At 64.2% G+C, this 225,570-nt stretch carries 212 protein-coding genes, 1 tRNA gene, 1 pseudogene and 1 other annotated feature (2 of these 215 only partly in view); of the genes and pseudogenes, 123 read left to right on the top strand and 91 right to left on the bottom strand.

Going from position 1 to position 225,570, the window contains the following annotated elements; translation table 11 throughout:
- Positions 1-743: the end of an ABC-F family ATP-binding cassette domain-containing protein gene (locus ACSHT2_RS15895; RefSeq protein WP_440642384.1), read on the top strand. The gene continues 874 nt to the left of window position 1, outside the view; 743 of the gene's 1,617 nt are visible here — the last part of the coding sequence; its start codon lies beyond the left edge, outside the window; its stop codon occupies positions 741-743.
- Positions 744-885: 142 nt separating this feature from the next.
- Here the strand turns inward: ACSHT2_RS15895 and ACSHT2_RS15890 are convergent, their stop codons facing one another.
- Positions 886-2,214 carry a dicarboxylate/amino acid:cation symporter gene (locus ACSHT2_RS15890; protein ID WP_440642383.1) on the bottom strand — a complete coding sequence of 443 codons (1,329 nt, stop codon included), beginning with the start codon at positions 2,212-2,214 and terminating at the stop codon, positions 886-888.
- A 436-nt stretch (positions 2,215-2,650) separates the two neighbouring features.
- Here ACSHT2_RS15890 and ACSHT2_RS15885 point away from each other — a divergent pair, with 436 nt between their 5' ends.
- The 11 genes from ACSHT2_RS15885 to ACSHT2_RS15835 all read left to right on the top strand — a co-directional run bounded on the left by ACSHT2_RS15885 (position 2,651) and on the right by ACSHT2_RS15835 (position 16,409).
- Positions 2,651-3,487 (top strand): SDR family oxidoreductase, encoded by an 837-nt coding sequence (locus ACSHT2_RS15885; RefSeq protein ID WP_440642382.1) that lies wholly within the window; start codon positions 2,651-2,653, stop codon positions 3,485-3,487.
- Positions 3,488-3,617: 130 nt separating this feature from the next.
- Entirely contained in the window at positions 3,618-5,420 is a 1,803-nt protein-coding gene (locus ACSHT2_RS15880) for a cation:proton antiporter domain-containing protein (protein ID WP_440642381.1), read from the top strand.
- 37 nt (positions 5,421-5,457) lie between these two features.
- Positions 5,458-6,264 carry an NAD-dependent protein deacetylase gene (locus ACSHT2_RS15875; RefSeq protein WP_440642380.1) on the top strand — a complete coding sequence of 269 codons (807 nt, stop codon included), beginning with the start codon at positions 5,458-5,460 and terminating at the stop codon, positions 6,262-6,264.
- A gap of 141 nt (positions 6,265-6,405) precedes the next feature.
- Positions 6,406-8,490, top strand: coding sequence for a hydantoinase/oxoprolinase family protein (locus ACSHT2_RS15870; protein WP_440642379.1), 2,085 nt, complete (start codon positions 6,406-6,408; stop codon positions 8,488-8,490).
- 2 nt (positions 8,491-8,492) lie between these two features.
- Complete coding sequence (locus ACSHT2_RS15865; protein ID WP_440642378.1) at positions 8,493-10,151, top strand: hydantoinase B/oxoprolinase family protein; 1,659 nt, start codon at positions 8,493-8,495, stop codon at positions 10,149-10,151.
- Positions 10,152-10,190: 39 nt separating this feature from the next.
- Positions 10,191-11,192 (top strand): TRAP transporter substrate-binding protein, encoded by a 1,002-nt coding sequence (locus ACSHT2_RS15860; RefSeq protein ID WP_440642377.1) that lies wholly within the window; start codon positions 10,191-10,193, stop codon positions 11,190-11,192.
- A gap of 10 nt (positions 11,193-11,202) precedes the next feature.
- Positions 11,203-11,796, top strand: a complete 594-nt coding sequence (locus ACSHT2_RS15855) for a TRAP transporter small permease subunit (RefSeq protein ID WP_440642376.1) — start codon at positions 11,203-11,205, stop codon at positions 11,794-11,796.
- Between the two features lie 31 nt (positions 11,797-11,827).
- Positions 11,828-13,132 carry a TRAP transporter large permease gene (locus ACSHT2_RS15850; protein ID WP_440642375.1) on the top strand — a complete coding sequence of 435 codons (1,305 nt, stop codon included), beginning with the start codon at positions 11,828-11,830 and terminating at the stop codon, positions 13,130-13,132.
- A 326-nt stretch (positions 13,133-13,458) separates the two neighbouring features.
- Positions 13,459-15,177 carry a pyrroloquinoline quinone-dependent dehydrogenase gene (locus ACSHT2_RS15845; RefSeq protein ID WP_440642374.1) on the top strand — a complete coding sequence of 573 codons (1,719 nt, stop codon included), beginning with the start codon at positions 13,459-13,461 and terminating at the stop codon, positions 15,175-15,177.
- Between the two features lie 146 nt (positions 15,178-15,323).
- On the top strand, positions 15,324-15,602 hold the full coding sequence (locus ACSHT2_RS15840) for a c-type cytochrome (protein ID WP_440642373.1): 279 nt from the start codon (positions 15,324-15,326) through the stop codon (positions 15,600-15,602).
- 39 nt (positions 15,603-15,641) lie between these two features.
- Positions 15,642-16,409, top strand: coding sequence for a substrate-binding periplasmic protein (locus ACSHT2_RS15835; protein WP_440642372.1), 768 nt, complete (start codon positions 15,642-15,644; stop codon positions 16,407-16,409).
- 217 nt (positions 16,410-16,626) lie between these two features.
- Here ACSHT2_RS15835 and ACSHT2_RS15830 read toward each other — a convergent pair whose 3' ends face one another.
- Entirely contained in the window at positions 16,627-17,271 is a 645-nt protein-coding gene (locus ACSHT2_RS15830) for a glutathione binding-like protein (protein ID WP_440642371.1), read from the bottom strand.
- Between the two features lie 105 nt (positions 17,272-17,376).
- On the opposite strand from ACSHT2_RS15830, the gene ACSHT2_RS15825 reads away from it, so the two are divergent.
- Positions 17,377-18,021: a TetR/AcrR family transcriptional regulator gene (locus tag ACSHT2_RS15825; protein ID WP_440642370.1), complete on the top strand. Its 645-nt coding sequence runs from the start codon at positions 17,377-17,379 to the stop codon at positions 18,019-18,021.
- A gap of 155 nt (positions 18,022-18,176) precedes the next feature.
- Here the strand turns inward: ACSHT2_RS15825 and ACSHT2_RS15820 are convergent, their stop codons facing one another.
- Positions 18,177-19,142: a 2-hydroxyacid dehydrogenase gene (locus ACSHT2_RS15820; protein ID WP_440642369.1), complete on the bottom strand. Its 966-nt coding sequence runs from the start codon at positions 19,140-19,142 to the stop codon at positions 18,177-18,179.
- A gap of 139 nt (positions 19,143-19,281) precedes the next feature.
- On the opposite strand from ACSHT2_RS15820, the gene ACSHT2_RS15815 reads away from it, so the two are divergent.
- The 4 genes from ACSHT2_RS15815 (at position 19,282) to ACSHT2_RS15800 (ending at position 22,142) form a co-directional block, all read left to right on the top strand.
- A complete protein-coding gene (locus ACSHT2_RS15815; protein WP_440642368.1) occupies positions 19,282-19,650 on the top strand; it encodes a YciI family protein in 369 nt (122 codons plus the stop codon).
- Positions 19,647-20,948 carry an RNA polymerase sigma factor gene (locus tag ACSHT2_RS15810; protein ID WP_440642367.1) on the top strand — a complete coding sequence of 434 codons (1,302 nt, stop codon included), beginning with the start codon at positions 19,647-19,649 and terminating at the stop codon, positions 20,946-20,948. The genes ACSHT2_RS15815 and ACSHT2_RS15810 overlap by 4 nt, the downstream gene beginning before the upstream one ends.
- 210 nt (positions 20,949-21,158) lie before the next feature.
- Positions 21,159-21,698, top strand: a complete 540-nt coding sequence (locus ACSHT2_RS15805) for an SRPBCC family protein (RefSeq protein WP_440642366.1) — start codon at positions 21,159-21,161, stop codon at positions 21,696-21,698.
- Positions 21,699-21,728: 30 nt separating this feature from the next.
- Complete coding sequence (locus ACSHT2_RS15800; protein WP_440642365.1) at positions 21,729-22,142, top strand: VOC family protein; 414 nt, start codon at positions 21,729-21,731, stop codon at positions 22,140-22,142.
- A 113-nt stretch (positions 22,143-22,255) separates the two neighbouring features.
- Here the strand turns inward: ACSHT2_RS15800 and ACSHT2_RS15795 are convergent, their stop codons facing one another.
- The 3 genes from ACSHT2_RS15795 to ACSHT2_RS15785 all read right to left on the bottom strand — a co-directional run bounded on the left by ACSHT2_RS15795 (position 22,256) and on the right by ACSHT2_RS15785 (position 24,416).
- The gene (locus ACSHT2_RS15795) at positions 22,256-22,606 is read right to left on the bottom strand and encodes a hypothetical protein (RefSeq protein WP_440642364.1); all 351 of its coding nucleotides are present in this window, start codon (positions 22,604-22,606) and stop codon (positions 22,256-22,258) included.
- Between the two features lie 460 nt (positions 22,607-23,066).
- Positions 23,067-23,504 (bottom strand): hypothetical protein, encoded by a 438-nt coding sequence (locus ACSHT2_RS15790; RefSeq protein WP_440642363.1) that lies wholly within the window; start codon positions 23,502-23,504, stop codon positions 23,067-23,069.
- A gap of 123 nt (positions 23,505-23,627) precedes the next feature.
- A complete protein-coding gene (locus tag ACSHT2_RS15785) occupies positions 23,628-24,416 on the bottom strand; it encodes an SDR family NAD(P)-dependent oxidoreductase (protein WP_440642362.1) in 789 nt (262 codons plus the stop codon).
- Between the two features lie 253 nt (positions 24,417-24,669).
- Here ACSHT2_RS15785 and ACSHT2_RS15780 point away from each other — a divergent pair, with 253 nt between their 5' ends.
- The 5 genes from ACSHT2_RS15780 to ACSHT2_RS15760 all read left to right on the top strand — a co-directional run bounded on the left by ACSHT2_RS15780 (position 24,670) and on the right by ACSHT2_RS15760 (position 27,531).
- Positions 24,670-25,086 carry a YciI family protein gene (locus ACSHT2_RS15780; RefSeq protein WP_440642361.1) on the top strand — a complete coding sequence of 139 codons (417 nt, stop codon included), beginning with the start codon at positions 24,670-24,672 and terminating at the stop codon, positions 25,084-25,086.
- A gap of 157 nt (positions 25,087-25,243) precedes the next feature.
- Entirely contained in the window at positions 25,244-25,648 is a 405-nt protein-coding gene (locus ACSHT2_RS15775) for a YciI family protein (protein ID WP_440642360.1), read from the top strand.
- Positions 25,649-25,694: 46 nt separating this feature from the next.
- Complete coding sequence (locus tag ACSHT2_RS15770; RefSeq protein WP_440642359.1) at positions 25,695-26,060, top strand: hypothetical protein; 366 nt, start codon at positions 25,695-25,697, stop codon at positions 26,058-26,060.
- Positions 26,061-26,177: 117 nt separating this feature from the next.
- Positions 26,178-26,918 (top strand): TetR/AcrR family transcriptional regulator, encoded by a 741-nt coding sequence (locus ACSHT2_RS15765; protein WP_440642358.1) that lies wholly within the window; start codon positions 26,178-26,180, stop codon positions 26,916-26,918.
- Between the two features lie 121 nt (positions 26,919-27,039).
- Entirely contained in the window at positions 27,040-27,531 is a 492-nt protein-coding gene (locus tag ACSHT2_RS15760; protein ID WP_440642357.1) for a DUF2852 domain-containing protein, read from the top strand.
- Positions 27,532-27,777: 246 nt separating this feature from the next.
- On the opposite strand, the gene ACSHT2_RS15755 is transcribed toward ACSHT2_RS15760, so the two are convergent.
- Positions 27,778-28,296, bottom strand: a complete 519-nt coding sequence (locus ACSHT2_RS15755) for a DUF2231 domain-containing protein (RefSeq protein WP_440642356.1) — start codon at positions 28,294-28,296, stop codon at positions 27,778-27,780.
- 264 nt (positions 28,297-28,560) lie between these two features.
- On the opposite strand from ACSHT2_RS15755, the gene ACSHT2_RS15750 reads away from it, so the two are divergent.
- The 13 genes from ACSHT2_RS15750 to ACSHT2_RS15690 all read left to right on the top strand — a co-directional run bounded on the left by ACSHT2_RS15750 (position 28,561) and on the right by ACSHT2_RS15690 (position 44,293).
- Positions 28,561-29,082 (top strand): flavodoxin family protein, encoded by a 522-nt coding sequence (locus tag ACSHT2_RS15750; protein WP_440642355.1) that lies wholly within the window; start codon positions 28,561-28,563, stop codon positions 29,080-29,082.
- Positions 29,083-29,466: 384 nt separating this feature from the next.
- Positions 29,467-30,183 (top strand): protein TolQ, encoded by a 717-nt coding sequence (tolQ, locus tag ACSHT2_RS15745; protein ID WP_028180156.1) that lies wholly within the window; start codon positions 29,467-29,469, stop codon positions 30,181-30,183.
- Positions 30,184-30,226: 43 nt separating this feature from the next.
- A complete protein-coding gene (gene tolR / locus ACSHT2_RS15740) occupies positions 30,227-30,676 on the top strand; it encodes a protein TolR (RefSeq protein ID WP_440642354.1) in 450 nt (149 codons plus the stop codon).
- Between the two features lie 3 nt (positions 30,677-30,679).
- Entirely contained in the window at positions 30,680-31,639 is a 960-nt protein-coding gene (locus ACSHT2_RS15735) for a protein TolA (protein WP_440642353.1), read from the top strand.
- Between the two features lie 41 nt (positions 31,640-31,680).
- A complete protein-coding gene (tolB, locus tag ACSHT2_RS15730; RefSeq protein WP_440642851.1) occupies positions 31,681-33,024 on the top strand; it encodes a Tol-Pal system beta propeller repeat protein TolB in 1,344 nt (447 codons plus the stop codon).
- Positions 33,025-33,282: 258 nt separating this feature from the next.
- Positions 33,283-35,613 (top strand): putative bifunctional diguanylate cyclase/phosphodiesterase, encoded by a 2,331-nt coding sequence (locus ACSHT2_RS15725; protein ID WP_440642352.1) that lies wholly within the window; start codon positions 33,283-33,285, stop codon positions 35,611-35,613.
- A 163-nt stretch (positions 35,614-35,776) separates the two neighbouring features.
- On the top strand, positions 35,777-36,538 hold the full coding sequence (locus ACSHT2_RS15720; protein ID WP_440642351.1) for an N-acyl amino acid synthase FeeM domain-containing protein: 762 nt from the start codon (positions 35,777-35,779) through the stop codon (positions 36,536-36,538).
- 243 nt (positions 36,539-36,781) lie between these two features.
- Positions 36,782-37,270, top strand: a complete 489-nt coding sequence (gene pal, locus ACSHT2_RS15715) for a peptidoglycan-associated lipoprotein Pal (RefSeq protein WP_024337630.1) — start codon at positions 36,782-36,784, stop codon at positions 37,268-37,270.
- Between the two features lie 187 nt (positions 37,271-37,457).
- Entirely contained in the window at positions 37,458-38,495 is a 1,038-nt protein-coding gene (ybgF, locus tag ACSHT2_RS15710; protein WP_440642350.1) for a tol-pal system protein YbgF, read from the top strand.
- Positions 38,496-38,659: 164 nt separating this feature from the next.
- On the top strand, positions 38,660-39,718 hold the full coding sequence (gene tilS, locus ACSHT2_RS15705; RefSeq protein ID WP_440642349.1) for a tRNA lysidine(34) synthetase TilS: 1,059 nt from the start codon (positions 38,660-38,662) through the stop codon (positions 39,716-39,718).
- 277 nt (positions 39,719-39,995) lie between these two features.
- Positions 39,996-41,918, top strand: coding sequence for an ATP-dependent zinc metalloprotease FtsH (ftsH, locus tag ACSHT2_RS15700; protein WP_440642348.1), 1,923 nt, complete (start codon positions 39,996-39,998; stop codon positions 41,916-41,918).
- Between the two features lie 254 nt (positions 41,919-42,172).
- Positions 42,173-43,012 carry a universal stress protein gene (locus ACSHT2_RS15695; RefSeq protein WP_440642347.1) on the top strand — a complete coding sequence of 280 codons (840 nt, stop codon included), beginning with the start codon at positions 42,173-42,175 and terminating at the stop codon, positions 43,010-43,012.
- Between the two features lie 9 nt (positions 43,013-43,021).
- The gene (locus tag ACSHT2_RS15690; protein ID WP_440642346.1) at positions 43,022-44,293 is read left to right on the top strand and encodes an APC family permease; all 1,272 of its coding nucleotides are present in this window, start codon (positions 43,022-43,024) and stop codon (positions 44,291-44,293) included.
- 64 nt (positions 44,294-44,357) lie between these two features.
- On the opposite strand, the gene ACSHT2_RS15685 is transcribed toward ACSHT2_RS15690, so the two are convergent.
- Positions 44,358-46,163, bottom strand: a complete 1,806-nt coding sequence (locus ACSHT2_RS15685; RefSeq protein ID WP_440642345.1) for a hypothetical protein — start codon at positions 46,161-46,163, stop codon at positions 44,358-44,360.
- Between the two features lie 10 nt (positions 46,164-46,173).
- Positions 46,174-47,676: a hypothetical protein gene (locus ACSHT2_RS15680; RefSeq protein WP_440642344.1), complete on the bottom strand. Its 1,503-nt coding sequence runs from the start codon at positions 47,674-47,676 to the stop codon at positions 46,174-46,176.
- A 388-nt stretch (positions 47,677-48,064) separates the two neighbouring features.
- Here ACSHT2_RS15680 and ACSHT2_RS15675 point away from each other — a divergent pair, with 388 nt between their 5' ends.
- Positions 48,065-48,229, top strand: a complete 165-nt coding sequence (locus tag ACSHT2_RS15675; RefSeq protein WP_124159097.1) for a Flp family type IVb pilin — start codon at positions 48,065-48,067, stop codon at positions 48,227-48,229.
- A gap of 235 nt (positions 48,230-48,464) precedes the next feature.
- On the opposite strand, the gene ACSHT2_RS15670 is transcribed toward ACSHT2_RS15675, so the two are convergent.
- Together ACSHT2_RS15670 and ACSHT2_RS15665 are read right to left on the bottom strand one after the other, a co-directional pair.
- A complete protein-coding gene (locus ACSHT2_RS15670; RefSeq protein WP_440642343.1) occupies positions 48,465-49,973 on the bottom strand; it encodes a hypothetical protein in 1,509 nt (502 codons plus the stop codon).
- Positions 49,974-50,148: 175 nt separating this feature from the next.
- Entirely contained in the window at positions 50,149-50,874 is a 726-nt protein-coding gene (locus tag ACSHT2_RS15665) for a hypothetical protein (protein ID WP_440642342.1), read from the bottom strand.
- Between the two features lie 550 nt (positions 50,875-51,424).
- On the opposite strand from ACSHT2_RS15665, the gene ACSHT2_RS15660 reads away from it, so the two are divergent.
- Positions 51,425-52,105: a helix-turn-helix domain-containing protein gene (locus ACSHT2_RS15660; RefSeq protein ID WP_440642341.1), complete on the top strand. Its 681-nt coding sequence runs from the start codon at positions 51,425-51,427 to the stop codon at positions 52,103-52,105.
- Positions 52,106-52,255: 150 nt separating this feature from the next.
- Here ACSHT2_RS15660 and pyk read toward each other — a convergent pair whose 3' ends face one another.
- Together pyk and ACSHT2_RS15650 are read right to left on the bottom strand one after the other, a co-directional pair.
- Complete coding sequence (pyk, locus tag ACSHT2_RS15655; RefSeq protein WP_440642340.1) at positions 52,256-53,692, bottom strand: pyruvate kinase; 1,437 nt, start codon at positions 53,690-53,692, stop codon at positions 52,256-52,258.
- Positions 53,689-54,285 (bottom strand): DUF1036 domain-containing protein, encoded by a 597-nt coding sequence (locus tag ACSHT2_RS15650; RefSeq protein WP_440642339.1) that lies wholly within the window; start codon positions 54,283-54,285, stop codon positions 53,689-53,691. The genes pyk and ACSHT2_RS15650 overlap by 4 nt, the downstream gene beginning before the upstream one ends.
- A gap of 169 nt (positions 54,286-54,454) precedes the next feature.
- Here ACSHT2_RS15650 and ACSHT2_RS15645 point away from each other — a divergent pair, with 169 nt between their 5' ends.
- The 3 genes from ACSHT2_RS15645 to ACSHT2_RS15635 all read left to right on the top strand — a co-directional run bounded on the left by ACSHT2_RS15645 (position 54,455) and on the right by ACSHT2_RS15635 (position 57,075).
- Positions 54,455-54,760: a DUF1244 domain-containing protein gene (locus ACSHT2_RS15645; protein ID WP_440642338.1), complete on the top strand. Its 306-nt coding sequence runs from the start codon at positions 54,455-54,457 to the stop codon at positions 54,758-54,760.
- 192 nt (positions 54,761-54,952) lie between these two features.
- Entirely contained in the window at positions 54,953-55,225 is a 273-nt protein-coding gene (locus ACSHT2_RS15640) for a DUF2312 domain-containing protein (RefSeq protein ID WP_440642337.1), read from the top strand.
- Positions 55,226-55,308: 83 nt separating this feature from the next.
- Positions 55,309-57,075 carry an adenylate/guanylate cyclase domain-containing protein gene (locus tag ACSHT2_RS15635; RefSeq protein ID WP_319331594.1) on the top strand — a complete coding sequence of 589 codons (1,767 nt, stop codon included), beginning with the start codon at positions 55,309-55,311 and terminating at the stop codon, positions 57,073-57,075.
- 49 nt (positions 57,076-57,124) lie between these two features.
- On the opposite strand, the gene ACSHT2_RS15630 is transcribed toward ACSHT2_RS15635, so the two are convergent.
- The 3 genes from ACSHT2_RS15630 to ACSHT2_RS15620 form a co-directional block, all read right to left on the bottom strand.
- The gene (locus ACSHT2_RS15630) at positions 57,125-58,771 is read right to left on the bottom strand and encodes a DUF882 domain-containing protein (protein ID WP_440642336.1); all 1,647 of its coding nucleotides are present in this window, start codon (positions 58,769-58,771) and stop codon (positions 57,125-57,127) included.
- A 273-nt stretch (positions 58,772-59,044) separates the two neighbouring features.
- A complete protein-coding gene (locus ACSHT2_RS15625) occupies positions 59,045-61,270 on the bottom strand; it encodes a L,D-transpeptidase family protein (RefSeq protein ID WP_440642335.1) in 2,226 nt (741 codons plus the stop codon).
- 350 nt (positions 61,271-61,620) lie between these two features.
- Complete coding sequence (locus ACSHT2_RS15620; protein WP_440642334.1) at positions 61,621-63,117, bottom strand: sigma-54-dependent transcriptional regulator; 1,497 nt, start codon at positions 63,115-63,117, stop codon at positions 61,621-61,623.
- A gap of 127 nt (positions 63,118-63,244) precedes the next feature.
- Between ACSHT2_RS15620 and ACSHT2_RS15615 the strand changes: the two genes are divergently transcribed.
- The 12 genes from ACSHT2_RS15615 to ACSHT2_RS15560 all read left to right on the top strand — a co-directional run bounded on the left by ACSHT2_RS15615 (position 63,245) and on the right by ACSHT2_RS15560 (position 74,182).
- Positions 63,245-65,152 (top strand): M3 family oligoendopeptidase, encoded by a 1,908-nt coding sequence (locus ACSHT2_RS15615; protein ID WP_440642333.1) that lies wholly within the window; start codon positions 63,245-63,247, stop codon positions 65,150-65,152.
- A gap of 73 nt (positions 65,153-65,225) precedes the next feature.
- Entirely contained in the window at positions 65,226-65,450 is a 225-nt protein-coding gene (locus tag ACSHT2_RS15610) for an AbrB/MazE/SpoVT family DNA-binding domain-containing protein (RefSeq protein ID WP_061850860.1), read from the top strand.
- Positions 65,451-65,462: 12 nt separating this feature from the next.
- Positions 65,463-65,852, top strand: a complete 390-nt coding sequence (locus ACSHT2_RS15605; protein ID WP_440642332.1) for a type II toxin-antitoxin system death-on-curing family toxin — start codon at positions 65,463-65,465, stop codon at positions 65,850-65,852.
- Positions 65,853-65,948: 96 nt separating this feature from the next.
- Positions 65,949-66,101 (top strand): aa3-type cytochrome c oxidase subunit IV, encoded by a 153-nt coding sequence (locus tag ACSHT2_RS15600; protein ID WP_440642331.1) that lies wholly within the window; start codon positions 65,949-65,951, stop codon positions 66,099-66,101.
- A gap of 136 nt (positions 66,102-66,237) precedes the next feature.
- Positions 66,238-67,365, top strand: coding sequence for a Re/Si-specific NAD(P)(+) transhydrogenase subunit alpha (locus ACSHT2_RS15595; protein ID WP_440642330.1), 1,128 nt, complete (start codon positions 66,238-66,240; stop codon positions 67,363-67,365).
- Between the two features lie 11 nt (positions 67,366-67,376).
- Positions 67,377-67,694: a proton-translocating transhydrogenase family protein gene (locus tag ACSHT2_RS15590; protein WP_440642329.1), complete on the top strand. Its 318-nt coding sequence runs from the start codon at positions 67,377-67,379 to the stop codon at positions 67,692-67,694.
- A gap of 39 nt (positions 67,695-67,733) precedes the next feature.
- Complete coding sequence (locus ACSHT2_RS15585; RefSeq protein ID WP_319331584.1) at positions 67,734-69,131, top strand: NAD(P)(+) transhydrogenase (Re/Si-specific) subunit beta; 1,398 nt, start codon at positions 67,734-67,736, stop codon at positions 69,129-69,131.
- Between the two features lie 216 nt (positions 69,132-69,347).
- On the top strand, positions 69,348-70,145 hold the full coding sequence (locus ACSHT2_RS15580) for an alpha/beta hydrolase (RefSeq protein WP_440642850.1): 798 nt from the start codon (positions 69,348-69,350) through the stop codon (positions 70,143-70,145).
- Positions 70,135-71,574, top strand: a complete 1,440-nt coding sequence (locus tag ACSHT2_RS15575; protein ID WP_440642328.1) for a sodium:proton antiporter — start codon at positions 70,135-70,137, stop codon at positions 71,572-71,574. Before ACSHT2_RS15580 ends, ACSHT2_RS15575 begins: the two co-directional genes overlap by 11 nt.
- Before the next feature lie 136 nt (positions 71,575-71,710).
- Positions 71,711-72,808, top strand: coding sequence for a calcium:proton antiporter (locus tag ACSHT2_RS15570; protein ID WP_440642327.1), 1,098 nt, complete (start codon positions 71,711-71,713; stop codon positions 72,806-72,808).
- A 20-nt stretch (positions 72,809-72,828) separates the two neighbouring features.
- Positions 72,829-73,113 (top strand): cupin domain-containing protein, encoded by a 285-nt coding sequence (locus ACSHT2_RS15565; protein WP_124162840.1) that lies wholly within the window; start codon positions 72,829-72,831, stop codon positions 73,111-73,113.
- A 94-nt stretch (positions 73,114-73,207) separates the two neighbouring features.
- The gene (locus ACSHT2_RS15560; protein ID WP_440642326.1) at positions 73,208-74,182 is read left to right on the top strand and encodes a hypothetical protein; all 975 of its coding nucleotides are present in this window, start codon (positions 73,208-73,210) and stop codon (positions 74,180-74,182) included.
- 16 nt (positions 74,183-74,198) lie between these two features.
- Here the strand turns inward: ACSHT2_RS15560 and ACSHT2_RS15555 are convergent, their stop codons facing one another.
- Both ACSHT2_RS15555 and rpsU read right to left on the bottom strand, forming a co-directional pair.
- On the bottom strand, positions 74,199-74,849 hold the full coding sequence (locus tag ACSHT2_RS15555) for a tetratricopeptide repeat protein (protein ID WP_440642325.1): 651 nt from the start codon (positions 74,847-74,849) through the stop codon (positions 74,199-74,201).
- 252 nt (positions 74,850-75,101) lie between these two features.
- Positions 75,102-75,398 carry a 30S ribosomal protein S21 gene (rpsU, locus tag ACSHT2_RS15550; RefSeq protein WP_008546194.1) on the bottom strand — a complete coding sequence of 99 codons (297 nt, stop codon included), beginning with the start codon at positions 75,396-75,398 and terminating at the stop codon, positions 75,102-75,104.
- Between the two features lie 261 nt (positions 75,399-75,659).
- Here rpsU and aqpZ point away from each other — a divergent pair, with 261 nt between their 5' ends.
- Positions 75,660-76,382 (top strand): aquaporin Z, encoded by a 723-nt coding sequence (gene aqpZ, locus ACSHT2_RS15545; RefSeq protein WP_440642324.1) that lies wholly within the window; start codon positions 75,660-75,662, stop codon positions 76,380-76,382.
- A 37-nt stretch (positions 76,383-76,419) separates the two neighbouring features.
- Here the strand turns inward: aqpZ and ACSHT2_RS15540 are convergent, their stop codons facing one another.
- The 3 genes from ACSHT2_RS15540 to ACSHT2_RS15530 form a co-directional block, all read right to left on the bottom strand.
- Entirely contained in the window at positions 76,420-77,526 is a 1,107-nt protein-coding gene (locus tag ACSHT2_RS15540) for a 5-(carboxyamino)imidazole ribonucleotide synthase (protein ID WP_440642323.1), read from the bottom strand.
- Positions 77,523-78,011, bottom strand: coding sequence for a 5-(carboxyamino)imidazole ribonucleotide mutase (purE, locus tag ACSHT2_RS15535; protein ID WP_319331575.1), 489 nt, complete (start codon positions 78,009-78,011; stop codon positions 77,523-77,525). Before purE ends, ACSHT2_RS15540 begins: the two co-directional genes overlap by 4 nt.
- 93 nt (positions 78,012-78,104) lie before the next feature.
- Positions 78,105-78,296 carry a hypothetical protein gene (locus tag ACSHT2_RS15530; protein WP_440643053.1) on the bottom strand — a complete coding sequence of 64 codons (192 nt, stop codon included), beginning with the start codon at positions 78,294-78,296 and terminating at the stop codon, positions 78,105-78,107.
- On the opposite strand from ACSHT2_RS15530, the gene ACSHT2_RS15525 reads away from it, so the two are divergent.
- Positions 78,238-78,876, top strand: a complete 639-nt coding sequence (locus ACSHT2_RS15525; RefSeq protein ID WP_440642849.1) for a GGDEF domain-containing protein — start codon at positions 78,238-78,240, stop codon at positions 78,874-78,876. The genes ACSHT2_RS15530 and ACSHT2_RS15525 overlap by 59 nt on opposite strands.
- Before the next feature lie 2 nt (positions 78,877-78,878).
- On the opposite strand, the gene ACSHT2_RS15520 is transcribed toward ACSHT2_RS15525, so the two are convergent.
- From ACSHT2_RS15520 to ACSHT2_RS15510, 3 genes are all read right to left on the bottom strand, one after another.
- Positions 78,879-79,130, bottom strand: coding sequence for a hypothetical protein (locus ACSHT2_RS15520; RefSeq protein WP_440642322.1), 252 nt, complete (start codon positions 79,128-79,130; stop codon positions 78,879-78,881).
- 22 nt (positions 79,131-79,152) lie between these two features.
- The gene (locus ACSHT2_RS15515) at positions 79,153-79,371 is read right to left on the bottom strand and encodes a hypothetical protein (protein ID WP_124162847.1); all 219 of its coding nucleotides are present in this window, start codon (positions 79,369-79,371) and stop codon (positions 79,153-79,155) included.
- A gap of 129 nt (positions 79,372-79,500) precedes the next feature.
- Positions 79,501-79,707, bottom strand: coding sequence for a YdcH family protein (locus ACSHT2_RS15510; protein WP_008546179.1), 207 nt, complete (start codon positions 79,705-79,707; stop codon positions 79,501-79,503).
- 329 nt (positions 79,708-80,036) lie between these two features.
- Here ACSHT2_RS15510 and ACSHT2_RS15505 point away from each other — a divergent pair, with 329 nt between their 5' ends.
- On the top strand, positions 80,037-80,216 hold the full coding sequence (locus ACSHT2_RS15505) for a YdcH family protein (RefSeq protein WP_028138361.1): 180 nt from the start codon (positions 80,037-80,039) through the stop codon (positions 80,214-80,216).
- 139 nt (positions 80,217-80,355) lie between these two features.
- Here the strand turns inward: ACSHT2_RS15505 and ACSHT2_RS15500 are convergent, their stop codons facing one another.
- Positions 80,356-81,483 (bottom strand): NAD(P)/FAD-dependent oxidoreductase, encoded by a 1,128-nt coding sequence (locus tag ACSHT2_RS15500; RefSeq protein ID WP_440642321.1) that lies wholly within the window; start codon positions 81,481-81,483, stop codon positions 80,356-80,358.
- A 202-nt stretch (positions 81,484-81,685) separates the two neighbouring features.
- On the opposite strand from ACSHT2_RS15500, the gene ACSHT2_RS15495 reads away from it, so the two are divergent.
- From ACSHT2_RS15495 to ACSHT2_RS15475, 5 genes are read left to right on the top strand one after another with little or no spacing between them, the layout of a single operon-like run.
- Positions 81,686-84,367, top strand: a complete 2,682-nt coding sequence (locus ACSHT2_RS15495; RefSeq protein ID WP_440642320.1) for a sensor domain-containing protein — start codon at positions 81,686-81,688, stop codon at positions 84,365-84,367.
- 34 nt (positions 84,368-84,401) lie between these two features.
- Positions 84,402-84,632 (top strand): hypothetical protein, encoded by a 231-nt coding sequence (locus ACSHT2_RS15490; protein WP_440643052.1) that lies wholly within the window; start codon positions 84,402-84,404, stop codon positions 84,630-84,632.
- 52 nt (positions 84,633-84,684) lie between these two features.
- A complete protein-coding gene (locus tag ACSHT2_RS15485) occupies positions 84,685-85,857 on the top strand; it encodes an ABC transporter ATP-binding protein (RefSeq protein ID WP_440642319.1) in 1,173 nt (390 codons plus the stop codon).
- Positions 85,854-86,768, top strand: coding sequence for an ABC transporter permease (locus ACSHT2_RS15480; protein ID WP_440642318.1), 915 nt, complete (start codon positions 85,854-85,856; stop codon positions 86,766-86,768). The genes ACSHT2_RS15485 and ACSHT2_RS15480 overlap by 4 nt, the downstream gene beginning before the upstream one ends.
- 4 nt (positions 86,769-86,772) lie before the next feature.
- Positions 86,773-87,585, top strand: coding sequence for an ABC transporter permease (locus ACSHT2_RS15475; RefSeq protein ID WP_440642317.1), 813 nt, complete (start codon positions 86,773-86,775; stop codon positions 87,583-87,585).
- A 118-nt stretch (positions 87,586-87,703) separates the two neighbouring features.
- Here ACSHT2_RS15475 and ACSHT2_RS15470 read toward each other — a convergent pair whose 3' ends face one another.
- The 4 genes from ACSHT2_RS15470 to ACSHT2_RS15455 all read right to left on the bottom strand — a co-directional run bounded on the left by ACSHT2_RS15470 (position 87,704) and on the right by ACSHT2_RS15455 (position 93,084).
- Positions 87,704-88,555 carry a carbohydrate ABC transporter permease gene (locus ACSHT2_RS15470; RefSeq protein ID WP_028178649.1) on the bottom strand — a complete coding sequence of 284 codons (852 nt, stop codon included), beginning with the start codon at positions 88,553-88,555 and terminating at the stop codon, positions 87,704-87,706.
- Positions 88,552-89,424, bottom strand: a complete 873-nt coding sequence (locus ACSHT2_RS15465; protein WP_319331565.1) for a carbohydrate ABC transporter permease — start codon at positions 89,422-89,424, stop codon at positions 88,552-88,554. The genes ACSHT2_RS15470 and ACSHT2_RS15465 overlap by 4 nt, the downstream gene beginning before the upstream one ends.
- A 94-nt stretch (positions 89,425-89,518) precedes the next feature.
- The gene (locus ACSHT2_RS15460) at positions 89,519-90,904 is read right to left on the bottom strand and encodes an ABC transporter substrate-binding protein (protein WP_319331564.1); all 1,386 of its coding nucleotides are present in this window, start codon (positions 90,902-90,904) and stop codon (positions 89,519-89,521) included.
- 251 nt (positions 90,905-91,155) lie between these two features.
- On the bottom strand, positions 91,156-93,084 hold the full coding sequence (locus ACSHT2_RS15455) for an AsmA family protein (RefSeq protein ID WP_440642848.1): 1,929 nt from the start codon (positions 93,082-93,084) through the stop codon (positions 91,156-91,158).
- A 271-nt stretch (positions 93,085-93,355) separates the two neighbouring features.
- On the opposite strand from ACSHT2_RS15455, the gene ACSHT2_RS15450 reads away from it, so the two are divergent.
- Together ACSHT2_RS15450 and ACSHT2_RS15445 are read left to right on the top strand one after the other, a co-directional pair.
- On the top strand, positions 93,356-94,093 hold the full coding sequence (locus tag ACSHT2_RS15450) for a CoA transferase subunit A (protein WP_271529615.1): 738 nt from the start codon (positions 93,356-93,358) through the stop codon (positions 94,091-94,093).
- Complete coding sequence (locus ACSHT2_RS15445; RefSeq protein WP_271529614.1) at positions 94,093-94,743, top strand: CoA transferase subunit B; 651 nt, start codon at positions 94,093-94,095, stop codon at positions 94,741-94,743. The genes ACSHT2_RS15450 and ACSHT2_RS15445 overlap by 1 nt, the downstream gene beginning before the upstream one ends.
- A 136-nt stretch (positions 94,744-94,879) precedes the next feature.
- On the opposite strand, the gene ACSHT2_RS15440 is transcribed toward ACSHT2_RS15445, so the two are convergent.
- The 5 genes from ACSHT2_RS15440 to ACSHT2_RS15420 form a co-directional block, all read right to left on the bottom strand.
- Positions 94,880-96,526, bottom strand: coding sequence for an ABC transporter permease (locus tag ACSHT2_RS15440; RefSeq protein ID WP_440642316.1), 1,647 nt, complete (start codon positions 96,524-96,526; stop codon positions 94,880-94,882).
- A gap of 55 nt (positions 96,527-96,581) precedes the next feature.
- Positions 96,582-97,607, bottom strand: coding sequence for a Fe(3+) ABC transporter substrate-binding protein (locus ACSHT2_RS15435; protein ID WP_440642315.1), 1,026 nt, complete (start codon positions 97,605-97,607; stop codon positions 96,582-96,584).
- A gap of 174 nt (positions 97,608-97,781) precedes the next feature.
- A complete protein-coding gene (locus tag ACSHT2_RS15430; protein ID WP_440642314.1) occupies positions 97,782-98,660 on the bottom strand; it encodes a formylglycine-generating enzyme family protein in 879 nt (292 codons plus the stop codon).
- A gap of 55 nt (positions 98,661-98,715) precedes the next feature.
- Complete coding sequence (nirK, locus tag ACSHT2_RS15425; protein ID WP_440642313.1) at positions 98,716-99,813, bottom strand: copper-containing nitrite reductase; 1,098 nt, start codon at positions 99,811-99,813, stop codon at positions 98,716-98,718.
- Between the two features lie 491 nt (positions 99,814-100,304).
- Complete coding sequence (locus ACSHT2_RS15420; protein WP_440642312.1) at positions 100,305-100,505, bottom strand: hypothetical protein; 201 nt, start codon at positions 100,503-100,505, stop codon at positions 100,305-100,307.
- A 163-nt stretch (positions 100,506-100,668) separates the two neighbouring features.
- On the opposite strand from ACSHT2_RS15420, the gene hemN reads away from it, so the two are divergent.
- Both hemN and ACSHT2_RS15410 read left to right on the top strand, forming a co-directional pair.
- A complete protein-coding gene (gene hemN / locus ACSHT2_RS15415; protein ID WP_440642311.1) occupies positions 100,669-102,021 on the top strand; it encodes an oxygen-independent coproporphyrinogen III oxidase in 1,353 nt (450 codons plus the stop codon).
- 188 nt (positions 102,022-102,209) lie between these two features.
- Entirely contained in the window at positions 102,210-102,407 is a 198-nt protein-coding gene (locus ACSHT2_RS15410) for a DUF1858 domain-containing protein (protein ID WP_319331555.1), read from the top strand.
- Between the two features lie 108 nt (positions 102,408-102,515).
- Here the strand turns inward: ACSHT2_RS15410 and ACSHT2_RS15405 are convergent, their stop codons facing one another.
- The gene (locus ACSHT2_RS15405) at positions 102,516-103,226 is read right to left on the bottom strand and encodes a Crp/Fnr family transcriptional regulator (RefSeq protein ID WP_440642310.1); all 711 of its coding nucleotides are present in this window, start codon (positions 103,224-103,226) and stop codon (positions 102,516-102,518) included.
- A gap of 129 nt (positions 103,227-103,355) precedes the next feature.
- Between ACSHT2_RS15405 and ACSHT2_RS15400 the strand changes: the two genes are divergently transcribed.
- Positions 103,356-104,567 (top strand): NnrS family protein, encoded by a 1,212-nt coding sequence (locus ACSHT2_RS15400; RefSeq protein ID WP_440642309.1) that lies wholly within the window; start codon positions 103,356-103,358, stop codon positions 104,565-104,567.
- 2 nt (positions 104,568-104,569) lie between these two features.
- On the opposite strand, the gene ACSHT2_RS15395 is transcribed toward ACSHT2_RS15400, so the two are convergent.
- Positions 104,570-105,598, bottom strand: coding sequence for an AraC family transcriptional regulator (locus tag ACSHT2_RS15395; RefSeq protein ID WP_440642308.1), 1,029 nt, complete (start codon positions 105,596-105,598; stop codon positions 104,570-104,572).
- 204 nt (positions 105,599-105,802) lie between these two features.
- Here ACSHT2_RS15395 and ACSHT2_RS15390 point away from each other — a divergent pair, with 204 nt between their 5' ends.
- Positions 105,803-106,423 (top strand): response regulator transcription factor, encoded by a 621-nt coding sequence (locus ACSHT2_RS15390; protein ID WP_440642307.1) that lies wholly within the window; start codon positions 105,803-105,805, stop codon positions 106,421-106,423.
- A 172-nt stretch (positions 106,424-106,595) separates the two neighbouring features.
- Entirely contained in the window at positions 106,596-108,266 is a 1,671-nt protein-coding gene (locus tag ACSHT2_RS15385) for a mucoidy inhibitor MuiA family protein (protein WP_440642306.1), read from the top strand.
- A gap of 100 nt (positions 108,267-108,366) precedes the next feature.
- Here ACSHT2_RS15385 and ACSHT2_RS15380 read toward each other — a convergent pair whose 3' ends face one another.
- The 4 genes from ACSHT2_RS15380 to hemP are packed head-to-tail and all read right to left on the bottom strand — an operon-like array spanning position 108,367 to position 111,451.
- Positions 108,367-109,203: a heme ABC transporter ATP-binding protein gene (locus tag ACSHT2_RS15380; protein WP_440642305.1), complete on the bottom strand. Its 837-nt coding sequence runs from the start codon at positions 109,201-109,203 to the stop codon at positions 108,367-108,369.
- On the bottom strand, positions 109,200-110,285 hold the full coding sequence (locus ACSHT2_RS15375) for a FecCD family ABC transporter permease (protein WP_440642304.1): 1,086 nt from the start codon (positions 110,283-110,285) through the stop codon (positions 109,200-109,202). The genes ACSHT2_RS15380 and ACSHT2_RS15375 overlap by 4 nt, the downstream gene beginning before the upstream one ends.
- Positions 110,282-111,235 (bottom strand): heme/hemin ABC transporter substrate-binding protein, encoded by a 954-nt coding sequence (locus ACSHT2_RS15370; RefSeq protein WP_440642303.1) that lies wholly within the window; start codon positions 111,233-111,235, stop codon positions 110,282-110,284. Before ACSHT2_RS15370 ends, ACSHT2_RS15375 begins: the two co-directional genes overlap by 4 nt.
- 6 nt (positions 111,236-111,241) lie before the next feature.
- The gene (gene hemP / locus ACSHT2_RS15365) at positions 111,242-111,451 is read right to left on the bottom strand and encodes a hemin uptake protein HemP (protein ID WP_440642302.1); all 210 of its coding nucleotides are present in this window, start codon (positions 111,449-111,451) and stop codon (positions 111,242-111,244) included.
- 290 nt (positions 111,452-111,741) lie between these two features.
- On the opposite strand from hemP, the pseudogene ACSHT2_RS15360 reads away from it, so the two are divergent.
- Positions 111,742-112,198: pseudogene (locus tag ACSHT2_RS15360) on the top strand (TonB-dependent receptor plug domain-containing protein); the annotation flags it as partial.
- A gap of 16 nt (positions 112,199-112,214) precedes the next feature.
- Positions 112,215-112,511 (top strand): energy transducer TonB family protein, encoded by a 297-nt coding sequence (locus ACSHT2_RS15355; RefSeq protein ID WP_440642847.1) that lies wholly within the window; start codon positions 112,215-112,217, stop codon positions 112,509-112,511.
- Between the two features lie 188 nt (positions 112,512-112,699).
- Here ACSHT2_RS15355 and ACSHT2_RS15350 read toward each other — a convergent pair whose 3' ends face one another.
- Positions 112,700-114,055 (bottom strand): esterase-like activity of phytase family protein, encoded by a 1,356-nt coding sequence (locus tag ACSHT2_RS15350; RefSeq protein ID WP_440642301.1) that lies wholly within the window; start codon positions 114,053-114,055, stop codon positions 112,700-112,702.
- Between the two features lie 145 nt (positions 114,056-114,200).
- Here ACSHT2_RS15350 and ACSHT2_RS15345 point away from each other — a divergent pair, with 145 nt between their 5' ends.
- The gene (locus tag ACSHT2_RS15345) at positions 114,201-114,470 is read left to right on the top strand and encodes a hypothetical protein (protein ID WP_440642300.1); all 270 of its coding nucleotides are present in this window, start codon (positions 114,201-114,203) and stop codon (positions 114,468-114,470) included.
- 5 nt (positions 114,471-114,475) lie between these two features.
- On the opposite strand, the gene ACSHT2_RS15340 is transcribed toward ACSHT2_RS15345, so the two are convergent.
- The 4 genes from ACSHT2_RS15340 to ACSHT2_RS15325 form a co-directional block, all read right to left on the bottom strand.
- Positions 114,476-115,372, bottom strand: a complete 897-nt coding sequence (locus ACSHT2_RS15340) for a carbohydrate ABC transporter permease (protein WP_440642299.1) — start codon at positions 115,370-115,372, stop codon at positions 114,476-114,478.
- On the bottom strand, positions 115,365-116,321 hold the full coding sequence (locus ACSHT2_RS15335) for a carbohydrate ABC transporter permease (protein ID WP_440642298.1): 957 nt from the start codon (positions 116,319-116,321) through the stop codon (positions 115,365-115,367). The genes ACSHT2_RS15340 and ACSHT2_RS15335 overlap by 8 nt, the downstream gene beginning before the upstream one ends.
- Before the next feature lie 163 nt (positions 116,322-116,484).
- Positions 116,485-117,828, bottom strand: a complete 1,344-nt coding sequence (locus tag ACSHT2_RS15330; protein WP_440642297.1) for an ABC transporter substrate-binding protein — start codon at positions 117,826-117,828, stop codon at positions 116,485-116,487.
- An 85-nt stretch (positions 117,829-117,913) separates the two neighbouring features.
- Complete coding sequence (locus ACSHT2_RS15325) at positions 117,914-118,957, bottom strand: C-terminal binding protein (protein ID WP_440642296.1); 1,044 nt, start codon at positions 118,955-118,957, stop codon at positions 117,914-117,916.
- A 251-nt stretch (positions 118,958-119,208) separates the two neighbouring features.
- On the opposite strand from ACSHT2_RS15325, the gene ACSHT2_RS15320 reads away from it, so the two are divergent.
- Complete coding sequence (locus ACSHT2_RS15320) at positions 119,209-120,894, top strand: methyl-accepting chemotaxis protein (protein ID WP_440642295.1); 1,686 nt, start codon at positions 119,209-119,211, stop codon at positions 120,892-120,894.
- A 149-nt stretch (positions 120,895-121,043) separates the two neighbouring features.
- Here ACSHT2_RS15320 and ACSHT2_RS15315 read toward each other — a convergent pair whose 3' ends face one another.
- Together ACSHT2_RS15315 and ACSHT2_RS15310 are read right to left on the bottom strand one after the other, a co-directional pair.
- Positions 121,044-122,021: a Bug family tripartite tricarboxylate transporter substrate binding protein gene (locus tag ACSHT2_RS15315; protein ID WP_440642294.1), complete on the bottom strand. Its 978-nt coding sequence runs from the start codon at positions 122,019-122,021 to the stop codon at positions 121,044-121,046.
- 98 nt (positions 122,022-122,119) lie between these two features.
- A complete protein-coding gene (locus ACSHT2_RS15310) occupies positions 122,120-123,055 on the bottom strand; it encodes a DMT family transporter (protein WP_440642293.1) in 936 nt (311 codons plus the stop codon).
- 104 nt (positions 123,056-123,159) lie between these two features.
- Between ACSHT2_RS15310 and ACSHT2_RS15305 the strand changes: the two genes are divergently transcribed.
- On the top strand, positions 123,160-123,546 hold the full coding sequence (locus ACSHT2_RS15305; protein ID WP_440642292.1) for a DUF1330 domain-containing protein: 387 nt from the start codon (positions 123,160-123,162) through the stop codon (positions 123,544-123,546).
- A gap of 7 nt (positions 123,547-123,553) precedes the next feature.
- Here the strand turns inward: ACSHT2_RS15305 and ACSHT2_RS15300 are convergent, their stop codons facing one another.
- Positions 123,554-124,486, bottom strand: coding sequence for a DMT family transporter (locus tag ACSHT2_RS15300; protein ID WP_440642291.1), 933 nt, complete (start codon positions 124,484-124,486; stop codon positions 123,554-123,556).
- A 426-nt stretch (positions 124,487-124,912) separates the two neighbouring features.
- Between ACSHT2_RS15300 and ACSHT2_RS15295 the strand changes: the two genes are divergently transcribed.
- The gene (locus tag ACSHT2_RS15295; RefSeq protein ID WP_440642290.1) at positions 124,913-126,205 is read left to right on the top strand and encodes an adenylosuccinate synthase; all 1,293 of its coding nucleotides are present in this window, start codon (positions 124,913-124,915) and stop codon (positions 126,203-126,205) included.
- A 37-nt stretch (positions 126,206-126,242) separates the two neighbouring features.
- Positions 126,243-127,841: a hypothetical protein gene (locus ACSHT2_RS15290; protein WP_440642289.1), complete on the top strand. Its 1,599-nt coding sequence runs from the start codon at positions 126,243-126,245 to the stop codon at positions 127,839-127,841.
- Positions 127,842-127,968: 127 nt separating this feature from the next.
- On the opposite strand, the gene ACSHT2_RS15285 is transcribed toward ACSHT2_RS15290, so the two are convergent.
- The 3 genes from ACSHT2_RS15285 to ACSHT2_RS15275 all read right to left on the bottom strand — a co-directional run bounded on the left by ACSHT2_RS15285 (position 127,969) and on the right by ACSHT2_RS15275 (position 129,006).
- On the bottom strand, positions 127,969-128,244 hold the full coding sequence (locus ACSHT2_RS15285; RefSeq protein WP_245454621.1) for a hypothetical protein: 276 nt from the start codon (positions 128,242-128,244) through the stop codon (positions 127,969-127,971).
- A gap of 250 nt (positions 128,245-128,494) precedes the next feature.
- Positions 128,495-128,725, bottom strand: a complete 231-nt coding sequence (locus tag ACSHT2_RS15280; RefSeq protein ID WP_440642288.1) for a hypothetical protein — start codon at positions 128,723-128,725, stop codon at positions 128,495-128,497.
- Between the two features lie 38 nt (positions 128,726-128,763).
- Positions 128,764-129,006, bottom strand: coding sequence for a hypothetical protein (locus ACSHT2_RS15275; RefSeq protein ID WP_440642287.1), 243 nt, complete (start codon positions 129,004-129,006; stop codon positions 128,764-128,766).
- Between the two features lie 146 nt (positions 129,007-129,152).
- On the opposite strand from ACSHT2_RS15275, the gene ACSHT2_RS15270 reads away from it, so the two are divergent.
- Positions 129,153-129,578 carry a DUF5413 family protein gene (locus tag ACSHT2_RS15270; RefSeq protein ID WP_440642286.1) on the top strand — a complete coding sequence of 142 codons (426 nt, stop codon included), beginning with the start codon at positions 129,153-129,155 and terminating at the stop codon, positions 129,576-129,578.
- 58 nt (positions 129,579-129,636) lie between these two features.
- A complete protein-coding gene (locus ACSHT2_RS15265; RefSeq protein ID WP_440642846.1) occupies positions 129,637-130,179 on the top strand; it encodes a DUF4112 domain-containing protein in 543 nt (180 codons plus the stop codon).
- 93 nt (positions 130,180-130,272) lie between these two features.
- Here the strand turns inward: ACSHT2_RS15265 and ACSHT2_RS15260 are convergent, their stop codons facing one another.
- The 11 genes from ACSHT2_RS15260 to napE form a co-directional block, all read right to left on the bottom strand.
- Positions 130,273-130,566: a hypothetical protein gene (locus ACSHT2_RS15260; protein ID WP_319331506.1), complete on the bottom strand. Its 294-nt coding sequence runs from the start codon at positions 130,564-130,566 to the stop codon at positions 130,273-130,275.
- Between the two features lie 209 nt (positions 130,567-130,775).
- The gene (locus tag ACSHT2_RS15255; protein ID WP_440642285.1) at positions 130,776-130,940 is read right to left on the bottom strand and encodes a DUF3309 family protein; all 165 of its coding nucleotides are present in this window, start codon (positions 130,938-130,940) and stop codon (positions 130,776-130,778) included.
- A 106-nt stretch (positions 130,941-131,046) separates the two neighbouring features.
- Positions 131,047-131,466, bottom strand: coding sequence for a peptide-methionine (R)-S-oxide reductase MsrB (gene msrB, locus ACSHT2_RS15250; protein WP_440642284.1), 420 nt, complete (start codon positions 131,464-131,466; stop codon positions 131,047-131,049).
- A 28-nt stretch (positions 131,467-131,494) separates the two neighbouring features.
- A complete protein-coding gene (gene msrA, locus ACSHT2_RS15245) occupies positions 131,495-132,199 on the bottom strand; it encodes a peptide-methionine (S)-S-oxide reductase MsrA (RefSeq protein ID WP_440642283.1) in 705 nt (234 codons plus the stop codon).
- A gap of 161 nt (positions 132,200-132,360) precedes the next feature.
- Complete coding sequence (locus tag ACSHT2_RS15240; RefSeq protein WP_440642282.1) at positions 132,361-133,719, bottom strand: twin-arginine translocation signal domain-containing protein; 1,359 nt, start codon at positions 133,717-133,719, stop codon at positions 132,361-132,363.
- A gap of 99 nt (positions 133,720-133,818) precedes the next feature.
- The gene (locus ACSHT2_RS15235) at positions 133,819-134,934 is read right to left on the bottom strand and encodes an ATP-dependent DNA helicase (RefSeq protein WP_440642281.1); all 1,116 of its coding nucleotides are present in this window, start codon (positions 134,932-134,934) and stop codon (positions 133,819-133,821) included.
- A gap of 266 nt (positions 134,935-135,200) precedes the next feature.
- Entirely contained in the window at positions 135,201-135,854 is a 654-nt protein-coding gene (locus ACSHT2_RS15230) for a NapC/NirT family cytochrome c (RefSeq protein WP_319331500.1), read from the bottom strand.
- Entirely contained in the window at positions 135,851-136,321 is a 471-nt protein-coding gene (locus ACSHT2_RS15225; protein ID WP_319331499.1) for a nitrate reductase cytochrome c-type subunit, read from the bottom strand. The genes ACSHT2_RS15230 and ACSHT2_RS15225 overlap by 4 nt, the downstream gene beginning before the upstream one ends.
- Complete coding sequence (gene napA / locus ACSHT2_RS15220) at positions 136,318-138,831, bottom strand: nitrate reductase catalytic subunit NapA (protein WP_440642280.1); 2,514 nt, start codon at positions 138,829-138,831, stop codon at positions 136,318-136,320. Before napA ends, ACSHT2_RS15225 begins: the two co-directional genes overlap by 4 nt.
- Before the next feature lie 16 nt (positions 138,832-138,847).
- Positions 138,848-139,171, bottom strand: coding sequence for a chaperone NapD (locus ACSHT2_RS15215; protein ID WP_271531155.1), 324 nt, complete (start codon positions 139,169-139,171; stop codon positions 138,848-138,850).
- Positions 139,172-139,197: 26 nt separating this feature from the next.
- Positions 139,198-139,383: a periplasmic nitrate reductase, NapE protein gene (napE, locus tag ACSHT2_RS15210; protein ID WP_440642279.1), complete on the bottom strand. Its 186-nt coding sequence runs from the start codon at positions 139,381-139,383 to the stop codon at positions 139,198-139,200.
- A gap of 270 nt (positions 139,384-139,653) precedes the next feature.
- Here napE and ACSHT2_RS15205 point away from each other — a divergent pair, with 270 nt between their 5' ends.
- The 3 genes from ACSHT2_RS15205 (at position 139,654) to ACSHT2_RS15195 (ending at position 142,398) form a co-directional block, all read left to right on the top strand.
- The gene (locus tag ACSHT2_RS15205; protein ID WP_440642278.1) at positions 139,654-140,847 is read left to right on the top strand and encodes an LLM class flavin-dependent oxidoreductase; all 1,194 of its coding nucleotides are present in this window, start codon (positions 139,654-139,656) and stop codon (positions 140,845-140,847) included.
- Positions 140,848-140,949: 102 nt separating this feature from the next.
- Complete coding sequence (locus ACSHT2_RS15200; RefSeq protein ID WP_440642277.1) at positions 140,950-141,459, top strand: DsbA family protein; 510 nt, start codon at positions 140,950-140,952, stop codon at positions 141,457-141,459.
- A gap of 156 nt (positions 141,460-141,615) precedes the next feature.
- Entirely contained in the window at positions 141,616-142,398 is a 783-nt protein-coding gene (locus ACSHT2_RS15195) for a helix-turn-helix transcriptional regulator (RefSeq protein WP_440642276.1), read from the top strand.
- A gap of 55 nt (positions 142,399-142,453) precedes the next feature.
- On the opposite strand, the gene ACSHT2_RS15190 is transcribed toward ACSHT2_RS15195, so the two are convergent.
- A complete protein-coding gene (locus ACSHT2_RS15190) occupies positions 142,454-143,473 on the bottom strand; it encodes an Lnb N-terminal periplasmic domain-containing protein (RefSeq protein WP_440642275.1) in 1,020 nt (339 codons plus the stop codon).
- Between the two features lie 589 nt (positions 143,474-144,062).
- Here ACSHT2_RS15190 and ACSHT2_RS15185 point away from each other — a divergent pair.
- The 3 genes from ACSHT2_RS15185 (at position 144,063) to ACSHT2_RS15175 (ending at position 146,394) form a co-directional block, all read left to right on the top strand.
- On the top strand, positions 144,063-144,626 hold the full coding sequence (locus ACSHT2_RS15185; RefSeq protein WP_440642274.1) for an HdeD family acid-resistance protein: 564 nt from the start codon (positions 144,063-144,065) through the stop codon (positions 144,624-144,626).
- A gap of 31 nt (positions 144,627-144,657) precedes the next feature.
- Positions 144,658-144,861: a hypothetical protein gene (locus ACSHT2_RS15180; protein WP_440642273.1), complete on the top strand. Its 204-nt coding sequence runs from the start codon at positions 144,658-144,660 to the stop codon at positions 144,859-144,861.
- A gap of 171 nt (positions 144,862-145,032) precedes the next feature.
- Entirely contained in the window at positions 145,033-146,394 is a 1,362-nt protein-coding gene (locus ACSHT2_RS15175) for an amidohydrolase family protein (protein WP_440642845.1), read from the top strand.
- A 49-nt stretch (positions 146,395-146,443) separates the two neighbouring features.
- On the opposite strand, the gene ACSHT2_RS15170 is transcribed toward ACSHT2_RS15175, so the two are convergent.
- Positions 146,444-148,942, bottom strand: coding sequence for a hypothetical protein (locus ACSHT2_RS15170; RefSeq protein WP_440642272.1), 2,499 nt, complete (start codon positions 148,940-148,942; stop codon positions 146,444-146,446).
- A 1,029-nt stretch (positions 148,943-149,971) separates the two neighbouring features.
- Positions 149,972-150,027, top strand: a sequence feature (sul1 is cis-regulatory element that is thought to sense ions involved in sulfur or methionine metabolism; They are found in Alphaproteobacteria).
- Between the two features lie 207 nt (positions 150,028-150,234).
- On the opposite strand from ACSHT2_RS15170, the gene ACSHT2_RS15165 reads away from it, so the two are divergent.
- The 7 genes from ACSHT2_RS15165 to ACSHT2_RS15135 all read left to right on the top strand — a co-directional run bounded on the left by ACSHT2_RS15165 (position 150,235) and on the right by ACSHT2_RS15135 (position 156,662).
- Complete coding sequence (locus ACSHT2_RS15165; protein WP_440642271.1) at positions 150,235-151,719, top strand: MBOAT family O-acyltransferase; 1,485 nt, start codon at positions 150,235-150,237, stop codon at positions 151,717-151,719.
- 15 nt (positions 151,720-151,734) lie between these two features.
- The gene (locus ACSHT2_RS15160; RefSeq protein WP_440642270.1) at positions 151,735-152,730 is read left to right on the top strand and encodes a hypothetical protein; all 996 of its coding nucleotides are present in this window, start codon (positions 151,735-151,737) and stop codon (positions 152,728-152,730) included.
- 12 nt (positions 152,731-152,742) lie between these two features.
- The gene (locus ACSHT2_RS15155) at positions 152,743-153,288 is read left to right on the top strand and encodes a hypothetical protein (RefSeq protein ID WP_440642269.1); all 546 of its coding nucleotides are present in this window, start codon (positions 152,743-152,745) and stop codon (positions 153,286-153,288) included.
- On the top strand, positions 153,285-154,157 hold the full coding sequence (locus tag ACSHT2_RS15150; RefSeq protein WP_440642268.1) for a L,D-transpeptidase: 873 nt from the start codon (positions 153,285-153,287) through the stop codon (positions 154,155-154,157). The genes ACSHT2_RS15155 and ACSHT2_RS15150 overlap by 4 nt, the downstream gene beginning before the upstream one ends.
- A 90-nt stretch (positions 154,158-154,247) precedes the next feature.
- Positions 154,248-155,414, top strand: coding sequence for a cytochrome P450 (locus tag ACSHT2_RS15145; protein ID WP_440642267.1), 1,167 nt, complete (start codon positions 154,248-154,250; stop codon positions 155,412-155,414).
- 414 nt (positions 155,415-155,828) lie between these two features.
- Positions 155,829-156,410, top strand: a complete 582-nt coding sequence (locus ACSHT2_RS15140; protein WP_440642266.1) for a flavin reductase family protein — start codon at positions 155,829-155,831, stop codon at positions 156,408-156,410.
- 96 nt (positions 156,411-156,506) lie between these two features.
- Positions 156,507-156,662 carry a hypothetical protein gene (locus ACSHT2_RS15135; protein ID WP_440642265.1) on the top strand — a complete coding sequence of 52 codons (156 nt, stop codon included), beginning with the start codon at positions 156,507-156,509 and terminating at the stop codon, positions 156,660-156,662.
- Positions 156,663-156,775: 113 nt separating this feature from the next.
- On the opposite strand, the gene ACSHT2_RS15130 is transcribed toward ACSHT2_RS15135, so the two are convergent.
- From ACSHT2_RS15130 to ACSHT2_RS15090, 9 genes are all read right to left on the bottom strand, one after another.
- On the bottom strand, positions 156,776-157,924 hold the full coding sequence (locus ACSHT2_RS15130; protein WP_440642264.1) for a M20 family metallopeptidase: 1,149 nt from the start codon (positions 157,922-157,924) through the stop codon (positions 156,776-156,778).
- Between the two features lie 314 nt (positions 157,925-158,238).
- On the bottom strand, positions 158,239-159,624 hold the full coding sequence (gene flbD, locus ACSHT2_RS15125; protein WP_440642263.1) for a sigma-54-dependent transcriptional regulator FlbD: 1,386 nt from the start codon (positions 159,622-159,624) through the stop codon (positions 158,239-158,241).
- Between the two features lie 56 nt (positions 159,625-159,680).
- Positions 159,681-160,031: a flagellar motor switch protein FliN gene (fliN, locus tag ACSHT2_RS15120; protein WP_057027996.1), complete on the bottom strand. Its 351-nt coding sequence runs from the start codon at positions 160,029-160,031 to the stop codon at positions 159,681-159,683.
- Positions 160,032-160,034: 3 nt separating this feature from the next.
- Positions 160,035-160,658: a FliH/SctL family protein gene (locus ACSHT2_RS15115; RefSeq protein WP_440642262.1), complete on the bottom strand. Its 624-nt coding sequence runs from the start codon at positions 160,656-160,658 to the stop codon at positions 160,035-160,037.
- Positions 160,658-161,749, bottom strand: coding sequence for a flagellar motor switch protein FliG (gene fliG / locus ACSHT2_RS15110; RefSeq protein WP_319331474.1), 1,092 nt, complete (start codon positions 161,747-161,749; stop codon positions 160,658-160,660). Before fliG ends, ACSHT2_RS15115 begins: the two co-directional genes overlap by 1 nt.
- Positions 161,750-161,808: 59 nt before the next feature.
- Positions 161,809-163,425 carry a flagellar basal-body MS-ring/collar protein FliF gene (fliF, locus tag ACSHT2_RS15105; protein WP_440642261.1) on the bottom strand — a complete coding sequence of 539 codons (1,617 nt, stop codon included), beginning with the start codon at positions 163,423-163,425 and terminating at the stop codon, positions 161,809-161,811.
- 181 nt (positions 163,426-163,606) lie between these two features.
- Positions 163,607-163,882 carry a CtrA inhibitor SciP gene (gene sciP, locus ACSHT2_RS15100; RefSeq protein ID WP_002714638.1) on the bottom strand — a complete coding sequence of 92 codons (276 nt, stop codon included), beginning with the start codon at positions 163,880-163,882 and terminating at the stop codon, positions 163,607-163,609.
- Positions 163,883-164,269: 387 nt separating this feature from the next.
- Entirely contained in the window at positions 164,270-164,977 is a 708-nt protein-coding gene (locus tag ACSHT2_RS15095) for a flagellar hook assembly protein FlgD (RefSeq protein WP_440642260.1), read from the bottom strand.
- Positions 164,978-164,989: 12 nt separating this feature from the next.
- Positions 164,990-166,582 (bottom strand): flagellar hook-length control protein FliK, encoded by a 1,593-nt coding sequence (locus ACSHT2_RS15090; RefSeq protein WP_440642259.1) that lies wholly within the window; start codon positions 166,580-166,582, stop codon positions 164,990-164,992.
- A 349-nt stretch (positions 166,583-166,931) separates the two neighbouring features.
- On the opposite strand from ACSHT2_RS15090, the gene mnmA reads away from it, so the two are divergent.
- The 8 genes from mnmA to ACSHT2_RS15050 all read left to right on the top strand — a co-directional run bounded on the left by mnmA (position 166,932) and on the right by ACSHT2_RS15050 (position 174,059).
- Positions 166,932-168,113 carry a tRNA 2-thiouridine(34) synthase MnmA gene (mnmA, locus tag ACSHT2_RS15085; RefSeq protein WP_440642258.1) on the top strand — a complete coding sequence of 394 codons (1,182 nt, stop codon included), beginning with the start codon at positions 166,932-166,934 and terminating at the stop codon, positions 168,111-168,113.
- Positions 168,114-168,367: 254 nt separating this feature from the next.
- Positions 168,368-169,006 (top strand): class I SAM-dependent methyltransferase, encoded by a 639-nt coding sequence (locus ACSHT2_RS15080; RefSeq protein WP_319331465.1) that lies wholly within the window; start codon positions 168,368-168,370, stop codon positions 169,004-169,006.
- 216 nt (positions 169,007-169,222) lie between these two features.
- The gene (locus ACSHT2_RS15075; RefSeq protein WP_440642257.1) at positions 169,223-169,579 is read left to right on the top strand and encodes a hypothetical protein; all 357 of its coding nucleotides are present in this window, start codon (positions 169,223-169,225) and stop codon (positions 169,577-169,579) included.
- Between the two features lie 306 nt (positions 169,580-169,885).
- A tRNA-Met gene (locus tag ACSHT2_RS15070) sits at positions 169,886-169,962 on the top strand.
- Between the two features lie 304 nt (positions 169,963-170,266).
- The gene (locus ACSHT2_RS15065) at positions 170,267-170,587 is read left to right on the top strand and encodes a hypothetical protein (RefSeq protein ID WP_440642256.1); all 321 of its coding nucleotides are present in this window, start codon (positions 170,267-170,269) and stop codon (positions 170,585-170,587) included.
- Positions 170,584-172,530, top strand: coding sequence for a Z1 domain-containing protein (locus ACSHT2_RS15060; RefSeq protein ID WP_440642255.1), 1,947 nt, complete (start codon positions 170,584-170,586; stop codon positions 172,528-172,530). Before ACSHT2_RS15065 ends, ACSHT2_RS15060 begins: the two co-directional genes overlap by 4 nt.
- 13 nt (positions 172,531-172,543) lie before the next feature.
- Positions 172,544-173,623: a DNA cytosine methyltransferase gene (locus tag ACSHT2_RS15055; RefSeq protein WP_440642254.1), complete on the top strand. Its 1,080-nt coding sequence runs from the start codon at positions 172,544-172,546 to the stop codon at positions 173,621-173,623.
- Positions 173,624-173,633: 10 nt separating this feature from the next.
- A complete protein-coding gene (locus tag ACSHT2_RS15050; RefSeq protein ID WP_440642253.1) occupies positions 173,634-174,059 on the top strand; it encodes a very short patch repair endonuclease in 426 nt (141 codons plus the stop codon).
- A gap of 858 nt (positions 174,060-174,917) precedes the next feature.
- Here the strand turns inward: ACSHT2_RS15050 and ACSHT2_RS15045 are convergent.
- The 7 genes from ACSHT2_RS15045 to ACSHT2_RS15015 form a co-directional block, all read right to left on the bottom strand.
- A complete protein-coding gene (locus ACSHT2_RS15045; RefSeq protein WP_440642252.1) occupies positions 174,918-175,100 on the bottom strand; it encodes a hypothetical protein in 183 nt (60 codons plus the stop codon).
- A 140-nt stretch (positions 175,101-175,240) separates the two neighbouring features.
- Complete coding sequence (locus tag ACSHT2_RS15040; protein ID WP_440642251.1) at positions 175,241-176,554, bottom strand: ATP-binding protein; 1,314 nt, start codon at positions 176,552-176,554, stop codon at positions 175,241-175,243.
- Entirely contained in the window at positions 176,551-177,264 is a 714-nt protein-coding gene (locus ACSHT2_RS15035; RefSeq protein ID WP_440642250.1) for a response regulator, read from the bottom strand. Before ACSHT2_RS15035 ends, ACSHT2_RS15040 begins: the two co-directional genes overlap by 4 nt.
- Before the next feature lie 91 nt (positions 177,265-177,355).
- Positions 177,356-179,317: a MacB family efflux pump subunit gene (locus tag ACSHT2_RS15030; protein ID WP_440642249.1), complete on the bottom strand. Its 1,962-nt coding sequence runs from the start codon at positions 179,315-179,317 to the stop codon at positions 177,356-177,358.
- Between the two features lies 1 nt (position 179,318).
- Positions 179,319-180,551, bottom strand: coding sequence for an efflux RND transporter periplasmic adaptor subunit (locus tag ACSHT2_RS15025; protein ID WP_440642248.1), 1,233 nt, complete (start codon positions 180,549-180,551; stop codon positions 179,319-179,321).
- Entirely contained in the window at positions 180,548-182,107 is a 1,560-nt protein-coding gene (locus ACSHT2_RS15020; RefSeq protein WP_440642247.1) for an efflux transporter outer membrane subunit, read from the bottom strand. The genes ACSHT2_RS15025 and ACSHT2_RS15020 overlap by 4 nt, the downstream gene beginning before the upstream one ends.
- 905 nt (positions 182,108-183,012) lie before the next feature.
- Positions 183,013-183,396 carry a hypothetical protein gene (locus tag ACSHT2_RS15015; RefSeq protein WP_440642246.1) on the bottom strand — a complete coding sequence of 128 codons (384 nt, stop codon included), beginning with the start codon at positions 183,394-183,396 and terminating at the stop codon, positions 183,013-183,015.
- 280 nt (positions 183,397-183,676) lie between these two features.
- On the opposite strand from ACSHT2_RS15015, the gene bamA reads away from it, so the two are divergent.
- Positions 183,677-186,190: an outer membrane protein assembly factor BamA gene (bamA, locus tag ACSHT2_RS15010; RefSeq protein WP_440642245.1), complete on the top strand. Its 2,514-nt coding sequence runs from the start codon at positions 183,677-183,679 to the stop codon at positions 186,188-186,190.
- 392 nt (positions 186,191-186,582) lie between these two features.
- On the opposite strand, the gene ACSHT2_RS15005 is transcribed toward bamA, so the two are convergent.
- The 3 genes from ACSHT2_RS15005 to ACSHT2_RS14995 are packed head-to-tail and all read right to left on the bottom strand — an operon-like array spanning position 186,583 to position 190,690.
- The gene (locus tag ACSHT2_RS15005) at positions 186,583-187,119 is read right to left on the bottom strand and encodes a hypothetical protein (RefSeq protein WP_440642244.1); all 537 of its coding nucleotides are present in this window, start codon (positions 187,117-187,119) and stop codon (positions 186,583-186,585) included.
- 13 nt (positions 187,120-187,132) lie between these two features.
- A complete protein-coding gene (locus ACSHT2_RS15000; RefSeq protein WP_440642243.1) occupies positions 187,133-188,449 on the bottom strand; it encodes a hypothetical protein in 1,317 nt (438 codons plus the stop codon).
- A gap of 60 nt (positions 188,450-188,509) precedes the next feature.
- The gene (locus ACSHT2_RS14995) at positions 188,510-190,690 is read right to left on the bottom strand and encodes a hypothetical protein (RefSeq protein WP_440642242.1); all 2,181 of its coding nucleotides are present in this window, start codon (positions 190,688-190,690) and stop codon (positions 188,510-188,512) included.
- 747 nt (positions 190,691-191,437) lie between these two features.
- Between ACSHT2_RS14995 and ACSHT2_RS14990 the strand changes: the two genes are divergently transcribed.
- The 11 genes from ACSHT2_RS14990 to ACSHT2_RS14940 all read left to right on the top strand — a co-directional run bounded on the left by ACSHT2_RS14990 (position 191,438) and on the right by ACSHT2_RS14940 (position 201,623).
- Positions 191,438-192,136, top strand: a complete 699-nt coding sequence (locus ACSHT2_RS14990) for an RNA polymerase sigma factor (RefSeq protein WP_440642241.1) — start codon at positions 191,438-191,440, stop codon at positions 192,134-192,136.
- A gap of 145 nt (positions 192,137-192,281) precedes the next feature.
- Positions 192,282-193,106 (top strand): flagellin, encoded by an 825-nt coding sequence (locus ACSHT2_RS14985; protein ID WP_271533577.1) that lies wholly within the window; start codon positions 192,282-192,284, stop codon positions 193,104-193,106.
- A 61-nt stretch (positions 193,107-193,167) separates the two neighbouring features.
- Entirely contained in the window at positions 193,168-194,844 is a 1,677-nt protein-coding gene (gene fliD, locus ACSHT2_RS14980) for a flagellar filament capping protein FliD (RefSeq protein ID WP_271533575.1), read from the top strand.
- Positions 194,844-195,272 carry a flagellar export chaperone FliS gene (locus ACSHT2_RS14975; protein ID WP_271533573.1) on the top strand — a complete coding sequence of 143 codons (429 nt, stop codon included), beginning with the start codon at positions 194,844-194,846 and terminating at the stop codon, positions 195,270-195,272. Before fliD ends, ACSHT2_RS14975 begins: the two co-directional genes overlap by 1 nt.
- A 170-nt stretch (positions 195,273-195,442) precedes the next feature.
- On the top strand, positions 195,443-195,715 hold the full coding sequence (locus ACSHT2_RS14970; protein WP_440642240.1) for a hypothetical protein: 273 nt from the start codon (positions 195,443-195,445) through the stop codon (positions 195,713-195,715).
- A 474-nt stretch (positions 195,716-196,189) separates the two neighbouring features.
- A complete protein-coding gene (locus ACSHT2_RS14965; RefSeq protein ID WP_440642239.1) occupies positions 196,190-196,855 on the top strand; it encodes a flagellar hook assembly protein FlgD in 666 nt (221 codons plus the stop codon).
- A gap of 31 nt (positions 196,856-196,886) precedes the next feature.
- Positions 196,887-198,152 (top strand): flagellar hook protein FlgE, encoded by a 1,266-nt coding sequence (gene flgE / locus ACSHT2_RS14960; RefSeq protein WP_271533567.1) that lies wholly within the window; start codon positions 196,887-196,889, stop codon positions 198,150-198,152.
- A 3-nt stretch (positions 198,153-198,155) separates the two neighbouring features.
- Positions 198,156-198,416 carry a hypothetical protein gene (locus ACSHT2_RS14955; protein ID WP_440642238.1) on the top strand — a complete coding sequence of 87 codons (261 nt, stop codon included), beginning with the start codon at positions 198,156-198,158 and terminating at the stop codon, positions 198,414-198,416.
- Positions 198,417-198,425: 9 nt separating this feature from the next.
- The gene (locus ACSHT2_RS14950) at positions 198,426-198,902 is read left to right on the top strand and encodes a flagellar protein FlgN (protein WP_440642237.1); all 477 of its coding nucleotides are present in this window, start codon (positions 198,426-198,428) and stop codon (positions 198,900-198,902) included.
- A gap of 20 nt (positions 198,903-198,922) precedes the next feature.
- Positions 198,923-200,698 (top strand): flagellar hook-associated protein FlgK, encoded by a 1,776-nt coding sequence (flgK, locus tag ACSHT2_RS14945; RefSeq protein ID WP_440642236.1) that lies wholly within the window; start codon positions 198,923-198,925, stop codon positions 200,696-200,698.
- A 13-nt stretch (positions 200,699-200,711) separates the two neighbouring features.
- On the top strand, positions 200,712-201,623 hold the full coding sequence (locus ACSHT2_RS14940; RefSeq protein ID WP_440642235.1) for a flagellin: 912 nt from the start codon (positions 200,712-200,714) through the stop codon (positions 201,621-201,623).
- Between the two features lie 582 nt (positions 201,624-202,205).
- On the opposite strand, the gene ACSHT2_RS14935 is transcribed toward ACSHT2_RS14940, so the two are convergent.
- From ACSHT2_RS14935 to ACSHT2_RS14925, 3 genes are all read right to left on the bottom strand, one after another.
- The gene (locus ACSHT2_RS14935; RefSeq protein ID WP_440642234.1) at positions 202,206-203,576 is read right to left on the bottom strand and encodes an ATP-binding protein; all 1,371 of its coding nucleotides are present in this window, start codon (positions 203,574-203,576) and stop codon (positions 202,206-202,208) included.
- 1 nt (position 203,577) lies between these two features.
- Positions 203,578-204,333, bottom strand: coding sequence for a response regulator (locus tag ACSHT2_RS14930; RefSeq protein WP_440642233.1), 756 nt, complete (start codon positions 204,331-204,333; stop codon positions 203,578-203,580).
- A gap of 220 nt (positions 204,334-204,553) precedes the next feature.
- Positions 204,554-204,730, bottom strand: a complete 177-nt coding sequence (locus tag ACSHT2_RS14925; protein WP_440642232.1) for an IclR family transcriptional regulator domain-containing protein — start codon at positions 204,728-204,730, stop codon at positions 204,554-204,556.
- On the opposite strand from ACSHT2_RS14925, the gene ACSHT2_RS14920 reads away from it, so the two are divergent.
- Together ACSHT2_RS14920 and ACSHT2_RS14915 are read left to right on the top strand one after the other, a co-directional pair.
- Positions 204,672-204,899: a copper amine oxidase gene (locus ACSHT2_RS14920; protein WP_440642231.1), complete on the top strand. Its 228-nt coding sequence runs from the start codon at positions 204,672-204,674 to the stop codon at positions 204,897-204,899. The two genes, ACSHT2_RS14925 and ACSHT2_RS14920, sit on opposite strands and share 59 nt — an antisense overlap.
- Positions 204,900-205,313: 414 nt before the next feature.
- Positions 205,314-205,475 (top strand): DUF2934 domain-containing protein, encoded by a 162-nt coding sequence (locus ACSHT2_RS14915; RefSeq protein ID WP_440642230.1) that lies wholly within the window; start codon positions 205,314-205,316, stop codon positions 205,473-205,475.
- Between the two features lie 548 nt (positions 205,476-206,023).
- Here ACSHT2_RS14915 and ACSHT2_RS14910 read toward each other — a convergent pair.
- Positions 206,024-207,814 (bottom strand): peptide ABC transporter substrate-binding protein, encoded by a 1,791-nt coding sequence (locus ACSHT2_RS14910; RefSeq protein ID WP_440642229.1) that lies wholly within the window; start codon positions 207,812-207,814, stop codon positions 206,024-206,026.
- Between the two features lie 458 nt (positions 207,815-208,272).
- Here ACSHT2_RS14910 and ACSHT2_RS14905 point away from each other — a divergent pair, with 458 nt between their 5' ends.
- The 9 genes from ACSHT2_RS14905 to ACSHT2_RS14865 all read left to right on the top strand — a co-directional run bounded on the left by ACSHT2_RS14905 (position 208,273) and on the right by ACSHT2_RS14865 (position 217,446).
- Complete coding sequence (locus ACSHT2_RS14905) at positions 208,273-209,055, top strand: MetQ/NlpA family ABC transporter substrate-binding protein (protein ID WP_440642228.1); 783 nt, start codon at positions 208,273-208,275, stop codon at positions 209,053-209,055.
- Positions 209,056-209,183: 128 nt separating this feature from the next.
- Positions 209,184-210,218 carry a putative FMN-dependent luciferase-like monooxygenase gene (locus tag ACSHT2_RS14900; protein WP_440642227.1) on the top strand — a complete coding sequence of 345 codons (1,035 nt, stop codon included), beginning with the start codon at positions 209,184-209,186 and terminating at the stop codon, positions 210,216-210,218.
- 37 nt (positions 210,219-210,255) lie between these two features.
- Entirely contained in the window at positions 210,256-210,870 is a 615-nt protein-coding gene (locus ACSHT2_RS14895; RefSeq protein ID WP_440642226.1) for a CMD domain protein, read from the top strand.
- The gene (locus ACSHT2_RS14890; RefSeq protein ID WP_370120138.1) at positions 210,867-211,442 is read left to right on the top strand and encodes an alkylhydroperoxidase domain protein; all 576 of its coding nucleotides are present in this window, start codon (positions 210,867-210,869) and stop codon (positions 211,440-211,442) included. Before ACSHT2_RS14895 ends, ACSHT2_RS14890 begins: the two co-directional genes overlap by 4 nt.
- A 58-nt stretch (positions 211,443-211,500) precedes the next feature.
- A complete protein-coding gene (locus tag ACSHT2_RS14885; protein ID WP_370120141.1) occupies positions 211,501-212,658 on the top strand; it encodes an ABC transporter substrate-binding protein in 1,158 nt (385 codons plus the stop codon).
- Between the two features lie 55 nt (positions 212,659-212,713).
- Positions 212,714-214,537: an ABC transporter permease gene (locus tag ACSHT2_RS14880; RefSeq protein WP_440642225.1), complete on the top strand. Its 1,824-nt coding sequence runs from the start codon at positions 212,714-212,716 to the stop codon at positions 214,535-214,537.
- The gene (locus tag ACSHT2_RS14875) at positions 214,537-215,385 is read left to right on the top strand and encodes an ABC transporter ATP-binding protein (protein ID WP_440642224.1); all 849 of its coding nucleotides are present in this window, start codon (positions 214,537-214,539) and stop codon (positions 215,383-215,385) included. The genes ACSHT2_RS14880 and ACSHT2_RS14875 overlap by 1 nt, the downstream gene beginning before the upstream one ends.
- Positions 215,382-216,122, top strand: a complete 741-nt coding sequence (locus ACSHT2_RS14870; RefSeq protein ID WP_440642223.1) for an ABC transporter ATP-binding protein — start codon at positions 215,382-215,384, stop codon at positions 216,120-216,122. Before ACSHT2_RS14875 ends, ACSHT2_RS14870 begins: the two co-directional genes overlap by 4 nt.
- A 232-nt stretch (positions 216,123-216,354) precedes the next feature.
- Positions 216,355-217,446: a HoxN/HupN/NixA family nickel/cobalt transporter gene (locus ACSHT2_RS14865; protein WP_440642222.1), complete on the top strand. Its 1,092-nt coding sequence runs from the start codon at positions 216,355-216,357 to the stop codon at positions 217,444-217,446.
- Between the two features lie 10 nt (positions 217,447-217,456).
- Here the strand turns inward: ACSHT2_RS14865 and ACSHT2_RS14860 are convergent, their stop codons facing one another.
- From ACSHT2_RS14860 to ACSHT2_RS14850, 3 genes are all read right to left on the bottom strand, one after another.
- Positions 217,457-218,971, bottom strand: coding sequence for a helicase HerA domain-containing protein (locus ACSHT2_RS14860; RefSeq protein WP_440642221.1), 1,515 nt, complete (start codon positions 218,969-218,971; stop codon positions 217,457-217,459).
- A 105-nt stretch (positions 218,972-219,076) separates the two neighbouring features.
- On the bottom strand, positions 219,077-219,895 hold the full coding sequence (locus ACSHT2_RS14855; protein ID WP_440642220.1) for a YkgJ family cysteine cluster protein: 819 nt from the start codon (positions 219,893-219,895) through the stop codon (positions 219,077-219,079).
- A 495-nt stretch (positions 219,896-220,390) separates the two neighbouring features.
- Positions 220,391-221,455, bottom strand: a complete 1,065-nt coding sequence (locus tag ACSHT2_RS14850; RefSeq protein WP_440642219.1) for a ketopantoate reductase family protein — start codon at positions 221,453-221,455, stop codon at positions 220,391-220,393.
- A 699-nt stretch (positions 221,456-222,154) separates the two neighbouring features.
- On the opposite strand from ACSHT2_RS14850, the gene ACSHT2_RS14845 reads away from it, so the two are divergent.
- Both ACSHT2_RS14845 and ACSHT2_RS14840 read left to right on the top strand, forming a co-directional pair.
- Positions 222,155-222,331 (top strand): hypothetical protein, encoded by a 177-nt coding sequence (locus ACSHT2_RS14845; RefSeq protein ID WP_440642218.1) that lies wholly within the window; start codon positions 222,155-222,157, stop codon positions 222,329-222,331.
- Positions 222,321-223,400, top strand: a complete 1,080-nt coding sequence (locus ACSHT2_RS14840) for an alpha/beta hydrolase (RefSeq protein WP_440642217.1) — start codon at positions 222,321-222,323, stop codon at positions 223,398-223,400. The genes ACSHT2_RS14845 and ACSHT2_RS14840 overlap by 11 nt, the downstream gene beginning before the upstream one ends.
- Before the next feature lie 82 nt (positions 223,401-223,482).
- On the opposite strand, the gene ACSHT2_RS14835 is transcribed toward ACSHT2_RS14840, so the two are convergent.
- The gene (locus tag ACSHT2_RS14835) at positions 223,483-223,962 is read right to left on the bottom strand and encodes a MarR family winged helix-turn-helix transcriptional regulator (protein WP_440642216.1); all 480 of its coding nucleotides are present in this window, start codon (positions 223,960-223,962) and stop codon (positions 223,483-223,485) included.
- 511 nt (positions 223,963-224,473) lie between these two features.
- On the opposite strand from ACSHT2_RS14835, the gene ACSHT2_RS14830 reads away from it, so the two are divergent.
- On the top strand, positions 224,474-225,570 hold the 5' portion of the coding sequence (locus ACSHT2_RS14830) for a porin (RefSeq protein ID WP_440642215.1). 442 nt of this gene lie beyond the right edge of the window; 1,097 of the gene's 1,539 nt are visible here — the first part of the coding sequence; its start codon is at positions 224,474-224,476; its stop codon lies off the right edge, out of view.

Raw genomic sequence — 225,570 nt, 5'->3', positions numbered from 1 at the left:
AGAACGCGCAAATCGCCGAGCGGCGGCGCACGGAGGCCATCGATGCTGCAGACACGGCGCGCCGGCGTATCGAGATTCTTCAGCCATTGTCGGTCAGGTTGCCCGCGACCGGCCTGCCGGCGGGCAGGGAGGTGCTTTGGCTCGACGGCGTCAGTGCGGGCTATCGGCCCGAGCAGCCGGTCTTCCGCGATCTATCGCTCACAATCGTCGGTCCCGAGCGCGTCGCGCTGGTCGGACCCAACGGCTCCGGCAAGACGACGCTGCTGAAACTGATCGCGGGCGAGCTGCGGCCGCTCTCCGGCACCGTGCGGGTCAGGCCGGACTTCGCGCTGTTCGACCAGAAGGTGAGGCTACTCGATCCCGCGATCTCCATCCTGGACAATTTCGGGCGTCTCAATCCGAAGGCGGGTGCGAATGAATGCCATGCCGCACTGGCGCGGTTCATGTTTCGCGCCGATGCTGCCTTGCAGATCGTTGGAAGCCTGAGCGGCGGGCAGTTGCTTCGTGCAGGCCTTGCCTGTGTGCTTGGCGGGGTGACTCCGCCGTCCCTGCTGATTCTCGACGAGCCGACCAATCATCTGGATGTCGAGTCCATCGAAACCGTCGAGGCTGGCTTGAGAGCCTATGACGGCGCTCTGCTTGTCGTCAGTCATGACGAGGCATTCCTGCAGGCAATCGGGGTCACGCGGCGGCTCGATCTCGCCGCCGGACGTGATTCCAAAGTCGCATCATTCGAACAATAAAAACCCGACGCCCTGCCCCCAGCGCGTCGGGTGAAAAAATGAGTATCAGTCCGTGATCCCAATGCCTTCTTGTGACGCTTATCCCGCCGGTTTTCCACTCCGGGAAACTACCGCATCGGAATTGGGCTGCGCCTGCCTCGATCTACGCGCCTCCGCCCGGTTCCAGCGCTTCGCCGATCTCCAGCGGATGGGCCATGGTCTCGTGCAGCGCGTCGCGGTCGAGCTCGCCTTCGGAGATGCTGATGACGACGCAGGCGACGCCATTGCCGATCAGATTGGTCAGCGCGCGGCATTCGCTCATGAATTTGTCGATGCCGACCAGGATCGCGATCGACTGGATCGGAATATCAGGCACGATCGAGAGCGTCGCGGCGAGCGTGATGAAGCCGGCGCCGGTGACGCCCGAGGCGCCCTTCGAGGTGATCATGGCGATGCCCAAAATGCCGAGCTCCTGCCAGATGGTCAGATGCGTGTTGGTTGCCTGCGCCAGGAACAACGTCGCCAGCGTCATGTAGATGTTGGTACCATCGAGGTTGAAGCTGTATCCCGTCGGAATGACGAGGCCGACCACGGAACGCGAGGCGCCGAGATGCTCCATCTTCTGGATCATCTGCGGCAGCACCGTCTCGGAGGAAGACGTGCCTAGCACGATCAGAAGCTCGTCCTTGATATAGGCGATGAAGCGCAGGATCGAGAAGCCCGCCAGCCGCGCGATCGAGCCGAGCACGACCAGCACGAACAGCATGCTGGTGAGATAGAACGTGCCGATCAGCGCCGCGAGGTTGAGCAGCGAGCCGAGGCCGTAGGCGCCGACGGTGAACGCCATCGCGCCGAAGGCGCCGATCGGCGCGACGCGCACGATGATGCGGATGATGCCGAAGAACATCTTCGCGGCCTTGTCGATCGCCTCCGCAATGGGCTCGCCGGCCTTGCCGAGGAAAGCGATGGCGAAGCCGGAGAGGATCGAGATCAGCAGCACCTGCAGGAGGTCGCCCCGCGCGATCGCGCCCAGATAGCTGTCGGGGATGATCGCCATCAGATGGGCGACGATGCCCTCTTCCTTGGCCTTGGTGACGTAGGTCGCGACCGATTTCGGATCGATGGTGGCGGGATCGATGTTGAAGCCGTGCCCGGGCTGGAGAATCTCACCGACCAGCAGGCCGACCGCGAGCGCGACGGTCGAGACCGTCTCGAAATAGATCAGCGACTTCAGCCCCACCCGGCCGACGCGCTTGAGGTCGCCCATCGAGGAGATGCCGTGCACCACGGTGCAGAAGATCACCGGAGCGATCATCATTTTGATCAGCGCGATGAAACCGTCGCCGAGCGGCTTCAAGGCCTTGCCGAGATCAGGATAGAAGTAGCCGACGAGCACGCCGAGCGCGATCGCGATCAGGACCTGCACGTAGAGGATCTTGTACCAGGGCTGATGCCGGCGATGGATGGCTGACTGGATCGCGACTTGTGTCATAGAGTGTGAGTCCGGAACGCATTGATCATGCATGACTTGAATCATGCATGACTTGCATCATGTGATGGCCGCCGCCGAAGCGACAATCACATTTTTGTCTGTTAGCACGATGATCGATCGCGCCGCCGCAGGCGCTTGTTGTCGATCGCAGCCACCACGGCGCCGGCGGCTGCAAGCTCTCGATGGGGTGGGCTCGTGACCGTTCCGATGATCGGAGTGCTTGCCTTTGCAGCCCAGGCATGCGGCGCCGCCTGCCGATCATCCTCGGTGCGATCGGCGGTTGTCTCGGGTGCCTGGTGAACGGCCTCGCCTCGGCATGCCGATCGACTTCACCCCGCTATAGGCCGCGCCGAGTCCAGGGGTGCGTGCAGCGTATGCACAACCGGGTGGAACAAAACGCCGGTTCCAGCCATGATGACGCATCCGGAGAGAACCCATGCCGCAAACCGATCGTTCGACTTCGTTTCCCTCGCGCCTCGTCGGCCAATACGCGCTGGTGACCGGTGCCTCGCAAGGCATCGGCCGCGCCGTCGCCGTCCGGCTCGCCCAGGAAGGCGCAACCGTCGCTATCAATTATTTCGAGAGTGCGGAGCGGGCGGAGGAGACGCTCGCCCTCGCTCGGGCAGCTTCGAGCGATCGCGGCCACGGCGCGCCCGATCATTGCATCGTCAAGGCCAATGTCGGCAATGAGCAGGACATTGCTGCGATGTTCGAGATGATCCTGTCTCGCTGGAAACGTCTCGATTGTCTTGTCAACAATGCAGGCTTCCAGAAGGAATCGCCGAGCGAAGCGCTTGACGTCGAAACCTATCGCCGCATCATCGACGTCAATCTCAACGGTGCCGTACTCTGCGCGCAGAAGGCGCTCGCTCACTTCGTCTCACGCGGTGGAGGCGGCAGCATCATCAACTGTTCGAGCGTCCACCAGATCATTCCAAAGCCCGGCTATCTCGCCTATTCGATCAGCAAGGGAGGCATGGCCAATCTGACGCGTACGCTGGCGCTCGAATTTGCCGGCCGGGGCATCCGCGTCAACGCGGTGGGGCCAGGCGCGATCGACACGCCGATCAATGAGGCGTGGACCGGTGACCCCGAAAAGCGCGGCGTCGTCACCAGCCACATTCCGCTGGGCCGCGTCGGCACGCCGCAAGAGATCGCCGCCGTGTTCGCCTTCCTCGCCTCGGAGGACGCGAGCTACATCACTGGACAGACGCTCTATGCCTGCGGAGGCCTGACGCTGTTCCCTGAATTCCGGGAGAATTGGGCGAGCTGAACGTCCCATCCGCATCGGCGGCCGCCAGCCCGCACGGAGAAACCAGGGCGGGTTGGGGGCTGCGGCGCCGTGTGCTATCGACCGTGGACGACGCGGCCGCTATTGGCAAGCGCCGACACGTGACGGGCTCGTGACCACAACCATCAACATCAATGCCTACAGTGACGCGCTGGTGGTCCTCGGCACTGCCGGCGTCGTGGTGCCGATCGTCCGCCACTGGGGTATCAATCCGGTGCTGGGCTATCTCGGTGCCGGCGCCATTCTCGGTCCGCTCGGGCTCGGCTCGATCGTTCGAGAGATCCCGTTCCTGTACTGGTTTACGGTGACGGACGCGCAGAACGTCGAGGGTATCGCCAATCTTGGCATCGTCTTCCTGCTATTTCTGATCGGGCTCGAGCTGTCTTTCAGGCGGCTCGTCACGATGCGACGGCTGGTGTTCGGGCTTGGCGGCCTGCAGGTGGCGGCAACGTCCGCCTTGATATTCGGCGTGGCGCTTCTATCCGGGCAAGACTCCGATACCGCCGTTATCATTGGCGCGAGCCTTGCGCTGTCCTCGACGGCCATCGTGCTCGAGCTTCTCTCCGCCGAGCGGCGGCTTGCGACCACAGCCGGGCGCGCCAGCTTCTCGGTGCTGCTGGCCCAGGACCTCGCCGTGGTCCCCATTCTCGTCTTCGTCTCGGTGCTCGGTGCAGGCAGCGCTGGCTCGGTCGTGACGCACATCTCAAGTGCGATCCTGAAGGCGGTCGTGGCGGTCACTTTTCTCATTCTGATCGGACGGCTGCTGATGCGTCCGCTCTTCCAGATGGTTGCGGGCACCCATTCGACGGAGTTGTTCGTCGCGGCGACCTTGTTCGTCATCGTCGGCGCAGGGCTTGCCGCACACCAGGCCGGCCTGTCGATGGCGCTCGGGGCATTCGTTGCGGGACTGATGCTGGCGGAAACGGAGTATGGCAAGGCCATCGAGGCCACCGTCGAGCCGTTCAAGGGCCTGCTGCTCGGCATCTTCTTCTTCACCGTCGGCATGGCCATCGACTTCCGCGTGTTCATGCGCGAGCCCGGTTGGCTGCTGGCTGCCGTTATCGGCATTCTCGTCGGCAAGGCGATCGTGCTCATCATTCTGGGGCGCCTCTTCAGGCTCTCATGGCCGGCAGCGATCGAGATCGGCTTCCTGCTGGGTCCCGTCGGCGAATTCGCCTTCGTCAGCATCGGAATGGCGTCGGCCGGCGGCCTGATCGAGCCTCGCGTGTCGAGCTTTGTCGTCGCCGTCACCGCCGTGACGATGGCATTGACGCCGCTTCTGGGTATGGTCGGACGACGATTGGCCGCGGAGCTGGAGAGCGAGCGCACGCCAGATCCAGAACTCGCGGTTCGTCCGCCCAGTGACCGAACGCAGGCCATCGTGGTCGGCTATGGCCGCGTTGGAAAAGTGGTCTGCTCGCTGCTTACCACACATGGCGTGGACTACATCGCGGTCGATCACGATCCGATCGCCGTGGCGCGCGACCGCCGCGACGGCCATAAGGTCTTCTTTGGCGACGTGACAGAGCCGGGCTTTCTCGAAGCTTGCGGCCTGATGCAGACGACCGGCGTGATCATTACGATTCAGTCGCGAACGGCGATCGATGCCGTCGTCGAGCGGATCCGTTCGGTGCGGCCGGATGTGTTGATCGTCTCACGTGCGCGCGACGCTGATCATGCCCGTCACCTCTATGCAATCGGCGCCACCGACGCGGTGCCGGAAACCATCGAGGCGAGCCTGCAGCTTTCAGAAGCCGCGCTGGTCGGCCTCGGAGTTGAGGTCGGGCATGCGATAGCCTCGGTGCACGAAAAGCGTGACGAGTTTCGGCGGATGTTGCAGCAAGCCGCCCACACGGCAGACCAGGAGAAATCTCACCCATCAGCTATCGCAGGACGCCCGTCCCGCCGACGGTAGTCTGGAAAAACCGCCCTCGCGACCTACATCTGGTGCCATGTCAAACCCTCCGCTCCAGGATTTCGTCGGCCGGCACGAACGTCTGTTCGTGCTGACCGGCGCCGGCTGCAGCACCAATTCAGGCATTCCCGATTACCGCGACAGCCAAGGCAACTGGAAGCGGACCCAGCCGGTCAATTTCCAGGCCTTCATGTCGGACGAGCATACGCGCCGGCGCTATTGGGCGCGCAGCCTGATCGGCTGGCGGCGGTTCGGCCAGGCGAAGCCGAACGATGCGCATCATGCGCTGGCCCGGCTCGAGGCGAACGGCCGGTGCGGGATGCTGCTGACTCAGAACGTCGATCGGCTGCATCAGTCGGCCGGCCACCGGCAGGTCATTGACCTGCACGGCCGGCTCGATCTTGTGCGCTGCATGGGCTGCGACCGCAAGACACCGCGCGACGAGTTTCAGCACGAACTTGGCCGCGCGAATGCGGCATGGGTGACGCTCGAGGCGGCGGATGCACCTGACGGCGACGCCGATCTGGAGCACGAGGATTTTTCCTCCTTCGAAGTGCCGCCATGCGAAGCCTGCGGCGGCATCCTCAAGCCCGACGTCGTGTTCTTCGGTGAGAACGTCCCGCGCGACATCGTCGCCACCGCGCAAGATCATCTGGCGCAAGCCGACGCCATGCTGATCGTCGGCTCCTCGCTGATGGTCTATTCCGGCTTCCGCTTCGTCCAGGCCGCCGCGCGCCGCAATATTCCGATTGCGGCGGTCAACCTCGGCCGTACCCGCGCCGACGATCTTCTGACGCTCAAGATCGAGGAGCGCTGCGAGACAGCGCTTGCATTCCTGCTCTGATCGTGCAGGCGGCGAACGCGCCTTGCCTATTGCATAGGTGCCAAGCAGAATAGCCGGGCGCGGCATTTTCCTGGTCATCCATGGCATGGAAATTGCTGCGCTTTTGACCCCAGTCTTGACGATCAGCACGGAGAATTTGGAATGCTTGAGGGAGCCGAGGTGCGGCTTGCCGTTGATATCGGTGGCACGTTCACCGACATCGTGCTGGACGTGGGGCAAGATCGCAAAACCCGCAAGGTGCTGACCACGCCGCAGCGCCCCGAGCAGGCTGTGCTGGACGGCATGCGCCTCATTCTGGCCGATGCACGTGCGCATATCAGCGACATCGACGTCTTCATTCACGGCACGACGCTCGCGACCAATGCCATCATCGAGCGCCGCGGGGCCAAGACCGCGCTGATCGCAACCGAGGGCTTCCGCGACGTGCTCGATATCGGCACCGAAAGCCGCTACGACCAATATGATCTCGGCATCGACAAGCCGAAGCCGCTGGCGCCGCGCAGCCTGCGCTTCACCGTGCCCGAGCGCATTGACGCGCATGGCGCCGTTCGTCTCCCGCTCGACGAAGCGGCGGTGCGCGCACTCGCGCCGAGATTGCGTGAGCTGAAGGTCGAGAGCGTCGCGATCGCGTTTTTGCACTCTTATGCCAATCCGGAGCATGAGCGCCGCGCAGCCGCGATCATCAGTGATGAAATGCCCGGCATCTCCGTGACTGTATCGTCGGCAGTGTGTCCCGAGATCCGGGAATATGAGCGCACATCCACTGCGGTCGCCAACGCCTATGTGCAGCCGCTGATCGATGGCTATCTCGCCCGCATGGCCGATGCCCTGCAGGTCGAGCAGTTTCGCGGCGCCATTTATCTCGTGACCTCCGGCGGCGGCGTGACCTCGATCGAGACGGCGCGACGCTTTCCGGTGCGTCTCGTCGAATCCGGTCCTGCCGGCGGCGCCATCTTCGCGGCCCAGATCGCGGCGCGTCTTGGCGAGAGCAAGGTGCTCTCCTTCGACATGGGCGGCACGACCGCAAAGATCTGTCTGATCGAAAAGTACCAGCCCGAGACCTCGCGCGTGTTCGAGGTCGATCGCGCCGCGCGCTTCCTCAAGGGCTCCGGCCTGCCGGTGCGCATTCCCGTCATCGAGATGGTCGAGATCGGCGCCGGCGGCGGTTCGATCGCGCATGTCGACGCGATGAAGCGCGTCACCGTCGGTCCCGAGAGCGCCTCCTCGGAGCCGGGGCCCGCCTGCTATGGCCGCGGCGGTCAGCGCCCGGCCGTGACGGATGCGGACGTCGCGCTCGGCGTGATCGATCCCGATGCGTTTGCAGCCGGCACGATCAAGCTCGACCCGGAGCTTTCGAAGCAGGCGCTGCTGCGGGACGTCGGCGAGCCGCTTGGCCTGTCCGCGGAAACCGCGGCCTATGCTGTCCACGAAGTCGTCTGCGAGAACATGGCGAGCGCGGCGCGCGTGCATGCGGTCGAGCGTGGAGAGATTATCGGCCAGCACACGCTGATCGCCTTCGGCGGCGCCGCACCGCTGCATGCGGCCCGCGTCGCCGAGAAGATCGGCGTCTCCCGCGTGATCGTCCCATCGAATGCCGGTGTCGGCTCGGCCGTCGGCTTCCTCGCGGCGCCCATCGCCTATGAGCTGGTGCGCAGTCGTCATGTCCGGCTCGATGATTTTGACACCGAGGCGGTCTCCGATCTCTTGCAGGAGATGGTGACCGAGGCGCGTGCGCTGGTGGAGCCGGGTGCCGCCGGTGCGCCGGTGCGGGAACGCCGCGCCGCCTTCATGCGCTATGTCGGCCAGGGTCATGAGATCTCGGTCGAACTGCCGAACCGGCGGCTGGCGACCGCCGATCTCGCAGGCCTGCGCCAGAAGTTCGAGGCGGATTATTCCGCGATGTTCGAGCGGCCAATCCCGGGTGCTGCCATCGAGGTGTTGAGCTGGTCGGTGCTCGCCACCACCGAGGCGCGCAATCCCCCCACCGTCGCTTCCGTCGCACGCATGCCTGCGGCCAAGGCGTCCGGCAGCCGCAAGTTCTTCGACGGCCGTGCGGGCGAGGTGATCGAGATCCCGCTCTATCGCCGCGAGGACATGGCGCCGGGCGCGACGATTGCGGGTCCCGCCGTCATCGCGGAGGACGAGACTTCGACCTTCGTCTCCAACAGTTTTGACGCCCATATCGACGGTGCCGGCAGCATCGTCATGGAACGGAAGGCGGCCTGATCATGAGCAAGGCAAATGGCGCGAGCCTGATCGACCTCCAGATCATGTGGCACCGGCTGGTCGCCGTGGTCGAGGAGCAGGCGCAGGTGCTGCTCCGCACCGCGTTCAGCCCGATCGTGCGCGAATGCGGCGACCTCTCGGCCGGCGTGTTCGACCTCAAGGGGCGCATGCTGGCGCAGGCGGTGACCGGCACACCCGGTCACGTCAACTCGATGGCGGAATCGGTCAAGCATTTCATTGCCCACTTTCCGATCGAGACGATGAAGGAAGGCGACGCCTACATCACCAACGACCCCTGGATGGGCACGGGTCATCTCAACGACTTCGTCGTCACCACGCCCTGCTTCAAGGACGGCAGGCCGGTGGCGCTGTTCTCCTGCACCAGCCATCTCATGGATATCGGCGGCATCGGCTTCGGACCCGACGCCACCGACGTGTTCATGGAAGGGCTCTACATTCCCATGCTGAAGCTGATCGACCAGGGCGTCGTCAACGAGACGCTGATGGCGATGATCCGCACCAATACGCGGCTGCCTGTAGACACCGAGGGCGACACCTATTCGCTCGCCGGCTGCAACGACGTCGGCTGCGAGCGCCTGGTCGAGATGATGACCGAGTTTGGCATCGACTCGCTGGACGAGCTCGGCGACTACATCTGCGACCGCTCGCGCGAGGCCGTGCTCGCCGAGATCGCCAAGCTGCCGAAGGGAAGCTGGCGCAATACCATGGTGGTCGACGGCTATGACGCGCCGGTGACGCTGGCTGCGACCCTGACGATCTCGGACGAAGGCATCCACGTCGATTTCGACGGCACCTCCGCCGCCTCGAAGTTCGGCATCAACGTGCCTTTGTCCTACACCACGGCCTACACCGTGTTCGGCCTCGGCTGCGTCGTCGCCTCGCAGATCCCGAACAATGCCGGCTCGCTCTCGCCGCTGACGGTGTCGGCTCCCCCTGGCGCGATTCTCAATGCGCCGAAGCCGGCGCCGGTCGCCTCGCGCCACATCATCGGCCAGATGCTGCCCGACGTCGTGTTCGGCTGCCTGCGCCAGATCATTCCCGAGCGCGTGCCTGCGGAAGGCACCTCGTGCCTGTGGAATCTCAACGTGCGCGGGCAGACGCGAAGCGGCGTCGGCGGCAATTACGGGTTCTCAATGGCGGTGACCTCCAATGGCGGCACAGGCGCGCGCTTCGGCAAGGACGGGCTGTCGGCGACCGCCTATCCCAGCGGCGTGCGCGGCACCCCCGTCGAGATCGCGGAGACGCAGACGCCTCTGATTTTCTGGCGCAAGGAGCTGCGTCCGGATTCCGGTGGGGCAGGGCGCACCCGCGGCGGCCTCGGTCAGATCATCGAAGTCGGCAGCGGCGTCGACGCGCCGTTCGACATCTTGGCGGCGTTCGACCGCATTGATCATCCGCCGCGCGGCCGCGATGGCGGCCGGGACGGCGAGGCCGGCTATGTCGGCCTCAAGTCGGGAAAGAAGCTGCGAGGGAAAGGCTTTCAGCAGGTGCCGCCGGACGACCGGTTGGTGGTGCTGACACCGGGCGGCGCCGGCATCGGCGATCCCGCCAAGCGCGGGCGCGCGGCGGTCAATGACGACGTCGAAAGCGGCTTCGTGTCCGTCGACAAGGCGGTCGCAGTTTATGGGTACTCGCGGTGACGCCTCAGGCGTCGTGCGCGTAGCAAACGGAGGGGTGTAATGATCACGCGACGGAACTTCACCGCGGGCGCAGCGACGCTGCTCGCCGCCGGCCATATCTCCACCCGCGCGCGGGCGGCGACGGTAAGCTGGGACATGTCGACGGTGTGGCCTGACGGCAATTTCCACACCCAGAACGCTTTTGCCTTCGCCGAGGAGGTGAAGAAGCAGAGCGGCGGCACGGTCAACATCACCGTGAAGGCGGGTGGTCAGCTCGGCTTCAAGGGCCCCGAGCACTTGCGCGCCGTGCGCGACGGCCTGGTTCCGCTCGCCGACGTCCTCAACATCCAGCAGGTCGGCGACGAGCCCTTCATGGGCGTCGAGAGCATTCCCTTCCTCTGCGGCTCGGTGGAAGAGCTCAAGGTGCTGCACAAATATGTGCGGCCCGAATACGAGAAGATCGCTGCGCGCAACAACCAGAAGATCCTCTACATCGTGCCGTGGCCGACGCAGTATCTGCATCTGAAGGCGAAGGTCGCAGATGTCGAGGGCCTTAAGAACATCAAGATCCGCGTGCCCGACAAGAACGCGGTCGACATGCTGAATGCGATCGGCATGGCGGCCGTGATGATCCCCTGGGGCGAGACGATTCCCGCGCTCGCTTCCGGCGCGGTGGCCGGCGTCTCCACCTCGTCGGTGTCGGGCGTCGACGGCAAGTTCTGGGAATTCCTGAAATACGTCTACCCGACCAACCACGTCTGGTCGTCGCAGATGCTCACCGTCAATCTCGATTCCTGGAAGGCTCTCTCCGCCGATCAGCAGAAGCTGGTTGCGGATATCGCGGCGAAGATGGAGCCGGGCTTCTGGGCCAACTCGCTCAAGGCCGACGTCGACAGCCTCAACCGCCTGAAGGAAGGCGGCATGGAGGTGGTGCCGGTCTCGCAAACCATGATGACGGAAATCCGGGCCAAGACCGCGCCGCAGCTCGATGCCTTCCTCAAGCGCGTGCCAGCGGCCGACAAGCCGGTGCGGGCCTATCTCGCCGAAATGAAGCGCGGCTGAGGATGACGTCGTGGTGAGCATCTCGCCCGAAGCTCCGCAGAGTCTGAATGCAGCGGCGCCGGCGCCGCTGCGCATCCTGCTCGACGGAATCGATCGCCTCGGCCGGCTCGACGGCTGGATCGGCGGCGGCTGTCTCTTGATGCTGACGCTGCTGATGCTCTGCGAGGTCGCAACCCGCTTCCTGTCGAACTTTCTGCCGTTCTTTCCGCCCAGCATCTCGATCGCGTGGGAATACTCTTCTTATCTCATGGCGGCGTCCTTCACTTTCGGCGCCGCCATGACGCTACGTGTCGGCGGCCATATCCGCGTCGTGCTGCTCCTGAAGAACGTGCCGGCGCCGGTGCAGCGCGCGCTCGAGATTCTCTCGGCGGCGGCCGGCTTCGCCTTCATGGCGTTCCTGACCTCGGCCATGGCGAAATTCGCCTGGGGCGCGTTCGTGCGCGGCCAGGTCTCCACCTCGAGCGACACGCCGCTGTGGTTTCCGGAGGCCGTCGTCGCCTTCGGCATGCTGCTGCTCACGCTCCAGTTCCTGGCGCGCGCGATCCAGGCCGCGCTCGGCCTGCCGCTGGAGGATCATCGCATGAAGGCCTCGCCCGTCGAATGACCGCTTTGCTCGCTCCCGGATTCAAGATCGCATGACCATCGAAGTCGTCGCCCTGTTCGCGATCTTGCTTGCGCTGCTGGCCTGCGGCGTCTGGATCGGCCTGACGCTTGCGCTCACCGCGACGCTGCTGCTCGCGATGTTCCGCTCGATCCCGCTCGACAAGCTGCTGCCTCAATATGCCTGGAACATCCTGACCACGCAGGAGCTGCTCGCGCTGCCGCTGTTCATCCTGATGGGCGAATTGTTGTTCCGCACCCGCCTGTCGCGCTCGCTGTTCCAGGGACTGGCGCCCTGGGCCGGTTTGCTGCCCGGCCGACTGCTGCATGTGAACGTGATCGGCTGCACCATCTTCGCTGCGATCTCGGGCTCGTCGGCCGCGACCACACAGGTGATCGGCCGCATGTCGCTCAACGAGCTGCTGCGCCGCGGCTACTCTCGCGACATTGCGATCGGCTCGCTCGCCGGCGCCGGCACGCTCGGGTTCCTGATCCCGCCGTCCAACATCATGATCATCTATGGCGTGCTCGGCGATGTCTCGATCCTGAAGCTGTTCACGGCCGGGGTGCTGCCGGGATTCCTGCTGGCCGCCACCTTCATGGCCTGGGTGATGCTGCATACGAGCCTCAATCCGAGCATGGTGCCGGAAACGGAAGCCAAGCTCTCGCAGGTGCCGTGGAGCGAACGCTTCGCCGCTCTGAAGGACCTCGCCCCGGCGCTGTTCCTGATCGCCTGCGTGCTCGGCTCGATGTATGGCGGCCTCGCGACGCCGTCGGAAGCTGCCGCCGTCGGCGTGCTCGGCGCGGCCCTGGTTGCCTGGGCGCAAGGCGCGATGTCGCAACAGGTCATGCGCGACGTGCTGATCGGCTCGGTCGTGACCTGCTCGATGATCGCGCTGATCGTGCTCGGCGCTTCGATCCTCGGCAATGCCGCAGCCTTCCTCGGCATCCCGCAGTCGGTGGCCGCCTTCGTCAAGGGGCTCGGCCTGTCGCCCTTCATGCTGATCGCGGCGCTGATCGTCTTCTATCTCGTGCTCGGCTGCTTCCTCGACGGCTTCTCGATGATCGTGATGACGCTGCCGATCGTGCTGCCGATCGTGAAGGGCGCAGGCTTCGACGAGGTCTGGTTCGGCGTCTTCCTCGTGCTCGCCGTCGAAATGGCGCAGATCACGCCGCCGGTCGGCTTCAACCTGTTCGTCATCCAGGGTTTGACCGAGGACGGCCTCGGCTACATCGCGCGCGTCACCATGCCGTATCTGGTGATCATGGTCGGCTTCGTGCTGCTGCTGACGCTGTGGCCCGGCATCGTCACGATACTGCCCAAGGTGCTCTACGGATAAGCCACTTCGCTCCGGGATTGGCCGATCGAGGTCGAAACGGTCAGTGCCGCTGCCGTTTCAATTCGCCTCGTGCGTCAAAGTCGTCTCCTGCGCGCGTTCCGTGTTTGCACGCCCTGTGATCCGTCGTAAGCTGCAGCGGCAAGCAGAAGTACAACAGCAATCACATCAGTGAACGTGGCTCCTTCGGCGCTATGCGCCGAAAGAGGGGACACCTGTTGGCGACTCGGTCCGATGGAGGACGATCGACGCGTACTGAACTGCAAACACCCCTCGCGGCGGCGCTCACGAGACGCAATCAACAAACACAAGAGCGGGAGGAAGTGCAAATGAGAAAGCAGTGGCTCAGCTCGGCCTTGCCTGTCGTTGTCGTTGCGACACTTGCAGCATCGGCGGCGTCGGCGCAGGCCGTGGATACGGCGCGCATCGAGGCTGCCGGCCAGAACGACTGGCTCACTTATCACGGCTCGTACAAGTCCCACCACTACAGCCCGATCGCGCAGATCAACACGAACAACGTCGCCAATCTGGGCGTAGCCTGGATGCACATCCCCGGGCGATCGACGCGCGGTCTGCAGTCCATGCCACTCGTGGCTGACGGGGTGCTCTACTATTCGGGCTCTTACAGCCGGGTCTTTGCGCTGAACGGCGCAACCGGCGAGGTCATCTGGTCGTTCTTTCCGGAACTGGACGAGGCGCTCATCAGCCGGCAGACCCACTCTCCCTACAACCGCGGCGTAGCTCTCGGTGAAGGCAAGGTGTTCGTCGGTACGATGGATGGGCGTGTCTTCGGGCTGGATTCGAAGACGGGAAAGGTCCTCTGGGAGACCAAGCTGATCGACTCGCAGAAGCTCACGGTCGGCTTTACCGGCGCGCCGCTTTACGCGAAGGGGAGCGTGATCATCGGCGCGCAAGGTGGCGAATGGCCGGGCCGCGGCCCGATCTTCGCCCTCGATGCCACGACGGGAAAGAAGAAGTGGGAATTCCTGACGGTCGCGGGCACCGAAGAGGCCATGAAGACCTGGGGCAACGACTCCTGGCGCACCGGCGGTGGCGGCGGCTGGATGCCGGGCACCTACGATTCCGAGACCAACACCATCCTGTGGGGCACCGCGAACCCTGCGCCGCTCTACGATTGGTCGGGCGCCGACTACAAGACGCAAGGTGCGCGTCCCGGCGACAATCTCTATACGAGTTCGGTGATCGGCCTCGATATCGATACCGGCAAGCTGAAATTCTATCATCAGGAACTGCCGCACGACGCCTGGGACTTTGACAGCGCCGTCGGCGAGTTCGTGATGCTCGAGCGCGACGGTCAGAAATACGTGGTTCATCCGAACAAGGGCGGCTTCGTCTTCGTCTACGACCGCAATCTCAAGGTGAAGAACGTCTGGCGGCTGGTCGAGAACATCAACTTCGTCAAGGATATCGACCCCAAGACCGGCGCGCTGATCGGCCGCCGCGATTTCTCCGTCGGGAAAGTCACTGAACCGCCTCTGTGTCCGTTCATCGGCGGCGGCATCAGCTGGAACGCCGGCTCATACAGCCCGAAGACCGGTCTCTACTACAAGATCGGCCAGGAATGGTGCATGACGCTGGATGTCCAGAAGACAACGCCGATCACGACGCCACAGGTCCAGCTCAACATCGGCGCCGATTTCAAGATGGCGCCTCCTCCCGGCGGCGAAATCTATGGCCATCTCGACGCGCGCGACCCCATAACCGGAGCGAAGAAATGGGAGGTCCGATATCCCGAGCCGCCGCTTGGAAGCGTGCTGTCGACGGCGGGCAATCTGGTCTTCGTGCCGGACTCCCGCGGCGTCCTTCACGCCTATGATGCCGAAACCGGAGCCGAACTGTGGAAGCACAACAACGGCACCGGTCACCAGGGCGGCATCGTCAGCTACTCCGTCGGCGGCAAGCAATATATCGCCGTGACCGCTGGCTTTGGCGGTATGCTGGCTGACGAGTATGCTCCGAACTTCGGCGGCGTCTACAAGAGCATGCCGCGTGACGACGGCGCGCTCGTCGTCTTCAGCCTGAAATAGTTGCCGCAAACGACCTGCAGGAGCGGGTGCAAGCCCGCTCCTTGCGGATCGCAACGGCCACTTACTTCAGGAATGGAGCGGACGTGTTGAAGCTGCATTTGAGAACAATTCCGGCGGGGGTTGGCGCCTCGTTGCTGTGCGCTGCAATGGCTCAAGCGCAATCCGCGGCGCCTGCGCCCGAGAATGCGCCGTTCGAGGTCGAGCAGGTGTTCGCGGGAACTTGCGGGTTTTGTCACTCCGCTGGCGGCCGGGCGGCCGGCAAGGGGCCGCAATTGATGAATTCGCCGCGCGACGACGACTTCATTCGCAATCGCATCAAGCAAGGTAAGCAAGGCGCGATGCCGGCATTCGATGGCGCTTTCACCGACGCGCAGATCGACCTGATCGTCAAATACATCCGCGCCTTGAAACCACGCGATGGCTGAACCAGCGAAGACCGCGATGCGTCCAGATGAGGGTATGCAATGAAGGCGATCGTGCCGGTCATCGTCGCTGCCGCCATCGGGCTGCCGGGACCGGCGCAGGCGCGAACCCTGGATGCGATCCGTGCGAGCGGCGCGATCGGGCTGTGCGCGCATCCCAACTCGCTTCCCTTTGCCCGCAAGACCGGCGAGCCGTCCGGCTTTCAGGTCGAGCTGGGACAGGTGCTGGCGCACGAGCTCGGTGTGGCGCTGAGGCTCGACTGGATCATCACGCAGTACCAGATGCGCAGCGCCGGCTGTGACATTCTTCTGGACGTCATCGCCGACCGCGAGGCGCAAGGCGAAACACGTTTGAGGATCTCGAAACCGTATTATCGCACGGGCGTCACGCTCGCGGTGCCGTCATCCAGCCCGCTCACCTCGTTCAAGAGTCTCAACGAAAAGACCAAGGTGGGAGTGCAGGTCGGATCGATCGCCGCCATGATCATCGGCCAACGGCGCGTGCCCCTGTCGACGTTTGGCTTCGAGAGCGACAGCCTGGAGGCCGTGTCGAACCGCGAGATCGATGCCGCCGCGGTCACACCCACTGCGGCGGGCTATTTCAATCTGACGCATCCGGACAATCCGCTCCGGATCCTGGATCGTGATGAAAGCATCGCCGATCTCAACTGGAATGTCGCCGTCGGCATGATCCGCCCGGATGATGCATTGCGCGAAGCCATCGACCGGGCCCTGGAACGGCTGCGAAGCGACGGCACGATCGATCGGATATACGGCCGCTACGGGATCGTGCTGCAAGCGCCGAGATAGTCGAGCTGCACTGCGGAACGGCTTTCGTTGAATCGATTGCCGCGGCTCGTTCACCTCTCCCGCTTGCGGGAGAGGTCGCGCCGGAGGCGCGGGTGAGGGCTTTCTCCTCTTGGGGATTGTCCCATTGGAGAAGCACCCTCTCCCCAACCCTCTCCCGCAAGCGGGAGAGGGAGCGCACCACCGTCGTTGCAGCGATCAAGCCTCATTTCATCGTGTTTTACGCCGCGGCCTTCTTCCGCGCGAGCTCGGCCTTGTACAACTCGAACTCCTCCGCGATCGCCCTGGCGATCGACGGGCGCTGGCGCAGGCGTTCGTAATAGGCCTTCACGTTCGGCCATTTCGCAAGCTCGATCGGCGGCGTCGCCATGGTCCAGTTGATGACCGTGACGAGATAGGCATCCGCCACGCTGAAATGGTCCAGCAGGAAATCGCGGCCCTTCAGATAGCTGTCGAGATAGTCGAGCCGCGACAGGTTCTTCTCCAGCGCGTAGGCTTTGGCTTCCTGCGGCGCCTTGCGGTCGAGCACGGGGATGAACAGGCCCTTGTGCAGCTCGGTGCCGATGAAGCAAAGCCATTGATGCAGCCGGGTGCGCTCGATGCCGGCGGCGGCGCCGAGGCCGGATTGCGGGAAGCGGTCGGCCACGTATTGCAGGATCGCGGCGTTCTCGGTCAGCACCACGCCTTCGTCGGTACGCAGCGTCGGCACCAGGCCGATTGGATTGACGGCGCGGAAGTCGGAGCCGTCGCTCAGCACTGTTTTGGTGGGCGGATCGACTTCGAGATAGTTCGCCTCGGCGCCGGCTTCATACAGCGCAACGCGCGTCGCCATGGAGCAGGCGAGGGGCGAGAAATAGACATCCATCTGTAGCCTCCTTAGGCAATTCTCTGGGAGTTTCGCTCAACCTGGCCAGATTGATTTTTGTACTGTGTTGCATAATATATCCGCGGTCAAGGATTAATTTGCGAGATGGTACAAAAATCGAAGCCGCCAGCTGCTGCCAGTCAGCCCAAGCGCCGCGGCCGTCCCCGCGCCTACGAGCCCGATGTCGCGCTCGGCAAGGCGCTCGACCTGTTCCGCAGGCAGGGCTTTGCCGCGACCTCGCTCGACGATCTCAGCGAGGCCACCGGCATGAACCGCCCGAGCCTCTACGGCGCCTTCGGCGACAAGCGCGAGCTCTACATCAAAAGCTACCAGCGCTACCGTGAGGAAGCGCGGGCCTCCATGGCCGCGACCTTTCGCGAGGAAATGCCGCTGCGCCAGCGCCTGGAGCGAATCTTCGCCTCCGCGCTGAACATCTATCTCTCCGGCGAGACCGGCCCGCGCGGCTGCTTCACGGTGGTGACGGCGGCGTCGGAGGCGGTGAGCGACCCCGAGATCCGCACCATGGTGCTCGACGGTCTCACCGAGCTCGACAAGGCTTTTGCCAGTTGCTTCCGCCGTGCCAAGGAGAAGGGCGAGTTGCCGGAGAGCGCCGATCCAGCCGTGCTGGCGCAGATCGCATCAGCTACCGTGCACTCCATCGCCGTTCGTTCGCGGGCCCGCGTTCCGCGCAGGGAGCTGGAGGCGATCGTGAAGGGCGCGATCGATATGATGGTGGGCGCGAAAGCGTAGGCTGCCGTCGCCGGCAAGCGCAGCTCCGGACCAATAAACCACGGGAAGACGTTCGGCGAAGACCCGGAGTTGCCCGCTCGCCTTACGACTTCTGCCCGTGGGTATGTATCCCCGCGTTCGAGCCTGAAGCGCCAGCGTTCGCGAAATCCAGGGGCTTAATAGCCCCTTGCCCGATCCACCACATTCTCCAGCGCTCCGCCGGCCTCGAACCGTGCGATCTGCTCGGCGACATAGGCCGAGATCGCGTCCGCGTCGGTGTCGGCAGCGTTGTGCGGCGTCAACACCACCTTGGGGTGGGTCCAGAAGCGGCTGTCCGCCGGTTGCGGCTCCTGCACGAAGACGTCGAGCGAGGCGGCGCCCAGCGTGCCGTCGTCGAGGCTGGCCAGGATATCGGCTTCGTTCTGAAGGCCGCCGCGGCCGGCATTGATCAGCACCGGCGCGCCGAGCGGGCTGTTGCGGTTGAGCTTTGTGAAGACGTCGCGGTTGAGGATGCCGTTTGTGTCAGGCGTCAGCGGCAGCAGGCAGACCAGGATGTCGGTCGTGCGCAGGAAGGCGTCGATCTGCGCAGTGCCGTGGAAACATTCGACGCCTTCGATCGTCCGCGGGCTGCGGCTCCAGCCGGCGACGCGGAAGCCGAGCCGCCGCAGCACATTGGCCGCATCGGCTCCCAGCGTGCCCAATCCCATGACGCCGACCGTGATCGCGCTCGCCGGCCATTGATACGTCGGCTCCCAGCGTTTCTCACGCTGCGATTGCCTGAGGTAAAGCTCCTGGCGGTGGTGCATCAGCACGTGCAGCACGACATATTCGGTCATGCGGTTGGTGAGATCGGGCACGGCGACGCGCACCAGCGGCACATCGGGCAGGCTCTTGTCCGCCATCAGCGCGTCGACGCCGGCACCGAGGTTGAAGATCGCGCGCAGATTGGGGAACGCACCGAGATCGCCCGGCACCGGCTTCCACACCGCGGCATAGTGCACCTCCGCCGGGTCGAGCCCGGCATCCGGCAGCAGCACCACGCGGCGATCCCCGCAGACCGCTTCGAACCGGGCCTTCCAGCGCTCCGGAAGCCAGTTCTGCTGCGTGCTGTTGATCAGGACGGCCAGTGTGCCTTTGGTCATTCGAAGTGCCTCGTCGGTTCCGCTTGAGAAGGCCCTCCTTGGCACGATCTGCCGGATTTTTCTTGCAAATTTTTTCCGCAGCCATGTCGGCGCGGGGCATATTGGCGCGTCTTCAGAACAGACGAGGAAAGTGTCGCCTATGCTTTACGCCATTCTTTGCTATCACGATGAGGATTTCGTCGGCTCCTGGAGCAAGGAGCAGGACGAGGCCGTGATGAAGAAGCTCGCCGTGGTGCAGGAGAAGCTCAGCAAGCAGGGCCGGCTCGGACCGGTGGCACGGCTGTTGCCGACGACCGCGGCGGCGACGCTGCGCAAGGAAGATCCGCCTCTGGTGCTCGACGGCCCCTATGCCGAGACTAAGGAGCAGCTGCTCGGCTTCTACATCGTCGACTGCAAGAACCTCGACGATGCGCTCGACGTCGCGTGCGAGCTGGGCGCTGCCAATCCCGGCGGTGCCTACGAGGTGCGTCCCGTGGGCGTATTCCGGCCCGGAGGAAATCTCACGTGAGCGAGAGCGACACCGCCTGGATCGAGACTGCGCTGACCTCGGCGCGACCCCAGGCGGTGGGTGCGTTGCTGCGCTATTTCCGCGATCTCGACACTGCAGAGGAGGCTTTTCAGAACGCCTGCCTGCGCGCGCTCAAGTCCTGGCCGCAGAACGGGCCACCGCGCGATCCCGCAGCCTGGCTGATCATGGTCGGCCGCAACGTTGCGATCGACGAGGTGCGCCGGGCCCGCAAGCAGCAGCCGCTGCCGGAAGACGATCAGGCGATCTCCGATCTCGGCGACGCCGAAGGTGCGCTCGCCGAGCGGCTCGATGGCTCGCATTATCGCGACGACATCCTGCGGCTGATGTTCATCTGCTGCCATCCCCAGCTGCCGGCGACGCAGCAGATCGCGCTGGCGTTGCGCATCGTCTCAGGCCTCACCGTGAAGCAGATCGCACGCGCCTTCCTGGTTTCGGAAGCCGCGATGGAGCAGCGCATCACGCGGGCCAAGGCAAAGGTCGCCGACGCGGGCGTCCCCTTCGAAGCGCCCGGCGCGGTCGAACGTTCCGAGCGGCTCGCCGGCGTCGCCGCCATGATCTACCTGATCTTCAACGAAGGCTATTCGGCGAGTGGAGACACCGCGGAGATCAGGAAGCCGCTGTGCGAAGAGGCGATGCGGCTGGCGCGGCTGCTGCTGCGGCTGTTTCCGAGTGAGCCCGAGATCATGGGCCTGACGGCGCTGATCCTGCTGCAACACGCCCGCAGCGCCTCGCGCTTTGCCGAAGACGGATCGCTGATCCTGCTGGATGATCAGGATCGTTCCTTGTGGAACGGCGCCATGATCTCGGAAGGTCTCGCGCTGATCGACAAGGCGATGCGCCACCGCCGCAGCGGTCCCTATCAGATCCAGGCCGCGATCGCCGCGCTGCATGCGCGCGCCGCGACGCCGGAGGAGACCGACTGGACGCAGATCGACCTGCTCTATGGCGCTCTGGAAGTGGTGCAGCCTTCACCGGTGGTGACGCTCAATCGCGCGGTCGCGGTCTCCAAGGTGCGCGGGCCGCAGGCCGCGCTCGAACTGATCGAGCCGCTGGCACCGAAGCTCGCCAACTATTTCCATTTCTACGGCGTCCGCGGCGCCTTCCTGATGCAGCTCGGCCGCAACGACGAGGCCCGCGTCGCCTTCGACCGTGCCATCGCGCTCGCCAACACCTCGGCCGAAGCCGCCCACATCCGCATGCATCTCGATCGCCTGATCCGGGACAGCCAGCCGAAGACGGCCAATGGCGGCGCCAGGCAGGGTGCGAAGGCGAAGTAGGCCCGCCTGCTTCCACGTCGTCATGCCCGAGCTTGTCCCGCCAACCGCACTGTCATTCCCGGGGCGGTTCCGCAGGACCGAACCCGGAATCTCGAGATTCCGGGTCTGGTCCTACGGACCATCCCGGAATGACGATCAAAAATTCATTCTGCCATTTGTCGGCGCCGGCCATCCCCCTTCGTCCTTAGCCCGTATCCCGGGGAGCCATTCATGCTGAAAGCCATTGCCGTCATCGCCATCGTCCTCGCGGCCGGAATTGCGGCCGTGCTCGTCTTCGCCCTGATCAAGCCCGACACGTTCCGCGTCGAGCGCCGTCTCGCCGTGAAAGCTCCGGCCGATGCGATCTATCCACTGGTTGCTGATTTCCATCGCTGGACCGCCTGGTCGCCGTATGAGGAGCGTGATCCCGCCATGAAGCGGACGTTCGGCGGAACCGCGGCGGGAAAGGGTGCCACCTATGCCTGGGACGGCAACAACAATGTCGGTGCCGGCCACATGGAGATATTGGAGGCGAACGGGCCCTCCAGGCTTCGCATCAAGCTCGATTTCGAGCGGCCATTCGAAGGGCACAACACCGCCGAGTTCACCTTTGTGCCGCAAGGCGATGCCACTCTGGTCACGTGGGCGATGTACGGTCCGGCCCCGTTCCTGTCGAAGGTCATGCAGGTGTTCATCAACATGGACAGCATGATCGGCAAGGATTTCGAGGCAGGTCTCGCCGGCCTGAAGAAGCTCACCGAGAAGCAATAAGCCTCACTGCAAACGAAGAGGAGAGAAACGATGCTTAGTCCCTATCTGTTCTATCAGGACACTTGCGAAGCGGCATTCAACTATTACGCCAAGGTTCTCGGCGGCAAGATCGATGCAATGATGCGCTCATCGGATGCACCGCCGGAGGTGCCGGCCGCGCCCGGCCGCGAGAAGATGATCATGCATGCGCGGATGTCGCTGCCCGACGGCAGTGTCCTGATGGCCTCCGACGCCCCGGCCGAGCACTTTCACAAGCCGCAGGGCTTTTCGATCTCGCTCACAGTCAAGGATCCCGCAGACGGCGAGCGCAAGTTCAACGCGCTCGCCGACGGCGGCTCGGTCACCATGCCCTTCAGCAAGACGTTCTGGGCCAAGGGCTTCGGCATGTGCGTCGACAAGTTCGGCATTCCCTGGATGGTGAACTGCCCGGCGGAGGGAATGTGACGGGCACGGCCGCGCCCGCGATCCGTTGAGTTGCGATCCCCTCTCTCCAATGCTGCGGGAGAGGGGACACGCATGGACTCCTTACCTCACGCGCCGATCGGCCGTTTGTCCTTTCACCGGATTGATCCGGTGACGTTCTCGCTCGGCGGCGACGACTCCACGCAGCGAGGGCAGATCACGAGCTTGGTGCCGAGCCGCCTGTCGTTCTCCGCCTGTATTTCGTCATGGACCGCCCACCACGCCTGGGAATATGGCTGCAAGGTGCCGAGCACGCGTTCCCGCTCCTGATTGGGATCCGGCGCCCCGGGCGCGGGATTCGCCACGCGCCGCTTCGCGACATGAGGGCGGTTCGGATCCTTGCCAAGACCATCCCACGCGATAGGACGCCGTTCCTGCGCTTGAGCGCCTGCGCATCCAATCAGCGCTGTGCAAAAAGTGAGCAAGATGAAGCTGTATCGAATCATGCCGGGGCCTTTGCTACGTATGCGACGCGCAATCCGCGTGAGATACTTCGCATCACGTCGGTTTAAAGGAACTCAAGGCAAACGAACCAGCCGGCATGGCCGAATACGAGTCGGACTTTCGTATCATTTTGCGGGCGCAGTGAGGCGGCTTCGTGAAACCACTGCACCGCACAACAATTGGCGCAATATTGGGCTGTGATCTGCACACCAAAATCGCTAACTTTGCTTCATAAAATCTACAAATCAGGGTGGGGCGACTTGGAAGGGAGCGACCGATGGCGGCGGCGCTACAAATCAACTTTGCTCTTTGGGGAATGGTCATTTGCGTGAGCATGAAGCTCGTGCCGGTGGTCCAGACTTTGTTCTAGACGGCGAGCTCTCTGCCGAAACCGTGCAGCGGCTCCGACGATATTGCCAGTGTCGGGCGCAAGCGATCGCGAGACCATCAAGGGCGGCTTCGTCACCGACATCGCGGATAGATCGCGGCGAGATCGCGACCCTTCAACAGCAGCAGCCGTGAACTCAGGCCGCCCCGGCGGCTGATCCAGTCGCGCACCGGGCCGGGATAGGCGGCAAGCACCGCGACCGATGCTTCCGGCTCGGCATAGAAGCGCCCGCGCCGGTCTACCGAGCGCGCGGCGTGGAAGCCCAGCACCGCTCGCTTGGTGACGCAGATGCGCTCGCCCGGCACGATGCTCAGCACCAGCGTGCAGGCGGACAGACAGGGGCCGTCGATCACGACGCGCTCGCCGCTCTCGCGCACTTTCTCGAACAGATCGAGGAACGGTCCGACCTGTCCGCCCGGCGACTGGATGATGCGGATCTCGGCCGCCGCCGGCGTGACGCCGAGCAGCGCGGATGCAAGCATCAGGGCTTTGAGGAAGGTGATGCGTCGCATGGCACTCTCCGAAATCTCGACATCGTAAGGCGGCAAAGCGTACGTGCCCACCAATGGTACCGCAAATCCAGAGAGGTGGCAGGCAGGCGCCTGCGCGCCTCTGCCCACCCACCAAATCCGTGCCTACCCGTTGCGCCGCTGGCCGCGCAGCGTTGGCAGGCCGATACCCGCCGCATCGAAGCCGCCATCGACGGCCAAAATTTGGCCGGTGATGTAGCTCGCGCTCGCCGAGCACAGGAAATAGATCGCTTCCGCGAGTTCCTCTTCCAGGCCGTAACGGTTGAGCGGAATGGCGTCGTGATAGTCGGCGCGGATCTCCTTGGTGTGAACCTGCTTTGCCATCGTGGTGTCGACCGGTCCCGGCGCCACCGCGTTGACACGGATGTTGAGAGAGGCGAGCTCGACCGCGAGCTGCTTGGTAAGGTGCGCAAGGCCCGCCTTGCTGGTGCCGTAGGCCGAGCGCAGCGTCGAGGCGCGCACCGCCGAGATCGAGGTGATGTTGACGATGGCGCCGCCATTGCCGTCGCGCATCAAGGGCACCGCCGCCTTGGTGCAGAGGAACGGTCCGGTGAGGTTGACCTCGAGCACGCGGCGCCAGTCCGCGTCCGACGTCTCCATCAGCGGCGCGAACACCGCGATGCCGGCATTGTTGACGAGGGCATCCAACCGGCCGAACCGCCGCTCGATCGTCGTCATCGCGATGGCGACTGCGGCTGCGTCGGAAACGTCGCAGGTCAGCGCCAGCGTCGCCTCGCTTTGGCCGATTTCGGCGACCGCGCGGCCGAGCAACTCGCCCTCGATGTCGAGCAGCGCCACGCGCCAGCCCTCGGCCAGGAATTTCTTCGCGGTCGCAAGCCCGATGCCGCGTGCAGCTCCGGTGACGAGGGCAACTTTTTGCGGGGCTTGCGGCATTGGCTGATCTGTCCTGTGTCCGGGAGGGGCGCGCGAGCGCCGGCCCCTTTTACTTCGCTTTGGTTCAGGCATGAAAGGCCCCCGCGCCGCGCCTATCGAGCCCAATTCGGCCCCGAATGCCCCTGCCGCAGTCGCGCCGGCGCGCCTCTGAATAATTTTCCGCCCCGCTGTCGGCTCGGCAGAAGGTCGTTCGTCCTAGAGGGGAACGCGGGCCGGCTGTTCCCGCCCGCAGGACATATCACGGAGCAGGTCGATGCGTTTCATGGTGATCGTCAAGGCAAACCAGGATACCGAGGCGGGCAAGATGCCGACCACCGAGATGCTGGCCGCGATGGGCAAGTTCAACGAGGACATGGCCAGGGCCGGGGTCATCGAAGCCGGCGAGGGCCTGCATCCGACGGTGAAGGGCGCCCGGGTCAGATATTCGGCGTCCGGGCCAGGCGTCACGCGCGGTCCGTTCAGTCTTTCGCCCGACCTGATCGCCGGCTTCTGGCTGATCAAGACCGTCTCGCTGGACGAGGCCATCGACTGGATGAAGCGTGCGCCGTTCGAGCCAGGCTCGGAGATCGAGATCCGCCAAGTGTTTTCGGCCGAGGATTTCGGCGAAGCCTTCACCCCCGAGCTGCGCGAGCAGGAAGAGCGCACGCGCGCGCATGCGGCGAGGAAGTAGCTCTCCGCCGCCGCCATTTTTGGGGCGCGCATGGCGCGGCTCTGAAGCGCAATCGCGCATCGGAGAATTCACCGGGACCGGCGGCAATATGGATCAACGGATTCCGGGCTCGCGACCTTGTCGCGCCCGGAATGACAGCAAGCGACGAGGAAATCCCATGCGATTCATGATGCTGATGATTCCACTCGGATACGAGGCTGCACCGCCAGACGTTCAACTCGATCCCGAACGTGTCGCGGCGATGATGCGCTACAACGAGGCGCTGAAGGACGCCGGCGTGCTGATCACGCTCGACGGCCTGCATCCGCCATCAATGGGCGCGCTAGTCTCGTTTGCGACCGGCGAGCCCATCCTCACCGACGGCCCCTTTGCTGAAGCCAAGGAAGTGCTGGGCGGCTACTGGATGATCGAGGTCGCCTCGCGCGAGGAAGCGATCGCCTGGGCGAAGAAGTGCCCGGCCTCGGCCAACGAAATCATCGAGATCCGGCAGGTGCAGGAGGTGACCGACTACTCGCCTGAAGTGCAGGAGGTCGTGGCCGGGTTTGGCGACCTGAGGAAGTAGGCAGCCGCCAGACGATCTTCCGATCAATCAACCAGAGGAGATATCCATGAGCGCCGAACACAAATTTCTCGCCGTCTATCTCGGCAGCACGACCGGTACGAAGATGGCGGCCTGGCGCGCCCTGCCGGAGGCCGAGCGAAAGGCGAAGGATCAGGAGGGCATGGCTGCCTGGCACGGCTGGGTCGAGAAGCACAAGTCCGTCATCGTCGAGATCGGCGGCCCGCTGGGCAAGACCCGCAGGATCGACGCGAGCGGCATCGCCGAGGTCAGCAATGCGCTGACCGGCTTCACGGTGGTGCGCGCCGCCTCGCAGGAGGAAGCTGCCAAACTGTTCGAGAACCATCCGCATTTCGCGATCTTTCCGGGCGAGGCGATCGAGGTGATGCCCGTGCTGCCCATTCCGCAAATGTAGCGTCGGTGCGAGCTCGTTCCGGGCTCGATGCCGGGGCATGACCGTGGAAGTACGGGGTTGATCCTGCCTCATCGCCGCTAGTGACCTTCACGCCCGGCTCATGTAAAGGTCGTTCACATGAGCTGGCGCAAGGAGCAGGGCCGCGCCGAGCGCGGCTATCACCACGGCAATCTGAAGGAAGCCTTGTTGCAGGCCGCTCTCGGGCTGATCGCCGAGAAGGGCGCGGCCGGCTTCACCTTTGCCGATGCCGCGCGCATGGCCGGCGTCAGCGCCGCGGCACCCTATCGGCATTTCCGCGACCGCGACGAACTCCTGTCCTCGATCGCCCAGCGCGGTTTCGAGCAGTTCGAGGCGCGCCTGACCGCGGCCTGGGACGACGGGCGTCCCGACACGGTCACCGCGTTCGAGCGCGTCGGCAGGGCCTATCTCGCCTTCGCCCGCGAGGAGCCGGCCTTCTACAACGCGATGTTCGAATCGGGCCTGCCGGTCGATGCCAATCCTGCCTTGATGGCAGCCGGCGAACGTGCGTTCGGCGTCATCCGTGCCGCCGCCGAGCGCCTCGCCGCGCTGACTCCCCCCGGCACACCCCGTCCTCCGGCGATGATGATGGCGCTGCACATCTGGTCGATGGCGCATGGCGTCGCCTCGCTGTTTTCCCGCGGCGATGCCGCGCGACGAAAACTGCCGATGTCGCCGGACGAGCTGTTAGAGGCCGAGGTGCTGATCTATCTGCGTGGCCTTGGTTTCCCGACCGACCGCCGTCCGGCCACGAAGGGGGCCGAGCCGCCGCCGGTGCCGCCGGAGGCTCCCTCCGGTTCGGGCGTGCCTCCGGGCGGACCCTGGGGCAAGCCGAAATAAAGTTGCGCAAATAATTCCGCGGGCCTGTCTGGCGGCCGGCTTGACAAAATCGCGGGATGGTCTAGCTATGTAAATGTTATTTACATTCACAACGGCGCAGATGCCGTCATGGAGATGGGAAATGGCCTACACCGCTGATGTCAATCGATGGCGCGGCCCTTCGGACCAACAGCAACAGTACGCGCGTCCCCGCATGCTCGATACGCCCTGGCATCCGGGCTGGATCGCCGTGACCATCCTCGGCTTCATCATCTGGTGGCCGATCGGACTTGCCCTTCTCTTTTTCACACTCGGGAGCAGAAGAATGTCGTGCTGGAACCATCAGGATCGCTGGCAGAACAAGATGGAGCGGATGCAGTACAAGATGGACCGCATGCGCGGCCGCATGGAGCGCAGTGGTTTCGGCTTTGGCTTCGGCCCGCCGTCTTCCGGCAACCGCGCCTTCGACGAATATCGCTCTGAAACGCTGCGGCGTCTCGAGGAGGAGCAGGTCGAGTTCAAGAACTTCCTCGACCGCCTGCGTCACGCCAAGGACAAGGAAGAGTTCGACCAGTTCATGGCGCAGCACAAGACGCGTCCGACCCCGCCGCCCACCGACCAGCAGCAGGGCTGACATCCAAGCCTGATATCTCTCAAAGCCTTCAGGCGCATGCCCCCAAAGTCCTGATGGCCCCGAGCCGCCCGCCTGCGCAACCCGCAAGGCGGGCGGTTTGGCGTTGGCCTCTTCTCGCTAGAGCATGATCCGGAAAAAGTGTGAAGCGACTTTCCCTCGCAACAAACGCGGAACGCGTTTGCGCGGAGATCATGCTCGAACAACAACCCGAAGCGTGAGGATGAGACATCCTCATCTCATCGCGCTTCAGGCGGCCCGGCGGTGACTTTCGCCGCCATGATGCGGCGTGACCGGCTCCGAGCTGGTCTGGCCCGGCGCATCCAGCACTGCGACGTGATGCCGGTAGACCATCTCCCAGCCCTTCCATCCGGTGAACAGGAGAATGCCGACCACGACCAGTGAAAGCACGACGCCCCATGGCGTGATCGCGGTCTCCGTGCCCTGCGCATAGCGGAGATAGAAATTGACCAGGGCCAGCACGACTGCGACGAGATTGCCGGCCATGTGGTACCAGGCATCGTTGAGTCGGCGAATGCGGGGCTCGCTGAAGAAGTCCGTAAAGCCGGCCGCGGCGGCAACGAGCGCCATGACGATGCCGGCGCCGATCAGCCACATCGCGGCGCGTGCCCAGAACGCGTCGCCGGTTCCGATGAAGGCCAGATCGGCGATGGGCGCGCCGACCAGAAACGCGACGGGGAACGGGATGATCATGGGGTGGAGCGGGTGATCGCCGATAGCGGCGGTCGTCTTGGGGTTGATGGTCATGGCAAAGCCTCGCCGAAAGTGATTTTCAGGACAATTCTGCGGGTATGGGCTGGTTCCTCCGGCACGCGCGATGCGTTCCCACCCACAAGGGAGAGAGGGCGGACCATCTTCGGGGCGTACGGCTCTCGCACGTCAGGTCGCACGGCAAGATGTTTCAAGCCCGGCACGCATCATCGACGCGTTCTCAGCGCCTGTTGACGTGAATCAAGCCGCGCGCATCGCGAACGCGATGTAGTCCGGCAGGCACAGGCGAGGAGCGTGACGATGGCGAAGGCAAGAATTCTCGTGGTCTATTATTCCCGGACCGGCACGACGCGCAAAGTTGCTCAATCCCTGTCGGCTGCGCTGTCCTGCGACAGTGAAGAAATCACCGAGGCTGGTAGCCGCAATGGGATATTCGGTTATCTGCGCTCGGCCATGGAAGCGCGACGGCAGATCCCGTCGCGCATCGCCGCCACCGCCAAGGATCCATCTCTCTACGATCTCGTTGTGATCGGAACACCGGTCTGGGCCTGGGCGCTCTCTTCGCCCGTCCGTGCCTATTTGCTCGCAAACAGGTCGAAACTCCCTGCGGTGGCGTTCTTCTGTACGCTTGGCGGGGCCGGCAGCGATCAGGTCTTCGGCCAGATGCGGGAGCTCGTCGGCAAGCAGCCCCTTGGTTGTCTTTCCGTCACCGCACGCGATGTGGCATCGGCAAACTCCGCACCGCGGCTCGCCACATTCGTTGAGGCACTACAGCGGGCAATTGGGAACGGGCGGAGCAGTGCAGCGACGAACGCGGCCTGAGCGGAATTCGAAACCCGGTTCCGGGACCGCAGGTCTTACCCTCGATTTCCCGGCTAGATGCCGCCGCCCCGGGGCTGCCGGGCCAAATCCCTGGTCCGCCTGCCTCCGGCAGCCAAATTCGCTGCCGGTAACCCCGCATTAACCAACGCCGGGCTCTGGTAATTGCGGACAGTCGCGCCAAAAGCCGTGTCGAGGCCCATAGTTTTGACATCTTGGCGGGGAATGCAGGCGGCCGGCTTTGGACGAGCCCTGCACCCCAGAAAGAACAAGGCTTTGAGCGGACTTGCCGGCCGCGCCGGCTCTAGCGCGGCTGTTGGGGAACACCGGCAGCGATTTGCTGGCCGAGGGACATTAGGTAACGATCGCCTTGAGAGGATACTGCTTATGAATCCGGCCGACGTGGCTCAGTCAGCCCTTCCGGTTGCCGCCTCCGCCGACGTGTCGCTGATTGCGCTGTTTTGGCAGGCTCACTGGATCGTGAAAGCGGTGATGCTGGGACTTCTGTCCTGCTCGGTCTGGGTCTGGGCGATCGCCATCGACAAGATCTTTCTTTACGCGCGCACCCGGCGCTCGATGGACCGGTTCGAGCAGGCGTTCTGGTCCGGCGAGTCGATCGAGGAGCTCTATCGCACGCTCTCGGCCAAGCCGACGCACTCCATGGCGGCCTGTTTCGTGGCGGCGATGCGCGAGTGGAAGCGTTCTTTCGAAAGCCATGCGCGCTCTGTCGCGGGCCTGCAGATGCGCATCGACAAGGTGATGAACGTCTCGATCGCGCGCGAGGTCGAACGGCTGGAACGCAGGCTGCTGGTGCTGGCGACCGTCGGCTCTGCCGGCCCCTTCGTCGGCCTGTTCGGCACGGTCTGGGGCATCATGTCGAGCTTCCAGTCGATCGCGGCGTCGAAAAATACCTCTCTGGCAGTTGTCGCCCCCGGTATCGCGGAGGCGCTGTTTGCGACCGCCGTCGGCCTTATCGCCGCCATTCCTGCCACTATTTTCTACAATAAGTTCACGTCCGAGGTGAACCGACAGGCCCAGCGGCTGGAGGGCTTCGCTGATGAATTTTCAGCCATTCTCTCGCGTCAGATCGACGAGCGGGGCTGACGGACGGCATGTATAGTGTGAAGGGCAATTTGGGCATCATACCATGGGCATGAACGTCGCAAGTTCATCCGGAGGCGGCGGACGCCGCGGCCGGCGCAAGCCCGTTATGGCCGAGATCAACGTTACGCCGATGGTCGACGTGATGCTGGTGCTGCTCATCATCTTCATGGTGTCGGCGCCGATGTTGACCGTCGGCGTGCCGCTCGACCTGCCCCAGACCCAGGCCAAGAGCCTCGAAAACAACGACCAGAAGCCGATCCAGATGTCGGTCGACATCAACGGCAAGGTGTTCATCAATGATGCCGAGATCGCGCTGAACGAGCTGGTGCCGAAGCTCAAGGCGATCACGGATGCACGTGGCGGGCTCGAGGAACGCATCTATCTGCGCGCCGACAAGAAGGCGGATTACGGGACGGTGGCCAAGGTCATGGGCCTGTTGTCCGGCGCCGGCTTCAAGAAGCTGGCCCTCGTCACGGAAGCGGATCAGGGGTAAGCGGTGAAGGTGAACGTCGACAAGACACTCGTTGCGTCGATTGCCCTCCACGTCCTCGTGCTTGGATGGGGCCTCGTCACCTTTAGCAGCAAGGCCTATGTGGCGCCGGAGGAGTCGCTTCCGGTCGACATCATCTCGTCCGATCAGCTCGCGAAGATGATGGCGGGGCAGAAGACCGGCGACAAGAAAGAGCCGAAGCCCAAGGTCGAGAAGATCGCGGAAGCGAAGCCCGAAGAGGATGCCGTCGGCAAGGTCACCGAGAAGAAAGAGCTGATCAAGACCAACTCGACACCGGAGCCGCCGCCGAAGCCCGTCGAGAAGCCGGTCGAGAAGAAGCCCGAGCCGCCGAAGCCCGTGGCCGAGGCGAAGCCGAAGGAAGAGCCGAAGCCGCAGGAAAAGAAGCCTGATCCGGCCAAGGAAGATCCGATCGCCGAACTCCAGAAGAAGCTCGACACCAAGAAGCCGCCGCCGAAGCCCGTGGAGCAGAAGGTCGCGGCAGTGCAGCCGCAGCAGCAACCGAAACCCAAGGAGCGCACCTTCGATCCCGCGCAGATCCAGCGCGACCTCGACAAGCGCGCCGCGACCCGGCACGAACTGACTGGATCGGCGCTGAATGCGTCGGCGTCGCTGGGATCGAGCACCGGCACGGCCGTCGCCAACGTCGCGACTTGGCGCGGTGCCTTTCAGGGCGCGGTCAAGCGCTGTTTCACGCCGACCTATAACGGGCAGGATGCCGACCAGTACGAAGCCGACATCGACATTCCCATGAAGATCGACGGCTCGCTGGCCGCCGAGCCGATCGTCGTCGCGGTGCGGGGACCGTCGCGATCGATCGCGCAGGCGGTGGCGGAGAGTGCCAAGCGCGCCATCGTGCAGTGCCAGGTCTATTCGTTCATGCCGAAGCAGCAGTACGAAAGCTGGAAGCTCATTCCGATGACTTTCGGTCTGAAAGATATGTTGTGACATCCGAACAAAAGAATTTTGCGATGAATGACGCCCGATCGATGAACCGCCGCCGCTTCATGACCCTGACCGGGTCGACGCTCGCGATGCTCGGCGGCGGACACGCCTTCGCTCAGGGGCAGCCGCGACTGCGCATCGATCCCACCGAGTTTCAGCCGGTCCCGATCGCGATCACCAATTTTGTGCCAGGTTCGCCCTCCGACGGCGACGTGGGCAACGGTGTCACCCAGGTCATCACCAACAATCTGAAGCGCTCGGGCCTGTTCGCGCCGATCGACCAGGCCGCTTTCATCGAGCGCATCAGCAACATCGACGTCGCGCCGCAATTCCAGAACTGGAAGACCATCAACGCCCAGGCCTTGGTCACCGGCCGCATGACGCGGCAGCCGGACGGCAGGCTCAAGGCCGAATTCCGTCTGTGGGACGTGGTCTCCGGCCAGCAGCTTGCCGGCCAGCAATATTTCACCTCGCCCGAATATTGGCGCCGCATCGCCCACATCATCTCCGACCAGATCTACGAGCGGATGACCGGCGAGAAAGGCTATTTCGACAGCCGCGTGGTGTTCGTGGACGAGACCGGGCCGAAGGAGCGCCGCGTCAAGCGGCTCGCGATCATGGATCAGGACGGCGCCAATGTGCGCTATCTGACCCGCGGCTCCGACCTCGTGCTGACGCCGCGCTTCTCGCCGAACTCGCAAGAGATCACCTACATGGAGTTCGGCCAGGGCGATCCGAAGGTCTATCTATACAACATCGAGACCGGCCAGCGCGAGATCGTCGGCAACTTCCCCGGCATGACCTTCGCGCCGCGCTTTTCGCCGGACGGCCAGCGCGTCATCATGAGCCTGCAGCAGGGCGGCAATTCCAACCTGTTCGTGATGGATCTGCGCTCGCGTTCGACCACGCGCCTCACCGATACGCCGGCCATCGACACCTCACCGTCCTACTCGCCCGACGGCACCCGCATCTGCTTCGAATCCGATCGCGGCGGCCGCTCGCAGATCTACGTGATGGCGGCGGGCGGCGGACCGGCGCAGCGTATCTCCTTCTCCAAGGACGATACCAACGCAACCTATTCGACGCCTGTGTGGTCGCCGCGCGGCGACTACATCGCATTCACCCGGCAGGGCGGCGGGCAGTTCTCGATCGGCGTCATGAAGCCGGACGGCTCCGGCGAGCGCATCCTCACCTCCGGCTTTCACAACGAGGGCCCGACCTTCTCGCCGAACGGCCGCGTGCTGATGTTCTTCCGCGATCCCGGCGGCAATGGCGGGCCGTCGCTGTACTCCGTCGATATCTCCGGCCGCAACGAGCTGAAGGTGCCGACGCCGGGCTTTGCCTCGGACCCCGCGTGGTCGCCGCTGCTGTCTTCGACGTCGGGCTGACGAGAGTGCAGCTAAAACATCGCGCGTTCAGACGCGCGATGTTTCCGAAAAAGCGTGCCGATTTGTCGAGTTCGTTGCGCAAGGCAAGACTTCCTTCACCTTGTGCAAGGCAAGACTTGCCTAGTTGCTTGATATTTAAGCGAAAATCGGCCTGCTATTGCGGGAAAACAACTCGACTTTAACGATGTTCCCTCAGAAAGGCTTCATCTCAGCTGGGGTAGAACTACGCGCTTAAACAGGACGCGCGTGCAAACCAAGATGCAGTTCGCTAGCCAGAGCGGAGAGCAGGACGAACAGGCCTCGCCGACGATTTCGGCGGCGCTGACCGATTCGCTGTTCGAGGCTCCCGGCACGGTGCTTACCGGCATCGTCTTCTCCGCGTTCTCGGCCTCCCTGACGGCGCTCAAGACGGGAGAAATGCTGCTTTGGGGATTTGTCCCGCTGCTCATTCTTGCGGGAGCCATACGTGCTTTCGATCTGAGCCGGTATCAGGCCAGAAAATCGGTTCTGAGCGCGGAACAAGCCGCGCGTTGGCAGCAGCGCTACCAAATCGGAGCGCTCATCCAGGCCGCCGTGATCGGTCTATGGTGCTCCACGACCCTGTTGAGCAATGACGACGCCATCGCTCACATGATTGCCCTCTCGGTCACCACCGGGATCGTGGCGGGAGGAGCGGGGAGAGCTTACGGGCGGCAGTGGATATTTCGTCTGCAAGCCACCTTGATATTCGGCCCGGCCGTGATCGCGCTGGCGCTGCACGCCACACCCTATTACGTGGCGATGTCGGTAGTGTGCGCCGCGTTCCTCGTCTCGGTCATGCGGCTCTCTGGAAACCTGCACAGGATATTCTTGCGCGCAGTTGTCGCACGCGAGCGCGAGGCCGCGCTCGCCGGCCAGTTCGACACGGCCCTCAACAACATGCCGCACGGGCTCTGCATGTTTCGCATCGACGGCCAGCTTGCGGTGATGAACCACCGCTTTGGCGCGATGATGAATCTGTCCGACAATCTCACCCAGAGCAGCACGACCGCGCGCGACATCATCGCCGCGTGCATCGAAGCGGGATCGATTTCGGTTGCCAGCGGCGAGGCGATCATCGCCGACATCGAAACCGCGCGGGCGAACGAAATCATCACCACCGACCCCGATCCGCACAGAAATCGTTCGCTGTCATGGACCGTCCAGCCGATGGCCGATGGCGGTGCGGTTTTGCTGCTCGAGGACATCACGGAGCGTCGCAACGCCGAAGCCAGGATCAGCCATCTGGCCCGCTACGACGATCTCACGGCGCTGCCGAACCGTGTCAATTTTCGGGACGAGATCGAGCGTTTGCTCGCAATCGCGCGGCATTCGGAACGTCTGTCGGCTCTGCTCTTCGTCGATCTCGACCAGTTCAAGCAAGTCAACGACACGCTGGGTCATCCCTGCGGCGATCAGCTTCTGTGTGCGGTCGCCAACCGCCTGCGCGAGATGCTGCGCCCCGAGGATTTCGTCGCCCGCTTCGGCGGCGACGAGTTCGTCGTCTTCCAGCAGAACATCTCTTCGCCCGAGGACGCCGCGGCGCTTGCCCGCCGCATCGTCGAGCGGCTGAGCGAGCGTTATCGTATCGAAAATCATCTGGTCGAGATCGGCGCCAGCGTCGGCATCGCGTTGACCTCCCCGGGAGAGGTCAGTGCCGATACGCTGCTCAAGAATGCCGACATGGCGTTGTATCGTGCCAAGGCCGACGGCCGCGGCACCTTCTGCTTCTTCCGCGACGAGATGGCGGCTACCGTCGAGGCCCGCCGTATCCTCGAGCTCGACTTGCGCAAGGCGCTCGCCAACGAGGAATTCGAGCTGTTCTTCCAACCATTGGTCAATCTGAAGTCCGGCAAGATCACCACCTGCGAGGCGCTGCTGCGCTGGAATCATCCGGTGCGCGGCACGGTGTCGCCGGTCGACATCATCCCGGTCGCCGAGGACATGGGCCTGATCGTCGATCTCGGGCGCTGGATCCTGCGCCGCGCCTGCATGGAATGCATGAAGTGGCCGGACGGCGTCAGCGTTGCCGTCAATTTCTCGCCGCAGCAATTTCACCAGCGCGACGTTCTGAGCGAAATCCGCTACGCGCTCGAAGTGTCGGGCCTGCCGGCGCATCGACTGGAGATCGAGATCACCGAGTCATCGCTGCTGCGCAACACCCAGCTCACCCACGACATCCTGTCGCAACTACGCGCGCTCGGCGTGCGTATCTCGCTCGATGATTTCGGCACCGGCTATTCCAGCCTCAGCTACCTGCACAATTTTCCGATGCAGAAAGTGAAGATCGATCGCTCCTTCCTCGAAGGCATCGATACCGACCGGCCGCTGACGCTGCTGCGCGGCGTCGCGCGGCTGTCCGCCGACCTCGGAATGGCCGTGGTGGTCGAAGGTATCGAGACCAACGAACAGCTCGAGCTGATCAGCGCCGACGGCACCGTGACCGAAGGGCAGGGTTATCTGTTCAGCCGGCCCGTTCCGGCGGTTCGCGTCCGCCAGCTGCTCAATGCCTCGCATGGCCGTCGTATGCCCGACGACCAGCTCGTCATCGCCTCGTCGCGATCGGCCTGATCCCTTCTGGCGGCTTCTTCATCGCAATCGGCTCTCGGCGGCTCCGTAATTGTGCGGACCCCTTAAAGAGTTAACCCTAACAATTCTAAGGCTTTGCAATTTCGTTAAGGAACCATTAATCTGCTGCCACTCGCGGAAGTTGATTGGAGTCTAGAGGTAGCAGATGAAGTCCGGAGCCGAACCGAGCGCGGCGCTCCTTCCACGCGGCGCCGCGTTGTTTGACCGCATCGATTACCGACTCATCGAAACTCCCGAGGACAAGGACAACCTGTACTTGATGCGCTACCGCGCCTATCTGCAGGCCGGACTGATCCCTCCGTCAGAGTCGCAGCGGGTGACGGACCGTTTCGACGACGCGCCCAACGTCTGGAATTTCGGCGTATACGTCGACGACGAACTCTGCAGTTCCGTTCGCATCCACGTTCTGACGTCCGAATGGCGGATGTCCTACACCACGGAGGTGTTCGGCGACGTCCTGCATCCTCGCCTGGACCGGGGCGAGGTTTTTGTCGATCCGTGTCGATTCGTTGCCGACCCCGAAATGCAGCAGCGATTCCCCGAACTGCCTTATCTGACTGTCCGGCTTCCCTTCGTTGCCTGCGAACATTTCAATGCCGATGTCGGGCTCTCGATGGTGCGGACCGATCATCAGGCGTTCTACCGCCGCGTGTTCCTGTCCGAGACGCTCACTGAGCCGCGTTCATTTCCGGGCTGGCCGACGCAGAAGGCCGTGCTCATGGCCTCGGATTATCCCAAGGTCCGGGAAAAGATCCTGACGCGTTTCCCGATCATGCGCTCCAGCGCGTTTGAGCGGCGCATGCTGTTTGCACGGAGCACCCCACGCCAGGGCGCCACGCGGCCGACGCTGCTGGCCACGCCGCGGAACCTGGACGTGGCGGCTCCAGCGGTCGGTTCGGCCTACTAGGGCGATCACTCTTCTCGCCTCGGCCCAAAATTCCGGCAGAAGCCGGCGTTTTTGCCCGCCGGCACGGCTTGCCTTCACCCTCGCGCCACATTTACAACTCATTAACCATGGCGGTTGCTTTTCGCCGATTGGGGGCATTTGAGCGGCTGAGGCAAGGTTCCGTCAAGGTTGACGGAACGTTCGCTTAACCAACCCCCTGTAGACCGGACAGCAGTGGACTAACGTGAGCGTGGAGGCTCCGGAATGAAACATCCTATGCGTATCCTCCAGGGATTGAAGCTGGCCGCGGTGCTCGCCGTCGCGCTGTCGATGGGCGCCTGCGCCAACAAGAATGCCGCGACGGATGCGATGGCCAATGCGGCGACGCCCGGCAGCCAGCAGGATTTCGTCGTCAACGTGGGTGACCGCGTGTTCTTCGAAAGCGACCAGACCGACCTGACCCCGCAGGCGATCGTGACCCTGGAGAAGCAGGCGCAGTGGCTCCAGTCCTATCCGCGCTACAGCTTCACCATCGAAGGTCATGCCGACGAGCGCGGCACCCGCGAATACAACATCGCGCTCGGCGCCCGCCGCGCCCAGTCGGTGCGCTCGTTCCTCGCCTCGCGCGGCATCGATCCGAACCGCATGCGCACGATCTCCTACGGCAAGGAACGGCCGGTCGCCGTCTGTAACGACATCTCCTGCTGGTCGCAGAACCGGCGCGCCGTCACGGTGCTCAACGCGAGCTCCTGACGTTCAGTCAGGCGCCGTTCAGCTTCGGTAATGGACTATGCCGGCGCCCTCTCGGGCGCCGGTTTCGTTTCAGGATTCTGTGACAGAAACCGCTTTGTACCAGTCACATTTTTGGCGTACTCCACTTCAATGTGGGGCGCGTCGAATGTTCCGTCGCAGGCCATTTCGCTTTTGTCGTCAGGGCAAGATGTCATCCAGATTCAAGGTCTTTACCGGCACCGTGGCGACCGTCGTGCTGCTCTCTTTGTGCTCGTCCGCACTTGCGCAGCCGGTCTTTGCGCAGTCGGATGATGCCGACCCGGAGATGCGGATCGAGCGGCTGGAGAACCAGCTCCGCCAGCTCACCGGCCAGAACGAGGAGCTCCAGTACCGCAATCGCCAGCTCGAAGAGCGGCTGCGGGCGCTCGAAGGCGGCGCGCAAGGCGCGCCCGGGCAGGCGCCGAACGTTGCGGCGATGCCGCCCGCCCAGATCGCACCAACCCAGGCCACGCCGGGCTATCGCCAGCAGCAGCCGGCCGTGCAGCCGAATTACGAGCAGCCGCAGATCGCCGCCCCGGCGCCGATCGTTCAGGAGCAGCCTGCGCCCGGCGCACCCGGCACGCGCCGCCGCGGCGATGCGTTCGATCCGAACCAGAACCCGAACGCGCCGGGCGCGCCGCGCGCGCTCGGCGGCGGGCAGCAGCCGATGCCGGCGGGAGCCGGTGCCGGCGGCCGCAACCCGGGCGAGCCGCTCGACCTCGCCAACACCAGCCCCCGCTACCAGCAAGGCGTGCCGCCAGCCGCGCAGCCCGGCTATCCCGCGCCGGCCGGCGGCGCCGGCCTGACCACCCTGCCGCCCTCGGCGACGCCGCGCGACGAGTTCGACCTCGGCATCGGCTACATGCAGCGCAAGGACTATGCGCTCGCCGAGCAGACCATGAAGAACTTTGCGCAGAAATTTCCGAGCGACCCGCTCGTCGGGGACGCGCAATACTGGCTCGGCGAGAGCTACTTCCAGCGCCAGCAATATCGCGACTCCGCGGAAGCCTTCCTCGCCGTCACCACCAAATACGAAAAGTCGGCCAAGGCGCCGGATGCGCTGCTGCGGCTCGGCCAGTCGCTCGCCGCGCTGAAGGAGAAGGAGGCCGCCTGCGCCGCCTTCGGCGAGGTCGGCCGCAAATATCCGCGCGCCTCCACCGGCGTCAAAGCGGCGGTCGATCGCGAGCAGAAGCGGGTGAAGTGTTAGAAAGTTGAGCGCCGCCGGCTGTCCGTGGTTCAGCTCTCCAGGAGAGGTGAACCATCGGCTCGGGTCGCTTCGACCAAGGCTCATCCCGTGCCGATGCCGCATCCAGGCGCTGACAATGTGCATTGCCCTGCGCTAAACAGTCTGGCGACTGTCAGGGCCGGGTCATGTCAGACGACGACAATTCTCCAATCTCGGCGCGCGAGGCCAAGCGGATCTTCGCCGGCCTGAGAGCTGCGCCCGCGCTGGTGCTCGCCGTTTCCGGCGGGCCCGACTCGGTCGCGCTGATGTGGCTTGCGGCACGCTGGCGGCGCAGCCTCGCGCGCGGCCCGCTTCTCACCGTCGTCACGATCGATCACGGCCTGCGGCGAGAGGCGCCGCGCGAGGCGCGCGAGGTCAAGCGGCTCGCCGCCGAACTCGGATTGCCTCACCGGACCCTGCGCTGGCGCGGCGCAAAGCCGAAGACGGGGCTGCCTGCGGCAGCGCGCGAGGCCCGTTACCGTCTGCTCGCCGAGGCCGCGCGTGCCGCAGGTGCAAGCCATGTGCTGACGGCCCACACCCGCGACGACCAGGCCGAGACGCTGTTGATGCGCCTCTTCCGCGGCAGCGGACTTGCCGGGCTGTCGGCCATGACCGGCCTCAGCGAGCGCGACGGAATCGTGCTGGCGCGTCCGCTGCTCGATGTTCCGAAGTCGCAGCTGATCGCGACCCTGAGGCGGGCGAAGGTCGGCTTTGCCGAGGATCCCACCAACCGGGACACCGCCTTCACCCGGCCGCGGCTGCGCGCGCTGCTGCCGCTTCTCGCGGCCGAGGGCGGCGATGCCCGCAATCTGGCGCGGCTCGCGGCAAGGCTGGCGCGGGCCAATGCTGCGGTCGAGGTGCTGGCCGACGGCGCCGAGCGCTTCCTCCGTTTGCGGGATCGCGGCGTTGCGCCGCAAGCGGGCGTCCGAAGCTTCGAGGCCTCGGCTTTTGCGGCCCTTCCGGAGGAGGTCCGGCTGCGGCTCCTGCTGCGGGCCATCAACGCGCTCGGACATGAGGGGCCGGCGGAACTCGGCAAGGTCGAAACCCTGATGTCCGCATTGGACCAGGCCATGGCGGCAAGTCTCCGCGCCCGCGCGACCGGACGGCCGGCCCTGAAGCAGACCCTCGCGGGAGCCTTGATCAGCCTTGCCGGCGGTCGTATCCACATCGCGCCGGCACCGGCCCGGCGGCGCACCGGGAGGTGAGCACGAATGAGGGCGGATCATGACACCGGCCGTTTCGCCTCCGCAGCGTCAGGCCACCTTAACCAGGCCGGAAAAACCCCCGATCGGGCGCCATTATTTCCGCGGGAATCGCACTAAGATGGGATAAATAGTCCCACCTCGTTCCCTTGGCAGCGACCGGGGCGGCACCTAAATTGTATCCGTCTAACCAAGAGGATTCCTTGGGATTTCCTCGCATTGACCAAAGCCACTGCCCAAGGATCAGGGTCGCGATCCGCGCGACCACGAAGGAAGATCGATGAACGCCAATCTGCGCAATTTCGCCCTCTGGGTTATCATTGTCTTGCTGCTGTTGGCGTTGTTCACGCTCTTCCAGAATCCGGGTCAGCGGGCCTCCTCGCAGGACATCGCCTTCTCCCAGCTTCTGAGCGAAGTTGACCGCGGCAATGTGCGCGACGTCGTGATCCAGGGGCCTGACATCCATGGCACCTTCACCAACGGCTCGAGCTTCCAGACCTACGCGCCGAACGACCCGACGCTGGTGAAGCGCCTCTATGACAGCAAGGTCCAGATCACCGCGAAGCCGCCGGGCGACAACGTGCCCTGGTTCGTCTCGCTGCTGGTCTCCTGGCTGCCCTTCATCGCTCTGATCGGCGTGTGGATCTTCCTGTCGCGGCAGATGCAGGGCGGCGCCGGCAAGGCGATGGGCTTCGGCAAGTCGCGCGCCAAGATGCTGACCGAAGCGCATGGCCGCGTCACCTTCGAGGACGTCGCCGGCGTCGACGAGGCCAAGCAGGACCTTCAGGAAATCGTCGAATTCCTGCGCGACCCCGGCAAATTCCAGCGCCTCGGCGGCCGCATTCCGCGCGGCGTGCTGCTGGTCGGACCTCCCGGCACCGGTAAGACCCTGATCGCGCGTGCGGTCGCGGGCGAAGCCAACGTGCCGTTCTTCACAATTTCCGGTTCGGACTTCGTCGAGATGTTCGTCGGCGTCGGTGCTTCCCGCGTCCGCGACATGTTCGAGCAGGCCAAGAAGAACGCGCCGTGCATCATCTTCATCGACGAAATCGACGCGGTCGGTCGTCACCGCGGCGCCGGTCTCGGCGGCGGCAATGACGAGCGCGAGCAGACGCTGAACCAGTTGCTGGTCGAGATGGACGGCTTCGAGGCCAACGAGGGCGTGATCCTGATCGCCGCGACCAACCGTCCCGACGTGCTCGATCCCGCGCTGCTGCGTCCCGGCCGCTTCGACCGCCAGGTCGTGGTGCCCAATCCCGACGTCGTCGGCCGCGAGCAGATCCTCAAGGTTCACGTCCGCAAGGTGCCGCTGGCGCCGGATATCAACCTCAAGACCATCGCGCGCGGCACGCCGGGCTTCTCGGGCGCCGACCTGATGAACCTCGTCAATGAAGCTGCGCTCACCGCCGCCCGCCGCAACAAGCGGATGGTGACGCAGGCCGAGTTCGAGGAGGCCAAGGATAAGGTGATGATGGGCGCCGAGCGCAAGTCGCTCGTCATGACCGAGGAAGAGAAGCTGCTGACGGCCTATCACGAAGGCGGCCACGCCATCGTCGGCCTCAACGTGCCTGCGACCGATCCGATCCACAAGGCGACCATCATCCCGCGCGGCCGGGCGCTCGGCATGGTCATGCAGCTCCCCGAGCGCGACAAGCTGTCGATGTCTCTGGAGCAGATGACCTCGCGGCTCGCCATCATGATGGGCGGCCGTGTCGCCGAAGAGCTGATCTTCGGTCGCGAGAAGGTGACCTCTGGCGCCGCCTCCGACATCGAGCAGGCCACGCGCCTTGCCCGCATGATGGTGACGCGCTGGGGCCTGTCGGAAGAGCTCGGCACGGTTTCCTACGGCGAGAACCAGGACGAGGTGTTCCTGGGCATGTCGGTGTCGCGGACGCAGAACGCCTCCGAGGCGACGGTCCAGAAGATCGACTCCGAGATCAGGCGACTGGTCGAGGAAGGCTACAAGGAAGCCACCCGCATCCTGACCGAAAAGCATGCCGACCTCGAGGCGCTGGCCAAGGGTCTCCTCGAGTTCGAGACGCTGAGCGGCGACGAAATCATCGATCTGCTCAAGGGCAAGAAGCCGAACCGCGAGTCCGTGCTCGAGCCGACCACGCCGCGCGCCTCCGCCGTGCCCCCGGCGGGCAAGTCGCGCCCGCGGCCCGATCCGGATCCGGGCCTGGAGCCGCAGCCGCAGGCCTGATCGCAAGCGGCAAACCGAATTGAAGAACGCGGCGGCAACGCCGCGTTTTTTTATGGGCCGCGCGCGCGTTCGCGAGCCGGCATTCCGCTGACTCCCTCATGCAAAGCGAGCACCGCCAAACCAGGGCACTTCTGCTCCGGTGGCCCGTTCGAGCCTAGGCCGTTTTGCCACAGCCTACGCGGCTGAATCGGTTGCGGTCGATCAAGAAAGGGGACCTTGACGGCGTTAGGCTCCAACTCGTCAAAGGAGGATACATGGCTTTCAAGGATGTTCTGCTGACCCTGGCGAGCTATCCGGAACCGACGCCGGTCTCGACGATCGACGATGCGGTTTCGATAGCCGCCGTCCTGGATGCGCACCTCGCAGCCATTTCCTGCGAAGTGCATTTGGAAGTGCGCGAGAGCTTGCTTGGGAATGCGATCATCGACATCCCTGCGATGATCGCGCGCGAGGCCGCCAGGAGCCGCCAGAATGCGCAAGCGCTGCTCGCGGCTTTCGAAGCGTCGGCCGTGAAATCCGGCGTTCGGCATGAGACCATCTTCGAGCAATGTGCAACCCAAAGCGAGCCGGGACTGCTGGTCGATTATGCAAGGCTTCGCGATCTCACGATCATGCCGATGCGGAAATCCCACGAGCGGTGGGATGCCGAGGAGGTGATCTTCGAATCCGGCAGGCCGACGCTGATCCTGCCGACGGCGCCGCGATCGCGTCCATTCCGGCTCGATGCTGTTTGCGTGGCCTGGGACTTCAGCCGCACCGCCGCCCGAGCGGTTTCCGACGCGCTTCCTCTGCTCGAAAGGGCGAAAAATGTGCGCATCGTGACTGTCACGAATGAAAAGGCTTTGGATTCCAAACGTTCCGCCGAAGAGCTGGCAAAGAACCTGGCCCGTCACGGCATCGAGGTCGTGCTGGACAAGGTCGACGCCGAAGGCAAGCCGATCGGCGAGGTCCTCGAAGCGTACGTGCTATCTCACGGCATCGACGTGCTTGTGATGGGCGCGTACGGAACGCCCAGGTGGCGGGAATTCGTGCTTGGCGGTGCGACGAGAAGTCTGCTGTCCAAGCCGCCCATCCCGATTCTGTTTTCGCATTGACGTTGGTCCATGCAAGAGGTGAGAACAGATGCTGCCACTCATCGACCGGGCAGCACGACGACGCCGCACAAGTCCACAAAGCTGATCAGATCGCTCACGCTGACGCACGCCGTGCTCTACGGGCTCGGCGTGACGATCGGTGCCGGAATCTACGTCCTGGTGGGGGCGGCCGCCGCGCGGAGCGGGATGCACGCGCCTCTGGCGTTTCTCGCTGCTGCGGTCGTGATGGGCATGACCGCGGGCACCTTTGCTGAATTGGGCACCCGACTGCCGGTTGCGGCGAGCGAGGCTGCCTATGTCCGGACCGCATTTCACCGCAAATGGCTCGGCGCTGCCACGGGGCTGCTCGTGGTCGCCGCAGCGACGATTTCAGGCGCAACCATCACTGTCGGGAGCGCCGGCTATATCGGCGTATTCCTGCCGCTGCCTTCGGCCTGGATCGTCGCCGGCGTCGTGCTTGCGATGGGAGCGATCGCCTGCCTGTCCGCGGTTCAGTCCATCAGCTTCGCTGGCCTGATGACGGTCGTGGAAATCGGAGGATTGATCCTCATCATCGGGGCCGGCCTATTCGAGGGTGAATCTCTGGTCTCTCGGCTGCCCGAGTTGTGGGTTCCCATGACCGACCTGACAGCCTGGACAGGGATCGCACAGACCGCGCTGCTCGCCGTATTTGCGTTCATCGGGTTCGAGCATTTGGTGAACATCTCCGAGGAAATGAAGAATCCTTCTCGGACCCTGCCTTGGGCCCTCTTCATCACCCTCGGCGTGACGGCGCTCCTCTACGTTGCTGTCGTCTGGATTGCGGTGGTCGCCGTGCCGCCGGCCGAGCTCGCGCGCTCATCGGCTCCTCTGGCCCTGGTATTTCAGCGGCTGACAGGGCTTCCTCTCTCGGTGCTGAGCGCGATTGCGGTGGTGGCGACGCTCAATGGGATCATCGTTCACATGATCATGATCGGGCGTGTGCTGTACGGCCTGGCGGATCAGGGCAGTCTTCCGTCTCTTCTCGCAAGAGTGAATTCCAGAAGCGGTGCCCCGGTGGTTGCAACCCTCTTTGGGGTTGGCGCCATTCTGATCCTCGCGCTCGGCATTCCGCTGACCGGATTGGCCGAATGGACTTCACGGCTGACGCTTGGAGTCTTTGCTCTGGTCAACCTCGCGCTTCTTCGGATCAAGGCGAGCGAACCGAAACCTCCTGCCGGGGTGTTCGTCGTGCCTTTCTGGGTGCCGGTTGCAGGTTTATTCACAAGCGTCGCGTTGCTCCTGCTCGATCTCGTCGGCTAATGCACTTCCGGATCAGGCCGGCGATCCGCAGTACGTTGAAATCATGGGCACGGCTCGCGCGTTCTCACTTGCGCACGCGCCAGACCGTCCAGCCGGGTTTCGACATCGCTTCGACCGGCTCCAGATAATCCGGAGCTTCACCGCGCCCGAGCCGTGCGGCGAGGCCCTCCGGCGCGATGCGGACAAGGTCCCCCTGATCGGCAGAGCGGTTGCAGGTCAGGATGTAGTCGACCTGCCGCGCGCGGAGCATTGCGCGCGCAGCTTCCGGTGTTGCCGTCATCGTGTGCACCATGACGAGGTTGCCGTCGTTGTTGCGATGGTAGGGGCCGGCGAACACGGAATGGCCCGTCGCAGCCAGGATCGCAGGACCCGAGTCGATCGGCGCCATCACCCGCCCGGGCGGCAGCGCGGCGAGCGGCGTGGCGCTGGAGATGGTCTGGCAGGACACGTTGGGATCGGGCATCGCGATCTCGTGGCCGCTCGTTCCCGCGGCGAATGCCGGCCAGATGGCAAAGCCGACGCCGCCAAGGGTGGCGGGCGATACGAGCAGTGCGGCACGTAAGAGCCCCCAATTGGCCGCGGCACCCGGGCGAAGCGCCGCGATTGCCATGACGCAGAGGGGGGCCGCGACGATGTTGGCGGCGGCGCCGCCGCGCAATTCCCACAGGCTGACGCCGAACAGCGCTGCGAGCGTGACGGTCGAGACGATCCAGCGAAAGCGCGTCTGCGGCGTGTCGCGAATGATGGCGACAAGGCAGAGACCGAGCGTCAGCAACGGAAACGCATAATACGCGAGCAGCTTCTGCGGCTGCATCCGCGCCAGCTCCGTCACCGACACGGTCTCGCTGACCCGCTCGAGCCAGAAGCTGACGAGCAGGGGATCGACCTGCGCATAGGGCGAGGCAACGCAGCTCGGATACGATTTGAAGAACGCGCCCAGCAGGAGCGCACCGGCGAGCGCAGCCGCCGCGAGCCGCATCCAGATGGACCGGCGGAGATAGCTGACGCCGGCCACCGCAAGCAGCGCGATGCCGCCGCCCGCAGACAATAGCAGGATCGGACCGCCGAAGGCATCGCAGACCGGCCTGGCAAGACTGTTCAGCGGGAGCAGCAGCAGTGCCAGCAGCAGCGACGACCCGGCGAGGCCTGCACCAAAAGCGCCGGCGGAGCGCAGGGCTTCAGTGCCCTTCCAGATCAGCAGCCCCATCACGGCCGCGCTTGCCACGGCGATCGCGGGTAGCATTTCCAACCCGATCGCCAGCGACAGCCCAGCGAGACATCCGGCCAGAGCCGCCTTGGCTGCAGAGTGTTCAAGACCGGTGATGCAGAGCACGAAGCCGAGCAGGAGCACGATCTGTACATTGTGATGATCGATCGCGCCGGCGCGAAAGTGGATCAGGGCAGGGATCGACAACGCCGTGACCAGAATCGTGGCGAGCCGCATCCGCGCGCGATCGGCCGGCGCGCTCGCCTGACTTGCGATCGTCGCTGCGAGCCAGAGCGCGGCGCCCATCAACAGCGAGGGCCACGCGACCAGCGTGAGCGCTTCGGCAGCATGCTGGCCGAGCAGGGGCCGAAACAGGAGGATCAACAGGGCCAGGGGCGCATCGACGATGCGGGACCAGTGCATCGCGATTCCGGGAGGATCGAGCCGGTATTGGGTCAGGTCGAACCAGCCCTGGCCGGCCAGGAGATCGCGCACCTCGACCAGCCGCATCGCGTCGTCGGTCGACAGCGCGTCGAACACCCCCGTCTTGATCGCGGGAAACCCGAGCGCCGCCACGATCGCCGCCCAGGTGATCGTGAGCACGATCGCAGGATTCGGCGCAGCGGCCGATCGTCGCTCGGTCGGCAGGACGGGGGGCGACATCGTCCTGCCCTCAATTTGATGCTGCGGGCGTGGACCTGCCAGCCGCACTCTGCCCGTTGTCCCGCACATGGATGACCGCGATGTCGTCCGCATAGATCCGCTTCCAGCCCTTGAGCTGGTCGAGGATCTGCGGGCCCGGCGCGTCAGCCACCAACAGCGTCGCGTCGATCTTGTACTCGTCTAACAAGCGCGGCAGCAGCTCGGGCCTCTTGCCCTCCGTCGCCTTGAAGAAGTCCACGACGAACTTCTCGCCATAGAGCTCGGCGCGGCCGTCGACGAAGACAGGGATATCGCGCGAGATCAAATAGCCGCCGAACTGGTAGGCGTTGAAGATGCGCTGCACCTTGCGTTGCTCGAGCAAGTCGACCGCCGCAACCGGCGTCTGGGTCATCGTGAAGGTGAAGCGGTGGTGCCCCAGATAGAGCGACGTCGAGGTCCAGCTTGCCGCCACGATCATCAGCGCGCCAGCCGCGGTGACATAGCGGGCCGGCCGGCGGTCGGCACCGGCGGCGTCGGGCGCCGGGCGCGAAAACATCTCGCCGAGCGGCTTTGCCAACACCAGCGGCACCAGGAACGCAAAAGCCTCGATGCTTCTGACATGGGTCAGCGCGCTCCAGGTCAGGAACAGGATCAGGAAGATCCGGGGCGCCGACAGCACGAGGCCCCGATAATAGCCGAATGCGATCAGGGCGAGCAGGGCGCCTTCGAACGAGGTGAACGTGGCGAAGTTCGCCGGCATCCATTCGAAGATCAGCGACAACAGCTCGCCAAGGCTGAGGATGTTGGTCGCGCCCTGCAGCGTCCGCCAGCCGTAGGGTGTGCAGCAGCTCGCGATCAGCGCGCCGACTCCGAACAGCACCCAGCGCATGAACAGGGCAAGCCGCCGTCCCTTCTCGGCGTGCTCGACCGCCTCGAGCGAGATCGGACCGATCAGCGCGAGGCCCAGCACGAAGCCGCCATGCAGGTTCGCCCAGAGCGCCATCAGCGGCAGCCAGGTCCAGGACGGCGCCCTCTTGCGGTCGGCAGCCGTCATCAGCAGACCGACCCACGCCACCATGACGGGCAGCGCCAGGATATGCGGACGCGCCAGCACGTGATGGATCGACAGCAGCAGTGCCAGCATCGCGAACAGCACGGCGCGCGGAGCCCCGATCTGCGCGTCGAGCAGATGGACGAAGATTGCGGCCGCGAGCGCGACGGCGACCGCGGTGAGGATGACCGGACCTGCCCAGTCCAATTGCGCATGGGAGAAGGCGAACGCCACCTGCGACAGCCAGGACGTCGATATCCACGGCGCGCCCGTTCGCGTGAAGGAATAGAAGTCGGTGGTGGGCATGGCGCGGTGGTCGAGGATCCATTGCCCGATCTTGATCTGCCAGAACGAGTCCGAATCCTGAAGCAGCGTGTCGCCGAGATAGAGGAAGAACAGGTACGCGCCGGCACCGACGCACAAGGGCACCAGAGCCCGCGCGCGGCTCTGAACCGCGATGCTGTTGGCAAGGGAAAGGGACATGCCGCCTCGTCGTCCTGTTGTTCTCGTCGGGCCGAGCATGATCCGGAAAACTGTGTAGCGGTATTCCGGGAAGATCATGCTCAAACAGACCTGAAGCGCGATGAACGATTCATCTCATCGGCTTCAGCCCGAGCGGGCGGCATTGGACCACGGCGGTCATAACTTCGGGTAAACCGGCCGGGCCGGCTTCGTGTCCCGACAATTTAATGGATTGTTTTGGGTTTCGATTTACCATGGGCGAATACACGCAAACCGCTCGATGTTTACGCAGTCGAATTAACTGCGGCGCAATTCTTTGCCTCTACGTTCGGTTCCATGGTCGGGCGGCGCTGGGAAGCCGAAAAGACCAGATCAGTTGTAAGCCTCGTGTACCCATTTGGAGCACTCTATGAAGAACCTCGTTGCGCGTTTCGTGAAGGATGAATCCGGCGCCACCGCCATTGAATACGGCCTGATCGCCGCCGGCATCGCGCTGGCGATCATCACCGTCGTCAACAATCTCGGCACCACGCTGAACGGCAAGTTCGGCTCGATCTCGACCAGCCTCAAGTAAGACTGAACGAGCTGCGAGTTTTTGAGAGCCCCGTCTCTGGCGGGGCTCTTTTTCGTATGAGGCGCCTGCAGCCGAACGACCGGCTGAGGTGCATGGTTCAAGGCGTGCGATTTGGCAGGCGCCTTGCGATGGGCCTCGGATGTCCCGCTGCAAGAGCGCCTGAGAGCGCGTCGCAGCCGGATGCCGCGAAGGATGGCTCAAGGCAAGCTTTGCGTATGCGAAGGCCGGCGAGAAGCTAACGGCCCGGTCTTGGCTCACCGGACGCGGAAGGCAGCGCCGGCGCGTCGTCGCGGACGTGAACCACGGCGATATCATCCGCATAGAGCCGCTTCCAGCCCGGCAGATGGTCCATGATCCTGGCGGCGGGAATGGTGGTGTTCAGCAACGTCGCGTCGATCCGGTAGGTCTCGAGCAGCCGCAGCAGGGTGTCCACGTTCTTGCCCTCGACGGCATCGAAGTAGTCGAGCACGAACTGCTCGCCATACAGCTCGGCGCGGCCATCGATGAAGCTTTTGATGTTGCGCGTGATCAGATAGCCGCCGATCGGAGCGGTGCTGAAGATCCGTTGCGCGTGCCGCCGTTCGAGCAGATCGACCGCTGCCGCAGGCGATTGATTGCCGATGAACGCATACCGGCTCGGCGTGGCATAGGACCGCGTGATGCTCCAGCCGGCCGCGACGATGGCCAGCGCCGCGATTGCGGTCAAGGCAAAGGAGGGCCGCGCCTCGCTTCCCTTCAGCGCAAGCGCTCTCGTCACTCCGAAATGCTCGGCGAGTGGTTTTGCCAGCACGAGGGGCGTCAACAGCGCGAAGACCTCGATGTTTCTGACGTGGTTGAGTGCCGCCCAGATCAGCCCGAGCAGCAGAAAAATTCGGGTCCATGACAGCACCACCCCGCTGCAATAGCCGATGGCGATCAAGCCGAGCAGGCTGGCTCCAAACAGATCAAGCGAGCTGAAGTCGGCCGGCATCCACTCCCAGATCATCGAGAGCAGCTTGCCGAGGCTGAGGATCTTCGTCGACGCCAGGAGCGTGTTCCAGCCATAGGGCGTGCAGCAGCTTGCGGCGAGCGCAGCAAGGCCGAACACGGCCCAGCGCGCCGCCAGTGCAAGCCGGTCCTTGCGATCGGAGGACGCGATCGCATCAAGGCCAATGGCTCCAATCAGTGCCAGGCCCATGACGAAGCCGCCGTGAAGATTGGCCCACAGCGCCATCAAGGGCAGCAACAGCCAGGAGGGTGCGCCACGCCGATCGGCGGCCGCCAGCAGCCCTCCGACAAAGGCCAGCATGACGGGCAGCGCCAGCATGTGCGGACGGGCGAGAACGTGGCCGACCGACATCGCGAGCAGCGGGGTCAGGAGCAGAAAGGCCCGCGCAGGTTCCAGATAGGGCTCGAGCCAGTAGACGAAAATCGCCGCAGTCACACCGATCGCAAGCGATGTCAGGATAACGGGGCCCGACCAGTTCGATGGCTCGTAGACAAGCGCGAACAGGACTTGCGACAGCCATGAACTCGAGATCCAGGCCTCGCCGGCTCGCGTGAACGAATAAATGTCGTTGTAGGGGAGTGCGCGGTGTTCGAGGATCCACTGCCCGATCTTGATCTGCCACAGCGTATCGGAATCGCGCAGCATGATGTCGCCGATGCCCAGAAAGAACACGTAGACGATGGCGCCGATACAGAGCGGCATGACCCAGCGCGCAACGCCGCGGACCGGAACGCTGCTTGTGATGGAAATGGACATCGGGCTCTCGGGAGAATGAACGACCACGCACAACAGCGCGCCAGCACCTGAGCATGATCGCCTTTAAGTTGGGGTAAATCGCACCGGTTTTCCGCACCATGCGGCGCAAGGATGCGTTTACTATCTGCTCACACGCAGCTCGGAGTTGCGTCGCGCTCGCATCCGCATTTGCATCTTACCGCTGTTGGTCTCTATAGAATTCGATCATTGTTCGAGGCGCGACTTCTTGGCATTGCATGACAGTGCGAGGTCGCGCCGCATCGCCCTCGATACCTTCGATCGTAATGGTCTGGCGATTTCTGCTCCATACGACCCGGCGAGGGACATCGAAATTCATCGACAGCGTGACCTCATCCTGGCCGGCATCCGTGACCTCGCCGCGAAACCCTCTTCCTTCCCTGCCACGCTCATAGAGTGCTGTTTTCGAAGCGGCATCCATCGTAAAGTACACCGCGCCTGTGTGTTCACAGCGCACAGAGATCGGATGCAGAATGGGATCGCGAACCCGGAAGCTCAAAATGCTTCTCGGCGGTGTGACGGTGCACTTGTGGACCAACGTCGGCCGAAAGGTGGGGTCCTCTAGTCCCTGCCAAGTCATGGTCTTTTGATTGCGATCAAAGATCAGATCGAGCCGCCCTGGACCGATGCGCACTACAAATTCGAACTTTCCATTTTTTGTGGAATTGATCTCTCCTGAGTATGCATTGATACCGAAATTTGTTTCGACGTTTATCGGCGGCGTTTCAAAGACGACCGCTTTGGCATCGACGTCGAACGTTGCGAAGTAGAGGCGAACCGGAGCGCCACCTTCACACCGCACCGAAAATAAGTCGCTGGCTGCCGCGCGGTCTGACGTCAGCATCAGAAAGCAAATGAGCGCGAGGCCCAAGAGCCGATTCATGTCGCACGCTCCGTTCGTCCATGAGACCCCACACCGCAGCTTGACAGCGCCGATCTCGCTCGAACTTTCGAAATTGCCTGGCAGTGAGGGTCGACGCCATCAGCACACTGCGCGCGACTGATATCAACGTCCGGCTGTGAACAGGATAAATGAACCTATAAGTTTATGATCGTAGCGCAATCCCAGGCGGAATGCTCACAGGCGGAACGGCGACCACTGAACTCAAATTGTGAACTGGCGGTCCAAGCCCTCGAAGAATACTCGTTCGGCCGCGCGATGGGTTTGTTGCACGTCGAACGGACCGGCCAAGTGTGACGTTGATCCCGCGCTGCTCCGGGCAAACTCCCAGCGTTTGGACGGCGGCCTCGACAAAATGCCGTCGATGCAGGCTTGGCGCCTCCGTCCGCTCGCAATGGCGCTTCACGCATTTCCCATCTTGTCATTCACTCTGAATAGTTGTTCAGTCCTTGCGGGGCGATTTGCATCTTTTGACGTGACGAAGCGTTGGGCCGCAGGGCATGCGGCCGGCGTGTGGGACAGGAAGCGCGCCATGGTTTATCGGCGGACGCATCAAGTGGTTAAGCGCCTTGCGGCGCGGCGCAGCGCGATTCTGGCGGCGGCGCGGGACGCGGCGGCGGAAGGCGGGATGGCGGCGGTGCAGATCGCGCCCGTCGCGGTCCGGGCCAATGTCGCGGCCGGCACTGTCTACCGCTACTTCCCCTCCAAGGCCGACCTGATCTCCGAACTCATTGCCGAGGTCTCCCGCGACGAGCTCGCGGCGATCCGAAGGGCAGCCGACGCCGCGCCGGGGCCGTCCTCGGCGCTGGCGGCGGCCGTGACCACCGTGGCGGTCCATACCCTGTCGCAGCGCAGGCTGGCCTGGGGCATCCTGGCCGAGCCTGTCGACGTCGATGTCAGTGCCTCGCGCCTTGCCAGCCGGCGCGAGATCGCGGGCGAGATGGCCTCGCGGATCGACGCTGCGGTGCGTGCCGGCCATCTGCCGGCGCAGGACACCGCGCTTGCCGCCACAGCATTGCTCGGCGCGCTGCACGAGGCCCTGGTCGGGCCGCTCGCGCCCGACAATCTCGATGATCCCGTCAAGATGCGCGATGCCGTGCAGACCGTGACGCTGCTGGCGCTGCGTGCGGTCGGCGTCATGGACGCCCGCGCCCGCGGCCTCGTGGTGCAGCAGACGCTGCTGCCGACGACGAAGGCGCTGGTCGGGGCGTAAGATCGCCGCGCGGCCGAGGCGGCGGCCTGACCTCGCTCAGGTCGTTGACTGAGCGGGCCTTTTCGCAAAACCGCAGCAAGCGCGCCGGAAGCTTCGGCTACTGTGCATGGGGTTGTTTTTCGACTTTTTGTTCGGCGCGTGCTGGCCGGCCTACATGTTCGCGTCGCCCTCGGGGCCGACCGAGGCGATGCGCACCATGTTGGTGGTGCCGGGGATGCCTAGCGGCACCCCGGCGACGATGATCACGCGCTGGCCGGCGCGGACGAAGCCGTCCCGGAACGCGATCTGGCCGGCGCGGCTCACCATGTCGTCCTGGTCGCGCGCGTCTTCCGCCACCACGCAATGCACGCCCCAGACGACCGCGAGCCTGCGGCCGGCGGCGATGTTCGGCGTGATCGCCACGATCGGCGGTTTCGGCCGCTCGCGGGCCACGCGCACGGCGGTCGAGCCCGAGCTGGTCCAGCAGATCAGGGCGGGCAGGTCGAGCGTCTCGGCGATCTGCCGGGCGGCGTCCGCGATGGCATCGCCCACGGTGGATTCAGGGGCGGGGCGCTGGGCCATGATGACCGACCGGTAGGTCGGGTCGCGCTCGACCTCCTCGCCGATGCGGTTCATGGTCGAGACCGCCTCGACCGGGAATTTGCCGGCCGCCGATTCCGCCGACAGCATGATGGCGTCGGCACCCTCGTAGACGGCCGTGGCGACGTCGGAGACCTCGGCGCGGGTCGGCACCGGCGACTGGATCATCGATTCCAGCATCTGGGTCGCGATCACCACCGGCTTGCCGGCGCGGCGCGCCATCCGCGTCATCTGCTTCTGCAGGCTCGGCACGCGCTCGAGCGGCAGTTCGACGCCGAGATCGCCGCGCGCCACCATCAGCGCGTCGGAGGCCTCGATGATGTCGGCCAAGCGATCGATCGCCTGCGGCTTCTCGATCTTGGCCATCACGGCGGCACGGCCGCGGATCATCTTCTTGGCTTCGATGACGTCCTCGGCGCGCTGCACGAACGATAGCGCGATCCAGTCGACGCCGGTGACGAGGGCCGCCTCGAGGTCGGCGCGGTCCTTCGGCGTCATCGCCGAGACCGGCAGATCGGTGTCGGGCAGGCTGACGCCCTTGCGGTCGCTCATCTTGCCGCCGACGACGACACGCGTCACCGCGTGCTCTTTCGAGGTCTCCTCCGCGATCAGCCGCACCTTGCCGTCGTCGAGCAGCAGCGCATGGCCCGGCCGCAGCGCAGCCAGAATCTCTGGATGCGGAAGATTGACGCGGGTGGCGTCGCCCGGCGTCTTGTCGGAATCCAGCGTGAAGGTCTGCCCGTTCTGGAGCTGGACCGCGCCTTCGGCAAAGGCGCCGAGCCGGAGCTTGGGGCCCTGGAGGTCCACCAGGATGCCGATCGGCCGGCCATAGCTGCTCTCGACGTTGCGGATCGTCGCCACCAGTTCCCGCATCTTGTCGTGCGGGGTATGGCTCATGTTGATGCGGAACAGGTCGGCGCCGGCCTCGAACAGTCGGCGGATCATCGCGAGGTCTGAAGAAGCCGGTCCCAGAGTCGCGAGAATCTTGATACGGCGGAGACGCCTCATGGCTTGTTTCCAGACGGGGGCGAGGGAGCTGGCGGGAGGCCAGGCGCGGCGGGGGGCGTACCACCGGGCGGACCATTGGGCAAACCCGGAACGCCCCCCGGGCCAACCGGGCCGGGCAGGCCAGGTACGCGTTGCTGCGCCGGCTGTTGTTCGTTGGCGTCGGTCAACTGCACCGTCCAGGCCCGCTGCTCACCGGTGTCGACTTCGAAATAGCCGGTCCGGTCATAGCCGCGCGCAAGGCAATCCTCGGTGCCGCGGATGGTGAACTCCTTGTCGCGCGAGCACATGAAGGCCTGGCCCGACCATTCGCCGCCGCGGTCATAGTCGATGGCATAGATGTAGTAGTAGCGGGCGACCAGCGTGCCCCGGAGCAGCGTCTCACAAGAGCGCGACGAGATGTTCCACCAGCCTTCGGTGGTCCAGCCCTCGGCGTCCTTGTACCCGAGCGCGATCCCGACCCGGCTCGATGTGTTGTTGCAGAGGCGGAAATCGGCCGAGGCCGGGCTGGCGTAAAGGCACAGCAGGGCGACCACCAGCACCGGGACCAACCGGGCGACCAGGCGAAGCGGGAAGGGGGGAGATTCGGCAATCATTGTCGCGGAAGCTATACCAGATCATTGACGATTTGGCGTTGGGCCGGGGGGGCCCGTCCCGGAGGCGGGCGTTGGTCCGTTTGCGCCGCGATATGGCAAAATCTGTGACAGGACCCACCTGATCCCGTAAGGGTGACCGCCATCGGGGCGGGCCTTGAGGAATACAGCCATGGCAATCGACGACAAAACCAGAACGGAGCTCGAGGCGGCGGCTTTCCGGCGCCTGGTCGATCATTTGCGGAGCCGGACGGACGTCCAGAACATCGATCTGATGAATCTGGCTGGTTTCTGCCGCAACTGCCTCTCCAACTGGCTCAAGGACGCCGCTGACGCCCAGGGCGTCGCGCTGAGCAAGGACGAGAGCCGGGAAGCCGTCTACGGCATGCCCTACGAGACCTGGAAGTCGAAATACCAGGGCACGGCCACGCCCGAACAACTCGAGACGATGAAGAAGGTCCATCCCCACGGGCATTGAACGGCCACCTGCGGCCTGCTGAGTCGCACCACACAACAGCTTTCTTCGAACCGCCACAGGAAGGTGTGGGCGCGTTGTGGACGAGCGCGATGCTGCCTTGAACGCAAGCGGCGTCAACCCTAAGGGTCTAGCAGCACGCGCGGTGAGGGATGCCGGCGTCACCCCGTTTGCCAGTTCCATTGGGAGTACAAGATGGCCACCAACGCCGCCGTCCGCGACGACGAGCCCGCGACGAAATTTGCCAAGGACCAGCTCAAGTCCATCATCGAGCGCATCGAGCGGCTGGAGGAAGAGAAGAAGGCGATCTCCGACGACATCCGCGACGTTTATGCCGAGAGCAAGGGCAACGGCTACGACGTCAAGGCGCTGCGCACCATCGTGCGCCTGCGCAAGCAGGACCCCAACGAGCGCGCGGAGGCCGAGACCATTCTCGAGACCTACATGCAGGCGCTGGGGATGATCTGAGGCGCATCGCCCGGGTGTTGCCGCTCATCACGCTTGGGCAGAACCTCTGCGTCTGCTAGATTGCTCGGGGAAGAGACCGAGCGATGGATGTGCCGGGACCAGAGCGCAGGCTCGCCGCGGTCCTCGCCGCCGACATGGTCGGATTTAGCCGGCTCATGGAGGTCGACGAGGCCGGCACTCTCGCGCGCCTCAAGACCCATCGGGTCGAACTCATCGATCCAGCCATTGCCAAGAACCGCGGCCGTATCATCAAGACGACCGGCGATGGCATGCTGGCCGAATTCTACAGCGTCGTCGATGCCGTGCTCTGTGCCGCCGAGGTTCAGCGCCGCATGGCGCGGCGCAATGCCGACGTCCCGCCGCCGCGGTGGATACAATTCCGCATCGGCATCAATCTGGGCGATGTGATCGTCGATCAGAGCGACATTTTCGGCGATGGCGTCAACATCGCTGCGCGACTGGAGGCGCTGGCCGAGCCTGGGGGAATCTGCGTTTCAGGCGCGGTGCGCGATCAGGTCGGCGACCGCCTGGACGGAGTTCAGTTCGATGATCTCGGTGAACAGAGCGTCAAGAACATCGCCCGCCCGATCCGCGTCTTCCGCATTCGGCTGGTGGAGGGGCCTGCAGGCCTGCTCGACGGGTCGAACACTGCGCTGACGCCACCGGGTGTCTCGAAGAAGCCGTCCATCGCCGTGCTGCCATTCGCCAATATGAGTGGCGATCCGGAGCAGGAGTTCTTCGCGGACGGTCTCACCGAGGACATCATCACTGAGCTTTCACGCTTTCACGATCTGCTTGTCATCTCCCGCAACTCGACGTTCGTCTACAAGGGCAAGGCCGTAAAGGTTCAGGACATCGGCCGCGAGTTCGGAGTTGACTACGTCATCGAGGGCAGCGTGCGGAAGGCCGGGGAGCGCGTCCGCGTCACCGTGCAGCTGATCGATGCAGAGACCGACCGCCATATCTGGGCCGAACGCTACGACCGCGAGCTCCAGGACATCTTTGCCATCCAGGACGAGATGACCCGCGCGATCGCGGCGACTTTGCCCGGTCGGGTAGAAGCCGCAACGCACGACCGCACCAAGCGCAAGCCGACCGACAACATGCCCGCTTACGAATGCGTGCTGGCTGCAAAGCTCCTGCATCACCGGTCAACCCGCGACGACAACGCTCAGGCGCAGACGCTGCTCAACCGTGCGCTCGCGATGGATCCGAACTATGCCCACGCTCATGCCTGGAAGGCATGCGTGCTCGGCCAGTGCTGGATCTATGGCTGGTGCGCCGACCGCGAGGCGACCTTCGAGCAGGTGGCTTCGGAACTCGAGATCGCGCTGGCGCTCGATGACAATGACGCGGACGTGCACCGGATTCTTGCCGCACTCAATCTGACGCGTCACGATTACGAGAAGGCCACCTATCATCAGGAGCGTGCGCTCGCCCTCAATCCGAATTACGACCTGGTGGTCGTGCAACAGGGGGAGCTCCTGACCTGGCTGGGCCTGCCGGAGGAAGGCATCGACTGGATCAGGAAAGCGATGCGCCTTAATCCCTATCATCCCGAGCGCTTCTGGAGCCACCTGGGCCGCGCCTACTATTGTGCGGAGAAATACGCCGAGGCCGCCGAGGCATTTTCAAGGATCACACGCCCCGATTACACCCATCATGCGTTTCTGGCGGCGACATTCGCGCAGATGACGAATGCGATCGCGGCTGGCGCTCACGCCGCGGAGGTCCTGAAGCGCGAGCCAGGGTTCTCGGTGGCAGCTCATCTTGCGACGCTGCACTACAAGCGCGAACTCGACCGGCAGCGCCACGAGTCTGGCCTCATCGCGGCTGGCCTGCCGGCTTGATCGACCCGGAGCGAGGAAGATCAGAGAGAGCCTTGCTGACACCCGGGACTCAGCGCAGCGCGGCGGTGCGCACGACGAAGGACGTCGTCTCGAGCCTCGCGGTCGCGCTGCCCGAAAAACTCTCGCAGGACAGGCCGTACATGGGATCGTCGGCAAAACCCATCGTGATCACGGATTGCGGCTTGACGAAAAAGCTTCGCAGCGCCGCGGTATCGAGTTCTCCCATCAGCGTTACCGACATCGCGCGGCTGGCGCTCGGTGACAGCATCACGATCTTGAGCCAGATGCTTTCGCCGGCCGCGGAGAGGCGGGTGGCGGTGGCGATCCTGCCGTCGATGCTCTTGCCGACCACCATGTTGATCTCCGTCGCTTGAGCCACGCTGCGGGAGGCAGCAGCGGGGCGGGCGGTGCGCGGGATCGGCGCGGAGGCGGCGACGACATTGGCGCGGCCGACCGGGGAGGCGGCCGGCGCGTAAGCCAGGGCCTCGAAGGCTGCGTTGGACACGCTCGCGGTTGCTTGCGGCTCGGTGGCGGCGGCCAGCGCCTGACGCGCCTTCAACGCTGCGACCTGAGCCGGCGTCGCCTGCTGCGGCGCGGCCGGGACATCATCCCAGAAGCCGCGGGCATTGATGATGTCGGCCGGGGTCTCCAGCTTGCCCTCAACAGACTTGCCTTCAACAGACTTGCCGGTCGCCGGCTTGTCAGCCACGGGCGCGGGCTTCGGCTTGGGCGGCGCAACGATCTGCGCGTCGGCCGAGGCGAGCTGGAGGGTCGCGGCGATCTGCGGCTTGGCGCGGGGCGTCGGCACCGGCTCGGCGGGCTTGGCGGCGGCTGCGACCACGGTCGGCGCGGACGGCTTCGCGGCCTTTGCGGGCGCGCCCTCGTCGTCCTCGTCGCTGCTCGCGGCGGCGGGAGCCGGCTTGCTCCTGAACAAGGCGGCAAAGAAATTCGGCTTGCTGCCGGCATCGTCGCCGCTGCCGCGCCGCTCGATCTCCGCCTTGGCCAGCTCATAGTTCTTCAGCGGTACGCCGTCGGTCGGCAGGTGCACCGTTTTGCCGTCCGGGAAGACGCGGGCGAGCTGGTCATGCGTCATGCGCGGCCAGTGCCGGACGCTGCCGGTATCCAGATGGACGAAGGGCGAGCCGGAGGTCGGATAGAAACCGACGCCGCCGCGCTGGAGGCGCAGGCCGGCGAAGCGGATCTGCTCCAGCGGCACGCCCGGAATGTAGAAATCCATCGCATGTCCCAGCATGTGCTGGCTGGAGCGCGCCACACCGGAGGAGCGGCGGCGGAGCATGGCGTTGGTGGCGGGAGAGCGATAGGAGGAAATGATCTGGATCGGCTGCTTGCCGTCGACGTCGCGATAGACTTCCCAGAGAATGTCGAAGAGGCGACGGTCCATGACCGTCTCGTCCTGGGTGCGCCAGTCGCGCAAAAAGTGGTTGAGCTGCTTCAGCGCGGCTTCGTCATAGCGGCCGTCGCGCTTGAAGGTGACGGTGACGTCTTCGCCGGAATGGGTGTGGTGGAAGGAGAGCGTCTTGGTCTCGTTCAGTGCCGCGGCGTCGTGGACCGAGCCTGCGGCGGCAAGCAGCAACACGGAGGCGAGGCCGATCCGGGATCCGGCCTTCACCCCCGCATGGGACAACGACAGCACAACGAATTGGCGTGCAAGACCAGTCAGCACGTATGAGCCCACCCAGTCGACGAGCGTTCAAAATGGACTCTCCCGCCAACCCCGTTAGCAGCGCGAAGAGAATGAACGCTTTCTTAAAGCAAGAAGGTTAATTCGAGGTTGACCTTCCCGCCCCCAAACCAAGTCAGAATACAATCCTAAGCGGTTGACTGTGGCCAAAAAAAGCCCGCTGCCCAGGCCCAGGTTGACGATGGTTAACGTTAAGCGACCCCATCCAGGGGGACGGGGTCGCTGATATCATTGCGGTATTTTCGGAAATGAGGCGCCGAGCCGGGCTCAGCGGGTAAACACCCGCTGCTGCTGCGGGCGGCGCCCGACCGGAGCCGGCGGCGGGGTGGGAGCCGCCCCGAACAGCCGCTCGAAAAAGTTCAGGCCGGACGAACCGAAGCCACCGCCATTGTTGGCCACCGCCACGCCGGAGGGCAACGTCGTCGCCGGGCGCGAATAGCTCGGCTGGGAGTGGGCGACGACGCTCTCCAGGTCCTTGCCGCGGCTATTCTTCAGGATGTTGATCATGGTCGCATCGCGGCCGTAGATGTCCTTGCGGAATTGCAGCTTGCCGGCGTCATCCACGAACGCAGTCTGATAGGTGATGTTGACCGGGATCGGGGTCGGGAATTTCAGGTCGATCTCGCTCTTGCCGTACATGCTGCGCACGCGCTCCGGCGTGTACTTCTCGTTCGGCAGGGTGATGTTGAGCAGCACGGAGGCGTATTGATCCGGATTTTGCACGCGCATGCAGCCATGGCTGAAGGCGCGCTCGTCCCTGGCGAACAAATTCTTGTCCGGTGTGTCGTGCTGATAGACCAGGAACTTGTTCGGGAAGTTGAAGCGGATGCGGCCGAGCGCGTTGGCTTCGCCGGGCGGCTGCGAGATGTGCACCGAGCCGTCGCGGTTCTGCTCGAGCTTGAGGCCCATTCGCTGAAGCACGGTCGGGTCCTGCTGCAGCGCCGGCAGGTATTCATTGTAGACGATCGACGGCGGCACGTTCCAGGTCGGATTGACCGTGATGTACTTCATCGTCTCGGTGAGCAGCGGGGTGGCGTGCTGGCCCGGCTTGCCGGTGACGACGCGGGTGGTCCAGACCTGCTGGCCGCGCTGCATCACCTTCAACGTGAAGTCGGGAATGTTGAGGATGACATAGGCATCACCCAGCGAAGGCGCGCCGAGGTCGCGCGGCAGCCAGCGCCAGCGCTCCATGTTCACCACCACCACGTCGATCTGCTTGTCGCGCTTGGGGGTGTTGAGCGCCTTGACCGTCCTGTCGTCCAGAATACCGGTCGCCTTCATCTCGGCGCCGCTCTGGAATTTGCGCACGGCCTCGGCGACCGCCGCGTCGTAGCGGGTGTCGCTGGCGTTCTCGGCAAGGCCGAGCTTGGCGCGGAGCTGCGGCACGCGCGGATCTTCGACGACGATTTCAGCGCGCTTCTTGCTGGCCGGGGTGTATTTCAGCGCCGGGCCGTCGGCGATCTCGATCACCGGGCCGTTGCCCTGGCCGCGCAGCTCGGCGAGCTTGGCCTTCAGTTCCTTGTAGAGCTTGTGCGGCGGGTTGTAGCTGTCGAGCGCTGCGGAAGCATCCGCCGCGGTCGTGACCTTGGCGAGCACCTCGTTGGGGTCGACCGGATGTTCGGGATAGAGAATGTCGCCGCTGACCTGCGACCAATGCATGCGGCCGCTCTGGGCATGGCGCGCATAGTCGAACATGCCGGCGGTGAGCTTGAGCTCGGCATCCGCCAGCGCGTCGGGCGTCGTGGCGGCGGCGAAATCCGGCACCGGATAGTCGGCGGGATTGAGGCCGTCGGAGGCCGCGTCCTTCAGCCGCGTGATCACGCCCTTCGCCGCGGCGGTCAGGTTGCCGCCTTGCGTCCAGATCGGCGCGAAATCGCGTGCGCCGTAAAATTTCTCGATCGCCGCGCGCTCGTTCTTGCGGTCGAAATAGCGCGAGGTCTTGGCGCCGACGATGTCCTTGAGCTTGTCCGCGACCGGCTGGTCGGCGGCGGGCACGTTGCTCGCGGCCTTCACCGGCTCGGCGGCGGGAGCCGCTGCAGCAGGTGCTGCGGGAGCGGCCGGCGTGGCGGTCGCGGTATCAGCCTTTGCAGGCTCCGTCTTTGCAGGCTCGGTCGCAGCCTCGCTCTTCGCAGCCTCGCTCTTCGCAGCCTCGCTCTTCGGCGCTTCAGGCGCCGGCGTGGTGGCGACGTCGGACGGCTTGGTCTCGACCTTGTCCGGCGCTGGCGCGGCGTCCGCCTTGACGGACTCCTTGGCGATTTCCTTGGTGGGATCCTGCACCGTGGCGGTGGTGTCCAACTTGATGTCGGCTGCAGTGGGGGGCGGGACGTTTGCAGGCTCGGGGCGCGGGATCGCAGCTTCGATCGCGAGCTCGGCGGCGCTGCTGCGCGCCTGGTCCTGCGCCAGGGCCGAGCTGGCGGACACCGCGAGGAAGGTCGCCGCGACCGTCATCAAGACGCGGTCAAAGCCCGCACGGTGGTTCAAACAGTCACGCATTGTGTCGCACCCCTCGGGTGAACTGTCCCTTCGTGGAACAGCTTCGTTATCGCCTATTGATGAGCTTCGGCTAAACCGCGCCGGCCTCTCGAAAGTTGCACGCCTGCACGCAACGATTCTTACGCAGACGATATACAGGCCCCGATTTTGCGGCCAGCGCTACCCGGGACAACTCACGACAAACTGACTTCAAGGGGGCCTCTTGGCAACGGATTGTGCGCTTCTGCCACGCGGTTTTCCCTCTGTCTGTCACTTCCGGGTCACGGTTCAAATCGCAGTCGAATTCTGTCGCCATGCGAACGGGTTAAAGCTGTGGCGCACCGTCGCGCGAACCTGCGTTCGCAGCTGGCTCAGTGCGTCTCCTCACCGCTTTTGCCGCCATGTCCGGGAACCCCTGCCTCGTCGAGTTTGCGGTAGAGCGTCGACCGGCCGATCTTGAGGCGGCGAGCCACTTCGGACATCTGGCCGCGATAATGCGAGATCGCGAAGCGGATGATCTCGTTCTCCATGTCCTCCAGCGCGCGCACATCGCCGGTCGCGGTGAGCATGGTGAGAGTTCCCACGGCAGTCAGTGGCGCGATCGGTATTTCATTACCTGATATTATGGAAGGCATCGCCGCCGGCTCGAGCATCAGCGGAGCGGTCGGAATATCCGTAACGGGATGCGGCTGCGAGGCGAGCAGGGGGAAATCGCCAATGTCGAGCTGGTCGCCGTCGCTCATCACCACGGCGCGGTAGACCGCGTTTTCGAGCTGGCGGATGTTGCCGGGCCAGTCGAGCTGGGCCAGGTGCGCCACCGCCTCGCCGCTGATGCCGGTGATCGGGCGGTTCTCCTCGGCGGCAAAGCGCGCCAGGAAATGCCTGAGCAGATGCGGGATGTCCTCGGGCCGGGCGCGCAGCGAGGGGATCGTCAGCGGAAGCACGTGCAGGCGATAGAACAGGTCTTCGCGGAAATGTCCCTGTTTCACCCGCTCCAGCAGCTTGCGATTGGTTGCCGAGATGATGCGGACGTCGACCTTGACCGGCTTGCGGCCGCCGACGGCCTCCACGGCACCTTCCTGGAGCGCGCGCAGCAGCTTCACCTGCGCGGTCAGCGGCAGCTCGCTGACCTCGTCCAGAAACAGCGTGCCGCCATGGGCCTCGACAAACTTGCCCATGTGCCGCTCGGTGGCGCCGGTGAAGGCGCCCTTCTCGTGGCCGAACAGGATGGACTCGACGAGGTTGTCGGGAATCGCGCCGCAATTGACCGCGACGAACGGCTTGGCCTTGCGCTCGCCGCTGCCATGGATGGCGCGCGCGAACATCTCCTTGCCGACGCCGGACTCGCCCTCGATCAGCACGGGGATCGCGGAATTTGCCGCCTTCTGCGCGGCTCGCATCACCGGGGTCATTGCCTCAGCGCGCGTGATGATGTCGGAGAAGGTCAGCCGGCCCTCACGGCTGTGACGGATGCGCTGCAATTCGCCCTTGAGCGCGGACGTGTTGAGCGCGTTGCGCAAGGAGACCTGGAGCCGCTCCACGCCGACCGGCTTGACGACGAAATCGGCCGCGCCCGCGCGCATCGCCGAGATCACGTTGTCGATGCCGCCATGGGCGGTCTGCACGATGACGGGGATGGTCAGGCCGGCTTCGCGGATTTTCGCAAGTACGCCCATGCCGTCGAGGCCGGGCATCACGAGATCGAGGATGACGGCGTCGATGGCCGGTGCATCGGGGGCGGTCAGGGTGGCAATTGCGGCGTCCCCGGAGTCCACGACGACCGTCTCATAGCCGCATTTCTGCACCATGTTTTCGACCAGCCGGCGGGCTACAGCGTCGTCGTCGGCGATCAAAATACTGGCAGCCATGGTGTTCCCCGCACGCTACTACTATCTGTCTCGAATCGGGGCACTCTGGCCGAAGCCGATTAACGCATGCTTAAGCCTTGATGCCCCCGCCCGCCGTCGCGATTGTTGAACACAGGTTTTCCACACAATGACTTCGCGCTCCAAGACCGCACTCGCAAAATCTGCACTCCGCAAGCCAGCCACCAAGAAATCCGCCGCCAAGAAATCCGCTGCCAAGAAAAAATCCTCCAAGCCTTCGCCCGCACATCCTGCGAGCAAGACCGGCAAGCTTCCGGAGTGGAACCTCGCCGATCTCTATTCCGGGATCGACGCGCCGGAAGTGGCGCGCGATCTCGAAAAGTTGGATGCCGACTGCGTCGCCTTCGAGACGGACTACAAGGGCAAGCTGGCGACAGGGACAGCAAACGAAGATGGCGGAAAATGGCTCGCTGAAGCCGTGCGACGCTATGAGGCGATCGACGATCTCGCCGGCCGTCTCGGCTCCTATGCCGGTCTCGTCCATGCCGGCGACAGCGTGGACCCTGCGATTTCAAAGTTTTACGGCGACGTGTCCGAGCGCCTGACGGCGGCGTCAACGCATCTGTTGTTCTTCGCGCTCGAGCTCAATCGGATCGATGACGATATTTTGAACCGCGCGATGCAGGCCGCCGAGCTCGCCTACTACCGTCCCTGGATCGAAGACTTGCGCAAGGAGAAGCCATACCAGCTCGACGACAAGCTCGAGCAGCTTTTCCTGGAGAAGGCGCAGACCGGCTATTCCGCCTTCAACCGGCTGTTCGACCAGACCATCTCCGGCCTGCGCTTCAAGGTCGGCTCCAAGGAGCTCGCGATCGAGCCGACGCTCAACCTGCTGCAGGACCGCGACGGCACCAAGCGCAAGAGCGCGGCGGAGGCACTGGCGAAGACCTTCAAGGCCAATGAGCGCACCTTTGCGCTGATCACCAACACGCTGGCCAAGGACAAGGACATCTCCGACCGCTGGCGCGGCTTCAAGGACGTTGCGGATTCCCGCCATCTGAACAACCGCGTCGAGCGTGAGGTGGTCGACGCATTGGTTGCCTCGGTGCGCGCGGCCTATCCGAAGCTGTCGCATCGCTACTATGCGCTGAAGGCGAAGTGGTTCGGCAAGAAGCGGCTGGCCTATTGGGACCGCAACGCGCCGCTGCCGTTTGCAGCAACCGACGTCATTGCCTGGCCGGAGGCGCGAAGCATGGTGCTGACGGCCTATCGAGGCTTCTCTCCCAGGATGGCCGATATCGCCGAGCGCTTCTTCACCGATCGCTGGATCGACGCGCCGGTGCGGCCGGGCAAGGTGCCGGGGGCGTTCTCGCATCCGACCACGCCGTCGGCGCACCCCTACGTGCTGATGAACTACCAGGGCAAGCCGCGCGACGTGATGACGCTCGCGCATGAGCTTGGCCATGGCGTCCATCAGGTGCTCGCCGCGAAGAACGGCGCGCTGATGGCGCCGACGCCGCTGACGCTGGCGGAGACCGCGAGCGTGTTCGGCGAGATGCTCACGTTCAAGCGGCTGCTTGCCCAGACCAAGAATGCAAGACAGCGCCAGGCGCTGCTCGCCGGCAAGGTCGAGGACATGATCAACACCGTGGTGCGGCAGATCGCGTTCTATTCCTTCGAGCGCGCGGTCCACACCGAGCGCAAGAACGGCGAGCTCACCGCGACGCGGCTCGGAGAGATCTGGCTGTCGGTGCAGGGCGAGAGCTTAGGGCCCGCGATCGAGATCAAGGCGGGCTACGAGAACTACTGGATGTACATCCCGCATTTCATCCATTCGCCGTTCTACGTCTACGCCTATGCCTTCGGCGACTGCCTCGTGAACTCGCTCTACGCCGTCTACGAGAATGCGGCCGAAGGCTTTGCCGAGCGCTATCTCGACATGCTCGCCGCCGGCGGCACCAAGCACTATTCCGAGCTGCTGCGGCCGTTCGGGCTGGATGCCAAGGACCCGAAGTTCTGGGACGGCGGGCTCAGCGTCATCGCCGGGATGATCGACGAGCTGGAGGCGATGGGCTGAGGTAGGGGCCGTAAAACATTTGTTGAACGATCGCGCGGGGTCATGTTATACAAGTGTATAACGAGGTGCGGCCATGAAGATCGAGATCAAGAAGATCGGCAATTCGGACGGGTTGTTGCTGCCGCGCGAACTGATGCAGCGGCTCGATCTCAAGCGCGGGCAGCAATTGCATATCGTCGAATTGCCCGGCGGTGGTTTCCAGGCGCTGCCCTACGATCCGGATTTCGAGCGGACGATGGAAATCGCCGACGAGATCATGGACAAGTATCGCGATACGCTCGCTGCGCTCGCAAAATAGCTGCCTGACCGGATGAGCGAGCCTCAAGAGCCGCTGTGGTATGAGCAGGCTGTCGCAATTCACAGCCGCCAGCTTCGCCGTTTTGGCGGTGCGCCGGGGCTACGCGATGACGGCATGCTGCGATCGGCGCTGGACCGGCCGATCAACAAATGGCGCTACGAGCAGGCTCCACTGGATGAACTCGCCGCAGCCTACGCGTTTGGTCTCGCGAAGAACCATGCATTCGTCGATGGAAACAAGCGCATTGCCTTCATGGCGATGATGGTCTTCCTGCACAAGAACGGCGCGGCCTTCAGTCCCGATCCTGCGGAGGCGACGGCGATCATCCTCTCACTTGCTGCCGGCGAAGTCAGTGAGGAGAGCCTTGCGCGCTGGATCCGCGACAATTGGAATTCCAAATGACCCGATTTGCGGAAAAACCCCACCTCGGTGCCGTTGCCCTGTTCAAATCTTTAAGGTATCCCAGCCCGAGAATTCGACTTTCGACTGGGGACATCCATGGCTGACCATAGTGAAGTGGCGTACACCACCGCCGACGGCAACGACTATGTTGCCCACGAGCAGACCTATGAGGGCTTCATCAAACTGGTGAAGTACGGCACGGTCTCGGTCGCGTTCATCGTGATCCTGATGGCGATCTTCCTCACCTGATCCATCGCCTGCCGCACCGCCAGCGTCGTCGGTGCCCACAAAATTTGCATCTAAGCCGGATTGAAAACCGGTATCCAACGTTGCGGGAGTAACGCTAAGTTCGCGTGCGCGCTTTTCCCGCGTCGCCGGAGGGCTCATGAAGATCGCCGTTGCCAAGGAAATCGATCCGTCGGAGCCGCGCGTCGCCGCTTCGCCTGATACGGTGAAGAAGTTCAAGGCGTTGGGCGCCGAGATCGCTGTCGAGCCGGGCGCCGGCCTCAAGTCGGGCCTGCCTGATTCCGAGTTCACCGCCGCGGGCGCCACCGTCAGCGCCGACGCGCTGAAGGATGCCGACATCATCATCAAGGTGAAGCGCCCCGAGGCGTCCGAGCTCGCGCAGTACAAGCGCGGCGCGCTCGTCATCGCGATCATGGATCCCTACGGCAACGATGCCGCGCTCAAAACGATGGCCGATGCCGGCATCTCCGCATTCGCTATGGAGCTGATGCCGCGCATCACCCGCGCGCAGGTGATGGACGTGCTGTCCTCGCAGGCGAACCTCGCCGGCTACCGCGCCGTGATCGAGGGCGCCGAGGCCTTCGGCCGCGCCTTCCCGATGATGATGACGGCCGCCGGCACCGTGCCTGCGGCCAAGGTGTTCGTGATGGGCGTCGGCGTCGCCGGCCTCCAGGCGATCGCAACCGCGCGCCGCCTCGGCGCCGTCGTCACGGCCACGGACGTGCGCCCCGCCACCAAGGAGCAGGTCGAATCGCTCGGCGCCAAATTCCTCGCGGTCGAGGACGAGGAGTTCAAGAACGCACAGACCGCCGGCGGCTACGCCAAGGAAATGTCCAAGGAGTACCAGGCCAAGCAGGCCGCGCTCACTGCCGAGCATATCAAGAAGCAGGACATCGTGATCACGACCGCGCTGATTCCGGGCCGGCCGGCCCCGAAGCTCGTCAGCGCCGACATGGTCAAGTCGATGAAGCCGGGTTCGGTGCTGGTCGATCTCGCCGTCGAGCGCGGCGGCAATGTCGAGGGTGCGAAGCCGGGCGAGGTCGTCGACCTCGATGGCATCAAGATCGTCGGCTACACCAACGTCGCCGGCCGCGTCGCGGCTTCGGCTTCCAGCCTCTATGCCCGCAATCTGTTCTCCTTCATCGAGACCATGGTCGACAAGAAAGAGAAGAAGCTCGCCGTCAACTGGGACGACGAACTGGTCAAGGCCACCGCGCTGACCAAGGACGGTGCCGTCATCCACCCGAACTTCCAGCCGAAGGCGTAAGGAGAGAAGCCATGGAGCATGTTGCACAGGTCGTCGACCCCTTCATCTTCCAGCTGTCGATCTTCGTCCTCGCCGTCTTCGTCGGCTATTTCGTCGTCTGGTCGGTGACGCCGGCGCTGCATACGCCGCTGATGAGCGTCACCAACGCGATCTCCTCGGTGATCGTGGTCGGCGCGCTGCTCGCGGTCGGGGTCGGCATGATTTCGAGCGGCTCGGGCTGGGCGCGCGGCTTCGGCTTCGTCGCGCTCGTCTTCGCTTGTGTGAACATTTTCGGCGGCTTCCTTGTCACCCAGCGCATGCTGGCGATGTACAAGAAGAAGTCGAAGTGAGCGGCCACCTCGGGCTGAAGGGATCAATGGGGACCTGAGATGAGCGCCAATCTCTCTGCATTCTTGTATCTCGTGGCGGGGGTGCTGTTCATCCTGTCGCTGCGCGGGCTGTCGAGCCCGGCATCGTCGCGCCAGGGCAATCTGTTCGGCATGATCGGCATGGCGATCGCGGTCGCCACCACGCTCGCAAGCCATCCGCCGGCCGACGGCGTCGCGTGGATCCTCGTCATCCTCGCGGTTGCGATCGGCGGCGGCGTCGGCGCGGTGATCGCCCGCCGCGTGCCGATGACCTCGATGCCGGAACTGGTCGCCGCCTTCCACTCGCTGGTCGGCATGGCCGCAGTGCTGGTCGCGGCCGGCGCGTTCTACGCGCCGGAGGCCTTCGGCATCGGGACCCCCGGCAACATCCATCCGCAGAGCCTGGTCGAGATGTCGCTCGGCGTCGCCATCGGCGCGCTGACCTTCACCGGCTCGGTGATCGCGTTCCTGAAGCTGTCGGCGCGCATGAGCGGCGCTCCGATCCTCCTGCCGTTCCGCCACATCATCAACATCGCGTTGGCTCTGGCGCTGGTGTTCTTCATCGTCGGCCTCGTGCTGTCAGGCAGCGCGTTCGACTTCTGGATGATCGTCATCCTCGCGCTGGCGCTCGGCGTGCTCATGATCATCCCGATCGGCGGCGCCGACATGCCGGTCGTGATCTCGATGCTGAACTCCTACTCCGGCTGGGCCGCGGCCGGCATCGGCTTTACGCTCGGCAATTCCGCGCTGATCATCACCGGCGCGCTGGTCGGCTCCTCCGGCGCGATCCTGTCCTACATCATGTGCCACGCGATGAACCGGTCCTTCATCTCGGTCATCCTCGGCGGCTTCGGCGGCGAGACCGCCGCGGCGGGTGGGGGAACCGGTGAGCAGAAGCCGGCCAAGCTCGGTTCGGCGGACGACGCAGCCTTCATCATGAAGAACGCCTCCAAGGTCATCATCGTGCCCGGTTACGGCATGGCGGTGGCGCAGGCCCAGCACGCGCTGCGCGAAATGGCCGACGTCCTGAAGAAGGAAGGCGTCGAGGTGAAATACGCCATTCACCCGGTGGCCGGCCGCATGCCCGGCCACATGAACGTGCTGCTCGCCGAGGCCAACGTGCCCTATGACGAGGTGTTCGAGCTCGAGGACATCAACTCCGAATTCGCGCAGGCCGACATCGCCTTCGTGATCGGCGCCAACGACGTCACCAACCCGGCGGCCGAAGAGGACAAGTCCTCGCCGATCTACGGCATGCCGGTGCTCCAGGTCTGGAAGGCCGGCACCGTGATGTTCATCAAGCGCTCGCTCGCCTCTGGTTACGCGGGCATCGACAATCCGCTGTTCTATCGCGACAACACCATGATGCTGCTCGGCGACGCCAAGAAGGTCACCGAGAACATCGTCAAGGCGATGTAGCGCGAGGCGCGCGAACCGTGGCCATCAGCAGGGAATGGCACCGGTCCCATCCCATGCCGCCCAATGCGACGCGCGAGCAGCGCGTCAAATGGCACGCCGCCCACAAGGTGGCGTGCGGTTGCCGCGATGTTCCGGCGAGCCTCCGGCCCGATGTCATGAAATTGCTGCGGAGCCGTCGCAAGCCCTAGCCTCAATCGAGAGGCGGGCCGCGCAATGATGACCATCGTCAAGTGGATCGCCATTGCGCTGGTGACCGTCTATTGCGCCGGTCTGCTCATGCTGTATGTCCGGCAGCGCGAGATGCTGTTTCCGATCCCGCCCGTCGGCCGCACAGCACCGGATGCCGCCGGCCTTCCCGAGGCGGAAGAGCACATGCTGACCACGTCGGACGGCGAGAAAATCGTCGTCTGGCACGTGCCGGCCAAGCCAAATCGTCCCGTGATCCTGTACTTCCCCGGCAACGGCGATTTTCTCGCCGGCCGCGTCAGCCGTTTCAAGGCGATGACCGCCGACGGCACCGGCCTCGTTGCCCTGTCCTATCGCGGCTATGCCGGCTCGAGCGGGGCACCGAGCGAACAGGGCCTGCTGCGCGATGCCGCAGCCGCCTATGCCTTCACCACTGCGCGCTATGGAGTGGAACGAATCGTCATCTGGGGCTTTTCGCTCGGGACGGGCGTGGCGGTTGCGCTCGCATCCGAACACCCGGTCGGCAGGCTGATCCTGGAGGCGCCTTATACCTCGACGGTCGACATCGCCGCACTGGCATTCCGCTTCGTGCCGGTGCGCCTTCTGATGCGCGACCAGTTTCGTTCCGACGAACGGATCGCGCGCGTCACGGTGCCGCTGTTGGTGATGCATGGCACCAATGACCTTGCCATTTCGATTATGTTCGGGGAGCGTCTGTTCGCGCTCGCGCGCGAACCGAAGCAGTTCGTTCGCTTTGCAGGCGGCGGACACGACAATCTCGACGCCTTCGGTGCGGTCGAAAAGGCAAGGCAGTTCATTGGATCCTAAACGGCTCGTCACGCGGCTCTGCAGCCAGACCCTCGCCGCCATCCTGACATTGTTGCCGCATCAGGCGTGGGCCGCGACCGGGCTCGACGGCGCGGCGATGCGCTGGCCCTATGCGCTGCCCTTTGCCGGCCTGTTGCTGTCGATCGCTCTGGGGCCGCTGCTGTTCGCAAAATTCTGGCACCACCATTACGGCAAGATCGCCGCGGCCTGGTCGCTGCTGGCGCTCGCCTCGCTCGTCATCTTCGCCGGCGGCATGGCGACGCTGGCGGCGCTCGTTCACGCCGTGCTCGCCGAATATCTCGGCTTCATCGTGCTGTTGTTCTCGCTCTATGTCGTTGCCGGGGGCGTCCTCATCACCGGGGACATCAAGGCGACGCCGGCGACCAACGCCGGCATCCTCGCGCTTGGCACGTTGGGGGCGAGCGTCGTCGGCACCACGGGTGCCGCGATGATCCTGATCCGCCCCTTGATCCGTGCCAACCGGCTGCGGCGTCACAACATCCATGTCGTCATCTTCTTCATCATCCTGGTTGCCAATGTCGGCGGCGCGCTGAGCCCGCTCGGCGATCCCCCGCTCTTCGTCGGCTTCCTGCACGGCGTCGACTTCTTCTGGACCACGCGGGCCCTCTGGTTGCAGACCGCGATCGTGGCCGGACTGCTGCTCGCGATCTTCATCGCCGTCGACGTCTGGCATTTCCGGAGCGAGCCGCTCGGTGACACCGGCCCAGCGCAGCCGGTCCGCATCCGCGGCCTCGTCAATCTGGTGCTGATCGCGGCCATCGTCGCGAGCCTGCTGGCCTCGGCAATGTGGAAGCCCGGCGTAGCCTTCGACATTCTCGGCACCAAGCTGGACCTGGAGGACGTCGTCCGCAATCTGGCGCTGCTGGCCATTGCGGCGCTGTCGGTGTGGCTGACGCCGGACGAGCACAGGCAGGCCAACGGCTTCACCTGGGAGCCCATCCGCGAGGTCGCAAAGCTGTTCGCCGGCATCTTCGTCGCCATCATTCCGGTCATTGCCATGCTCAATGCCGGCCATCACGGTGCGTTCGCATGGCTGCTGTCCGCCGTAACGGGGCCGGACGGCGCGCCGCGCGAGGTCGCCTATTTCTGGTTCACCGGCCTGATGTCCGCGTTCCTCGACAATGCTCCGACCTATCTGTTGTTCTTCGAGCTCGCCGGCGGCGACCCGCAGGTGCTGATGCACGAGCTCTCGGGTACGCTTGCCTCGATCTCGATGGGGGCCGTCTACATGGGAGCGCTCACCTATATCGGCAACGCGCCGAACTTCATGGTGAGCAGCATCGCCAGCGAGAACGGCATCGAGATGCCGAGCTTCTTCGGCTATCTCGTGCGCGCGGGTATCGTGCTGATCCCCCTGTTCCTGCTGCTGACGCTGCTGCCGGTCGCCCCGATCCTGCACTGGCATTGAATCTGCCGGCCGATTTGCTACTGCTCGGCCGAGTTGCGATGAATTTTCATCGCAGCTCGCGTTTCTCGGTTGCACATGATCTTATCGAAGAACCGCAACAAAGTTTTCCGGATCATGCTGGGACTGGAGCCGGTGGATGAGCGCGCATAATCCGATGCCCCGGTCGGCCTGGGTCTTTCCGGCGCTGGCCGTGCTGTTGTTCGCAGCCGTCAGCGCGACGGATTATGTGTTCACGCTGTCGTTTGCCGGACTCGTCTTCGCCATCGTCCTTCTGGTCATCCTGTTCGGCACCGTGTTCGCCGCGGTTCATCATGCCGAGGTGATCGCGGAACGGGTCGGCGAACCCTATGGCACGCTGGTGCTGACGCTCTCGGTGACCATCATCGAGGTCGCGCTGATCACCACGATCATGCTGGGCGACAAGCCTGCCCCGGCACTGGCGCGCGACACCGTATTCGCCGTCGTCATGATCGTCTGCAACGGTCTCGTCGGCCTCTGCATCTTCATCGGCGGCCTGCGCTATCGCGAGCAGGGCTTCCAGCTCTCAGGGGCCAACGTCTATCTCAGCGTGCTGTTCGCGCTCGCGACCATCACGCTGATCCTGCCGAACTACACCACGACCACGCCGGGGCCGGTCTATTCGGCGGTTCAGCTCGGCTTCGTCGACGTGGTCACGCTCGCGCTGTACGGGGTGTTTCTCTACACCCAGACCGTCCTGCACAAGGATTACTTCGTGCATGAACGGGCCGAGGGCGAGGGCGGGGAGGTGCACCCGTCGGCCGGGGCGCTCGCGCTCACCGTGGCGCTGCTCCTGGTCTCGCTTCTGGCGGTCGTGCTGCTGGCGAAGAAATTCTCGCTTGTGGTCGATGCCGTCGGCGCCAGGATCGGCGCGCCATCGGCCTTCGCCGGCCTTCTGGTCGCGCTGCTGATCCTGATGCCCGAGGGCGTCGCGGCCATCGCGGCGGCCCGCAGGAACGATCTCCAGAAGAGCATCAACCTTGCGCTCGGCTCGTCGCTGGCGACCATCGGTCTGACGATCCCTGCCGTCGGCGTCGCCACCTACGCGCTCGACAAGGAGCTCGAGCTCGGCCTCAGCGCCCAGGGCAGCGTGCTTTTGCTGCTGACCTTCTTCCTGAGCATGCTGACCTTCGGCACGGGCAGGACCAATGTCCTGTTCGGACTGGTGCATATGGTGGTATTTGCCGTCTACGTGTTCATGGTTTTCGTGCCCTGAAGTGCAAAAGGAGAGTTCCGATGCTTGCCGCCAAGTCCGAGGTTCAGATCGACAACGAGCAGGTCCGGGTGACCGAATGGCGGCTCGCCCCGGGCAGCGCCACCGGGCATCACACCCACGGGATGGATTATGTGATTGTTCCCGTCGCCGCCGGCGAGATGACCATCGTGGCGCCCAGTGGCGAACGGTCCAAGGCGCAGCTCGCGGCCGGAAAATCCTACTTCCGCAAGGCCGGCGTCCAACATGACGTACTTAACGAAACCTCAACTGAGATCGTGTTCCTTGAAATCGAGCTGAAGCCGTAAGTCCGGCGTTACCCTTTGCCATTGATCCGTCGCAGTTGATCCCTCACAATGCCCTAAAGTTCCCGCATCTGATCGCGCGGGGAGTGGCCGAGAAATGCTGAAATACCTCGCTAAAATCTCGATGGATATTTTCCCCTCGGTGCTCGCGACGATCATCGGGGCGTACATCGTTAATCATTACATCAACGCCAAGCCGGCGGCCGATGCCCCCGCAGCCGTGGTTGCGCCCGCCGATGCCGGCCAGAACGGCAAGCCTGCTGATGTCGCCAACCTCCCTGGGCCCGGCGTCAAGGCCAAGGGCATCTCCGAGAAGAGCGTAACCGACAAGCCGGCAGCCGATCATCACCCGGTCGCCGAGCCGAAGGGGGCTGACAAGGCCGCAGAGAAGGCTCCGGACGTGGCGCCGGCCGAGACCAGCCCGCGCGCCAAGCCCTCCGCCCGTGAAAAGGCGGTCGCCAAGTCCACGCCCAGCCCAGCCGTCACCGCACCTGCTCCCGCTGCGCCGGTGGTCGAGGCCAATTCGGCGCCGGCTGCTGCCGCCCCGACCGCAGCAACCCCTGATGCCAACGATCTCGTACGTGCTGCGATCGAGCGCCTGCGCAAGTCGCCTGAGGGCAGGTCCGCTGAGGCCAGATCTTCCGAAACCAAGCCTGCCGAGGGCAGGTCATCCGAGGGCAGGTCGTCCGAGGCCAAGCCGGCCGAAAGGCCGGCGGAGCCTGCGGTGCGGGAGGCCGCCCGCACGCCGGAGGGCCCGCGGGTCGTTGGTATGGAGCCGTCCACGGTCCGTCCGTTGCCGCCGCCGATCTCGGTATCGACACCCTCACCGGAGGCGTATGGCAATGGTAGCTTCAATCCGCCCTACACCGCCTCGATCGGCAACGACGATCCGAATCGGGTGACGCCACCGGCTGACATTCCCGTGCCGGTGATCCCGCCGCCGCTCGACCTGCGCGCGGATGCTGGTGCCTCCATGCCGCGGCCGAAGAAGACCAATGTCGCCGACGAGATGCTGTCGGGCATGAAGTCGATGTTCAACGCCGTTCTGCCGAAGAGCGCCACCCCCGATTAAGGCTGCGCCGAAACCGTCAGCCGCCGACGCGGGTAAGACCGCTGCGGGCGGCGTCATCGCGTGGACGAAGCGCGACGGCCCTGGTGTAGGACGCCGCCGCCTTGGCCCTGTCGCCCAGCCGCTCGTAGGCCTGCCCGCGCGCGGTCCAGACCTGGGCGTTGTGCGGATCGGCCTCGGAGGCTTCATCGAGATCGGCTGTGGCCTCCTTGACCTTGCCGAGCGCGAGATGGCTGATGGCGCGGCCGAGCAGAGGCTCGACCTTCTGCGGGTTGAGCCCGCTCGCGGCACTGAAATCGGCAATCGCGAAGTCGTGCTGGTTCTTGCTCTGGTAGATCAGGGCGCGGCCATAAAGTGCCTGCGCATTGTAGGGATCGAGCCCGACCGCGCGATTGAACTCGTCCAGCGCTGCCGCGGTCTCGCCCGACTTCGCCAGGGCCTGGGCCTTTGCGGTGTGGGCCTGAGCTTCGGTGACGTTGCTGGCGCTCACCGCGCTCTCGGCGGGCGCTGCCGCCTTCGGTGCCTCCTGAGGTTTCTCCTTCTCCGGGATCAGCGATCCCAGATCGAAAGAGCAGCCGCACAGCGCGAACCCCATCAAGGTCAGCGCGAGCGGCTGCTGCCAGATCCGGCGTCGCCACGCCAAGCCGCGCTGAGGTAAAGGGGAAGCCATCTACGGTTCGCTCGCGCTAGAGCAGGATCCGGAAGAGTGTGCCGCGGTTTCCTCTCGCGACAAACGCGGAACGCGTTTTCGCGGAGATCGTGCTCAAACAATTACCTAAAGTGCGATGACCATTCATCCAATCTTATCGCGCTCTAACGCCGCATCGGTCGTGCCCCGTCCCGCGAAGGCACCGCTCACAAACAATAACGCGGGCCAAGGGCCCGCGTCATCGAAAACCGAGATCTTAAAAGGTTCGGCAAATCAGCGCGGTCCGCGCGGACCTGCACCGGGGCCTCCACGACCGCCGCGATCACCGCCGGGGCCTGCGCCGAACACCGGCTTCGGCTTCATCGGCAGCAGGCCTTCGCGCTGCAGCTTCTTGCGAGCCAGCTTGCGCGCACGGCGCACGGCTTCGGCCTTTTCGCGGGCCTTCTTTTCGGACGGCTTCTCGTAATGACCGCGGAGCTTCATCTCGCGGAAAATGCCCTCGCGCTGCATCTTCTTCTTCAGCGCCTTGAGGGCTTGATCAACATTGTTATCGCGAACGAGAACCTGCACGCGGCATCCTCTTTAGGTGGATCGGATTTGAATTCTGGTAAGTCAAAGGGGATAGCAAAAAGCCGGGCGCCCTTAGCCTTGAGCGCGCGGATGTATCAGACAAAACCTTGGATGTCCACCGGCCAAGCGGGTTTTCGGGCCAAGTTCGGCCATTAAATGCGGCGAAAATACCTCTGAACGGTCCCAATTTGGGTGGTTTCGTGCCAGAAGGCGGGCCGTTTCCGGAAGTTGATCCGGAGCTGAAATCAGGGGAGATGCCACATGGGCATGAAAAAATACGCCGCCGAAGCCATCGGTACTTTTTGGCTCACATTCGCCGGTTGCGGCAGCGCGGTGATCGCGGCCGGTTTCCCGCAGGTTGGTATCGGACTGGTCGGTGTCTCTCTCGCATTCGGCTTGAGCGTCGTCACCATGGCCTATGCGATCGGGCATATCTCCGGCTGCCATCTCAATCCGGCCGTCACGGTCGGCCTTGCCGCCGGCGGCCGCTTTCCGGCGGGCCAGATCCTGCCCTACGTGATCGCCCAGGTGGCGGGCGCGGTCGTTGCCGCGTGGCTCCTCTATGTCATCGCGAGCGGGGCGCCCGGATTCGACGTCAGCAAGGGCTTTGCCTCCAACGGCTATGATGCGCATTCCCCTGGCCAGTACAGCATGATCGTGTGCTTCCTCACGGAGGTGGTGATGACCATGATGTTCCTGTTCATCATCATGGGCGCCACCCATGGCCGCGCACCGGCGGGCTTCGCACCGCTCGCGATCGGGCTCGCGCTGGTGATGATCCATCTCGTCAGCATTCCCGTCACCAACACCTCGGTGAACCCGGCGCGCAGCACGGGCCCGGCACTGTTCGTCGGCGGCTGGGCGCTGTCGCAGCTCTGGTTGTTCTGGGTTGCACCGCTGATCGGCGGCGCGCTGGGCGGGGTGGTCTATCGCTGGCTCAGCGAGGAGCCCGCCGGCGTCGTTGCGGGTGTGAAGACGGCGTGATCGCAAAACGGGATCGCGGCCAGCAGCCGCGGTCCCCTCATTCGCCCTTTGGCGGCCGGACTTCGGTGACATGGCCCATCTTGCGGCCGGGGCGCGGTGCACCCTTGCCGTAGATGTGCACGGTCGCGCCCGGCACGCTCAGCCATCTTTCGTAATCGTTGATCTCGTCGCCGATCAGGTTGGTCATGGTGACGACTTCGCCGTGGCGCACGGGCTTGCCGAGCGGCCAGCCGGCGATGGCGCGGATGTGCTGCTCGAACTGCGAGACCGAGGCGCCATCGAGCGTCCAGTGCCCGGAATTGTGCACGCGCGGAGCGATCTCGTTGACCAGCACCTTCGGTCCGGTGCCATTGGCGAGCACGAACATCTCGACGGCGAGCACGCCGACATAGTCGAGCGCGCCTGCGATCTTTCCGGCGATGCTGCGCGCTTCCTCGGCGAGCGCATCCGGAATCGGCGCGGGCGCGCGCGATATCTTCAGGATGTGGTCGCGGTGCTCGTTCTCGGTGACGTCGAAACACTCGACCTCGCCTGCGGCCGAGCGCGCGGCGATCACGGAAATCTCGCACTCGAACGGCACGAAGGCCTCCAGGATCGCCGATTTGGTGGCGAGGCTGGTCCACACCTTCGCGATGTCGTCGCCGTCGCGGATGATGACCTGGCCCTTGCCGTCATAACCGAAGCGGCGGGTTTTCAGCACGGCCGGAAGGCCGATCCTGGCGATCGCCTCGCGCAGGGAGGGGACGGAGGTGACGTCGGCATAGGCTGCGGTTCCGATGCCGAGCCGCGTGACGAAATCCTTCTCGGCAAGACGGTCCTGGGTGGTCTCGAGGATCTTCCGGTTGGGCAGCACGGGTCGGCGCGCATCCAGCACCATCGCGGCTGCCGCGGGCACGTTCTCGAATTCATAGGTGATGACGTCGACGTCGTTCGCGAACAGCTCGAGCGCTTCGACATCGGCATATTCGGCGCAGGTCGCGTTCAGCACGACGTCGAAAGCCGGCGAGTCCGGATCGGGCGAGAACACCTGGCAGCGCAGGCCGAGCCGGGCCGCAGCCATGGCCAGCATCCGGCCCAATTGTCCGCCGCCGAGGATTCCGATGGTGTCACCGGGCTTCAGCTTCACATGCCTGGTGCCGGTCACGCCTTGTCCTCCGGGCGCTCGGCGACCGCCTCGGTTTGCGCCTTGCGCCAGGCGGCGAGGCGATCGGACAGGGCCGGGTCGGACAATGCCAGCACGGCGGCTGCAAGCAGCGCGGCATTGATCGCGCCGGCCTTGCCGATGGCGAGGGTGCCGACCGGGACACCCGCTGGCATCTGGACGATCGAATAGAGCGAATCGACGCCCTTGAGCGTCTTGGATTCGACGGGAACGCCGAATACCGGAAGTTCCGTCAGCGCCGCCGCCATGCCGGGCAGATGTGCGGCGCCACCGGCGCCGGCAATGATGACCTTGTAACCTGCAGCCTTGGCGCCCTTGGCGAAAGCAAACAGCCGGTCGGGCGTGCGATGTGCCGAGACGACTCGGCTGTCGGCGGCAATGCCGAGTGCATCAAGCGTGTCGGCGGCATGCCGCATCGTGTCCCAGTCCGACTGGCTTCCCATGATGATGGCGATCGGCGCGGTCATGACGTCAATTGTGCCCGGAAAAACAGAAAGATAGGCCAGATTTACGGTTCCGGCCGGCGGCTCGCAAGGCGGTGGCAAGGAGAAGGGAATCCACTATCCTGTCTTGGTGAATCCCCGCAAGCCTTCATTGAGCAGGATGCCCATGAAGAAACCAAAAAGGGCGAGTGCTGCGAAGGCCAAAAAAAATGGCCGGAAGACCAGCGCCGGCCGATCCACCCCCAAACGGCTGACCGAGCGACCGGCGAAGCCGCCGCGGCGCGCCGTCTCGGGCGATGGCGGAGCCAAGGAAAACGTCAGGGCGATAGTCCGGAGCTTGCGAGCCAAGCTCAAGCAGGCGCAGCGCCGGGTCGCGGAACTGGAAGCTGCGGCCGATACCGATTTCCTGCTCGACATTCCCAACCGGCGCGGCTTCGAGCGCGAGCTCGCGCGCGCCATCGCCTATATGAAGCGCTACCGCGCCAGCGGGGCACTGATCGTGCTCGACGTCGATCGGCTGAAGCCGATCAACGATTCGTTCGGTCATGCCGCCGGCGACGAGGTGCTCAAGGCGATCGTCGCCACGCTGACACGACAGGTCCGCGCCTCCGACGTGGTCGGCCGGCTCGGGGGCGACGAGTTCGCGCTGCTGCTCTGGAATCTCAGCGAGACCGACGCCAAGGCGAAGGCCGCAGCCTTCGAGCAGGCGATCGACGAATTGTCCTTCGTCTTTCGCGGCCAACACGTGACCGCGGGCGCTTCCGCCGGCGTCGCGCTGCTGGGGGCGCAATCCGACGCAGGCCGCGCCCTGGAGGAGGCGGATGCCGCCATGTACGTGCGCAAGGCGCGTCGGCGGCACGAGCCGGGGATCAGGCTGGTCAGCAGCTGAACTTACAGTGTCCCCAGATCTTCCGGCACGTTGCCGAATTTGCGCAGCAGCCTGGCGTCGCCGAATTCGCCGGTGGCGGGATCGCCGCTGCGGCTGAACGCGACCGCGCCGACGTGGCCGGCACCGTGGGCCAATATCTCGGCGCGCCGCAACGCGGCGGTCGAGGTCTGGCATTCCTCGGCAGCGCCGGCGACCGGCGAGCCGTCGGCGTCGATCAAAAAGGGCATTGCAACGTAGTAGGTCACATCCGACATGGCGTTGCTCCAGTGTTGAAAATCAGGCGGCGCTGCTCTTGCTCCGCATCTTGCTGCGCGAGGTCTCCGGAATGCAGCCGGCGGAAATCGCCGCCTGCAATTCCTCCAGCTCGGCTTCCAGATATTCATTGGCCATGATCAGCGCCTTGATGGTGCTGCGCAGATTGCCGTCGCACATCGCGATCGCCTGGTCGCAGGCCTGTTCATAATGGCTGTTGTCGAGAAGGGGCGTTGCCGACATTTGCGTTGTCCTCGTGCCGTGGGCTTTGGCCTTTTCGGAGAATTGGGCGCTTCGAAATGTTCCTATTTTGTTCTAATTGAGTCAAGCGGATTCATGTGGGTGAGCGCGCGGCGCAGGCCGGCTCACGGATCAGGCGATGATGTCGGGGGTAATCTGGTCTTCGATGAACGCGATGCGATCACGCAACAACAGCTTGCGCTTCTTCAACCGCTGTAACCGCAATAGGTCGGGGGCGGGCGATTGATGCAGTGCATCGATCGCGGCGTCCAGATCTCGGTGTTCCTGCTGCAACCGGGTGAGCTCGGCTTCGAGCTCACGCTCGTCTTCATTGGTCATGTCTGCGGTGGCCGAAAACCGATAAGCGTGAGATTAAGGCTGTGGATGCCCTGTGGAAATTATCGTCCTTGCGCGGCGTGATCGCAAGCGATCTGCGATCCTCGCTCGCCGGTCTCCCGCAACATATTTCTGCAGGCCGACGCGGTGTTGCGCAGGCGCATTGATATCATGGATTTTTCCCGCGCGGTTCCCTTAGTCACGCTTCGTTACATATGAACTTTCAAAAATGACACTGCGACGACGGATACCCATCGACAGGATGAATCGGTGATGTAGACTTAATCGTCCGGATCGAATCCTGAGGTTCAACCCTACCGAGGAGGTTTCGAATGACAATTCAGGCACATCTTGTTGAATTGGAACGGAAGCACAAACTTCTCGAAAACGAATTGCATGACGCTCTCGTGCACCTTTCAACAGACGACCTGCAAATTGTTGAGTTGAAGCGCCGGAAGTTGATGGTCAAGGACCAGATCGAGCGTCTGAAGCACGGCGACACGCTCCACTAATGACCCCCGTAACACCGTAGAGTTGATCACATCCTTCCACGCAGGGATGAGAGCATTCGTGCTCATCCCTGCTGCAAGGTGGCGCAAGATGTTTGCCTGGCGCCAGCTTTGCCGGGACGTCGTTTCTCGACGCGAACCGTTATTCACCTCGCTCCAAAACGCTCTGGATGTCTGCGAGCTCGGCGACGTGATCGGCGATCGCGAGCGACGACGTCAATCCTGGGGATTCGATACCGAACAGGTTGATCAGGCCTGCAACGCCGTGGTCGCGCGGGCCCTGAATCAAAAAGTCCTGAGTGGCCACAGCCGGCGGAACGATCTTCGGGCGGATGCCCGAATAGCTCGGCATCAGCGCGCCATCGGGCAGCGTCGGCCAGTATTTGCGGATCGCCGGATAGAAGCGCTCGGCGCGTGACGGATCGACCTCGTAGTTGATCGTCTCGATCCATTCGACGTCGGGCCCGAAACGCGCCTGTCCTGCCATGTCCAGCGTCAGATGGACCCCTAGCCCGCCGGGTTCGGGCACCGGATAGATCAGGCGCGAGAACGGTGCCTTGGCGTTGCAGCTGAAGTAGTTTCCCTTGGCGAGATAGGCCGGAGGAATCCGGTCCAGCGGCATGCCGTCGACGTTGCGCGCGACATTCGTCGCCGACAGCCCCGCGGCGTTGACGAGGAGGCTGCATTGCAGCGTCATCGGCGCCTCGCCGCCGGCCTCGACCTCGATGACGCCGGCAGTCGCCTTGGCGCGGATCAGCGGGGTGTGAAACGCGAACGCCGCGCCGGCGTCCTCGGCCTCGCCGCGCAGCGAAAGCATGTAGGCGTGGCTGTCGATGATGCCCGTTGACGGTGACAGCAGCGCAGCATCGCAGGCGAGCGCCGGCTCCAGCGCCCGCGCGGCCTCACCCGTGAGCAGCTGCATGTCGAGCACGCCATTGGCCTCGGCATGCGCCTTGATCGATTGCAGCTTCTCGGTTTCCTTCGCATTGGTCGCGACGATCAGCTTGCCGCAATTCTTGTGGGGGACGCCGCGTTCGGCGCAGTAGCGGTAGAGCGCGTGCCTGCCGCCGACGCACATGCGCGCCATCCAGCTCCCGGCGCGGTAGTAGATACCGGCATGGATCACCTCACTGTTGCGCGAGGAGGTGACGGTGCCAATGGCCTCGGCTGCCTCGAGCACGATGACCTCGCGCCCGGCCTGGGCGAGCTTCCGGGCCACCGCGAGCCCGACCACGCCGGCTCCGATGACGATGCAATCGACCCTATCCATGGTTGTGCAGGATGTCCGCTGGAAGCGCCGGTGGCACTGGAGCCGAGAACGAGGGCGGGGGCCCGTTTTCCGTTAAGCAAGCATTTATCATGTCAGGGCAATTGCCGATTCTAGCGTCACATTTTTCTGTTGCGCCTACAGGCGTTTACCCGATCCAAACCCGCGAGGCCAGACAATCCAACGTTGAAATCGCGGGTGGCTGATGGCTGAGAAGAACTGGCACGTGGGCAGCACGCTTCTGATTGCTGTGCAGGCCGTCGTATGCCTGGCCGGTGCGGTCACGCCTGCGCGTGCTTTTGCGCTATCGGACAGCTCTGCTCCGGGCGATCTCACCAAGCTCGATCCCAACGTCATCTGGGAAGCCCTGATTGCGGTTATCGTCGTGTGCTCGTTCCTCGCCGCGATCGCGCTGTGGATCCATTCCTCGCTGCGCCAGACCAGACGTTTGCAGTTGCGGCGCAACGCCTTCATTTCCTCTGCCATGAACAATCTCAATCAGGGCGTGGTGATGACGGATGCACAGAGCCGCGTCATCTTCTGCAACGACCGCTATCTCGAGATCTATGGCCTGACACGGTCGGATATCCGGGCCAGCATGAACGGCCGCGAGCTGCTCGAGCTGCGACGCCGGCGCGGCGTGCTCGGCGGCGCGTCCGATGACGAGTTCTACGAGAAGGCGGCAAGCCCAAACGGCCTGATCACCGAACTGCCGGACGGTCGGGCCATCCTGGTGAAATTCTTCGTGCTGCCGAACGGCGGCTCGGTGGCGACGCATCTCGACGTCAGCGAGCAGCGCAAGCTGTCGCGGCAGCTTGCCTCGACCAAGCAATTCCTGGAATCGGTGCTGGACCATGTGCCGGCCTGCGTGGCAGCCAAGAACATGGACGGCTGCTACATCTTCGCGAACAGCGCCTATGAGCGGTTCTGGGGTTTGTCGCGGGACTTCGCCGTCGGCAGGAACGCGCGGGAGCTGTTTGCGCCGAACTCGGCGTCCAGCATCGAGGCGGCCGACCAGGCGGCGCTCAATTCGCCGGATGGCCAATATCGCAATGAGTTCGAGGTCGACCGTGCCGGTGCGCGGCGCATGGTCGCCTCGATCCGGATCGTGGTCCGCAACGAGAGCAACAAGCCCGAATTTCTGCTCATCGTGTTCGAGGACATCACCGACCGCCGCTCGCTGTCGCAGGAGCTGGAGAGCACCAAGAAGTTCCTCGAGCTCGTGGTCGACAACATCCCGGTTGCGCTGATCGTGGAACAGGTCAAGGACGGCCGCTATCTGCTCGCCAACCGCAGCGCGGAGACGATCCTCAACCGCAGGCGCGAGGAAACCACCGGCCTGACGGCCTCCGACATCTTCAACGCCAAAGAAGCCAGGCTGATCATCGCCCGCGACGAGGCCGCGATCAAGAAGCGCGGGATGATCACCGAGGAGCATCCGATCTCCACCAAGGACGGCCTGCGGCTGTTCCTGACCCGCCGCGCCACCGTGCTCAATGATGCCGGCGAGCCGCAATATCTGATCAAGACCCACGAGGACGTCACCGACCGCCGGCAGACCGAGTCGCGCATGGCGCACATGGCCTATCATGACGGCCTGACCGACCTGCCGAACCGCGCCGCCTTCCTGCAGGCACTGACCCAGATGATCGAGGCCTGCGAAGGCACCGGCGAGGAGTTCGCCGTCCTCTGCGTCGATCTCGACGGCCTCAAGGAGGTCAACGACGTCTTCGGCCATGCGCTCGGCGACAAGCTCCTGATCGAGGTGGCCCATCGGCTCCAGGACTCCGCGCGTGGCGGCGTGGTGGCGCGCCTGTCCGGCGACGAGTTCGGCCTGATCATCGACGGCAAGCAGCCTGAGGCGGGCCTCGCACTGGCGCGGCAGATCGGCGAAGCCGTCGCCCGGGAATTCCAGATCGACGGCCGGCCGGTCCGCGCCGGCATCACCACGGGCATGTCGGTCTTCCCGCACAATGGCACCGATGGCGCCTCGCTGCTCGCCAATGCCGGCGCGGCGCTGTTCCGCGCCAAGCAGAAGTCGCGCGGCACGATCAGCCTCTACCAGCCGGAGATGGACCAGCAGATCCGTGATCGCCGCGTGCTGCATCAGGACCTCTCGATGGCGGTCAAGAACGGCGAGCTCTCGCTCGCCTTCCAGCCGCAGGGGGCGGCGGGCCACAGCGTCGCCGAGAGCGAGATCATCGGCTTCGAGGCGCTGGCGCGCTGGCAGCATCCGGTGCGCGGCCAGGTTTCGCCCGCCGAATTCATTCCGATCGCCGAGGAGAGCGGCCTGATCGTCGAGATGGGCGAGTGGATCCTGCGCGAGGCCTGCCGCGAGGCGGCGTCCTGGCCGAAGCCGCTCCAGGTCGCGGTCAATCTTTCGCCGGCGCAGTTCATGCACGGTGACGTGGTCGGACTGGTCCATTCGATCCTGATCGAGACGGGCCTTGCACCGGGCCGGCTCGAGCTCGAGATCACCGAGGGCGTGCTGATCGAGGATTTCGATCGCGGCCTTGCGCTGCTGCGCCGCCTGAAGGCGCTCGGCGTGCGCATCTCCATGGACGATTTCGGAAGCGGCTACTCCTCGCTGAGCTACCTCCAGGCGTTCCCGTTCGACAAGATCAAGATCGACCGCGCCTTCATCATCAATCTCGGCCGCAACCCGCAATCGGCGGCAATCGTGCGCGCGGTGATCGATCTCGGCCACGGCCTCGATATGTCGATCATCGCCGAAGGCGTCGAGACGGTGGACCAGCTCGCCTTCCTCGCCAAGGAGGGCTGCGACGGCGTGCAGGGCTATCTGCTCGGCAAGCCGCTGCCGATCGGGAAATATGCCGGCCTCGTCGGTCGCGCCGAAGCGATGGAGCTTGCGCTGAAGACCGGCTAGTTATGGGAGTGCTTCGCTCCCATTCGACGGCTTCATGGCGGATTACGATCTCGCGATCATCGGCGGCGGCCTGAACGGTGTCAGCCTCGCGCGCGATGCGGTGGGTCGCGGCCTGGTGCGTTACCTGATGCGTCACGAATGGGCGCGCTTCCCCGAGGACGTCCTGTGGCGTCGTTCCAAGCTCGGTCTGACCATGCCTGCGGCGGACCGCGACGCGCTGGCCGCGTTCATGACGGGTGTAAACGATTCATCCCGAACCGGTTGAGCTGGGGACGATCGGCCGCTAGCGTGCGGCGGAATCGGGGTTGGCAGGGAACATGACGGACGAGTTGCCCAGAACGAACACCGCGGCCAATGCGGCCGGGGTAGATCCGTATCCCGCGGCGGGGCAGCCGTTGCTGCGCATCGAGGGTGTCACCAGGACGTTCGGGACGTTCCGCGCCGTCGACGGCGTCTCGCTCGACATCAAGGCCGGCGAGTTCTTCGCGCTGCTCGGTCCCAGCGGCTGCGGCAAGACCACGCTCTTGCGTATGCTTGCCGGCTTCGAGGCGCCGGACGAGGGACGCATCCTGCTCGGCGGCAAGGACATCGCGCAGGCGCTGCCGCACGAGCGCCCGATCAACATGATGTTCCAGAACTACGCGCTGTTCCCGCATCTGTCCGTGCGAGACAACATCGCCTTCGGCCTGAAGCGCGCCGGCATGCCGCGCGCCGAGATCGCCACCCGCGTGGCCGAGATGGTCGCACTGGTGAAGCTCGAAGGGCTCGAGAAGCGCAAGCCGGATCAACTCTCGGGCGGCCAGCGCCAGCGCGTGGCGCTGGCCCGCGCGCTGGCGCGCCGGCCGCAACTGCTGCTGCTCGACGAGCCGCTCGCAGCCCTCGACAAGAAGCTGCGCGAGAGCACGCAAGGCGAACTGATGGAGCTGCAGCGCCGGCTCGGCATGACCTTCATCATCGTCACCCACGATCAGGAGGAGGCGATGACGATGGCGAGCAGGATCGGCGTGATGAAGGCCGGCAAGCTCGCCCAGGTCGCGAGCCCCCGCGAGCTCTACGAGGCGCCGCGCTCGCGCTGGATCGCGGAGTTCGTCGGCGACATCAATCTGTTCGACGGCGAGTCCAAATTGCGCGACGGTCACCGTCTGGTCATCGGTACGCGTGATGCGGGTGCGCTGGTGGTGGCCGAGCCGCGCGAGCCGGTCGGCGCGGGAAGATTGGCTGTCGCGATCCGCCCCGAAAAGGTCAAGCTGTCGCGCCGCGGTCCCGTGAGCGAGGCCGGTCGTGAAACTGCGATCAACCGGCTGGACGGCGTCATCGCCGACATCTGCTATCTCGGCGGCACCACCACCTACAAGGTGAAGCTCGATACCGGCGGGACGGTGCAGGCCTCGGTCGCCAACAGCGCACGCATCGACGTCGACGCCTACAGCCTGAACCAGCACGTCGTCGCCTGGTTCACGCCCGACGACTGCGTGGTGCTGCCGTCATGAGCTCCCGCCGTATCTTCGCGCGGCCGGCGCGCTTTGCCGCGATCGCACCCTATGTCTGGATGGTGCTGTTCTTCCTGGTGCCGTTCGCCTTCGTGCTCAAGATCAGCCTGTCGCAGACGGCGATCGCACAGCCGCCCTACGATCCGGTCTTCGACCTGACGGCGGGATGGGACGCGCTCAGAGGCGCCTTTGCCGCACTCTCGGCCGACAATTTCAAGCTGCTCGTGTCCGACGAGATCTATGTATTTGCCTATGTGCGCAGCCTGACCGTCGCCGTCACCGCGACCGCGCTGTTGCTGCTGATCGGCTATCCCATCGCCTATGGCATGGCGCGGCTGCCGAAGCGCTGGCAGGCGGTGGCGATGGTGCTGGTGATCGTGCCGTTCTGGACCTCGTTCCTGATCCGCATCTATGCCTGGATCAACATCCTCCAGCATGACGGCCTGCTCAACCAGATCCTGCTGGCGCTGCATCTGGTCAGCCGGCCCGTGGTGTGGCTCTCCACCGACAGCGCGATGTATATCGGCATCGTCTACTCCTACTTGCCGTTCATGATCCTGCCGCTCTACGCCACGCTTGCGAAGATGGAGCCGGCGCTGGAGGAGGCGGCCGGCGATCTCGGCGCGCCACCCTGGCAGGTGTTCTGGCTCGTCACCTTTCCGCTGTCGCTACCCGGCGTCGGTGCCGGCGTGCTCCTGTGCTTCATCCCGATCGTCGGCGAATTCGTCATCCCGGACCTTCTGGCCGGCTCCAATTCGCTGATGATCGGCCAGACCCTGTGGCTGGAATTCTTCACCAACAGGGACTGGCCGGTTGCGTCCGCGGCCGCCATCGTGCTGCTGGTGGTGCTGCTGGTGCCGCTGCTGCTGTACGAACGGCTGCAGAAGCGGCAGCTCGAACACGGGCGGTGAGGCGATGCGCAAGGTCTCCCGCTTGTCCCGCTTCAACATCGCCTCGCTCGCGCTGGGGCTGGCGTTCCTCTATCTGCCGATCCTCATCCTCGTCATCTATTCCTTCAACGCCTCGCGCCTGGTGACAGTGTGGGGCGGCTGGTCGCTGCGCTGGTATCACGAGTTCTTCAATGACCGCGCCATGATCGAGGCGGCCTGGATGAGCCTGCGGGTCGCGGTTGCCTCCGCGACGATCGCGACGCTGCTCGGGACGCTCGCCGCGGTGGCGCTGTCGCGCGGCGAGAGGTTCCGCGGCCGCACGCTGTTCTCCGGCATGCTCTATGCGCCGCTGGTGATGCCGGAGGTGATCACCGGATTGTCGCTGCTGCTGCTGTTCGTCGCGCTGAACGCCGAGCGCGGCTTCTGGACCGTGACGATCGCCCATACCACGCTGACGATGTGCTTCGTCGCCGTGGTCGTGCAGTCCCGCCTCGGCTCGCTCGATCGCTCGCTGGAGGAAGCGGCCATGGACCTTGGCTGCGACCCGGTGCGCGCCTTTCTCTCGGTGACGCTGCCGCTGATCGCGCCAGCGATCGTTGCCGGCTGGATGCTTGCCTTCACGCTCTCGCTCGACGATCTCGTGATCGCGAGCTTCACCACCGGCCCGGGCTCCGCCACGCTGCCGATCCGGATCTATTCGGAGGTGAGGCTCGGGGTGAAGCCTGAGATCAACGCGATCTGCACGCTGGTGATCGCCCTGATCGCGGTCGTCATCGTCATCGCCTCGCTTGCCTCGAAACTGTCGAGCTCGCAAGGCGAGAGCGCAGCGCCGTTGTAGAGTCGATCGTCATTCCGGGGCGATGCGAAGCATCGAACTACGGTGCGCAATTGCGCACCTGAGAATCTCGAGATTCCGGGTTCGGTGCTGACGCACCGCCCCGGAATGACAGTTCGTGCTACGACTTCACCGCGCCCGCCGTCAGCCCGCCCACCATGTAGCGGCGGAAGGCGTAATAGACCGCAGCCGGTGGCAGCGCGTAGATGAAGCCGGTGGTCATGAGCAGCTCCCATGGCGAATCGTCGGCGGCGAGGAAGTTGCCGAGCGCGACAGGGAGGGTGATCTCGCGGTCGTTCGAGAGCAGCAGGAAGGCGTAGAGATATTCGTTCCAGGCCAGCAGCACCGCATAGGTGCCGATCGCGACCAGCGAGGGCATCATCAGCGGCAGGTAGACCAGGCGGAAGATCTGCAGCGTCGTCGCGCCGTCCATGACGGCGGCCTCGTCCAGCTCGACCGGCAGCTTGTCGGAGGCTTGCTTGAGCACCCAGATCGCGTAGGGGCTGGCGATCGTCACCATGGCCAGGATCAGCGACCAGTGATTGTTGAGCAGGCCGTAATTGCCCATGGTGCGGTACATCGGCACGGCAAGGAATGCCGCGGGGATGAAATAAGTGAAGAGCGCGAGGTTCAACACTGTGCGCCCGCCCGGCACCTTCAGCCGCGAGATCGAGAACGCCGCTGCAGTCGCGATGAACAGCGTCAACACGCCGACGGAGACCGCGATCACGGTCGAATTCCAGAACTGGATGTAGAAGTCGCGCAGGAAGTAATGCTGCTGTTTGAAGACGATCTCGAAATTGTGCAGCGTCGGGTGATCCGGCCACAGCTTGCCCGAGAACGCGTCCTCCTTCGGGGAGATCGCGAACAGGAACATGTGATAGATCGGGATCATCGTCCACAGGAAGACGGGAATGCCGATCAGCAGCAGCCGCGCTTCGGTTCCGACTTCGCGCAAGGAGGGGAGCTTCATCGCGACAACCGTTTCATCATGAAGTACACGAGCGGCAGGACGAACGGCATCGCGCAGACGATCGATGCCATGGCCAGCGAGAGCTGGTCGAGCCGGAGATAGCGGATGCCCAGCGTCGCCAGCACATGCGTGAGGTCGGCCGGGCCGCCGCCGGTGAGCAGATAGACGCTGTTGAAATCGCCGAGCGTCCAGATCATCGAGAGCAGCGTGCAGGTGACGTAGAGCGTCTGCATCGAGGGCCAGGTGATGTAGCGGAACTTCTGCCACCAGCTCGCGCCGTCGACCTCGGCGGCCTCGAACAGATCGTGCGAGATCGCGAGGCGCCCGGTGATCAGGATCAGCGTCCAGAACGGCAGCGACTTCCAGATATGCACGGCGATTGCCATGGTCAGCGCCACGGTCGGATCGTTCAGCCAGTTCGGGCCGTCATCGCCGGTCAAGGAGAAGATGTAGTGGTTGATCATGCCCCATTCGGGATTGAGCATGAAGCGCACCGACAGGATGGTCGGGATCGACGGCACTGCCCAGGGCAGGATGAAGATCACCGAAAGCCATTTGATCCAGGTGCGCTGCTGGGCGAAGAAGCCGGACAGGAACAGTGCGATCAACATCTTGATGTTGATGCCGATGACCAGGAAGATCAGCGTGTTGACCGCGGCGCGCGCGAAGATCGGATCGTTGTAGAGCGCCACATAATTCGAAGGGGCCCGCGCCAGCCACAACCCGTAGCAGACGGGATAGACGACGAAAGCAAGGAAAACGAGCAGATAGGGCGCGAGCAGCACGATGCCCCAGACCTGCGCCGGGGTCAGTCGCGACGACAGGGGCGGGCCGGGGATTGCCTGAGCGCCAGAGAGCGTGATCGCCATTCTTTTCTGACTCTTCAAAGTGAAGCCGGCCGCGAAACGCGGCCGGTGTTGTTCTTGCCCCGCTCCCCGCAACGCGGGGAGAGGGAAGGTTGGCTTAACCCGCGACCTGCTTGATGCGGGCGATCAGTTCGTCGACGGCCTTGTCGACCGGAACCTTCTCGCTCACGACGCGGTTCATCGCCTTGGCCCACACGTTCTCGTTGTTGAGGATCGTGAACTTCCAGTTCTTGGTGAAGTCGAACGCCGCGGTGCCGCCCTTGAACTGCGCGTAGACGGCCTTGCGGTGCTTGTCAGCCTGCCAGAACGGGCTTTCCTGACTTTCCTTGGTCACCGGGAACCAGCGGCCGAGCGCGCCTTCGATGTAGGGACGGACGTTCTCTTCCTGGAGCAGGAAGCTGATGAACTGCTTGGCCTCGGCCTTGTTCTTGGCCGCGGTGAACACCAGTCCGGTCTTGACGTCGGAGCGGTAGCGGATGGTCGAACCATCGGGTGCCTTCGGGAAGGACGCCGTGATGATGTCCTGTTCATAAGCCTTCTTGCCGGCGTCGCGCTGTTCCTGGGTAAGGGCCTGGTTCTGCGAGTCCTCGAACCACTTAGCCGCGATGGAGATCGTGAAGTTGTGGGTCATCACGATGGTCTTGTTGTGGAACGCGACGTTGTTGTCCGGATCCTTCCATGTCGTCGAGGACGGCGGCGTGCAGCCCTTGATGTAGGTGTCGGTATAGTCCTTCATCGCCTTGATCAGGCCGTCGCGCACCTTCGGGTCGTCGACCAGCAACTTGCCGTCGTCGTCCACCAGCTTGACGTGGTAGGCATCCATGAAGGTGTAGAACGACTGGAAGGAGTCGGTGGATTCCACGCCCATCGGCTGGCCGACGGCGTAGACGCGCTGGCCGGTGGCCTTGCGGATCGCCGGCTGCACCTTGTCGCACCAGAACGTCCAATAGCCGGCCCAGTCGTTCGGGATGTCGCTCTGCTTGAAGCCGGCCTTCTCCAGCATGTCGTTCCAGATCTGGACGTGCATGCTCTGCTGCTTCAGCGGGAAGCCGTAATAGGCCTTCTTCTTGGCGACGTCGTTGTAGAGGATCGACGCATCGAGCGTGTTCTGCACGAACCGGCCCTTGATCGGCTCCATGACATCCGTGAGGTCCTCGAGCTTGCCTTCATAGGCCCACTTGCCCTGCGCCTGCACGTCATAGGAGTCGGAATAGGCGACATCGGGAACCGTGCCAGCATCGAGCGCTGCGACCGTCTTCGGAATCATGTCCTGGATCGCGTATTGCGACAATTCGACCTTGATGCCGGTCTTGGCTTCGAATTTCTTGATCGTCTCGATCAGCGCGTCGTCTTCGGACCGATAGAAGCCCTTGCCCCACCAGACCGTGATCGTCTTCTGCTGTGCAAAGGCGGGTGCAGTGGCAGCAAAAAGCCCGGCCGCAGCGATCGCCAAAGATACTGCGCCAATTACCTTGGATCTCACGTTTTTCTCCCTCAAACGGCCGGTGTTTTTAACCGGTCATATAAAACACTAGCGCAGGATGGTAGCGCAATCAACGCATCTTGTCAGACCTAGGTCGTGGGGTGTTGAGCCAGAGCAGATGCTCAACGCGTGGATTGATCCAATCGCCGCATCAATTCGGCCGGATCAATTCGCGATGGTCGGCCAACACCGGAGAGGCGCCGTCCTCAGTTGAAACTCACCTGAGTCGGACGTCAGCTTAGTTGGACTTGTTAGTTGGACTTGGCGTTCTCTTTAGAATTTTCCGCCGTCGGCGCTTCCGCCGGCGCGGGACGCTTTCCGCTTCCCGTGATGCGCTCGATCGCGGAGCGCACGGCATCGCCTCCCTTGCGGTCCTTCAGCATGTCAAGCAGCGGCGCGGAGGCCGGCGAGCGGCGGATCAGGCTTTCCGGATCGGGGAAGATCAGCGGATCGTCCCAGGGGCCCTGCACCACGAACGGCAATTCGAACCCCGACGCGCTGTTGAGGCTCGCCACGCCCTTCATGTCGTATTCGCGCGTCGGCACCGAGGCGGTGCCGGTGAGCGTGATCTTCGTCGCCGGCCCTTCGACGCGGATGTCCTCGGCGGTGGCGACGCCGTCGGAGAATTTCACGGCGATGGTGAGATTGGTGTAGGGCGTCGAGCCGTTGCGGAAATTGCCGCCGCCCGACAGCGGCCGCCGCTCCAGCCGCTTGAGGAGCTGCTCGGCGTTGAAGCCCGAGATCGCACCGTCATGCCCGGTCACGGTGGCGCTTCCGTCGAGTGATTGCACGAGGCCGAACGGGCTCGATCCGGAGGCGAGGAGCGAGACGTTGATATTGCCGCGGCCGGACAGCTTGTTGAGACCGAACAGTTCGGTGGCGCAGGCCTGGAGATCGACATCGGTGAACTGGAATTGCGCCTTGATGTCGGCGACGGTATCGGACCGCGCGATGCCGAATGAGCCCTTGGCGATCCCGCCATAGACTTGCGCCTCGCCGACCGAGAGCGCGAGCGTGCCGTTGCGCAAATTGGCACCGATCGCGGTGCGTCCGAGCTTCGTCGGCCCGACCGTGAGCTTGGCCGCGGACAGGCGCATGTCGAGGTCGGTGGTCGACAATCCATTGAGATCGAACAGCTGCCTGTTCCAGTCGCGCGCGCCGCTCGCGAGCAGGCGGAAGGTCGAGATATAAGGTGTGAAGTCGAGCGCGTCGGCGGCGAGCGTCGCCTGCAGCGTCTGCCGGCCGTTGTTGGCGTAGGTCATGACGCCCTCGGCGGCATTGCCGTCGAGCTCGACATTGACGTTGGTGAGCGCAATCGAGGCGCCGACGACATTGGCACGTGCCTTCAGCGCGAAGCGGCCGAAGCCGCCGCTGCCGGGCTGTGGCTGCCCGGTCCAGCGCAGCGCGTTGCGCAAGGACGGGCTGTCGACGGTGAGCGTGCCTTCCATCATCGGGCTGGTGCGATTGGCGACGCTGCCGTCGAAAGCGAGCTTGAGCGGCGCGCTGGCGATTCGCACCTTCAGGCCGGACCGGTCGCCGGAGAGGGCGGCGACGAAATCGGAAAAGCTGATCGAGCCGTCGACGCGCTCGCCGCGCCAGTCGAACTGCCCGGTCGCGGCAAAGGAGCGCGAGATCGAGGGCCACGCCAGCGACAGGTCGATGTCCTCGAGCTTCTCGGTGGCATGCGTGGCGGTGTCCTCGTAGTCGAGCACGCCGTCCTGGATCCGAATTTCGGAGAACGAGACCTGATTCTCGGCTCCGGGCTTCATGGTGCGCGCGATGGTCTGGATGAAGGGCGTCCAGTTGCTCTCGCCGTCCGGCTTGAGGCTGACATGGATGCGCGGGCGCAGCAGCGTGAGGTCGGCGATCTCGAATCGTTGCAGCAGCAGCGGCAGCAGCCGCAGATTTGCGGTGAGCACGTCGACCTGGAGCGCTGGCGTGCTGGTGCCGCCGCCCTTGAGGCCGACGTCGTGGAAGGAGATGTAGCTCGCCGGCAGCACCGAGATGTCGATGCTGCCTGCGACATTGAGCTCGAGCCCGGTGACGTCGCGGATCTGCGCTTCGACTGCCTTGCGCAGCGCGTCGCGGTTGATAAGCCAGGAGCTCGCGATCAGGGCGATCAGCGCGACGCCGAGCAGCGCCGCGATCGGCGTCCCGAGGCGCTTCATTCCTTGGGCCATGGTCAATGGCATGTCCTGATCGGGTTGGTCGTTGGAGCCAGAAGGGCGGGCCGGGAAACCTGCGCGCCCACACCCAACCCCCGCAACTTGATGGGTTTTCTTGACGCTTTCAAGGCCGCTGCACGGTTATGCCCACGGCGTGGGCAGCTTCTACCACCCGGCGGCGCAGCGGAGAACCCGTATCATTGACGGCTTCGGACGATTTCGCCTAATAATCGCCGCCAATAAGGCGCGACGCCTGCAAGCCGAAGGTTCAGTCGAGGTTTTTTGCATGAACAAGGTCTATCCCGACGCCAAGTCGGCGCTCGACGGCATTCTAAAAGACAACATGATGATCATGTCGGGTGGCTTCGGCCTCTGCGGCATTGCCGAGGAGCTGTCGGACGCGATCCGGGAATCCGGTGTCAAGGGCCTGACGGTGGTCTCCAACAATGCCGGCGTCGACGGCATCGGCCTCAGCCGCCTTCTCGAAACCCGCCAGATCAAGAAGATGATCTCGTCCTATGTCGGCGAGAACAAGCTGTTCGCCCAGCAATTCCTCGCCGGGGAGCTGGAACTCGAATTCAATCCGCAGGGCACGCTGGCCGAGCGCATCCGCGCGGGCGGCGCTGGCATCCCGGCCTTCTACACCAAGACCGGCGTCGGCACGCTGATCGCCGAAGGCAAGGAAGTGAAGGAGTTCGATGGCGAGAAGTACCTGATGGAGCGCGGCCTGTTCGCCGATCTCGCCATCGTGCACGCCTGGAAGGGCGACACCGCCGGCAACCTCATCTACCGCAAGACCGCGCGCAATTTTAACCCGATGATGGCGACCGCCGCGAAGATCACGGTAGCCGAGGTCGAGCATCTGGTTCCGGCCGGTGAACTCAATCCCGACCACATTCACACGCCCGGCATCTTCGTGAAGCGCATCGTCGAGGTCGGCACGGCCAAGAAGCGCATCGAATTCCGCAACACTCGCCCGCGTCCGACGAAGGCGCCGGCGGCCGGCACTGGAGTTGAAATCTGATGGCCTGGACCCGTGAACAGATGGCCGCACGCGCCGCGAAGGAGTTGCGCGACGGCTACTATGTCAATCTCGGCATCGGCATCCCGACGCTGGTCTCGAACTACATCCCGGACGGCATGGACGTCAGCCTGCAGAGCGAGAACGGCATGCTCGGCATGGGCCCGTTCCCGTATGAGGGCGAGGAAGACGCCGATCTCATCAACGCCGGCAAGCAGACCGTGAGCGAGCTGCCCTCGACGTCCTATTTCTCGAGCGCGGATTCCTTCGGCATGATCCGCGGCGGCCACATGGATCTGTCGATCCTCGGCGCCATGCAGGTGGCCCAGAACGGCGATCTCGCCAACTGGATGATCCCGGGCAAGATGGTGAAGGGCATGGGCGGCGCGATGGACCTCGTCGCCGGCGTCAAGCGCGTCATCGTGGTGATGGAGCATTCGGCCAAGGACGGCGCCAAGCTGCTGAAGCAGTGCAACCTGCCGCTGACCGGCGAGCGCGTGGTCGACATGGTCGTCACCGATCTGGCCGTCTTCACCATCGACAAGCATGGCAATGGCGGCATGGCGCTGATCGAGCTGGCCGACGGCGTTTCGCTCGACGAGGTCAAGGCCAAGACCGAAGCCGAATTCCGCGTCGCGCTGAAGAACACGTAAGCGGGAAACGCTGGGGCGCGCAACACAATACGGTCTGCGCGTCCTTACGATTTTGGTTCAGCGACCAGGTCGGGCGACGACAACTCGATTGGTCGAAGCACCACGGATGCGCGAACGATGTGCCGTGCCCATGCCCTCAAGCGGGGCCGCTCGGCACCTCGGAGAACCGGGTCAACCAGACAACCGGGCCGATGCTGGCGGCGATGATCAGGAGGGCCGCGAGCGCGCCGTCCTCGAAATTGCCGCGGCTTGCGAACTGGTAGATCGACGTCGACAGCGTTTCGACGTTGAGGGGCCGCAAGAGCAGCGTTGCCGGGAGTTCCTTCAGGCAGTCGACGAACATGATGATGACGGCGCCAAGCATCGCGGGCCGGAGCAACGGCAGATAGATCTGCCTCAACATGACCGCCTGGCCCGCGCCGACCGTGCGCGCGCTCTCGTCATAGTCGCGCGGAATGCTGTCGAACCCGGCCTTGATCATGCCGACCGGCACGGCCAGAAAACGGATCGTGTAGGCGATGACGACGGCCGTCCCGGATCCGACCAGGATCAGCCCGGGCAGCGAACGTCCCGTCCAGGTAGCGACCGCGCTCAGCGCGTTGTCGACCGCCAGTACGGGGGTCAGCAGGCCGAGGGCAATCACGAGACCCGGCAGCGCGTAGCCGGTCTGCGCGATGCTCATCGCCACATATCGCAGAGGATCCGGCCGAAAGCGGTGCGCGATCGTCGTGGCGAGCGCAAGCATCAGCGCCATGAGCGTCGCGAGCGCCGCATAGGCGAACGAATGGAAGGTGTGGCGCCACAGGAGCGGGTCGAAATTTGCAAGCAGTCCGCGACCGAGAGCCTGATGCGCCAGATAGAACAGCGGCACGATGAAGCCGATCAGCACCGGCAGCACGCAGACCGCGAACGCGATCCACGCTCTTGCGCCCGAAAGCGTGGTTCGCTGCCTCACATGCGGGCTTTCGGCCGAGAATTCGGCGTTGGCGTTGCGACGGCCGTAACGCTCCATCGCGATAAGGCCGGCGACGATCGCAAGCATCAGGCATGCGAGTTGCGCCGCACCGGCAAGGCTGCCGCGGTTGAGCCAGGTGGTGAAGATCGAGACCGTCAGCGTGCGGATGCCGAGATATTCGCTGGCGCCGATGTCGTTGAGCGTCTCCAGCGCGACCAGCGCCACGCCGACAGCGAGCGCCGGCCGCGCCATCGGCAGTGAAATGCGCCAGAAAACGGTCCATCGGCCGGCCCCCAGCGTCCTAGCCGCCTCGGCGAATTCGGCAGACTGAACCTGAAACGTCGCGCGCGCCGACAGATAGACGTAAGGATAGAGCACGAGTCCGATCACGAAGATGGCCCCCGGCAGCGAGCGCAGGTTGGGCAGATGGCCGAGGGCATCGCGCAGCGGCAGCCAGATCGCCAGGGTGCGATGCACCAGGCCGAGCGGTTCGAACAGGTCGGCATAGACGTAAGCCGCAAGATAGGTCGGAATCGCCAGCGGCAGCGGCATCAGCCACAGGAGCATGCCCCGGCCGGGAAAATCGTGGCGCGATATCACCCATGCAGTGCCGGCGCCGATCAGAAGTGTGAGCGCGCCGACCCCGACGAGCAGAAGGGCGGTGTCCAGGAGGGCGGCCGGCAGCACGTAGTTGATCAGGTCGTGCCACACATCGGGCGCCGGCTGCAGAGCCAGCGAAAAGATCGAGATCACGGGCGCCGCGACCAGGATCGCGGTTGCGATCGCGATTGCGGTCGCGGCGCGCCCGGCGTGGGCGCGGCCTCTCAAACGAGGCCGTGCGCCCGAAGCTTCTGCCAGTTTGAGCGACGAGGGCCGCCAGAGATCAGTTGTCAAAGCCGACCTTGTCCACCAGCGAGGCCGCAGCCTTGCGGTTGGCGGCGATCCTTGCGATCGGCAACGGATCTGGGCCGAGCTTGCCGTAGCCCGCGATGGTAGAGTTGATGGCGACACCGTCCCGAACCGGATATTCGTAGTTCTGGTCGGCATACATCTGCTGCGCCCGCTCGCTAACGAGCCACTCGATCAGCTTGATGCCCTCGGCTTTGTTGGGCGCGTGCTTGGCGAGCAGCACGCCGGAGAGGTTGACGTGGGTGCCGCCGCCCTCGAAGGTCGGCAGGATGACGCGGGTCGCCTCCGCCCACGGTTTCTTCTCGGGATCGTTGTTGATCATCAGCGCCCAGTAATAGGTGTTGCCGATGCCGATGTCGCACTTGCCAGCGGCAACGTCACGGGCGGCTTCGCGATCGCCGCCCGACGGCTTCTGCGCGAGGTTGGCCTTCACGCCGCGCAGCCATTCCTCGGCCTTGGCCTCACCGTACTTGGCCGTGTAGGCCGCGAACAGGGCGTTGTTGTAGATGTGCTGGCCCGAGCGAATGCAGATCTTGCCCTTCCACTTGGGATCGGCGAGCTCCTCATAGGTGATCTTGTCCTGCTTGACGCGATCCTTCGAGGCATAGATCACGCGCGCGCGCATTGAGATGCCGGCCCAGTGTCCGTCCGGATCGCGATACTGCGCCGGCACGACCTTGTCGACCACCTCCGACTTGATCGGCTGGGTGACGCCGACCTGCACGGCCTCGTCGATGCGGCCGATGTCCACCGTCAGCAGCACGTCGGCCGGGCTGTTGGCGCCTTCAGCCTTCATGCGCTGCTCCAGACCGGAGCTTGCGGAGACGACATTGACCTTGATGCCCGTATCCTTGCTGAAGGCGTCGAACAGCGGTTGGATCAGCTTGGTCTCGCGATAGGTATAGACGTTGACCTCGCCGTTGGCGGCTGCCTTCGACACGAAGGACGAGGTCAGGCTCAACACCGCCGCGGATGCGGCGAGGACGCGAAGATTGATCATAAGGGCTGCTCCGGGCGCGCGATTGAAGGCCCGATTGAGTAGCGCAGGCGATGCGGCAACGTCAGCGACGCGATGTCGCGAGGGCCATGACTTAGAGGGATTCCAATATTGCTTTAGATCGATTCTAATCAATGGATTGAGACGTTGACGGGAAAGCGATGCGCGCCGCTATGATTACGATCTGGCCGGCCACGTCTTGCTCAGGCGCTGCGATACGCTGACCAGCCATGACGTCTCCTCGCGCACCAGGCGGAAGCCGAGATTGGCGGGCGGCACGCCCTGGGCGCAGCCGCCGGCGCGGGCATCGCGGATGAAATCGGTGACATAGGCGCGGTGCGCGCCCTCGGCGACACGCACCCCGCAGTTCACGGTCGGGCGGCCGGCATTGCCGGCCTCGTCGACGCGCGAGCGCACGAAGCAGGTCGAGGTCCACTCCCAGACGTTGCCGGCGAGATCTTCGATGCCGTGCTCGTTCGGGCCGAACTTGCCGAACGGATGGGCCGTGGTGTCGGTGACGTCGCGTTCGGATTCACGCTCATAGCGGCTGATCCAGCGCTTTGAAGGGTCGCTTGCGTCGACCGGCACGCCATCATCCTTGAATCTGGAGCCGGCGGCAAAAGCCCATTCCTCGTCGCTTGGCAGGCGATAATGCTGGCCGGTCTTGCGCGACAGCCAGCCTGCATAGGCATCGGCATCGTGCCAGCTCACCTGCACTGCGGGGCGATCAGGGGCGATCGCCACGTCGCGATCGAGTGCGCGGCAGGCGCCATCCTGCACGCAAAGTCGATAGTCGGATGAGGAGACCTGATTTCGCATGATGTGCAGCGGCCGGTCCATCCGCATGGTGCGCAGCGGCGCTTCCGCCTGCTGGCCGCCGCGTGTGAAATCGCCGGCTTCGCGATATGAGAAGCTGCCGGCAGCGACCTCGACCATGGCCGGCTCACTTTCCATATTGTGCGTCGCCATCTCGGAGACCAGAGGCGCAACGGCCAGCGGCCCCGCAAGCCCGGCCGCGCAGGCGAGTGCCAGTTTGAGCTTGAATGCGATCAGCATGGTCGTTCCCCGAAGAAAAAAGAAGGGGCCGGTGATGACCGGCCCCTTGTCGCGTCTAGTTGGTGCTGGCAGGCGGTATCTCCGCAGGCGCCTTCACCTGCGTCATCAGATCGTCGTTCCACTTGCCTTCGACCTTGAAGTGTGCGGTGGCGCCGAGATTGGCCGCCTCGATCAGATTGTGCGTGACATAGGCGTAGATGCCGGGCTGCTGGAATTTGTACAGCGCAGCTCCCGCCGACCCGCCGCGGATGAACCAGGTCTCGAGCCCGACCTCCGGTGCATTGCCGAACTTGCCGGTCTCCCAGACATAATCGCCATGGCCGCCGATCAGATGCGGACGGCTGTCGCGATTGGCCTGCGAATGCACGATCAGCACGTTCTCGCCGACCTTGGCGGTGAGCGCGTTCTTGCCGGTGAGCGCGCCAACCTTGCCGTTGAAGACGACATGGGTGGGGATCAGCTTGTTCATCACCTCTTCGGTCTCGGTGAAGGCTTCGCCTGGCGACTCGTAGGACTTGAAATTGCCCTTCTCGTCGCGCGGCACGTACATGTCCTGCTCGCCGACATAGTAGACCTTGTCGTACTTCAGCGCTCGGCCCTTGCCGTCGTTCAGCCCGTCGCGCGGCAGCACCATCACGGCACCGTTCATGCCGGAGACGACGTGCCAGGGGATCATCGGGCCACCCGGTGCGCAGTGATAGACGAACACGCCGGTCTTGGTCGCCTTCCAGCGCAGCACGACCTGTTCGCCGGGGTTGATGAGCGTGAGTTCGCCGCCACCGAGCGCGCCGGTCGCGGAATGGAAGTCGATGTTGTGCGGCATGGTGTTGGTCGCGGGATTGACCAGCGTCAGCTCGACATAGTCACCCTCGTGCACGACCATGAGCGGTCCCGGCATCGAACCGTTGAACGTCATCGCCTGGAAGGTGGTGCCCTTGTCGTCGATGACCACCTTCTTTTCCTCGACGGTCAGCCTGAACTCGATGATCTTCGGGCCCTGCGTCGTGGCCTGCTCGTGTGCGTGCACGAAGGGCGGAGCGACCAGCTCTACCTTCTGACGCGGCAGCTTGAGATCGCTGGCGGCGAAAGCCGGGGTCGCCAGCATCAGGGCGGTCGCGGCGGCGCTGATCAATGCGGCTCTGCGGGTGAACATCGGAAGCATCCTTCATCTGAAAAGGTTTTTGATGACGGAATGCAGTGTGCGCCGATCGCGGCAAGCGTGTTTGCGCTGCGACAAGCTTTCGCTGCATTCACCTCCGCAGCAGTACTTAGGTGCCTCAGCGGAGCAGGGATCGGTGATGCCACTTCGATCCGTCCGAAAGCGTGTTGGGGATGTCGAGGTCGAGGTACCAGCGGCCGGATAGCGGTGCCGACATTCTGACACGCCACTGCTCGTCGACAGCGCCGACGTGTTCGGCCTCTGCGGTAGCCGGCGCCACGCGTTGCTCGGGATGGCGAGCGTGACCACAACCGCATCGGCGCTCAGCGGCAACTCGTTCGCATCTTCAAGCTGAATTGCGATCTCGCCCCGGGGGCCGGCGCGTGCGGGCGTGGACGTTGGTCCCGGCAAGGCAGCTCAGGATGACTGCGCCGGCAAATGCGCGCGTGGATGAGATCTTGGTCGAGGCCTTCGCGAAGAAGCGGCTAGAGGAGCGATATGGCAAGCCCGACCGTGCCCCAGATCGCCAGCGACAGCACGACGAAGACGGCGATTGCTGCGGCCAGGGCGCGCACCATTCCGGCGGAGGCTGGTGTGGCCGGGGCCGGCCGGAAGTCGTCGAAACGCGGGATATGGCCGCGGACATCGAGCAGAGAGAGAATGAGTTCGAGTGCAAGAAGTCTCATGGCAACGCTCCGAATGGCCACGCGAATTACTCTTATCATTGCTGGGAACCGGCCGCCGCGCTTTGCGCGAGCGCAAAGTCGCTGCCGCGCATCCGGGTTAATTGAACTCATCCCGTGATTTGCCGTGATGCCTGCGCGGCGCAAATTTACGAATGGGTAAGATATGAGAACTGATCTTGCGGCGGTCTACGGCGAGGAACGTCTGCCACGTTACACGAGCTATCCGACCGCCCCGCACTTTACGCCTGCGATCGGTCCAGACACGTATGCTCGGTGGCTGGCGGAACTGCCGGCGGGCGCCAGCGCGTCACTTTATCTGCATGTGCCGTTCTGCCGAGAGATGTGCTGGTACTGCGGCTGCCATACCCAGATCGTCCGCCGCGACGATCTCATCGCCGGCTATCAGCGGACGCTGCGCAACGAGATCGCGCTAACCGCCGAAACCATCGGCCGTCGGATCAAGGTCGAGCACATCCATTTCGGCGGCGGTACGCCGACGATCATGGCGCCGGAGGCCTTTGCCGACTTGATGGCGACGATGCGCCAGAAGTTCTTCGTGCTGCCTTCGGCCGAAATCGCGGTCGAGATCGATCCCCGCACACTGACCGCCGACATGGTCGAGGCCATGCGGCTCTCCGGCGTGAACCGCGCGAGCCTTGGCGTGCAGAGCTTCGATCCCGTGGTGCAGCGGGCGATCAACCGCGTGCAGAGTTTCGAGCAGACGGCTTCCGTGGTCGGCATGCTCCGCGGCGCGGGCATCGAGGGAATCAATTTCGACCTGATCTACGGCTTGCCGCACCAGACTGTCGCCTCGTGCCTGGACACCGTGCGGCGCAGCCTCGCGCTCGCGCCCAACCGGTTCTCTGTGTTCGGCTATGCCCACGTGCCTGATTTCAAGAAGCACCAGCGCATGATCAACGAGGCCGTGCTGCCCGACGGCCTTGCGCGCCACGACCAGGCCTGCGCGATCGCGAATGCCCTGAAGGAGGCCGGATACGTGCAGATCGGGCTCGATCATTTCGCACGGCCCGACGATTCCATGGCGGTGGCGTTCGAGGAGCGAACGCTGCGGCGCAATTTTCAAGGCTACACCACGGACAAGAGTGAAGTCCTGCTCGGCTTCGGCGCGAGTGCGATCGGACATTTGCCGCAGGGCTATGTCCAGAACGAGGTGCAGATCGGCGCCTATGCGCAGAGCATCGCCGCCGGCCGCTTCGCCACCGCGAAGGGCTATGGGCTCACCGACGACGACCGGTTGCGCGCCGACATCATCGAGCGCATCATGTGCGAGTTCGGTGCCGATCTCGGCGACATCTGCGCCCGTCATGGCGCAGAGGCAGGCGCGATGCTGAAATCGGCGGCGCGTCTGAAGCCGCTGATCTCCGACGGCGTCGTGCGGTTGGACGGCGATCGGCTCGCGGTCGCCAAGGATTCGCGCTTCCTGGTCCGCAGCGTCGCCGCCGCATTCGATGCGCATCTGGATCCCGGCAAGCAACTGCACAGCCGGGCGGTGTAAGGTCTCACCTCCCGTCATTCCGGGGCGCGCCTCTTTGGCGCGAACCCGGAATCCATTGTTCCATGTCATCCGCGGCACGATGGATTCCAGGTTCGCGCTGCGCGCGCCCCGGAATGACAAGCCAGCTTGCGCTTCAACAAAGAGGCTTCCGCTCGCTTCGCTATCGTCAATTCGGAACGGAGTTGTCCATGCCCTTCCGATCCGACGATCTGGTCGATGACATCATGCGCACGGCGCCGCACACGATCCGCGCGTTCCTCGCCTTCAGGATGGCTTGTGTCGGCTGTCCGATCGCGACCTTCCACACCGTGGATGATGCCTGCCGCGAGCATGGCATCGACCGCGACAGGTTCCTCGCTGCATTGAGCGATTGCGTGCCTGCGTGAAACGGTCTGGAATCGCGCGGGCGCGCGGATTCCCGGATGAGAGAGCGCTTTCGCCGTAAGCGGAAGCGCCCCTCATCCCTATCAGCGGAGGCGTCCCGGCGTCGGCTCTCACGCCGCGCCGTTGTCGGCGTTCCGCTCGGCCAGCACGACGATCTTGTGCGGCTCGCGCAGGATGATGCGCTGGCGGCCGCTCTCGACGAGGCCCTGGCTCTCCCAGCCGCTCAGGATGCGGCTGACAGTGTGCAGCGTGGTGCCGGTCATCTGCGCGATGTCCTGGCGGCTGATCGGGAAGTCGATCTCGATGCCGTGGTCGAGCTTCTTGCCGGACTGCTTGGCGAGGCGCAGCAGCGCGTGCGCGATGCGTTGCTCGACCTGCTGGGTCGACATTTCCAGGATGCGGGTGTGGCTCTCCTGAAGCCGGGTGCCGACGGTCTGGAGCGTGTTGGCGGCGAGCGCCGGAAATCGCTCGACCAACCGCGGCCAGGCCGAGGTCGGCCAGACCAGCACCACGCTGTCATCGACCGCCATCGCCGTCGCCGGATAGCGCGCGGCTCCGATCGCCATCGCGAGCCCGAATGTTTCGCCGGGCGCCACATAGCGTACAACAATCTGCTCACCGGTCGGCGTGGTCTTGGCCGCGCGGACATGGCCGTGCAACAGCAGGAAGAAGGACTGCGCGTCGGCCCCCTGCTCGAAGACGGCACTGTTCCTGGGAAAACGGGCCGAGCGGGCCTCACGCAGGATCTCGTCCAGAGCTTCCGGCGTCATCCCCGCAAACAGCGGCAAATGCGCAACCAGCGATGTGTCGACCTTGGCCATTCTGCCTCCTTGGCGCTCGGGAGTGTGATGGCACCTGCAATCGTCCTGGTGTTTGCGGTAGCGCAAAACGGGCCGGCCGGGCGGCGGTATTTTTGCAGACGACGATCTGAACTTACTGGAGTTGATGCCATGGCTGGTGCCCGATCCCGTAACTTTGCGGGCTGGCCGTTGTTTGCGAACAGCTTTCGGCCCTTTTTTCTGCTTGCCGCGATCCAGGCCGCGCTGTCGATCCTGGTCTGGCTGCCGATGTTCCATGGCGAATTGTCCGTGAGCTCCGCATTCGCGCCGCGCGACTGGCACGTCCACGAGATGCTCTATGGCTTCCTGCCGGCTGTCATCACCGGGTTCCTGTTCACGGCAATCCCGAACTGGACGGGGCGGCTGCCGATCCAGGGCAGGCCGCTGGGGGCGCTGCTGATGGTCTGGCTTGCCGGGCGCATCGTGGTGACGGTGTCGGCCAATATCGGCTGGGCATTCGCGCTGATCGTCGATGCCGCCTTCCTGGCATTGATCGTCGCCGCCGCGACGCGCGAAATCATCGCAGGCGGCAATTGGCGCAACCTGCCCGTGGTGGGGCTGGTGTTCGCTCTGCTCGCCGGCAACATCGCCTTCCATGTCGAAGCGCACTACCAGGGCGCGGCCGATGTCAGCATCCGCGTCGGCATCGGCGTGGTCATTCTGCTGATTGCGTTGATAGGCGGCCGCATCATTCCGAGCTTCACCCGCAACTGGCTGGTCAAGTTCAATCCCGGCCGTCTGCCCGTGCCGTTCGGACGCTTCGATGGCGCGGTGATCGGATGTAGCGCGCTCGCGCTCGTCTCATGGATCGTGGCGCCGTCGAATGCCGCCACCGGTGTTCTGATGGCACTTGTCGGCGGGCTGCACTTGCTGCGGCTTGCGCGCTGGGCCGGCGATCGCACTTTCCGCGAGCGGCTGCTCGTGATCCTGCATGTCGGCTACGTCTTCGTGCCGTTCGGTTTCATCCTGCATGCCCTGGCGGTTCTCGGTGTGCTGCCGCCAAGTGCCGGCATCCACGCCTGGATGGCGGGGGCGGCGGGAACCATGACGCTCGCGGTGATGACCCGCGCGAGCCTCGGCCACACCGGACAGGCATTGACGGCTTCGCCGGCGATCCAGGGGATCTATGCTGCGATCGTGATCGCGGCTCTGGCCCGGGTCGCTGCCGTCGTGTCGCCCGCGCATGGCGATGTGTTGTTGCACATCGCCGCCTGCGGCTGGATCGTCGCCTTCCTCGGATTTGCCATCGCGTTCGGCCCGCTGCTCGCCGGCAGCCGGTGGCGTGCCCTCGCCACGATGGGCGTGCCCGCGCCGGCACGCTGAACTCAAGCTGCAGTCGCCGAGGGCGCCGCCGTCACGGGCCGCACGCCCTTGCGCCAGTCGGTGATGGTGCAGCCGAATCGGCTGCGGAACCAGCGCGCCATGGCGCTCTGCGCGGAGAAGCCAAGCTGCATCGCGATGTCGGCCAGCGGCCGGCCGGGGTCGTCGATCAGCTGGATAACGAGATCGGCGCGTTGCGCGTCCAGGATGGCCGAGAAGCTGGTGCCCGATGCGGCGAGGCGGCGGTGGATGGTGCGGCGGGTGCAGGCGAGATGCTCGGCGACGCGCTCGACCGTGCAGTCGCCGCCGGCAAGCAGGAGGCGCACGACCTCGTCGACCTTCTGCTCCCAGCTTGCGGGCCGTGTTTCGATCGCCTCGATCCGCTTGCGCAGATAGCTCGCGATCAGCGGATGCGCGCTCGGGATCCGGCGTTCCATGTCGTGCGCCGACAACACGATCGCGTCATTCTTCGCGTTGAAGATCACGCGGCAGCCGAAGAATTCGCGACAGCGCTTGCGATCGTGCGGCGGCGGATAATGCAGGTGCACCTCCTGCGGCCGCCAGTCATGCCCGAACAGCGACTGGATGATGCGGTGGACGCTGCCGAGCGCCACGTCGATCGACTGCCGCGACGCGCTCGGCTTCCGGCCGCGCAGATGCATCGTGATGGTCACGGCCTGCTTGCCGCGCGCAACGTCCAGCCGCATGCCATCGTGATGGATATGGATGAAGCGCGAGAATGCATCGATTGCCTCACCGACGGTCGCCTGTTCGCGCACGATCAGGCCGACCGTGCCGAAATTGGTCAGGCCGCCGCGCTCGGCGAGGCGCAAGCCGAAATCTTCGGCGCCGGACGCCTCCGCGGATGATTCGAGCAGACGCCGCAGGCCGGCGACGGCAATGGGCGTATCGGGTTTGTCGAGGCAGGCCAGCGGCAGCCTGGCCTTGCGCATCATCTGCCTGGGGTCGAGCCCGACCGAGCGGGCGACCTCCGGATAATAAGTCAGGCTCGAGCTGCGAATGAGATCGGTCATGCGAACCGTTCCTGCCAGCTGTTCCCGCAGATGTCCCGAAATGTAAATTTTCTGTCCCGGTCAGTCAAATCCAGGAACCGCGCGAAACATACATAGGGGAAACCGAAGCACGAGCGTGAATGCCGTGCTTACGACGGCGCGGCAGGGCGATGGAGCCCGCTACCGTCTCAGGCCCTTTGACCAAGACATTGCTGGATCGGGATCATGCCGGGAAACACGCTTTCCAAGGGTGAGATATTCGTCATCGACGCCGACGCCGCCTCCCGCGAGCAACTTTCGAACGCGCTCCAACAGAACGCCTATGAGGTGATCTGCTTCGCCGACGGTGCATCTCTCTTGTCCGCCGCAAAGGCGCGGATGCCGGCCTGCGTGCTGCTGGAGTTGCCGCCTGATCGATCCGGCCTCGAGGTGCTCAAGCGGCTGCGCGGGGAGAACTGCATGGCGCCGGTGCTGGTGACGTCGGCGAACGGCAGCATCGCCATGGCGGTCGACGCCATCAAGAGCGGCGCGGCCGACTTCATCGAAAAGCCGTTCCGCACCCACGACATCGTCGGCCGGATCGATGCCGCCATCGACGAATTCGCGCAACCCGGCGCGAGCCCGCAACGCTGGCTGACAGGCTGCGAGCCCCTGACCGCGCGCGAGGGCGACGTGCTCGAGCATCTCGCCGCCGGCCTCACCAACAAGGAGATCGCCCGGCGGATGCATCTGAGCGCGCGGACCGTCGAGGGCTACCGCGCCAGCATCCTGAGGAAGGCCGGCGCCCGCAACGTGACCGATCTGCTCCGGCGCATCTTCGGCCAGGGTTCGCCCACGCAGGTCTGAGGCTCGGCCGCGGCCGCGCCGATGCGTTCCGCGGCCATGCTGCTGCCGCGGCTGCGCCCCACGGAAACCCCAATCGAACCAGTTCCTTCCCCGCCGCGTCTCATCACGATGGCGAGGCATTTCATCGCGCGCGTCCGGCTGGCGGCGCGGCGATACCGGCAGGAGGGACTTCATGCGCATCACCGCAAAATGGTTGGCAACCACGAGCCTGGTCCTGGTGACCGCGGCTATCGCATGGCCGTCATGGGCGGCCAACGTGGAGGCCACGTCAGCGATCGACACGGTCACCGTCTATCCCGACGGCGCCACCGTCACCCGCGTCATTTCGTTGGATCTCGCCTCCGGGGACTCGACGCTGGTCGCCAAGGATTTTCCGCTCTCGCTCGATCCGTCGTCCCTCCGCGTCGAAGGCGAGGCGGGCGCCAGGCTCACCATCGGCACGATCGATGCGCGGCCGCCGAAGGCCGCACCGCCGGTCAACCTGCCCGAGCTCGACAAGCGCATCGAAGCACTGAGAGATCAGCGGGCCGATCTGCAAGGTGCAATCGACTCGGCCGACGCCCGGCGCAAATTTGCGCAGCATTTCGCCGAAGCCTCCCCGGCCGGCCTCGGCGAGAAGGGCGAGGCGCGGCCGATCACCGAGTGGCGCGCGGCATTTGCGGCGGTTGCCGAGGAGATCGCGATCGCCGACGCCGCAATTCGCGATGCCATGCGAAAACAGCGCGAGCTCGACCGTCAGATCGCGCAATTGGAGGCCGAGCGATCGGCCAAGCCGCCGAGCAAGCTGGAAGTGCGGATCGACGTCGCCTCGACGGCCGCAACCAAGGCGACGCTGCGGGTGACCTACGCCGTGCGCAATGCGCGCTGGATGCCGCTCTATGACGCCCGGCTCGACACCGGCGCGAAGGACCGCAAGCCGCAGCTCGAGCTCGTCCGCCGCGCCGAGGTCACTCAGTCGACCGGCGAGGACTGGTCGAACGTGACGCTCGGCGTCTCCACGGTCCGCATCGGCCGCGGCGGCAGCGCGCCGGAGCTGAACTCGCTGGTTGCCCAGTATCCGCAAGGCCCCAAGCCGCTGGCGCTCGGTACGGCCTCCGATCTGGCGCGGCCGGCTCCGATGACGCGCCAGGTGCAATCGCCGGCCATGGCCAAGATCGCAGAGGCGACCGAGCGCGCCGACGAGCAGCAGGCGGTTGCCGAGATCGGCGATTTCCAGGCCACCTTCAAAATTCCCGGCCGCGTCAGCCTCGGCGCCGCCGAAGGCGCCAAGAGCCTGCGCATTGCTTCCATGACCGTGCCCGCCGATCTCGCGGTTCGCGCGGCACCGGTGCTGGATCCGACCGCCTTCCTCGAAGCCAGCTTCAAGCAGACCGACGATGCCAGTCTGTTGCCGGGCAAGGTCGCGATCTACCGCGACGGCACCTTCGTCGGGCGCGGCAAGATCACGGCGTCCGCCAAGGACGACATCGTGCGGCTCGGCTTCGGCGCCGACGACAAGGTCAGAATCGAGCGCGCGGTGCTCAAGCGCAACGAGGGCTCGGCCGGCTTGCTCGTGACGACGTCGAAGACCGACGAACGTTCGTTCAAGACCACGATCCGCAACGGTCATGATTTCCCGATCAAGGTCGCGATCGAGGATCAGCTGCCGGTCAGCGAGAACGAGGACATCGTCGTCGAGATGCTGCCCTCGAGCACCCAGCCGACCGCAAGCAACATCCGCGACAGGCGCGGCGTGCTGGAATGGTCGTTCGACGCCAGACCCGGCGAAGTCAAGGACATCAACTTCGCCTGGCGAATCCGCTGGCCGAAGGACAAGAGCATGGTGATCGTGCCGGCGGGGTAGGCGGTGCGGCTTCTTCACCTCTCCCGTAGGGAGAGGTCGGATCGCATCGTAAGATGCGATCCGGGTGAGTGGTTAGGCTCTCACCGGACGCTGCGGCCCCTCACCCGGATTGCTGCGCAATCCGACCTCTCCCCGTCGGGGAGAGGTGAGGCGCCGCCCGCATCGACTGCGGCAATACAAACGGCACGCCATCGGTCTGATGGACGACAGCGTCGATCTCGAAAATATCGCGGATGATCTCGCGTGTGACAATCTCCGCGCGCGGGCCGTCGGCGACGAGCCGGCCGCCATTCAGCACGATCAGCCGGTCGGCGAAGCGGATCGCGAGGTTGAGATCGTGCAGGATCGCGATGACGGCGGTGCCGGCAGCCGCGCGGCGGCGCGCGGCTTCGACGAAGTCGATCTGGTGACGCAGATCGAGGCTCGAGGTCGGCTCGTCCAGCAGCAAAAGCCCGGGGCCGTGCTCGGCCTCGCCGCAGGCGAGCTGCACCAGCACGCGAGCGAAATGGGCGCGCTGCTGCTCGCCGCCTGATAATGTCGGCAATTGCCTTTCGCGGAAATGTGCGAGGCCGACCTCGTCCAGCGCCGCATCGACGAGCGGACCGGCTTCACGAAGGCTGCGCTCGCCTGCGCCCATCAGAACGACCTCCTCGACCGTGAACGGGAAGGTGACGTTGATGTGCTGGGACAGCATCGCGCGGCGCGCGGCGAGCTCGCGCGGCGTGAAGATGCCGATGTCGCGCTGCTTCAGGCGCACCTCGCCTGCGCTGGGGCGAAGATCGCCGGAGAGGAGCCGCAGCAGCGTAGACTTGCCGGCGCCGTTCGGGCCGATGATGGCGACCATCTCGCCGGCCGCAACCGTCAGGCCGACGCCATCGAGCAGCGTCGCGCGGCCCGCGCGCTTGCCTAGCGCTCGTGCCTCGATCACCGCGGTCATAGCGAGGCGAGCCCGCGCTGCCGCAGCAGGATGAAGAGAAAGACGGGTGCGCCGACGGCGGCGGTCAGGATGCCGATCGGCATCTCCGCCGGCGCCACGATGGTGCGCGCCAGTGTGTCGGCGCCGACCATCAGGATGGCACCCAGCAGCACCGAGGCCGGCAGCAGCAGGCGATGCGTCGGCCCGATCACGAGGCGGAGCAGATGCGGCACGACGATGCCGACGAAGCCGATGACGCCGCAGATCGACACCGCGACGCCGGTCATGGCGGAGACCATGACGATCGAGATCCGCTTCAGGCGCTCGACATCGACCCCGCCGTGGAATGCGTCGGCCTCGCCGAGCACCAGCAGATCGAGACCGCGCGCGACGAAAGCGCAGGCGGCCAGCCCGATGACGAGGACCGGCGCGAGCAGGGCGGCCTTGGTCCAGGTCGCGCCGCTCATCGAGCCGAGCATCCAGAACGTGATGTCGCGCAGCTGACGGTCGTCGGCGATGAACACGAGCAGCCCGATGCCCGCGTTGGCGATCGCGGTGATGGCGACGCCGGCGAGCAGGAAGATCGCAATCGAGGTCCGCCCCGATCGGCTGGAGATGCCGTAGAGGATTGCGGTGGTCGCCAGCGATCCCGCGAAGGCCGCGAGCGGCAACAGCTCGGTCTGGAGAAAGCGCAGCGCCTCGCCGAAGCGCGAATCCGTGAAGACGATCGCGCTTGCGGCTGCGAGCGCGCCGCCACTGGAGACGCCGACCAGGGCGGGATCGGCGAGCGGATTGCGAAACAGCCCCTGCATGATCGCGCCGGCGGCGGCAAGCAGGCCGCCGACCATTGCGGCCGCCGCGATGCGGGGAATGCGGATCGACCACAGCACGAGCTGGTCGCGGGCCGTCATCGCAGTGCTTTCGCCGGCAAGGCCCAGCGCCGCAGGCAGGCGGGAGAGGGGGATACCCGCGGCGCCGACGGTCAGCGCGATGATCGCCGTCACCGCGAGCATCGCGATCAGGACAGGAATCGCGAAGGATGCGGACCGCCGTCTCGCGCTTTGTCGCGGGCTCGGCGCTTCGATCCCGACCGCCACGCTCATTGCCGGCAATTCGCCGCCGACAGGGCCGAGGTGAACGCGCCGCCCTGGTCGGCCAACGCCGGATAGAGCTTGACGGAGAGATCGCGCGCCGCCGCCGCCGTCCGCGGTCCGAAGCCGAGCAGATAGAGCCCGTCCATGGTGATGAAGCTCTTGTTGGCCGCGACCGGTGTCAGCGCAAAACCGGGATGAGCATAGATCGCGTCGGCCTGGAGCGACTCCTTGCCGCGCTCGATCGACAGCACGACTTCGGGCCTGGCCGCCACGATCGCCTCGTCGCCGATGATCTTGTAGCCGTCGTAATCGTTCACCGCATTGGTCGCGCCCGCGAGCTGGATGATCTCGTCGGCCGCGGTCTTGTGGCCGGCCACCATCGCCCGCCCGTTCTGGAGCGACATCACGAACATCACGCGCACCGGCTTCGTCACCTTGGCGCGCAGTGCGCGGAGTTGCGCAAGATCGGCACCGACAGCGGCGCTCAGACATTCGGCACGCGCATCGACACCCATGGCGTGGCCGACCAGTTTTATCTTCTCGATCAGGCCTTCCTCGGAGAAGGTTTCGGGCACCAGCACCAGCGGCACCTTCGCCGTCTCCAGGATGTCCATGGTCTCGCGCGGGCCCGAGCCCTGGATCGCCAGGATCAGGGTGGGGTTGAGGCCCAGCACGCCCTCTGCGGAGATCTGGCGCATGTAGCCGACATTGGGTTTGTCGCGCAGCGCCGCCGGCGGATAGAGGCTCGTCGTATCGACGCCGACCAGCCGGCTCTCCAGCCCGAGCGCATAGAGGATTTCGGTGATGGCGCCGCCGATCGAGACCGTGCGCGCGAAGTCGGTGACGGCAACATCGCGATTGCGCGCGTCATGCACGGTGATGCCGGCCGCGTGCGCGGCAGATGCGAGCGCGATCGTGCCGACGAGCAGGACATGAGCGAAGGTGCGACAAAATGTCATTGCGATTCACTTCGTCAGGATCAGCTTGTTCTGCGAGGTCAGGCGCAGGCGATAGCTGTCCTCGCCATGCGCGATGATGATCTCGCGCTCGGTCGCAAACAGCTCGCGGCTGTCGATCCGGCTCCCTCGCATGGTGAGGGTTCTCGTTGTTGCAGAAGGGCTTCCTGCCGGCCCTGCCGCGCCGCCGCCGCTGTCTCCGGATGCTGCTGCTGACATTGTTGTCGTGATGCGCCTTTGAAATTTCAGATGTGTCTTGCTTTGTATAGGCGGCGCGAGGCGCATTCCAACGGCAGCAATTTACAATCGATATAAACTGCAAGCAGTTGTCATTGACCGTCAGAGTGTTGCCACGTAACCAATTATGGCACCGGGTGACGTCTCCGCGGTTTGAGCAAATCAGCCAACCAGCCGTTCGCGTTGCGAACGCACGCCAAGAGACTCCAAAACTAAAGTGAATTGCTGGCTGAGGCTGATATGGCTGACGGGGCCAGGTATTCGCGCGCCCTGATTTCGGGCGCGTCGCCGTGGTCGTCGACGGAGCGCGGCAGAACTATCAGCGTACCGGGCACAATGCCAACGGTCCCTTCTTCCTCGATCCCGAGTTGATCGGCGGCGTCGACGTCGTGCGCGGACCGACCGCCGACATCTACGGCTCCGGCGCGATCGGCGGCCTGGTCTCGTTCCGCACCAAGGACATCAACGACGTGCTGCGCCCCGGCGAGCGCTGGGGCGTCGATCTCTCGGGCTCCTACGGGTCCAACAACAATCGCGGCCTGGGCTCGGTGTTTCGGCGGCGTGCGCGCCACGCCCGACGTCGATATCTTCGGCGGCGCGGTCTACCGCACGCAAGGCAACTACAAGGACGGCAACGGCACCGAGATCGGCAACACCGGCAACCAGGTCGAGACCGGGTTGATGAAGCTGACGGTGCGGCCGGCCCTCGGTCACGAGGTCAAGTTCGGCGCGAGGCGCCGATGTTATCCGCCATGACTGCGGGTGTGACGGCCTCCGCGATTGCATCCTACAATCAGCGCGTCCGCGCGCATCTGATGCGCTTCCATCAATATCCGTCAGGTGGGGGTGGCCAGCGCGCTTCACCCTCAGCCGCAGCGGGCAAGTCACGTCCAGCCGCCTCGGCGGCTCGTCCGGCGTCGCCGCCTTCGACGCGCAGGCCATGGCGATGATCCGCCAGGCCTCGCCGTTCCCGCCGTTTCCGGATGAGATCAAGACCGGCTCGATGAGTTTTACGATCCCGGTGGAGTTCACGGTGAGGTAGCGGGCAGTCTCCACGAACTCAGACGTCGTCCCGGAGAAGCGTCAGCGCAGATCCCATAACCACGAGGCGTAAATTGACGAAGATCGGCAATTCCGATCTCGTTCGACCACCGCTCCCTGTGGCTATGCGTCCCGGCTTTCGCGGGGACGCATAGCGGAGCTTGTGGCAGCTGTGGAGAGGCCGATCTGCTACTTCGCCTTCAGGAAATCCGCGACCTCGAGCAGAACGAACTCGTTGTCATCGGCCTTGTTGGGATCGCGGCTGGAGGAGAACGGCAGGTTGTTGTCGTTGCCGACGATGATATGGGTTTCGTCGACACGATCGACGTTCTCGATGGTGAAGAACGGGAAGGTGTAGACGCCGTCATTGAGCGGCTTCCTCGCCTTCTTGTCGGGATCCCTGATCTTCATCAGGTCGATATAGCCGATCTTGCGCACGGGCTTGCCGACATTGGCGTCGGAGAGCTCGATCTTGTAGACGCGCTTGAACTTGGCGAGGTCAGGGAAGCAGTTCTCGCCGCGGGTGCCTTGCGGGCAGGCCTTGTCGGCCGTGCCTTCGCCGTTGTCGCGCTCGATGATGAGACCGTTGGTCGGGTCGATCATGTTGAAGTCGCCGATGGCGTTGCCGTTCTGCTCGAACACATACTGCCAGTAGCGCCCGGTGAATTTCTGCGCGGCGACGTCGAATTCGAGGATGCGGGCGGCTTCCTTGCCGTCGACCTTCTCCCAATCCTTCTTCTCGGCATCCCACAGCGGTCCTTCGAGCAGGCCGTAGAGGAACTTGCCGTCTTTCGACGAGGCGAAGCCCTCATAGCCCTTGGAGCGGCGGAGATTGACATTGGTGTAGGTCGCCCCTGGCGCACCGGGCGTCGCGACGGCCCAATTGTCCGGCGAGCGCACCGGCTTGCCGTCGGCAACCGTGTCGAACACGCCGAGGATCTTGCCCGACTTGTCGGCCTTCAGGATATAGGGGCCGAACTCGTCGCCGATCCAGAAGGTGTCGCCGACGATCTGGAAGCCTTCGGTGTCGAAATCGGAGCCGGTGAGATAGCGCTTCTGGGTATCCTCATGCACGATGCGGAACGGCACCTTCTTGTCGGGATCGTGCAGGAAGATGGTTTCCTGTCGCTCGATCTTGCCGCTCGCCCAATCCATCTTGTACCGGTTCAGGTACAGCATCGAGTCCGGCGAGTTGGCGCGCGCACCCATGCCGTTGTCGGTGATGACCCAGAAGCTGCCGTCGGGCATGGTCTTGATGCCCGAATGCCCCTGGAGCGGCTGGCCCTTGAACGGCAGCGACACGCCGGTCGGTCGCTCGTAGGACTTGCCCATGACGGTGCCAAGCGCGTCGACCCGCTTGCCGGTGGTATATTTGCCTGCGGTCTTGAGATCGGCGGGTGCGTCAGCCGGCGCGTCGATGAACGAGCTGGCCGGCATCACCACGTGGCCGGCGAGCTTGGCCGGGAATTCGCCTTCGCTCTGCGCCAGCGCAGAACTGGCGGTGAGAATGATCGTTGCGACGGTGCTGAGAAAAGTCGCGCGCATGTGCGTCTCCTGTTAGCGGACGCACGCCTTATGCGGACGGTGCATTGCAGTTTTGTGAAGCCGGGCCAAACGCCGCAGCCCCAATCTATTCATCCCCGCGTCGGTTCGCGGCGCAGGGATGTCGCTCCCTTCGAATGATCGGACGATGGATCTAGATCATCTTTCGACCAAGGAAGTCGCGGACCAGCGGGACCATCTCGTCGAGCTTGTCCTCGAGTGCGAAATGGGGGGCACACGGGCGAACCCGCCGATCTCCCGTCGCACGATTGTATCGGCGTCGACAGCCATGCTGGAGGCATTCGAGCAGGAGCTCTGGCCGGTGCATATCGTCTACACGGAGCGAAAGCCTGCGCCGCTCAAGCTCCGCGCTTTTCTCGATTGGGCCACGCCGCGCCTCAAGGCGCGGCTGGCCTAGTTCCGCTATTCCTTCACCGCGCCGGTCAGCGAGGACACGTAGTAGTCCACGAACAGCGAATAGAAGATCGCCACCGGCAGCGAGCCGAGCAGCGATCCCGCCATCAGTGCGCCCCACTGGTAGACGTCGCCGGTGACGAGCTCGGTCAGGATCGCGACCGGCACCGTCTTGTTGGCGCCGCTCTGGATGAAGGCGAGCGCGTAGATGAACTCGTTCCAGGACAGCGTGAAGGAGAAGATGCCGGCCGAGATCAGCCCGGGCACTGCGAGCGGCAGCGTGATCCGCCGCAGGATCTGCAGCCGTGTGGCACCGTCGACCAGCGCGCATTCCTCGAGCTCGTAGGGGATCGACTTGAAATAGCCGATCAGGAGCCAGGTGCAGAACGGCACCAGGAAGGTCGGATAGACCAGGATCAGGGCAAGCGGTGAGTCGAACAGGCCGAACTGCACCACGACGGTGGCGAGCGGAATGAACAGGATCGACGGCGGCACCAGATAGGCGAGATAGATGCCGAGGCCCACATAGGGGCTGCCGCGGAAGCGCAGCCGTTCGATGGAATAGGCGGCCAGCGTGCTCGCGATCAGCGACAGCGTGGTCGACCCGATCGCCACCAGCATCGTCGTCCACAGCCAGCGCGGATAGGCGGTGTTGAACAGCAGATGCTTGATGTGCGCCAATGTCGGCGAGGAGATCCAGAACGGATTGTGCTCCTTGTAATTCATCAGCTCCGCGTTCGGCTTGAACGAGGTGATCGCCATCCAGTAGAACGGGAACAGCAGGATGAGCACGAAGCAGGCGAGCGGCAGATAGATCATCATCAGCCGCCGCAGCCCGGAATCCCAGGCCATGGTGTCGGGCGCGGCTTTGGCGTCCGCGGTCGGTTGCGCGACGGTGTCAGTCATTGGCCTCTCCCTGCTGCCATTTGCGGCGCGCCAGGCCGAAATAGGAGAACAGCGTCGCGAACACCAGGAACGGGATCATCGACACCGCGATCGCCGCACCTTCGCCGAGCTCTCCGCCGGCGATGCCGCGCTGGAAGGCCAGCGTTGCCAGCAGGTGGGTCGAGTTGCCGGGGCCACCGCGGGTGATCGCGTAAACGAGCTGGAAGTCGGTGAAGGTGAAGATGATCGAGAAGGTCATGACGATGGCGAGGATCGGCATCATCATCGGGAAGGTGATGTAGCGGAAGCGCTGCCAGGCGCTGGCGCCGTCGAGCATCGCCGCCTCGTACAGCGAGGGCGAGATGGTCTGCAGGCCTGCGAGCAGCGAGATCGCGACGAAGGGAATGCCGCGCCAGATATTGGCGGCGATCAGGGAGAAGCGGGCCGGCCAGGGCGAACCGAGGAAGTCGACATTGCTGTCGCGCCAATGCAGCACGTCGACCAGCAGGTAGGAGATGATCGAGAACTGGGGATCGTAGATCCACCAGAACGCCAGCGCCGAGAGCACGGTCGGCACGATCCAGGGCAACAGGATGATCGCACGCAGCACGCTCTTGAACGGAAAATGGTTGTTGAGCAGCAGCGCGAGCCAGAAGCCGAGGGCGAACTTCCCGAAGGTCGCGACGGCCGTGTAGAGGACGCTGTAGAACACCGCGTTCCACCACAGGGAGTCGGTGAGCAGGTACTGGAAGTTCTCCAGGCCGACGTAGATGCCACGCCGGCCGATCGTGGTGTCGGTGAAAGCGAGCCAGATGCCGAGGCCGAGCGGATAGGTCAGGAACACCGAGAGCAGCCCGATCGCCGGCGCGAGACACATCACGATCAGGAACGGCTTGTAGTCGAACAGCCGCACCAGCCAGTTCGGCTGCCGCTGCGCCAGTGCCGGAGAAGAGAAGGTCGTCACGGACATCAGTTTGTTGTCCTGTCGTTGAAAGTCACCACACCGTCATTGCGAGGAGCGAAGCGACAAAATTGCGTAGCAATTTTGCGCTGCGACGAAGCAATCCAGACTGTCACCGCGGACACGCCCTGGACTGCTTCGCTTCGCTCGCAACGACGGCTGCTCAGCCGCCTTACCGGTTCTGCCGCCGGAAGTACCGCTTGCAGCGCTGCTCGGCTTCGGCGGCCGCGGCCTCCGGCGTGGCGCCGCCAGTCGCGACGGACGAGAACATCTGGATCAGCACGTAGTCTGCGCTGACGGCACCCGTCGCCGTCGAGATCGGGCCTTTGTAGCCGTCGTAATAGGTGCTGTTCATCGTGTCCTTGAACAGCTTCACCTTGGGATCCTGCGACCACACGGCGGCCTCGGCATAGGCGGCCAGCGGCTGGGACCAATAGCCGGAGTTGGCGTTGAGCCACGGCTCGTACTGGTCCTTTTCCAGCATGTATTGCAGGAAGGCCTTGGCGGCGTTGGGATACTGGCTGTGCTTGAACACCATCGCGTTCAGCGTCAGGCCCGCCATCGGCGAGACCTTGGCCAGGCCCTTCGGCAGCAATTGATGCTCGCTGTCGTCGGCGATCGCCTTGGTCGCCGGATCGTTCTTCAGCGAGAAGTACAGCGACACGCCGTTGGCGGTCAGGGAAATCTCCTGCGAGGAATAGGCGCGGTTGTTGCTGACGTCGTTCCACGATGTCGTGCCGGCGATGAAGGTCGGGTACAACCGCTTCACCCAGTTCAGCGCGGCGATGGTCTCCTTGCTGTTGATGACGACGTTGCCATCCTCGTCGAGCAGGGACCCGTTGTGCGACCACAGCGCCCAGCTCGCAAAGCCGTTGCCATCGCCCTTGGCGTTGCCAAGCGCGAAGCCGGCCGGCTTGCCGGCCTTGTGCAGCTTCTGGCACAAATCGAGGATCCCGGCGTGGTCTTCCGGCACCTTGTCGAATCCGACCGATTGCAGGATGGATTTGCGGTAGATCAGGGGACCGGCGGTCGCGCCGAACGGCAGACCGATCCAGGCGTTGCTCTTGTTCTTCTTGCCGTAGCGCTGCGCCAGCGGCAGCCAGCCGCCATACCGCTTGCCGACATAGTCGGCGACGTCGGTCAGCTCGATCAGCTTGTCGATATAGATGTGCGGCGCATCCGAGAAGCCGATGATGATGTCGGGACCGGCGCCGGAATTGGCGGTCACCGCGGTCTGCTGGTTGATGTCTTCCCAGCCGACGAAGTCGACCTTGACCTCGACCCCGGTCTCCTTGGTGAACTTTGCCGCGTTGGCGCGGAACACGTCCTCGTCCGCCTGGACGAAGCGCACCGGGCGCAGCATGCGCAAGGATGCGCCCTTCTCGATCTCGCGCTTGGGTGCCGCCACGTCGGCGGCCTTGATCTTGGATGTTTGCGCTGCAGCACCGGTGGCCGCGAGCGTTGCAGCGGACAGGCCCAGCGCCAAGGCATCACGACGTGTGATGTCGTTCCTCATGAGTACCTCCCTATGATGTTCCCTTCCTGGCGTTGATCGCCGGTGAAGGGCCGTTTCGGTCGTCGGCGCGTTCTACGCCGGCCGCCTAGCTGTTCGGTCCCCGGTCCATGCTGACGGGCTGCCAGCGGCGGAGCGCGGTGTTCTGCAGCACCGACGGATTGACGCAGCTTACCGGCCACATGCCCTGGAGCACCAGTGACAATTCGTAGCCCACGCGGCGCTTGCGTGCCTCGTCAAACCGTGCCGAGGCCGAGGCGACGTGGGCTGTCAGGGTCACGTTCTCCATGCCCAGCAGCGGATTGTTGTGCGAGGGCGGTTCCTTCTCCAGCACGTCGAGGGCGGCATGCGCGATCCAGCCCTCTTGCAGCGCCTTGATCAGGCTCTCCTCGTCCACGGTGGCGCCGCGACCGGTGTTGATGAAGATCGAGCCCTTCTTCATCTGCCGAAAGTGCTTCTCGGTCAGCATGTGATGCACCTCGGGGCGGGCCGGTGCATGCATCGAGATGAAGTCGGATTGCGACAGCACCTCGTTCAGCGTCGCCGGGATGACGCCGTGGTCGTACATCAGGGTTTCCTGGATGAACGGATCATAGGCCATCATGCGCAGGCCGAACGGCGCCGCGCGCTTCGCAACTGCACGTGCCACGCGGCCGAACGAGATGAAGCCGAGCGTCTGGCCCATCAGCCTCGGGACCTTGAGCAGTGCCGGCCGGCCCTCGGCCCAGCGGCCGCTCCGCACCATCCTGTCCTGCTCGACCAGGCGACGGAAGCCCGCGAGCAGCAGCATCATGGCGTGGTCGGCGACCTCCTCGATGAAGGTGTCGGGGATGTTGGTGACCGGAATTCCGCGGGCGGTGGCGGCCTTGACGTCGACACTGTCGACGCCGACCGAGCCGAGCGTGATGACCTTGCAGCTCTCCAGCGCGTCGATGATCGACCTGGTGATCGGGATGCCCTTGGCGTAGATGGCGTCGGCATTTTTCGCGGCGGCGATGAACCCGGCCTCGTCGGCGGGCGCCTCGACGATCTCGGCGTCGATCGGATCGAGCGCCTCGCGCTCGTAGGAATAATCGCTGCCCGCGACGGTGAAGCTCGCGCCCTTCGGCGTCACCACCCTGTATTTCGGCATTTTCCGCTCCCGATTTGGTTTCTTGTTGTGACCTGCCTCCGCGGGCAGGCCTGTGCGTCTTTTACGCGAAATCGGGGCGGTCGCGTACAATCCCCGGTTGTTGCCGGCGAGATAAATTGCCGGTTTTGACGGCGGCGTCCGGGCTTCTACGGAGAGGCGTAAGTAACTTGATAAGGCCTCCCACACTAGAAGTTGATTCGATTTTCCGACGATCCCGTCACGCCGTGTCCCATCATTGCCGGAGCCAATCCGTGAAATTTAGCAATCTGAAGATCGCCCCGAAGCTCGGCATTCTTGTCGGCGTCGCCATGCTGGGACTGTGCGTGGCTGGAGCGCTGGCGGCGTACTTGATGCAGCGGGAGTTGCTGGATGCCCGCTTCGAGCAGACCAGGGCCATGGTTGAAATGTCGCGCAATATGGCGCTGGGCCTGCAGAAGCAGGTCGATGCCGGACAGCTGACCAAGGACGCGGCGATTGCTGAGTTCGTCCGCCGCGGCAGTTCGATGACCTATGACAACGGCTCGGGCTACATATTTGCCTACACGATGGACGGCGTCGCCGTGCTGACGCCCGACCCGAAGCAGTTCGGCACCAACCGCCTCGACATCGCAACCAATGGCCGCAAGCTTACCCGCGAGCTGCGCGACGGTATCGCCGCCAAGGGCGACGTCACGCTGCGCTATGAATATTACAGACCCGGCGAGAAGGTCGTTACCCGCAAGCTGTCCTATGCTGTGGCGATTCCCGCCTGGAACATGTTCGTCGGCACCGGGGTGTATCTCGACGATCTCGATGCCAAGCTGGCGCCGGTCGCCTGGCTGCTCGGTCTCTCCCTGGTCGGCATCATGCTCGTGGCCGGCGGCGTGGCCTGGCTGATCGGCCGCAGCATCAGCCGTCCGCTGAGCCTGCTCGGCGCCCGCATGAAGGAACTGGCCGACGGCAGGCTCGAAGGCGATATCCCCGGCCTTGGCCGGGGCGACGAAGTCGGCGCGATGGCCGCCACCGTCCAGATTTTCAAGAACAACGCGGAGAAGATCCGCGAGCTTGAGCAAACCGAGGCGGCTGCGCAGGAGCGTGCCGCGACGGAACGTCGCAATACGATGGAAGGTCTGGCCAACGACTTCGAACGCAGCGTCAACGGCATCGTCCGCTCGGTCTCCTCGGCCGCGGCCGGAATGCAGACCACCGCGCAGTCGATGACTGCAACCGCCAGCGACGCCTCGTCGCGTGCGGCGACGGTCGGCGCTGCCTCGCAAAAGGCCTCCGGCAATGTCGGCACGGTCGCGGCGGCCGCCGAAGAGCTATCGAGCTCGGTTGCGGAAATCTCCCGCCAGGTCACGCGCTCGACCGAGGTGGCGAGCCGCGCCGTCAACGACGCCGAGCGTACCAACGCCACGGTTCAGGTGCTCTCCTCGGGCGCCGAGAAGATCGGCGAGGTCGTCAAGCTGATCCACTCGATCGCGGCGCAGACCAACCTGCTCGCGCTCAACGCCACCATCGAAGCGGCCCGCGCCGGCGAGTCCGGCCGCGGCTTCGCCGTGGTCGCCTCCGAGGTCAAGGCGCTCGCCAACCAGACCGCGAAGGCGACCGAGGAGATCTCGGCGCAGGTCGCGGCGATGCAGACCTCGACCAGCGACGCGGTCGCGGCCATCTCCGGCATCACCCAGACGATCGCGGAGATGAGCGAGATCACCGCGGGCATTTCCGCATCGATCGAGCAGCAGGGCGAGGCGACCCGCGAGATCGCCCGCAACATCCAGTCGGTCGCCGCCGGCTCGAGCGAAATCAACGCCCATATCGGCAGCGTCACCTCGGCCGCGGAAGCGACCGGCAGCGCGGCCACCGACGTGCTCTCCAACGCCCGCGAGTTGGACAACCAGTCCGGCGCGCTCCGCTCCGCCGTCGACAACTTCCTCGCCAAGGTGCGCGCGGCGTAACTCGCGGCGCAAAAACTCTACGCCGTCGTCATGCCCGGGCTTGTCCCGGGCATCCACGTTCGTGGGCACCGCGCGCGCAGACAGACGTGGATGGCCGGGACAAGCCCGGCCATGACGGGAGATGTAGAGTACGTGGCATTTGCGCGTGCCTACTGCTTCTCGATCTTCGCGTTCGTGATCAGCTTCTCCCACAGCACGAGCTGATCGTTCACGAACGCCTGGAGTTCTTCCGGCGTGCCCGAGAAGGCGTCCATGCCGAGCGTGGCGAGCTTGGCCTTGATCTCCGGATTCTCGATGATCTTGCGGATCTCCGCGTTCAGCCGCGTCACGATCTCCTTCGGCATGCCGGCGGGGCCGAAATAGCCCTGCCAGGACGAGATGTCGAAATCCGGCACGCCGGCCTCCTGCATCGAGGGCAGGTGCGGCACCAGCGGCGAGCGGTTCTTGGTGGTGACGGCGAGCGCGCGCAGCGCGTTGCCGTTGACGTGGGGCAGCCCGGTCAGGATGTCGACGAACATCATCGAGACGCGACCGCCCATGACGTCGTTGAGAGCCGGCGGCGAGCTCTTGTAGGGCACGTGCAGGAGGTCGAGCCCGGCATTGTGCGCGAAGGTCGCACCCGACACGATCGCCGACGACGAGCCCGAGGCGTAGCTCAGCTTGCCCGGATTGGCCTTGCCGTACGCGACGAGCTCGCCGACGGTCTTGGCCGGTACCTCCGGATTGACGACCAGCATGAACGGCAGGTCGCCGGTGCGCGCGATCGGGGTGAAATCCTTGACCGGATCGTAAGTGAGGCTCTTGAGCAGATAGGGATTGGCCGAATGCGTGGTGTTGGTCGTCACCAGCAGCGTGTAGCCGTCGGGGGCGGCCTTCGCGACATAGCTCGCGGCGAGCATGCCATTGGCGCCGGCCTTGTTCTCGATCACGATGCCGACGCCGAGCGCTTGCGACAGGTGCTGCGAGATCAGCCGCGTCGTGGTGTCGGTGCCGCTGCCGGCCGCAAACGGCAGCACCAGCGTGATGTTGCGGCTGGGATAGTTGTCGGCTTGAGCCGTGGATGCTGCGGCAAGGCAAAATGCGGCCGCGCCGACGGTCCGCAGGTTTCGAATCAACGCTGAAATCATATTTGGTCGTTCCCTCTTTTTCGTTGGCGGGGAACCTAGCTTGTCCGAACCGGATTCGAAAGGTGGCTGCAGCTCGTGAGCGCGTCCGTCACGCGGAATTACTTCACCGCCGAGCCCTGGCGCGATGCGATCACGACGCCGGCGAGCACCAGCGCGTAGCCGATCAGGTGGAACGGCTGGAGCTTTTCACCGAGCAGCAGGATCGCCATCGCGGAGCCGAACACCGGCACCAGATGGAAGAACGGCGCCGCCCGGTTAGGCCCGATCAGCGCCACGCCGCGGTTGAAGAAGAGGTAGGCGAGGGTGGAGGGAAAGATCAGGATGTAGCCCAGCGTCGCCAGCGTCATCAGGTCGAATTGCAGCACGCGGCCGCTTGCTGCCTCCCAGATCGCCGTCGGCAGCAGCATCGTCGCGCCGCAGCAGGTGGTGAAGGACAGGAAGGAGAGCTGATGGATCTTCGGCCGCCGCGGGATGACGGCGGAGTAGATGCCGAACGCCACCAGCGACGAGGCGAACATCATGTCGCCCCTGTTGAAGCTGATGCTCGCAAGCGCGGAGAGATCGCCGCGGAGGATGATGATCAGCACGCCGAGAAGCGAGATCGCGATGCCGCCGAGCTGCGCGCCCGTCAGCCGCACGCCGAACAGCACCAGCGACCACAACGCCACGAACAGGGGACCCGCCGACTGGATCAGGAGCGCGTTCAGCGCCTCGGTGTATTGCATCGCCCAGTACGAGATCGCGTTGTTGAAGGCAAAGCCGACCAGCGACAGGAACAGCATCAGCGGCAGGCTCTTGCGCAGGGCAGGCCAGTCGCGCTTCAGATGTGGCCAGGCGAACGGCAACAGGATCAGGAACACACCGTACCAGCGGATCGTCGTCACCGTCAGCGGCGGCACATGCGCGCCGACATGGCGTGCGAGCACGATGTTGCCGGCCCAGAACAGCGAGGTCAGGCTGAGCAGCAGATAAGGCTGGTTGTTGAGCCAACTGGCCGGATTCGAGGCCGGTGGCGCGGGCGAAGCGGTCGTCATTGCGTTGAGTGAAAGCTTGCGCCGGATTGCCGTTGTGACACAAGTCACAGGGCCGCAATGCTACAATGCAGGCATGACCCGAGGAGGTGCCATTGGCGGTCAATATGTTGAACGTTGAGGGCCTGGAGCAACTCGATCCGCAGGCGCCGGTGGTGATGCTGAACCTGATGCGTTTCCATGCGCGTTCGCGCGACGGCGACGGGTCCGGCTGGGATGCCTATCTTCGTTACAGTGCGGTCACGGTGCCGATGATCAGGGCACGCGGCGGCACGCTGCTCTGGACCGGCGAGGCCAGGACGGTCGCACTCGGTCCGCACGACGGCAACGAATGGGACTTTGTGGCGCTGGTCTATTATCCGACAGTCTCGGCCTTTCTCGACATGATGACGTCGGAGGCTTACGAGCGCGAGGCCGATCCGCATCGCGTCAACGGCTGCGCCGAGCACGTCATCATCGCGACCAGCGAAGCCTACAGCAAGTTCAAGAAGTAGCATGCGGCTATGTTGCCTGCTTCCTTGACGCTGCGAACACGCCCGCCAGCACCAACGCGAAGCCGATGAAGTGGAACGCCTGCGGGTGTTCGCCCAGAAACGCCATCGCCATGATCGAACCGAACACCGGCACGACGTGGAAAAACGGCGCGGCGCGGTTGGCGCCGATCAGGCGCACGCCGCGATTGAAGCAGAGATAGGCGAGCGCCGAGGGGAAAACGGCGACGTAGAACAGGGTCAGCAGGTTCGGCCCGTCGAGCTTCATGACCGGACGTGCGGACAGTTCCCAGATCTCCAGCGGAATGAGACAGGCGGCGCCGCAGCCGAAGGTGAAGGCGAGGAACGAGAGGCCGTGCATCGGCGGCCGCTTCAGCGTCAGCACCGAATAGAGCGCGAAGATCAAGAGCGCGAGGAGGAAGATCAGGTCGCCCTTGTTTAAGTCGATGTTCGACAGCGTGGTGAAGTCGCCATGCAGCAGGATGATCAGCACGCCGCACATCGACAGCAGCACACCGAGGGCCTGCGCCGCGGTGAGCCGGATGCCGAGAATGGCCAGCGACCACAGCGCCACGAGCAGCGGCGCGGCCGACTGGAGCAGCAGCGTATTGAGCGCCTGGGTATGCTCCAGCGCCCAATATTGCAGCGTGTTGAAGGCGCCGATGCCGGTGACCGAGAGCGTGATCATCAGGCCGAGCTTGCCGCGGATCGCCGGCCAGTCCTGCACGAGGTGCTTGAAGGCAAACGGCAGCACCAGCAGGAAGGCGAAGAACCAGCGTAGGAACGACAGCGTGACCGGCGGAATGTGTCCGGCGGCGAGCCGCCCGACGATGGCGTTGCCGGCCCAGCACAGCGCGGTGATGCTGAGCAGCAGATAAGGCTGGTTGGCGATCCAGCTGTGTCCGGATGTTTCCGCGCTCGTGGTGTGGCCGGTGGCGGACATTGTGGCTGTTGGGGCCCCGCGTGGAGTACGCCGAAGCCCCCGGCCCGGCGAGACCCGGGCCGGCTGATCACCCGGCGCTGTCCAGAGACACGGAAATCGAGGTTGCATCAATGGGGGGCGGACGCATCGCGACCATGCAGCGGCGAAGGCGGCCTCTCACGGTTTGGCCGAAGCCATTGCGCCGGCCTGGAAGGTTTCTGGATTTTCCGGGGATATCAAAGGCTTGGAGTGCGCGCTGGGCCTGAAAAAAGCCCCGTTCTTGCTTGCCTAGAGAGGCTGCTTCCTTTATCCGGTTGGGCTGCCTCGCGTGCGAACGGCCTCGGCCGGGAATTGGGCTGGGCGCAGGCATGATCCCGGAAAAGTGGGTCCCGGTTTTCCGTTCGGATCGTGCCACTTACAGAGAAATCTTCGAAGGATTACCCGCGCATGGCCAATGTTGTCGTCGTCGGCGCCCAGTGGGGCGACGAAGGGAAGGGCAAGATCGTCGACTGGTTGTCGGAGCAGGCCGATATCGTCGTCCGCTTCCAGGGCGGTCATAACGCCGGCCACACGCTGGTGATCAACGGCAAGACCTACAAGCTCGCGCTGCTGCCCTCCGGCGTGCTGCGTGAGGGCAAGCTGTCGGTGATCGGCAACGGCGTCGTGTTCGATCCCACCGCCTTCCTCGACGAGGTCACCAAGCTGAGGGCGCAGGGCGTCGATGTCAGCCCTGACAACCTGCGCGTCGCGGAAAACGTCACGCTGATCCTGCCGCTGCACCGCGAGCTCGATGCGCACCGCGAATCCGCCAGCGCGGCGACCGCGATCGGCACGACGCGCCGCGGCATTGGACCTGCCTATGAGGACAAGGTCGGTCGCCGCGCCATCCGCCTGATGGATCTCGCCGATCTCGACACGCTTCCGCACAAGATCGACCGCCTTCTTGCCCATCACAACGCATTGCGCCGCGGCCTCAATCTGCCGGAGTTCGACGGCAAGGAGATCCTGAAGGAACTGACCGCGCTGGCGCCGCAGCTCCTGCCCTATGCCGAGACGGTGTGGCGGCTGCTCGACATCAAGCGGCGCGAAGGCAAGCGCATGCTGTTCGAGGGCGCACAAGGCGCGCTGCTCGACGTCGACCACGGCACCTATCCCTACGTCACCTCGTCCAATACGGTGGCGGCGCAGGCCGCGACCGGCTCGGGCCTCGGCCCCGGCGCGGTCGGCTACGTGCTCGGCCTGTGCAAGGCCTACACGACCCGCGTTGGCCAGGGCCCGTTCCCGACCGAGCAGGACAACGAGATCGGCCGCAAGATCGGCGAGCGCGGCCGCGAGTTCGGCACCAATACCGGCCGTCCGCGCCGCTGCGGGTGGTTCGACGCCGTGCTGGTCCGCCAGGCGGTTCGGACCTGCGGCATCAACGGCCTCGCGCTGACCAAGCTCGACATCCTCGACGGCTTCGATTCGATCGAGGTCTGTACCGGCTACAGGCTCGACGGCAAGGAGATCGACCATTTTCCGGCCGGCGAGGGCGCCCAAGCCCGGGTCGAGCCGATCTACGAGACCATCGAGGGCTGGAAGGAGCCGACCGCCAGCGCGCGGTCCTGGGCCGACCTGCCCGCCCAGGCCATCAAATATGTCCGGCGGATTGAGGAATTGGTGGGGTGCCCGGTCGCGCTGCTTTCCACCAGCCCCGAACGCGAAGATACTATCCTCGTGCAAAATCCGTTTGAGGCTTAACGATATCTTACCGGGACGCGCGTATAGTTGAGTAGAAATGGCTGATTACTATCCGCTGATCGCCCGCGCTATTGCCGCCTTGGACCCCAACGCTCCCGGCGAAAGCCGTCGCGCGCTCTATGAGAGGGCGCGCACGGCGCTGATCGCGCAGCTGCGCAGCGTGCAGCCGCCGCTCTCCGAATCCGAGATCACGCGCGAACGGCTGTCGCTGGAAGAGGCCGTCCGCAAGGTCGAATCGGAGGCCGCCCAGCGTGCCCGCGAGGCCTCTCGCCCCGGTGGCGGCGCCCGCTCCGGCAGCAGCGGCGATGCTTTTCGCCGGGCCAGCACCCGCGCCGGCGAGGGTGGCGCTCCCGCATCTCAGCCGGCTCCGCCGCGCACGCGACCGGCCCCGCCGCCGCCGCGGGCCGACCGTCCGTCAATCAGCGTCGATGACCAGGGCGAGGCCCCGCGCCCGCCCCGCGCTCCCCGTTTCGACGCCCCGCGCCAGCCGGGACCGTCCGCTCCGCCGCCGCCGGAGCCGCCGCCCGCCGGGCGCGATCGCGCCGGCGCGCGCCGTCCGCCCGACATGGGACCCCCGCCGCCGTTGCCGCCGGCACCGGGCGTGCGCGGCTTCCGCGACATCACGGCCGATGCCAACGATCTCGGCGGTGCTGCCGCGCAGGCGAGCCGCGCCGCGCGCCGCACCTATGCCAACGTGCCCTCGCCCTCGCCGGAATTCGACCGGCTGGAGCCGAGCCTGGAAAACCGCGCCGGCGAGTCCGAGGCGCCCCATTCCTACGACGAAGCGATCGAGGACGCCGAGCGCTACGCGCCGCCGTCGCCGCGTCCGCGCGCTGCGCCCGAGCGCGAGGCCAAGAAGCGCGTCCGCACCGGCTCGACGTTTCCGTTCAAGAGCGCAATCGCCGTCGGCATCGTCCTGATCCTGGTCGGCGCCGGCATCCTCTGGGGCAAGCAGGCCGTCCAGATCGTCAACGGCTTTTTCAAGCCGTCCGAGACTCAGGTCGTGGAGACGCCGAGCCCGGCGCAGCCGCAGAGCAAGCCGAAGATTCCGGATCGCGTCGGCCAGCCCTCGGCCAGCGACCAGCCTGTCGCGCCGGTGGCGCAGAAGGTCGTGCTCTATGACGAGGATCCGTCCGACCCGAAGGGCAAGCAATATGTCGGCTCGGTGGTGTGGCGGCTCGAGCCGATCAAGGCGTCCGGCAACCAGAAGGCCGACGTCGCCGTGCGCGCCGACATCGAGATCCCCGACCGCAAGTTCAAGATGACGATGTCGTTCCGCCGCAACACCGACTCCTCGCTGCCGGCGAGCCACACCGCGGAGCTGACCTTCATCCTGCCGCCGGATTTTCCGGGCGGCAGCGTCTCCAACGTGCCGGGCATCCTGATGAAGTCGAACGAGCAGGCGCGCGGCACGCCGCTCGCAGGCCTCGCGGTCAAGGTCACCGACGGCTTCTTCCTGGTCGGCCTCTCCAATGTCGACGCCGACCGCGCCCGCAACGTCCAGCTCCTGAAGGAGCGTTCCTGGTTCGACGTGCCGCTGGTCTACGCCAACCAGCGCCGCGCCATCATCGCCATCGAGAAGGGCGCCCCCGGCGAGCGGGCCTTCAACGACGCCTTCGCGCAGTGGGGCGACTGAGGCGCTGCCGTCATTCCGGGGCGTGCGAAGCACGAGCCCGGAATCCATTGCGCAGCACGTGACGTAGAGAAATCGATTCCGGGTTCGGTGCTGCGCACCGCCCCGGAATGACATTCCGTATGAATGACTACCGCGCCGCCGCTTCCCGCTTGCGCGATGCCGCCGCGGCGGCGTGCTCGCGGTCCATCACGGCACGGCAGCCGGGGCTGACCTGCGACTTGTTCCGCACCATGCAGGCGGTGATCCGTGGGATGTCAGGGATCTCACTCGAGCACAGCCGCATCGCATCGCCCGAGCACATCTGCTGTGCTTCGGACGAGAAGGCGAGGCCGGGCGAGGTCTGGAGTGCGAGGCCGGTGACGGCGAAAGCGAAGAGCGAAGCGATCGTCTGATGGCGTGTCATGTGGAATACGTCCCCGATTTTTCCTAGGGCTTGAGCCACTTGGTTTTTGGGGCGCCGCACGCGGCTTGATCTGCCGTACGTCACAGCCTTCACGCCGGGAACTTTGGTCCCGCATGTGGTCGCTCGATCTCTTGATGCTCGAATCGAAAGTGCTGCGCCGCCCGAGCGAAGTATGCGCCATTGGCGCGCGGCTGCAATGGTCAGCGCAAAGGAATTCGCAATTGTTGCGCGCGAGTCACGTCGCGCGCAATCAGATCAGCCGATCGGAGGATGCGCTCGCTTGTTCCGCATCGCTCACGCCGAGAGCAGCGGCGTGTTCCTCGACGGCGCTGACGCCCTTGGCCGTGAGCTCGAACAGATCGCCGTCCTTCATCACGTAGCCGTCGGCGATCAGTTGCCCGACCTTGCCCTGCCGGTCGTCGGCAAACGCAACGGATTGGCTGATGTCCCGCAGGATCGAGAGTTGTTCGTCGCGCAACATGGCATCACTCTCCGTTTGCGGGGGATGGGTTCCGATCCTCACATGCCGTGGCCCTGAAAGACCTTGCTGCAAGCGCGCGACAGCTTGGCGCGGTTGGCCTGGAGACAACCCTGCACGGCCATGTCGTTGCCGAGCTCCTTGCGGCAGAAGCGCGAAGCATCCCGCGAGCAGGCCTTCTGCTCCTTGGGCGTGCCCATATGGCCTTGGGCGAAAGCGGGGGCGCTCGAGAGACTGCTCAAGACTGCCAGCGTGATTGTCGCCAGAACGAGTTGACGGGCCATCGACGGCTCCAATCTGCCAGGGCAAAATTCAGGTCCAGCATGAACTCGTCGCCTTGCCACTTGTTCCCCTCGGGCGGAGCCCGGCGCCCCGCTGTTCAAGGTTCCCGTTGCGCTGCTATAACACCGGCGAAGTGTGAGGGCATTCGATGAAACGCTATCTGGTATTTGCGCTGGTCGGCCCGTTCGTGGGCGGGTTCCTGCTGCTGCTGACGACGACCTACCAGTCCGGCTATTGGGCTCAGACCAATCTCGGCGAGGTCGGCAAGCTGTTCGCGGTGTTCTTCAAGACCCTGCAATACAGCTATCTGTTCGGCTTCCTGCCCTCGTTGATGATCGGCGCACTCGACGACATCCTGATCCACATCCGCCGGATCGGTCCGGGCTTGCGGATGCTCCTGGTCGGCCTGTTCGCCTTCGTCCTGGCGTCGCTGACCTACAGCTCGCGCGGGCCGGATTCGGGCGCGGTGCAGTTCATCCTGTACGGCCTCGTCGGGTTCGTGCCGGCGGCGATTTCATCCTGGCTCGTGCATCGCTATGTCGAGGAGCCGCAAGCAGCGGCGGCACCGACCTGACGCGCGGCGTTCGATCGCGGCAGCAACCTCCGCCGCGCTGGCGCGTTCACTGAAGGCCATGATCATGTCCGAGGACGATATCCTTGCTCCGCGCAAATCCCGTTCCGGGGGCCGCTCGCGCGCGAGCTCCTCGGCGACTGAAGCGCGCGGGCCGATCATCGACCAGGAAGGCCGCGAGATCAGGCCCGAAAGCCTGGAGCAGGGATTTCGCGAGTTTCGCTTCGAGTTCGGGCAAGCGGGCCCGTTCGGCAATCTGACGCGCGAGCAGCGGATCGCACGTCTCGAGGCGGTCGCAAGGCTGCTCGACGTCGCCTTCATCCTGCCCGGCACCAACATCCGCTACGGCATCGACGGGCTGATCGGCCTGATCCCCGTCGTCGGCGACATCATCACCACGGCGATCTCGCTGTGGCTGGTCCGCGAGGCCCGCGCGCTGGGGGCGCCCTGGTACATCACCGCGCGGATGCTCGGCAATGTCGCGCTCGACGGCGTGGTCGGCCTGGTCCCGTTCGCGGGCGACGCCTTCGATGTGATGTTCCGCGCCAACATGCGCAACGTGCGGCTCTTGCGCCGCTGGCTGGAAAAGCAGCCGCGGATGTAGGACGCCGTGGAAGCATGAAAGCCCCAAACGCAAAAAGCGCGACGACCTTTCGGCCATCGCGCTTTCTGCGCACATCGGAGGCTTGCGAAAAGCTTACGCCGCGTTGGCGTCGGTTTCGGCGGCCGGCGCGGGCTTGGGCCGACGGGGCAGCGGGAAGGCTTCGCTCTCGTAGAGCGAGCGGATGCCGTTCTGGTCGAAGCGGGCTTCCTCGACCTGGAGATAGGCGCCGTTCAGCGAATCCGTCGGCAACTGCTCCATCGCGAACTGCACGGCCTCGGCCGCGGTGCCGAACCGGCGATAGGTGAAGCCAGCGCGCTTCTTCTTGCGAATCGCGGCGGGAAAGAGTTCGGCGGAGGTGTTGAAGTTGAACGGACGCAGTGGACGCATGGTCAAAGACCTCGTGATCTTCTCTGGGGCTTTAAGCGCGTGGGGTTGGGAAGGGCAGGAGCCGCCAGGCGGGCCCGCCGCATGTCATTTTCGTCCTCTAATATAGGCCGATTTGACAAAAATGCGACCCCTGCGACGCGAGATGATGAATCCGCGCATGGCAGCTCCGCGACCGAAATAAAGTAAATTATTTCAATGGCTTAAATGGCTTACACTTTACCAAGAAGCAGCAGCACGATCAGCACCACCAGCACGAGCCCGCCGATGCCCATGCCGGAATGGCCCAGACCATAGCCGTAGCCGCCGAACCGGCCGGACAGGCCGCCGAGCAGATAGATGATCACCAGGATGATCAGGATGGTCCCAAGCGTCATGGCATCCTCCCTGGCGGCCGCCGAATGCGTTGATCGGCCGCACCGCCAGGGGAGAAAAGCACATCACACCGCCGGGTTCCACGGGGGAACCCGGCAGCGGGCAAGCTTATTTGGGCTCGAGCTTCAGCGCCGCCGAGTTGATGCAGTAGCGCAGCCCCGTCGGCCCGGGGCCGTCGGGGAAGACATGGCCGAGATGACCGCTGCATTTGGCGCAGAGCACCTCGGTGCGGATCATGCCGTGACTCGTATCCCGCTCCTCGTCGACATGGCTGTCGACCGTGGGCTGGGTGAAGCTCGGCCAGCCACAGCCGGAATCGAACTTGGCGTCGGAAGAGAACAGCACATTTCCGCAGCCGGCGCAGACATAGGTGCCGGCGCGCTCGTCGTGCTCGTACTCGCCTGAGAAGGGACGTTCGGTCGCCTTCTCGCGCAGCACGGCGTACTGCATCGGCGTCAGTTCGCGCCGCCACTGCTCTTCGCTCTTGATGACCTTGTCGTCCGTGATCTTCGTTTTGGTGTCGGGCATGGGTCTCCCGTTTCTTTCGTGATCTCGATCAGTTGGTGGCCTTGCTGGCATTCACCAGCGTCGGCTTCTCAATGTAGTTATCCGCGAACAGCTTTTTCAGGTTCTCGACCTTCGGGATGTCGTTGTAGGCGATGTAGGGCTGGTTCGGGTGCAGCGTCAGATAGTCCTGGTGATAGGCTTCTGCCGGGTAGAATGCCTCCAGCGCGCCGATCTTGGTCACGATCGGCTTGTTGAAGACGCGGGCCGCGTTGAGCTGGGCGATATAGGCCTCCGCCACCTTCTTCTGCTCGTCCGAGGCGGTGAAGATGGCCGAGCGATATTGCGGGCCGACGTCGGGGCCCTGGCGGTTGAGCTGGGTCGGGTCGTGCACCACCGAGAAGTAGATCTGGAGGATCTTGCCGTAGGAGATCTTCTTCGGGTCGTACTTGATCTCGACCGACTCCGCGTGGCCGGTGCGGCCGCTCGAGACGGTCTGGTAGTCGGCGGTCGCCTTGGTGCCGCCGGCATAGCCGGAGACCGCGTTGACGACGCCTGCGGTGTGCTGGAAGACGCCTTGCACGCCCCAGAAGCAGCCGCCGGCGACCACGGCGGTCTGGATGCCGCTCGCTGGCGCCGCGTCCAATGCGGGAGCGGGGATCACGACCGCCTCCTCCGCGGCGCGTGACGGCACGGCAAAGGCCAGCGTCAGGGCGGTGGTTGCGGCGAGCAGGAAGGCGAGGGCAGGTCGGCGCATGGCGGATCCTCTGGCAAGGGTGTGCAGTCTAAGGCGGGCCGGCGCGGGCGAATAGCCTCGCCGGCATTGTCGCTGCCGAAGATACGACTGCCCCGCCCCGCTGTTACGGGCGGCCGGACACGAGTCCGTGAGGTGCGCCGGCGGCCGGCGCGCCGTCCCGCTCACGCCAGCGTATTGAACCAGTCGAACGCCGTCGGAGATCCGTTCAGAACGGTGCTTTCGCCATACAGGCTCGCCAGGAAGGTGCCGCGGTGGCTCGCGCCCTTGACCGGAACGCCGCCGGCGAAGTGCCCACCGGCGGCGACGGCCGGCTGCACCAGGCGCGGCGGCAAGGCCTCGTCGGCCAGTCCGTAGTAGAACTTGATCGGGGAATCGTAGTCCCAGAACGTCGTGCCATTGTCGCCCAGCCGGCGCATGAGCTTGCTGTTCGTGTCGTTGGTGAAGCGCTCGAAGAAGCCGTCGGACAGGAAATCGCCGGCGGGAGGAATGCTCTTCGCGATCTCGCCCTCGAGGCTGTAATCGGACCAGTATTTTTCCGCAAAGGCCTGATATTGCGGCTTGATCGCGGTCTTGAACAGATCATTGAGCCCGTAGTAGCGCCGATAGCTGCCGAGCAGGACGATCATGCAAGGCGTGATCCAGGCCGGCGGCATCGGATACGAGCTTTCCGAGGCTGGAAGATAGGCTCGCGGGTTCGCCCAGTAGTGGAAGCTCTCGGCGAGATTGTTGAACGGACTCTCTGTCGCAGCCGCCCGCACCTTGATGCCGCGGCGCTGCAACTCCTGTTTCAGCCACTGCGTGTTCAGGGCGCCTTGCGACCAACCGTTCAGGAACAGGGATGATTGGCGCAGGCCGAGCTTTCGCAGTTCGAGCAGTCCCGCCTTCAGGATGCCGAGGCAGCATTGCACGGTCGCGCCCTTCACGGCATAGGCTTCGCTCCGGCCATTGCGATAGGGGCCCTTGCCGACATAGTCGGCCGCGACGACGGCATAGCCGTTGCCGGCGAATCGCTGGATGTTGAACAAGGTCTCGATCGAATCGACATTGTCGCGCAGTTCATATGTCTCGTCGGCCAGCCGCAGCAGGTTCGAGGGGACCTGGTCGAACGAGAGGATCGTGCCGTGCTGCCATGACAACACCGGAACAGCGCCGCGCGCGCCCGCCGGGACGGCAAGCAGGCCGCTGACCTTGATGCGTTCTCCCGTCTCCGGGATGCGCGTGAAGGTGACGATGCGCCTCAGCTCCACGTCATGGCGCGCCGCATATTTGTCGGCAAAGCTCGCCGGCAGAATATTGCCTTCGTTGAAGACGGCATAGAATTTTGCCGCCAGCGTATTGAGCCGCTCCTTCGAGATTCGCACCGATCCGCCCGGCACCGCAAGGGCAATCCCTGGAGCCGTGATCGACAGCGCGAGCGAACCGGCTGCCGCGCTCGCCGATTTCAGGAAGTCCCGACGGCTCGCAGCGAGACTATCGAGACCGGTTTCGGGATGCTCGGGCTTTGTTGCGCGCGCCGTCATTCGCTCCACTCCAATGCGGTTTTCGTACGGATACATCGCAAAGCCTAGCGGGCAGTGAATGCATCTCGGTGAAGCCGCTCACCCGGAGATTGGCGAGTTCTACACCACCACGCTCAGCCGCTTCGCCGCCCGCGTGATGCCGGTATAGAGCCACCGCGCCCGGGACTCCTGAAACGCAAAGCTCTCGTCGAACAGCACGACATCGTCCCATTGCGAGCCCTGCGACTTGTGCACGGTCAGCACGTAGCCGTAGTCGAACTCGTCATAGGGCTTGCGCTGCTCCCAGGCGATCTGCTCGATGCCGCCCTCGAAGCAGTCGGCGCGCACCGAGACCTTCGTCACCTTGTGGCCGAAATCCTCGTCCGGCGACAACCGCATGCTGAGAATGCGTGATTTCGAGCGCGAGGTGTTGCGCGACTTCACGCGCCACAGGCCGCCGTTGAACAGGCCCTTCTTGCGGTTGTTGCGCAGGCACACCAGCTTGTCGCCGGCGACGGGAAAGGCGTCCTCGATGTTCTGGCGCTGGCGCACCCGCATATTGTAGGCGCGCCTTGTGTTGTTGCGGCCGACCAGGACCTGGTCGGCGCCCATGACGCGATCGGGATCGAGCTCTTTCCGCGACACCACCTCGCTCTCGCCATAACGGCCGATATCGAGCTCGCGGCCCTCGCGGACGTCCATCGACATCCGCACGATGGGGTCGTCCTGGGCCTGGCGGTGCACCTCGGTAAGCATCGCATCCGGTGAGGTGTTGGTGAAGAAGCCGCCGCCCTGGATCGGCGGCAGTTGCGCGGGATCGCCCAGCACCAGGAGAGGGCAGTCGAACGACATCAGGTCGCGCCCCAATTCGGCATCGACCATCGAGCATTCGTCGATCACGATCAGCTTCGCCTTCGAGGCCGGCGCGTCGTCCCAGAGCTCGAAGCTCGGCTGCTCCTCGCCGGATTCGCGGGCGCGGTAGATCAGCGAGTGGATGGTGGACGCGTCGTCGCAGCCCTTGTTGCGCATGACCAGAGCAGCCTTGCCGGTGAAGGCGGCGAACTTCACCTCGCCATCGACGCCATCGGCGATGTGCCGCGCCAGCGTGGTCTTGCCGGTGCCGGCAAAGCCGAACAGGCGGAACACCGGCGGCGTGCCGTTACGGCCCGGCTTGGCCTTGAGCCAGTCGCCAACGGCCTTGAGCGCGGCATCCTGATGCGGGGTGAAAGTGGCCATGTCTGTCTTGAGGAGGGGCGAAAAGAGGCGATTCGCCGTCCCCCAAACTAACCATTCGCCCCGCCGGTTCAAGCGCGGTCGCCCCGCAATTGCCGGTGGGGCACCCGCATGAGAGCCTTGCAAGAGGTCGTCATGCCCGGGCTTGTCCCGGGCATCCACGTTCCTTGTGCCGTGTGGTTAGGCGTGGATGGCCGGGACATAGGCGAGCGGAAGCGACGCCGTCCTTCGGACGGCTATGCCCGGCCATGACACCGTGAGAGCTGAGGCTACTGCCAACCGGGAACGCCGCGCATGTCGGGCAGCTGGTGGGCGATGCCCTTGTGGCAGTCGATGCAGGTCTTTTCCTTGGTGAACAGGAAGCGCTGGTGCGCGACCGAGGCCCGCGGCGATTGCTTGGTGATATCCATGGAATCGGCGCTGTGGCAGTTGCGGCATTCCAGCGAATCGTTGGCCTTGAAGCGCGCCCATTCGTGCGCCGCCAGCTCGAGCCGGTGATCCTGGAATTTTTCGCGGGTGTCGATCGTGCCGAAGATCTTGCCCCAGACCTCCTTGGAGGCCTGCATCTTGCGCGCGATCTTGTCGGTCCAGTTGTGCGGCACGTGGCAGTCCGGACAGGTCGCGCGCACGCCGGAGCGGTTGCTGAAATGGACGGTCGACTTCAGCTCGGCGTAGACGTTGTCCTTCATCTCGTGGCAGCCGGTGCAGAACTTCTCGGTGTTGGTCAATTCCAGCGCGGTGTTGAAGCCGCCCCAGAAGATCACGCCGGCAACGAAGCCGGCCAGCACCAGGGTGCCGAGGGCGAACACCGAGCTCGGTCGGGTCAGTACTTGCCAGAGCTCCAGCGCAAAGGCCCGGCTTCGCGCGAGGAAGCCGCGCTTGGCCTTCATCCCGGCATCGGGCCCGTCAGCGGTCGTCGTCATCGGCGGCCACCGGGGCTTGCGCGCGAGAGCAGCGTGTCAATATCGATGAAATCGTTGCTGACCGGCGGATTGGCGGTGTTCTGCGGCACGTGGCACTCGGTGCAGAAGAAACGTCGCGGCGAGACCGAGCCCAGGAACTGGCCGTCGCGATCCATGAAATGCGTGATCGACACCATCGGCGCCTGCGACTCCGCCGTGCGCGCCCGCGCGTGGCAGGACAGGCATTTGTTGCCGTTGAGATCGATCTGGTAGCCGTCGATCGTGTGCGGGATGACAGGCGGCTGCTCGGGATAGTTGCGCACCTCCTTCTCGGAGGTGTTGCGGTTCGGCAGCATCGGCGGCGCCGGGCCCTCGTCATTGAGCGGGGTCGGGCCGCGCAGGCCGGACGTCACTGTCTGCGCCGTCAGCGAACTCGTGCCCGCTGCGATCGCGAAGGCGAGCAGGGCGATTGCGGATCGTTTCATCATGACATGTTCACCCGCTCGATGCGCACGGCGCATTTCTTGAAGTCGGTTTGCAGCGAGATCGGATCGGTGGCGTCCAGCGTCACCTTGTTGATCAGCTTGGATTCGTCGAACCACGGCACGAACACGAGGCCGCGCGGCGGCCGGTCGCGGCCGCGGGTCTCGACGCGGGCGCGGATGAAGCCGCGGCGGGAGACCACCTTCACCTCGTCGCCACGGCGCAGCTTCATGTCTTGCGCGTCGTCGGGATGCATGAAGCAGACGGCCTCGGGGAACGCCTTGTAGAGCTCGGGCACGCGGCGCGTCATGGTGCCGGAATGCCAGTGCTCCAGCACGCGGCCGGTCGAGAGCCAGTAGGGATATTCGTTGTCGGGCGACTCTGCCGGCGGTTCGTAAGGCAGCGCGAAGATGCGTGCCTTGCCGTCGGGATGGCCGTAGAACTGCACGTCGGTGCCCTGCTTGACGTAGGGGTCGCTGCCCTCGCGGAAGCGCCACTTCGTCTCCTGGCCGTTGACCACCGGCCAGCGCAGGCCGCGCTCGCGGTGATAGGTGTCGAACGGCGCGAGGTCGTGGCCATGGCCGCGGCCGAATTGGGCATATTCCTCGAACAGGCCCTTGTGCACATAGAAGCCGAACGCCCTGGATTCGTCGTTGAGATAGCCCGGCTCGATGTCGGTGACAGGGAATTTGTCGACCTGGCCGTTCCTGTAGAGCACGTCGAACAGCGTCTTGCCGCGAACGTCGGGCTTCTTGGCGATCAGCTCCTCGGGCCAGACCTCCTCGATCTTGAAGCGCTTGGAGAACTCCATGAGCTGCCAGAGGTCGGATTTCGATTCGCCGGGCGCGGAGACGAGCTGATGCCAGAACTGGGTGCGCCGCTCGGCGTTGCCATAGGCGCCTTCCTTCTCCACCCACATCGCGGTGGGCAGGATCAGATCGGCGGCAAGCGCGGTCACCGAGGGATAGGCGTCCGAGACCACGATGAAGTTCTCGGGGTTGCGGAAGCCCGGATAGATTTCTTCGTTGATGTTGGGACCGGCCTGAAGGTTGTTGTTGACCTGAACCCAATAGGCGTTGATCAGGCCGTCCTTCAGCATCCGGCTTTGCAGCACGGCATGTGCGCCGGGCTTGTCGGGAATGGTGCCTTCGGGCAGCCGCCAGATGTGCTCGGCGTGATCGCGGTGCGCCTTGTTGGTGACGACCATGTCGGCGGGCAGGCGGTGCGAGAAGGTGCCGACCTCGCGCGCGGTGCCGCAAGCCGAGGGCTGGCCGGTGAGCGAGAACGGGCTGTTGCCGGGCGCGGAGATCTTCCCGGCCAACAGATGGATGTTGTAGACGAGGTTGTTGCACCAGACGCCGCGGGTGTGCTGGTTGAAACCCATGGTCCAGAACGAGACCACCTTGGTCTTGGGATCGGCATAGAGCTCGGCGAGCGCCTCGAGACGGTTGAGCGGCACGCCCGACATCTGGGCGGCTTTCTCCAGCGTGTACTCGGACACGAACTTGGCGAATTCGTCATAGCTCATGTCGGTGGCGTCGTTGGGTTTCGCTGCACCGGTCGCCTTCTTCTGCAGCGGATGCTCCGGCCGCAGGCCATAGCCGATGTCGGTCTGGCCGCGCTTGAACACGGTATGCGCGGCGACGAAATCCTTGTTGACGCGGCCGGTCTTGATGATGTGGTTGGCGATGGCGTTGAGGATGTAGAGATCGGTCTGCGGCTTGAACACCATGCCGATGTCGGCGAGGTCGAACGAGCGATGCTCGAAGGTCGAGAGCACGGCGACGCGAACATGCGGTGCAGAGAGCCGGCGGTCGGCCAGGCGCGTCCACAGGATCGGGTGCATCTCCGCCATGTTGGAGCCCCACAGCACGAAGGCATCGGTCGCCTCGATGTCGTCGTAGCAGCCCGGGGGCTCGTCGATGCCGAAGGTGCGCATCATGCCGGCGACGGCCGAGGCCATGCAGTGCCGGGCATTGGGGTCGATGTTGTTGGTGCGGAAGCCGGCCTTGAACAGTTTGGAGGCGGCATAGCCTTCCCAGATCGTCCACTGGCCGGAGCCGAACATGGCGACGCCGTTCGGGCCGCGCTTCTTGATCGCCTCCTTCCACTTCAGCTCCATGATGTCGAAGGCTTCGGTCCAGGACACAGGCGTGAACTCGCCGTTCTTGTCGTACCTGCCGCCCGTCTTGCGCAGCAGCGGCTGCGTCAGGCGGTCGTGGCCGTACATGATCTTGGAGAGGAAGTAGCCCTTGACGCAGTTGAGGCCGCGATTGACCTCGGACTTGATGTCGCCATGGGTGGCGACGACGCGGTTGTCCTTGGTCGCGACCATCACCGAGCAGCCGGTGCCGCAGAAGCGGCACGCGGCTTTGTCCCATTTCAGTTCAGTGGCCTGGCGTTCGGCGACGAGATTGGCGGCAAGCGCCGGCACCGGCATGCCTGCGGCGGCCGCTGCGATCGCGGCGGCCTCGAGCTTCAGCATCTGGCGGCGGTCGAGCTTGGGCGATGTCATGATGGCTCTTCCTGACTCAGGCGGTTTCGATGGCGTGGAAGACGAGGGCTGCGGAATAGACGTTCGGCAGCGACTGGATGGTGTTGAGCAGGGTGCCGAGGCTGCCGGCATCGGGCGCTTCGGTCACGACGACGAGCTTGCCGCGCGCGTCGCGGCCGTAAATCTCGCAGCCGGGCAGCGCGGTGATCTCGGCTTCGAGCTCGGCGAGACGTTCGGGCCGCGCCTGCACCAGGATGCTGGCGATCTCGGCGCCCGGCGGCGCGATGATGCGATCGGCGCTGAGCACCCGGCCGGTGATCAAGGCACGGCGGTTGAGTGTGTGGGGGGCGGCCTGGGCCATGATGCCTGTCTTTCGCTTCAGGGGAATCAATGCGAGGCGGCTGGTGGGCCGGGAGGCCCGGCGAACATCTGGTAGATCCAGACGCCCAGGCCGTAGGAGCCGACCGTTCCGACCGCGAGGACGGGCATCACGACCGCGGTCAGGAACAGGAAGGCGAAAATCTCCATGCGCTTACGGCGCACGCGTGTCATCGCGTCGTCGGGGGCCGACATATTCGGTCTCTTTGAAATGCGGGGGGAATTGAGACGGCATCCGGGCCGTCGCCTTGACACACACCTTAAATGCGTGCGGGCCAACGACACGTTGATTTGGATCAATCGGTCGACCCGCCCGGATGTCGCAGCGCTACGTCAAGGTGGGGCGTGGGTCGCGACTCGCCGCTGCGGGATCATTCTCCCGCGCGGTGGAATTGTTGCTCAGTAGACAGCATCGCCTCGCGCATTAAGATGTCGTTAACAACAATAATGCGGGAGAGCGACGCCATGAAGTTCGGCATCTTCTACGAGCTGCAACTGCCGCGGCCCTGGGTAGCCGGTGACGAGCTCAGGCTCTACCAGAACGCGCTCTCGCAGATGGAGCTCGCCGACAAGCTCGGTTACGACCATGCCTGGGTGGTCGAGCATCACTTCCTCGAAGAATATTCGCATTCGCCCTCGCCGGAATCCTTCCTGGCGGCTGCAAGCCAGCGCACGCAGAAGATCAGGCTTGGCCACGGCATTCTCCAGCTCACCACCAATCACCCGGCCCGCGTCGCCGAGCGTGTCGCGGTGCTGGATCTGCTCAGCAACGGGCGCTGCGAGTTCGGCATGGGCGAGAGCGCGTCCATCACCGAGCTGGAGCCGTTCGGCCGCGACATGGAGACCAAGAAGGAGGTCTTCGAGGAGGCCGTCGCTGCGATCTTCCCGATGTTCAGGGACGCCGGTAGCGAGCATCACGGCAAGTATTTCGATATTCCCTTGCGCAATGTCGTGCCGAAGCCGGTGCAGAAGCCGCATCCGCCGCTGTGGATGGCCTGCTCGCAGCTGCCGACGATCGAACGCGCCGGCCGCCACGGCTTCGGCGCGCTCGGCTTCCAATTCGTCAGCGCCGATGCCGCGCACGCCTGGGTGCACGCTTATTACAACGCGATGACCAAGCGGCTGCACAAGCTGGCCGACTACGAGATCAACCCGAACATGGCGCTGGTCTCGTTCTTCATGTGCGCGAAGACGGACGAGGAGGCGCGTGCGCGCGCCGACGGCGCCACCTTCTTCCAGTTCGCGCTGCGCTTCTACGGCGCCGCGCAGAACCGCCAGCGGCCCGTGCCCTACACCGTCAACATGTGGGACGAATACAACAAGTGGAAGCGCGACAATCCGGAAGCCCAGGAGGCGGCGCTGCGCGGCGGCCTGATCGGCTCGCCGGAGACGATCCGCAGGAAGCTGAGGCGCTTCCAGTCTTCGCACATCGACCAGGTCATCCTGCTCAACCAGGCCGGCAAGAACAGTCACGAGCATATCTGCGAATCGCTGGAGCTGTTCGGCCGCGAGGTGATGCCGGAGTTCCAGAACGATCCGGCACAGGCCGAATGGAAACGAGGCGTGATGAGCGGCGAGATCAAGCTGGAAGAGATCGACACGGAGGCCTTCACCGACCGCTACGGCAAGCTCGCGTTCAACGTTGCGCGGGCGGGGTAGGGCGCGCATAGACCTCTTGCCACGGAGCAGACGCGCGTCGGTTCAGCGACGCGGCATGTCCATTGATCTAGCGCAAGGCTAGTTCGCAAGTCCGGCGCACAAATGCGTCCGGCTGCGCGTCGATGGTCGTGCCGTTGGAGGGAGCCGTGTCGTGCACAAAGGCTTCGGTCCGACGGTCGCGTCACGCTGGTGGAATTCTTCGACTACAATTGCGGCTATTGCCGGCGTGCTCTGTCCGACAAGATGGTTCTGCTGCAGGAAGATCGCGAACTGCGCATCGTGCTCAACGAACTTCCGATTCTCGGCACTGCCTCGACCGAGGCCGCAGGCGTGGCAGTGGCGGTGCGGATGCAGGATCGGGCCGGGGAGAAGTATCTCGCGTTCCACCGCCGTCTGCTCGGCGGCCGCGGCCCTGCGGATCGCGCGAGCGCGCTCGCCGCCGCCCGCGAGGAAGGCCTCGACATGGCACGCCTGGAGCAGGACCTCTCGAGCGACGAAGTACGGCGGACCTTGGACGAGAACGCCGCGCTCGCCCGGGACGTCGGCATCAAGGGCACGCCCGCCTATGCGGCAGGCCTGAAGGAAAAGATCGCGGCGGAGCGGTCGAGATAGCGCGACGTCGCGGCTTGCACAGTCGTTTGGTCATCCAGCGGTGCGACCTGGGAGGCACCGGATGCACCACCCGTATCGAGCATATAGAGCCGACCTCCGTCTTTCGGCGTATCGCGGTAGCTGTTAAAATCGGCACAAAGCGATAGGGAGAGAACGATGCGGGCCGATGCGATGGTCTCCAATCCAGCGGCGGGCGACATTGCGCCGGCCGTGCTCGCCATCGGCCGCCCCGATTTCCCGAATGTGCTGATCCAGACGCTGCGTGGCCAGGCCGGGGTCGGCCATTGCATGGTGTTCGCGCTGAGCCGGGCTGGTGCGGCGAGCTGCCTGCTTGATGCCGGCAACATCCCCATCGGCGGCGATCTCGGTGCCGCCTATGCCGGCCGGTTCCACGAATCCGATCCCAATCGCGATGCGCTGTTCGAAGGCAAGGGCAGTGCGCCGATCATGCTGCCGGCGTTCGCGCCGCGCATGTACGGGGCGCGCTACCGAAAGATCTTCTTTCAGGATTCCGGCATCGTCGACAAATGCGCGACCGCGATCTGGGTCGACAACACCTGCTTCTACGTCAATTTCTATCGCATCGCCGCGCAGGGCCGCTTCAGTGCCGTGCAGCGCGACCGCCTCGCGGCGATCGCACCGGCGATCGCCGCGAGCGTGGCGCGCCATTTCCAGCACAGCGCCGCGCCCGATCAGACGCTCGCGACGCTGTTTGCGACCTGCGCGCCGCTGGCCGGTCTCTCGCCGCGTGAGCAGGAGGTCTGCCGAAGCATCCTCGAAGGCTTCAGCTCCGAGGCGATCTCGCAGACGCTCGGCATCAGCCTGCATTCGACGCTGACCTATCGCAAGCGCGCTTATGAACGGCTCGGCATTTCCTCGCAGAGCGAGCTGTTCTCGATCGTGCTGCGGCTGCTCGCGGGGCCGGGCAGCTTGAACTGAGGGGACTCCGGCGGATCAGCGACGGCTCCTCACGAGCCCTGTGAGCCCACTGCGGTTAGGGTGGCATCATTGTCGGCAAGGACAAGCGAATCCGCTGTGAGAAATCGGCTGCGCCATCGGCCGCCTGTGCAGCTTCGTTGATCAAGGACGCCCGCCTCAGTTCATCAAACGGCAGCGTCGCCTCTACCCGGCCGGAGTGGTAGAGATAGCTGTCGATCAGTCCGTTGAACAGGTGTCGAATGTCGAAGCGCCCCCGCCGGCCCGCCGCATTTGCGTAGCGCACGATGTTGATCGTGCAGCTGTTGGTCAACAGGTGGTAGAACTCCGGCTGATCGGCGAGCTCGTTGATGCGCGTCAAATAGATCATCAGCAGCCGGCGCGCGTCGTCAGCCGATGTATTGAGGCGATACAGGTAGACCGGCTCGTGGCGGTGGTTGGTGCGCACGCCCACAACATCACGCTCTTCACCCACCACGTAGATCAGCTCGAATTGCTTGAACAAGGAGGCGACGGGCGCAAAGCCTTCGCCAACCTCGGGACGCGTCTCGATGGAGATGGCCAGTGGTGGCGCATTGTCGAAGACAAAACTCACGAACGTGTGTCCGACTGGCCCCTCGGTGAAATAGGAAACGTAGAAATCGAGGGCCATCAAGTGCGACAACGACACCTCGCGCTCCTCGTAGCGCACCGTGAAGTCGCTTCGACTCCGGTAGTCGAAGTTACGGACACCGGTCAGGCGCACGCGGTCACCGTCGATGACCGCCCGCGGCATCACCGCGACTTCCGGTCGCCAATGGCGATCGTGTGATGGAGGGATTGAGATCCACCATGCGACGACACCGAGAAACATGACGAGGAAGAGAACGGACATGCGCCGTTGGCGCGAACGCCAGAGCGCCCAGATCGCAAAGCCCGCAAACGCTCCGGCCGAAATCGTCCGCAGCCCGCCCCAAGGCAAGTTCGAGTAATAGATGGCCAGCACGGCCCATGTGACGAGCATGATCCGAATGAGAAAGCCGATTGGCTTTCTCGGCCACCTCACCAGCATTGATACGAATTTACGGACTGAAATCACCTGGTCGCTCCTGCCGCAAAGCTTTGGCGATGCCTTTCGACAGCTCCGTTGTGTCAGATCACCTGTCGTTTCATTGCGAATGTATACACGCTACAGTAGGTCTTCGCGAGCTGGAAGCGATGGCCTCGTTTTATCGCGCGTTGGATTGATCCAAAGGGCGGCGCGACCTTCGCAGCCACTCGGGGGTTCGAGAAAAAGAAGGCGCCGAAATAAGGGAGCGAACCATGAATGTAACCGATCGTCGCAGCGCGCTTCGGGGAGTTCTGTGTGTTGCGTTGGTCGCGGGTTGCGGCGCCACTCTGCTGCCCGCCGGAGCCAAGGCCATACCCCTTGCACTTAACAAGGACCTTCCGGCCGAATCCGGCGATCTGACACACAAGGCGCAAGTCGGCATAGGACCGCCACCGCGTCCCCTCCCGGAGCGCCATCGCCGGCGTCGGCGCCGCCGCCGCCGCTGGGAGTGCTGGTGGCGCAGAGGGCGTCGCGTTTGCGGCTACAGGAATTGGCGTTAGTCAGACTTGTTGAGCGGAGGGTTGGTGGGGGATCCGCCGTCCAGACACTCATCAGCTCAGCGCTCGGGGAAAATAGCATGACCGCTTATGACAGCAGTCCACGTTTGCCCGCCGACAATCTGTCCGCACCCCCCGTCTGGGTATGCGTGCTCCTCGGATTGGTGATGATCCTCGCAGGATTCCTGGTGTTGGGAGATGTGGTACTCGTAACGATCATCAGCGCGATGTTCATCGGCTGGATCTCCATAGCCACTGGCGCGTTCGAAATCATCCACGCGATCTGGACCAAGGGGTGGGGCGGATTTCTGTGGCAGGTGCTTTTGGGCGTCCTGTACATCGCGTTCGGTGCGGTGCTGGTGAGCCAACCAGTCGCCAGCGCCCAGATACTCACCTTCGTACTGGGCTTGTTGCTGCTGATATCCGGATTTGTCCGACTCTTTCTGGGCTTCAGCCACTGGAAGGATGCGGGCTGGGTGATGCTGCTGTCCGGCGCATTCGGAGTTCTCGCCGGCCTCGTCATCCTCACGGGATTCCCGATGACGGGCCTTTGGGTGCTCGGATTTGTGCTCGGCGTCGACCTGATCTCTCACGGCATAGCCTGGCTGACCTACGCATGGCGGCCGACGGCGAGAACGGCATAGCGGAAGTGAGTCGATAAAAGGGAGTGCGCTGATGGCGATCGCAGCTGAAAGACCAATCCTCCTGATCAAGAAGCTCGCGGGTATCGTTCTCCTGCTTTTCGGCTTGCTATTCACGGCGCTCGGCTTGAGCAGCGAGTCCAGCGGATTCACCGCGATCGGTGTTGCCTTCCTTGTTGCTGGCGCGATCTTCCTGGTTCTCAAGATCATGAGGCGCAACCAGGGCGATCCGCTCTGACCGAGCTCGCAAGATCGGTCTGTCGCTGCGAGAGCCATGCACAGCATCGCAATCGCGAAGGTCTGGCCGCGTCGACCGAACGCAGCCGATACGCAACGAGAGGGGCCGTGCGCGGTGATGTCAGGAACTCTCTTGGATAAATTGTACAGCGCGCGGCGGATCCGGCCGTCGATGAGCGGAACATGCCATTCGTTGGCGATCGCGGTGGTGCTCTCGACCTGGCTCGGTGGAGCGAGCCTGGCGCAGCAAGCGCTTCAGGCAGGTGGCGCGGCCACGCTCTTTCAGAACGTCCGCATCTTCGATGGCAAGAGCGCCACGCTGTCTGCCTCCTCCAACGTCTTGGTGCGCGGCAACAAGATAGAATCAATCTCGCTACAGCCGATAGCGGTGGATAGCCCGGCGGACATTCGCATTGTCGAAGGCGGCGGACGCACACTGATGCCCGGCCTCATCGACAACCATTGGCATGCGATGTTGATCCGGGTCACGCCGGCACAGTCGTTCGGCGACGTCGGCTACGTCAATCTTGTCGCTGGCGACGAGGCCACGCACACTCTCATGCGCGGCTTTACTACCGTTCGAGATGTGGGCGGGCCGGTGTTTGGGCTCAAAAGCGCCATCGACGAAGGTATCATCAAGGGTCCGCGCATTTATCCGTCCGGCGCGGTCATTACTGTCACGAGTGGGCATGGGGACTTCCGCCAGCTTTCCGACCTGCCGCGGACGATCGGCGGCATGCTCACCCGCATGGAAAAGACCGGTGGGGCAATGATTGCGGACAGCCCCGACGAGGTCCGCGTCCGTGTCCGCGAGCAGCTCATGCAAGGCGCTTCCCAGGTCAAGTTGACGGCTGGCGGCGGAGTGTCATCGCCTTTCAGTCCGATCGACGTGACCACGTTCACCGAACCCGAAATGCGCGCCGCCGTTGAAGCGGCAGAGAATTGGGGCACGTATGTCGCTGCGCATGCCTTTACGGCTGCTGCGATTCGGGGAGCCATTGCGGCTGGGGTGAAGTGTATCGAACACGGTTTCCTGATGGACGACGCAACGGCGAAACTGATGGCGGAGAAGGGTGTTTGGCTGAGCCTGCAGCCTCTCCCCGAGGATCTGAGGCTCGGCTTTCCTGTCGGCTCCATCCAGCGAGCCAAGGCGGATGAGGTCTGGCCCGGCATAGCCAGATCCTACGAGCTGGCGAAGAAGTACAAGATCAAGACGGCGTGGGGCACCGACGTCCTGTTCTCCGCAGCGCTGGCGCGCCAACAGGGGGCCATCCTGGCCTCACTCGCTCGCTGGTACACGCCCGCCGAGGCGCTGACCATGGCGACATCGACGAACGCCGAACTGCTGGCGCTGTCGGGCAAGCGGAATCCCTATCCCGGCAAGCTCGGCGTCGTGGAACAGGGCGCACTCGCGGATCTGCTGCTCGTCGATGGAAATCCCCTGGACAATATCGGCCTTCTTGCCGACCCCGCCAACAACTTCAAGATCATCATGAAGGATGGAATTATCTACAAGGATGCGCTTGCCCGTTAGCAGCAACGCATCGCTCTGTTCGATGGACAAGTCGCGCGCGATCCCAAGGTTACCTGCTTCTCGCACGAGCGTTCGCGCGCCATCGCTCGGGGAGGCTCTGCGGCGAGGCGGCCGGTTTCCACTGCAGGGACACGACCCAGTTGTCGAAGACCGTGTTGAAGCTTCCGGACTGGTACGAGAAGTTCTCGCCCGCCGGCCAAAAGTCACCGGCATCGGCTGCGTAGGTAAAGAGCGTCCAGGTATGGGGCTTCTTCCAGAACGCGTTGCCGCCGTCCGGGTCCCCGTCGAGGGCGCTGAAGTCGAGGAAGAGCCAGAGAGGTGCATTCTTGGTGCCGAGGTTCGTATCCGGCGAGTTGAACTGCAGCGCGTTCCAGTAGATCCCAGGTCCGGCTCCGGGATCAGCATCGTCCACGAGCTTCTGCAGCCGCCAATAGAAGCTCGCGTCGCCGGTCATAGTGGTCTCGCCGGTGAACGTGATCAGGCCAGCCTGCGGGCCTGACTGGATGATGCCGCTGATGGAGGTGGTCCCGCTGATTGTTCCGCTCCCTTGTAATATGCCGCCGGGAGCAGGTGTATCGGTGCCGGTCGCTGCAATGGTGACCGGGCCCGAGACCGTCCCACCGTTCATGAACAGTGTGCCCGACTCGCCGACAACAACCGCGCCGGTCACCGTGCCGGCGACCTCCAGCGTCGCCGCGTAGGATACCAGCACCTCGCCGGCACCCGTTGCTGATCCACCGGTGCCGCCGGCAATCAGCGTACCCCCATTGACCCTGATCAGACCGGAAAGCGTGTCGCTGCTGTCTGCACTCAGGGTCAGCGTGCCGGGACCGAAGATCGTCAGGCCCGCCGATCCCTCGATGGCGGCTGCGATCTGCGAACTACCGCCGGTAGCATTGGTGTAGATCAGGCCTTCTGCCGCGCCGAACGAAAGGCTCGCAGTAGCGATGCTGCCGCCGTTCATGATGAGGCCCGCGGCGTCGCCGCTCGCCTGGCTTCCGACCAGAATGCTCGCATCGCCGCCCGTAATCGCCCCGCCGTTCACTTCGAGCGCCGCCACCTGCGGCACACCGCCGCTCTCGACCGCCTGGCTGTCGACGACCTCGTAGACGGCATCGGCCGGAACGTCGTTGATGCTGACATCCGTCGACGACACGGTCGCCGCGCTCGCGAAGCCCTCGGAGGGCGAATAGGTCAGGAACTTGCCCGAGCTGGCCGCGTCGTCGTCCTCTCCGAGAATGTAGGGAGCGACGATCCCGTTCGTGATGATGGGCAGGTTTGCTCCCGTTCCTGCCACGAACACCTGTTGCGTCAGCCCAAGCTGGGCCATGCCGCCGCCCGGCACGATAACAAGAGTTCCGCCGGGGTTGCGGACAATGTTCGTCAGGGTACCGTCGTCATTGCCCCCGATCACGACGCGATAGTTGCCGCTTCCGGAAAGCTGCAAGGCGCCTCCCGTAGGGCCGATGACGAACGTCGCCAGAGATCCCGAGGCGATCTGCACATCGACCGTCGCGCCGTCCGAACGAAGCTCGAGTATTCCGCCGTTCGTCACCATCACCCTGAAGCTGCCAAATGGTGTGCCGGATGTCCGGGTACTTGCCAGCGTCCCGGCGCCTACGGTGTTGTGTCCTATCAGCTGGTTCGTGTTGGTGAGCAGGAGCGTGCCTTCGCCGTATTTGTGGAGGCCGCCCAGCCCGGAGATCGGCGCGACCACGGTCAGCGTGCCGCCGTTCGTGTTGATGACCTTAGGCTGGTTGATCGTCCAAGTGCTGGGTTCATATCCGGATGTCGAGGGCAGCGCCGACGGCGAGATCGCCCAAGCTTGCCCCTGCCAGAGCACGGCGTAGACGCCCCACCCGGTGAGCGCGTCGGTGACGACCTGGCTGTAGTCTTCGGAGGGGAGCGGCTGATTTTCCAGCGTCCATCCGCTGGGCATCTGCGCGATCTGGACGGTCTGCGGATTGCTGGACGGGAGGTTGGGTACGTTCTCGAACGAGGCGGGGAAAGCGTTGTTGATGGTGATCGTGCCACCCGTCAGGTTCACTGTGAGCGGCGCGAGGACATGGCCGCCGCTATTTTCCATGTATCCCTTCGTCGTCTGGGAAACGGAAAACCAGCCAACCGCGAAATTGGCCAAGACGATCGTCTGCGGACTCTCGGACACGTTCGGGGCCAACTGATCGGCGAGCCACGCGAGGTCCGGATTGGAAGTGCTCGTCAACTGATAGAGATCAGGCCCGATTCCGCAGGCCGACAGATAGTCGGCCATCCCGCTCGTCATGCCGTCCACGAAGCTGCCGCTCTCGCTCGACGTCCGCATCAAGCCCGCGACCACCCTTTCCAGATTGATCGCCACGGGGTCGTCCTCGCCGTTGTAGACCACAGGAGCAACCTGCGTGAAGCCGTTTGCCGACAGCCAGTAAAGGCCCATGACCATCGACGTCGGGCCGCAATAGGCTTCACCGTCCCCCGGCAGGCTCTGCCCGTAGGGCCCGAAATCGGTCTGGATGATCGAAGGCGTGCTCGTGATGGGGTCTTTCCACATGGGGCTGGTCCACTCCTGTCCGACAAGGCCACGGTACGCGCTTGAGCCGCAGGTTAATGTCCCGTTAATTGAGGGGCACAACTTGTGGATACGTTAATGAGTCAATGCTGTCTAAGAGTGTAGAGCGGAATCTTGAAAGTACGCAAGCTGGGTCTCCAGCTTGGCCGGCAGGGACGGCCTAGGAGTTCAAGCGCGGGCCGCCGAGCGGCAGCATGTTCATCGTGAGTGGCGCATATCTGCCACCAGCGGCGATGTCCTGCGGCAGGGCCTGATAACAGGTGGTGTCGCGGCCGGTCCGCGTAACGCGAACGTCTACTTCTGAGGCGTGCTGCGAATCCTGGAAGTGGCACCTTTGAGATATGGCGATCGGCTCTGAAGATGTTCGTTCATTGGGGGTAGACCGGAAGTACCCGACTGACTGCTAAAACGGCGCCTTGACCCGGAGCGGAAGTTCCGTGCTCGATGATCGCAACGCGATCTCCAGCCGTCGCGCAAAGCAGGGCATTCGGCGACCAACGCCTGAGCTTCGCCGATGGCTGTCGATCACGTCAGAGAGTCGAGACGTTATCAACGGCGGTCATCGATAGTGCAGCAAGCGGCCACTTCTGGCGCGTGGCTGACCCTAGCTCGGCGCTGCGGACTCTGCTTCCTGATGATCACGCGAGCAGGCCCATGCAAACCGTCAGGGCTGCCATTGACCCTGAGCAGACTAGTCCTGTTGGGGTAGACCGGCAGCAGTACCCGACTGACTGCTAAAACGGCGCCTTTGACCCGGAGCAGAACTCCACGATATGCCTCTCGTCGGCGCGTCGATGTCCTGCCGATACGCGACGACCTGATCGGCTCCGGTCTCGCAGCCTTGCGCCGCCTTGGAATGACAGGCGTCCCCTCCGCGCTTACGCGCCCTCGCCTTCAGGACAATTGACGATCGCTCGAGCTCCCCACATTTCCAGATGCGACCGAATGCCACTGGATGACTTGACGAATCTCAAGAACTGCTGCCGCCTAGTTGCAACGATGGCTTCATCACATGGACCTGGTGAAAAACCAGGTGGCTCTTCTGGCCGCCCATCCGCCAGATAACGTCAAAGCCCCGGCACGCCGTCTTCTGCCCCGGGCAACCGTGAGAATCCTCTCCTCCCGCATATTCGCGAATCGAACTGTTCGAAAGCAGCTTCGCTGAGGATTTGGCGTCTAAATTACGATGGTGAAATCAACGACAAGTGGCTGAGTTACTGGCTCTGACTACGTCTAAAACGACGCGATTACCGTCAGTGAGCGGAGCAATCTACGTGCTGTTTAATTCTTATCAGTTCATACTTGTATTCCTGCCTGCCGTACTGTTCGGCTATTTTGCCCTACGTCTCTTTGCAGCCAAAGCCGTCACCTTACTTTGGTTGATTGGCGCATCCCTTGCGTTTTATGCGGCTTGGGATCCATGGAATCTTCTGGTGCTCTTTACGAGCATCGGCCTCAATTTTATCTGCGGCACGAGCCTCGCGGCTCGCGCGCGAAGCGGAAGGCCAACCCGACTTCTGCTTACTGTGGGCATAGCATTTAACCTCTGCATGATCGGCTATTTCAAGTATGCAGGCTTTCTTGCCGCCAACGTCAATACGATTTTTGGAACCGACATTCCTGTCCTTGATCTGGTGTTGCCGCTAGCGATTTCGTTTTTCACCTTTCAGGAGATTGCCTACCTGGTCGATTCATCACGGGGCGAAACGTACGGGTACCGCTTCAAGGATTACGCGCTGATGGTGGTGTTCTTCCCGCACTTGATCGCCGGGCCGATCGTCAATCACCGGATTTTAATGCGTCAATTCATGAGCAAGGAGCAATTGAGCGCGAGGGCCCCAACACTTGCGCTCGGAACCGGCCTATTCGTATTCGGCCTCGCAAAGAAGGTGCTGTTCGCTGATGGCATGGCGCCACAGGCCAACCTGATTTTCGACGGTCTGGCTAAGGGAGCTTCGCCGACCTTTGCCGAAGCCTGGGTTGGAGCCTTGGCGTATACGTTGCAACTCTATTTCGACTTCTCCGGCTATTCCGACATGGCGATCGGATTGGGCCTTCTGTTCGGGGTTCGCCTTCCGCTGAATTTCAACTCGCCGTATAAGGCAGAGAACCTCATCGATTTCTGGCGGCGCTGGCACATGAGTCTGTCGGTGTTTCTCCGCGATTATCTTTATTTTGCTCTCGGCGGCAGCCACCGAGGGGAAGTACGGCGGTTCGCAAACCTGATCATCACCATGCTGCTCGGCGGGCTGTGGCACGGCGCGGGATGGACATTCGTCTGCTGGGGAGCGTTTCATGGCTTCGGGCTGGCCATATGCCATTTCTGGATACGTCTCTTCGGTACTGCCCAACGCGGCGGTGCTAGTCGATCTGGGGCCATAGTTGGCCGCACTCTTACCTTGATATTCGTCGTGTTTGGATGGGTGCTGTTCCGTGCGGACTCCATGGGAAGCGCAACCAAGATGATGGAGACGATGATCGGACTGAATGGGTTTGATCTCGGGATCAATGCCGACCGGCAACTGACCACCTTGCTGACGCTAGCGTCAATTGTCGCTTTGTCGGCGATTGCGCTGTTTGCCCCCAACTCACAGCAGTGGTTGGGTTACGATCCGCAGCATCGGGCTGAAGAACATTCCTCCTGGGCCAATCACTTTGCGACTGCCTACCCAGTGCACGGCGTGGCGTTGGGCTGCCTTTTCGTCTTCACTCTGACCCAGATGTCCATCGTGCAATCTTTCCTCTATTTCCAGTTCTAACCGGAGGAATCTAAAATGCAGATGGTCCAGACGGGCGATGAACGTGGCGCCGAACGTCGCGCGCGGGTCTGTCTTGCCGCATTTTCCGTTACGGTCCTCCTGTCGGTGGTTGGATTCTTTGCAGCACTCGCAGCTTTGCGGGCTGTTGATCGCCTGCCGCCGCCTCCGGTATCCGGGACGTGGTGCATCGACGGCCGTTTTGTCTGGCTCAGAGACAACCCGGACTGGAAGAATGCGGCGCTCATCGCGGTGGGGTCGTCGGTGACTTGGCGTAATCTTGATTTCCATGTGGTTCGCACCGAGGGGGGAATCGTAAACGCAGCGCCCTGCGCCCTAACCGTCAATCAGACTCGTTATATGGCGGAGTTTCTTCTCTCGCGCGCATCGAACGCAAAAGCTGTAATGATGGTCCTTGCACCGCGAGACTTCCAAGGCTGTTCGAGGAGTCCGACTGCATTTTTCGATCCTGATCTGGTCGATCAATTCATTGATCGAAAACTAAGCAACAAACTACGTAGGGCGTGGCTTCGCTTTCGTAACTTTCGTCTCAAAGACGTCTTCTTTCACGTGCTTTACGCCGAAGAGCGCCGCTCCGAGTTGCAGTTTGACGAGTTTGGATCTGGCCCCCTGGTCAGGGACGTGCCGGACGTGGGATACCCGGTCAAGCCAGAGTCCAGTTGCTATTCGGAACTAACCGGCCTCGCCACCTGGCTCGAATCGAAGGGCATTCAGTTCGTTGCGGTGACTTTTCCCGTTATGCCGGGGTGGGCCGCACGTCACGACCGATCCCGCTCGATACGAGAGCAATTTAAATCCGCGGTCGCATCTGCGCTTGCCCCTACCAAAGCAATTTTGGTCGATGGCATGACCGAATGGCAAGTGCCGGACTCAGCATTTACAGATCCGGTGCATCTACAATGGGCAGAAACGGCTGCGTTCACCCGTTATGTCTGGAAGGCTGCTCAACAGAGGGGCGCAGACTTGCCTCAGCTAAAGAGTGAGGAAAAATGAAGGAAGCGAGCATTGGAAGCAGGAGAGGAGAAGGGCTCAACAAATTGCGGTAATCGGCAAGAAGTGGTGATCGCGGATCTATGCCCTTTCGGCTTCATCGGCAAGTCGAAGCCACTCGAGCTTCTATGCGGGCAAGGTGAGCACGGATTTGAGGATGCGGCTGTTGCGGATCTGCAGCAAAAGCTGAAGAAGCTGGTGCGCAAGACCCGGCCGTTCGCCAAGCGCATTCCCAACAGCGGCATCTGGGTCGAGCCCCGACGAAGGTGGCCGCTGTCCAGCCAAGCCAAATCGACGCGATTGACCCCGAAGCCGCGGTTCATGAAGGGCGGAGCGTGTCCGCTCCGCCGGGCGATTCAAATCTCGACTCGTTCCGCGACGAGAAGCGCGGCGTTCACGCCGCGACCTGAATATCAAGCGGTACTCCCGATTCCTGTGTTGCCGATCAGGAGTTCGGCGTTAACCACAGCTAGCGGTTCCAGTCTGAGCGAAATCGCTTGGAAGTTTCTTAAATTTTGCTGGGTACCTCTCTTGGGCATGGTGACCTGGGGAGAGACGTGAGCAAGCGGGCCAAACGTGGAAAGGCAGAAACGCTCGCACTCCCAGTGGCAGCGAGAGTTGCCATTGGTGCGGTGGCCGTCGCCGCATTGGGGTACGGTTTGCTGTCTCGCCCGGCGAGCGTGCAACTGGCACGGACACCGTCCGCGCGCGAAGCCCGGGCATCGTCAACTCCGGTTTACGTGGCTCCAGTTCATGCGTCCGCGGCGGCTCTCACCCCGGCTCCAGCTCCGATTCCGGTCCCGGCTCCGCTGGTCGAACCGCCAAAAGCCGACGCTGACGCTCCCGGAGCACTCGTCCGCCAGGTGGTTGACTACACGAGCCGCCAGGCCCCGGGCACCGTCATCATCGATACCGGAAACACGTTCCTCTATTTCGTCCTGAACGACAGGCAGGCGATGCGCTATGGCATCGGTGTTGGCCGCGAAGGTTTCACATGGTCCGGTGAGCAGACTGTGGCTCGCAAAGCAGAATGGCCGGATTGGCATCCGCCTGCGGAGATGGTCTCGCGCCAGCCATATCTGCCGCGGTTCATGGCGGGCGGCCCCGGCAACCCGCTCGGCGCCCGGGCGATGTATCTCGGCGAGACCGAATATCGAATTCACGGCACCAACAATCCCGCGACGATCGGGAAGAAGGTGTCGTCCGGCTGTATCCGGCTGACCAACGAGGACGTCACGGATCTCTACGAGCGGGTGAAGGTCGGAGCGAAAGTGATCGTGCTTCCGGCGACCGCAGCCCGCAGGCCGTCCCCGGGAGCGCCGGCCGATGCCGCCTTCCGGTCGCCGGACCCGGCAGCGCCGTCGAAGCGGCCCCTGGCGGCCAACGCGCAGATGATGGCACCTGGACCGAAGATCGCCGAGGCCCGGTAACTCCAACGCCGCCCGTCCCTATCGTTAGGGACAGACGCCGGCGTCGGAGCTCGCTAGTCTCCTGGAAACGAGAATCCAGGAGGGACCGCCTTGAGCACCGCGCCGCGCATCGACATCGACTCTGATACATTCTGGGCCGACCCCTATCCGATGCTCGCGAAGATGCGCAAGGAGGCGCCGATCGCGTTCGTGCCGCAGCTCGGCTCGACGCTGCTGACGGGCCGGGACGACATCTCGATCTCCGAGAAGCAGATCGACGTGTTCTCCTCGCACCAGCCCGCCGGCCTGATGAACCGGCTGATGGGCCACAACATGATGCGCAAGGACGGCGAGGCGCACCAGGTGGAGCGGCGCGCGATGTTTCCGACGGTCTCGCCGAAGACGGTGAAGGCGCATTGGACCGCGCAGTTCCAGGCCCATGCCGACCGCATCATCGATGCGATCGAACCTGGCCGGATCGATTTCATGCGGGACTTCGCGCTGCCCTTCTCCGGCGAATGCCTGAAGTCGATCACGGGCCTCACCAATATCGGCTTTCGGGACATGGATGCGTGGTCGCAAGGCATGATCGAGGGCATCGCCAATTATGCCGGCGATCCCGAGGTCGAGGCGCGCTGCCACGCCGCGACGTCGGGGATCGATGCGGCCATCGACGACATCCTGCCGGTGATGCGCAAGAACCCCGACCAGAGCATTCTCGGCGTCCTTCTCGCCTCGGGCATGCCGATGGAGAGCGTGCGCGCCAACGTCAAGCTTGCGATATCGGGCGGCCAGAACGAGCCGCGCAAGGCGATCGCCGGCACGGTCTGGGCGCTGCTGACCCATCCCGGGCAACTCGATCTCGTGCGCAGGGGCGAAGTGTCCTGGCTGCAGGCGTTCGAGGAATACGCCCGCTGGATCTCGCCGATCGGCATGTCGCCGCGGCGGATCGCAAAGCCATGGAGCATCCGCGACGTCTCGTTCGAAACCGACGAGCGCGTGTTTCTGATGTTCGGCTCCGCCAACCGCGACGAGAGGCACTTCGAGCGCGCCGATGAGTTCGACGTCAGACGAGATACGTCCAGGAGCGTCGCCTTCGGCGCCGGCCCGCATTTCTGCGCCGGCGCCTTCGCCTCGCGCGCCATGATCGCCGACGTCGCCCTGCCGACCGTGTTCGCCCGCGCGCCCCGGATCGAGATCGCTGACGACGAGCCGGTCCGGATCGGCGGCTGGGCGTTCCGCGGGCTGCTCAATCTGCCGGTGAAGTGGCAGCATTAGGCTTCGAGAGGCCCGCCCATCCCTCCTGCCGCACGATGACGTTCTGCCACTGTGTTGCCCGACGGGTCAAGTTGGCTTCGCTAAATGCGAAATTCGTTTCGAAACAAGACCTTGGCTACTGTGCATGGGGTTGTTTCCGCATTTCTTTGCGCTTGGTCCCCGTGCGTTGCGATCGTCACGTTCGCGTGCGGAAAAAATTCGCGCTGCATTCGCGCCGCGGAGTGAAAGATTAATCATGCGCCGCACCTCGCACACAGTGCGCGCATCGCTATTTTTCCGCACGTCTCGACACCTTCGATAAGCCGCACCATCGTCTGGTGGTACCGGAGCCGCGCTTTCGTCCCTCAGCCACCTTTTGTCGGCGGACGATCGTACCTAAATAAGAGGGAACCCCCGCCTTCGGGGCGCAATGCCATGAATGTAGTGCCTCGCGATCTCATGACTGAAATCCCCGTCTCGTCCGCCGATTTCCGCGGCGCCATGCGCCACCTCACCGGCGGCGTCAGTGTCATCACCGCGGGGCGGGGCGAGGATATTACAGGCATGACGGTGACCTCGGTCAGCTCGCTGTCGGTCGAGCCGCCGACGCTGCTGGTCAGCATCAACCGCGATGCCTCGTCCTTTCCGCTGATCCGCCGCCACGGCGCTTTCGGCGTGAACATCCTCAATGCCGACCAGCTCGAGATTGCCGAGCGCTTTTCCGGCAAGGGCGGGCTGAAGGGTGCCGATCGCTTCAATGGCGCCAAATGGGTGACGGCGGTCTCCGGCGTTCCGCTCCTGGTTGGCGCGCTCTCGGCCTTCGATTGCGAAGTCGAGGAGATCGTCGAACGCCACTCGCACGGCATCGTCATCGGCCGTGTCAGGCATATCAGGAACTCGGCCCGCACCGCCGCGCTGGCCTATTGGCACGGCCAGTATCTGGCGGTGGATCAGGACGACGACGCGGCCAGGCTCGCGGATGTCAGCCTTCCCGCGCGCGGTCGGCGCGGCATTTGATCGCCGCGCGTGGCGGCGCGGAAGGCTGGCCTTTTCCCCGTCGTCGCTCTAGAAGCGCCCTGAGCCTTCCCGCCGGGGCGGCAATGGAGCGGAACGATGAAGCGCATCGCGATCCTAGCGTTCTACGCCGTCGGCGCGCTTGCGATCGCCTATCTCGCGCTCTACGCCTACGCGATGTTCTCAGGCTCTCCGATCGTGCCGGGCGACCCCATCCACATCTTCCGCAAGCCCGACGCGCCGAGTTATTCGTGACGACACTCTCTCCTCGTCATGGCCGGGCTTGACCCGGCCATCCACGTGCATCGGCAATTTGGGATCGACGCGGATGCCCGCGTCAAGCCCGGGCATGACGGAAGAGTGCGTGGCTATCCCCGCAAGATCGCCAGCGCCAGCGCCTGCGCGCGGGGCACGATGCTGTCGATCTCGAGATATTCCTCCGGCGTGTGCGCAAGCCCGCCGACCGGGCCGAGGCCGCAGATCGTCGGCGTGCCGACAGCGGCGGTGAAGCCGGAATCGGCGCAGCCGCCGGAGAACTCGCCCTGCAGCGTGGTGAGGCCGACCTGTCTTGCGGCAGCCTGATAATTTTCGAACAGCGCCTTCGAATCCGCGCTCTGCACCACCGGCACGAACTCGCCCTTGATCGTGAGCGTTGCACTCGTGCCCGGCACGTAGGACGTCGCGACGATCGTCTCGATTGCGGCCATCACCCTCGCGCGATCCGCCGGATCGACGTAACGCAGGTCGATCTGGCCTTCGGCGTAGGGCGCCGTGGTGTTGACGGACTGCCCGCCCGAGACGAGGCCGACATTCAGCGTGATGCCCTTGTCGAGGTCGGTCAGCGCATGGATCTGCACGATCTTGTGCGCGAGCTCGCCGATCGCGCTGATCCCGGCAGCAAAATTGGCGCCGGAATGTGCGGCTTTGCCGGTGATGCCGAGATGCATGAAGATGCCGCCCTTGCGGCCGGTGACGATATTGCCGGTGGGCCGGCCCGGCTCGGAATTGAACACCGCGCGCGCGGCGCGTCCCTCGCGTTCGATCACCGGGCGCGAGGAGGGCGAGCCGATCTCCTCGTCCGAGGTGATCAATACCTTGATCGGGTGCGGTGAGTCGCCGAATTTGTGGAAGGCGGTCGCCACGAACACGTTCATGACGAGGCCGGATTTCATGTCGGCGACACCCGGTCCATAGGCGCGGCTATCTCGAATCGTGAACGGACGCCGCTTGGCCTCGCCCTTGCCGAATACGGTGTCGCGATGCCCCATCAACAGCACCGGCTTCTCGTTGCTGCCGGGTTTTGCAACCTCCGCATGGATCGCATCGCCGAAGGTGGCGTTGGCCTCGCGCCGGAACGGAATGCCGTGCTCGGCAAAGTGGCGCTCGAACCGCGCACCGACCGCATCGACGCCTTCCTTGTCGTAGGACCCGGAATCGATGTCCACGACGTCGCGGAGCAGATCGATCATCGCCTGCCGCTGCGACGCCAGCCAATCCGTGATTTGAGCTTCAGACATGTTTACCCTCGTGTGGCTCCAGGGCGGGGTTATAGGGCGTTGTGCCGGCTTGACCTAGTCGCCGAATGCGGCTCCCCTTTGCATTCGAAGCAGCCAAAGTTCTTTCACCGTCACCCTGAGGTGGCCGCTTCTTCAGCGGCCCTCGAAGGGCGACGGCCCGGCTGTGGCCGTTCATCCTTCGAGGCTCCGCAGGCGATGCGTTCGCATCGCGCGCTTCGCACCTCAGGATGACGGGGCGGGTACTGGTGCGCGCCAAACGAAAATGCCCGGGACGGGCCCGGGCACTTGCATCCTCGATACTTGCGAGAGGCCGCCTACGCCCCCATCATCGGCATCCGCGGATACTCACCCGGCGTTCCCGCGGGCGGGATCGGGATGCCGCCGTCGGCATATTCGTTGAGCTTGTTGCGCAGCGTGCGGATCGAGATGCCGAGGATGTTGGCGGCATGGGTCCGGTTGCCGAGGCAGTGCTTCAGCGTCTCCAGGATGAGGTCGCGCTCGACATCGGCCACGGTGCGCCCCACGAGTGCGCGAGTCACCTGCTCGGCGGCCATGGTGGCATGCGCCACGGCCGGCGCGGTCTTGGCGAGATCGAGGCGGTCGCCGTCCGGCGTGATGATGGCGTCGGGTCCGATCTCGTCGCCCTGCGCCATCAGCACCGCGCGGTGCATGGTGTTTTCGAGCTCGCGGACGTTGCCCTGCCAGCGGTTGGCGGAGAGCACGCGGCGGGCTTCCGCCGAGATCGGGCGCAGCGGCACGCCGTTGGCCTCGGCATATTTCTTCACGAAGTGCTGGGCGAGCTCCAGGATGTCGGCAGGGCGCTCGCGCAGCGGCGGAATCTTCAAATTGACGACGTTGAGGCGGAACAGGAGGTCCTCGCGGAAGGAGCCCTCGCGTACGGCGTCGACCAGGTTGCGGTTCGAGGTCGCGATGATGCGGATGTCCACCGGCACCGGCTTGGTGCCGCCGACGCGATCGATCACGCGCTCCTGGATGGCGCGCAGCAGTTTCGATTGCAGGCGGACGTCCATCTCCGAGATTTCGTCGAGCAGCAGCGTGCCGCCGGTCGCCTCCTCGAACTTGCCGATGCGGCGCGCGACCGCGCCGGTGAAGGCGCCCTTCTCATGGCCGAACAGCTCGGATTCCAGGAGATGCTCGGGGATCGCGGCGCAGTTGATGGAGATGAACGGGCGCTTGGCGCGCGTCGAGCGGGTATGGACGTAACGGGCCAGCACCTCCTTGCCCGTGCCGGATTCCCCGGTGATCATCACCGAGGCGTCGGAGCCGGCGATCTGCTGGGCGAGCTTGATCACCTTTGCCATCGCCTCGTCGCGATAGACCAGCTCGCGGGAATCGTTGGCGACGGCGGCGAGCACCGCGGCGATCAGCTCCGGATCCGGCGGCAGCGGGATGTATTCCTTGGCTCCCGCATGGATCGCGGCGACCGCGGCGCGGGCGTCGTTGGTAATGCCGCAGGCGACGATCGGGGCGTGGATGTGCTCGGCCTCCAGCCGCAGCACGAGGTCGCGAATGTCGAGGGCGACGTCGACCAGCAGGAGGTCGGCGCCCTTGCCGCCGCGCAGCACGCGCATCGCCTGCTCGTGATCCTCGGCATGGGTCACGGTGGCGCCGTTCTCCATCGCGATCTTGGTGGCGGTGGTGAGCTGGCCCTTCAATGTGCCAACGATGAGAAGCCGCATGTCAGTCTCCTGTCCGTCTGTTCGCGCTGCCGCGCGTCCCGTCCTTGTGTCTTGTGCTAGCCGCGTTCGGCCTTGATGATTTCCGTCATGGTGACGCCGAGCTTGTCCTCGACCAGGACGACCTCGCCGCGGGCGACCAGCTTGTTGTTGACGTAGATGTCGATGGCTTCGCCGACGCGCCGGTCGAGCTCGAGCACGGTGCCCGGTCCGAGCTTCAGGAGCTCGCCGACGTCCATCTTCGAACGGCCGAGCACGGCCGAGACCTGCACCGGGACGTCGAACACCGCTTCGAGGTCGGCGGCGGCACGCGCCGCATATTCGTCCTCGTTGTAGCCGACGTCGGTTCCGGTCGGCGGCATCGGGCCGTTGAGATCGGGCAACGGGACCTGTCCGTCGGTGTCGCTCATGGCTTAGCTCCCCCTGCGGGACGCGATATAGCGTCCGACCATTTCGTCGATCTTGGCCACGATGGCGCCGCGCTCCAGCACGACACCGCCATCGGCCCATTCGATCCGGCAGTCGCCGGTGGCAATTTCCGGCTCGGCCAGGATCACCAGCCGGCCCTCGAAGCCGCTCTGCTTGGCGAGCCGCTCGATCTTCTCGCGCGCGGCGTCGTAGAGCGCATCGTTGATGCGGACGACGAGATGCGGCGTCGCGACCAGATGCGAGAAGCAGTCCTTGACCAGCGCGATGACCTCGCCGAGCGGCTCGGCGGCGACCAGGTCGGCGCACAGCTTGCGCGCCACCGCGACCGCGACCTCGACCGCCTCGGTCTCCATCCTGGTCTCGATGCTGCCGATGCCGGAGGCGACGCCCCGAATTGCGATGTTGATCTCCTCCATGGCGAGCGCGACGCGGCGGTCGCTCTCGGCCTTGGCCTCGCGCTGGCCGGCGGCAAAGCCCTGCTGATAGGCGCGCGCCTCGGCTTCCGCGACCTTCTGGGCGATCTCGGCTGCCGTCGCGGCCTTCTCGCGCGTCGCCCGCTCGGGCGCCGCGAAGTCGGTATCGAACAGGAATTTTGCCGGAGCGGCCATCAGTACACCAGCTCGTCGTCGGCGCGGTTCTTGGTCAGCATGATCTCGCCCTTGGCGGCGAGGTCCTTGGCGAGGTTGACCAGAAGCGCCTGGGCCTCGTCGACGTCGCGCAGGCGCACCGGTCCCATCGCCGCCATGTCGTCCTGGAGCATCTTGGCCGCGCGCGAGGACATGTTGCCGAAGAAGAAGTTGCGGACGTCCTCGTTGGCGCTCTTGAGCGCGACGCCGAGCTTGTCCTTGTCGACGTTGCGCATCAGGGTTTGGGCGGAGCCGGAGTCGAGCTTGACGAGGTCGTCGAAGGTGAACATCAGCGCCTTGATGCGCTCGGCGGATTCGCGGTTGTCCTCTTCCAGCGAAGTGATGAAGCGGGTTTCGGTCTGGCGGTCGAAATTGTTGAAGATTTCCGCCATCACCTCGTGGGCGTCGCGACGGCGGGTCTGCGACAGGTTGGACATGAATTCGGTGCGCAGCGTCTTCTCCACGCTCTCGATCACCTCCTTCTGCACCGCCTCCATCTTCAGCATGCGGTTGACGACGTCGAGCGCGAGCTCCTCGGGCAGGATGCCGAGCACGCGGGCGGCGTGCTCCGACTTCAGCTTCGACAGCACCACGGCGATGGTCTGCGGGTATTCGTTCTTGAGATAGTTGGCGAGAACCTCTTCCTGCACGTTGGAGAGCTTCTCCCACATGTTGCGCCCCGCGGGGCCGCGGATCTCGTCCATGATGCCGCTGACGCGCTCCGGCGGCAGGTATTGCTGGAGCAGGCGCTCGGTGGCGTCGAAATTGCCCATCAGCGCGCCCGAGGCCGACATGCGCGAGACGAATTCGAGCAGCATGTCCTCGACGGTGTCGACCTCGACGGTGCCGAGCGTCGACATCTCCAGCGAGAGCTGGCGCACCTCGTCGTCGTCGAGCAGGCCCCAGATCTTGCCGCCATATTGCTCGCCCAGCGCCAGCATCAGGATTGCAGCACGCTTCGGCCCGGCCAGCGCCTCGCTCTTGCTGCCCCCGCGGCTGCCGGCGCGCTGGCCCAGCGTGGAGATCACGCTGGTGATGTCGTTCGAATTGGCGTTTTGCAGGGAGGCGGCCATCTCAGATCACTTCTTGATTCACTTGGCAGGGTTACTTGGCAAGGCTACTTGGCTTGGGGTTATTTCGCGGGCTCGGTCAGCCACTGGCGGATGATGGCGACGGTTTCGTTGGGGTTGCGCTCGGCGAGCTCGCCGACGCGATGAACGGACTGGGCGTGGACCTGGCCCTGGATGGTGGCGACGTCGATGGCGCTGGCGGCGCCGCTCGGCAGCAGCGCCTGGCCGGAGGCCGGCGCGGCCTCTTCCGACGCGGCGGGGCCCGTCAGCACGCCGGAGATGGCGGCGGCGACCTCGTCGGAGGCGAGGATGCGCTTGACCAGCGGGCGGATGACCAGGAACAGCACGACCAGGCCGAGCAGCATCATCACGCCGAGCTCGACGAAGTACATGACGTCGTCCTTGGTGAACTGGAGCATGCCGAGCAAGCCTGAGGACTCGCCGATCGGCGCGGTGGAAGGCGCGTCGGCAAAGCGCAGATTCACGACCTCGACCTGGTCGCCGCGCTTCTGGTCGAAGCCGATCGCCGAGCGCACCAGGGTGGCGATGCTCTCGAGCTGCTCCTTGGTGCGGTCCTGGTAGGCCAGCTCGCCCTTTTCGTTCTTGGTGTAGATGCCGTCGACCAGTACAGCGACCGAGATGCGGTTGACCCGGCCGGCCTCGGTCACTTCGGTCTTGGTGGTGCGGGAGATCTCGTAATTGTTGGTCTCTTCGGTCTTCTTGCTCTGGTCCTTGGCGGCGGCGGCGGCGTTGTTCTGCTGGCTGCCGGGCAGCTCGTTGTTGACTGTGACCTGGCCGTTGTTGTCGGCGGTCATGCTCTGCTCTTCGCGGGTCTGGCTCGAGCGCAGCACGCGGCCTTCGGGGTCGAACTTGTCCGAGGTCTGGGTGACCTTGTTGAAGTCGAAATCGGCCGACAGCTGCACGCGGGCGCGGCCCGAGCCGACCACGGAGGACACGATGTCCTCGACCTGCTTGCGCAGGCGCTTTTCGAAGGAGATGCGGCGCTCGTCGCCGACCGCCTGCTCCGGATCGGTCGCCGCGCCGTCGGCGAGCAGCTGGCCGGCCTCGTCGACGATCGAGACCCGTTGCGGCTTCAGCCCGTTGACGGCGGAGGCGACGAGATGGCGGATGGCGCGGATCTGCTGGGCTTCCAGCGAGCCGCGGACGCGGACCACGATCGAGGCTGACGGCTCCGGCGCCTCGCGCGCAAACAGCGGGCGCTCGGGCAGCACGAGATGGACGCGCGCGGCCTGGATGCGGTCGATGGCGCGGATGGTGCGGGCGAGCTCGCCTTCCAGCGCGCGGAGATGATTGATGTTCTGGACGAAGGAGGTGGTACCGAGTGCGTCCGACTTGTCGAACACCTCGTAGCCGACGCCGCCGCCCTTGGGCAGGCCGCCCTCGGCGAGCTTCATGCGCAGCCGCGTGACCTTGTCCTTGGGCACCATGATGATGGAGCCCTCGTTGCGGATCTCGAACTGGATGCCCTGGCGTTCCAGGTCCTTGATGATGGTCGAGGAATCCTCGACGCTGAGGTCCGTGAACAGCGTCGTCATCTGCGGCGTGGTGACGCGCATGATGACGAAGGCGAAGAAGCCGATGAGCGCGGCGGTGACCGCGATCATCGCCCCGAACCGGGCGGCGCCGATACTCTTCAGAAAGTCCGCAAGCCCTTGCAAGCAACCGCCCCAGCAGATTCGGCTGCTTTCACCTGAAAGGCCGACTGGGCAATTATTGCCTAGGTGATGGTTTCGATATGGTTAACGAGAGTTAAGAGGTCGGACAAAACTGCATCATGAAAAAAATCGGCCTCGCGGGGCGAGGCCGATTTTCGTCAAAAGCCGCAGATTTCCGGATCGCCTACTGGCGATATTGCTGGATGCGGGTGGTGCGAAGACCCGCCAGACCGTGCTGGTCGATGGAAAACTGCCAGGAAAGGAATTCGTCGACCGTCAGGGTATAACGGCTGCAGGCCTCCTCAAGGGAAAGAAGTCCACCACGGACGGCGGCGACGACTTCGGCCTTGCGGCGGATGACCCAGCGTTTCGTGCCCGGTGCAGGCAGATCCGCGATCGTCAACGGACTGCCGTCCGGCCCGATGACGTATTTTACCCTCGGGCGATGGGGTTCTGTCATGGCGTACTCACAAACTCTCAACCACTGAACTCACGCCCGTAACCCTACGCCCCGCGGCTTAAAAATCCGCTAAGCCTAAGGGTTCAATACAATTCTCGTTGAAACTTGCGGGAACAAGGCCGTCTCGGCCGGCGGGAGACGCGATTCCGGCGGGCCAAGCGGGCAGAAGGTAAATACTTTACTAACGAACCGGACCCGAGCGCGGTGCGGCCGAGGCCCCAACCGTCGTCCCGGGGCGCGCGTAGCGCGAGCCCGGGACCCGTAACCCCAGGGAGTAGTTCTTACGAAGACTCGGGGTTACTGCCTCACGCGAAAAACGACTTCCTGGGGTTATGGATCCCCGCTTTCGCGGGGATGACACTGAATTTGTCGTTGCAGCGTTTCCCCTCAATAGGCGCTTGTCGCGATGATGCTCTTGACCTGGTTCAGCGTGTAGCTGGCACCGTCGATGGTGAGCAGCGGCGGCGACTGGGTCAGGTCGACCGATGACACCACGCCCTGTACCTGCGCGGCGATGCCGACATTGTTGTTCGCGACGTCCTTGCCCGTGGCCGAGATCGTGTACTTGCCGTCGGGCCATTGCGTGCCGTCATTGCCCATGCCGTTCCAGGTGAAGGGAATGTCGTTGCCCGCGGCGGCGGTGTATTTGCCGGTGAACACGGTCTGGCCGGTGGAATTGGCGATCGAGATCTCGACGGTGGAGTCGGTCGGCACGTTGAGATGCCAGATCGCCGCCGAGTTCGTCATGCTCGTGGTCGAGCCGTCGACCAGCGCGGTCCTGCCGACGAAGCCCAGCGCCTGGGTCGCCTGCGTGGTCTGCTGGAGGGTGACGAGCTGAGCCAGCGAATCGTTGGTCTTGAGCTGTTGCTCGACGCCGGCGAACTGCACCAGCTGCTGGGTGAACTGGTTGGTGTCGAGCGGATCGAGCGGGTTCTGGTTCTGGAGCTGCGTCGTCAGCAGCGTCAGGAAGGTCTGGAAGTTGCCGGCGAGCGTCGAGCCGGTGGTCGAGCTCAACGAGTTCGACGAGGAGGATTTCGGGATGTCGGTCGTCCCGGAGACGACGGAAGGGGCGGTGGCGGCATTCGTGGTGGCCATTTCGAATACTCCTCACACTCTGATGTCGACGCCGCCGCTCGACCCGAGCATGCGGCCGTAGCCGCGGGCGACAGGCGCGGCAGCAACGGTTTCGTCCTCGCTGACGATCAGCCGGCGGGCATTGCCGCCATTGTCGTTGTTCTGGCCGGAATTCTGGCCCGATGAATTCTGGTCGCGCAGGCTGAAGGACAGCCCGTTGCTGCCGGTCTTGAAGCCTGCATCGTCGAGCGCGCGCTGCAATTGCGGTGCGTCCTGCTTCAGCATCGACAGCGTCTCCGGCTTCTCCACCGTGAGATGCGAGGTGACCTGGCCGTTGCGGTCGACATTGATGCGGACGTCGATGCGGCCGAGCTCGGCCGGGTCGAGGCTGATGTCGAACCGGGACTTGCCGGCGCGAATGGCAGCCGCGATCTCGATCGGCACGCCGCTGATCGGCACGGCCGCATGGGTTGCCGCGGTCGCGGTGAGCGTCGCGGTCGATGCCGTGGCGGCCGAGGTCGTGTTGGTCAGCGGCGCCTGCACGGCGGACGCGGCCTGCGCGCTGGCATCCGTCGGGGCGATGGTGGCCTGCGTGCCCGCATGCGCATGCGTGGCTGGCGCGCCTTGTGCCGGATCGGCGGCTCGGTCGGCGAGGCCTGCCTTGGCGTCGGTCGCTCCGCCATCCGCCTGCGGCTTTGCGGCCTGCGGATGCGCGACCGCCGGAGCCTGCGCGGCGTTCGCCGTGCTGGTGTCCTGGCCGATATTTGAGACGTCGCTCTGGGCCTGCGTCGTTGCGGCGGCCTTGAACGAGGTCTTCGGCGTGCCCTGGCTGACGGCGGCGATCAGTCCGCCATTGGCCTTTGCATCGGTCGCGGTCGCCTCGCTCGCGCCGGCCGCGGTCTCGCCGAGCGTCGTCGTGGTGTCGGCATCGACCTCGACGCCTGCAGCCTTGGCGCTCTTGTCGCCGGCGGTGGCGGTATCGGTCTTGTTGCCGGCGATCTGCGCCGCAGTGGAGGCACTGGCGGCAAGACCTGCTGCGGCGATCGTCAGCGGCGAGGCGGCGGCATCGCCGGCCTGGCTCGCAGCCGCATTCGGATCGGCCGGAACGACGGGCGCGGCAACGACAATCGCGTTCGGATCGGGCAGGGCGGGCTGCGTCGCATCGGTCGGCACGGCGGCAGCCGCATCGGCGGCGGCAGGAGCGTCGGTGCCGTCGGTCTTGTCGCCCTTGGTCTCGTCGGATTTGTCCGTCGATTCGGCGTCCGATGTCTCGGACTTGTCCTTGATCTTGCCGCCGTCCTTGGCCGTATCGCCGGTCGCGTCGCTCTTGTCGTTCTTCGCCGGCGCAGATGTATCGTCGTTCGCCTTGTTGTGCGAAGCCTGGTCCGTGGAAGAGGTGTCGCGCGGGCTCCGGTCGGACGCGGTGGAAGATGACGTGGAATCGCTCCGGCGCGGCGCAGTATCCTGCGCCTGCGTATTGTTGCTGATCGCCTGGGTGTTGCTGTCGACCAGCGAGCCGAAAGCGTCGTTCGCGGGCGTGTCTTTCGGGGCCTGCGACCGGGCAGGCTTTTGCTGCGCGCTCTGGACTTGCACGCTTGCCACGACGTCTGACGTACGACCCACCACAGGCAACCCCTTGGAAGCAACTTCGGACAAGGGGTAGCAAGGAGCGGGCCAGCGCCCTCCATGTTGATTTATACAACAAAATCAATGTTTTGACTGTTCGGGCTCGCCGCCGGGCAACGTGCCGCGGCCCCGCCATTTCTGCCGCCCCGGCAAGAATTGCCCTAAGCTGGCTGCCCGCGTGATTGCTTCACCGGAATGCCGCCTATATTAAAGAGGTTACTCTCAGCCGCTTTCGACTTGGGCAGTCGTGCCCTTCGGGAACTATAGTTCCGGGGGATCGCCGATGCCCCGCGAGAAGGCACAGCAATCGCGGATCGCGCTACGCCGCCGTCACAACGCTCTAAGGCCCATGCTGAACAGTCTGGATCTCGAAGGCCGTCCCGAGGACACCAGGGTCGTCGTCGCCATGTCGGGCGGAGTCGATTCCTCGACGACGGCTGCGCTGCTGAAGGCGGAAGGGTATGACGTCGTCGGCATCACGCTGCAGCTCTACGACCATGGCGCGGCGACCCACCGCAAGGGCGCCTGCTGCGCCGGGCAGGACATCCACGACGCCCGCGATGTTGCGGCCAAGCTCGGCATTCCCCATTACGTGCTCGACTACGAGGACCGCTTTCGCGAGTCGGTCATCGACAATTTTGCCGACTCTTACGCGCTCGGCGAGACGCCGGTGCCGTGCGTCGAGTGCAACCGCTCGGTCAAGTTCCGCGACCTCCTGAAGACCGCGCGTGAGCTCGGCGCGCAGGCGCTCGCGACAGGGCATTATGTTGCCTCGCGCCGCCTGCCCAATGGCTCGCGCGCGCTGGTCTGCGCGGCCGACGCCGACCGCGACCAGAGCTACTTCCTGTTCGCGACCACGCGCGAGCAGCTCGACTTCCTGCGCTTTCCGCTCGGCGACATGACCAAGCCGCAGACGCGCGAGCTCGCGCGCCGCTTCGGTCTCGCGGTCGCCGACAAGCACGACAGCCAGGACATCTGCTTCGTGCCGACGGGCCGCTACACCGATATCATCACGCGGCTGCGTCCGAACGCGATGGACCCCGGCGACATCGTCGATCTCGACGGACGCGTGCTCGGCCGGCACAACGGCATCGCCAATTTCACCGTCGGCCAGCGCCGCGGCCTCGGCATCGCTTCCGGTTCGCCGCTGTTCGTGGTGCGGCTGGATGCAGCGCACCGCCGCGTCGTCGTCGGTCCGCGCGATGCGCTGAAGATGCACCGCATCAGCTTGCGCGACGTCAACTGGATCGGCGATGGCGACATCGACCGCGCGATCGGCGGCGGCCTCGAGATGTTCGTGCGCGTGCGCTCGACCCGCAGCCCGCAGCCGGCCTGGCTGCGCGGCGGCAATGGCCATTACGAGGTCGAACTCGTCGCCGGCGAGGAAGGCGTCTCGCCCGGCCAGGCCTGCGTGTTCTACGACGCAGCCAGCGGCCAGGCCCGCGTGCTCGGCGGCGGCTTCATCCAGAGCGCCGCGGCGAAGGTCGGCACGGCCACGTCGCGCCCGCTCGCGGAAGTCGTGCGCGGCTGATCATTATGAGATACGACCGCACTCTCGCGACACCGGAGGTGCGCTCCCTCTCCCGCTTGCGGGAGAGGGTTGGGGAGAGGGCTGTCTCCGCCATCGATATATCGCGAGCGGAAATAGCCCTCACCCGTCACGCTCTTGCGAGCGTGTCGACCTCTCCCGCAAGCGGGAGAGGCTCAGACCGAGCGGGGGGCGAGGATCGGCATCACCAATGACCGTCATTGATCAATAAGAGTTTCGCGCAAGGGCAGGGGGGCATGGCAGCAGACATCTCGCGGGCCGGGGTCGAGAAGGCCTATGGCCGCTGGGCGCCGGTCTACGATCTCGTGTTCGGCAAGGTGTTCGACGCCGGAAGGCAGTCGACCATCGCGGAGGCCGACCGCATCGGCGGCCGCATTCTCGACGTCGGCGTCGGCACCGGGCTTTCGCTCTCCGACTATGCGCGCACCACGAAGATCTGCGGCGTCGACATTTCCGAGCCGATGTTGCGCAAGGCGCAGGCGCGCGTGCGCGCGCTTCGCCTCTCCAACGTCGAAGTGCTCTCGGTGATGGATGCGAAGAACCTCGCCTTCCCCGACAAATTCTTCGACGCGGTGGTCGCGCAATATGTCATCACGGCCGTGCCCGATCCCGAAGGCACGCTCGACGAGTTCGTCCGCGTGCTCAAGCCCGGCGGCGAGCTGATCCTCGTCAACCACATCGGCGCCGAGAGCGGCCCCCGAAAGCTGTTCGAGCTCGCCTTCGCCCCCATCGCCCGCCGCCTCGGCTGGCGCCCGGAATTCCCCTGGGCCCGCCTCGAGGGCTGGGCCGCCAGGCACGGCGGCATCACCCTCACCGAGCGCCGCCCCATGCCGCCGATGGGCCATTTCTCGCTGATCCGCTACCGCAAATCGTAGCGGGCGAGGCTGGCGCGCAGCCAGGCAGACGGTGTGCTCCCTCCCCCGCGAGCGCTGGAGGGTTGGGGAGAGGGCTGTCTCCGCACGCGATATCTCGCGAGCTACTCCGGCAATGACAGGGCCATCGCGGAAGCTCGTCAAATTTGCCGCAGTCCAACCCCGATCACATCGCACTCCGGCCGGGAACAGGCCGCCCGCGGCGCGCGTTTCCCTCCCATGCGCACGACATCAAACATCATTCTCGCCGGCCTCCTGATCGCCGCCTCAGGCGCAGCGATCGCGCAGGCTCCGCCCGCCCCGGCGACGCCGCCGCAACAGACCGCGCCGCCATCTTCGCAACACGCGGCCAACTGCACCCCGCAGGACCGCCCGAATCGTCAATCGGACGGCACCACGACCGGCCAGTCCCGGGAACTGCTCGGCGACCAGCTGGCCAAATCCGACGGCGTGCTCTGCCCGCCCTCGGGCATCGACCCCGAGATGCACGCGCCGGCCCCCGACACCGGCGGCAACACCCCCGTGATCCCGCCCCCCGGCAGCCCCGGCGGGGATCCCACGGTGAGGCCGAAATAGGTCGTTTCGCATCCCCAAGCTCCGTCATGCCCGGGCTTGTCCCGCCTGCGCGGCCGAAGCCGCTTCGGCGAGGCGAAAGCCCGGGCATCCACGTTCTCGGGCTCGCGAATGAAGGCGTGGATGGCCGGGACAAGCCCGGGCCATGACGAACCCTTTGAAAAGAAGCTGTATTCACGAGGCAGCTCGTCCCGGCCCAACCTCGGCGAGGGCGGAAAAAGGCGGCCCGCTTTGCTTGACTTCCCGTCGCCCCCTTCCTTATATGCCGCGCGTTCGCGAGATCGGCCGTTCCGCCGTTCGCGACCCTGTGGCGGGGTAGCTCAGCTGGTTAGAGCACGGGAATCATAATCCTGGGGTCGGGGGTTCGAGTCCCTCTCCCGCTACCAAATCTGATATTACAGCGCCATCTTCCTCCGACGATCTTCCCTGCGCCTAGCCCCCCTAGGGCAGGTTCTTGCCATGTGGAGAGCAGCATCACCTCCTCTTACGGCCCGGCTCGTTAGTAGGTCTAATTGCAGCGCTCAACCGCGAATTGTACGTTATTATTCATGGCGTACGATCGATTCGCGTTCATTGATGGCGATAAGAAAACAAGAGTTTTACGAGGGGGCCGCTCTTCACCTGATCATTAGGTCGGGTCGTGTGAAGAGTATTCGGTATGACCCTCCCTTCTTCTTACTGAACGAACGAATGATTGTGTTGCTCAAGTACAGCACGAAGGTGCGGTCGCCGTGGGGATTCACATTCACTGAAGACGAGCAGCGACAACTTTCGTTCATGTCGCACAAACAACGAACCGTAATTGGTCTTGTCTGCGGGTCGGATGGCATCGTTGCGCTCCCCTACGGCTCCTACTTAACAATCGCCTCGATGCGAGCGGCTTCTGCCTACGTCGCCTGCTACCGCGATCATGGTGAGCATTACGAAGTCAGCGGCCCGGATGGACTCCTAAAGCGCAAGGTTGCGCCTTCAACCTGGCAGCGCATTTTAGAAGATGGGACGGAGCAATGAAGCATAGTGAGCAGGTTTTGAAATTACTGCGTAAGCAGATTGGCAATGATAGCGAAGTTCAGGAAATCCAGAGAACCGCGCAAGAAGTAGTCAAAAAGTGGATCAACCCACTCAGTGGCGGCGTGGAAGAGATCAATGGGTTGGTTTATGGATTGGTGCAAAGCGGAAAGACAGGTGTCCTGTCGGTTACCGGCGCAATGGGCGCTGACGAAGGCTATCGGACTCTTATCATCCTAACGTCGGATAGCGACCCGCTTTATGACCAGACCCTGGGGCGAGTACGCGAAGCGTTCCCAGGAATTGATATCATTGGCAAGTCTGAATTCAAGGACGTGGATGCCTTCCTGCAGCGGATCAAGGGCGGAACGTGCGCAATTGTCACGACAAAGAATTCACGATTGTTGAAGACCCTGATCGAGAATTTCTACAAGGGGAACGTCAAAGGTCTAAGCTGCCTCATAATAGATGACGAGGCAGATCAGGCGAGCCCAAACACCAGAGCCAGTCTTGATGATGGCACGCTAAGTGCCATCAACGAAAGAATCACTGAGCTGCGCACGTTCTTCGCGAAGAATACATACTTGCAAGTGACTGCGACTCCGCAGGCCTTGTTTTTGCAGCCGACAGGGCACAGCTTTCGGCCAAAATTCACGGTGCTGAGCCATCCCGGTAAAGACTACGTTGGGGGAGACGATTTCTTTTCAGACGAATCGAAGCTTGTCAGAGAGTTCGACCTGAATGATATCGCTGCTATCGCGCCCGGACCACAGCCTGCTCCGGCCCAAAACCTGCCGACATCGCTCCTCAGGGCGCTGGATACATTCCTCATCGGCGCAACGTTCAAGCGCGCTAAAGATGCCGATCAGAACTGCGCATTCCTGTGCCACGTCAGTACGCGAACCAGCGACCACAAGCATATCGTGGATCTTTTGAGGACATATAAGACAAAACTCGCGCGGGATCTTGCTGTCGGACGGCCGGCCATTATAGCCCGACTGAGGGCTGCGTACGACGATCTGGCGTCAACACACGAAGGTCTGAGAAGCAGTTCGTTTGATGAGCTTGTCGAGGGAATCAAGTTTTTCTCACCAGGAATTGCGGTAAAGCTTGTGAACGGTGAGACTGACGAAGATGTTGAGGTTAGGTCTCCCTATAACCTCTTCGTCGGAGGGAATAAGCTTGGTCGGGGCGTAACGATCAAGAATCTTTTAGTGAGTTACTATGGAAGGCATCCGCGGCGCCCCCAAGCAGACACAGTGCTTCAGCACGCTCGCATGTATGGATACCGCCGGAAAGACATTGGATTGCTTAGACTGTTTCTTCCTCGTCAGCTGCACATTGTGTTCAAAGCTATCAACAAGATGGAGCAAGGGCTTCGCGACCTAATCGCGAAGAAGTCAAATGAAGAGTTCCGTGGCCTCTATGTTGAGAGCGGATTGAGCGCAACCAGAAGGAATATTTTAGTGCCTGGCGCTGTTGGCGTCTATTCGGCGGGCAGCAATTACAATCCCGCCCAGGTACTGCGCGATAAGTCAGTCAATGGACAAACTCAGAAAATCGATAAGCTGCTGGAGTCTATTCGGGACCAGTCATATTCAGAGATGCCAATCGACGCGATCAAGCAGCTCATATCGCTGACACGGCCGGACGAGACTGAAGCCGAAAACGTTTGGAATGCTACAGCCGTGGCCTCATCGATCGAGCAGTTTGCTAAGGTCAGAAAAGAAGAGGCCGGTTACGTATACGTAGACAGGGATCGCGGGCTTCAGGAACGTCGCCGTGAGACTCAAGGAATCTTGGATGGTGGGGAAATAAGTCGGGTGCCCGCCGACAAGATTGGCCTCTTCATGTTACGCATTCGACCCAGTCGAGGAGGGCAGGCGGCGTGGTGGCCGCAAGTTCGCTTTCCCGACGGTAGCTATGCATTTGCATTTTCGTTGTGAGTCTGAACTGAGGATGAAAAGCCAAGAGACACAATCCAGCAAAGCGACCGCAATCGATCTCTTCTCGGGCTGTGGCGGACTCACAGTTGGACTGAAGCAGGCAGGATTTGACGTCTTGGCGGCAGTTGAAGTCGATCCTCTTGCTGCTGAAACGTATAGGTCTAACCATAGTGATGTCGTACTTAAGGAAGGCGACATACGGAGCGTGTCGCCGTTGCGGTTGCTGCGCGAGCTAAACTTGAAGAAAGGTCAATTGGATTTGTTGGCGGGTTGTCCCCCTTGCCAGGGCTTTTCGTCATTGCGTACGCGTAATGGTAACAGACGTAACAGAGATCGTAGGAACGATCTGGTAGGTCAGATGCTCAGGTTCGCGAAAACGTTCGAACCTAAGGCGATCATGATGGAAAACGTCCCCAAGCTTATCCAGTACGGGCCGTTCAAGCGACTATGTCAGAAACTTGTCGAACTCGGCTATGAGGTTGATGTTCAAATCAAGGATGCTGCCCGCTACGGTGTTCCGCAGAGAAGGCGCCGGCTTATTCTTCTAGCCGGAAAGGGATTCGCGGTGCGGGCGGCCGCCGAGGCTCGAGTCGTGCGAACTGTCCGCTCTGCAATCGGAAATCTGAAGGAGGCTGGAAAATCGAAAGATGCGCTGCATGATCTTCCTGAGAAGCGCCGCAGTGAAAAAATCCAGCAGTTAATTCGCGATATTCCTAAGAATGGTGGGAGCAGGACCGACTTGCCGGAGGATCGGCAGCTACCTTGTCATCAGAAGAGTGATGGCTTTCGAGACATCTACGGAAGGATGGCTTGGGATGAGGTGTCGCCAACGATTACTGGCGGCTGTTTCAATCCTTCCAAGGGAAGATTCCTTCATCCGGTGAAGAACCGTGCCATAACGATGCGAGAGGCCGCGTTGCTTCAGACCTTTCCCAAGCGATATCGATTTTCTGCGAGAGCAGGTAAGGAAGCGATTGCACTGATGATTGGCAATGCTCTGCCTCCTGAGTTCATTCGTCGACACGCTCTTGTCATCATGAAGACTCTGCGCTCTGTGAAACGTACGCAACGTGCATCGATTGCGCATCATTAGACAATAGTCCATGTCCGATGTTTTTTCTAAGCGAAAGCGCTCAGAAATCATGTCTAGAGTGCGGAGCCGTGGCAATCTTGCGACGGAGCTTCGTTTGATCAACGTCTTCCGCCAATGTGGGGTGCGAGGATGGAGGCGAAACCAGAGGATTTTTGGAAAGCCCGATTTTGTCTTCTACGACGGAAAGTTGGCGGTCTTCGTCGACGGTTGCTTTTGGCATGGGTGTAAAGTGCATCAGAGCATTCCAAAATCAAACGCTGCTTTCTGGGCAAATAAGATAGTCAGAAATGTTCGACGCGACGCTGCAGTTCGAAGAAAGTTGAATAGTCTTGGGTGGAGCGTGCTCAGGGTATGGCAGCACGATCTTCGCAACCCTAACAAAGTGGGGAGGCGGGTGAGTCGAACGTTGGCGCGGTTGCGGTCCAACAAGAACTGAGCTTCAGGGCAAATGTGCGCCACTGAACGCGAGTGTGCCCTTTGTTTGGTCCCGAGTTCTGCTGTTCAGCGTTAGCTATCGGCCGCGGCCCGTCGGGCAAAACACCGGCCACCCCGTCAACCCCTCCCCGCAAAAGTATTCCACTTTACCGAAATTCTGATTTGCCGTATATCCCGCCCATCCCGGCTCATCCTTGAGGGGCGATCGTGTGGTCGTCATGTTTCGCGAGCCGGGCTTTGCGGTGGACGCGGCAGCGTCGGGCGCGAATGGCCGGGGCAGGGCGGATTGCTCTCCGTGAGCCCTGGGCATCGCGCGGACGAACGGCGCTGCTAGGCTTCGTCTCGCCTGTAAGTTTCCGGCTCCGTCGACAGGGCTGGGAAAACTGCGGCGAAATGGCGGGCCGTGCGTACGGCAAAACCGTGTGGTCCTGGCCGTCGTTGCTACGGTCAAGCTCTTGCGGATGCGGCAGCTGCGTCAACCGGCGCGGTGCCGGTGAATTCCGCGGGAGTGAGGGAGGCCAGAAGGAACTCGGCTCCCGGGAGAGCGCGGCATAAGCCGTCCGACCATCGCGCAGGGAAGGCCGAGTGATTGGCACCACCTGTATGCTGCTGTGCGGTCTCTTTGCGCTACATTTTCGCGCAGCAGACCGCGGGTGCGAGGTCAGCACCCGGCCTTCCCTGCGCCCTCTCGGTTCAGAGGGCGGAGCGATCGAGCAAATCTCGGGCGGATTGCGCCGCGAGAGCGCGAAGCCATGGCCGCTGTCTGAGCCGCTGCCTGACGACCGAGGCCAGCCGCGGGTTCGCCGGTCGATCGTGCAATGACCGTCGGTCCCGCCGCGCGTGCCGCTAGGCGCCGAACTCATCGAGTGATGCGCTGCAGAAATTCAGCCTCCGCTTTGATCTTTGTCAAGAAACGCCAGGGCTGCGCGCCGATGCCGGTGATGTCAATGGAGGGTGTGATGTTCTGCCGCCGCAACATCGTGATCGCGATTGCGCTCCTGATGGCGATGCCTGCCGCCGTCTCTGCGCAGACGTCCGACAAGCCAGCGGCCCCGAGCACGACGATGCAGCCGACGAGCTCCTATCCCGGTGCGGATGCGCATGTCGTCGGCATCCAACCGGTCACGACGGATTTGACTGGGATGCGGACGGCATCGAGGATACACCCCCGGCAAGGCAGCTTCAGTCGTGGCTACGGTCCGCACTGGAAAGCAGCAGGCGGACGCGAAGACCCTTCGGTTCATTGTCGAGCAGCAGCAGGGTTCCGCCATGCGCGGTCACGATCGCCTGCGTGATCGAGAGGCCGAGGCCAAATCCCGCCGTTTCATCCATGGTGCGGGCTTCTTCCCCTCGCACGAAGGGCTCCAGCATCGCCGCCTTCCTCTCATGGGGTATTCCAGGGCCGTCGTCGACGACGTCGATGATGATCTGGTCTCCGGAGATCAGGAGCTCGACGCCGACTTCGGTTCCGAAGCGAGTGGCGTTTTCGACCAGGTTTGTGACCGCACGGATGATTTCGTCCGGCCGGACGATGAATGCGGCTCTGTCCGGACCAGCATAGTGCACCGCGTGGCCGCTGTCGGAAAATTGGTCGCAAACCATCTGGAGCAGCGCGGCAACGTCGACCAGTGTCGGTCTGGCAGCGCTTTCACTGCGCAGCAGCGAGAGCACCGACTCGAGCATCGACTGCATCTGATCGAGGTCGCGTACGGTCTGGGTACGCTGCGCTGGATCCTCGATGTATTCCGAGCGTAGCCGCAGGCGCGTAATCGGGGTGCGCAGGTCGTGGCTGATGGCGGCCAGCATTCGACTTCTGTCGTTCATCAGTGCAGTAACGCGTTCGCGCATCCGGTTGAGCGCTCTCGCCGCGGATTTGATTTCCTCCGGGCCGTTTTCAGGCAACGGCGCGGACGAGCGATTCAGGCTGAAGTCCTCCGCCGCGCGCGCGAAGGCCGACAGGGGCGAGCTGAGCGCGCGGCCGGCCCAGACGCCGAGCAGCGTCACGCTTGCCACCAGGAACAGGAGCGTGCTCGTCCAGGCGCCGCTCACGAAGGCAGGCATCTTGAGTGTCCCGATCGTCGCCTCGAGCACGTCGCCATTTGCCAAATAGAACCAGAGGCGATTGTCTTCCGGTGTGGAACCACGAATGAGATCGACCGGGCCTTCGATAGCGGAGGGGGCCAGGCGCATCCGCTCTGGCGATGGAGCGGTGGAGGCGGAAACATCCTTTTTCAGTTGCAGCTTCAGCGCCGGAAAGGCCCGGCTGACGTTTTCAAGGACGAGATCTCGCTCTCCCTGCGGCGTATTGGCGACGATCCTTGCAATCAGCTCGAACTGCTCCACGGGGCTGTCCATCAGAACGCTCGGCCGGTTGAGCAGAAAATATCCGGCAATCAGCACATGGATCAGGATCAGCGACCCCAAAACCAAGGCTGCAATCTGGCCGCTGATCCGCCTGAAGCTGAACAGCGCGACGATATCGGCGGCGCGGATCATGCTTCCTCCACCACCGGCGTGAAGATGTAGCCGCCGGTGCGGACGGTCTTGATCACGGACGTGTCCTGGGTGCGGTCGAGCTTGCGGCGTAGCCGGCTGACCAGCACGTCGATGCTGCGGCCAAAGTTGCCGCCGGGCCGGCCGCGCGTCATGCTCAGGAGATTGTCACGGGTGAGGATGCGGCCGGCCCGTTCGCAGAAAGCTTGCAGCAGATCGAACTCGGCGCTGGTCAGCGGCACTTGCGCGCCCTCGGGGTCGCGCAACTCCCGCAAACGAAGATCGATGATCCAGCCCAGGAATTTCAGTCGCGTCGCCGCGCCGCCGGCGGCATGGCCGCTCGCCCGGCGGCGCAGCACGGCGTTGATCCTGGCGAGAAGCTCGCGCGGGTTGAACGGCTTCGGCAGATAGTCGTCGGCCCCCATCTCGAGACCGAGGATCCGGTCGAGATCCTCGCCCTTCGCGGTGAGCATGACGATCGGCGTCATGGATTCCATGCGCACGCGGCGGCAGAGGCTCAGCCCGTCCTCGCCCGGCAGCATCAGGTCGAGCACGATCAGGTCCACCCGGTTCTGCGATAGATGCCGTTCCATCTCCCTGCCGTTCGTGACCAGGTGGACCGCGAACGAATGCTCACGCAGATAGCGCGCGATGAGGTCGCGGGTCTGCCGGTCATCCTCGACGATCAGGATGTTCTGCGTGTCGTTGGTCATGTTTGAGATCGCATCGGGGGTGCCGATCATTGATGGATTTGCGGACGATTGTCTCGCCCGAAGAACTACGGTCATGTTTGCAATCCTACGGTCAGTCACGGCTCAATGCCACCACGGGATCCAGGAAGGCGGCGCGGCGGGCGGGGAAGAAGCCAAAGGCCACCCCGATCCCGGTCGAGGTCAGGAATGCCGCGCCGATCGAGAACAGCGAATAGCTGACCTGGAAGCCGGGCATCGCAATATTGACCACCGTTCCGAGCAGGATCGCGACGAGGATGCCGGCGATGCCGCCGATGGACGAGATCAGGGTCGCCTCCACCAGGAACTGCTGGAGGATGTCGCTGCGTCTGGCGCCGACCGCCATGCGCACGCCGATCTCGCTGATCCGTTCGGAGACGGACACCAGCATGATGTTCATCACGCCGATGCCGCCGACGACCAGCGAGATCACCGCGATCGCCGCCACGAGGAACGCCAGCGTCTGCGTCGTGCTGGTGATGGTGCGGCGGATGTCGTCGGTGTTGAGGATGACGAAATCCCTGGTATTGTGCCGCTGCGTCAAGAGCGTGGTGACCGCGTCCTGAGCCAGCGTGGTCGAGATCTCGTCGCTGATCCGGAGCAGGATGCTGCGAAGCGAGCGGTCGCCCGTGAACTGCGCCTGCACGGTGGTATAGGGAAGATAGACCGAGAGGTTCTGGTTCGAGCCGAAGCCGCCCTGCTGCTGGGCGATGACGCCGACGATGCGGCAGGGCACCTTGCCGAGCCAGATGACGCGGCCGATCCCCGAGTTCTGGTCGTCCGCGAAGAAGGTCTTGCGGGTGTTGTCGTCGATGACGACCTGCCGCTCGATGTTGCGCACCGCGTCGGAGTCGAACAGGCGGCCTTTCGCCAGCTTGGCGCCCTTGACCTGGAAATAGCTCTCGCCGACGCCGTTCACGAGCACGTTGGACTCGCTGCCGCGATAGCGCACTGTCGTGCTGGTCGAGACCGTCGGTGTGACTCCGGCAATGAAACCCTGATGGCCGAGCGCGCGGGCATCGCCGAGGACGAGCGTCTTGATCTTGCCGGCGCGCGCGTCGCCAAAATCCTTGCCCGGAAACACCTCGATCGTGTTGGTGCCGAGACTCGAAATGTCCGACAGCACCTTGCGCTGTGAGGCGTTGCCGAGCGCAACCACGGAGGACACTGCGGCGATGCCGATGATGATTCCGAGCATGGTCAGGAAGGCGCGCAGCCGGTGCGCGGCCATCGCCACCAGCGCCATCCGCGAGGCTTCCCGCAGGCGCCGCAACGCGCCGGGCCAGCCGGCGCTCCTGTCCCGTGAGGCCCGAGACGCCGCAACAGCCGGCGCCGATGCGCCTGCGGTCTCGGTGCGGCGATCGGAAACGATCCTGCCGTCGCGCAGCTCGATGGTGCGCTCGGCCCGCGCGGCGACATCGGCATCGTGGGTGACGATGATGATCGTCCGTCCCTCGCCGTGCAGCTCCTTCAGGATCTTCAGGACCTCCTCGCCGCTGCGCCGGTCGAGCGCGCCGGTCGGCTCGTCCGCCAGGATGACTTCGGCGCCGTTGATCAGCGCCCGTGCGATCGAGACGCGCTGCTGCTGGCCGCCCGACAGCTGGTTCGGGCGGTGGCCGCGCCGGTCGTCCACACCGAGCCTTGCGAGCAGCTGCTCTGCGCGCGTGCGGCGCTCCCGGGTCTTCATTCCGGCATAGATCGCCGGGATCTCGACGTTCTCGGCGGCGGAGAGGTCGCCGAGCAAATGATAGCGCTGGAAGATGAAGCCGAAATGCTCGCGCCGCAGCGCCGCCAGTTCGTCTGCGTCGAGTTCGGAGGCGTTCTTGCCGGCGACACGATATGTGCCGGAGGTCGGGCGGTCGAGGCAGCCAAGAATGTTGAGCAGCGTCGATTTGCCTGATCCGGACGAGCCGATGATCGCCACCATCTCGCCGGGCTGGATGCTCAGCGACAAATCGTCGAGCGCGACCACGCGCGTGTCACCGGCCGAGAATTCCCGCCTGACGTTCTCGAGGGCGATGATCGGATCGGCCATCTCAGAGACCTCCCGGCGGGCCGCCGGACATGCTGCGCGATGCGGTCTGCTCGCTGGCTTCTCCGGTGACGACCCGGTCGCCCTCATCGAGGCCGGACCTGATCTCGACCGTAGTGCGGTCATTGAGTCCGGTCTTGACCTCGCGCTCGCGCACGTCACCCGACGCATCGAGGGTGCGGACGGTGCTGCGGCCGTCGGATTTCCGCATTAGCGCGAGCGCGGGGATGACCTTCACGCGCTTGGCCTCGCCGGTGATGATGTGCACCTCGGCGGTCATGTAGGTCCGCAGCGAGAGATCCCTGTTGGGGACGTTGAAGACGCCGATGTAGTAGATGGCGGTGCTGGTGGAGCTCGATGAGCTCGAACTCGTGCTCGAGCTCGACGTGGTGGTCGAGGAGAAGCTGGCGTCGCTCTTGATCGATTCGGGCGCCGGCTCGATCTGCTCCAGCCTGGCCTCGTAGCGATGGTCCTGGTCGCCGAGGATGGTGAAATACAGCGCCTGGCCCGGCTTGACCTTGACGATGTCGGCCTCGGAGATCTCCGCCCGCACCGTCATGGTCTCTAGCTGGCCGAGCACGACGATGGTCGGAGCGGACTGCACCGCGTTGACCGTCTGTCCCTCCTGCACCACGGTGGCGAGCACCGTGCCGTCGACAGGCGCGGTGATCCTGGTGTAGTCGAGGTTCACTCGCGCCGTCTCGACGCTCGCCTCGGCTCCCACGATCAGGGCTTCGAGCGCGGCGATCTGGGCGCGGGTCTGCCGCACCGTCGAATCCGCGTTGTCGAAATCGCTGCGCGAGGTGGCGCGCTGCGCCAGTGTCGCCTGCTGGCGCGCGAGGTTGGCCTCCGCCAGCACCAACGCGGCTTCCTTCTCCAGTTTCTGCGCGCGGTAGTTCTTGAGCGAAGCTTCCGAACTGCGCAGATCGTTCTGCTTGGTGACGGGGTCGATCTGGGCGATAACGTCGCCGGCCTTGACCCTGTCGCCGACGCGGACATTGAGGGCGGTGATCCGGCCCGACACCTGCGCGCCGACGGCGGTCAGGCGCGCCGGCTTGAGCGTGCCGCTGGCGAGCACCTCCTCGCGCAGATCGCTGACGGTGACCGGCGCGGTGATATAGGACTGTCCCTTGCTCGACGTCGCCGGAAAGCGCATGGCGGCCACCACCCCGGTTGCCACGAGGGCAACCACCGCGGCGGCAATCTTCACGCGCTTGGCGGTGATGATATCAGTCACTTCACCGTCTCCCGGAAGTGTGGACCTGTATTGGTGTCCACGATGATCGGCGTCGATATGTCGACCGGATCGGACCAGCCGCCGCCGAGCGCCTTCGCGAGGGAAATGTAGTCCTTGGCCGCGGACACCTTGCTCTGGATCAGCGAATCCTCAGCCGAATAGAGCGAGCGTTCGGCGTCCAGCACGTCGATGAAGCTCGCGCTGCCGGTCTCGAACAGCGACCGCGACAGCCGGGCGGCCTCGCGATAGTTCTTCGCCGCCTCGGCCAGCTTGGCCGCACGAATGCGCTCCTGCGACAGCGACACCAGCGCGTTCTCGACATCTTCGAGCGCGGTGAGCAGGGTCGAATGGAACGTCGCGAACGCCTGGTCGCGTTGTGCTTCGGCAATCCTGACGGTTGCCAGGCGCTTGCCCGCATCAAAGACCGGCACCGTGACCGAGGGGCCCACCGACCAGCTTACGTTGGAATACTTTGCGAGATCCCCCGCACTCAGCGCAGAGGTGCCGACCGAGCCGGTCAGAGACACCGCAGGATAGCGGTCGGCCTCGGCGGCGCCAATCCTGGCGGTGGCCTGGGCGAGCTTGCGCTCGGCGCTGGCGACGTCGGGGCGGCTCATGAGGAGATCGGCGGGCAGGCCCGTGGGCAACGGCATGCGCGGTGCAGGCACGGGCGCGGACTGTGCCATCAGCGAAGCGACGCCGTCGGGCGGCCGTCCGAGCAGGATGCCGAGCCGGTGAATGTCGGCTGCAAGCGCCGCCTGATAGGTCGGAACGTTCGCCTCCGTGCTCGCGGCTTGTGCGGTCGCCTTGGCGAGATCGACGGCGTTGCCGCTGCCGGCCTCGTATTTGCTGCGGGTGAGCTTTTCGGTGTCGCGCTGCGAGACCGATGTTCGCCGCGCCAGCGCGATCCGCGCCTGGTAGCCACGCGCCTCCACGTAATAGGCGGCGACGTCGCCGATCAGCGTGACGAGGCTATCGCGCAGATCCTCCTCGGCCGATTGTCGCCCGCGCACCGCCGCCTCGATGCTCCGTTGCGTGCCGCCGAACAGGTCGAGCTCCCAGCTCGAATCGAAGCTCGCCTGGTGTAGCGTGTAGGGCGCTGTATCGACGATGGCCGTGGCGGAGCCCGCGCTGGTCTTGTTGTCGGTCACCGAGGCCGAGCCGCTGACGGAGGGAAACAGGCCTGCGCCGGTCTGCTGAACCGTAGCGCGCGCCTCGCGCACGACCGCCTTGGCTTTGGCAACACTGGGGTTGGCTTCGACGGCCTGTTCGATCAGCCGGTTGAGCAGGGGATCGCGCAGGCGCATCCACCAGCGATCCAGCGTGCCGGTTTGCCGCCGGGAAGTCGGTTGTGTGCTCCAGTGCGACGGCATGTCCAGCCCGGGCGGCCCGGCATAATCCGGCCCGACGGCGCAGCCAGCCAGTGCGGCAGCCAACATCAGCGCGACGCAAGCCGATCCGGCGTGCGACAGGGCGGCGCGCAATGGGGACGGCGTCGGGTGATGGTTCTCCTCTGCGGATAGCGCGGGAACTGCGACGAACAAGTGTGACGGCATCAAATCGGCTGAGATCCATGAGCCTTGCCGCGGGACGTGCGGTGGCCCATTGTCCTTCGGAAGGGTAGGATGAACAGGCCCCCAGTAGCCGCGCGATCGTGGCCTTTCGGCAGCCGGAATGTTGCTGAATGTAAACAGATATTGCGGGGCATCTCGCGCCGCCGCACGGTGCCCGCCAGGCAAAACATCGACCCTGTTTTGCCGCTGCGTCAAGCATTCCTTGTGAAAACATTTTGCTTTACCGAAATTCGGATTTGTCGTACGTGCCGCCCGTCCCGGCTCATCCAGGAGGGGCGATCATGAGGTCGTCATTGTCGCGAGCCGGGCTTTGCGGTGGACGCGGCAGCGTCGTGCACGAGAGGTCAAGGGCAGGGCGGATTGCTCTCCGTGAACCCGAGACCGCGTGCGGATGAGCGGCGCTGTCAGGTTTCGTCTCGTCTGTAAGTTTCCGGCTCCGTCGACAGGGCTGGGAAAACTGCGGCGAAATGGCGGGCCGTGCGTACGGCAAAACCGTGTGGTCCTGGCCGTCGTTGCTACGGTCAAGCTCTCGCGGAGGCGGCGCTCGCGTCAACCGGCGCGGTGCCGGTGAATTCCGCGGGAGTGAGGGAGGCCAGAAACGAACTCGGCTCCCGGGAGAGCGCGGCATAAGCCGTCCGACCATCGCGCAGGGAAGGCCGTGTGTTGGGCTTCACCTGTATGCTGCTGTGCGGTCTTCTTGCGCTACATTTTCGCGCAGCGGACCGCGGGTGCCGCCGGCACCCGGCCTTCCCTGCGCCCTTCTGGCTTCATGAGGGTGACAAGACCAAGCAAAGCTCGGGCGAAATCAGCCGCGAGAATGCGAAGGCGTGTCTGGTCAGTGCGAATTGACAAGCGTTGCGGGGCGTCGGGGACAGGAACGAATCCAATCACCAGGAGATCGGGATTCGCTGCGCAAATCCGCCCAGGTCCGAATCCGGGTTCAGGGGCTGACGGTCGAGAGGCCGGTTGTTGTTCGCGCGTGCGAACGACGTGCCCGGCGGCAAGGCGTAGTCGGTGAATTTGCGATCGCCGGGAAGCACTTCGGTCCCGCCATCCAGCCACGACCGCTTGCTCACATAGATGCGCGTATGCGGGCCGGACTGATAGGACCGGTTGGGCCCGTGCGGGCCATACTCATAGACGACCTCATGCGTCGTCTGTTGTCGATCGCGCTTGCGGGTGGCTGCGGCATGGGCGGTGAGGGTGGAGGAGAGGAGGACGACCAGTACCGTTCTGGTCACGACAAGCGCGTTCATCGGCAAATGCCCCATGCGAATTCCTGATGCCGTCGCCTCTCGCACCGACTTCCGAGGCTGTAAAGAATTCAGGCGTTGCGCGATGTTGCTGCGTGCTTGCCCGGTGGGGCTCCGTACGGGCCGCCCGCATGTCGGTCATTCGCGCTGAAGCCTCGTGCGGTCGTCATCGGCGGCCGTATTCGCGCGGCTGATCCGCCAATCAATTTCAACGACCGGAAACAGTACAGCAATCTCAAAGCCACATCGCGGCCACAGGCGTTTCGTTTCAGAGCTAGAGGTGCTCTTGAGGTGTGGAATGTCGGTGTTGCGGGTCTTGCTGATCGCGGTGGCGATGAGTGGTGTATCGATTGCGAGTTCAATTCCGGTCGTGCTGATGCCGCAGCCGGCGGCCGCGCAGGGCGTGGAGACCATCGTGGTCGAAGGTAACCGCCGCGTGGAGGCCGAGACGGTCCGCTCATATTTCAGACCCGGCCCCGGCGGGCGCCTCGATCAATCCGCCCTCGACGACGGACTCAAGGCGTTGATCGGGACAGGCCTGTTCCAGGACGTGAAGATCAGTCAGTCCGGCGGCCGCCTCGTGGTGTCGGTGGTGGAAAATGCCGTGATCGGCCGCATCGCCTTCGAGGGCAACAAGAAGATCAAGGACGAGCAACTCTCGGCCGAGATCCAGTCCAAGCCGCGCGGGACCTTCTCGCGGGCGCTGGTACAATCCGACACGCTGCGCATCGCCGAGATCTACCGGCGCTCGGGCCGCTACGACGTGCGCGTCACGCCCGAGATCATCGAGCAGCCGAGCAGTCGCGTCGATCTCATCTTCACGATCGAGGAGGGGGCCAAGACGCCGGTCAAGTCCGTCGAGTTCATCGGCAATAGCGCCTTCTCGGCCTCGCGACTGCGCGACATCATCAAGACGCATGAAAGCAATCTGCTCAGCTTTCTCGGCAGCAACGACATCTATGATCCCGACCGCGTCGAGGCCGATCGCGACCTGATTCGTCGCTTCTATCTCAAGAACGGCTTCGCCGACGTCCAGGTCGTCGCCGCGCTCACTGAATACGATCCGGAGAAGAAAGGCTTTCTCGTCACCTTCAAGATCGAGGAAGGACAGCAATACCGGGTCGGATCGGTGAGTTTCCGCTCCAGCATTCCCAATTTCGACGCGAACTCGCTGCGCGTCTATTCGCGCGTCCATGTCGGTTCGCTCTACAACGTCGAATCGGTCGAGAAGTCGACCGAAGACATGCAGATCGAGGCCTCGCGCCGCGGCTACGCCTTTGCCTTGGTCCGTCCCGCCGGCGACCGCAGTTTCGAGGCGCACACCGTCTCCGTCGTGTTCAATATCGACGAAGGCCCGCGAACCTATATCGAGCGCATCAACCTGCGCGGTAATACGCGCACACGCGACTACGTGATCCGCCGCGAATTCGATCTCTCAGAGGGCGACGCCTACAACCGCGCGCTGGTCGATCGTGCCGAGCGGCGTCTGAAGAACCTCGACTATTTCAAGAGCGTGAAGATCACGACCGAGCCGGGCTCGTCGAGTGACCGCGTCATCCTGATCGTCGACATGGAAGAGAAATCGACCGGTGACTTCTCGATCTCGGGCGGTTACTCCACCACCGACGGCGCGCTGGCCGAAGTGTCGGTCTCCGAGCGCAACCTGCTCGGTCGCGGTCTCTACGGCAAGGTCTCGGTCAGCTACGGTCAATATTCCCGCGGAATATCGCTGTCCTTCGTCGAGCCTTATCTGCTCGACTACCGGCTGGCGCTCGGATTTGACACCTATTGGCGCCAGCAATTGTCGAACAGCTATACGAGCTACGGCGTGACGACGCTGGGCTTTTCTCCGCGCCTGGGCTTTGCGTTGCGCGAGGACCTCTCACTCCAGCTCCGCTATTCGCTCTATCAGCAGAGCATCACGCTCGCCAGCGCCTACAACAATTGCAACAACAACGCGTCGAACACGTCGCTGGCCTTCAATCCGACGCCGGCCTACATCAAGAGCGTCCTGGGCGGCGTGGACCCGACCAATTCCACGGATTCGGGCGTTTACGGATACGGCTGCTATGGCGACGGTGAGTCGAGCCTGCCGGTCCGGCGAGAGCTGGCGAACGGCGCAACCTGGACGTCGGCGCTCGGCTACACGCTGAACTACAACACGCTCGACAACACCAAGAACCCCACCGACGGCTTGCTGGTCGACTTCAAGCAGGATTTTGCGGGTGTCGGCGGTGACGTCACCTATCTGAAAACGGCGTTGGACACCAAGTACTACACGTCGCTCGTGTCCGATATCGTCAGCGTGATCCATCTCCAGGGCGGTCTCCTCAGCAAGCTCGGCAACCAGGACCTGCGCATGCTGGATCACTTCCAGATGGGCCCCAACCTCGTGCGCGGCTTCGCTTCCAACGGCATCGGTCCGCGCGACATCACCTATTGGAGCCTGGGCGCGAGCGGCGATGCGCTTGGCGGCACGAAATACTGGGGCGCGTCGATGGAGTTGCAGATGCCGTTCTGGTTCCTGCCCAAGGAAGTCGGCCTGAAGGGCGCGGTCTATGCCGATGCCGGATCGCTCTGGGGCTACCAGGGTCCGACCTCATGGTCGGCCACCGGCGAAGTCAACACCAAGGCGTGCCCGACCTGCGGACTGCAATATGACGACGGCAGTACGGTGCGATCGTCCGTCGGCGTCGGCCTGATCTGGGCCTCGCCGTTCGGGCCGCTGCGCTTCGACTACGCCGTGCCGCTGACGAAGGGCAAATACGACACGGTTCAGGAGTTCAGGTTTGGGGGTGGCACTTCGTTCTAGTTGGACGCCCGCCGCTGCATGTCGAGAGAGGATCGCGTCAATCTAGGAGAGAGCCGCGAGCATTGGCAGGCCAACGAGATCCAGCGAAAGCGAAGCGCTCATTTGGGCGTGGCAGAGTTCGACGGCAGTCCAAGCCATGACCGCCTTCATCGATGGTCATCGTGGAGGGTCTGGGGGCCAGGTAATGCGGAGGGTCTTGCCGATCGCCCCGTCGAACGCCACGCTCACATGAGCAGGCGGCGCGCCAGCATCGATGTCGATGCCAGTGTCGGAGAATTGGGCATGCGGAATTGCGCGACTGCGGCCTTGCCGTGCGGGCGCTGGACGATCGCGATCGCGGCGCCGGAGCACCGCCTAGCGCTCCACGCAGCCTCGCATCGCGCTGGCGGCCCTTAGTTCATCATCGCGAGCGCCGGACGCCGGCTTTCGCTGGACTCGATGATGCCGGGGAGATCGGTGGCCTCGCCGGCGATCATGCCCGACATCTGCCAGAACAGGTACGCAAGGCGAGAGAACACCATCCGCTCGCGCTCGGCAGCAACGGTGCCGTCAGGAATCGTCACGGTCTCCAGGCCGACCACCTTCTTGAAGTCCGGCCAGATCATCATCGACTGCGCGATCACGGAATAGCAGCGCGGATCCTCGTCGCACTCGTCGGGCGCCGGCGGCAAGCCCGGATATTGCGTCGGCGCGACGTAGAATTTGTAGGCACCATAGCCGAGCCGGAGCAGGAATTTTTCCGGGACGGCGACGTCGGCGGCAAACGACACCAGCCGAGCCTCGCCCAGCACGTCGGCTTCGATCGCGCTGAGGTCGGACGCGCGCAGCGCCGAGCAGAAGGTCAATCCGCGATTGTGTTCGCGGAGCAGATTGGCCAGCGGCGGCTGCTGTTGCACGGTGTCGGTGAGCAGGATGATGGTCTTGAGCATCGTGAGGTGTCCGTCAGGGGAAGAGGTGGCGTGCGGTCATGAGCGCTTCGTCGGAGCCGTGGGTCGCAAAGAAGTCGTTGGCAATGCGCTGTCCCGGTGCGATCTCCAGGATGCGGTAGCGCGCCTGGGCGGCGGCTTCGCGGGCGGCCCCGACGTCATCCTGCCAGGCGCAGAGGGACAGCTCGAGCCGGCCGTAGCCGCCGCAATTGGCGGCATAGGCGCCCGTCACGGCTTCCACGGTCGCGGCCACCGCGCCGGCGTCACAGGCCGAGACGTCGCGCAGGATCACGGCGATGCCGGTGCCGGTCTCGGCTTTCGAGGTCATGACCATGAAGGCGTCGCGAGCGCCGGTACGTCCGGCGCGGCGGGCTGCGCGCGCGATACCGGCAAAGCCGGGATCGGGACCGAGCTCCAGCGTCGTCGTTTGCTGGTCGTGCAGGATCGTGGCACGCATCGCGCCGAGGTCACCCTTCAGCGCGTGGTAGGAGCGCGGCAGCCAGACGGTGTCGAGAGGCGTTTGGGACGATGTCAGGCTCCAGGCCTGGTCGAGCAGATAGCCTTCCCAGATCGCAGGATAGGACGCGGCGAGTTGCTGCCACGCGCGCAGCATCATCTCCGCAGCCTTGGTGCGGCCGAGATAGAGCGTGCGCGCCGACATCTCCCAGCGATTCCACTTGTGCAAGGCCACGTCGCAGCCGAGGAAGGACGGCAGCAGCGGCGCCTCGCGCAGCACCGCGCCGGCTTCGACGAACAGCAGCGGCTCGCGATATTTGTTCCACATCCGCATCATGAACTCGGCCTTTTCGAAGCAGAGGATGCGGTCGTTGAGCTGGGTTTCGACCGGCTCGATATGGCAGGCGAGGTCAAACCGTTCGAGCGAATGCCGGAGCGCGAAGGCCGCGGTTGCATCGCCGCCGCGCGGATGGCAGGAGACGATCCGCGGACGGACGGTGGATGAATCGGCGGCGGAGAGGAATTTCGACCAGCCGATGCCGCCCCACCACATCTCGTGCGGGCCGTCCGCGCCGCAGGGGCCGACAGTGCCGAACTCGGTCAGCTTGGACTTGAGGAAGTCGAAGCCGGGGTTCTCGCCTCTGGGAATGACGACGGCGCAGCCGGGCGTTAGCGAGCGGTAGAACAGTTCGGCGGCCGCCCCGCTTGGCGGCTCCTTGAGGATGATGACGCCGCTCCCCCGGCCCTCGCTGAAATCGTGGAGCGGCGCGCCGTACTGCTTGACCAGCCAGTCCAGGCGGTCGCGCTGGGCCCGGCCGAGCTTCACGCCGTCGGATTGCAACGGCCGATCAAGGTTTTCGCGCGTCTCGTCCGTCAATTCCGTACCCCCGGTCTCAGCCCTTGGACTTCAACGGTCGAGGCGATGCGATCAGGCGGACTATCTGGGATGGGCGCCAAGTGGCGTAATTGCCACGGAGTAGATCGCGATATCGTCAGTCATGGGGGCGACCGGGATCAGCAGGCAGCCATCCTCGCTTTCGGCGCGATAATGGTCGCCGTTCCGCTCAATTTTGGCAAAGACCAGGCTCTCAGCCGCGATGCCGACCACGTTCTGGCTTTCCGCGGCGTCGCGGACATCGGCGGCGCTCTGCATCGTCACGCCATGCAAAAGCCCTTCGGCGGCGAATTTGGGCAGCGGCAGGGCGATCATGGCGATGCCCATCGCACGCGAGACCGGAATACGGACGCGCAGCTCGCCGAGGCCGGTGTGGTGAACTGTCACCGTCTCCAGCGTCGCTTCGCCGTTCCCGCGAAACAATCCGACCTGGACCGGGCCGCAGGCCCTCTCCTCGAAGACGTCGGCCGGCAGGCGGTTGGCACCGAACAGCGTGTAGAGATAGGAGTGGGACGCCGACAGGCGCGCAAAGCAGCCCGCAAGCCACATCGGCGGTGCCGATGTCGTGCAGGCGGCTGAGAGGCCGCGGGCGGTGATCTGCCGACGGATGAAGTCGCCGTCGATCATTGGCGCCAGCGCATGGGTGCCGAGATTGACGTCGTGCTTCAGTTCGCCCAGCAGCGCCAGCTCGTCCTCGTCCGGCAGCAGCAGAAGCCGGGCCAAGGTCGCCACGCACCAGCGCGCGGCGACATCGGGCGCGGCATAGGGACTCACACGGAAATCCACCGCGACCCCTTCTGCGCTTTCCGCAAAGGCCAGCGCGCCGGCCTGGATGTCAGCAGCCAGCGTGATCTGGCTTGTGGGTCGCGGATTGATCTCCCGCAGGACCGTGCCGCCGTCATAGTCCCGAACCGAACCGTCGGCCGAACAGCAGACCTGCTCCAGCAGCGCAATGTTGCGGATCAGCATGCGCTTGACATGGGGCGTGACTACGAGGTCGGAGATGAAGCCTGTGGCGCTGTCCTCCTCGGCGACGTCGTCGAAGGCGTCATCGAGCGAGATCAGATAAGCGCCGTGGAGGCGAATATTGAGGCCTTCCAGCTCGAATATCCGACGCAGCGCCTTCTGCACGCTCCCGGAATAGCCGAGATCGGCGAGCACGAGATCGGTGCAGTCGTCGAAGCCTGGGATCGCGTGACGCAGATGGGAAAGCAACCCCGCGCGCAGGCCTGCTGCGAGCTCGACGATCGCATCCGCCTCCATCAACTCGGGCAGCGCCTCGGCAATCTCCAGGCCGGTCACGATGCCGTCGGGCGACTTCGCAAAGAACGCGGCGACCTTCGGGGGCAGGAGCTTCATCATGTCGCGAAAGGTCGGAGCGTCGATCTTCAGGATCTTGCTCAGAAGATCGATGATCGGCTGCATCGTGTCGGCGGAGGCGATCAGGCTGACGCGGCGGTTGATCTCGATATAGGCCGAGGTCATGCCGTGCAGCTGCTGCCAGATCCGGTGTGACAGAAAGCCGTCGCGGCCGAGGAAGCCGAGGGCGACCTTTCGGCCGGGGCCCGCGACCTCTTCGCAGCGCCGGGCAACAAAGGCATCGAAGGCCGTCATCCCCGGGCCGAGCACTGTCACTCCCAGATGGAAGGCCGGCGACCTCTCGGCGCCGCGCGCGGCGACCATGCGCCGCAAAGTGCGTGCGCCGTGATCGAGCCGAGACGGTGCCCCCGTGCACAACAGCTCGAACAGCGCGGTCTCGCGCTGAAATTTCGCTGCAAGCTCGGCGGTGGCCTGCGGATAGTAGCGCGGGCGAATGCCGTGGCGCTTCGCGCCCCTGATGTCGGCCTTGTCATTGTCGCCGACGTGAAAGGAGGCGCTGGCGTCGATGCTCTGCTCCGACAGATACGTCGCGAACAGCGACCCGCTCTTGCTGCTGCCGTGGTCGCAGGATGCGTAGAGAAAGTCCCAGCTCAGTCCGGGATGGCAAGCCCGCAGCAATCGCGCCAGCCGGTCGGAATCCCAATAGGTGTCGGAGATGAATCCGACGCGGTAGCCCGCGCGTTTCATGTCCAGATATTTCCCAAGCATGTCCGGATTGGCGCGGCAGAGCTCGATCTCCGCCGCAAACTCCGATGCGACCAGATCTGTCAGATCGCTGCGCGCCAGACCGAAGAGCCTGAACGGAAAATAGGAATAGATCTCGTCGATGTGCACTTCGCCCACGCCGCGTTTCTCCTTCGCTGTCCGGCGTGCACGCGATTCGGCCTGGATGCGATGCTGAACGAAACTCGCGGAAACATTTGGACAAGATCTTGAAATGCCAGAAAGCTCATAAGTCCTTTCAAATACGCCATCTGGCGTCGTGCAGGCGCGAAGCAGAAATGTATCGAAAACATCGAACGACCAAGCAGAAACAATTTGCGCGCGGCGCGCGGCGCCAGTCGTTGCGATCGTCATGCCAGTAATCCCCGCCAATCAGAGCGATTAACGTGCCTGCGCGTGAGGTCAGGCGCCGCGCGAGCGAAAAAAGTTCACGCGCGATTCAAAATCGCATTCGTCGCGACTGACAGATCGAAAAAAATCGTTAGGTTCGAAAAAGGTGATTCGGAAAAAATTGCCGGGTGCGGAAGTCGTCTCGCGTTCATTCACACTCGGAAACAATCGTCTCTTCATGCACCAAGCGCGTGTCGCGCTTGATCACCTAGTGCCGCGTAATGTCAGCGTTTTCTCTCGACGACATCTGTTCAGGATGGACGATCCGCCATGGCGCGAGACGATGTGATGATTGCAGGTGCGACGCGCGAGATGATCGCGCAACCGGCAATTATTGCCCGGCACTCGGCAAAAATGACCAGATAACATCTTGAAAAACAAAAGAAATTCCCCGCCTGGATTGCTTTCGCCCCGCGTTCAACGCTTGGAAGCCGTGTGGCATGGGCGCCGCCGGCATTGCGGGTTGGAGGTTGCGGGATGAGTTACGCTGCTGATGTCTGGGCTCCCGCCGAGGTCGAGATTGCGACGACGGTGCCGGTCGAAGCTAAGGTGCCGATGATGCCGTCCGCGCCGCTCGCGCCGGACGGCACGCCCGATACCGCCGATGTCGTCTACGACGAGGACAGCGAACTCCTGGACAGGCTCGCTACCGGCGACGAAGTCGCATTCCGCATGCTGGTCGAGCGTCACATCGATCGCTCCTATGCCATTGCGTTGCGTATCGTCGGCAACGCCGCGGACGCCGAGGACGTGGTGCAGGATTCAATGCTCAAGATATGGAGCCATCGCGGACGCTGGCAACACGGCCGCGCCAAATTCTCGACCTGGCTCTACCGTGTCGTCTCCAATCGCTGCATCGATCTGCGTCGCAAGCCGCGCACCGAAAACGTCGAGGCCGTGCCGGAAGTCGCCGACAGTCAGCCCGGCGCCGTCGAGCTCATCGAGCGCAATGAGCTGAACGACATGCTGGAGCTCGCGATGCAGCGCTTGCCCGAGCAACAGCGCATCGCGGTGATCCTGTCCTACCACGAGAGCATGAGCAACGGCGAGATTGCCCAGGTGATGGATACAACCGTCGCCGCCGTCGAGTCGCTGCTCAAGCGCGGCCGCCAGCAGCTTCGCCAGCTCCTGCGCAAGCACGAGCGCGACATCCGCACCGCGTTTACCGACTGCTAACCATAAAAATCGCCTCGCGAAGATTTTCGCGCCTGATCTCCTCGCGCTCCGCCGTTTGAGCGAACGGACGGGGCTGCGGTCCGCGTCGTCGTAAGTCGATTCCCACGAAGCGGCACGCCGTGCCCATCAATATTAGGAGCTTCAGATGCCCGCAATCAACACCAACACTGCCGCCAATGCGGCGGTCCGCTACCTCAACATCAACTCCGCGCAGGAAACCAGCTCGCTCTCGAAGCTGTCGAGCGGCTCGCGTATCACCTCCGCATCCGACGACGCCGCCGGCCTTGCGATCTCCACCCGCATCTCCTCGGACGTCACCACCTTGCAGCAGGCTGCGACCAACGCCTCGCAGGCCACCGCGATCCTGCAGACTGCTGACGGCGGCGCCTCCAACATCTCCGACATTCTTGCACGCATGAAGTCGCTGGCGTCGGAATCGGCTTCGGGCACCGTGACGGACTCCAGCCGCGCCTACATCAACTCGGAGTTCTCGCAGCTGACGGCTCAAATCGACTCGATCGCGTCCGGCACCCGCTATTCCAGCCAAAGCCTGCTCGACGGCTCGAGCGTGTTCGCCTCCGGCGTCTCCGTTCTGGTCGGCTCCTCGGGCTCGGATACCATCACCATCACTCTCACGAGCCTCACGGCCTCTTCGCTCGGCGTGTCTTCGCTCGACGTGAGTACGCTGTCGGACGCGACCTCGGCGTTGACCGCGCTGGATACGGCGATCGACACGGTCTCCGCGGCCCGTGCCAGCATCGGCGCCCAGGAGTCCCGCTTCAATTTCAGCGCCGACTCGATCTCGACCCAGACCCAGAACCTGCAGTCGGCGAACTCGGCGATCGAGGACGTCGATATCGCGGCCGAACAGTCCAAGCTTTCCTCCGCGGAGGTGAAGACCCAGGCCGCGGTGTCAGCGCTGGCGGCGGCGAACCAGATGCCCCAGTACCTGCTCAAGCTGCTGGGCTGATGATGATCCGGGCGGGCCGGCATGATGCCGGCCCGCCCACTACCAGGGATATTCAGGCAAAGTGACCAGCGTCAGTTCGACCAGCAGCACAAGTTCGGGCGTCACCGTCACCACGAGCGGGACCACCAATTCGAGCAGCATTGATTGGTCTGCGCTGATCCAGTCCGCCGTCGATGCGAAGACCGCGCAGGCGGACACGATCTCGACGACGATCACGAACAACGAGGCCAAGATCTCGGCCTACCAGACGCTCCAGAGCGATCTGAAGACGCTGTACTCCGGCTTGGCGTCGCTTTCGACTGCGGTGGTCAACTCGCTGTCCACCAGCGCCTTTGCGACGCGCGCGGCGAGCATCGGCTCGACCGGCGACGTCAGCGCCTCCTCGGCGCTCTCGATGAGCATCAAGAACGGGGCCGCGATCGGCGACCACACGCTGACGATCAGCCAGATCGCCACCGCGCAGAAGGTGTCCGGTGCCTCGCAATCGAGCCAGACCGACGAGCTCGGCTATTCCGGCACGTTTTCCATCGGTCTGGAGGGCGGGGCTACGTCCGACATCACCGTCACCAGCACGATGTCGCTACAGGACGTCGTCGATACCATCAATGCGCAGACCTCGACCACCAACGTCCAGGCCTCCATCGTGCAGGTGTCCAGCACGTCATTCCAGATGGTGCTGACCGGCACCGCGGATGCGGCGGACATCACCTATTCCAGCACGTCCGGCGACGACATCATGAACAAGCTCGGCGTGACCGACAGCTCGGGCAGCTTCACCAACGTCATCCAGGAGGCGCAGTCGGCCGAATTCACGCTGGACGGCATTTCGATGACCCGCGACACCAACGACATCACCGACGTTCTGAGCGGGGTCACCTTCAGCCTGCTCCAGGCGACGCCGGACGGAACCTCGCTGAACATCAGTATCGAGACCGACACCAGCCAGATCCAATCGGCGCTGGAGACCTTCGTCACCAACTACAATGCCTTTCGTGACGAGGTCATCGCCCAGCAGACGACCGCGACCGACGGCACCGCAGATTCGAGCGCGGTCCTGTTCGGCGACGGAACCATGCGCAACATCATGGATGCGCTCCAGAACGCCCTGAACAGCACCGTGGGCGGCATGACGATGGCCGATCTCGGCCTGTCCTTCAACGAGAAGAACGAGCTCGAGCTCGACACCAGCACGCTGTCGGAGATCCTGAGCACCAACCTGAGCGGCGTGACCGAACTGCTGTCGGCGCAAACCACGACGTCGTCGAGCCAGCTCAGCGTCGTCAATACCGGTACGTCGCCGCAATCCTTCACCCTGGAACTGACCGTCGATTCCGACGGCAACCTGTCCTCGGCCTCGGTCGGCGGCGACTCCTCGCTGTTTACCGTCAGCGGCACCACGATCATCGGTGCATCCGGCTCGATCTATGCCGGCATGGCCTTCACCTATAGCGGCTCGACCTCGCAGTCGATCACGGTAACCTCGACCACCGGGATTGCATCGCAGATCTACGAGATTGCGAAGGACTATTCGTCTTCGACCGGCGCACTGCAGACGCAAATCACCAGTCTGACGACGCGCGACGACGAGCTCCAGCAGAAGGTCGATGATATCAACAGCGCCGCGGCGACGCTGCAGTCGCAGCTGCAGACGCAGTACGCGAAATACCAAGCCGCGATCGAGAGTGCGAACAGCACGCTCGATTATCTCAAGGCCCTGCTCAACAGCTCGAGTGATTGATGATGCATAATCCGATGGCGTACATGGCCAACCAGGCCTATCGGGGAACGGCAACGATTGTGCCGCCGCTCAAGGCGGTCTCGATGCTGCTTGGTGGCACGATCACGTCTCTCCAGAAATCGCTCGCCGCCCAGGAGGCAAGGCGTTTCGAGGAAGGGCACGAGCACCTGATGAAGGCGACCGCGATCCTGCGTGGGCTCAGCCACAACCTCGATTTCGCCAAAGGCGGCGACGTGGCGGAGCGGCTGTTCCAGACCTACAACGCGATGATCCTGGCGAGCCACAAAGCCTATGGCCGTCCGCACGCCCGCCAAAGTTTCGGCCGCATCATCGCCGGGCTGACCGAACTGCGGGAGGCCTGGGAGTTCGTCGACACGACCGTGCGGGGCGGCAAGCCTGGGCCAGCCGATTCGGCCCGCAAGGGCTGAAGACGTCTGCCCTAATGCGACGCGGGGGAGGGCAGGCGTCATCCAGCCCGCCGTTTCCGTCGCTTTCCGCAGTGCTGCGGCGCTTTTGGCGGCCGAGGCCGCCGAAATCCGGTTTCCGCCGCGCCTGCAATGCTTTATGACGGGCCTGACCGAGGCGGGATCGGCGGGCGATGGACGTCACCGAGTTTGAGGAACTGATCGATCGGCTGGGCGAGGATCTCTCCCTCTGGCCCGACGACCGGCGCTTGCCCGCCGAAGCGTTGCTGGCGCGGTCGTCCGCTGCGCAGGCCCTGCTGGAAGAGGCGCGTATGCTGCGCCGTGCGTTCGCGGCACCGCCAATGCGCGCGCCAGCAGGCCTCGCCGACCGCATCGTCGCTGCGGCAGCGAAAATGCAGGATGACACTGCCGAGCCGCGCACCGAGGGCGAGACGGCGGGGAGCTGAGCGGCTCTTTTTCTCACATCGACTGCCAGACCATGATCCGGAAAAGCGTGCAGCGGCTTTCCGAAAAAGATCATGCTCAAACAATACTTCATCCAGATATCATCGCGCTTTGGACGTCCTCATGCCCGGGCTTGTCCCGGCATCCACGTTCTTCGTGCTGCGCGGCGAGGCGTGATGGCCGGGACAAGCCGCCACGACGCTCTGGAAGCATCGGCGCCCCCAACGCTCACATCGTGAACGATGGCTTTGCCGCAGCCGAAGCAAGAGCAGCTCCGTCGCCGCAACGAACTACCTTGACCTCGTCGCTCCTCTAACACCCGCCCACACACGGCAGATTTTGCCGTGTCGAATGCCGTTCTCGCGCGCGTGAATCGCCGCCTGAATCCGCACGCCCACCCGTTTCATCAGCACACAGATTTCAAGCGCCGCGAGCCGACACTGGTCGCCGGCAGCAAAAGAAGGCCGGAGTCTCCGATGACCGTTTCCGCCGTGAGTTCTGCAACGACTGCGACCACGACATCGTCGTCTTCGAGCACGTCGTCCAACTCGACGCTGACATCCAGCGATTTCCTGACCCTGCTGGTCAGCGAGTTGCAGAACCAGAATCCGCTGGATGCGACCTCGACCACCGACCTCGTCAATCAGCTCACCTCCTACGCCAATTTCACCTCGCAGCAGTCGATCAACTCCAACTTGTCGTCGCTGGCGAGCTCGTTCTCGAGCCTCGTGACGTTGAACTCGGTGAACTATATCGGCCACACCGTCGAGGCGAAGTCCGATACGGCGACCTTGAGCAACGGCGCGGCGACCTATGGCTACTCGCTGTCGTCGACCGCTTCGGACGTCTCGATCAGCATCTCGGATTCCTCCGGGAACGTCGTCTACACCGGCACCGGCACCGGCAACTCCGGCTCCAACAGCTTCACCTGGGACGGCAAGGATTCGAGCGGCAACCAGCTCTCCGACGGTGGCAAATACACCATCTCGGTGACGGCGACGGACACCGCCGGCAACTCGGTTCTCAACTACACGACCGTCAGCGGTACGGTGACCGGCATCGATACCTCGACGTCCACGCCCTCGCTCACGGTGAATGGTGTCGCCGTCAGCGCCGCCAACATCCTCGGCGTCACATCCTGATCTCACGTCCTGATTTCCTCGGAGCTTCATCATGAGTCTCACCGGCGCATTGTCATCGGCGATCTCGGCGCTCAACGCCCAGAGCCAGTCCCTGTCGATGATCAGCGACAACATCGCCAACTCCGACACCACCGGCTACAAGACCACCTCGGCGATGTTCGACTCGCTCGTGACCGCCTCCAGCAATACGACCTCCTACGCTTCCGGCGGCGTCACCGTCTCGGGCCGCGCCAACATCACCCAGCAGGGCCTGCTCGCCGCGACCTCCAACGCCACGGACGTCGCAATCCAGGGCTCCGGCTTCTTTGTGGTGACCGACGCCAAGTCGGGCGGCACGGTCGCCTATACCCGCAACGGCGCCTTCACGACCGACAATGCCGGCTATCTCCAGAACAACGGCTATTATCTCGAGGGATGGCGCACCGATGCTGATGGCAATGTCGTCGGCAATGAATCGGCGGGCAATCTCGAAGCCATCAACACCCAGGTCGCCTCGACCAGCGGCAGCGCCACCACCAAGACCACGATCGCTGCGAACCTGCCGTCGGACGCCGCGACGGGCGACACCTACACCAGTTCGGTGACGGTCTACGATTCGCTCGGCGCGGCGAACTCGATGCAGGTTACCTGGACCAAGAGCGGTGCCAATACCTGGAGCGCGAGCTTCGCCAATCCGACCTCGGCATCGGATACCACGACTGCGACCGGCACGGCGTCAGGCACGATCGACATCACTTTCAACAGCGACGGTTCGCTCGCCAGCACCAATCCTGACCCGGCCACCGTCTCGATCACCGGCTGGACCGACGGTGCGGCGGACAGCACCATCACCATGAATCTCGGAACCGCCGGCAAGACCGACGGCCTCACGCAATATGCCTCGGGTGAAACCACGCCGTCAGTCAACGTCACCAGCATCGATTCGGATGGCCTGTCCTACGGCAAGCTGTCGAGCGTCTCGATCGGTGACGACGGCATCGTCAACGCGACCTATTCCAACGGCCAGACCATCGCGATCTACAAGATCGCGGTGGCGACCTTCGCCGATCCCAACGGGCTCGCCGCCTCCAGCAACGGCATCTATTCAGCGACGGTGACGTCGGGCAACGCCGCGCTGCAGGGCTCCGGAGAGAACGGCGCGGGCACGATCTACGGCAGCGAGCTGGAGTCTTCGACCACCGACACCTCCAGCCAGTTCTCGAGCATGATCTCGGCGCAACAGGCGTACTCCGCCGCGTCCCAGGTCGTCTCCACCGTCAACAAGATGTACGACACCCTGATCTCGGCGATGAGGTGAGCGATGCCAGGCGAAAAGGCAAACGCCGTCGGCGAGGCCCTGCTGCTCCGGCTACGGCGGCTCCTGGCGCGGACCGCGACGGTCAAGGGTAGCGACCGCAAGCAATTACTCGCGCTGCTCGACGACCTGGAGACGACGCGGCGCGGTCTCCTGCGGCAGGCCGCGGAGATCGAGAGCGAAATGAGGCAGGCAACCGTCAGGACGACCGCGATCGGCGCGTATTTGCGCAGCTCGCAGGCCGACCGCGGCAAACGGCACAACTAGAAGAAGGCGATGACCATGAGTGTAGCCCAAGCCAACAGGCAAGCCACCGGCACGAACGTCGCGAGCGGCGATAACAGGATCAAGTCGCTGATCGCGCTGATCGACACGCTGACCACGCTGGTTGCCGAGGAGAACGCCGAGCTCGCCAAAGGCCTGCCAGCCTCCCGCCTGAAGCAGGTCGACGAGAAGAACAAGCTCGCGGAGATTTTCGAGCGGACCGTCGCCGAGTGCGCGGCGGGAACGACCAGCCTGACCGTCAGGGATCGCATCCTGCGCGAGCAGCTTCTGGACAAGATCCTGAAGCTGCGTGCGGCGATGGACGAGAATCTGGTGCGCCTGCGCGCGGCGATCGAGGCCAGCAACCGCCGGATCGAGGCCGTCATGCAGGCGATCCGCGAGCAGATCGCGGCGGTGTCGCCCTATGGCGCGTCCGGTCGCGTCGCCGCCGCCCGCACGGTCTCCAGCGGCACCAGCCGCAGCGCCTGACGGAACGAGGGGAAACCGCCGTGTCGCTCGATATCGCACGATCGATCGCCTTCAGCGGATTGTCCGCGACGTCCGTGCAGATCAGCGTGACGTCGTCGAATATTTCGAACGCCGATACGGCCGGCTACACCAAGAAGTCCGCGACCCAGTCGAGCAGCGTCACCAACGGCGTCGGTACCGGCGTCACGGTGACGGGCATCACCTCGACGGTGGACAAGCTGCTGTTGAAGTCGCTGGTTAGCGCAGATTCCGATCTCGGCGCGGCCGATACCACCAGTACCTATCTGACGTCGCTCCAGAAGCTCTACGGTTCGATCAGCAGCAGCGGCGATTCGTCGTCGGGGACCTCACTCGCCAACAGCATCGCCTCGCTGGAGTCGGCGTTGTCGTCGTTGGCGAGCACGCCGAGCAGCGCCTCGCTGCAATCCAACGTCGTCAGTGCGCTGGATGACGTTGCCAGCCAACTGCGTGAGACCTCGAGCGGGATCCAGAAGCTCCGGTCGGATGCCGACCAGGACATCTCCTCGTCGATCGACGACGTCAACGCGGATCTGAAGCAGATCGCGGACCTCAACGCCGAAATCAAGCAGACGGCGGCGACCGGCCAGTCGACCGCGGATCTCGAGGACCAGCGCAATACCGCGCTCCAGGACCTCGCGTCCAAGATGAATATCAGCTATTTCACGGCGTCGAACGGCGATCTCCAGATCTACACCGCGTCAGGCCAGGCGCTGGTGGACTCTTCCGCGCATACGATCAGCTATACGGCGGCTGCCAATGTGACGGCGTCGACGACCTACACCGCCGGCTCTTCGTCGAGCGGCTTCAGCGCGATCACCGTGAACGGGGTGGACATCACCTCCCAGATCACCGGTGGGGACATCGGCGCACTCATAACGCTCCGTGACGACACTTTGCCGGACGCGCAGTCCCAGCTCGACCAGCTGGCGCAGCAGCTGGCGTCCGTGATGAACAGCGTCTCGAACAGCGCCTCTTCGGTGCCGGCGCCGACCAGCCTGACGGGGACGACGGCCGTCACCAGCAGTTCTGCCCTGTCCGCCTCTGGCTCGGTGCGTATCGCGGCAACCGACCAGAGCGGCAACCTGGTCTCCTACGCCGATCTCGACCTGTCGTCCTACGCCACGGTCGGCGATCTCGTCACCGCCATCAACGGTATCTCCGGCTTGTCCGCCTCGGTCGATTCGGACGGCCATCTCTCGATCACGGCGACCGGCTCGGGCAACGGCGTCGCCATCAACGAGATGACGAGCTCGGTCGGAAGCTCCAGCGAGGGATTCTCCGAATATTTCGGCCTCAATGATCTCGTGACCGGAACGAGCGCCTCGGACATCGCGGTCAACAGCAAGATCCTGTCCGGGACGAACGAGCTGCAGCTCGCGACGCTGGATTCGTCTTCGAGCCTGACGGTCGGCAGCTCGGTGCTGTCGTCGGGCTCGGCCACCGTGGTCAATGCCTTGTACGATGCGCTGACGGACTCGCGGACTTTCGCGTCGACCGGCGGGCTTGCCGCCACCACGGGTTCGCTGGCCGACTACGCCTCGGCCGTCGTCTCCGACGTCTCCAGCAAGGCCTCGCAGGCGTCCACCGACTACACGGCCAAGGAAACCGCTCAGTCGACCTACGCGAACTCGCTGGCGTCGCAGTCCGGCGTCAACCTCGACGAAGAATCAGCCAATCTGAGCACGCTTCAGAACAAATATTCGGCGGCGTCAGCCCTGATCCAGGCCATCAACTCCATGTACTCGGCGTTGCTCACCGCCGTGCAGTCGACGTAACGGGAGCGCGCTGATGGTCGCGATGCGGGTTGCCACCTTCGCCCAGTCGAGCCGGATGATCGCCGACGCGATGCGCGTGGAATCGGTCATGGCCAACATGCAGATCCAGGAATCCTCTGGTGTCGTCTCGACCGATTTCGGCGGCTACGGCTCGGATGCGCAGCACGTCGTCAATCTCCAGGTTTCGGTGACGCGCGCGCAGTCCTATATCGATGCGGCCACGCTCGCCGACAGCAAGGTCCAGGTGATGTATTCGGCGGTCGGCTCGGTGACGGACATCCTCACCCAGCTCCGGTCCCAGCTCACCGCCGCCTCGACGGGAAGTTCGACCGAGGTGAATTCGGTAATCAGCTCCGCTCAGCAGATGCTGGAGCAGATGGGCTCGCTGATGAACACGCAATATGACGGCCAGTACGTCTTCGCCGGCGGCAAGACGGACACCGCACCGGTCGATCTCACGAGCTTTTCGTCCGGCACTGGTTCGACCACGACTGCGGACACCAGCTATTACAATGGCGACAATGAGATCGCTTCGGTGCGGGTCGCCGCCGACGAAACCGTATCCTACGGCGTCACCGCAGACAATTCGGCGTTCGAGGAAGTGATGCGCGTGCTGAAGTTCGTCGCCAACAGCACCACGCTGTCGTCTTCGGACATCACCAGCGCGCTCGACCTCGCCAGCACCGCGCTCGACGACACCGCCGCCGTGCAGGCAAAGCTGTCCAGCTCGTCGTCCTCGATCGAGACCGCGAGCGCTCGCCAGGCCGACTACAAGAGTTATGCGGAGACCTTGTCGAATGACCTGACCAGCGTCGACGTCGCCGCCATCACGGCGCAGCTTTCGACTTACCAGACGCAACTCACGGCGTCCTATTCTGCTCTCGGGAAGATCTTGAGCCTGAATCTTGCGAGTTATCTGAAGTGAACCAAGGCCTTGTGGAGGCCTCGTTCTGAACGGGGAGCGGGAGTCTTGCGAGCGCATTCGTCCGTGGCTCGTGTTAACATTTCTATTCGGTCCATTCCGCGTCGAGCTGGCGGCATGATCGATTTCCAGTCGAATCGAGAAGAGCTCTCGATAAGTCTTTCTACAAGGTCGTGGAGGGTAAACGTGATGCGCATAGGCTCCTTGATAGTCGCGGTGATGTTGCTGGGGACGTGCAGTGCATCGGCTCAGCCGTTCCTGCCGCCGCCTCCTGGCCCGCCGGGCTTCGCTCCGCCAGCGCCTCCGCCACCACCACTGCGCTGTGTCGCTCGTGTCCCCGGCCCGCCTGGGCCGTCCCCGATCATTTGCCGTGCTCCACCCGCGCCTCCCGGAGCGCCGTGTCAATGCCGAACCCGGTTCGGTCCAATCCCCGGGGTCGTTCGGTAATAAAGGGAGGCGCCGGGGCTAGGCCGGATGGTGCGGACGCCTTTCCAGGGGAGCCAGATCCAATGCTTGATGAGCACGAATGAGAAGATGCTTACCTGAACGAAAGATGGAAGCCGTCCCGCTCGGGCTGGAAGCTGATCAAGAAAGAAGGCTCTCTCGATCGAGAACTGGTCGATCGCACATTGGCGCTGCCGCGGACGTCCGCTGCTTCACCGGCAATTGCATCCGCACGATCAAGCCCTTTGGCTCGCGATCATGCAGTGACAGCTCGCCGCCATGGGCGATCGCGATCGCACGTGCGATCGACAGGCCGAGCCCGAAGCCGGTGGCGTCGTCCATGGTGCGCGCATCGTCGCCGCGCACGAACGGCTCCAGCATCTCCTGCTTGCGTGCATCCGAAATGCCGGGACCGTCGTCCTCGACGTCGATGACGAGTCTTGTGCCCGATATCTTGAGACGGATCTTCACCTCTGCGCCGAAGCGCACCGCGTTCTCGACGAGGTTGGTGACGCCGCGATGCAAATCGTCGGGCCGTACGACGACGCTCGCGGAAGCTGGCCCGTCATAATGCACGACATGGCCCATGTCGCCGAACTGGTCGGCGACGAGCTGGAGCGTGCTCGCGATATCGACCAGCGTCACGGCCTCGGTCTTGCGGTCGTCGCGCAGCAGCGACAGCACCGATTCGAGCATCGAGCGCATCTGGTCGAGGTCGATCAGCATGCGCTTGCGGTTGCCCTCGTCCTCGATGAACTCGGCGCGCAGGCGCAGCCGCGTGATCGGCGTACGCAGATCGTGGCTGATCGCGGCCAGCATCCGCGTGCGATCCGACATCAGCCGCGCGATTCGTTCCTGCATGCGGTTGAGTGCGCGCGCGACCGAGCGGATCTCCTCGGGCCCACGCCCGGGCAGCGGCTCGGCCGCCCGATCGAGACTGAAATCCTCGGCGGCCTTGGCAAACGACGATAGCGGTGCCGCCAGCGCATGGGCAGCCCAAACGCCGAGCAGCGTCACGCTGATCACGGCAGACAGCAGCGTCGATATCCAGGGATTGCCCCACAACCAGGGCGGCCGTCCTCGTTCGACGTGGCCTGCGATGATCGTGCCGTCGGGCAGCTGGATGCCGATCCGCGACGAGCCGCCGTCCGGGGCCAGTGCGACGACCTTGTAACCCTCACCGACATGGCGGCGCATGCCGTGCAGGTGCGGAGCTTCGATGCCGCCGACGGCTGCGGCGGAGCCGGGCGCGATCTGCTCGACCCGCAGCTCCGGAAAGGCGCGTGCGATGTCGGCGAGAAGGCGCGGCCGTTCGCTGGCGCCCGCCGCGGACAAGAGGCGCGCAGCAGTGACGAACTCATGCTCGCTGTCGGGCGGCGCCGTCGCGCGGTCCGGCCGCGTGATCAGGAATCCTGCGGTGATGATGAGATGCAGCGCGAGGATCGAAACCACTACGAGTGCGGCGATCTGGCCGCTGATGCTCCTGAGATGAAAAAATCCCAAAAGCCGCATGTCAGCCGCTCAAGGCCGCGGCGGCCGCCTGCGTGCCCACCGCTTCGGTTCTCGGCGTGAACAGATAGCCACCGGAGCGCACCGTCTTGATGATGGTCGGATCCTGCGGATTGGGCTCGATCTTGCGGCGGATGCGGCTGACCAGCACGTCGATGGAGCGTTCGAACGAGCCGGCGTTGCGCCCTTGCGTGAGGTCGAGCAGGCTGTCGCGCGACAGCACGCGGCCGGGCCTCTCGCAGAACGTGCGCAAGAGATCGAACTCGGCGCTGGTCACCGCGACGCGCGCGCCGTCGGGATTGCGCAATTCGCGCAGGCGCAGATCGATGCACCAGCCTTCGAAGGCAAGCGTGCTCGCGCCTTGGACCGCGCTCGCTGCTTGCGCGGCGGCCTGGCGGCGCAGCACTGCGTTGATGCGGGCGAGCAGCTCGCGCGGGTTGAAGGGTTTGGGCAGATAGTCGTCCGCGCCCATCTCGAGGCCGACGATGCGGTCGACGTCCTCGCCGCGCGCTGTCAGCATGATGATCGGCGTCTGCGCTTCCGAACGCACCTTGCGGCAGAGGCTGAGACCGTCTTCGCCGGGCAGCATGACATCGAGGATGATGAGGTCGACGCGATGGTCGGCCATGGCACGCGACATCTCGCGGCCATCGCCCACAGCGGTGACGTTACAGGCGTTGTTGCGCAGGTACTTCGCAATCAACGTCCGGGTTTCGCGATCATCCTCGACGACCAGGATGTTGGGATTGGGAATGGCCATGCGCTTTGTTTCTCCAAGATTCGGGCCAAATGGCGAAAATTCTTGTTTCAGATTGTTTCTGGACGCGATCTCAACAGTTCGGCATTTCCGGGCCGTGGAGCGGCAAGGTCTCGTTGAGAGGGGTTAACCATACCCTGCCGTGGTCGGCCACGAAACGCCGCAAACCCCATGGAGCCCATCAGACTTCGATTTCGGCAGCCTCCGCCGCCTCGGGCTGCCGTCACTGAACCGAGTACTCCTTGATCTGCTTGGGCTTGACGCGCGTGTCCGGTCCGGACATGCCGATCGCTCCCACGAGTTCGCCGGATCGGCCAAGGATCGCACAAGCGCAGGCCGCGATGCCTTTGCGCCATTCGTCGTGCTCGAGCGCGGACTCGCTCCAGAATGCGATCTGCATTCATGAGGAGGATGCAGGCCTGCTATGGAGGCATTGGGCCTTCCGGTCCAACAATGTCGAGCCTCAGCTGCTGAGCAATGTTGTGAATGCGTTCGTCAGGCCGGGTCCGTTGCCCGGCTCAGCACACAAGTCCGGCTTGAGCGCTGGAGAGATCGAAAGCGTTGCTTAGTATTGAAGAGAGGTACAAGTGCCGCGCAGGTTCATCATGTGCCGGTCATCGGTGGTTCCAGGATATCCGAGCGGCCAGATTGCGAGAGCGGCCACGTTGGCTGCATGTGTGTGGTCGTCATGTTTCGCGAGCCGGGTGGACGCGGACGCGGCAGCGTCGGGCGCGAAAAGCGAGGGGCAGGGCGGATTGCGCCGCGGGAGCGCCAAACCGTGGCCGCTGTTTAGCCGAAGCCAGCCGCGGGTTCGCCGGTCAGAATGGATTCCGCCCGGCGGGGGCAGGCGCGCAGGAACTCTTGCACATGATCGGAGCTTGACTCCGCGGGCCAGCATCGCCGCCGATGGCTGGCCCGCACGGCCCCGCCTCCAAGCCCCCATACCCCCCAGGGTGGGGCCGTGCTTCCAAGAGGAGGTACAATTGTCCGAGTCGACCGAGCAAGACATCAGAGAGCGTGCGCATCGCTTGTGGGAGCAAGCCGGCAAGCCCGAGGGCCGCGAGGAAGAGTTCTGGCGCGCCGCCGAGCAGGAGCTGCGCAACGAGGACAAGTCGAACACATTGCGGACGCCGGATACGCTGTGACCGACAAGACCTGCCCATTGTGCCAGGGACTGGGATGGGTCTGCGAAAACCACCCGCTCCGGGTCTGGAGTGAGAAGCTGGGCGGCTGCCGCTGCGGTGAGGGCATGCCCTGTACCTGCAACACCGCCGAAGATCCCGAAATAAGAGTGGTGATCGTTGAAGCGGACACGACGTGGCACTAGAGCGGCGCCGGCTTTGCGGCTCGGAGCGCGGGGTTAGCGCACTTGCGAAACCATCATGCGTTTTCGTTGCGAGATATTGATGGGGTTCGGCGACGAAAGCTCTCTCGCATGGATAGGGCGCAGCGCCGGCATCGGTCGCCCGTTTGCCTTCAAGAAAGAAAAAGCCGCCCGGTCTTCCACCCGGCGGCTTCCTAAGTCCCTAGCTGTAGATCGCCTCCGCAGCCTCGTGCGTACCGCCGTTACCTTGTTTGCGGCCATGCCTTGGCGTTCTAGGCGAAAGCCCTTGATTCGACTGTGACCCAAAGCACACAACGAAGAATGTCGTGAGTGCGAGGAACCGCCGCCTTCGTCGTGTCGTCTGCTCCCTCAGCTCCGATACCACGCTGCCAGGTTCCACGTGATGGTGTCCCAGCCCGAGATGTCGGTCATGAGGCTGTTGACGCTTGCGTTGACGATGTGGCGCGAGAGCAGCGGCAGGAACACGTTGGCCCCGCAGAAGATCTCGTCGACTTTCATCAGCAGCGCGGCGCGCTTGACCGGGTCGAGCTCGTTCTTTGCGGCCTTGTAGGCCTTGTCGGCTTCAGGATCGGAATAGCGCGAGTTGTTGCGGCCCAGCCATTTGTTGTCCTTGGTGGCGATCTCCCAGGAGACGCACTGGTTCAGCAAGCGCTCCGGATCGGGCTGCGGCTGCGTCGTGTTGTACATCTCCATGTCGGCATAGAATTTCGAGTAGGTGTCGGGGTTGCCGACGTCGGAGGAGAAGAACACGGATGCTGTGACCGCCTTGATCTCGATCTCGATGCCGGCCTTCTGGCAGGCCTGCTTGATGATGGCCTGCGTCTTCTGGCGCGGGGCGTTGGTCGAGGTCTGGAACACGTATTTGAGCTTCTTGCCGTCCTTCTCGCGGATGCCGTCCGCGCCCCTGGTCCAGCCGGCCTCGTCGAGGATCTTGTTGGCCTTGTCGATGTCGAACTCGTATTTCAGCCTGGGGGACTTGAACCGCTTGGGCGCGTTGACGAAGCTCGCGGTTGCGACGGCGCCGCGGCCGTAGATGAATTTCTGAATCGAATCGCGGTCGATCAGGAGATTGATCGCCCGACGAACGGCGGGATCGGACAGCGTCGGGTGCTTGGTCTTGACGCTCGAACGCTCGCCGTCGACCTCGGTCCAGGGGTCCGTCGTGTTGAGGATGATGAACTCGACATTGCCGGAAGGCGTGATGTCGAGCTTGCCTTTGCCGCTCGCCTCCATGCGCTTGAGGACCTCCTCCTCCACCTGCATGTTCCAGGCAAAGTCGTATTCGCCGGTTTGCAGCACCGCGCGCGCCGCAGACACTGCGTCGCCGCCGCCCTTGACCTCGAGCGTGTCGAAATGAGGCTGATTCTTGACGTGATAGTCGGGATTGCGCTCGGCGCGGATCATGTCGCCCGGCTTGAACTCGACGAATTTGTACGGACCGGTGCCGACCGGCTTGAGATTGCCCGGAGCCTCGCGCGACTTGGCGCCCACATAGTCGCCGAAATGATGCTTTGGCAGGATCTGGCCGACCGAGCCGCCGACGAAAGGGTCGGCCCAGAACGGCGTCGGCGCCTTGAAGAACACCTTGACGGCGTGGTCGTCGATCTTCTCGACCTTGATGTCCTTGTAGGAGCCCGTGGTGTAGGCCGCGGTCGCGAGGTCCGCGGCGTACTGCCAGGTGAAGACGACGTCGTCGGCGGTGAAGGGCTTGCCGTCGTGCCAGTTGACGCCCCGCTTGAGCTTCCAGATCACGCTCATGCCGTCCGCGGCAAGGCCGCCGTTCGCCTTGGTCGGCACCTCGGCGGCCAGGCAGGGAATGAGATTGCCGTCTTTGTCCCAGCCGGCGAGCGGCTCGAAGAAGATGCGCGTGGCGATCTGGTCCTTGGTGCCGATCGCGAAATGCGGGTTGAGCAGGGTGGGCGCCTGCCAGAGCAGGATCTTGAGCGTGCCGCCGCCGCCGGCCTTGGTCGGCTTGTAGGCAAGCGTGGCGTCTGCCATCGCCACGTCGTGCCACACCAGGATCTGGCTTGCGACCGGCGCTACGATCCCGATCGCGGCGACCTTCTGGATGAACGAGCGTCGCGACAGCCTGCCTTGCTTCACCTCGGCGATCAAACCGCGGATCTCATTCTCGTTCATCGGACGACCTCCACCTGCACAAACCGTTTCCGGCAACCCATCATGTTTCATGATGGCCGGGGCGGCAATGCCGGCAAGGCGGGGATGCGACGAAATGACGATGCGGAGAGCGCCCCCCGGTCGAGGCACGGACCCGGATCGCCTGCCTGAGAGACCCAGGCGGCGATCCGGTGCGATCTAGGTGAACTTGGGGAAGTTCTAAGGCCGCGCCGGAACGCTAACCCGGCCGGCGCAGATCCATCAAGTTTCGGAGTGTTGCGCCAGCGAAAGAATCATTGCCGCGGCCGGGAAATCGCCACAGATCAAAGACGCTCGGCGTGATTTCTTTTCCGTTTGATGTCGAATGGAGAACGCGCGCCCGCCGGGGGCCTGCCAATATGGTTTTCCATTTCATTGATTTCGCGCGGCGGAGAAGCGAATACGGTTCCCATGTTTGTCGCAGACCTACGGAGACCAAAATGTCGTTTCGCCTGCCTCTGATCCTCTCGACCGTGCTCGCCGCATGGTCCGCCGCGGCCGGGGCCGAGACCATCAAGATCGGCGTGACGCCGGGGCCGCATGCGCAGATCCTCGAGGTCGTGAAGCCGATCGCCGCCAAGCGGGGACTCGATATTCAGCTCCTCGAGTTCTCCGACTACGTGGTGCCAAACGCGGCGCTCGATTCCGGCGACATCCAGGCCAATTCGTTTCAGAACCAGCCTTACCTGGACAACCAGAAGGCCGACCGCGGCTACAAGATCGAGGCCGTCGGCCTGACTGTGAATTTCCCGATCGGCGTCTATTCGAAGAAGCATAAGGCCTTCGCCGACATCCCCGGGGGCGGCAAGGTCTCGATCCCGAACGACCCGACCAATGGCGGCCGCGTGTTGCTGCTGCTACGCGACAAGGGCGCGATCAAGCTGAAGGACGGCGTCGGCTTCAAGCCGACGGTGCTCGACATCACCGAGAATCCCAAGAAGCTGAAGTTCATCGAGGTGGACGCGGCGCAGGCGCCGCGCGCGCTCGACGACGTCGACGCCGCCGCGATCAACACCAATTATGCAACCCAGGCCGGCCTTGATCCCGTCAAGGATCCGATCCTGCGCGAGGATCCGAAGGGCCCCTACGTCAACCTGATCGCCGTGCGCACCGCCGACAAGGACAAGCCCTGGGTCAAGATCCTCGTGGACAGCTACCACACGCCGGAGGTCAAGGAGTTCGTCCTGACCAAGTTCAAGGGCGCGGTGCTGCCGAGCTGGTAGGCAGTCTGCCTGCGTAAAGTCCATGTAAGGGCGATCCGGCAGGCAGCCTTGCGCGTAATGCCCGCTTGTCTGGAGCTGAGGCAAGCGACATCATCGGGGGCGTGGCAACCTCGCCCGACAGGGGTCGTATGAAACGCTTTGCAAACCTGAAACGCCTGGGCTTCTTCACGCGGCTGCTCGATGAGGCGCCGGCGGCGGACCGCTATCGCTTCGCCGCCGAGCAGATCGTGCGGGCCGAGAAGGTGGGTCTCGATTCCGCGTGGATCGCGCAGCATCATTTTCACGAGCGCGAGGGCGGATTGCCATCGCCCTTCACCTTCCTTGGCTATGTCGCGGCGAAGACCTCGCGCATCCGGCTCGGCACCGGCATCGTCACGCTGCCGCTGGAGAACGCGGTGCGGGTGGCGGAGGACGCCGCGGTGCTCGATCTCATGTGCAATGGCCGCTTCGAGCTCGGCGTCGGCACCGGCGGCAATCCGGCCGCCTTTGCCGCGTTCGGCCTCGACAGCACCCAGCGCAACGAGATCTTTGCGCGCAACCTGGAGGTCGTTCGCACCGCGCTGGTCGGCAAGCCGCTCGCCGGTGGCGACGCGGTCTATCCGCAGCGGCCAGAACTGGACAAGCGGATCTGGCAGGCGACGTTCTCGGTCGCCGGCGGTGACCGGGCGGGCAGGGCCGGCGATGGTCTGTTGCTGTCGCGCACCCAGCCGCGGGCCAAGGACGCGCCGAAGGCCACGCTGGCCGAGATCCAGAACCCGATCATCGATGCCTATCTCGCAGCGCTGCCGCCGGGATGCGAGCCGCGCATCATGGCCTCGCGCAGCGTCTTCGTCGCCGACGACCATCGCGAGGCGATGCGCCTCGCAGACATCGGACTGCGGCGCGCGCTCCCGCAATTCATGAAGGGCGGTCACCTTCCCCCGGGCGAGACGCTGGAGGAGATGATCACCGCGTTCGACACTCATGTCGGCGCCGCCGACGAGGTGATCGCCTCGCTCCGCACCGATGCCACGCTGGAGCGGGTGACCGATCTCGTCTTCCAGGTGCATTCGGTCGATGCGCCGCATCCCTATGTGCTGCGCTCGATCGAGCTCGTCGCCGACAAGGTCGCGCCGGCGCTGGGCTGGACCCGGACGGCACCCGAAGTGGCGCTGGCGGGCTAGCCGGAATGAGCATGTTCGCGCTGCACGGGGCTGACTGATGGGTACACAAGATATCATCGACACGCTCGCCGGAATCGAGCCGGGATCGGCTCTCGACGCCATCCGCACGCGTCGCCTTCAGGCGCGCGAGAACGCGCAAAAGAGCTATCTCGCCCTGTTTGAGCCGATCGACCCGAGCGAGTTTTCGCTTTCCGAGCGCGCGGCGGTCGCGGCCTTCGTGACCGGGCTCCATGGCGAGTCTGCCGTCGCCGCCTTCTATCGCGAGAAGCTCGCCGCGAACGCGGATGGAGCCCCCTTGCTTGAGGCGATCGCGGCCGAGATCGAGCGCGGCAGGACGTCCGGCCCGTACGGCGCCTTTCCGGCCGGTCCGTTGTCGATCGAGAACAAGGCAGGGTTGATCTATCGCGCCAGCGTGGAGCGAAAGCCCGTCCTCGGCGCGAGGCTCACAGCGGCGCTCGAGCATGCACACCTTCTGGTGCTCCGGCCGCGCGATGCAGCGTCCGCGGACATGAAGGCGTTGCTGGCCGCCGGCTGGTCGACCACCGGCATCGTCACGCTCTCTCAGCTCGTTGCGTTCCTGTCGTTCCAGGTGCGCGTCGTCAGCGGTTTGCGCACGCTCGCAGCAGCAAGCGCGCAGGAGGTCGCATCATGAACACCGTCAACCCGCCCGTCGTCTTCACCCAGGACGAGCTCGGCTGGGTCTCGTGGATCGATCCGCTGCCCGAGGCCGAGCTGACCGAACGGCACTTCGCGGGCCTGGTCGACCGTGCCCGTGCCAAATCGGAATATTTCCGTCTCCTGGTGCGCGATCCCGAAGTCCTTGAAGCCCGCACCAGGACCGACAAGGACATCTTCTACAACGTCGCCGACGGCCTGCCGCGCGCCGAGCGCGAGCTCGCGGCGGCTGCGACCTCGCGCTACAACGGCTGCATCTACTGCGCCTCCGTGCATGCGCGGTTTGCCAGCACCTACTCCAAACGCCGCGACGACGTGCAGCGCCTTCTCGACGAGGGCGTCGAAGCCGATCTCGGCGAACGCTGGAATGCCGTGGTCAAGGCGTCCGTGGCATTGGCCGCGACGCCGATCGCGTTCGGTCCCGACAATATCGCGGAGCTGCGCCGTGCGGGCCTCGACGATGCCGAGATCGTCGACGTCATCAATGGAGCCTCGTTCTTCAACTGGGCGAACCGGCTGATGCTGTCGCTCGGCGAGCCCTCGAAATAGGCAATCTCACCGGCACAAGAATTGCTGCTGTTTCAACATTGAATGGATGGAGCCGTGCATGAGCAACATCGATCGCCGTACCCTGGTCAGAGGCTCACTCGCCGCCATGATGGCGGGAGCGGCCTTTTCGCGCGCCGCCCTTGCGCAATCCGCCGAACCGGTCCTGCTCGGCGTCAGCGGCCCCTTGACCGGGCCCAATGCGCAATATGGTGCCCAGTGGAAGCAGGGCTTCGATCTCGCGCTCGACGAAATTCACGCCGCCGGCGGCATCAACGGACGCAAGCTCGCCTACCAGTTCGAGGACAGCCAGAGCGATCCGCGCCAGTCGGTGGCGATCGCCCAGAAATTCGTCTCCGATCCCCGTATCGTCATGGAGCTCGGTGATTTCTCGAGTCCCGCCTCGATGGCGGCTTCGCCGATCTATCAGCGCGGCGGCCTCGTGCAGTTCGGCTTCACCAACTCCCACCCCGATTTCACCAAGGGCGGCGACTTCATGTGGAGCACATCCGTCAGCCAGGCCGACGAGCAGCCGCTGCTGGCGTCCTATGCCGTCAAGCGCCTTGGCCTGAAGAAGCTCGCGGTGCTGCACCTCAACACCGATTGGGGCCGCACCAGCCGCGACCATTTCGTCAAGGCAGCGAAGGAGTACGGCGCCGAGATCGCGGTGACCGAGGGCTACATCGCGGAGGAGCGCGACTTCCGCTCCACTCTGGTGCGTGTGCGCGACGCGAGCCCGGACGGGCTGATCCTGATCTCCTACTATTCCGACGGTGCGCTGATCGCCCGCCAGGCACGCCAGGTCGGCCTGAAGCAGACGATCTGCGCGGCAAGTTCGGTGTACTCACCGAAATTCCTGGAGCTCGGCGGCGAAGCGGTCGAGGACGTCCATCTCGGCACGCGCTATTTCCCGGAAGATCCGCGGCCAGAGGTGAAGAAGTTCATCGCGGGCTTCAAGGCCAAGTACAACGGACAGGAGCCCGACGCCTTCAACGCTTATTCCTATGACGCGATGAACATGGCCGCTGCCGTGGTGAAGATCGGCGGTACCGACCGCCGCGCCATCCGCGACGCCTTCGCCAAGGTGAAGGACGTCTCCAGCGTCATCTACGGCCAGGCGACGTTCGACGTCGAGAGCCGCCGCGTCAAGGGTGCCATGAACGCCGAGCTCGTCGTGCGCAAAGGCCAGTTCACGCTGTGGGACGGCAAGCCGACCTGACGTGTTGGCTGGAGTGATCGCTCCGGCCGCTTTCTCCCTTCAATAGGAACGCTGCGTGTCTTCCTGGCTCGACTACACGATCAACGGGCTGATCGTCGGCAATGTCTACGCCCTCGTTGCGGTCGGGCTCGCGCTGATCTTCGGCGTCAGCCGGCTGATCAACTTCGCGCAGGGATCGATCTACCTGGTCGGCGCCTATATCGGCTGGGTCGCGGTGGTGCAGCTGCACACGCCGCTGCCGCTGACCATCGTCGTGGTGGCGGCGGCCGCCGCGGTGGTCGGCTTGATCATCGAGCGGTTCGGGCTGCGTCCGCTTCAGAACTCGGTGCGCATCGCGCCGCTGCTCGCGACCATCGGCATCAGCTTCGTGCTCGACCAGCTGGTGATGCTGACCTTCTCGCCCAATCCGCGCGCGCTGCCGAGCCAGCTGCCTGACGTTCGCTTTCAGTTCGGTGGCGGCACCATCGGACCGCTTGATCTCCTGATCGCCGGCGTCGGGCTCACCAGCGCGTTGCTGCTGTTCGTGTTCCTGCGCTACACCAAGCTCGGCTGGGCAGTGCGCGCCACTGCGCAGGATCGCGACGCCGCGATGCAGATGGGCGTCGACGTCAACCGCGTCAACCAGGCGGTGTTCGGCATCGCGGCCGCGCTCGGCGGCGTCTCCGGCCTGCTGGTCGGCATGTACTACAACCAGATCGACACCGCGATGAGCCTGCAGGCGACGCTCAAAGGCGTCGTCGCGGAAGTGGTCGGCGGCGCCGGCAACGTGCCCGGCGCGGTGATCGGCAGCCTGCTGCTCGGACTGGTGGAGAGCTACGGCGTCGCCGTGTTCGGCACCAGCTATCGCAATCTGTTCGCGTTCCTGCTGCTGGTCGTCGTGCTCGTGCTGCGCCCGAACGGCCTGTTCGCAAGCGCGCGGCAGGCCCCGCCCGAGCCGCTCACCGGCACGTTCATCGCGCCGAGCCGTCCGGTCCGCATTCCGCGCTGGGCCCTGTTGGTCGCGGCTGCTGCCTTCGCGGTCCTGCCGTTCTTACCCGTCTCCTTCTATGTGCTTCAGACCCTGATCAACGCCTGGCTGCTCGGCATGCTCGCGCTCAGCCTGACGCTGGTCGCGGGTACGATCGGCCAGGTCTCGCTCGGTCACGCCGCGCTGCTCGCGATCGGCGCCTACACCTCCGCGCTGCTGTCACTGACGCTTGCCGTTCCGGTCGGCCTTGCCGTCATCGGCGGCGGCCTGATGAGTGCTGCGCTCGGCACGCTGTTGATCTCGCCGTCGTTCCGCCTGCGCGGGCACTATGTGTCGATCGCGACGCTCGCCATCGGCGAAATCGTCTCGCTGGTGATCCTGAATTGGGAGAGCGTCACCCGCGGGCCGATCGGCATCTCAGGCATCCCGCCGCTGTCGCTGTTCGGTCATGACCTGATCAGCCCGTCCTCGGTGTACTGGTTCAGCTTCGCGGTGATGCTCGTGCTGGCCCTGCTGCAGGGGCGGCTGCTCGGTTCGCATCTCGGCCGCAGCTTTCGGGCCATCCGCGACGATGACATCGCCGCACGTGCCTATGGCCTCAGCCTGAACCGCTACAAGTCGCTCGCCTTCATCTTCGGCGGTTTCGCCGCCGGCGTCAGCGGTGGCATCGCCGCGCATCTTTACTCCTATATCAACCACGAGACCTTCAACACGCAGCAATCCATCCTGGCGCTGACGGTCGTGATCCTGGGCGGCCTCGGCAACGTCGTCGGCGCGATCGTCGGATCGGTCGCGTTGGTCGGCTTGCCCGAACTCTTCCGCATCGCGGCCGAGTACCGCATCCTGATCTATGGCATCGTGCTGCTGCTGCTCGTGCGGTTCAGGCCGCAGGGCCTGTTGGGGACGATCTGATGGCGGAGCAGCACGCGCCCATGTTGTCCCTGCGCGGTCTGACGCGCCGCTTCGGCGGCCTCACCGCGGTCGATGCGATCGATCTCGACCTGGCCAGGGGCGAGCTCATCAGCATCATCGGCCCGAACGGCGCCGGCAAGACGACGCTGTTCAATCTCGTGACCGGGCTGGATCGGCCCGATGACGGCGCCGTACGCTTCGAAGGCCAGGACATCACCGGGCTCGCGCCGGAACGGCTCGCGGCGGAAGGCATCGCCCGCACCTTCCAGCTCGGCCGCGTGTTCGGCAATCTCAGCGTCATGGACAACGTCCTGATCGGCGCGCATACGCGACTGCGTGCCGTGAAGCCGGCGGTGCCGGTGATCGGCCCGCTGCTGGAGTTGGGCCTTGCGCTGCTGCGGCCCGCCGGCGTCAGGGCCGAAGAGGAGCGCTTGCGCGACGAAGTGAAGGCCATTCTCGCCCGTTTCGGCGAGCGGCTGCTGCCGCGGATCGACCAGCCCGCCTATAGCCTGTCCTACGCCAACCGCCGTCGTGTCGAGATCGCGCGTGCGCTCGCCTTGAGGCCGCGCCTCTTGCTGCTCGACGAGCCCACCGCCGGCATGAACCCGACCGAGACCGCGGAGATGCAGGCGCTCGTCGCCGAGCTGAAGGCGGAAGGGCTGACCATTCTCCTGATCGAGCACAAGCTGGAGATGGTCATGCGACTGTCCGATCGCGTCATCGTCATGGACGAGGGCAAGAAGATCGCGGAGGGGCCGGGCGAAGAGGTGCGTGGTGATCCCAAGGTGATCGAGGCCTATCTCGGTCACGGCCTGTCGGGCACGACGGAGCAGGAGAGCGCGGCATGACCAATGTTTCTCCCGAACCGCTGCTGACTCTGTCCAGCGTCAACACCTTCTACGGCCAGGCCCAGGTGCATTTCGACCTGTCGATCACGGTCTCACGCGGCCACGTGGTCTGCCTGCTCGGCGGCAATGCCAGCGGCAAGTCGACGACGATGAAGATCATTCTGGGTCTGGTCAAGCCGCGCTCGGGCGAGGTGACGTTCGACGGCGCCTCACTGATCGGCCTCTCCACGCCGCAGATCGTCCGCCGCGGCATCGCCTCGGTGCCGGAGGCGCGGCGGCTGTTCGCGGACATGAGCGTGCGCGAGAACATCCTGATGGGCGCGTTCGTCCGTAACGACCGTGAGGCGGTGGCGCAGGATCTCGACAGGATGCTGACGCTGTTCCCCAAGCTCGGCCAGCGGCTGTCGCAGCGCGCCGGTTCGTTGTCCGGCGGCGAGCAGCAGATGGTCGCGATGGCGCGCGCGCTGATGAGCCGGCCGCGCATGATCGTGATGGACGAGCCGACCATGGGCCTGTCGCCGCTCTATGTCGATCGTGTGCTGGAACTGATCCGCACCATCAACCAGGAGGGCGTCTCGGTGTTCATGGTCGAGCAGAACGCCAGCCTTGCGCTGGAGATCGCGCACGAAGCCTATGTGCTGCAGACCGGCAGGATCGTGCTGTCAGGCCCGGCGCGGGCGCTGAAGGACGATCCCCGCGTCCGCGATGCCTATCTCGGCGGCTCCGAGGCGGCGTAGCAATTCGAGTGCGATGACGCGCCCGCACCGTCATGGCCCGGCTTTGTCCCGGCCACCGGGGTCTGGAACCGCGGCACGAAGCACGTGGATGCCCGGGCCTTCGCCTTGCCGAAGCGCGTCGGCGCGCAGGCGGGACAAGCGCGGCACGACGACCCTTCTCCGGGACTAGCCAGTGTGACTAATCTATGAAAAAATCATACCGTTGGCGCGATAAGGTGTGCAGCGGGACGGAATGAAGTTCGTGACGAAATTGTCTGTGCGGGCGGCCGAGCCCGGAACGGTGGTGCTGCTCGGTGGGCTCGTGGCCGCCAACGTCGCCGCATGGGCCTGGGCCTTCTCGCTGTTCGGCGACCGGCCGACCGTGATGGCAACCGCGCTGCTGGCCTGGGTCTTTGGTCTCCGCCACGCCGTCGATGCCGATCACATCGCCGCCATCGACAACGTCGTGCGCAAGCTGATGCAGGCGGGCGGCACGCCGCGCAGCGTCGGCCTCTATTTCGCGCTCGGCCATTCCTCCGTGGTCGTGGTCGCGACCATGCTGCTGGCGCTGGGCGTCGTGAGCCTCGGCGGTGACAGCCTGCTCAAGGAGATCGGCGGTCTGATCGGCACGTCAGTGTCGGCGCTGTTCCTGCTGGTGATCGCGGCCATCAATCTCGCCATCTTCGCCGGCCTGTGGCGGACGTTTCGCATGGCGCGAGAGCAGGGCGTTCACGATGCCGCAGGCCTCGACGCGCTCCTCGCCCGTCGCGGCGTCCTGGCGCGGCTGCTCGGGCCGCTGTTTCGCCTGGTGACGAAACCGTGGCACATGTATCCGCTCGGGTTCCTGTTCGGCCTCGGCTTCGATACCGCGACCGAGATCGGCCTGCTCAGCATCTCCGCCAGCGAAGCTGCGCGCGGCGCCTCGCTCGCCGATGTCCTGGTCTTCCCGGCGCTGTTCGCCGCCGGCATGGCGCTGGTTGACACCGCCGATTCGGCCCTGATGGTCAGCGCCTATCGCTGGGCCTTCGTCGATCCCCTGCGCAAGCTCTGGTACAATCTCACGATCACCGGCGCCTCCGTCGCGGTCGCGCTGTTCATCGGCGGCATCGAAACGCTCGGCCTGATCAGCGATCGGCTCGGCCTCTCCGGCGGCATGTGGACGCTGGTCGACGGCCTGAACGAGTCGCTCGCGAATGTCGGCTTCGTCGTGATCGCGCTGTTCGCGATCGCATGGCTTGCCTCGATCGTGCTCTATCGCCGCATGTTCTCGGATGACGGGCGCGGTTCGCCGGACGCGGTGGAAGGCTTCGATGCGACCGAGGCCGTCGTGATGAGACGTCCCTGATTCCACCGGTTCAGAGCGAAGCCGCGCGCGGTACCTGTTCCACCGGCAAGTCGTCGGCGTGAGGATCGCCCGGCGCCGTCGCCCAGGCGAGCTCCACCAGCGTCACGATCCGGCGTCCGCCGCCATCGAGCTGGCAGACGATCAGGCCCTGCTCCTCCATGTAGCCGAGCAGCCGCTGTGCGCGGCGCAGCGAATGCGAGCCGTAGGCGCGGGCGATCGCAGCATCGCCGGGACACGGCCAGCCTTCCTTGGCCGCGCGCGCGATCATCATGAACACGCCCTGCATGTCGTCGGGCAGGATCGAGGCGCGCAGCGCAACGTCCTGCCAGGCGTCGTCTTCAGTGAGATCAGTCCCCAGCCCGGCGCGCGCATGCGTCAGCATGCGGCGGAATTCGTTGAGGTCCGGCACCGCCGCGCCGAGGCCCTCGATGCGGCAGCGGACGACGAACTCCTGATAGAGCACGCCGATGGCACGGAAGCCGGCATCGGGCTCCGCCAGCACGGCGCGCAAGGTGCGGGCGACGCGTTCGCGCCGCTCGGCGAGCTCTTCTGCGCTGACCGGCACCTCGGCCACCTCGGGCCGGATCTCCGGTGTGGCGGCCGCCTTCGCCGCGCGAAGCTGCTCCAGCAGATCCGGCGCAGGCCGGCGCTGCGGCCGGCTGGCATCGGGCGGTGGTGCCGCCAGGATCACGGCGCGCGCATCTTCCAGCATCGCCTCCGGCAGCGGCATCAGCCGCGGCGTCGAATTTCGCGGGCTGGTAGCGGTCGGCCCGATGTTCAAGCGCAGCGGACGGCGCGACAGCGCAGGACCGAGCGCCATGAACTGTCCGCGCTCGAGGTCGCGAAAGGCTTCGGCCTGCCGCCGCTCCATGCCGAGCAGATCGGCGGCGCGCGCCATGTCGATGTCGAGGAAGGTCCGCCCCATCAGGAAGTTGGAGGCTTCCGCTGCGACGTTCTTGGCGAGTTTTGCCAGGCGCTGGGTCGCGATGATGCCTGCAAGTCCGCGCTTGCGGCCGCGGCACATCAAATTGGTCATGGCGCCGAGCGACAGTTTTCGCGCCTCGTCGGAGACTTCTCCGGCAACGGCCGGCGCAAACAGCTGTGCCTCGTCCACCACGACCAGCATCGGATACCAATGGTCGCGGTCGACGTCGAACAGACCGCCGAGGAAGGCCGCGGCACGCCGCATCTGGTTCTCGGCGTCGAGCCCTTCGAGATTGAGCACGGTGGAGACGCGATGCAGCCGGGCGCGCTCGCCGGCGACCTGAAGGCCGCGCTCGGTGTGATCCTCCGCCTCGATCACGAGATGGCCGAAGCGCTCGGCCAGCGTCACGAAATCGCCTTCGGGATCGATGATGGCCTGCTGCACCCAGGGCGCGCTCTGCTCCAGGAGCCGCCGCAACAGGTGCGATTTGCCGGAGCCCGAATTGCCCTGCACCAGGAGGCGGGTCGCCAGCAGTTCCTCGAGGTCCATGGCGGCCGCGGCGCCTGCCGTGGTCTGCCCCATCTCGATCGCAACTGTCATGTCCCCGACTCAAGTCCCCATCATTCGCGGACAGGGGCTTATCAATCCCGTCGCGGCGCGTCGAGCGGCGCGGGGCGAATCATGCCGCGTTGCCCACGACGGGGTTCAGGCGTGCCCGGATAGCCGTAGAAGCGCGGGCCGATAGGGGGCTTCCGGATCGTCGTCCTCGGTCTCGGGGATCACGCAGGAGCCGAATTCCTGCCTGATCCGCTCGATCTCGGCGATTCGCGCGTGCAGCCGCTGCAAATGCTCAGGCGACGTCGCCTTCCAGAATCGGAACGTGTCGGCCGTGAGCGGCAGGAAGGCAGTGCCGGACGGCGTCGGATCGGGAACGGCAGTGCGTCCAAGCAGCAGGAATCGCTCGGTGCCGGAGACGACGAGGGTGGCATAGCCGCGGTTTCCTATCCGCCTGATGCCGTTCAGCGACCATTCGGCGAGCTTGCTGAAATACGGCTCCTCGCGCCAGCGATCCGGGCAGTTGTCGTCGACGGTGACATTGACGGCGTCCTGGCTGAAATGCACGACGAGGCCGGCCTTCTCGGGAAACCAGTCGTCCTCGAGATGGCCTTGCAGCCAGGCGCACACGAATGAGCGGCACATCTGCGGGCGACGGTCATAGATCGTGCACCCCGTGCCCGTCTGCCAATGTCTGCAGAGCTGGTTCACCGGCTTGTCGACGGCGGCCACTTCGAGGATATCGCAGCAGGCGTTGCACGATCCGCATTGCCGGGCGGGCCGGGTCGTCTTTGGCAGGCCGGTCGCGCGAAAGCCCTGTCCGTCGCGGACCAGCAGCTTCTGCTTCTCCAGCGCATTCAACGCGCGTTCGATCTTGAGACGGGATAGTCCGGTGGCGTCGATCACGCCCTTCATCGTCGTCGCGCCTGCCTCCACTGCGCGGACGACGCTCAGCATCGCCTGATCCATTCTTGTTGTTCTTGTCTGGGCTCTCTCAGCAGCGCATTGCGGTCGTGCCGGAACAAACGGACCGGCAAACAGGTCGCAGAAACCTGACTTAGAAACATATCTTTCTCATCTCCCTGTGGGAGGCAAGACACCCGGCCCGTCCTGTGCGCATGCAACGTTTGCGCGAATGAAGGACTTGCACGTGTGCGACCCGATTTCGCGTGGAGATCGGCTCGCTTTGCCCACGAAGCGCCGGGATATGGCGACCGGCATGCGGTCGTCTCACGCAGTCGTGATATCAGCGGTCTGCGCGCGGGCGCGGCCAATCGTGTGGCCGATGACGTGCAAGGATTGTCGTTGAGTTTGCGCCACACCGGGAACAGTGTCGCGCCGAAGCTGGAGTGAGCGGCAATGCAAAGAGGCGATGCCACGCTCGGCGCGGTCGCGCTGGTCGCCGTGACCGGCCTGATCTGGCTTCAATCGTTCCTGAGCGCGGACGTCGCTGGAGACGGCGCGCTACTGCGCGCCCGATCCACCCTGCACGATCTTCTCGTTCAGCTTCTGGTCCACGGTGTCGACGGTGCGGTCGATCTCGGCGTTCGGCACGCCGAGCTGATGCGAGATCAGTTTCACCAGGAGGTCGACGCGCTCGATGAAGGGCGCGCCGCTCGCGACCGCGCGCGCGGCCGAGGACGGCTTGAGCAGGCTTTCGGCTGCCTTGGCGTATTTCGCGAACGGCACCTGGTCCTGCGGGTCGGCGCCGAGCCGGCGGGCGATCGCATCGACATGGTCGTAGATCGTCTGCGAGCGCTTGAGATCGCCGTGCACGGCGTCGCGAATCGACTGCGGCTCGCTGGGCGTGATGCAGCGGTAATTGCCGGTCAGCAGCATCGACCATTTCGCCAGCGGCACGAACAGCGAGTCGAACACTTTCAGCTTCACCGGCACGTCGTGGCCGTCGAGCGTCACCGCGTCGATGTCGGCTTCGAGTTCGCGCAGCAGCTTGTTGTGCCTCTCGTCGGCGAAGACCGATGCCTTGAAGTTGGTGGGTAGCCCGACATGAAGCACGTTCGCGGCTTCTTCCGGCGGACGGAACGCCTGCGGGTCGGGCGAGCACAGCGTCACCAGCCCCGGCTCGAACCGCTCCCACACCTGCGCATTGGTGTAGGCCTCTTCGAGGTCCATGTCGGCGAGTGCCGGAATCCGCTTCAGATACGGCAGCGGCGGCATGTTCATGATCGACAGGCACGGCAGCTTCGCCGCGGCGATCTTGACCATGAGAACGCGCACCGTGTGGTTGGTGTATTGCGGCTCCTGCATCGCAAGGCCGACCAGATCGTAACGGGAAAGATCGACATTGGCCGGCGTGACCGCATCGAGCTTGCCGGGCAGGTCGCGCGAGAAGATCGCACGGTGCGCCGCCTCGTCACGCAACTTGATGCGCACCTCGGTACCGTCCCGATTGATCAGCTCCGCGGTCTTGGCGCGGCAGACCAGGGTCACGTTATGCCCTGCCATCAGCAGCTTCGTGCCAAGCAGGGAGCCGTAAGAAGCCCCCAGAATCAATATGTTGCGCGCCATGCTCCGTCCCTTTGGAAAGATTGTGTTTTGAGCCCCGGGCTTCGACATCCGAGGGCGGTTGCCGCCATGTAAAGCGAAGTGCCGCGCGATGGCAACTGGGATAATGCATGCCAGTCGACTTCAGCACCTTGCTAGGTTGGCATCCAGATGAGTGCGCGGGAGACGCCCGCTGCCAGCGGCAGCTATAGGCGACAGGTCTCGATTGCCCGGTTCGACAAAGCCCTCGCCGTGCCGCGGACCGACAATCGTCAATGTGCTGTCCCGCCCGTAATTCGGAAATGCCGCCTTGCTGATCTCGCCTCCACGGGAGGCGATCGTGTGTCGTCACGCTTCGGCCGCGGACGCGCGGCGCCGATGAAGCGGCAATTCGCTGCGTCGTTGGCGGTATCGCGTCTGACGGTACGCCGCTGTCGTTTCCTGGTCGCTGCCAGCAATGAAAGACTACAAAACTACAAAGCGGGACCACAAAAACGGCAGAGTGCGCAGGCGCATGACTACCTATGAATGACGGAGCTGAAACGTGACGATCGAGTTGAGCCGACCTGGAGTTTGTCTCGAAGCCGGTTCGTTTGGGAAGACTGCTTCATTCAGTGCCGTTGCCGCGCGGAGCGAAGACGGAACGATGATCGGGTTGGAAGTCGTCACGTCACAGGGTGGACCGGACGGGGGTATGGAGCTTCTTCGCGGCGAGGCGCCAAAATGACGGCGAAAGAGATCAAAGAGGCGGGCAGCGTCGCCAGAAGCAAGCTCGATCGACGCGATCTGGCGCGCCGGCGATCGCATCGAGCAGGGCTGCTGCGCGCTGCGTTGAGCGCGAAGCCGGCAAGCCCGGGCAAACCGCTGTTGCCGTCGTTCGGAGACAGAGATGGAAGTTGAGCATTGGTCTCGCGGCTCGTGCGACGGCGCGGGTCGAGGCCTGGCGCGTCTGCGGGATCGCGCGTCGGACTTTTTCGAGAGCATGTCCGTGGCAGAACTCGTGCGTGAGGTACGCAGACATCTGTGGGTTTCAGACTGGTTGAGGATTGCAAACGAGTACCGGATGTTCGCGGAAACCGCGCGCGCGGATGGGCTCCTTGAGATTGCGCGCGAGGCATACCTTTGTTCGCTGACGGCCTTTGAAGTTTCGAGAAGTCTGGCTTGCCGGGGAGACCTTGCGGGTATCGACCTCGCAGCGAAGATCGATTCCATCACGAGCAGGTTCGAGAAGGAATTTGGTGGTGCGATCGAACGCGTGAAGATTGATTGCCACGATCAGGGGACGACCGGCTTCTTTCTCGCGGCGTCCCGTCACGTCCCTCCCGCACCCGCGGTCATCTGCATAGGCGACGAGGAAATCTCCTTTGACTCTATGTTGAGCAGGCTGTTGCCGGCCTCACTCCGCCGCAACGTGTCACTCCTGCTGATCGACGCTTCCAATTCACGTATTCCTCGCACCTTCAAGCCCGAACATTTGCTTCAGTGCTGGTTGGACTACCTGGAGGCTCGGCCGGAAGTCGATCCTCGGCGGATCGCAATCTACGGCGAAGGGGCGGGCGCCAGTCATGCGTCCCGCCTTGCCCGCTCTGACCGCAGGATAGCTGCCGCCGTGTGCGACGGAGGTCTTTTGACGTCGGTCATGCGTCGAGCATCAGTTCGCTGGTTGACCGGCTTTGCGGAGGCCAGCCATGAGGGGACGGCGACGAGCTCGTTGCTGTCGTCGCGTCGAATACCTTGCCCGCTTCTCGTGGTCGTCGGGAGTCGCTCGATGGTGCTGGAGCAGGATGCTCTCGAACTGCAAGCCGGCTATCGCCAGGCCGGAGCCGATTGCTCGATCGTCGTACCGAATCGCATCCCCTACCCTCTGGGCGAGGTCGAGAATTTCGTCGCTGTAGACGACTTCATTTTCGAATGGTTCGACAGCAAACTCGGAACTGCCCGCCGGCTCGATCCCGTAGTCTACCTCTAGTCAGGGATCGCCTGCAGGCCGTTCAGGCGCGACCACAGCAGTCTCCGGCTCAGGGCGTCATTCTGCTCCAGGCATCAACGGATCACGAAACGTCGATGGCCAGCAATCGTGCAGCCAGCCGAGCGTTCTTGGCGATCCTTGCGAGTGCGACGTTCAGATCGGCCAAGGTTTTCTCATCGAGCTCGTTGAACATGGTGGAATTCAAGGCGAGCTTTCTCTTGGACAATTTTTCGATTTCCGTTGTCGCCTTTACCGTGAGCGACATCAGCACGAAACGCGCATCTTCCGCTCCCGGCCGCCGCGATATGAAGCCGCTCTTTTCGAGGCTCTTGGTCTGGTTGGTCACAAAGGCCGGATGGACCCGTAACTTATTTGCGATGTCGATTCCGGCGACGCCTCGACCATCGTCCAGTTCAGTTATCGCCATCAAGATCAGCCACTGCGGCTCGGTTATGCCCAGCAGTTCGGCCCAACTGGTGTGGATGTCCTCCAGCTGGGAGTGGATTTCGACCACGTTCCAGATGAAGTCCGTAATCGCTCTGTCGAGTTTCTTCTCGATCATGTCGGTGCGCGGCTTTGTTCGGAGGGAGCAGAGCAGCTCTTGTAACGGCATATTTCGTTGATGTCTCGATGATCGCGCGCGGCCACGGCCCGTGGTCATTGCATGGAGGCAACGAACTGGTCGTTTTTTAATTGCAAAAAGCAATTGATGAAGTTATTTAGTTTGCACTCGATATTTGCTGCTCTTGACCATCTATGGACAGCGATGCGAGACCTCCAAGGAAGCCCTCAGGATGCCCCCTGAGGGCTTTTTGTGCTCTATACGCAGCGTTTCTGCTTGCATCGCCTTCCTGTTGCCCACTGGCAACAGCTTCTTCAGAACGTACGATTCACGAAATTAATGAATTGGAGTGATTGTTTTTATAAACTATATGTGATCCCGCGACGGAGGGGGCGCCTCACTGTCGTTTCAGTCCGGACCTTCGGTGCGGACCTGAACTGAACGGAAATTGAAGAGGGCAAAGCGGCGTCCACCGAGGCGCCGAGCCCCCGGAACCGACTTGGAGGTACTAATGAAGTTGACGAAGACGCTCTTTCTCGGCTCGGCCGCCGGCCTGATGGCTGTCTCCGGGGCACTCGCAGCCGATCTCCCCGTAAAGGCCAAGGCGATCGAATACGTGAAGATCTGCTCGCTGTACGGCGCCGGATATTACTACATCCCGGGCTCTGACACCTGCATCAAGCTGGGTGGTTACCTGCGCGCTGAAGTCGCGCTGGGCACCAACAGCGTCTACGGCGCTGCGAACGGCGCCACCGCTGGTTCCCACAATCGCCTGAGCAACTATTACACCGCGCGCGCTCGTCAAGACCTCAACATCGACACGCGCACCGCGACCGAGTACGGCGTGGTTCGCACCTTCTTCGATGCAACGTTCTCCTGGACCACGGGGAACTACACCGGTCAGGGCTCCGCGACCGGCGCGACTGGCTACTCCGCCACCACCTCCGGTACGTCGACCGTCAATCCAACGGACGGCGGCACCTCAGGCGGTTCGGTGGGTGTGTATTACGCCTTCATCCAGTTCGCCGGCTTCACGATCGGTAAGGCCGTGTCGCAGTTCGACGCGCCCTGGACCAACTATCCCGGCAACAACTTCGACGGTCTCGTCGGCGGCAGCGGCACGGTCACCGGTGTCTTGCAGGGCTCCTACACCGCCGATTTCGGCCAGGGCGTGACGGCGTCGTTCTCGGCGGAAGACGCGACAGCCTACTATCAGGCCGGCAATCTGAACATGTCGGGTGCGAGCGTCGCCGGCATCGTGGGCGGCTCGTATGGCAGCAATGACGTTGGCGGCTCGCGTTCGCCGAACCTCGTTGGTCAGGTGCGGGTCGACCAAGCCTGGGGTCTGTTCCAGGCGTCTGTTGCAGCCAAGGACAACCACGTCGCCTATTACGGTGCCACCGAGGCCACCGGGCACCCCGACGACAAGTGGGGTTGGGCGATTCAGCTCGCTCTGTCGATCAAGAACATCCCGACCGGCGCGGGTGACACGATCAACATTTCGGGCGTCTACACCGATGGCGCGACCCGCTACAATTTCCAGAACCTCGCGGGCAGCTCCTACTCGATGTATGGCAGCTCGAGCAGCTCGTACGGAAGCGTCGGCTT

Origin of the sequence: Bradyrhizobium sp. PUT101, assembly GCF_052043945.1 — a bacterium.
GTDB lineage: Bacteria > Pseudomonadota > Alphaproteobacteria > Rhizobiales > Xanthobacteraceae > Bradyrhizobium.
This window is presented reverse-complemented; position numbering and strand designations above follow the sequence as displayed.

Coding starts and splice junctions, on each gene's coding strand:
- ACSHT2_RS15645 (WP_440642338.1), top strand. CDS start 54,455: ATGGCAATCGACGACAAAACCAGAACGGAGCTCGAGGCGGCGGCTTTC.
- ACSHT2_RS15765 (WP_440642358.1), top strand. CDS start 26,178: ATGAGCTGGCGCAAGGAGCAGGGCCGCGCCGAGCGCGGCTATCACCAC.
- ACSHT2_RS15195 (WP_440642276.1), top strand. CDS start 141,616: ATGCGGGCCGATGCGATGGTCTCCAATCCAGCGGCGGGCGACATTGCG.
- ACSHT2_RS15450 (WP_271529615.1), top strand. CDS start 93,356: ATGAACAAGGTCTATCCCGACGCCAAGTCGGCGCTCGACGGCATTCTA.
- ACSHT2_RS15695 (WP_440642347.1), top strand. CDS start 42,173: ATGGCTTTCAAGGATGTTCTGCTGACCCTGGCGAGCTATCCGGAACCG.
- ACSHT2_RS14955 (WP_440642238.1), top strand. CDS start 198,156: ATGCCAGGCGAAAAGGCAAACGCCGTCGGCGAGGCCCTGCTGCTCCGG.
- ACSHT2_RS15725 (WP_440642352.1), top strand. CDS start 33,283: ATGCAGTTCGCTAGCCAGAGCGGAGAGCAGGACGAACAGGCCTCGCCG.
- ACSHT2_RS15240 (WP_440642282.1), bottom strand. CDS start 133,719: ATGACGGCGCGCGCAACAAAGCCCGAGCATCCCGAAACCGGTCTCGAT.
- ACSHT2_RS15585 (WP_319331584.1), top strand. CDS start 67,734: ATGAGCGCCAATCTCTCTGCATTCTTGTATCTCGTGGCGGGGGTGCTG.
- ACSHT2_RS15380 (WP_440642305.1), bottom strand. CDS start 109,203: ATGACCGCGGTGATCGAGGCACGAGCGCTAGGCAAGCGCGCGGGCCGC.
- ACSHT2_RS15505 (WP_028138361.1), top strand. CDS start 80,037: ATGACAATTCAGGCACATCTTGTTGAATTGGAACGGAAGCACAAACTT.
- ACSHT2_RS15515 (WP_124162847.1), bottom strand. CDS start 79,371: ATGTCGGCAACGCCCCTTCTCGACAACAGCCATTATGAACAGGCCTGC.
- ACSHT2_RS14850 (WP_440642219.1), bottom strand. CDS start 221,455: ATGGCGCGCAACATATTGATTCTGGGGGCTTCTTACGGCTCCCTGCTT.
- ACSHT2_RS15170 (WP_440642272.1), bottom strand. CDS start 148,942: ATGTGGAAAGACCCCATCACGAGCACGCCTTCGATCATCCAGACCGAT.
- ACSHT2_RS15410 (WP_319331555.1), top strand. CDS start 102,210: ATGCCCTTCCGATCCGACGATCTGGTCGATGACATCATGCGCACGGCG.
- ACSHT2_RS14855 (WP_440642220.1), bottom strand. CDS start 219,895: ATGGATCAGGCGATGCTGAGCGTCGTCCGCGCAGTGGAGGCAGGCGCG.
- ACSHT2_RS15230 (WP_319331500.1), bottom strand. CDS start 135,854: ATGACGACGACCGCTGACGGGCCCGATGCCGGGATGAAGGCCAAGCGC.
- ACSHT2_RS14865 (WP_440642222.1), top strand. CDS start 216,355: ATGAAGTTCGTGACGAAATTGTCTGTGCGGGCGGCCGAGCCCGGAACG.
- msrA (WP_440642283.1), bottom strand. CDS start 132,199: ATGCGCCGACCTGCCCTCGCCTTCCTGCTCGCCGCAACCACCGCCCTG.
- ACSHT2_RS14990 (WP_440642241.1), top strand. CDS start 191,438: ATGAGTTACGCTGCTGATGTCTGGGCTCCCGCCGAGGTCGAGATTGCG.
- ACSHT2_RS15780 (WP_440642361.1), top strand. CDS start 24,670: ATGCGTTTCATGGTGATCGTCAAGGCAAACCAGGATACCGAGGCGGGC.
- tolQ (WP_028180156.1), top strand. CDS start 29,467: ATGAATCCGGCCGACGTGGCTCAGTCAGCCCTTCCGGTTGCCGCCTCC.
- ACSHT2_RS15055 (WP_440642254.1), top strand. CDS start 172,544: ATGAAAAGCCAAGAGACACAATCCAGCAAAGCGACCGCAATCGATCTC.
- ACSHT2_RS15470 (WP_028178649.1), bottom strand. CDS start 88,555: ATGAAGCTCCCCTCCTTGCGCGAAGTCGGAACCGAAGCGCGGCTGCTG.
- bamA (WP_440642245.1), top strand. CDS start 183,677: ATGTCGGTGTTGCGGGTCTTGCTGATCGCGGTGGCGATGAGTGGTGTA.
- aqpZ (WP_440642324.1), top strand. CDS start 75,660: ATGGGCATGAAAAAATACGCCGCCGAAGCCATCGGTACTTTTTGGCTC.
- ACSHT2_RS14965 (WP_440642239.1), top strand. CDS start 196,190: ATGACCGTTTCCGCCGTGAGTTCTGCAACGACTGCGACCACGACATCG.
- ACSHT2_RS15270 (WP_440642286.1), top strand. CDS start 129,153: ATGAAACGCTATCTGGTATTTGCGCTGGTCGGCCCGTTCGTGGGCGGG.
- ACSHT2_RS14930 (WP_440642233.1), bottom strand. CDS start 204,333: ATGGCCATTCCCAATCCCAACATCCTGGTCGTCGAGGATGATCGCGAA.
- ACSHT2_RS15135 (WP_440642265.1), top strand. CDS start 156,507: ATGAAGCGCATCGCGATCCTAGCGTTCTACGCCGTCGGCGCGCTTGCG.
- ACSHT2_RS15065 (WP_440642256.1), top strand. CDS start 170,267: ATGATTGTGTTGCTCAAGTACAGCACGAAGGTGCGGTCGCCGTGGGGA.
- ACSHT2_RS15330 (WP_440642297.1), bottom strand. CDS start 117,828: ATGAGGAACGACATCACACGTCGTGATGCCTTGGCGCTGGGCCTGTCC.
- ACSHT2_RS15885 (WP_440642382.1), top strand. CDS start 2,651: ATGCCGCAAACCGATCGTTCGACTTCGTTTCCCTCGCGCCTCGTCGGC.
- ACSHT2_RS15875 (WP_440642380.1), top strand. CDS start 5,458: ATGTCAAACCCTCCGCTCCAGGATTTCGTCGGCCGGCACGAACGTCTG.
- ACSHT2_RS15475 (WP_440642317.1), top strand. CDS start 86,773: ATGCGCAAGGTCTCCCGCTTGTCCCGCTTCAACATCGCCTCGCTCGCG.
- ACSHT2_RS15455 (WP_440642848.1), bottom strand. CDS start 93,084: ATGGCCCAAGGAATGAAGCGCCTCGGGACGCCGATCGCGGCGCTGCTC.
- pyk (WP_440642340.1), bottom strand. CDS start 53,692: ATGAGGCGTCTCCGCCGTATCAAGATTCTCGCGACTCTGGGACCGGCT.
- ACSHT2_RS15860 (WP_440642377.1), top strand. CDS start 10,191: ATGATCACGCGACGGAACTTCACCGCGGGCGCAGCGACGCTGCTCGCC.
- ACSHT2_RS15760 (WP_440642357.1), top strand. CDS start 27,040: ATGGCCTACACCGCTGATGTCAATCGATGGCGCGGCCCTTCGGACCAA.
- ACSHT2_RS15690 (WP_440642346.1), top strand. CDS start 43,022: ATGCAAGAGGTGAGAACAGATGCTGCCACTCATCGACCGGGCAGCACG.
- tolB (WP_440642851.1), top strand. CDS start 31,681: ATGAACCGCCGCCGCTTCATGACCCTGACCGGGTCGACGCTCGCGATG.
- ACSHT2_RS15865 (WP_440642378.1), top strand. CDS start 8,493: ATGAGCAAGGCAAATGGCGCGAGCCTGATCGACCTCCAGATCATGTGG.
- napA (WP_440642280.1), bottom strand. CDS start 138,831: ATGACATCGCCCAAGCTCGACCGCCGCCAGATGCTGAAGCTCGAGGCC.
- msrB (WP_440642284.1), bottom strand. CDS start 131,466: ATGCCCGACACCAAAACGAAGATCACGGACGACAAGGTCATCAAGAGC.
- mnmA (WP_440642258.1), top strand. CDS start 166,932: ATGCTGAACAGTCTGGATCTCGAAGGCCGTCCCGAGGACACCAGGGTC.
- tolR (WP_440642354.1), top strand. CDS start 30,227: ATGGGCATGAACGTCGCAAGTTCATCCGGAGGCGGCGGACGCCGCGGC.
- ACSHT2_RS15670 (WP_440642343.1), bottom strand. CDS start 49,973: ATGTCCATTTCCATCACAAGCAGCGTTCCGGTCCGCGGCGTTGCGCGC.
- ACSHT2_RS15835 (WP_440642372.1), top strand. CDS start 15,642: ATGAAGGCGATCGTGCCGGTCATCGTCGCTGCCGCCATCGGGCTGCCG.
- ACSHT2_RS15115 (WP_440642262.1), bottom strand. CDS start 160,658: ATGGCCGCTCCGGCAAAATTCCTGTTCGATACCGACTTCGCGGCGCCC.
- ACSHT2_RS14950 (WP_440642237.1), top strand. CDS start 198,426: ATGACCATGAGTGTAGCCCAAGCCAACAGGCAAGCCACCGGCACGAAC.
- ACSHT2_RS15595 (WP_440642330.1), top strand. CDS start 66,238: ATGAAGATCGCCGTTGCCAAGGAAATCGATCCGTCGGAGCCGCGCGTC.
- ACSHT2_RS15280 (WP_440642288.1), bottom strand. CDS start 128,725: ATGTTGCGCGACGAACAACTCTCGATCCTGCGGGACATCAGCCAATCC.
- purE (WP_319331575.1), bottom strand. CDS start 78,011: ATGACCGCGCCGATCGCCATCATCATGGGAAGCCAGTCGGACTGGGAC.
- ACSHT2_RS14895 (WP_440642226.1), top strand. CDS start 210,256: ATGGGTACACAAGATATCATCGACACGCTCGCCGGAATCGAGCCGGGA.
- ACSHT2_RS15625 (WP_440642335.1), bottom strand. CDS start 61,270: ATGCGTGACTGTTTGAACCACCGTGCGGGCTTTGACCGCGTCTTGATG.
- ACSHT2_RS15770 (WP_440642359.1), top strand. CDS start 25,695: ATGAGCGCCGAACACAAATTTCTCGCCGTCTATCTCGGCAGCACGACC.
- ACSHT2_RS14985 (WP_271533577.1), top strand. CDS start 192,282: ATGCCCGCAATCAACACCAACACTGCCGCCAATGCGGCGGTCCGCTAC.
- ACSHT2_RS15185 (WP_440642274.1), top strand. CDS start 144,063: ATGACCGCTTATGACAGCAGTCCACGTTTGCCCGCCGACAATCTGTCC.
- ACSHT2_RS15040 (WP_440642251.1), bottom strand. CDS start 176,554: ATGATCCGCGCCGCCGATATCGTCGCGCTGTTCAGCTTCAGGCGGATC.
- ACSHT2_RS15275 (WP_440642287.1), bottom strand. CDS start 129,006: ATGGCCCGTCAACTCGTTCTGGCGACAATCACGCTGGCAGTCTTGAGC.
- ACSHT2_RS15490 (WP_440643052.1), top strand. CDS start 84,402: ATGGCGGATTACGATCTCGCGATCATCGGCGGCGGCCTGAACGGTGTC.
- ACSHT2_RS15495 (WP_440642320.1), top strand. CDS start 81,686: ATGGCTGAGAAGAACTGGCACGTGGGCAGCACGCTTCTGATTGCTGTG.
- ACSHT2_RS15870 (WP_440642379.1), top strand. CDS start 6,406: ATGCTTGAGGGAGCCGAGGTGCGGCTTGCCGTTGATATCGGTGGCACG.
- ACSHT2_RS15395 (WP_440642308.1), bottom strand. CDS start 105,598: ATGACCGATCTCATTCGCAGCTCGAGCCTGACTTATTATCCGGAGGTC.
- ACSHT2_RS14925 (WP_440642232.1), bottom strand. CDS start 204,730: ATGCAGATCGCATTCTGGAGCGAGTCCGCGCTCGAGCACGACGAATGG.
- ACSHT2_RS14875 (WP_440642224.1), top strand. CDS start 214,537: ATGGCGGAGCAGCACGCGCCCATGTTGTCCCTGCGCGGTCTGACGCGC.
- ACSHT2_RS15020 (WP_440642247.1), bottom strand. CDS start 182,107: ATGCCGTCACACTTGTTCGTCGCAGTTCCCGCGCTATCCGCAGAGGAG.
- ACSHT2_RS15820 (WP_440642369.1), bottom strand. CDS start 19,142: ATGACCAAAGGCACACTGGCCGTCCTGATCAACAGCACGCAGCAGAAC.
- ACSHT2_RS14900 (WP_440642227.1), top strand. CDS start 209,184: ATGAAACGCTTTGCAAACCTGAAACGCCTGGGCTTCTTCACGCGGCTG.
- ACSHT2_RS15285 (WP_245454621.1), bottom strand. CDS start 128,244: ATGACACGCCATCAGACGATCGCTTCGCTCTTCGCTTTCGCCGTCACC.
- ACSHT2_RS15335 (WP_440642298.1), bottom strand. CDS start 116,321: ATGTCCGTGACGACCTTCTCTTCTCCGGCACTGGCGCAGCGGCAGCCG.
- ACSHT2_RS15385 (WP_440642306.1), top strand. CDS start 106,596: ATGCGCATCACCGCAAAATGGTTGGCAACCACGAGCCTGGTCCTGGTG.
- ACSHT2_RS14835 (WP_440642216.1), bottom strand. CDS start 223,962: ATGATCGAGAAGAAACTCGACAGAGCGATTACGGACTTCATCTGGAAC.
- ACSHT2_RS14935 (WP_440642234.1), bottom strand. CDS start 203,576: ATGCGGCTTTTGGGATTTTTTCATCTCAGGAGCATCAGCGGCCAGATC.
- ACSHT2_RS15035 (WP_440642250.1), bottom strand. CDS start 177,264: ATGACCAACGACACGCAGAACATCCTGATCGTCGAGGATGACCGGCAG.
- ACSHT2_RS15175 (WP_440642845.1), top strand. CDS start 145,033: ATGAGCGGAACATGCCATTCGTTGGCGATCGCGGTGGTGCTCTCGACC.
- ACSHT2_RS15060 (WP_440642255.1), top strand. CDS start 170,584: ATGAAGCATAGTGAGCAGGTTTTGAAATTACTGCGTAAGCAGATTGGC.
- ACSHT2_RS15350 (WP_440642301.1), bottom strand. CDS start 114,055: ATGCGCGCGACTTTTCTCAGCACCGTCGCAACGATCATTCTCACCGCC.
- ACSHT2_RS15400 (WP_440642309.1), top strand. CDS start 103,356: ATGGCTGGTGCCCGATCCCGTAACTTTGCGGGCTGGCCGTTGTTTGCG.
- ACSHT2_RS15340 (WP_440642299.1), bottom strand. CDS start 115,372: ATGACTGACACCGTCGCGCAACCGACCGCGGACGCCAAAGCCGCGCCC.
- ACSHT2_RS15845 (WP_440642374.1), top strand. CDS start 13,459: ATGAGAAAGCAGTGGCTCAGCTCGGCCTTGCCTGTCGTTGTCGTTGCG.
- ACSHT2_RS15080 (WP_319331465.1), top strand. CDS start 168,368: ATGGCAGCAGACATCTCGCGGGCCGGGGTCGAGAAGGCCTATGGCCGC.
- ACSHT2_RS14860 (WP_440642221.1), bottom strand. CDS start 218,971: ATGACAGTTGCGATCGAGATGGGGCAGACCACGGCAGGCGCCGCGGCC.
- ACSHT2_RS15555 (WP_440642325.1), bottom strand. CDS start 74,849: ATGGCTTCCCCTTTACCTCAGCGCGGCTTGGCGTGGCGACGCCGGATC.
- ACSHT2_RS15030 (WP_440642249.1), bottom strand. CDS start 179,317: ATGGCCGATCCGATCATCGCCCTCGAGAACGTCAGGCGGGAATTCTCG.
- ACSHT2_RS15795 (WP_440642364.1), bottom strand. CDS start 22,606: ATGATTCGATACAGCTTCATCTTGCTCACTTTTTGCACAGCGCTGATT.
- ACSHT2_RS14920 (WP_440642231.1), top strand. CDS start 204,672: ATGCCTTTGCGCCATTCGTCGTGCTCGAGCGCGGACTCGCTCCAGAAT.
- ACSHT2_RS15480 (WP_440642318.1), top strand. CDS start 85,854: ATGAGCTCCCGCCGTATCTTCGCGCGGCCGGCGCGCTTTGCCGCGATC.
- ACSHT2_RS15140 (WP_440642266.1), top strand. CDS start 155,829: ATGAATGTAGTGCCTCGCGATCTCATGACTGAAATCCCCGTCTCGTCC.
- ACSHT2_RS15050 (WP_440642253.1), top strand. CDS start 173,634: ATGTCCGATGTTTTTTCTAAGCGAAAGCGCTCAGAAATCATGTCTAGA.
- ACSHT2_RS15290 (WP_440642289.1), top strand. CDS start 126,243: ATGGCTGATTACTATCCGCTGATCGCCCGCGCTATTGCCGCCTTGGAC.
- ACSHT2_RS15420 (WP_440642312.1), bottom strand. CDS start 100,505: ATGAGACTTCTTGCACTCGAACTCATTCTCTCTCTGCTCGATGTCCGC.
- ACSHT2_RS14970 (WP_440642240.1), top strand. CDS start 195,443: ATGGACGTCACCGAGTTTGAGGAACTGATCGATCGGCTGGGCGAGGAT.
- ACSHT2_RS15825 (WP_440642370.1), top strand. CDS start 17,377: ATGGTACAAAAATCGAAGCCGCCAGCTGCTGCCAGTCAGCCCAAGCGC.
- ACSHT2_RS15500 (WP_440642321.1), bottom strand. CDS start 81,483: ATGGATAGGGTCGATTGCATCGTCATCGGAGCCGGCGTGGTCGGGCTC.
- nirK (WP_440642313.1), bottom strand. CDS start 99,813: ATGTTCACCCGCAGAGCCGCATTGATCAGCGCCGCCGCGACCGCCCTG.
- hemP (WP_440642302.1), bottom strand. CDS start 111,451: ATGTCAGCAGCAGCATCCGGAGACAGCGGCGGCGGCGCGGCAGGGCCG.
- ACSHT2_RS15520 (WP_440642322.1), bottom strand. CDS start 79,130: ATGTCGGATGTGACCTACTACGTTGCAATGCCCTTTTTGATCGACGCC.
- tilS (WP_440642349.1), top strand. CDS start 38,660: ATGTCAGACGACGACAATTCTCCAATCTCGGCGCGCGAGGCCAAGCGG.
- ACSHT2_RS14905 (WP_440642228.1), top strand. CDS start 208,273: ATGTCGTTTCGCCTGCCTCTGATCCTCTCGACCGTGCTCGCCGCATGG.
- ACSHT2_RS15315 (WP_440642294.1), bottom strand. CDS start 122,021: ATGATTTCAGCGTTGATTCGAAACCTGCGGACCGTCGGCGCGGCCGCA.
- ACSHT2_RS15840 (WP_440642373.1), top strand. CDS start 15,324: ATGGCTCAAGCGCAATCCGCGGCGCCTGCGCCCGAGAATGCGCCGTTC.
- ACSHT2_RS15260 (WP_319331506.1), bottom strand. CDS start 130,566: ATGCGTCCACTGCGTCCGTTCAACTTCAACACCTCCGCCGAACTCTTT.
- ACSHT2_RS14890 (WP_370120138.1), top strand. CDS start 210,867: ATGAACACCGTCAACCCGCCCGTCGTCTTCACCCAGGACGAGCTCGGC.
- ACSHT2_RS15300 (WP_440642291.1), bottom strand. CDS start 124,486: ATGTCCGCCACCGGCCACACCACGAGCGCGGAAACATCCGGACACAGC.
- ACSHT2_RS15295 (WP_440642290.1), top strand. CDS start 124,913: ATGGCCAATGTTGTCGTCGTCGGCGCCCAGTGGGGCGACGAAGGGAAG.
- ACSHT2_RS14870 (WP_440642223.1), top strand. CDS start 215,382: ATGACCAATGTTTCTCCCGAACCGCTGCTGACTCTGTCCAGCGTCAAC.
- ACSHT2_RS15510 (WP_008546179.1), bottom strand. CDS start 79,707: ATGACCAATGAAGACGAGCGTGAGCTCGAAGCCGAGCTCACCCGGTTG.
- ACSHT2_RS14940 (WP_440642235.1), top strand. CDS start 200,712: ATGGTCGCGATGCGGGTTGCCACCTTCGCCCAGTCGAGCCGGATGATC.
- ACSHT2_RS14975 (WP_271533573.1), top strand. CDS start 194,844: ATGATGCATAATCCGATGGCGTACATGGCCAACCAGGCCTATCGGGGA.
- ACSHT2_RS15650 (WP_440642339.1), bottom strand. CDS start 54,285: ATGATTGCCGAATCTCCCCCCTTCCCGCTTCGCCTGGTCGCCCGGTTG.
- ACSHT2_RS15215 (WP_271531155.1), bottom strand. CDS start 139,171: ATGGCCCAGGCCGCCCCCCACACACTCAACCGCCGTGCCTTGATCACC.
- ACSHT2_RS15325 (WP_440642296.1), bottom strand. CDS start 118,957: ATGCCGAAATACAGGGTGGTGACGCCGAAGGGCGCGAGCTTCACCGTC.
- ACSHT2_RS15850 (WP_440642375.1), top strand. CDS start 11,828: ATGACCATCGAAGTCGTCGCCCTGTTCGCGATCTTGCTTGCGCTGCTG.
- ACSHT2_RS15635 (WP_319331594.1), top strand. CDS start 55,309: ATGGATGTGCCGGGACCAGAGCGCAGGCTCGCCGCGGTCCTCGCCGCC.
- pal (WP_024337630.1), top strand. CDS start 36,782: ATGAAACATCCTATGCGTATCCTCCAGGGATTGAAGCTGGCCGCGGTG.
- ACSHT2_RS15465 (WP_319331565.1), bottom strand. CDS start 89,424: ATGGCGATCACGCTCTCTGGCGCTCAGGCAATCCCCGGCCCGCCCCTG.
- ACSHT2_RS15130 (WP_440642264.1), bottom strand. CDS start 157,924: ATGTCTGAAGCTCAAATCACGGATTGGCTGGCGTCGCAGCGGCAGGCG.
- ACSHT2_RS15755 (WP_440642356.1), bottom strand. CDS start 28,296: ATGACCATCAACCCCAAGACGACCGCCGCTATCGGCGATCACCCGCTC.
- ACSHT2_RS15720 (WP_440642351.1), top strand. CDS start 35,777: ATGAAGTCCGGAGCCGAACCGAGCGCGGCGCTCCTTCCACGCGGCGCC.
- ACSHT2_RS15805 (WP_440642366.1), top strand. CDS start 21,159: ATGCTGAAAGCCATTGCCGTCATCGCCATCGTCCTCGCGGCCGGAATT.
- ACSHT2_RS15430 (WP_440642314.1), bottom strand. CDS start 98,660: ATGCTGATCGCATTCAAGCTCAAACTGGCACTCGCCTGCGCGGCCGGG.
- ACSHT2_RS15605 (WP_440642332.1), top strand. CDS start 65,463: ATGAGCGAGCCTCAAGAGCCGCTGTGGTATGAGCAGGCTGTCGCAATT.
- ACSHT2_RS15675 (WP_124159097.1), top strand. CDS start 48,065: ATGAAGAACCTCGTTGCGCGTTTCGTGAAGGATGAATCCGGCGCCACC.
- ACSHT2_RS15305 (WP_440642292.1), top strand. CDS start 123,160: ATGTTGAACGTTGAGGGCCTGGAGCAACTCGATCCGCAGGCGCCGGTG.
- ACSHT2_RS15075 (WP_440642257.1), top strand. CDS start 169,223: ATGCGCACGACATCAAACATCATTCTCGCCGGCCTCCTGATCGCCGCC.
- ACSHT2_RS15095 (WP_440642260.1), bottom strand. CDS start 164,977: ATGGCCACCACGAATGCCGCCACCGCCCCTTCCGTCGTCTCCGGGACG.
- ACSHT2_RS15310 (WP_440642293.1), bottom strand. CDS start 123,055: ATGACGACCGCTTCGCCCGCGCCACCGGCCTCGAATCCGGCCAGTTGG.
- ACSHT2_RS15680 (WP_440642344.1), bottom strand. CDS start 47,676: ATGTCCCTTTCCCTTGCCAACAGCATCGCGGTTCAGAGCCGCGCGCGG.
- ACSHT2_RS15785 (WP_440642362.1), bottom strand. CDS start 24,416: ATGCCGCAAGCCCCGCAAAAAGTTGCCCTCGTCACCGGAGCTGCACGC.
- ACSHT2_RS15485 (WP_440642319.1), top strand. CDS start 84,685: ATGACGGACGAGTTGCCCAGAACGAACACCGCGGCCAATGCGGCCGGG.
- ACSHT2_RS15405 (WP_440642310.1), bottom strand. CDS start 103,226: ATGGCCAAGGTCGACACATCGCTGGTTGCGCATTTGCCGCTGTTTGCG.
- ACSHT2_RS15565 (WP_124162840.1), top strand. CDS start 72,829: ATGCTTGCCGCCAAGTCCGAGGTTCAGATCGACAACGAGCAGGTCCGG.
- flgE (WP_271533567.1), top strand. CDS start 196,887: ATGAGTCTCACCGGCGCATTGTCATCGGCGATCTCGGCGCTCAACGCC.
- ACSHT2_RS15615 (WP_440642333.1), top strand. CDS start 63,245: ATGACTTCGCGCTCCAAGACCGCACTCGCAAAATCTGCACTCCGCAAG.
- ftsH (WP_440642348.1), top strand. CDS start 39,996: ATGAACGCCAATCTGCGCAATTTCGCCCTCTGGGTTATCATTGTCTTG.
- ACSHT2_RS15200 (WP_440642277.1), top strand. CDS start 140,950: ATGCGTCCGGCTGCGCGTCGATGGTCGTGCCGTTGGAGGGAGCCGTGT.
- hemN (WP_440642311.1), top strand. CDS start 100,669: ATGAGAACTGATCTTGCGGCGGTCTACGGCGAGGAACGTCTGCCACGT.
- ACSHT2_RS15390 (WP_440642307.1), top strand. CDS start 105,803: ATGCCGGGAAACACGCTTTCCAAGGGTGAGATATTCGTCATCGACGCC.
- ACSHT2_RS14840 (WP_440642217.1), top strand. CDS start 222,321: ATGGAAGTTGAGCATTGGTCTCGCGGCTCGTGCGACGGCGCGGGTCGA.
- ACSHT2_RS14845 (WP_440642218.1), top strand. CDS start 222,155: ATGACGGCGAAAGAGATCAAAGAGGCGGGCAGCGTCGCCAGAAGCAAG.
- ACSHT2_RS15600 (WP_440642331.1), top strand. CDS start 65,949: ATGGCTGACCATAGTGAAGTGGCGTACACCACCGCCGACGGCAACGAC.
- ACSHT2_RS14910 (WP_440642229.1), bottom strand. CDS start 207,814: ATGAACGAGAATGAGATCCGCGGTTTGATCGCCGAGGTGAAGCAAGGC.
- ACSHT2_RS15775 (WP_440642360.1), top strand. CDS start 25,244: ATGCGATTCATGATGCTGATGATTCCACTCGGATACGAGGCTGCACCG.
- ACSHT2_RS15205 (WP_440642278.1), top strand. CDS start 139,654: ATGAAGTTCGGCATCTTCTACGAGCTGCAACTGCCGCGGCCCTGGGTA.
- ACSHT2_RS15800 (WP_440642365.1), top strand. CDS start 21,729: ATGCTTAGTCCCTATCTGTTCTATCAGGACACTTGCGAAGCGGCATTC.
- ACSHT2_RS15375 (WP_440642304.1), bottom strand. CDS start 110,285: ATGAGCGTGGCGGTCGGGATCGAAGCGCCGAGCCCGCGACAAAGCGCG.
- napE (WP_440642279.1), bottom strand. CDS start 139,383: ATGTCGGCCCCCGACGACGCGATGACACGCGTGCGCCGTAAGCGCATG.
- sciP (WP_002714638.1), bottom strand. CDS start 163,882: ATGACAGAACCCCATCGCCCGAGGGTAAAATACGTCATCGGGCCGGAC.
- ACSHT2_RS15660 (WP_440642341.1), top strand. CDS start 51,425: ATGGTTTATCGGCGGACGCATCAAGTGGTTAAGCGCCTTGCGGCGCGG.
- ACSHT2_RS15435 (WP_440642315.1), bottom strand. CDS start 97,607: ATGATCAATCTTCGCGTCCTCGCCGCATCCGCGGCGGTGTTGAGCCTG.
- ACSHT2_RS15255 (WP_440642285.1), bottom strand. CDS start 130,940: ATGACGCTTGGGACCATCCTGATCATCCTGGTGATCATCTATCTGCTC.
- ACSHT2_RS14885 (WP_370120141.1), top strand. CDS start 211,501: ATGAGCAACATCGATCGCCGTACCCTGGTCAGAGGCTCACTCGCCGCC.
- ACSHT2_RS15265 (WP_440642846.1), top strand. CDS start 129,637: ATGATCATGTCCGAGGACGATATCCTTGCTCCGCGCAAATCCCGTTCC.
- ACSHT2_RS15830 (WP_440642371.1), bottom strand. CDS start 17,271: ATGGATGTCTATTTCTCGCCCCTCGCCTGCTCCATGGCGACGCGCGTT.
- ACSHT2_RS15665 (WP_440642342.1), bottom strand. CDS start 50,874: ATGAATCGGCTCTTGGGCCTCGCGCTCATTTGCTTTCTGATGCTGACG.
- flbD (WP_440642263.1), bottom strand. CDS start 159,624: ATGCGGCTTCTCATCGTTGGCACATTGAAGGGCCAGCTCACCACCGCC.
- ACSHT2_RS15610 (WP_061850860.1), top strand. CDS start 65,226: ATGAAGATCGAGATCAAGAAGATCGGCAATTCGGACGGGTTGTTGCTG.
- ACSHT2_RS15685 (WP_440642345.1), bottom strand. CDS start 46,163: ATGTCGCCCCCCGTCCTGCCGACCGAGCGACGATCGGCCGCTGCGCCG.
- ybgF (WP_440642350.1), top strand. CDS start 37,458: ATGTCATCCAGATTCAAGGTCTTTACCGGCACCGTGGCGACCGTCGTG.
- ACSHT2_RS15620 (WP_440642334.1), bottom strand. CDS start 63,117: ATGGCTGCCAGTATTTTGATCGCCGACGACGACGCTGTAGCCCGCCGG.
- ACSHT2_RS15180 (WP_440642273.1), top strand. CDS start 144,658: ATGGCGATCGCAGCTGAAAGACCAATCCTCCTGATCAAGAAGCTCGCG.
- ACSHT2_RS15445 (WP_271529614.1), top strand. CDS start 94,093: ATGGCCTGGACCCGTGAACAGATGGCCGCACGCGCCGCGAAGGAGTTG.
- ACSHT2_RS15580 (WP_440642850.1), top strand. CDS start 69,348: ATGACCATCGTCAAGTGGATCGCCATTGCGCTGGTGACCGTCTATTGC.
- ACSHT2_RS15750 (WP_440642355.1), top strand. CDS start 28,561: ATGGCGAAGGCAAGAATTCTCGTGGTCTATTATTCCCGGACCGGCACG.
- ACSHT2_RS15005 (WP_440642244.1), bottom strand. CDS start 187,119: ATGCTCAAGACCATCATCCTGCTCACCGACACCGTGCAACAGCAGCCG.
- ACSHT2_RS15370 (WP_440642303.1), bottom strand. CDS start 111,235: ATGACATTTTGTCGCACCTTCGCTCATGTCCTGCTCGTCGGCACGATC.
- ACSHT2_RS15345 (WP_440642300.1), top strand. CDS start 114,201: ATGGATCTAGATCATCTTTCGACCAAGGAAGTCGCGGACCAGCGGGAC.
- ACSHT2_RS15640 (WP_440642337.1), top strand. CDS start 54,953: ATGGCCACCAACGCCGCCGTCCGCGACGACGAGCCCGCGACGAAATTT.
- ACSHT2_RS15790 (WP_440642363.1), bottom strand. CDS start 23,504: ATGCGACGCATCACCTTCCTCAAAGCCCTGATGCTTGCATCCGCGCTG.
- ACSHT2_RS15560 (WP_440642326.1), top strand. CDS start 73,208: ATGCTGAAATACCTCGCTAAAATCTCGATGGATATTTTCCCCTCGGTG.
- fliN (WP_057027996.1), bottom strand. CDS start 160,031: ATGAGCGACACCGACGGACAGGTCCCGTTGCCCGATCTCAACGGCCCG.
- ACSHT2_RS15235 (WP_440642281.1), bottom strand. CDS start 134,934: ATGGCCACTTTCACCCCGCATCAGGATGCCGCGCTCAAGGCCGTTGGC.
- ACSHT2_RS15225 (WP_319331499.1), bottom strand. CDS start 136,321: ATGATGAAACGATCCGCAATCGCCCTGCTCGCCTTCGCGATCGCAGCG.
- ACSHT2_RS15815 (WP_440642368.1), top strand. CDS start 19,282: ATGCTTTACGCCATTCTTTGCTATCACGATGAGGATTTCGTCGGCTCC.
- ACSHT2_RS15570 (WP_440642327.1), top strand. CDS start 71,711: ATGAGCGCGCATAATCCGATGCCCCGGTCGGCCTGGGTCTTTCCGGCG.
- ACSHT2_RS15890 (WP_440642383.1), bottom strand. CDS start 2,214: ATGACACAAGTCGCGATCCAGTCAGCCATCCATCGCCGGCATCAGCCC.
- ACSHT2_RS15160 (WP_440642270.1), top strand. CDS start 151,735: ATGCAGATGGTCCAGACGGGCGATGAACGTGGCGCCGAACGTCGCGCG.
- ACSHT2_RS15015 (WP_440642246.1), bottom strand. CDS start 183,396: ATGGGGCATTTGCCGATGAACGCGCTTGTCGTGACCAGAACGGTACTG.
- fliG (WP_319331474.1), bottom strand. CDS start 161,749: ATGGCCGCCTCCCTGCAAAACGCCAATTCGAACGACATCACCAGCGTG.
- ACSHT2_RS15590 (WP_440642329.1), top strand. CDS start 67,377: ATGGAGCATGTTGCACAGGTCGTCGACCCCTTCATCTTCCAGCTGTCG.